Origin of the sequence: Streptomyces stoeckheimensis (assembly GCF_045822005.1) — a bacterium.
GTDB classification, from domain to species: Bacteria; Actinomycetota; Actinomycetes; order Streptomycetales; family Streptomycetaceae; genus Streptomyces; species Streptomyces stoeckheimensis.
Map to the genome: position 1 here is coordinate 5,941,679 of NZ_CP169550.1, position 227,393 is coordinate 6,169,071.

203 protein-coding genes, 7 tRNA genes and 2 pseudogenes (1 of these 212 cut by a window edge) are annotated in these 227,393 nt (G+C 71.8%); 135 read left to right on the forward strand and 77 right to left on the reverse strand.

Annotation, left to right across the window (positions count from 1 at the left end; translation table 11 throughout):
* From ACE1OC_RS26915 to ACE1OC_RS26935, 5 genes are all read left to right on the forward strand, one after another.
* On the forward strand, positions 1–7 hold the 3' end of the coding sequence (locus ACE1OC_RS26915; RefSeq protein ID WP_407839179.1) for an ABC transporter ATP-binding protein. Its footprint begins 950 nt before the window's first position; 7 of the gene's 957 nt are visible here — the last part of the coding sequence; its start codon lies beyond the left edge, outside the window; it ends in the stop codon at positions 5–7.
* Positions 7–2,403, forward strand: a complete 2,397-nt coding sequence (locus tag ACE1OC_RS26920) for an ABC transporter permease (RefSeq protein ID WP_407839180.1) — start codon at positions 7–9, stop codon at positions 2,401–2,403. The genes ACE1OC_RS26915 and ACE1OC_RS26920 overlap by 1 nt, the downstream gene beginning before the upstream one ends.
* Before the next feature lie 357 nt (positions 2,404–2,760).
* On the forward strand, positions 2,761–4,152 hold the full coding sequence (locus ACE1OC_RS26925; protein ID WP_407839181.1) for a pyridoxal phosphate-dependent decarboxylase family protein: 1,392 nt from the start codon (positions 2,761–2,763) through the stop codon (positions 4,150–4,152).
* A complete protein-coding gene (locus ACE1OC_RS26930) occupies positions 4,149–4,604 on the forward strand; it encodes an HD domain-containing protein (RefSeq protein ID WP_407839182.1) in 456 nt (151 codons plus the stop codon). The genes ACE1OC_RS26925 and ACE1OC_RS26930 overlap by 4 nt, the downstream gene beginning before the upstream one ends.
* 130 nt (positions 4,605–4,734) lie before the next feature.
* Entirely contained in the window at positions 4,735–4,929 is a 195-nt protein-coding gene (locus ACE1OC_RS26935) for a hypothetical protein (RefSeq protein WP_267753204.1), read from the forward strand.
* A gap of 23 nt (positions 4,930–4,952) precedes the next feature.
* Here the strand turns inward: ACE1OC_RS26935 and ACE1OC_RS26940 are convergent, their stop codons facing one another.
* From ACE1OC_RS26940 to ACE1OC_RS26950, 3 genes are all read right to left on the reverse strand, one after another.
* Positions 4,953–5,276: a hypothetical protein gene (locus ACE1OC_RS26940; RefSeq protein ID WP_407839183.1), complete on the reverse strand. Its 324-nt coding sequence runs from the start codon at positions 5,274–5,276 to the stop codon at positions 4,953–4,955.
* Positions 5,277–5,585: 309 nt separating this feature from the next.
* Positions 5,586–6,308, reverse strand: a complete 723-nt coding sequence (locus ACE1OC_RS26945; RefSeq protein WP_407839184.1) for a hypothetical protein — start codon at positions 6,306–6,308, stop codon at positions 5,586–5,588.
* 71 nt (positions 6,309–6,379) lie between these two features.
* The gene (locus ACE1OC_RS26950; protein WP_407839185.1) at positions 6,380–7,135 is read right to left on the reverse strand and encodes a GntR family transcriptional regulator; all 756 of its coding nucleotides are present in this window, start codon (positions 7,133–7,135) and stop codon (positions 6,380–6,382) included.
* A 78-nt stretch (positions 7,136–7,213) separates the two neighbouring features.
* Here ACE1OC_RS26950 and ACE1OC_RS26955 point away from each other — a divergent pair, with 78 nt between their 5' ends.
* From ACE1OC_RS26955 to ACE1OC_RS26970, 4 genes are all read left to right on the forward strand, one after another.
* A complete protein-coding gene (locus ACE1OC_RS26955) occupies positions 7,214–7,492 on the forward strand; it encodes a hypothetical protein (protein WP_407839186.1) in 279 nt (92 codons plus the stop codon).
* Positions 7,493–7,743: 251 nt separating this feature from the next.
* Positions 7,744–7,968 (forward strand): hypothetical protein, encoded by a 225-nt coding sequence (locus ACE1OC_RS26960; protein ID WP_407839187.1) that lies wholly within the window; start codon positions 7,744–7,746, stop codon positions 7,966–7,968.
* Positions 7,965–8,693, forward strand: a complete 729-nt coding sequence (locus ACE1OC_RS26965) for a GntR family transcriptional regulator (RefSeq protein ID WP_407839188.1) — start codon at positions 7,965–7,967, stop codon at positions 8,691–8,693. Before ACE1OC_RS26960 ends, ACE1OC_RS26965 begins: the two co-directional genes overlap by 4 nt.
* The gene (locus ACE1OC_RS26970; RefSeq protein WP_407839189.1) at positions 8,690–9,037 is read left to right on the forward strand and encodes a hypothetical protein; all 348 of its coding nucleotides are present in this window, start codon (positions 8,690–8,692) and stop codon (positions 9,035–9,037) included. Before ACE1OC_RS26965 ends, ACE1OC_RS26970 begins: the two co-directional genes overlap by 4 nt.
* Before the next feature lie 317 nt (positions 9,038–9,354).
* Here the strand turns inward: ACE1OC_RS26970 and ACE1OC_RS26975 are convergent, their stop codons facing one another.
* The 3 genes from ACE1OC_RS26975 to ACE1OC_RS26985 all read right to left on the reverse strand — a co-directional run bounded on the left by ACE1OC_RS26975 (position 9,355) and on the right by ACE1OC_RS26985 (position 12,596).
* The gene (locus ACE1OC_RS26975) at positions 9,355–11,127 is read right to left on the reverse strand and encodes a GmrSD restriction endonuclease domain-containing protein (RefSeq protein WP_407839190.1); all 1,773 of its coding nucleotides are present in this window, start codon (positions 11,125–11,127) and stop codon (positions 9,355–9,357) included.
* Between the two features lie 510 nt (positions 11,128–11,637).
* Positions 11,638–12,114 (reverse strand): hypothetical protein, encoded by a 477-nt coding sequence (locus ACE1OC_RS26980; protein ID WP_407839191.1) that lies wholly within the window; start codon positions 12,112–12,114, stop codon positions 11,638–11,640.
* A gap of 11 nt (positions 12,115–12,125) precedes the next feature.
* Complete coding sequence (locus ACE1OC_RS26985; protein ID WP_407839192.1) at positions 12,126–12,596, reverse strand: NUDIX hydrolase; 471 nt, start codon at positions 12,594–12,596, stop codon at positions 12,126–12,128.
* 18 nt (positions 12,597–12,614) lie between these two features.
* On the opposite strand from ACE1OC_RS26985, the gene ACE1OC_RS26990 reads away from it, so the two are divergent.
* The 11 genes from ACE1OC_RS26990 to ACE1OC_RS27040 all read left to right on the forward strand — a co-directional run bounded on the left by ACE1OC_RS26990 (position 12,615) and on the right by ACE1OC_RS27040 (position 19,706).
* A complete protein-coding gene (locus ACE1OC_RS26990; RefSeq protein WP_407839193.1) occupies positions 12,615–13,397 on the forward strand; it encodes a GntR family transcriptional regulator in 783 nt (260 codons plus the stop codon).
* Positions 13,398–13,536: 139 nt separating this feature from the next.
* Entirely contained in the window at positions 13,537–13,878 is a 342-nt protein-coding gene (locus tag ACE1OC_RS26995; protein ID WP_052871649.1) for a hypothetical protein, read from the forward strand.
* A 2-nt stretch (positions 13,879–13,880) separates the two neighbouring features.
* Entirely contained in the window at positions 13,881–15,242 is a 1,362-nt protein-coding gene (locus tag ACE1OC_RS27000; RefSeq protein WP_407839194.1) for an FtsK/SpoIIIE domain-containing protein, read from the forward strand.
* Positions 15,243–15,321: 79 nt separating this feature from the next.
* A complete protein-coding gene (locus ACE1OC_RS27005; RefSeq protein WP_407839195.1) occupies positions 15,322–15,975 on the forward strand; it encodes a DUF2637 domain-containing protein in 654 nt (217 codons plus the stop codon).
* Between the two features lie 9 nt (positions 15,976–15,984).
* Complete coding sequence (locus ACE1OC_RS27010; RefSeq protein WP_407839196.1) at positions 15,985–16,176, forward strand: mobile element transfer protein; 192 nt, start codon at positions 15,985–15,987, stop codon at positions 16,174–16,176.
* A 17-nt stretch (positions 16,177–16,193) separates the two neighbouring features.
* Entirely contained in the window at positions 16,194–16,352 is a 159-nt protein-coding gene (locus tag ACE1OC_RS27015; protein WP_106983073.1) for a hypothetical protein, read from the forward strand.
* 23 nt (positions 16,353–16,375) lie between these two features.
* Complete coding sequence (locus ACE1OC_RS27020; protein WP_407839197.1) at positions 16,376–16,696, forward strand: membrane protein FAM174 family protein; 321 nt, start codon at positions 16,376–16,378, stop codon at positions 16,694–16,696.
* Positions 16,697–16,785: 89 nt separating this feature from the next.
* Positions 16,786–16,968 (forward strand): hypothetical protein, encoded by a 183-nt coding sequence (locus ACE1OC_RS27025; protein WP_407839198.1) that lies wholly within the window; start codon positions 16,786–16,788, stop codon positions 16,966–16,968.
* A 47-nt stretch (positions 16,969–17,015) separates the two neighbouring features.
* A complete protein-coding gene (gene repSA / locus ACE1OC_RS27030) occupies positions 17,016–18,341 on the forward strand; it encodes a replication initiator protein RepSA (RefSeq protein WP_407841692.1) in 1,326 nt (441 codons plus the stop codon).
* The gene (locus ACE1OC_RS27035; protein ID WP_407839199.1) at positions 18,334–18,540 is read left to right on the forward strand and encodes an excisionase family DNA-binding protein; all 207 of its coding nucleotides are present in this window, start codon (positions 18,334–18,336) and stop codon (positions 18,538–18,540) included. Before repSA ends, ACE1OC_RS27035 begins: the two co-directional genes overlap by 8 nt.
* The gene (locus tag ACE1OC_RS27040) at positions 18,540–19,706 is read left to right on the forward strand and encodes a tyrosine-type recombinase/integrase (RefSeq protein ID WP_407839200.1); all 1,167 of its coding nucleotides are present in this window, start codon (positions 18,540–18,542) and stop codon (positions 19,704–19,706) included. The genes ACE1OC_RS27035 and ACE1OC_RS27040 overlap by 1 nt, the downstream gene beginning before the upstream one ends.
* 69 nt (positions 19,707–19,775) lie before the next feature.
* Here ACE1OC_RS27040 and ACE1OC_RS27045 read toward each other — a convergent pair.
* Positions 19,776–19,846 (reverse strand) — tRNA-Gly (locus tag ACE1OC_RS27045).
* Positions 19,847–20,023: 177 nt separating this feature from the next.
* Between ACE1OC_RS27045 and ACE1OC_RS27050 the strand changes: the two genes are divergently transcribed.
* The 5 genes from ACE1OC_RS27050 (at position 20,024) to clpX (ending at position 24,870) form a co-directional block, all read left to right on the forward strand.
* Positions 20,024–20,100, forward strand: a tRNA-Pro gene (locus ACE1OC_RS27050).
* A 203-nt stretch (positions 20,101–20,303) separates the two neighbouring features.
* Entirely contained in the window at positions 20,304–21,689 is a 1,386-nt protein-coding gene (tig, locus tag ACE1OC_RS27055) for a trigger factor (protein ID WP_407839201.1), read from the forward strand.
* 365 nt (positions 21,690–22,054) lie between these two features.
* On the forward strand, positions 22,055–22,672 hold the full coding sequence (locus tag ACE1OC_RS27060; protein WP_250739480.1) for an ATP-dependent Clp protease proteolytic subunit: 618 nt from the start codon (positions 22,055–22,057) through the stop codon (positions 22,670–22,672).
* 107 nt (positions 22,673–22,779) lie between these two features.
* Positions 22,780–23,430, forward strand: coding sequence for an ATP-dependent Clp protease proteolytic subunit (locus tag ACE1OC_RS27065; RefSeq protein WP_250739479.1), 651 nt, complete (start codon positions 22,780–22,782; stop codon positions 23,428–23,430).
* A 153-nt stretch (positions 23,431–23,583) separates the two neighbouring features.
* Positions 23,584–24,870 carry an ATP-dependent Clp protease ATP-binding subunit ClpX gene (gene clpX / locus ACE1OC_RS27070; protein WP_250739478.1) on the forward strand — a complete coding sequence of 429 codons (1,287 nt, stop codon included), beginning with the start codon at positions 23,584–23,586 and terminating at the stop codon, positions 24,868–24,870.
* Positions 24,871–24,940: 70 nt separating this feature from the next.
* On the opposite strand, the gene ACE1OC_RS27075 is transcribed toward clpX, so the two are convergent.
* Positions 24,941–25,879, reverse strand: a complete 939-nt coding sequence (locus ACE1OC_RS27075) for a hypothetical protein (RefSeq protein ID WP_407839202.1) — start codon at positions 25,877–25,879, stop codon at positions 24,941–24,943.
* A 127-nt stretch (positions 25,880–26,006) separates the two neighbouring features.
* Here ACE1OC_RS27075 and ACE1OC_RS27080 point away from each other — a divergent pair, with 127 nt between their 5' ends.
* Positions 26,007–28,628 carry a valine--tRNA ligase gene (locus ACE1OC_RS27080; RefSeq protein ID WP_407839203.1) on the forward strand — a complete coding sequence of 874 codons (2,622 nt, stop codon included), beginning with the start codon at positions 26,007–26,009 and terminating at the stop codon, positions 28,626–28,628.
* An 88-nt stretch (positions 28,629–28,716) separates the two neighbouring features.
* Here ACE1OC_RS27080 and ACE1OC_RS27085 read toward each other — a convergent pair whose 3' ends face one another.
* Positions 28,717–29,316: a vitamin K epoxide reductase family protein gene (locus ACE1OC_RS27085; RefSeq protein WP_407839204.1), complete on the reverse strand. Its 600-nt coding sequence runs from the start codon at positions 29,314–29,316 to the stop codon at positions 28,717–28,719.
* Between the two features lie 152 nt (positions 29,317–29,468).
* Between ACE1OC_RS27085 and ACE1OC_RS27090 the strand changes: the two genes are divergently transcribed.
* A complete protein-coding gene (locus ACE1OC_RS27090; protein WP_407839205.1) occupies positions 29,469–30,620 on the forward strand; it encodes a sensor histidine kinase in 1,152 nt (383 codons plus the stop codon).
* 207 nt (positions 30,621–30,827) lie between these two features.
* Here the strand turns inward: ACE1OC_RS27090 and ACE1OC_RS27095 are convergent, their stop codons facing one another.
* The gene (locus ACE1OC_RS27095; protein ID WP_407839206.1) at positions 30,828–31,877 is read right to left on the reverse strand and encodes a rod shape-determining protein; all 1,050 of its coding nucleotides are present in this window, start codon (positions 31,875–31,877) and stop codon (positions 30,828–30,830) included.
* A 118-nt stretch (positions 31,878–31,995) separates the two neighbouring features.
* On the opposite strand from ACE1OC_RS27095, the gene folC reads away from it, so the two are divergent.
* The 19 genes from folC to galE all read left to right on the forward strand — a co-directional run bounded on the left by folC (position 31,996) and on the right by galE (position 59,695).
* Positions 31,996–33,510 carry a bifunctional tetrahydrofolate synthase/dihydrofolate synthase gene (gene folC, locus ACE1OC_RS27100; protein WP_407839207.1) on the forward strand — a complete coding sequence of 505 codons (1,515 nt, stop codon included), beginning with the start codon at positions 31,996–31,998 and terminating at the stop codon, positions 33,508–33,510.
* A gap of 3 nt (positions 33,511–33,513) precedes the next feature.
* A complete protein-coding gene (locus tag ACE1OC_RS27105) occupies positions 33,514–33,873 on the forward strand; it encodes a DUF4233 domain-containing protein (protein WP_407839208.1) in 360 nt (119 codons plus the stop codon).
* 105 nt (positions 33,874–33,978) lie between these two features.
* Complete coding sequence (gene ndk, locus ACE1OC_RS27110; protein ID WP_214950910.1) at positions 33,979–34,389, forward strand: nucleoside-diphosphate kinase; 411 nt, start codon at positions 33,979–33,981, stop codon at positions 34,387–34,389.
* A gap of 296 nt (positions 34,390–34,685) precedes the next feature.
* Entirely contained in the window at positions 34,686–35,705 is a 1,020-nt protein-coding gene (locus ACE1OC_RS27115) for a rod shape-determining protein (protein WP_069923827.1), read from the forward strand.
* Positions 35,706–35,887: 182 nt separating this feature from the next.
* The gene (mreC, locus tag ACE1OC_RS27120) at positions 35,888–36,835 is read left to right on the forward strand and encodes a rod shape-determining protein MreC (RefSeq protein WP_327252739.1); all 948 of its coding nucleotides are present in this window, start codon (positions 35,888–35,890) and stop codon (positions 36,833–36,835) included.
* 12 nt (positions 36,836–36,847) lie between these two features.
* Positions 36,848–37,552 (forward strand): rod shape-determining protein MreD, encoded by a 705-nt coding sequence (mreD, locus tag ACE1OC_RS27125; protein ID WP_266908934.1) that lies wholly within the window; start codon positions 36,848–36,850, stop codon positions 37,550–37,552.
* A gap of 13 nt (positions 37,553–37,565) precedes the next feature.
* A complete protein-coding gene (mrdA, locus tag ACE1OC_RS27130; RefSeq protein ID WP_407839209.1) occupies positions 37,566–39,746 on the forward strand; it encodes a penicillin-binding protein 2 in 2,181 nt (726 codons plus the stop codon).
* Positions 39,747–39,761: 15 nt separating this feature from the next.
* Positions 39,762–40,964: a rod shape-determining protein RodA gene (gene rodA, locus ACE1OC_RS27135; protein ID WP_250739465.1), complete on the forward strand. Its 1,203-nt coding sequence runs from the start codon at positions 39,762–39,764 to the stop codon at positions 40,962–40,964.
* A gap of 137 nt (positions 40,965–41,101) precedes the next feature.
* Positions 41,102–42,628, forward strand: coding sequence for a CHAD domain-containing protein (locus ACE1OC_RS27140; RefSeq protein WP_407839210.1), 1,527 nt, complete (start codon positions 41,102–41,104; stop codon positions 42,626–42,628).
* Between the two features lie 73 nt (positions 42,629–42,701).
* A complete protein-coding gene (locus tag ACE1OC_RS27145) occupies positions 42,702–44,627 on the forward strand; it encodes a TIGR03960 family B12-binding radical SAM protein (protein ID WP_250739463.1) in 1,926 nt (641 codons plus the stop codon).
* A 189-nt stretch (positions 44,628–44,816) separates the two neighbouring features.
* Positions 44,817–47,795 (forward strand): hypothetical protein, encoded by a 2,979-nt coding sequence (locus ACE1OC_RS27150; protein WP_407839211.1) that lies wholly within the window; start codon positions 44,817–44,819, stop codon positions 47,793–47,795.
* A gap of 104 nt (positions 47,796–47,899) precedes the next feature.
* Positions 47,900–48,976: a hypothetical protein gene (locus ACE1OC_RS27155; RefSeq protein WP_407839212.1), complete on the forward strand. Its 1,077-nt coding sequence runs from the start codon at positions 47,900–47,902 to the stop codon at positions 48,974–48,976.
* Between the two features lie 136 nt (positions 48,977–49,112).
* Positions 49,113–49,904 carry a TIGR03936 family radical SAM-associated protein gene (locus tag ACE1OC_RS27160; RefSeq protein WP_274553336.1) on the forward strand — a complete coding sequence of 264 codons (792 nt, stop codon included), beginning with the start codon at positions 49,113–49,115 and terminating at the stop codon, positions 49,902–49,904.
* Between the two features lie 241 nt (positions 49,905–50,145).
* Positions 50,146–54,258, forward strand: a complete 4,113-nt coding sequence (locus tag ACE1OC_RS27165) for an Rne/Rng family ribonuclease (protein WP_407839213.1) — start codon at positions 50,146–50,148, stop codon at positions 54,256–54,258.
* 417 nt (positions 54,259–54,675) lie between these two features.
* Positions 54,676–54,996: a 50S ribosomal protein L21 gene (gene rplU, locus ACE1OC_RS27170; RefSeq protein WP_214950890.1), complete on the forward strand. Its 321-nt coding sequence runs from the start codon at positions 54,676–54,678 to the stop codon at positions 54,994–54,996.
* Between the two features lie 13 nt (positions 54,997–55,009).
* On the forward strand, positions 55,010–55,264 hold the full coding sequence (gene rpmA / locus ACE1OC_RS27175) for a 50S ribosomal protein L27 (RefSeq protein WP_030013081.1): 255 nt from the start codon (positions 55,010–55,012) through the stop codon (positions 55,262–55,264).
* A gap of 180 nt (positions 55,265–55,444) precedes the next feature.
* Positions 55,445–56,887 carry a GTPase ObgE gene (gene obgE, locus ACE1OC_RS27180; RefSeq protein ID WP_407839214.1) on the forward strand — a complete coding sequence of 481 codons (1,443 nt, stop codon included), beginning with the start codon at positions 55,445–55,447 and terminating at the stop codon, positions 56,885–56,887.
* A gap of 130 nt (positions 56,888–57,017) precedes the next feature.
* Positions 57,018–58,640 (forward strand): glycosyltransferase family 2 protein, encoded by a 1,623-nt coding sequence (locus tag ACE1OC_RS27185; RefSeq protein ID WP_407839215.1) that lies wholly within the window; start codon positions 57,018–57,020, stop codon positions 58,638–58,640.
* 65 nt (positions 58,641–58,705) lie between these two features.
* On the forward strand, positions 58,706–59,695 hold the full coding sequence (gene galE / locus ACE1OC_RS27190; RefSeq protein WP_407839216.1) for a UDP-glucose 4-epimerase GalE: 990 nt from the start codon (positions 58,706–58,708) through the stop codon (positions 59,693–59,695).
* A gap of 94 nt (positions 59,696–59,789) precedes the next feature.
* Here galE and ACE1OC_RS27195 read toward each other — a convergent pair whose 3' ends face one another.
* Positions 59,790–60,962 (reverse strand): glycosyltransferase, encoded by a 1,173-nt coding sequence (locus ACE1OC_RS27195; protein ID WP_407839217.1) that lies wholly within the window; start codon positions 60,960–60,962, stop codon positions 59,790–59,792.
* Entirely contained in the window at positions 60,959–63,838 is a 2,880-nt protein-coding gene (locus ACE1OC_RS27200) for a bifunctional glycosyltransferase/CDP-glycerol:glycerophosphate glycerophosphotransferase (RefSeq protein WP_407839218.1), read from the reverse strand. The genes ACE1OC_RS27195 and ACE1OC_RS27200 overlap by 4 nt, the downstream gene beginning before the upstream one ends.
* 156 nt (positions 63,839–63,994) lie before the next feature.
* On the opposite strand from ACE1OC_RS27200, the gene ACE1OC_RS27205 reads away from it, so the two are divergent.
* The 7 genes from ACE1OC_RS27205 (at position 63,995) to ACE1OC_RS27235 (ending at position 70,795) form a co-directional block, all read left to right on the forward strand.
* Positions 63,995–64,990 (forward strand): glycosyltransferase family 2 protein, encoded by a 996-nt coding sequence (locus tag ACE1OC_RS27205; protein WP_407839219.1) that lies wholly within the window; start codon positions 63,995–63,997, stop codon positions 64,988–64,990.
* On the forward strand, positions 64,990–65,448 hold the full coding sequence (locus ACE1OC_RS27210) for a GtrA family protein (protein ID WP_407839220.1): 459 nt from the start codon (positions 64,990–64,992) through the stop codon (positions 65,446–65,448). Before ACE1OC_RS27205 ends, ACE1OC_RS27210 begins: the two co-directional genes overlap by 1 nt.
* A 109-nt stretch (positions 65,449–65,557) precedes the next feature.
* The gene (proB, locus tag ACE1OC_RS27215; protein ID WP_407839221.1) at positions 65,558–66,685 is read left to right on the forward strand and encodes a glutamate 5-kinase; all 1,128 of its coding nucleotides are present in this window, start codon (positions 65,558–65,560) and stop codon (positions 66,683–66,685) included.
* Between the two features lie 86 nt (positions 66,686–66,771).
* Positions 66,772–67,182, forward strand: a complete 411-nt coding sequence (locus tag ACE1OC_RS27220) for a hypothetical protein (protein ID WP_374213255.1) — start codon at positions 66,772–66,774, stop codon at positions 67,180–67,182.
* Between the two features lie 420 nt (positions 67,183–67,602).
* Entirely contained in the window at positions 67,603–68,880 is a 1,278-nt protein-coding gene (locus ACE1OC_RS27225; protein WP_407839222.1) for a glutamate-5-semialdehyde dehydrogenase, read from the forward strand.
* Between the two features lie 77 nt (positions 68,881–68,957).
* Complete coding sequence (locus ACE1OC_RS27230; RefSeq protein ID WP_407839223.1) at positions 68,958–69,527, forward strand: hypothetical protein; 570 nt, start codon at positions 68,958–68,960, stop codon at positions 69,525–69,527.
* 68 nt (positions 69,528–69,595) lie between these two features.
* On the forward strand, positions 69,596–70,795 hold the full coding sequence (locus ACE1OC_RS27235; RefSeq protein WP_407839224.1) for a hypothetical protein: 1,200 nt from the start codon (positions 69,596–69,598) through the stop codon (positions 70,793–70,795).
* Here ACE1OC_RS27235 and ACE1OC_RS27240 read toward each other — a convergent pair.
* Entirely contained in the window at positions 70,779–71,879 is a 1,101-nt protein-coding gene (locus ACE1OC_RS27240) for a M48 family metallopeptidase (protein WP_407839225.1), read from the reverse strand. The two genes, ACE1OC_RS27235 and ACE1OC_RS27240, sit on opposite strands and share 17 nt — an antisense overlap.
* A gap of 141 nt (positions 71,880–72,020) precedes the next feature.
* Here ACE1OC_RS27240 and ACE1OC_RS27245 point away from each other — a divergent pair, with 141 nt between their 5' ends.
* From ACE1OC_RS27245 to ACE1OC_RS27310, 14 genes and pseudogenes are all read left to right on the forward strand, one after another.
* On the forward strand, positions 72,021–72,188 hold the full coding sequence (locus ACE1OC_RS27245) for a hypothetical protein (RefSeq protein ID WP_250739447.1): 168 nt from the start codon (positions 72,021–72,023) through the stop codon (positions 72,186–72,188).
* Between the two features lie 71 nt (positions 72,189–72,259).
* Positions 72,260–72,877 (forward strand): nicotinate-nucleotide adenylyltransferase, encoded by a 618-nt coding sequence (nadD, locus tag ACE1OC_RS27250; protein ID WP_243334788.1) that lies wholly within the window; start codon positions 72,260–72,262, stop codon positions 72,875–72,877.
* A 24-nt stretch (positions 72,878–72,901) separates the two neighbouring features.
* Positions 72,902–74,638: an LCP family protein gene (locus ACE1OC_RS27255; protein WP_407839226.1), complete on the forward strand. Its 1,737-nt coding sequence runs from the start codon at positions 72,902–72,904 to the stop codon at positions 74,636–74,638.
* A gap of 140 nt (positions 74,639–74,778) precedes the next feature.
* On the forward strand, positions 74,779–75,225 hold the full coding sequence (gene rsfS / locus ACE1OC_RS27260; protein WP_250739445.1) for a ribosome silencing factor: 447 nt from the start codon (positions 74,779–74,781) through the stop codon (positions 75,223–75,225).
* Positions 75,222–75,914: a histidine phosphatase family protein gene (locus ACE1OC_RS27265; protein WP_407841693.1), complete on the forward strand. Its 693-nt coding sequence runs from the start codon at positions 75,222–75,224 to the stop codon at positions 75,912–75,914. The genes rsfS and ACE1OC_RS27265 overlap by 4 nt, the downstream gene beginning before the upstream one ends.
* Before the next feature lie 112 nt (positions 75,915–76,026).
* Positions 76,027–76,099: transfer RNA gene (locus tag ACE1OC_RS27270), tRNA-Ala, on the forward strand.
* Positions 76,100–76,234: 135 nt separating this feature from the next.
* Positions 76,235–76,468: a hypothetical protein gene (locus ACE1OC_RS27275; RefSeq protein ID WP_007264019.1), complete on the forward strand. Its 234-nt coding sequence runs from the start codon at positions 76,235–76,237 to the stop codon at positions 76,466–76,468.
* Between the two features lie 163 nt (positions 76,469–76,631).
* A tRNA-Ala gene (locus tag ACE1OC_RS27280) sits at positions 76,632–76,704 on the forward strand.
* 258 nt (positions 76,705–76,962) lie between these two features.
* Positions 76,963–79,836 (forward strand): leucine--tRNA ligase, encoded by a 2,874-nt coding sequence (gene leuS, locus ACE1OC_RS27285; protein ID WP_407839227.1) that lies wholly within the window; start codon positions 76,963–76,965, stop codon positions 79,834–79,836.
* 132 nt (positions 79,837–79,968) lie between these two features.
* Positions 79,969–80,697 (forward strand): hypothetical protein, encoded by a 729-nt coding sequence (locus ACE1OC_RS27290; protein ID WP_407839228.1) that lies wholly within the window; start codon positions 79,969–79,971, stop codon positions 80,695–80,697.
* A gap of 406 nt (positions 80,698–81,103) precedes the next feature.
* Positions 81,104–81,949 (forward strand): DegV family protein, encoded by an 846-nt coding sequence (locus tag ACE1OC_RS27295; RefSeq protein ID WP_407839229.1) that lies wholly within the window; start codon positions 81,104–81,106, stop codon positions 81,947–81,949.
* A 98-nt stretch (positions 81,950–82,047) separates the two neighbouring features.
* Positions 82,048–83,088 (forward strand): helix-hairpin-helix domain-containing protein, encoded by a 1,041-nt coding sequence (locus ACE1OC_RS27300; protein ID WP_407839230.1) that lies wholly within the window; start codon positions 82,048–82,050, stop codon positions 83,086–83,088.
* Between the two features lie 479 nt (positions 83,089–83,567).
* Positions 83,568–85,781 (forward strand): annotated as a pseudogene (locus ACE1OC_RS27305) (ComEC/Rec2 family competence protein); the annotation flags it as partial.
* Between the two features lie 136 nt (positions 85,782–85,917).
* Positions 85,918–86,799, forward strand: a complete 882-nt coding sequence (locus tag ACE1OC_RS27310) for a YceI family protein (RefSeq protein ID WP_407839231.1) — start codon at positions 85,918–85,920, stop codon at positions 86,797–86,799.
* A 17-nt stretch (positions 86,800–86,816) separates the two neighbouring features.
* Here the strand turns inward: ACE1OC_RS27310 and ACE1OC_RS27315 are convergent, their stop codons facing one another.
* Positions 86,817–87,059, reverse strand: a complete 243-nt coding sequence (locus tag ACE1OC_RS27315) for a hypothetical protein (RefSeq protein WP_407839232.1) — start codon at positions 87,057–87,059, stop codon at positions 86,817–86,819.
* A 112-nt stretch (positions 87,060–87,171) separates the two neighbouring features.
* Between ACE1OC_RS27315 and holA the strand changes: the two genes are divergently transcribed.
* Both holA and ACE1OC_RS27325 read left to right on the forward strand, forming a co-directional pair.
* Positions 87,172–88,164, forward strand: a complete 993-nt coding sequence (gene holA / locus ACE1OC_RS27320; protein ID WP_407839233.1) for a DNA polymerase III subunit delta — start codon at positions 87,172–87,174, stop codon at positions 88,162–88,164.
* Positions 88,165–88,474: 310 nt separating this feature from the next.
* A complete protein-coding gene (locus tag ACE1OC_RS27325; protein WP_407839234.1) occupies positions 88,475–89,221 on the forward strand; it encodes a hypothetical protein in 747 nt (248 codons plus the stop codon).
* A 177-nt stretch (positions 89,222–89,398) separates the two neighbouring features.
* Here the strand turns inward: ACE1OC_RS27325 and rpsT are convergent, their stop codons facing one another.
* Positions 89,399–89,665 carry a 30S ribosomal protein S20 gene (rpsT, locus tag ACE1OC_RS27330; RefSeq protein ID WP_250739437.1) on the reverse strand — a complete coding sequence of 89 codons (267 nt, stop codon included), beginning with the start codon at positions 89,663–89,665 and terminating at the stop codon, positions 89,399–89,401.
* Between the two features lie 245 nt (positions 89,666–89,910).
* Here rpsT and lepA point away from each other — a divergent pair, with 245 nt between their 5' ends.
* The 3 genes from lepA (at position 89,911) to hemW (ending at position 95,225) form a co-directional block, all read left to right on the forward strand.
* A complete protein-coding gene (lepA, locus tag ACE1OC_RS27335; protein ID WP_250739436.1) occupies positions 89,911–91,776 on the forward strand; it encodes a translation elongation factor 4 in 1,866 nt (621 codons plus the stop codon).
* A gap of 254 nt (positions 91,777–92,030) precedes the next feature.
* Positions 92,031–93,923 carry an AMP-dependent synthetase/ligase gene (locus tag ACE1OC_RS27340; protein WP_407839235.1) on the forward strand — a complete coding sequence of 631 codons (1,893 nt, stop codon included), beginning with the start codon at positions 92,031–92,033 and terminating at the stop codon, positions 93,921–93,923.
* Positions 93,924–93,992: 69 nt separating this feature from the next.
* A complete protein-coding gene (hemW, locus tag ACE1OC_RS27345; RefSeq protein ID WP_407839236.1) occupies positions 93,993–95,225 on the forward strand; it encodes a radical SAM family heme chaperone HemW in 1,233 nt (410 codons plus the stop codon).
* A gap of 47 nt (positions 95,226–95,272) precedes the next feature.
* Here hemW and ACE1OC_RS27350 read toward each other — a convergent pair whose 3' ends face one another.
* Positions 95,273–96,070: a DUF3097 domain-containing protein gene (locus ACE1OC_RS27350; RefSeq protein WP_407839237.1), complete on the reverse strand. Its 798-nt coding sequence runs from the start codon at positions 96,068–96,070 to the stop codon at positions 95,273–95,275.
* Between the two features lie 28 nt (positions 96,071–96,098).
* Entirely contained in the window at positions 96,099–96,824 is a 726-nt protein-coding gene (locus ACE1OC_RS27355) for an MBL fold metallo-hydrolase (protein ID WP_407839238.1), read from the reverse strand.
* A gap of 153 nt (positions 96,825–96,977) precedes the next feature.
* On the opposite strand from ACE1OC_RS27355, the gene hrcA reads away from it, so the two are divergent.
* From hrcA to ACE1OC_RS27385, 6 genes are all read left to right on the forward strand, one after another.
* Positions 96,978–97,994, forward strand: a complete 1,017-nt coding sequence (gene hrcA / locus ACE1OC_RS27360; protein WP_407839239.1) for a heat-inducible transcriptional repressor HrcA — start codon at positions 96,978–96,980, stop codon at positions 97,992–97,994.
* The gene (gene dnaJ, locus ACE1OC_RS27365) at positions 97,995–99,131 is read left to right on the forward strand and encodes a molecular chaperone DnaJ (protein ID WP_274551983.1); all 1,137 of its coding nucleotides are present in this window, start codon (positions 97,995–97,997) and stop codon (positions 99,129–99,131) included.
* A 179-nt stretch (positions 99,132–99,310) separates the two neighbouring features.
* On the forward strand, positions 99,311–100,402 hold the full coding sequence (locus ACE1OC_RS27370; RefSeq protein ID WP_407839240.1) for a nitronate monooxygenase: 1,092 nt from the start codon (positions 99,311–99,313) through the stop codon (positions 100,400–100,402).
* A complete protein-coding gene (locus ACE1OC_RS27375) occupies positions 100,399–101,142 on the forward strand; it encodes a 16S rRNA (uracil(1498)-N(3))-methyltransferase (RefSeq protein ID WP_407839241.1) in 744 nt (247 codons plus the stop codon). Before ACE1OC_RS27370 ends, ACE1OC_RS27375 begins: the two co-directional genes overlap by 4 nt.
* A 99-nt stretch (positions 101,143–101,241) precedes the next feature.
* Positions 101,242–101,601, forward strand: coding sequence for a histidine triad nucleotide-binding protein (locus ACE1OC_RS27380; RefSeq protein WP_250739427.1), 360 nt, complete (start codon positions 101,242–101,244; stop codon positions 101,599–101,601).
* Between the two features lie 3 nt (positions 101,602–101,604).
* Positions 101,605–102,513 carry a ribonuclease Z gene (locus ACE1OC_RS27385; RefSeq protein ID WP_407839242.1) on the forward strand — a complete coding sequence of 303 codons (909 nt, stop codon included), beginning with the start codon at positions 101,605–101,607 and terminating at the stop codon, positions 102,511–102,513.
* Positions 102,514–102,843: 330 nt separating this feature from the next.
* On the opposite strand, the gene ACE1OC_RS27390 is transcribed toward ACE1OC_RS27385, so the two are convergent.
* The gene (locus tag ACE1OC_RS27390) at positions 102,844–104,223 is read right to left on the reverse strand and encodes an MFS transporter (protein ID WP_407839243.1); all 1,380 of its coding nucleotides are present in this window, start codon (positions 104,221–104,223) and stop codon (positions 102,844–102,846) included.
* 324 nt (positions 104,224–104,547) lie between these two features.
* Between ACE1OC_RS27390 and ACE1OC_RS27395 the strand changes: the two genes are divergently transcribed.
* The 6 genes from ACE1OC_RS27395 (at position 104,548) to ACE1OC_RS27420 (ending at position 109,775) form a co-directional block, all read left to right on the forward strand.
* Positions 104,548–105,648 carry a PfkB family carbohydrate kinase gene (locus ACE1OC_RS27395; protein ID WP_407841694.1) on the forward strand — a complete coding sequence of 367 codons (1,101 nt, stop codon included), beginning with the start codon at positions 104,548–104,550 and terminating at the stop codon, positions 105,646–105,648.
* Between the two features lie 301 nt (positions 105,649–105,949).
* Positions 105,950–106,996: a PhoH family protein gene (locus tag ACE1OC_RS27400; RefSeq protein WP_274551989.1), complete on the forward strand. Its 1,047-nt coding sequence runs from the start codon at positions 105,950–105,952 to the stop codon at positions 106,994–106,996.
* Positions 106,997–107,009: 13 nt separating this feature from the next.
* Entirely contained in the window at positions 107,010–107,507 is a 498-nt protein-coding gene (gene ybeY / locus ACE1OC_RS27405) for an rRNA maturation RNase YbeY (RefSeq protein ID WP_274551990.1), read from the forward strand.
* On the forward strand, positions 107,504–108,811 hold the full coding sequence (locus tag ACE1OC_RS27410; protein ID WP_274551991.1) for a hemolysin family protein: 1,308 nt from the start codon (positions 107,504–107,506) through the stop codon (positions 108,809–108,811). The genes ybeY and ACE1OC_RS27410 overlap by 4 nt, the downstream gene beginning before the upstream one ends.
* On the forward strand, positions 108,808–109,170 hold the full coding sequence (locus tag ACE1OC_RS27415; protein ID WP_250739421.1) for an MmcQ/YjbR family DNA-binding protein: 363 nt from the start codon (positions 108,808–108,810) through the stop codon (positions 109,168–109,170). The genes ACE1OC_RS27410 and ACE1OC_RS27415 overlap by 4 nt, the downstream gene beginning before the upstream one ends.
* Before the next feature lie 248 nt (positions 109,171–109,418).
* Positions 109,419–109,775 carry a cytidine deaminase gene (locus ACE1OC_RS27420; RefSeq protein ID WP_407839244.1) on the forward strand — a complete coding sequence of 119 codons (357 nt, stop codon included), beginning with the start codon at positions 109,419–109,421 and terminating at the stop codon, positions 109,773–109,775.
* Here ACE1OC_RS27420 and ACE1OC_RS27425 read toward each other — a convergent pair.
* Together ACE1OC_RS27425 and ACE1OC_RS27430 are read right to left on the reverse strand one after the other, a co-directional pair.
* Positions 109,772–110,317 carry an ankyrin repeat domain-containing protein gene (locus tag ACE1OC_RS27425; protein WP_407839245.1) on the reverse strand — a complete coding sequence of 182 codons (546 nt, stop codon included), beginning with the start codon at positions 110,315–110,317 and terminating at the stop codon, positions 109,772–109,774. The two genes, ACE1OC_RS27420 and ACE1OC_RS27425, sit on opposite strands and share 4 nt — an antisense overlap.
* 55 nt (positions 110,318–110,372) lie before the next feature.
* Positions 110,373–111,752, reverse strand: a complete 1,380-nt coding sequence (locus ACE1OC_RS27430; RefSeq protein WP_407839246.1) for an MFS transporter — start codon at positions 111,750–111,752, stop codon at positions 110,373–110,375.
* 71 nt (positions 111,753–111,823) lie between these two features.
* Between ACE1OC_RS27430 and ACE1OC_RS27435 the strand changes: the two genes are divergently transcribed.
* The 4 genes and pseudogenes from ACE1OC_RS27435 (at position 111,824) to era (ending at position 116,562) form a co-directional block, all read left to right on the forward strand.
* Positions 111,824–112,855: a GlxA family transcriptional regulator gene (locus ACE1OC_RS27435; protein ID WP_407839247.1), complete on the forward strand. Its 1,032-nt coding sequence runs from the start codon at positions 111,824–111,826 to the stop codon at positions 112,853–112,855.
* A gap of 108 nt (positions 112,856–112,963) precedes the next feature.
* Positions 112,964–114,400, forward strand: coding sequence for a beta-xylosidase (locus ACE1OC_RS27440; RefSeq protein ID WP_407839248.1), 1,437 nt, complete (start codon positions 112,964–112,966; stop codon positions 114,398–114,400).
* A 326-nt stretch (positions 114,401–114,726) separates the two neighbouring features.
* Positions 114,727–115,107, forward strand: a pseudogene (locus tag ACE1OC_RS27445) (WxL protein peptidoglycan domain-containing protein); the annotation flags it as partial.
* A gap of 504 nt (positions 115,108–115,611) precedes the next feature.
* On the forward strand, positions 115,612–116,562 hold the full coding sequence (era, locus tag ACE1OC_RS27450; RefSeq protein ID WP_407841695.1) for a GTPase Era: 951 nt from the start codon (positions 115,612–115,614) through the stop codon (positions 116,560–116,562).
* A 10-nt stretch (positions 116,563–116,572) separates the two neighbouring features.
* Here era and ACE1OC_RS27455 read toward each other — a convergent pair whose 3' ends face one another.
* The 4 genes from ACE1OC_RS27455 to ACE1OC_RS27470 form a co-directional block, all read right to left on the reverse strand.
* Positions 116,573–117,238, reverse strand: coding sequence for an SAM-dependent methyltransferase (locus tag ACE1OC_RS27455; RefSeq protein ID WP_407839249.1), 666 nt, complete (start codon positions 117,236–117,238; stop codon positions 116,573–116,575).
* 183 nt (positions 117,239–117,421) lie between these two features.
* On the reverse strand, positions 117,422–118,243 hold the full coding sequence (locus ACE1OC_RS27460) for a GNAT family N-acetyltransferase (protein ID WP_407839250.1): 822 nt from the start codon (positions 118,241–118,243) through the stop codon (positions 117,422–117,424).
* Between the two features lie 55 nt (positions 118,244–118,298).
* Positions 118,299–118,568, reverse strand: coding sequence for a protealysin inhibitor emfourin (locus ACE1OC_RS27465; protein WP_407839251.1), 270 nt, complete (start codon positions 118,566–118,568; stop codon positions 118,299–118,301).
* A 38-nt stretch (positions 118,569–118,606) separates the two neighbouring features.
* Complete coding sequence (locus ACE1OC_RS27470; protein WP_407839252.1) at positions 118,607–119,662, reverse strand: M4 family metallopeptidase; 1,056 nt, start codon at positions 119,660–119,662, stop codon at positions 118,607–118,609.
* 376 nt (positions 119,663–120,038) lie between these two features.
* Here ACE1OC_RS27470 and leuA point away from each other — a divergent pair, with 376 nt between their 5' ends.
* Complete coding sequence (gene leuA, locus ACE1OC_RS27475; protein WP_407839253.1) at positions 120,039–121,802, forward strand: 2-isopropylmalate synthase; 1,764 nt, start codon at positions 120,039–120,041, stop codon at positions 121,800–121,802.
* Between the two features lie 64 nt (positions 121,803–121,866).
* Here leuA and ACE1OC_RS27480 read toward each other — a convergent pair whose 3' ends face one another.
* Positions 121,867–122,625, reverse strand: coding sequence for an SDR family NAD(P)-dependent oxidoreductase (locus ACE1OC_RS27480; RefSeq protein ID WP_407839254.1), 759 nt, complete (start codon positions 122,623–122,625; stop codon positions 121,867–121,869).
* A 209-nt stretch (positions 122,626–122,834) separates the two neighbouring features.
* Here ACE1OC_RS27480 and ACE1OC_RS27485 point away from each other — a divergent pair, with 209 nt between their 5' ends.
* The 5 genes from ACE1OC_RS27485 to ACE1OC_RS27505 all read left to right on the forward strand — a co-directional run bounded on the left by ACE1OC_RS27485 (position 122,835) and on the right by ACE1OC_RS27505 (position 128,053).
* Entirely contained in the window at positions 122,835–123,530 is a 696-nt protein-coding gene (locus ACE1OC_RS27485; RefSeq protein ID WP_407839255.1) for a TerB family tellurite resistance protein, read from the forward strand.
* A 738-nt stretch (positions 123,531–124,268) separates the two neighbouring features.
* Positions 124,269–125,819 carry a nucleobase:cation symporter-2 family protein gene (locus tag ACE1OC_RS27490; protein ID WP_407839256.1) on the forward strand — a complete coding sequence of 517 codons (1,551 nt, stop codon included), beginning with the start codon at positions 124,269–124,271 and terminating at the stop codon, positions 125,817–125,819.
* Between the two features lie 125 nt (positions 125,820–125,944).
* Positions 125,945–126,691, forward strand: a complete 747-nt coding sequence (gene recO / locus ACE1OC_RS27495; RefSeq protein WP_250754311.1) for a DNA repair protein RecO — start codon at positions 125,945–125,947, stop codon at positions 126,689–126,691.
* An 11-nt stretch (positions 126,692–126,702) separates the two neighbouring features.
* Positions 126,703–127,530, forward strand: coding sequence for an isoprenyl transferase (locus ACE1OC_RS27500; RefSeq protein WP_407839257.1), 828 nt, complete (start codon positions 126,703–126,705; stop codon positions 127,528–127,530).
* A 10-nt stretch (positions 127,531–127,540) separates the two neighbouring features.
* Entirely contained in the window at positions 127,541–128,053 is a 513-nt protein-coding gene (locus ACE1OC_RS27505; protein WP_407839258.1) for a hypothetical protein, read from the forward strand.
* On the opposite strand, the gene ACE1OC_RS27510 is transcribed toward ACE1OC_RS27505, so the two are convergent.
* From ACE1OC_RS27510 to ACE1OC_RS27525, 4 genes are read right to left on the reverse strand one after another with little or no spacing between them, the layout of a single operon-like run.
* Positions 128,050–128,478 (reverse strand): Fur family transcriptional regulator, encoded by a 429-nt coding sequence (locus ACE1OC_RS27510; protein WP_274552011.1) that lies wholly within the window; start codon positions 128,476–128,478, stop codon positions 128,050–128,052. The genes ACE1OC_RS27505 and ACE1OC_RS27510 overlap by 4 nt on opposite strands.
* Before the next feature lie 59 nt (positions 128,479–128,537).
* Complete coding sequence (locus tag ACE1OC_RS27515; RefSeq protein WP_274552012.1) at positions 128,538–129,404, reverse strand: metal ABC transporter permease; 867 nt, start codon at positions 129,402–129,404, stop codon at positions 128,538–128,540.
* On the reverse strand, positions 129,404–130,195 hold the full coding sequence (locus tag ACE1OC_RS27520; RefSeq protein WP_382971187.1) for a metal ABC transporter ATP-binding protein: 792 nt from the start codon (positions 130,193–130,195) through the stop codon (positions 129,404–129,406). The genes ACE1OC_RS27515 and ACE1OC_RS27520 overlap by 1 nt, the downstream gene beginning before the upstream one ends.
* 35 nt (positions 130,196–130,230) lie before the next feature.
* On the reverse strand, positions 130,231–131,214 hold the full coding sequence (locus tag ACE1OC_RS27525; protein WP_407839259.1) for a metal ABC transporter substrate-binding protein: 984 nt from the start codon (positions 131,212–131,214) through the stop codon (positions 130,231–130,233).
* A 156-nt stretch (positions 131,215–131,370) separates the two neighbouring features.
* Here ACE1OC_RS27525 and ACE1OC_RS27530 point away from each other — a divergent pair, with 156 nt between their 5' ends.
* The gene (locus tag ACE1OC_RS27530) at positions 131,371–132,753 is read left to right on the forward strand and encodes a glycine--tRNA ligase (protein ID WP_407839260.1); all 1,383 of its coding nucleotides are present in this window, start codon (positions 131,371–131,373) and stop codon (positions 132,751–132,753) included.
* A gap of 70 nt (positions 132,754–132,823) precedes the next feature.
* On the opposite strand, the gene ACE1OC_RS27535 is transcribed toward ACE1OC_RS27530, so the two are convergent.
* The 4 genes from ACE1OC_RS27535 to ACE1OC_RS27550 form a co-directional block, all read right to left on the reverse strand.
* On the reverse strand, positions 132,824–133,555 hold the full coding sequence (locus ACE1OC_RS27535; RefSeq protein ID WP_407839261.1) for a VC0807 family protein: 732 nt from the start codon (positions 133,553–133,555) through the stop codon (positions 132,824–132,826).
* 125 nt (positions 133,556–133,680) lie between these two features.
* Positions 133,681–134,274 (reverse strand): TetR family transcriptional regulator, encoded by a 594-nt coding sequence (locus ACE1OC_RS27540; protein WP_407839262.1) that lies wholly within the window; start codon positions 134,272–134,274, stop codon positions 133,681–133,683.
* A 21-nt stretch (positions 134,275–134,295) separates the two neighbouring features.
* A complete protein-coding gene (locus ACE1OC_RS27545) occupies positions 134,296–135,357 on the reverse strand; it encodes an aldo/keto reductase (RefSeq protein WP_407839263.1) in 1,062 nt (353 codons plus the stop codon).
* A gap of 108 nt (positions 135,358–135,465) precedes the next feature.
* Positions 135,466–135,810, reverse strand: coding sequence for a DoxX family protein (locus ACE1OC_RS27550; RefSeq protein WP_407839264.1), 345 nt, complete (start codon positions 135,808–135,810; stop codon positions 135,466–135,468).
* 90 nt (positions 135,811–135,900) lie between these two features.
* Between ACE1OC_RS27550 and ACE1OC_RS27555 the strand changes: the two genes are divergently transcribed.
* Positions 135,901–136,356 (forward strand): MarR family winged helix-turn-helix transcriptional regulator, encoded by a 456-nt coding sequence (locus ACE1OC_RS27555; RefSeq protein WP_407839265.1) that lies wholly within the window; start codon positions 135,901–135,903, stop codon positions 136,354–136,356.
* Positions 136,357–136,414: 58 nt separating this feature from the next.
* On the opposite strand, the gene ACE1OC_RS27560 is transcribed toward ACE1OC_RS27555, so the two are convergent.
* Positions 136,415–137,884, reverse strand: coding sequence for an MFS transporter (locus ACE1OC_RS27560; RefSeq protein ID WP_351383476.1), 1,470 nt, complete (start codon positions 137,882–137,884; stop codon positions 136,415–136,417).
* A 64-nt stretch (positions 137,885–137,948) separates the two neighbouring features.
* Between ACE1OC_RS27560 and dusB the strand changes: the two genes are divergently transcribed.
* The 3 genes from dusB (at position 137,949) to ACE1OC_RS27575 (ending at position 143,718) form a co-directional block, all read left to right on the forward strand.
* A complete protein-coding gene (dusB, locus tag ACE1OC_RS27565) occupies positions 137,949–139,091 on the forward strand; it encodes a tRNA dihydrouridine synthase DusB (protein WP_250754282.1) in 1,143 nt (380 codons plus the stop codon).
* A gap of 375 nt (positions 139,092–139,466) precedes the next feature.
* Entirely contained in the window at positions 139,467–142,175 is a 2,709-nt protein-coding gene (gene ppdK / locus ACE1OC_RS27570) for a pyruvate, phosphate dikinase (protein WP_407839266.1), read from the forward strand.
* Positions 142,176–142,632: 457 nt separating this feature from the next.
* Entirely contained in the window at positions 142,633–143,718 is a 1,086-nt protein-coding gene (locus ACE1OC_RS27575; protein WP_407839267.1) for an ArsR/SmtB family transcription factor, read from the forward strand.
* A 106-nt stretch (positions 143,719–143,824) separates the two neighbouring features.
* On the opposite strand, the gene ACE1OC_RS27580 is transcribed toward ACE1OC_RS27575, so the two are convergent.
* A complete protein-coding gene (locus ACE1OC_RS27580; RefSeq protein WP_407839268.1) occupies positions 143,825–144,985 on the reverse strand; it encodes an alkaline phosphatase PhoX in 1,161 nt (386 codons plus the stop codon).
* Positions 144,986–145,218: 233 nt separating this feature from the next.
* Here ACE1OC_RS27580 and ACE1OC_RS27585 point away from each other — a divergent pair, with 233 nt between their 5' ends.
* Positions 145,219–145,686 (forward strand): group III truncated hemoglobin, encoded by a 468-nt coding sequence (locus ACE1OC_RS27585; RefSeq protein ID WP_407839269.1) that lies wholly within the window; start codon positions 145,219–145,221, stop codon positions 145,684–145,686.
* Between the two features lie 135 nt (positions 145,687–145,821).
* Complete coding sequence (locus ACE1OC_RS27590; protein ID WP_407839270.1) at positions 145,822–146,229, forward strand: VOC family protein; 408 nt, start codon at positions 145,822–145,824, stop codon at positions 146,227–146,229.
* 8 nt (positions 146,230–146,237) lie between these two features.
* On the opposite strand, the gene nirD is transcribed toward ACE1OC_RS27590, so the two are convergent.
* The 3 genes from nirD to ACE1OC_RS27605 are packed head-to-tail and all read right to left on the reverse strand — an operon-like array spanning position 146,238 to position 150,546.
* Positions 146,238–146,573 (reverse strand): nitrite reductase small subunit NirD, encoded by a 336-nt coding sequence (gene nirD / locus ACE1OC_RS27595; RefSeq protein ID WP_243334654.1) that lies wholly within the window; start codon positions 146,571–146,573, stop codon positions 146,238–146,240.
* Positions 146,570–149,155, reverse strand: coding sequence for a nitrite reductase large subunit NirB (gene nirB / locus ACE1OC_RS27600; protein ID WP_407839271.1), 2,586 nt, complete (start codon positions 149,153–149,155; stop codon positions 146,570–146,572). The genes nirD and nirB overlap by 4 nt, the downstream gene beginning before the upstream one ends.
* A 2-nt stretch (positions 149,156–149,157) precedes the next feature.
* Positions 149,158–150,546: an NAD(P)/FAD-dependent oxidoreductase gene (locus ACE1OC_RS27605; protein ID WP_407839272.1), complete on the reverse strand. Its 1,389-nt coding sequence runs from the start codon at positions 150,544–150,546 to the stop codon at positions 149,158–149,160.
* Between the two features lie 166 nt (positions 150,547–150,712).
* On the opposite strand from ACE1OC_RS27605, the gene ACE1OC_RS27610 reads away from it, so the two are divergent.
* The 4 genes from ACE1OC_RS27610 (at position 150,713) to ACE1OC_RS27625 (ending at position 154,778) form a co-directional block, all read left to right on the forward strand.
* Positions 150,713–152,014, forward strand: a complete 1,302-nt coding sequence (locus ACE1OC_RS27610) for a ferric reductase-like transmembrane domain-containing protein (protein ID WP_407839273.1) — start codon at positions 150,713–150,715, stop codon at positions 152,012–152,014.
* A gap of 449 nt (positions 152,015–152,463) precedes the next feature.
* On the forward strand, positions 152,464–153,240 hold the full coding sequence (locus ACE1OC_RS27615) for a sulfite exporter TauE/SafE family protein (RefSeq protein ID WP_407839274.1): 777 nt from the start codon (positions 152,464–152,466) through the stop codon (positions 153,238–153,240).
* A gap of 39 nt (positions 153,241–153,279) precedes the next feature.
* Positions 153,280–154,269, forward strand: a complete 990-nt coding sequence (locus ACE1OC_RS27620) for a class I SAM-dependent methyltransferase (protein WP_407839275.1) — start codon at positions 153,280–153,282, stop codon at positions 154,267–154,269.
* Entirely contained in the window at positions 154,266–154,778 is a 513-nt protein-coding gene (locus ACE1OC_RS27625; RefSeq protein ID WP_407839276.1) for a hypothetical protein, read from the forward strand. Before ACE1OC_RS27620 ends, ACE1OC_RS27625 begins: the two co-directional genes overlap by 4 nt.
* Here the strand turns inward: ACE1OC_RS27625 and ACE1OC_RS27630 are convergent.
* Positions 154,775–156,202: an MFS transporter gene (locus ACE1OC_RS27630; protein ID WP_407839277.1), complete on the reverse strand. Its 1,428-nt coding sequence runs from the start codon at positions 156,200–156,202 to the stop codon at positions 154,775–154,777. The genes ACE1OC_RS27625 and ACE1OC_RS27630 overlap by 4 nt on opposite strands.
* Positions 156,203–156,317: 115 nt before the next feature.
* Between ACE1OC_RS27630 and ACE1OC_RS27635 the strand changes: the two genes are divergently transcribed.
* The gene (locus ACE1OC_RS27635; protein ID WP_407839278.1) at positions 156,318–156,956 is read left to right on the forward strand and encodes a helix-turn-helix domain-containing protein; all 639 of its coding nucleotides are present in this window, start codon (positions 156,318–156,320) and stop codon (positions 156,954–156,956) included.
* An 11-nt stretch (positions 156,957–156,967) separates the two neighbouring features.
* Here the strand turns inward: ACE1OC_RS27635 and ACE1OC_RS27640 are convergent, their stop codons facing one another.
* The 4 genes from ACE1OC_RS27640 to ACE1OC_RS27655 all read right to left on the reverse strand — a co-directional run bounded on the left by ACE1OC_RS27640 (position 156,968) and on the right by ACE1OC_RS27655 (position 160,507).
* Positions 156,968–157,600 (reverse strand): class F sortase, encoded by a 633-nt coding sequence (locus tag ACE1OC_RS27640; protein WP_407839279.1) that lies wholly within the window; start codon positions 157,598–157,600, stop codon positions 156,968–156,970.
* A gap of 141 nt (positions 157,601–157,741) precedes the next feature.
* The gene (locus tag ACE1OC_RS27645; RefSeq protein WP_407839280.1) at positions 157,742–158,305 is read right to left on the reverse strand and encodes a hypothetical protein; all 564 of its coding nucleotides are present in this window, start codon (positions 158,303–158,305) and stop codon (positions 157,742–157,744) included.
* 217 nt (positions 158,306–158,522) lie between these two features.
* Entirely contained in the window at positions 158,523–159,800 is a 1,278-nt protein-coding gene (locus ACE1OC_RS27650; RefSeq protein WP_407839281.1) for an ATP-binding protein, read from the reverse strand.
* The gene (locus ACE1OC_RS27655) at positions 159,797–160,507 is read right to left on the reverse strand and encodes a hypothetical protein (protein WP_407839282.1); all 711 of its coding nucleotides are present in this window, start codon (positions 160,505–160,507) and stop codon (positions 159,797–159,799) included. The genes ACE1OC_RS27650 and ACE1OC_RS27655 overlap by 4 nt, the downstream gene beginning before the upstream one ends.
* 201 nt (positions 160,508–160,708) lie before the next feature.
* On the opposite strand from ACE1OC_RS27655, the gene ACE1OC_RS27660 reads away from it, so the two are divergent.
* Positions 160,709–161,173, forward strand: a complete 465-nt coding sequence (locus ACE1OC_RS27660) for a gamma-glutamylcyclotransferase family protein (protein ID WP_407839283.1) — start codon at positions 160,709–160,711, stop codon at positions 161,171–161,173.
* Here ACE1OC_RS27660 and ACE1OC_RS27665 read toward each other — a convergent pair.
* Positions 161,170–161,652: a DUF6463 family protein gene (locus tag ACE1OC_RS27665; RefSeq protein ID WP_407839284.1), complete on the reverse strand. Its 483-nt coding sequence runs from the start codon at positions 161,650–161,652 to the stop codon at positions 161,170–161,172. The two genes, ACE1OC_RS27660 and ACE1OC_RS27665, sit on opposite strands and share 4 nt — an antisense overlap.
* 19 nt (positions 161,653–161,671) lie before the next feature.
* Between ACE1OC_RS27665 and ACE1OC_RS27670 the strand changes: the two genes are divergently transcribed.
* On the forward strand, positions 161,672–162,265 hold the full coding sequence (locus ACE1OC_RS27670; protein ID WP_407839285.1) for a TetR/AcrR family transcriptional regulator: 594 nt from the start codon (positions 161,672–161,674) through the stop codon (positions 162,263–162,265).
* A gap of 78 nt (positions 162,266–162,343) precedes the next feature.
* On the opposite strand, the gene dnaG is transcribed toward ACE1OC_RS27670, so the two are convergent.
* The 4 genes from dnaG to ACE1OC_RS27690 all read right to left on the reverse strand — a co-directional run bounded on the left by dnaG (position 162,344) and on the right by ACE1OC_RS27690 (position 167,865).
* A complete protein-coding gene (gene dnaG, locus ACE1OC_RS27675) occupies positions 162,344–164,284 on the reverse strand; it encodes a DNA primase (protein WP_407839286.1) in 1,941 nt (646 codons plus the stop codon).
* A 34-nt stretch (positions 164,285–164,318) separates the two neighbouring features.
* Entirely contained in the window at positions 164,319–165,593 is a 1,275-nt protein-coding gene (locus tag ACE1OC_RS27680; RefSeq protein ID WP_407839287.1) for an NAD(P)/FAD-dependent oxidoreductase, read from the reverse strand.
* 93 nt (positions 165,594–165,686) lie between these two features.
* On the reverse strand, positions 165,687–167,030 hold the full coding sequence (locus ACE1OC_RS27685) for a deoxyguanosinetriphosphate triphosphohydrolase (RefSeq protein WP_407839288.1): 1,344 nt from the start codon (positions 167,028–167,030) through the stop codon (positions 165,687–165,689).
* 76 nt (positions 167,031–167,106) lie between these two features.
* Positions 167,107–167,865, reverse strand: a complete 759-nt coding sequence (locus ACE1OC_RS27690; RefSeq protein ID WP_407839289.1) for a sirohydrochlorin chelatase — start codon at positions 167,863–167,865, stop codon at positions 167,107–167,109.
* Positions 167,866–168,237: 372 nt separating this feature from the next.
* Between ACE1OC_RS27690 and ACE1OC_RS27695 the strand changes: the two genes are divergently transcribed.
* The 4 genes from ACE1OC_RS27695 to ACE1OC_RS27710 all read left to right on the forward strand — a co-directional run bounded on the left by ACE1OC_RS27695 (position 168,238) and on the right by ACE1OC_RS27710 (position 172,979).
* Positions 168,238–168,930: a hypothetical protein gene (locus tag ACE1OC_RS27695; protein ID WP_407839290.1), complete on the forward strand. Its 693-nt coding sequence runs from the start codon at positions 168,238–168,240 to the stop codon at positions 168,928–168,930.
* A gap of 238 nt (positions 168,931–169,168) precedes the next feature.
* Positions 169,169–169,783 (forward strand): SanA/YdcF family protein, encoded by a 615-nt coding sequence (locus ACE1OC_RS27700; protein ID WP_407841696.1) that lies wholly within the window; start codon positions 169,169–169,171, stop codon positions 169,781–169,783.
* A gap of 77 nt (positions 169,784–169,860) precedes the next feature.
* The gene (locus ACE1OC_RS27705) at positions 169,861–170,631 is read left to right on the forward strand and encodes a glucose 1-dehydrogenase (protein ID WP_407839291.1); all 771 of its coding nucleotides are present in this window, start codon (positions 169,861–169,863) and stop codon (positions 170,629–170,631) included.
* Between the two features lie 173 nt (positions 170,632–170,804).
* Entirely contained in the window at positions 170,805–172,979 is a 2,175-nt protein-coding gene (locus ACE1OC_RS27710; protein WP_407839292.1) for a molybdopterin oxidoreductase family protein, read from the forward strand.
* Here ACE1OC_RS27710 and ACE1OC_RS27715 read toward each other — a convergent pair.
* Complete coding sequence (locus ACE1OC_RS27715) at positions 172,976–173,971, reverse strand: nucleotidyl transferase AbiEii/AbiGii toxin family protein (protein WP_407839293.1); 996 nt, start codon at positions 173,969–173,971, stop codon at positions 172,976–172,978. The genes ACE1OC_RS27710 and ACE1OC_RS27715 overlap by 4 nt on opposite strands.
* Positions 173,968–174,549: a hypothetical protein gene (locus tag ACE1OC_RS27720; protein WP_407839294.1), complete on the reverse strand. Its 582-nt coding sequence runs from the start codon at positions 174,547–174,549 to the stop codon at positions 173,968–173,970. Before ACE1OC_RS27720 ends, ACE1OC_RS27715 begins: the two co-directional genes overlap by 4 nt.
* Before the next feature lie 133 nt (positions 174,550–174,682).
* Between ACE1OC_RS27720 and ACE1OC_RS27725 the strand changes: the two genes are divergently transcribed.
* Positions 174,683–175,831: an RNA polymerase sigma factor gene (locus tag ACE1OC_RS27725; RefSeq protein ID WP_407839295.1), complete on the forward strand. Its 1,149-nt coding sequence runs from the start codon at positions 174,683–174,685 to the stop codon at positions 175,829–175,831.
* A gap of 52 nt (positions 175,832–175,883) precedes the next feature.
* On the opposite strand, the gene ACE1OC_RS27730 is transcribed toward ACE1OC_RS27725, so the two are convergent.
* Together ACE1OC_RS27730 and ACE1OC_RS27735 are read right to left on the reverse strand one after the other, a co-directional pair.
* On the reverse strand, positions 175,884–177,809 hold the full coding sequence (locus ACE1OC_RS27730) for an ABC transporter ATP-binding protein (protein WP_407839296.1): 1,926 nt from the start codon (positions 177,807–177,809) through the stop codon (positions 175,884–175,886).
* Positions 177,806–179,539 carry an ABC transporter ATP-binding protein gene (locus ACE1OC_RS27735; RefSeq protein ID WP_407839297.1) on the reverse strand — a complete coding sequence of 578 codons (1,734 nt, stop codon included), beginning with the start codon at positions 179,537–179,539 and terminating at the stop codon, positions 177,806–177,808. The genes ACE1OC_RS27730 and ACE1OC_RS27735 overlap by 4 nt, the downstream gene beginning before the upstream one ends.
* A gap of 227 nt (positions 179,540–179,766) precedes the next feature.
* On the opposite strand from ACE1OC_RS27735, the gene ACE1OC_RS27740 reads away from it, so the two are divergent.
* Positions 179,767–180,132, forward strand: a complete 366-nt coding sequence (locus ACE1OC_RS27740; RefSeq protein ID WP_389693034.1) for a hypothetical protein — start codon at positions 179,767–179,769, stop codon at positions 180,130–180,132.
* Positions 180,133–180,301: 169 nt separating this feature from the next.
* Here the strand turns inward: ACE1OC_RS27740 and ACE1OC_RS27745 are convergent, their stop codons facing one another.
* Together ACE1OC_RS27745 and ACE1OC_RS27750 are read right to left on the reverse strand one after the other, a co-directional pair.
* Positions 180,302–181,741 (reverse strand): FGGY family carbohydrate kinase, encoded by a 1,440-nt coding sequence (locus ACE1OC_RS27745; protein ID WP_407839298.1) that lies wholly within the window; start codon positions 181,739–181,741, stop codon positions 180,302–180,304.
* Between the two features lie 164 nt (positions 181,742–181,905).
* A complete protein-coding gene (locus ACE1OC_RS27750; protein WP_407839299.1) occupies positions 181,906–182,214 on the reverse strand; it encodes a YtxH domain-containing protein in 309 nt (102 codons plus the stop codon).
* A gap of 146 nt (positions 182,215–182,360) precedes the next feature.
* Between ACE1OC_RS27750 and ACE1OC_RS27755 the strand changes: the two genes are divergently transcribed.
* The 3 genes from ACE1OC_RS27755 to ACE1OC_RS27765 all read left to right on the forward strand — a co-directional run bounded on the left by ACE1OC_RS27755 (position 182,361) and on the right by ACE1OC_RS27765 (position 182,774).
* A tRNA-Asn gene (locus ACE1OC_RS27755) sits at positions 182,361–182,433 on the forward strand.
* A gap of 5 nt (positions 182,434–182,438) precedes the next feature.
* Positions 182,439–182,511, forward strand: a tRNA-Asn gene (locus ACE1OC_RS27760).
* 189 nt (positions 182,512–182,700) lie between these two features.
* Positions 182,701–182,774, forward strand: a tRNA-Ile gene (locus ACE1OC_RS27765).
* 111 nt (positions 182,775–182,885) lie between these two features.
* On the opposite strand, the gene ACE1OC_RS27770 is transcribed toward ACE1OC_RS27765, so the two are convergent.
* On the reverse strand, positions 182,886–184,082 hold the full coding sequence (locus ACE1OC_RS27770; RefSeq protein ID WP_407839300.1) for a carboxylate-amine ligase: 1,197 nt from the start codon (positions 184,080–184,082) through the stop codon (positions 182,886–182,888).
* 236 nt (positions 184,083–184,318) lie between these two features.
* Between ACE1OC_RS27770 and ACE1OC_RS27775 the strand changes: the two genes are divergently transcribed.
* Positions 184,319–185,590, forward strand: coding sequence for an MFS transporter (locus tag ACE1OC_RS27775; protein WP_407839301.1), 1,272 nt, complete (start codon positions 184,319–184,321; stop codon positions 185,588–185,590).
* Positions 185,591–186,014: 424 nt separating this feature from the next.
* On the opposite strand, the gene ACE1OC_RS27780 is transcribed toward ACE1OC_RS27775, so the two are convergent.
* The gene (locus ACE1OC_RS27780; RefSeq protein ID WP_407839302.1) at positions 186,015–186,413 is read right to left on the reverse strand and encodes a cupin domain-containing protein; all 399 of its coding nucleotides are present in this window, start codon (positions 186,411–186,413) and stop codon (positions 186,015–186,017) included.
* 48 nt (positions 186,414–186,461) lie between these two features.
* Between ACE1OC_RS27780 and ACE1OC_RS27785 the strand changes: the two genes are divergently transcribed.
* Positions 186,462–187,298 (forward strand): helix-turn-helix domain-containing protein, encoded by an 837-nt coding sequence (locus ACE1OC_RS27785; RefSeq protein WP_407839303.1) that lies wholly within the window; start codon positions 186,462–186,464, stop codon positions 187,296–187,298.
* Positions 187,295–188,152, forward strand: coding sequence for an esterase-like activity of phytase family protein (locus ACE1OC_RS27790; RefSeq protein ID WP_407839304.1), 858 nt, complete (start codon positions 187,295–187,297; stop codon positions 188,150–188,152). Before ACE1OC_RS27785 ends, ACE1OC_RS27790 begins: the two co-directional genes overlap by 4 nt.
* A gap of 22 nt (positions 188,153–188,174) precedes the next feature.
* Here ACE1OC_RS27790 and ACE1OC_RS27795 read toward each other — a convergent pair whose 3' ends face one another.
* The 3 genes from ACE1OC_RS27795 to ACE1OC_RS27805 form a co-directional block, all read right to left on the reverse strand.
* On the reverse strand, positions 188,175–189,530 hold the full coding sequence (locus ACE1OC_RS27795; RefSeq protein ID WP_407839305.1) for a carboxyl transferase domain-containing protein: 1,356 nt from the start codon (positions 189,528–189,530) through the stop codon (positions 188,175–188,177).
* Positions 189,531–189,815: 285 nt separating this feature from the next.
* Entirely contained in the window at positions 189,816–191,411 is a 1,596-nt protein-coding gene (locus tag ACE1OC_RS27800; protein ID WP_407839306.1) for a GAF domain-containing protein, read from the reverse strand.
* On the reverse strand, positions 191,408–192,445 hold the full coding sequence (locus ACE1OC_RS27805; RefSeq protein WP_407839307.1) for a rod shape-determining protein: 1,038 nt from the start codon (positions 192,443–192,445) through the stop codon (positions 191,408–191,410). Before ACE1OC_RS27805 ends, ACE1OC_RS27800 begins: the two co-directional genes overlap by 4 nt.
* Before the next feature lie 242 nt (positions 192,446–192,687).
* On the opposite strand from ACE1OC_RS27805, the gene ACE1OC_RS27810 reads away from it, so the two are divergent.
* Entirely contained in the window at positions 192,688–193,413 is a 726-nt protein-coding gene (locus ACE1OC_RS27810) for an esterase/lipase family protein (RefSeq protein WP_407839308.1), read from the forward strand.
* Between the two features lie 4 nt (positions 193,414–193,417).
* Here the strand turns inward: ACE1OC_RS27810 and ACE1OC_RS27815 are convergent, their stop codons facing one another.
* Positions 193,418–194,020, reverse strand: a complete 603-nt coding sequence (locus tag ACE1OC_RS27815) for a hypothetical protein (RefSeq protein ID WP_407839309.1) — start codon at positions 194,018–194,020, stop codon at positions 193,418–193,420.
* 80 nt (positions 194,021–194,100) lie between these two features.
* On the opposite strand from ACE1OC_RS27815, the gene ACE1OC_RS27820 reads away from it, so the two are divergent.
* Complete coding sequence (locus ACE1OC_RS27820; protein WP_407839310.1) at positions 194,101–194,850, forward strand: SCO2400 family protein; 750 nt, start codon at positions 194,101–194,103, stop codon at positions 194,848–194,850.
* Positions 194,851–194,949: 99 nt separating this feature from the next.
* On the opposite strand, the gene ACE1OC_RS27825 is transcribed toward ACE1OC_RS27820, so the two are convergent.
* The gene (locus ACE1OC_RS27825) at positions 194,950–195,372 is read right to left on the reverse strand and encodes a MarR family winged helix-turn-helix transcriptional regulator (RefSeq protein WP_250745587.1); all 423 of its coding nucleotides are present in this window, start codon (positions 195,370–195,372) and stop codon (positions 194,950–194,952) included.
* Positions 195,373–195,476: 104 nt separating this feature from the next.
* On the opposite strand from ACE1OC_RS27825, the gene ACE1OC_RS27830 reads away from it, so the two are divergent.
* The 3 genes from ACE1OC_RS27830 (at position 195,477) to ACE1OC_RS27840 (ending at position 197,996) form a co-directional block, all read left to right on the forward strand.
* Positions 195,477–196,499: an NADP-dependent oxidoreductase gene (locus tag ACE1OC_RS27830; RefSeq protein WP_407839311.1), complete on the forward strand. Its 1,023-nt coding sequence runs from the start codon at positions 195,477–195,479 to the stop codon at positions 196,497–196,499.
* Positions 196,500–196,565: 66 nt separating this feature from the next.
* Complete coding sequence (locus tag ACE1OC_RS27835; RefSeq protein WP_266877487.1) at positions 196,566–196,988, forward strand: organic hydroperoxide resistance protein; 423 nt, start codon at positions 196,566–196,568, stop codon at positions 196,986–196,988.
* Between the two features lie 135 nt (positions 196,989–197,123).
* Positions 197,124–197,996 carry an EI24 domain-containing protein gene (locus ACE1OC_RS27840; RefSeq protein ID WP_407839312.1) on the forward strand — a complete coding sequence of 291 codons (873 nt, stop codon included), beginning with the start codon at positions 197,124–197,126 and terminating at the stop codon, positions 197,994–197,996.
* Here the strand turns inward: ACE1OC_RS27840 and ACE1OC_RS27845 are convergent.
* On the reverse strand, positions 197,986–198,885 hold the full coding sequence (locus ACE1OC_RS27845; RefSeq protein ID WP_407839313.1) for an NAD(P)-dependent oxidoreductase: 900 nt from the start codon (positions 198,883–198,885) through the stop codon (positions 197,986–197,988). The genes ACE1OC_RS27840 and ACE1OC_RS27845 overlap by 11 nt on opposite strands.
* Before the next feature lie 97 nt (positions 198,886–198,982).
* Between ACE1OC_RS27845 and ACE1OC_RS27850 the strand changes: the two genes are divergently transcribed.
* Positions 198,983–199,333 carry a winged helix-turn-helix transcriptional regulator gene (locus tag ACE1OC_RS27850; RefSeq protein WP_351441623.1) on the forward strand — a complete coding sequence of 117 codons (351 nt, stop codon included), beginning with the start codon at positions 198,983–198,985 and terminating at the stop codon, positions 199,331–199,333.
* Positions 199,334–199,349: 16 nt separating this feature from the next.
* Here the strand turns inward: ACE1OC_RS27850 and ACE1OC_RS27855 are convergent, their stop codons facing one another.
* The gene (locus tag ACE1OC_RS27855; protein WP_407839314.1) at positions 199,350–200,084 is read right to left on the reverse strand and encodes a class I SAM-dependent methyltransferase; all 735 of its coding nucleotides are present in this window, start codon (positions 200,082–200,084) and stop codon (positions 199,350–199,352) included.
* Positions 200,085–200,638: 554 nt separating this feature from the next.
* Between ACE1OC_RS27855 and ACE1OC_RS27860 the strand changes: the two genes are divergently transcribed.
* Complete coding sequence (locus ACE1OC_RS27860) at positions 200,639–202,216, forward strand: hypothetical protein (protein ID WP_407839315.1); 1,578 nt, start codon at positions 200,639–200,641, stop codon at positions 202,214–202,216.
* Between the two features lie 13 nt (positions 202,217–202,229).
* Entirely contained in the window at positions 202,230–203,882 is a 1,653-nt protein-coding gene (locus ACE1OC_RS27865; RefSeq protein ID WP_407839316.1) for a DUF2142 domain-containing protein, read from the forward strand.
* 86 nt (positions 203,883–203,968) lie between these two features.
* On the opposite strand, the gene ACE1OC_RS27870 is transcribed toward ACE1OC_RS27865, so the two are convergent.
* On the reverse strand, positions 203,969–204,727 hold the full coding sequence (locus ACE1OC_RS27870) for a carbon-nitrogen hydrolase family protein (RefSeq protein WP_407839317.1): 759 nt from the start codon (positions 204,725–204,727) through the stop codon (positions 203,969–203,971).
* A gap of 61 nt (positions 204,728–204,788) precedes the next feature.
* Positions 204,789–205,364 carry a TetR/AcrR family transcriptional regulator gene (locus tag ACE1OC_RS27875; RefSeq protein WP_266958248.1) on the reverse strand — a complete coding sequence of 192 codons (576 nt, stop codon included), beginning with the start codon at positions 205,362–205,364 and terminating at the stop codon, positions 204,789–204,791.
* Between the two features lie 169 nt (positions 205,365–205,533).
* Here ACE1OC_RS27875 and ACE1OC_RS27880 point away from each other — a divergent pair, with 169 nt between their 5' ends.
* The gene (locus ACE1OC_RS27880) at positions 205,534–207,993 is read left to right on the forward strand and encodes a beta-glucosidase family protein (protein ID WP_407839318.1); all 2,460 of its coding nucleotides are present in this window, start codon (positions 205,534–205,536) and stop codon (positions 207,991–207,993) included.
* 90 nt (positions 207,994–208,083) lie between these two features.
* Here ACE1OC_RS27880 and ACE1OC_RS27885 read toward each other — a convergent pair whose 3' ends face one another.
* Positions 208,084–208,995, reverse strand: a complete 912-nt coding sequence (locus ACE1OC_RS27885; protein ID WP_407839319.1) for a GDSL-type esterase/lipase family protein — start codon at positions 208,993–208,995, stop codon at positions 208,084–208,086.
* A gap of 250 nt (positions 208,996–209,245) precedes the next feature.
* Between ACE1OC_RS27885 and ACE1OC_RS27890 the strand changes: the two genes are divergently transcribed.
* Positions 209,246–209,740, forward strand: coding sequence for a DUF3145 domain-containing protein (locus ACE1OC_RS27890; protein WP_267754836.1), 495 nt, complete (start codon positions 209,246–209,248; stop codon positions 209,738–209,740).
* Between the two features lie 60 nt (positions 209,741–209,800).
* Here ACE1OC_RS27890 and fabF read toward each other — a convergent pair whose 3' ends face one another.
* From fabF to ACE1OC_RS27915, 5 genes are all read right to left on the reverse strand, one after another.
* Entirely contained in the window at positions 209,801–211,066 is a 1,266-nt protein-coding gene (fabF, locus tag ACE1OC_RS27895) for a beta-ketoacyl-ACP synthase II (RefSeq protein WP_407839320.1), read from the reverse strand.
* 76 nt (positions 211,067–211,142) lie between these two features.
* On the reverse strand, positions 211,143–211,391 hold the full coding sequence (locus tag ACE1OC_RS27900; protein ID WP_243329395.1) for an acyl carrier protein: 249 nt from the start codon (positions 211,389–211,391) through the stop codon (positions 211,143–211,145).
* Between the two features lie 62 nt (positions 211,392–211,453).
* Complete coding sequence (locus ACE1OC_RS27905; RefSeq protein WP_407839321.1) at positions 211,454–212,458, reverse strand: ketoacyl-ACP synthase III; 1,005 nt, start codon at positions 212,456–212,458, stop codon at positions 211,454–211,456.
* Positions 212,459–212,477: 19 nt separating this feature from the next.
* Complete coding sequence (locus tag ACE1OC_RS27910) at positions 212,478–213,404, reverse strand: ACP S-malonyltransferase (RefSeq protein ID WP_407839322.1); 927 nt, start codon at positions 213,402–213,404, stop codon at positions 212,478–212,480.
* 89 nt (positions 213,405–213,493) lie between these two features.
* The gene (locus ACE1OC_RS27915) at positions 213,494–214,711 is read right to left on the reverse strand and encodes a PucR family transcriptional regulator (RefSeq protein WP_399384078.1); all 1,218 of its coding nucleotides are present in this window, start codon (positions 214,709–214,711) and stop codon (positions 213,494–213,496) included.
* A gap of 81 nt (positions 214,712–214,792) precedes the next feature.
* Here ACE1OC_RS27915 and ACE1OC_RS27920 point away from each other — a divergent pair, with 81 nt between their 5' ends.
* Complete coding sequence (locus tag ACE1OC_RS27920; protein ID WP_407839323.1) at positions 214,793–215,467, forward strand: pirin family protein; 675 nt, start codon at positions 214,793–214,795, stop codon at positions 215,465–215,467.
* 23 nt (positions 215,468–215,490) lie between these two features.
* Here the strand turns inward: ACE1OC_RS27920 and ACE1OC_RS27925 are convergent, their stop codons facing one another.
* Entirely contained in the window at positions 215,491–216,318 is an 828-nt protein-coding gene (locus tag ACE1OC_RS27925) for a serine hydrolase domain-containing protein (protein WP_407839324.1), read from the reverse strand.
* 51 nt (positions 216,319–216,369) lie between these two features.
* On the opposite strand from ACE1OC_RS27925, the gene ACE1OC_RS27930 reads away from it, so the two are divergent.
* Together ACE1OC_RS27930 and ACE1OC_RS27935 are read left to right on the forward strand one after the other, a co-directional pair.
* Positions 216,370–216,798, forward strand: coding sequence for a MerR family transcriptional regulator (locus tag ACE1OC_RS27930; RefSeq protein ID WP_266958259.1), 429 nt, complete (start codon positions 216,370–216,372; stop codon positions 216,796–216,798).
* Positions 216,795–217,817, forward strand: a complete 1,023-nt coding sequence (locus ACE1OC_RS27935; RefSeq protein WP_407839325.1) for an aldo/keto reductase — start codon at positions 216,795–216,797, stop codon at positions 217,815–217,817. The genes ACE1OC_RS27930 and ACE1OC_RS27935 overlap by 4 nt, the downstream gene beginning before the upstream one ends.
* Positions 217,818–217,950: 133 nt before the next feature.
* Here the strand turns inward: ACE1OC_RS27935 and ACE1OC_RS27940 are convergent, their stop codons facing one another.
* The 3 genes from ACE1OC_RS27940 to ACE1OC_RS27950 all read right to left on the reverse strand — a co-directional run bounded on the left by ACE1OC_RS27940 (position 217,951) and on the right by ACE1OC_RS27950 (position 220,950).
* Complete coding sequence (locus ACE1OC_RS27940) at positions 217,951–218,787, reverse strand: DUF4429 domain-containing protein (protein ID WP_407839326.1); 837 nt, start codon at positions 218,785–218,787, stop codon at positions 217,951–217,953.
* A gap of 73 nt (positions 218,788–218,860) precedes the next feature.
* Positions 218,861–220,012 (reverse strand): alpha/beta hydrolase, encoded by a 1,152-nt coding sequence (locus ACE1OC_RS27945; RefSeq protein WP_407841697.1) that lies wholly within the window; start codon positions 220,010–220,012, stop codon positions 218,861–218,863.
* Between the two features lie 278 nt (positions 220,013–220,290).
* The gene (locus ACE1OC_RS27950) at positions 220,291–220,950 is read right to left on the reverse strand and encodes a TetR family transcriptional regulator (protein WP_274552784.1); all 660 of its coding nucleotides are present in this window, start codon (positions 220,948–220,950) and stop codon (positions 220,291–220,293) included.
* A gap of 91 nt (positions 220,951–221,041) precedes the next feature.
* On the opposite strand from ACE1OC_RS27950, the gene ACE1OC_RS27955 reads away from it, so the two are divergent.
* Positions 221,042–222,658: an MFS transporter gene (locus ACE1OC_RS27955; RefSeq protein ID WP_407839327.1), complete on the forward strand. Its 1,617-nt coding sequence runs from the start codon at positions 221,042–221,044 to the stop codon at positions 222,656–222,658.
* Positions 222,659–222,955: 297 nt separating this feature from the next.
* Positions 222,956–223,480: a peptidase inhibitor family I36 protein gene (locus tag ACE1OC_RS27960; protein ID WP_407839328.1), complete on the forward strand. Its 525-nt coding sequence runs from the start codon at positions 222,956–222,958 to the stop codon at positions 223,478–223,480.
* Here ACE1OC_RS27960 and ACE1OC_RS27965 read toward each other — a convergent pair.
* Both ACE1OC_RS27965 and aceE read right to left on the reverse strand, forming a co-directional pair.
* Positions 223,461–224,318 (reverse strand): potassium channel family protein, encoded by an 858-nt coding sequence (locus ACE1OC_RS27965; protein WP_407839329.1) that lies wholly within the window; start codon positions 224,316–224,318, stop codon positions 223,461–223,463. The two genes, ACE1OC_RS27960 and ACE1OC_RS27965, sit on opposite strands and share 20 nt — an antisense overlap.
* A gap of 72 nt (positions 224,319–224,390) precedes the next feature.
* Positions 224,391–227,123, reverse strand: coding sequence for a pyruvate dehydrogenase (acetyl-transferring), homodimeric type (gene aceE, locus ACE1OC_RS27970; protein WP_407839330.1), 2,733 nt, complete (start codon positions 227,121–227,123; stop codon positions 224,391–224,393).
* Positions 227,124–227,393 lie beyond the last annotated feature (270 nt).

The following is a 227,393-nucleotide window of genomic DNA, read 5'->3' on the forward strand; positions in this document are numbered from 1 at the left end:
CGCCTGATGTCGCTCCGACCCCGTTCCAACGGCCTGGCCCGCGCCGTGCTCCGGTTCCGGCCCGCCGCCTTCGCCGGCACCTTCGTCGCCCTGTTCCTGGCCGTCGCCATCGTCTCCGCCTGCGGGATCCTGCTGGAGACCGGGGCCCGCGCGAGCACCCCGCCGACGCGGTACGCCGGAGCCCCCGTCGTCGTCGCCGTCGATCAGCAGGCCCGCCTGCAGATGGGCAGCGGCGACGGCGCCTACGAGGTCTCCGCGCCGCTCCCGGACCGGGCGCGGGTGGACGCCGCCCTGCTGGAGCGACTGGCTCCGCTGGGGCGGGCGGTGCCCGACGTGCTGTTCCCCGTACGGGACCCGGCGGGCCGCACGCTCGACGCCTCCGGCTGGGGCTCCACCGCCTTCAGCCCTACGGAGCTCCGCGCCGGCCGCGCCCCGGCCGGCCCGGGCGAAGTCGTCCTGGGCGGGGCCGACGGCCCCGACCGGGTGACGCTCGACACCCCCGCCGGCCCCCGGGAGTTCCGCGTCGTGGGCCGCGCAGACCGGCCCGGAGCCTGGTTCGCCGACCCCGAGGCGCGCAGCCTGTCCGGGCACCCCGACGCGCTCGACGCCATCGTGCTGTTCGGGGCCGACGCGGAGCGGGCCCGGGCCGCCGTCGACGGCCGCGCCCAGGTGCTGACCGGAGACGCCCGCGCCCTCGACGGGCGGCTCGCGGGAGCCCAGGAGGTGCTGACCGGCCTCGGCGGCTCCTTCGGCGGGATCGCCACGCTCGTCGCCGTCTTCACCGCCGCGGGCACCGTCGCCCTCTCCGTCGGGCAGCGCTCCCGCGAGTTCGCCCTGCTGCGCGCCGTCGGAGCCACCCCGCGCCAGATCCGCCGTACGGTCGCCACCGAAGCCCTGCTCGTCGCGCCGGTCGCGGGCGCGCTGGGCTGCGTACCCGGCATCGCCCTCGCATCCTGGTGGTTCGGGCAGCTCAAGGCGAAGGGCGCCGTCCCGCCCGACGTCGACCTCGTCGTCTCCTGGATCCCCCTCGTCACCGCGGTCGGCCTCGCCCTGGTCACCGCACTGATCGCCGGCTGGGCCGCATCCCGCCGCCCCGCCCGCATCCGCCCCGGCCTGGCCCTCGCCTCGGCCGCCGTGGAGCGGCTGCGGCCCGGGTGGATCCGTACCCCGCTCGGCCTCGCCGCCCTGGCCGGCGGGACCGCCTGCGCGACCCTGGCCGCCACCAGCAGTGGCCCGGACGCCGCCAACGCGGCCCTCGGCGTCGTCATGCTCTTCATGCTCGCCGTCGCCCTGCTCGGCCCGCTGGTCGCCCGCGTCTGCGCCGCCCTCTTCGGACTCCCGCTGCGTGCGGGCGGTGCGCCGGCCGGGCTGGCCGCCGCCAACTCCCGTACCCACGCCCGCCGTCTCGCCTCCGCCATCACCCCGATCGTGCTCGCCATGGCCTTCTCCTCCACCCTGGTCTTCCTCCACACCAGCGAGGACCGGGCCGTACGGCAGCAGCAGGAGGCCGGACTGCTGGCCGACCACGTCATCACCGACCCGCACGGCGGTACGGACCGTACGGCCGTCGACCGGGCGGTCGCGGCCGGGGCCGTCGCCCTCACCCGTACCTCCGTCCTCACCGTCGTCGGCTCCGGCGGCGACCGCGCCTTCCACACCGCCTCCGCGCAGGGCGTCACCGGAGACCTCGCCAAGGTCCAGGACCTGGGCGTCCGTTCGGGGGACCTCTCCCGGCTGGCCCCCGGCACGGTCGCCATCGACCGCACCCTGGCCGAGGCCACCCACACCGGGACCGGCGACCGGATCCCCTTGCGGCTGCCCGACGGGACCCCCGTCACCCCCGAGATCGTGGCCGTCTACACCCGAGGCCTCGGCCTCGGCGAGGTCACCCTCCCGGCCTCCGACCTGGCCGGCCGCACCACCGCCGGCCGCCCCACGGAACTCCTGTTCCGCGGCCCGGCCCCGGAAGGCCTCGGCCCGGTGCTGTCGGCCGCCGCCTGGACCTCCGAACAGAGCGTGGACCGGCAGCTCAACGCCTGGGCCAACACCACCATGGCGGCCGTCCTCGGCGGCTTCGCGGCCGTCGCCGCCGCCAACACCCTGGTCATGACCGTCCTGGACCGCCGGCGCGAACTCCACATGCTCCGCCTGATCGGCTCCACCCGCCGCCAGGTCCTGCGGATGCTCTACTGGGAAGCCCTCCTGGTCAGCGGCACGGGCATCGCCCTGGGCTCGGCGATAGCCCTGGCCACGCTGACCCCCCTGACGAAGGCGATGACGGGCAGCGCCCCGTACGTCCCGCCCCTCGTCTACGGCTCCTTCGTGGCGGCCGCCGTCGCCCTGACCCTGGCAGCCACGGCCCTCCCGGCCCGCCGCGCCCTGTCCAGCCCCTCCGGCGTTTGAGGAGCGGGGCCTGGGGCGGAGCCCCAGGGAACGGTGGAAGGGCGGGTAGGGGACTTCGCCCCGCAGGGCCGCCCCCGCCCCCGCCCCCGCCCCCGTCCCGCCCCCGCCCCCGTCCCGCCCCCGTCCCGTCCCGCCCCCGCCCCCGCCCCGCCCCCGTCCCGTCCCGCCCCCGCCCCGCCCCCGTCCCGTCCCGCCCCCGTCCCGTCCCGCCCTCGTCCCGTCCCGCCCCCGTCCCCTCCCCGTCCCGTCCCGCCCCCGCCCCGTCCAGCCCCGCCCGCGCAGCGCCCGGCGGCGACACCGGCCACTCGCTCCCGATTGGCCGGTCCGCAGGGCCCCGCAGCCCCCTACCGTGCCCCCATGGACCGCACCCTCGCCGCCGACCTGGCCCGCCTCCCCGAGCTCCTCGACGCCACCCGCGACGCCGCCGCCGCAGCCCTCGCAGCACTGGACGCGCGTCCCGTCGTACCCGGGGCGGCAGCGCCACCGCCGACCCCGCCGCTCCCCGAGCACGGCTCCGGCACGGAGGCCGCCCTCGCGGCCTTCGCGGAGCGCTGGGCACCGCGCCTGTCGGCGTCCGCCGGCCCCCGCTACCTCGGCTTCGTCACCGGCGGCGCCACCCCCGCCGCCCTCGCGGGTGACTGGCTCACGGCGGCCCACGACCAGAACTCCAACTCCGCCCTGGACGGCGGCGGCCAGGACCTCGAACGCGAAACCGTCACCTGGCTCCGCGACCTCTTCCACCTCTCCGCCGCCCACACCGGCACCTTCGTCAGCGGCGCGACGATGTCCAACACCACCGGCCTGGCCATCGCCCGGGAATGGCTCGGCGAACGCCTCGGCGTCTCCCCGGCCGAGGACGGCGCGGCCGCGCTCGGCCCGGTCCGCGTCCTGTCCGGCGCCCCGCACTCCTCCATCGCCAAGGCCCTCTCCGTGCTCGGACTCGGCCGCGCCGCCCTGGTCCCCGTACCGACCCTGCCCGGCCGCGAGGCCGTCGACCCGGCCGCGCTGGACCGCGCCCTCGCCGACGCGCCCGGCCGGCCCGCCGTGGTCGTCGCCAACGCCGGCACCGTCAACACCGTCGACTTCGACGACCTCCGCGCCATCGCCGCCCTCCGCGAACGCCACGACTTCTGGCTGCACACGGACGCCGCCTTCGGCGCGTTCGCCGCCCTCTCCCCGGCCCACGCCCACCTCACCGCCGGCCTCGACGCCTCCGACTCGATCTGCGTCGACCTGCACAAGTGGCTCAACGTCCCCTACGACAGCGCCGTCCAGTTCACCCGCCGCCGCGACCTGCAGGCCCGCGTCTTCCAGAACGCCGCTGCGTACCTCGGCCCTCTGGGCGACGACCCCGACCTGGTGCACCTCACCCCGGAGAACTCCCACCGACTGCGCGCCCTCGCGGCCTGGTTCACCCTCCACGCCTACGGCCGCGAGGGCCACCGCGAGATCGTGGAACGGGACATCGCCTGCGCCCGCTCCCTCGGCGAATCCCTCACCGCGGACCCGTACTTCACCGTCCTCGCCCCCGTCCGCCTGAACGTCGTCTGCTTCACCCTCGCCGATACCCCCACCCCGGCCCGCCTGACAGCCCTGCGCGAAGCGGCCGGACCCGAGGTGTTCGTCACCCCCACGACGTACGGGGGAACCCCCGCCCTGCGCGCCGCGTTCTCCAACTGGCGCACCACACAGGCAGACGTGCGCCGGGCCGCACAGGCCCTCCACACGGCGGCGAAGGAGCTCGGATGACCAACGACCCGCTCACCCTCATCGAGGTGGAGGCCCTCGCCCGTGCCGCCCACGAGGGCCAGACCGACAAGGCCGGCCGCCCGTACGCCGAACACCTCGCCGCCGTCGCCGAAGGCGTCCGCGCCCGCGGCGGCACCGCCGAACAGCAGGCGGCGGCCTGGCTCCACGACGCGATCGAGGACGAAGCCCTCACCCCGGCCTGGCTGGAATCGGCCGGACTCCCGCAGCCCGTCAAGGACATGGTCCTGGCCGTCACCAAACGCCCCGGCGAACCGGTCGAGGCGTACACGGCCCGCATCCTCGCCACCCCCGGCGCGCTCCTGATCAAGGAAGCCGACCTGGCCCACAACGCGGACCCCGCCCGCCTCGCGGTCCTCGATGCCCCCACCCGCGACAGGCTGTCCGGGAAGTACGCCTATGTCCGCTCCCTCCTGGGCCTCACCGCCCCCTGACGCAAAACCACCACCGTCTCTTCGTCACGAGGCGGATAGCCGGGGCGCGTTGGTGGGAGGATGGAGCATGTGGGGGTGCGCACGGCCGCGCCCCGGGCCGACCAGGGGACGACCGAAGGTGTGATCAGAAGTGGCCATTTCGCTATCAGTAGTGGTTCTGTTGGCGATCATCCTCGTGGTGCTCGTCCGCGGAGGCCACATCAAGGCCGGCCCCGCAATCGTCGCGGTCCTCTTCGGCTTCTTCCTCGCGTCGAGCTCCATCGCCCCGGACGTCAACCGCTTCCTGAACTCCCTCGCGGACACCATCGCGGGCATCAAGCTCTGACCCGTCCCGCCCGGTGGCCGCGTTCAATTGGCCGACTGCAGAAGCTCGGTGACGGCTTCCAGCGACCCGCTGCACTGATCGCCCGCGAGGGAGCCGAGGGCGGCACCGGCCATGATGAACGCGTCGAGGAAGCGGGCGCCGCCCGAGGCGTGGAGATTGCCCAGCTTGTGGGCCATGTACGCCGTTCCGCCGGCGCAGACCGCCTTGTAGATGCTCTCCAGGTTCGGCGACAGATTGCTCGTCAGGGCGGACGGCGCCGTGGTGCCCGCCGCGGCGGCGGCGCTCACGCAGGCCGTGAGGAGTGCGGCCGTAGCACCGGCTGCGAAGCCCGTGCGCCTGTTCCTCATGCCTCCACCATCGGCCCGCAGACCGGCCCCCGCAGACCGGGCGGCGCCCCCACCGGGAACGACGAAGGGCCAGGTCGAGGAAACATCCTCTGACCTGGCCCTTTACGTCTCTGAGCGGGTGACGGGAATCGAACCCGCGTAGCTAGTTTGGAAGATCGCGTACCCGCCCCCACCCCGGCCAGCCAACCCACTGACCTGCCGGTTCCCTGCTCTCTCGCTGCTGTTCCCCGCTATGCCCTCAACGACCCCTTTCGATCGGGCACGCGAGAGACACGAGCCAGGACACCGTGTGGAGAGGGTGTCCACGGGTCAAGGGGCGAGCGCGGCGGCCACCCGTGACAGTCGATCGGCCGGCAGCGCAAAGTGGTTGGCGGGGTTGCGACAGGAGTACCCGCCGTCGTTGACGGAGCAACCGCGGCCGTCTGTCGTCCAGTGCGCGGGGCCTGGCGCCCCCTGGGCGTCCAGCAGGGCGACTCCGAGGGCCTCGGGGTCCTCCACGCCCGCACAGGCGCGCAGCGCGGCCGTCAGACGGCCCACGGCATCGTCGGGTAGTTCGTCGTCACCCAACGCGGGAAGCAGTAGGAGCAGCCGAGCGTGCGGGTCGGTGGTGCTCCCGCCGGGCAGTGCGTTGTCCGCGGCAGCCACCAGCTCGGGCCAGGACAGGCCCGGCCCCATGAAGTGCCCGTCGTCCTGGGCGAGGTGCTCGGCCTGCACCCAGTCGGGGTGGTGGAGGAGGTAGTCGATGCCGGCCTCGCCGGCGAGGGTGCGATAGACGATGTGGAGACGGTGCTCGCCGGCAAGGGGGATGGTGAACGTCGGCCACGTGGCCTGCTCCCACAATCGCTGTTGGAACTCGCCCGCAGCGTCGTAGTCAGCGCCGAAGAGCAGTTCTGCGGCTTCCTCGGAATGGACACACGAGGAGACGTGTCCAAGCCAGAACAACGGCTCGTCCAGGAACCAGGCCTCGTGCGTGAGGGGGCCGAAGTCGTACCCCGGTATCCGGTCAGGATGCAGGTCTGCGCTGTTCGTCACGGAGGACATCATGCCGTCCGGGTCTGACTCCCTGGGCCGGACCCAGCCGCCGACCCTCCACGCGACAGCCCTTAGCTCCTGATCGGAATCTCGTACACGACCTCGCACAGTGCGACGGGAATGACGATGTCGGCCGTCTCCACGGGTTGCCCTTGGTCGCTGTAGTAGGTCCGCCGAATGTGGGTCACCAGGGCAGCCTTCTGGATCCCGAGAAGCGACGCCTCCTCGGCCGTGGCCTGCCGCGGCTCCGGCTGCTCCACGGCGTGGCTGACCGTGATCCCAATGACGGCCATCCGGTTCACGACGCCGGCACCGGCATGCGGCCCACCCTCGGGCAGGACGACAAGCGTGCCGGCGGTGAGCTCGTACGGCTCCCAACTCGTCGACAACTGCACCGGCCTGCCATCGGCAAGGAACTCGTACACCGTGCGCACGCACAGCTCCCCAGCCGGGATCCCGAGGCGCGCGGCGATCTCGGCCGGCGCGGGAACCTTCGCCTCGGTCCGACTCTCCCAGTTCCCCTGCCTGCCCAGGGCCTGCATGTCCGCACGGAAGGGAGAACCACCCGGCTGCTCACGAGCTGACGACCGGACGACCCGCACGCGCTGCCGGGGCTCCGCGACGTACGTACCCGAGCCCGCTCGCCCCTCCAGCACACCTTGGGAGATCAAAAGCTCCTGTGCCCGGCGCACCACGTTCTCGCCGACACCACACTCCTCGGCGATCTGCGTCCGCGAGGGGAGCCGGTCACCAACGTTCCAGTCATGCTCCGCGATCCGCTGCCGGAGTACGTCGGCGATACGGAGATAAGGCGGTTGCTCAGGCATGTAGAAAATCTAGTCCACTAGCTCTAACCTAGTTAACTAGCTTCACTCAACGTGTTCATTCGGCGACGGAGGCCCTCGGTGCCCGCTTCGGAATCAAGGGCCGAAAGCATCGCTGCCCGACTGTCCGCCCTGGGCCTGACCACGCGAGTGGAGGAGCAAGCCCGCTACACGTCGATCGAAGCGGAGGTACCAGAAGCCCTGCCCGCCTCCACCTGGAGGGAGGTCCTGGAAGTGGTAGCGGAGGCCGACCGCTTCGGACTCCTAGCCAGCAGCTTGACCGGCCGCACCCTCTGGGCCGCCGTACGCAAAGCGGTCCCCGCGACGGGCAACGTCCGAGGACCTGGCCGACAGCAGTAGGAGCTGATCAGCATGTCGAACCGTATGGTCCCCACAACCGCGCGCACCAGTGGGCGCCCCCTCCGGCCGGCATTACCGCCCGCCGCGGACCCCACCCCCTACCGGTCGAGCTCGTGCACGATCGGCACCCACCACGAGTGCGCACAGTCGTCCCCCACCACGGGTCCGGTAGGCGTCCCCGTGATCTACGAGGCCTGCGACTGCCCCTGCCACACCCCAAACGACCGGCCCGAACCGCGGCAGGTGACCCAGTGAGCGGATGGACCCCTAGCGGCGCCCTCGCCACAAACGTCGAGATCACCTCGACCACCGTCCAACGCGGCGACGTAATCCAGATCGGTGGCCAACCGTGCCGCGTCATCGACCTGATCCAACTCCCCGCCAGCGCGAAGCGACTCTGCTTCGAGTCGGGCGAACTCCTGACCATGCACGCCCGAACCCGCTTCATCGCCCTGCGGATCCGGAGGAACTGGTGACCCAACCCGCACCGTCCCGCCGCCACGCCATCGCCGAAGACCTCCGGAACCAGATCGCGAAGGGCAACTTGAAGGCCGGCGAACGCCTCCCCTCCGAAGCCCACCTGGCCGCCCACTACGCAGTCAGCACACCCACCCTCCGGAACGCCCTCGCGCTCCTCCAGGCTGAAGGCCTAGTAGAGAAGATCCACGGCAGCGGCAACTTCGTCCGCCACCCGCTCCGCAGAACCATGTACGTCGGCGGCGGACACACGCCGAGCGCACCGGCCCCGACCGAGGAGGCGCTCCACACCACGGTCCGCGCCACCAACCTCCGAGCGCACGGCCATCTGACCGCCCTCCTCAAGGTCTCGCCCCGCAGCCCCCTGACGGAGTTCCTCTGCCTTAGCCACGAGGGGAAGACACCGCACAGCCTGGCCCGCATCTACGTCCCCCGAGACCTGGCGCCGGCCAATGTCCCGGAAGGACTGCTAACCGCACGAGTGCCAGACCAGCGTCCATCACTGTCCGTGGTCCGGGAAACGGTAAGCACCCGCCTCCCAACTCCAGCCGAAGCGACAACCCTTCGGATCAGCCCGACCCTGGCCATCCTCTCGATCACACGCGTGGCAACCGACACCACCGGGCGCGTAGTCGAGGCGACCCTCCTAGCGCTTCCCGGCGACCGCGCTGACGCAGTCTTCACCACGCACCACACGGCCGAAGTCGAGGGGGCGGAACGATGACACCCCACAACGAACTACGACTGCTGCCGTGGTCGGGCCCCGACGGCAAACCCTGTTTCCTGAGCGCCGACGACAATGCCGGCTACCTATCCCGCCTTGCCGACAACACAGAGGCAGTGCAGCTCGGCTTAGCCTCCGAACTCTTGCACCACGCCCTTGAAATTCTCGCGGGCGAGCAGCTTGACCCTGATGAACTCCGCTTCCTGGCAACGGACCTGACCGGAGCCCTGAGGGACGCCGTCCGCGTGGCAATCAGTCGCGGTCACCGCCTAGCGATGCCAGCCCCCTACACCCGTGAAGATCAGACCGAAGCTCCTCGCCAGCCAGCGGCCGCGGAGTATTGACGCCGACCCCAACGAGAGTGCAGCCCCAGCCGATCGCTGGGGCTAGACCGTTCGAGTCACTGCGATTGACACACAGCTCCGGAGGCCCCGTGTGTCGCATGAGTCCCCGCAGGTCAGAGGCTCGGATGGACTCCGGTCTGTCTCGCCAGTCTGCGAATAGGCCGCGACCGCCACCAGCCGGAGACTTGCCCCGGTGTCGAGTCCACTGAACCGACAGAACACACGTCGACGCCACCGAAGGCCCCCTGGGGGCCTACGGTCGGGCCTATCCGGGGCCTTGCGCACCATGAGAAGCGCCGCCCCGCGGGTCTGAGGCCCTACTGGAATCGCTTTCCGATTTCCAGAGTTCTTGCCACGTCGGTCGTTTCAACCTCAATCGTTTCATCTCCCTCCCGGATATAGATTTTCCCATCCAAGATGGAAACAGCGGTCTGCTCCGGAACGCGAATTATGATAACGCCAAGCCCGTAATAGCTCGAATAGGCGATGCTCGAAAGCACGGCGTCCTTCAGGCCCTGTGGCAGCGCGGATGCCCTAATGCCGGTCTTCCAGCGTCCAAAGTAGCGCTCCTCGCTTTCCTTGAGCACTGACGCCTCTCGGCGAACGCCGACGACGAAGCGTCCCTCGCACACCATGCGGGGGGTGATGTTATCAAGGTCGCGAACCCGCTTTGCGTCTGCCTCTTTGTCGGCAACTCCAATGAGAATCGTCCCGGCTCGCCCCTTGCCGTTGTTGGCGATCGCACAAATGGTCTTGATTATCCTGTTCAAGACGTGTGCATCGATGCTGCGAGAATTATCGAGGCGGAGTAGCCCCTGCTTCAGTTCGTAATGAGGGGCTTCGATCTGAGATCGCCTGATCGCATTGTCTACGTCGGTCGCTGTGTGCTCTCCGTAGATATCGCGATGCTCGCTCGCGACCATGTGGGTGCGAATTAGCCCCTTGATAGTTTCCACGTTCTTTCGTCGCTCGCTGACAGATGTCGACGATTTCCCGGTGACGATCCTCTTGTCGAGGTCTATGAGGGCCTTCTGTAGGCCGTCGTAGTCTGCGATCTTCTTATTCTCGGTGAAGAACAGCTCGTGAAACGCAACACAGAGGACGGCGAACACTGCCGGGAAAGGGTTTGTGGTGGTTTTCGAGAAGATGATCGACCGGAGTTTGCGCCCACCCCCCCTCCCACACACGACCCGAATTTCATCGAGGCAGTACTTAAATTCTGCCGAAAACCTATCGGCACCGTAACTGTCAAGCGCCTCGATTATCCGCGCGTTCTCAGACGTCCCCCTCTCGTAGAGCGAGTCGAGTGCGGCCTTCGATCGCTCAATTAGCGTGCCGCCGATAATTGAAACGGCGATGTCGGCAATGCACTGCTCGTCCATCGAGTCTCGAAGGTCTGTTGCCGTCAAAATTCCTTGCTCTACCCAGAAGACGGTGTCGGCCTCCACTTTGTAGCCGTGCTTGGTCTTGGGTAGGTCGATACTGATTGCAGGCATTTTTTCGAGGCTGAGGATGTCAGTGGAGGAGTCACCGCGAACTTCGCACGAGATTCTCCTTACCAGGGTGGATAGGCCGTCCCTCACACCTGCTTGCCTGCGCTCTTGATCGCTTAGCCGGTGGCCGTACGTGTTAATTCGGGAAAATACGTCGTCGATTTCCTCGTCCGTCGCGCCTCGCATGACTGATACTGCGATCGTGTAATCCAGTATGGTCCCCACCTCGCGGGCCGAAATCACCTCGCCCGCGGAAACTGAGAAAGACTCCTCTTCGATCGATCTCGTCTTCGCTGTCACAAATTGATCGACGTCAAAATACTTGCCGTCGAGCGTGGGGAACGCTGTCTCGATGAAGGACATGATTGTGTGAAGCCGCTGGAGCCCGTCGATTACCTCATAGTCGCCGCCGTCGCGTTCCGCCAGCAAGATTGCCGGAATTGGGTATCGCTTCAGAACCGATTCGATCAGCTTCTGCTTCTCTTCGAGGGTCCATACCAGCTTTCGCTGATACCGTCGATTAACCCAGAGTTTATTCTCGCCGTACCATGCGTAGAGCGATTGGATTGACTTCGGCTGTGAGTCCAGTTCGGCCATGGCGGCATCTTGCCAGTCCGGAGGTGTATACGTTGTGCGTTTTATGGAATCCGCACCGCGGGCTGCAGGCTCCCAAGCCACGGCGCCCTCTGCTGTCATCCCGTCTGCCGTCGACCCACACGGTGTGATAGCAGGTCAGGCTTCTGGGGCCCAGGTGGAGCGCCCTGCTGGACGAATGACCTGGGCCCCAGAAGCCTGGTCTGCTATGGCTTGCCTGGGTCGACGGCAGACGGGATGACAGCTCCCCACCCCCACCACGTACCGGCCGGCAGACGCAGGACGGGCCCCGTGCATCCCGGAGCCTGAGCGCCCCCGCCGGAGGCATCGTTCTAGCGGGTAGCCGATCGCGCAGGCCGGTTCACCTCGTCAAGCCCATAGCCATAGTGGCGCGCGGCCGGCGGTCCGGGCTGGAGCGGGGCGCAGACAGGAGCGCAGGCTCGGGGCGACGGGCGCGCGACGCCGCCTTGGCGGCGGAAGCGCCCTTGATGAAGTAGGGAAACTCTTACCGCGCTACGGTCCCGTGGCTGCAAGGGTGGCCCGGTTGGCGTTGATGTGCGCCGCCAGTTCCGTGAGTGTGCACTCGATGCGAGCACTGGCGATCGGGTCGAAGTCCGCTACTTCGGCTGCTGTGGCCAGGTAGTTGGAGGGGGCGATCCGCCAGGCCTCGATCAGGCTCCATCCAGCCTGGACCTGGGCAGTCTGTCCGTCTGTGGATGTCACTCGTAGCCAGGCCGTGCACTGGTCTGAGAAGTCGTACGGCAGATAGGCGGTGCCACCTACATCCTTGAGCCCGATGATCTGTGCGCTCCACTGCTCCAGCAGCCGAGCGAGCCGCGCGCCCAGGCCTCCTGGGGCAGTCGCCGAGTCATCGAGCGCCAGGTAGTACGAATCGCATGAGTGCTGGTGGGAGCCGATACGTAGCCGGAGGTCTTTGTGGGCCCCGCGAGTGTGGACACGGTCAAAGTGCAGAGCGATGTCCGCAGGCATGGGCGTCTCTCTCAGTACGTGCTTGCGGTGAGCTGGCGGCCGTCGTGGCTGCGGACGTGGGGGCCTGAGTTGTCCAGGGCGTCCAGGAGGCGGATCGCGTACACCTCGGACATCTGAGCAGTGACCTCTTCTGGGGTGAGCCAGGCGACCGCGGTCGATTCCTCCGAGGTGCGCTCGGTGCCGCCGGACGGCTTGCAGCGGAAGACCAGGGCGACGATGCCTCGGGTGGTGTTCTTGTAGACCCCGGTGAGCTCGTCCACCTCGACCTTGATGCCCGTCTCCTCCAGGACCTCGCGGCGGACGCCGGCCTCTGGGGATTCCGCGAGTTCGAGGACTCCGCCCGGTAGTTCCCAAGTCCCGTTGTCCGCGCGACGGATCGCCAGGAGTCGGCCGTCCTCGCGCAGCACTGCCCCGGCTACGGACACGGAGTGGAGTGGCATTGACTTGCTTCCCGTGGAACCCGTACTCATGTACAGGAGCATAGGAGGAAGAGAAGGACTATGGGAACCGCAGCAGGAGGTGGCAGGGCTGCCGTGCCTCGGTACGTGCAGATCGCCGAGGACATCGTTCAGCAGATCCGGGCCGGGGTGCTGAGTGCCGGCGACATGGTGCCGAGTGAGTCGGAGCTCGTGGAGCGCTATGGCGTCGCGGGCGGGACCATTCGCAAGGCCATGGTGGAGGTTCGGGCGAGCGGGCTCGTGGAGACGCGGCACGGCAAGGGCTCGCTGGTGAAGGCTCGGCCGCCCGTGCGGCACCGGTCCTCCGATCGCTTCCGGCGTACGCATCGGCAGGAGGGTCGGGCCGCGTATCTCGCGGAGTCCGCACAGTCTGGGGCTGAGGCCAAGGTGAGCGTGCTGTTCATCGGGCCCATGGAGGTGCCGGAGGAGATCGCGTCGCGACTCGGGGTCAGCGCGGGCACTCAGGTGCTGGCCCGGCGTCGGCTGTACTTCCGGAACGGGACGCCCGTGGAGACGGCCACCTCGTACCTGCCCTGGGACGTCGTGAAGGACATCCCGGAGCTGTTCGCCGAGAATCCGGGGCCCGGCGGCATCTACGCTCGGCTGGAGGATCACGGCCACGTCTTCGCCGAGTACGTGGAGACGCTCCAGGCCCGGCCGGCCGCCAAGGCTGAGGCGACCGAGCTGTCGCTGACCCCCGGCGCACCCGTGGTGCATCTGCTCCGCGATGCGGTCACGGAGGAAGGTCGTGTGGTCGAGGTGTGCGACACCCTCATGGCCGCTGACCAGTTCGTCTTCGAGTACCGGATCCCCGCGCGCGACTGACGCTCGCTCAACTCCCTACAGCCCGCTACGAGTTTCTCTTCGTGGCGGGTTGACTCATGTATAGGAGTCGGGCACTCTTCTTCATGTCACTCCTATACATGAGTGACGGAGTTCAGCATCTATAGAGGAGTGATCTGCTGTGCGTCAGATTCCCGTCGACACCTCGGCCGCCATGGTGATGGTCGCCCAGCCCCCGGCCGTGAAGATCAAGGACCGTCGGACCGGCGAGATCGCCACCGACCCCGAGACCGGGTCCCAGATGATGACCGTGGACGTGCTGTTCGCCTCGTACGGGGAGGCGGAAGTCCTGTCGGTGGTCGTGCCGGCGCCCGGGATCTCGGGTGAGCTGGTCATGGGTACCCCCGTCGCGCTGACCGGCCTCGTCGCCCGCCCGTGGGAGAACGAGTTCAACGGCCAGAAGCGCCACGGCATCAGCTTCCGTGCCGTCGCCGTCACCTCGCTCACCGCCAAGGCGGGCTGAGCATGAACGCCTTATGGGTCACGCTGCTGGTGGTCCTCGCCCTGGCGCTCGTACTGCGCTGGCAGCGGCCCACCTGGTACTGGATGGCCTTCGGGGTCACCTTCGCGACCATCCGCGTCCTGATTCGCTATCGCTCGGTGATGGACGCATGCGGGCTCACCGTCCCGCCCTCCCGCTGGCAACTAGCACTCGCTCGGGTTGCTAACAGGCCGGCCCCTGAGGCTCGTTCGCCTCGAATCCTGCGGCTGAGGCCCACCTCGACCGGCCTGGTCCTACGGCTGAAACTCCGGCCCGGACAAGACGCGTTCGACTTCTCCGCCTCGTCGGACCGGCTCCGCCACTCCTTCGCCCTCCACAACGTCGTCTCGCGCGAGATCCGCTCCAGCGTCGTCGAGCTGAGGATGACGGGGTACGACGTCCTCAAGCGGGTGCGCATGCCGGCTGCGGCCGTGCCCGATCAACCGCTCCGCGTGCCGGTGGCCCTGCGCGAGGACGGGCAGGTTCATCACCGGGACTACCGGCAGGTCCCGCACGCTCTGAACGTCGGCGCGACCAAATCAGGGAAGTCCGTCTACCAACGCACGCTCGTCTCTGGCCTGGCCTCGCAGAACGTCGCCCTCGTCGGCATCGACTGCAAGAACGGCGTGGAACTCTCGCCGATGGCCCGGCGGTTCACTGCCCTCGCCGACAACCCGGACGATGCAGCGGAGTTGCTCGCCGCGCTCGTTCAGTACATGGGCCGCGTCTACCAGGTCATCCGGGCCGAGCAGCGGATCAGCATCGACCTCCCGGATGCGGAGATCACCGCCGATATCTGGGACCTGCCCGCGCACCTTCGCCCCGTACCCGTCGTGCTGCTGGTGGATGAGGTTGCGGAGCTTGCCCTCGCCGCGGGTAAGGCGGAGGAGGCTCGACGGGACCAGATCGTCACCGACCTGGTCCGCCTCGCCCAGCTCGGCCGCGCCGCCGGCATTCACCTGGAGATCTGCGGTCAGCGCTTCGGCTCCGAACTCGGCAAGGGCATCACGATGCTCCGCGCTCAGCTCACCGGCCGTACGGCCCACCGTGTCAACGACGAGACCTCGGCGAACATGGCCTTCGGGGACATCTCCCCGGACGCCGTCCTCGCCGCCGTCCAGATCGACAAGGACCGCCCCGGTACGGCTGTGGCCGGGGACTCCTCCGGCGGTTGGTCCCGTATCCGGGCCCCGCACACCACCCTCCGCCAGGCCGTGAACACCTGCAACGCTCAGGCCCACCGCACCCCGAGCATCCCGGAGCTGGAGCCCTTCCGCCCCGCGCTCCCGGTACGCGTCCTCGTCGGCAAGGTCCAGCCCAAGGCCGCTACAGCAGGTGCCTTCTAAGCGCTTGGCCCCACCCGGTCGGCGCGGCCTCATCGCGCCAAGTCCCTACCCCACCCATGCCTGAAACGAGGTGAACACCATGACCCGCCTGGTCCGCCCGGACGCCGTCCTCGTCCAGGCCGTCATCGCCGGAGCCCTCTCCTTCGCCCACCTCCACGACCTCGCCGAAGCCGCCGGACAGGACGGCTGGAAGGCTTGGGCCTACCCGGTCAGCGTGGACCTGCTCCTCGTCGCCGCATGGCACCGGCTCCGGTCCCTAAGGGATGCGGGGGAGCCCTCGCGGTCGGCCTGGTCCTGGTTCGCCGTCGCCCTGGCGGCCTCGCTCGGCGCGAACGTCGCGACCGCCGGCCTCCTCGACCTCCGCGACGTCCCGGACTGGCTCCGCATCCTCGTCGCCGGATGGCCGGCACTCGCCTTCCTCGGCGGCACGCTCCTGGTCCACCGGCCTACGCCGCCCAGCGCGCCGGAACCCGGCCCGGAACCGGTGCCCCTGCCCGTGGTCGAACGGGAGACAGAACCCGGCGTACAGGCCGACGAGCTCCCCGCCCTGCCTGCTCCCGCCCCGGTGCCCGCAACGGCGGTCACCGCTCCGCCCGCCCTGGTCGCTCACGCCCAGAAGATCGCCGACGACCACCGCACCCGTACCGGCTCGGACATCGACACCGAGACCCTGCGCGCCCGGCTCGGCGTCCCGTCGCCGATGGCTGAAGCCATCGCCGCCCAACTCGCCTGAGGAGATCCCATGCCCGCCCGGATCAACTTCCGCTCGCTCATGAAGATCGGCCCCGTCCAGATAGGCACCTACCGCGACAACCGCGGCCGCAACAAGGACACCGCCGTCTGCACCACCGACGGCTGCGGCTGGTCCTCGGACTACAACTCCTCGACCGCCGCCCAGCTCGCCGCCCGCTCCCACCGCTGCCGCGTCACCTGACCCGAAAGGCCACCGCCATGGACGTCCCGCTCTGGTTCGCCCTGCTGGTCGTCGGTGTCCTCGGCTACAAGCTCGTCCGCCCGCCGCTCTGGCTCGTCGCCGTGATCCTCATCGGCGGCTTCCTCCTCGCGGACAGCTTCCTCGCCCCGGCCATCGACACCGCGATCAACAAGTAACCCGCCCCGGAAGGAGAACAGCCATGTTCAAGCCCAAGTACCCCAGCCCCGACACCTACACCCCGGCGACCATCCGCCCGACCCCTGCGCCCGTCGATTACTCGGAGCCCGGCTCGGCGCCTGTCCCCGTGAAGTCCCCGAGTGCCTTCGGCGGCCTGGTCCAGAGCTCGCCCGGTACCGCACTCGCCCTCGCCGCCGGCGGAGTCGCCGGAGTCCTCGCGCTGGCCTCGGTCGCCGTCTCGCTGCTCCTGGCCGTCGCGGTCACCGCCGTCGCCCTGTCCGTCAGCGCCGTCGTCATGCTCTTCCTCGTCCGCGCCCTGCGCCAGGAGTTCAAGAGCCGTTGACCGGCCCCGGGACGGCCTCAACCGCCAAGTCTCCGCCGTCCCGGCGCCGCATTCCTGACCGATCCAACGAACCGGACGGAATCACCATCATGAAGCAGAACACCCCGGGAGAGCTCTGCCGGAACTGCGACGGCCACGCCTCCGTCGCCATCACCCTCGGCGGCCGCGACCACAACGGCCACCTCCGCACGATCACCGCCCACTGCTTCACCTGCCACGGCACCGGAACCCGCCGCTCCACCCGCCGTCCCCACTGGACGGTGACCGCGTGACCCACACCGCGACCCTCGCGGGCCTGGACCCGGCCACCCTCGACGACATGCTGAAGGTGGCCGGGGCCCCCGGCTACGCACGCTGGGAAGACCAGATCCACCGCACGGGCGGCTGCTCCGACCCGATCCACATCACCGGCTGGACCGTCGCCAAGGACAAGACCTCGGGCGAGATCCTCCACCGCTACTCCACCGAGAACGAGCCCGGCGCCCGCCTCCGCATCGCCTGCGGCAACCGCCGCGCCTCCCGGTGCCCGGCTTGCGCCTGGACTTACGCCGGAGACACCTACCACCTCATTCGGGCAGGCCTGGCAGGCGACGACCGCCGCGACATCCCCGCCACGGTCCGCGAACACCCCCGCGTCTTCGCCACGCTCACCGCCCCGTCCTTCGGCCCGGTCCACAACCGCCCCACCGGCCGCCCGTGCCGCTGCGGCACGCACCACCAGGAGGACGCGCCCGAACTCGGTACCGCCCTCGACCCGGCCACGTACGACTATGCCGCCGCCGTCCTCTTCAACAACCACGCGGGACAGCTCTGGCAGCGCTTCACCACCCGTCTGCGCCGTGAGATCGCCGCCTCCGCCGGCCTCACCCAACGCGAGCTGAAGGAGGAGGCGCGGGTCTCCTACGGCAAGGTCGCCGAGTTCCAGAAGCGCGGCGCCATTCACTTCCACGCTGTGATCCGGATCGACGGACCCGCAGGCCCGCTCAGCCCTCCGCCGGCCTGGGCCACCACGGAGCTCCTCGACCACTCGATCCGGGCCGCCGTAGCCCACGCGTACACCTCGATCACTGTCCCGGCCGCTGCTGACGAGCCCGCCCGCACCTTCCGGTGGGGAACCCAGCTCGACGTACGCCCGATCAAGGCCTTTGGCGACGGATCCGACATCACCGAGCAGGCGGTCGCTTCGTACGTGGCCAAGTACGCCACCAAGGCAGCAGAGAACACCGGCACCCTCGACCGTCGGATCGGCAACCGCGAGGCCCTCGTCCTCCTCGACGTCCCCGACCACACCGCCCGATTGATCGAGGCCTGCCTCGACCTCGACCCGCTGTACCCGGACCGCCGCCTCGCCGCCTGGTCGCACATGCTCGGCTTCCGCTGCCACTTCTCCACCAAGTCGAGGCAGTACTCCACCACCCTCGGCGCCCTCCGCCAGACCCGCGCCGACTACCGCGCCGCCCAAGAACGCGAAGCCCGCGGCCTCACCGACATCGAGCCGGACACCGTGCTCGTCCTCGCCTCCTGGCAGTACGCCGGCCACGGACACAGCCCGGGGGAGTCCGTCCTCGCCGCCACCATCGCCCGGGATATCCAACTCAACCGCCAGACCGCCCGCGAAGCCCTGCAAGGAGAGCAGCATGAATGAGCGTTTCCTCAGCGTCGTCCAGGTCGCCGAACTGCTCGGCACAACCGTGCGGTTCCCCCGACGCCTCATCGAGGAGCGGCGGATCACCTACGTGAAGGTGGGCCGACACGTCCGCATCCCTGAGAGCGCCGTCTGGGCCTACATCGACGCCCACACCGTCGAACCGCGCCGCCGCAGCCGTCTGGGGGTGGCTGCCTGATGGCTGGGAAGCGACGCCCGTTCGGCCGGGTCCGTAAGTTGCCCTCCGGTCGGTACCAGGCTCGTTACCTCGGCCCGGACGGACAGCTCCGCCCTGCGCCCGAGACCTTCCGCACCAAGAAAGACGCGGACGACTGGCTCGCCGACACACAGACCGAGATGCGGCGAGGCGACTGGCGCGATCCCGACGCCGGGAAAGTCGCCTTCGGGCCGTACGCCGTCGCCTGGATCAAAGAGCGCGAGCTGACCAGCACCACGCGGCAGCTATACGGCTCGCTCCTCAAGCACCACCTGGACCCGGTTCTCGGCGGGGTCAACCTGGGGGAGATCTCGCCACCCCTCGTACGGCGTTGGCGCGCCGACAAGTTGGCCGCCGGCACCGGGCCCACCACGGTGGCCAAGGCCTACGCCCTGCTCCGCGCCATCCTGGGTACGGCCGTGTCCGACGAGCTGATCCGGCGGAACCCCTGCCAGGTCAAGGGCGCCAGCACTGTGCACACCCCGGAGCGGCCGACCGCCACGGTCAAGGAGGTCTACGCGCTGGCCGAAGCGGTCCAGCCGCGCTTTCGGGCGCTCGTCCTCATGGCTGGATTCCTCGGGCTGCGCTGGGGCGAGCTGATCGGGCTCCACCGGCGGGACGTGGACCTGGAGCACCGCACCGTGCGTGTCCGGCGGGCCGTCGCCGAGCTGAGCAACGGGCAGCGGGAGATCAAGGCGCCGAAGAGTGCCGCCGGCAAGAGGACGGTCTCCGTTCCGGGCGTGATCCTCGCGGATCTGCACGAGCACCTGAAGAAGTACGCGGAGGCTGGCGCCGATGGGCGTGTCTTCGTCGGGGCCAAGGGGGCGACTCCGCGCCGGAATCACTTCAACCGGCTGTGGCACAAGGCGTGTCGGGAAGCAGGAGTCAAAGGGCTGCACTTCCATGATCTGCGGCACACGGGCAACACGCTCGCCGCATCGACGGGTGCCAGTACCCGGGAGTTGATGACGCGCATGGGTCACAGCACCGCCCGCGCCGCGCTGATCTATCAGCACGCCAGCGCCGACCGGGACCGGCTGATCGCCGACGCGCTGAGCGGGCTCGTCAAGAAGGGTCGGAAGACGGCCACCAAGGGCACGAAGGAAGATCCACAACGGAAGGGGCACGCAGGGGGCACGCGGAGCTGATCGCAGCCCCGGGAGCGACGAAGGGCCAGGTCGAGGAAACATCCTCTGACCTGGCCCTTTCGGTCTCTGAGCGGGTGACGGGAATCGAACCCGCGTAGCTAGTTTGGAAGACTAGTGCTCTACCATTGAGCTACACCCGCAGCACGTGCGACGCAGGTCCGGGGACCGCGGCACGGACAGCATCCTAGCGGGTTCCGGCGGGGGATCGCACACCGCATTTCGCGCCCGCGTGTGGCCGCGGCGGCGATCGGCGGCTCCATCCTCGAAACTCCGCACGGCGGAGGGTCTTCGGGCATGTACCCTACGTGTCGCACCGACGGGGTGTGGCGCAGCTTGGTAGCGCGTCCGCTTTGGGAGCGGAAGGTCGTCGGTTCGAATCCGGCCACCCCGACCAGCAGGAGTAGCAGGAGTAGCGCGCGGGTCCTCGGGTCCTTACGAGACCGCGTCGATGATCGCGTTGTGGGCTGATTGCCGCTTGCGGCTACTATGCAAGCTGCGTGCCCGTGTGTCTGATGTACCGGGCCCGATCCGCTGAGAACCGCTAGACCGCGGCGATGAGCAGAGACCCCCAGCAGTCAGCCACAAGGAGACCGAACCGTGAAGAGCGCCGTGGAGACCCTGAACCCGACTCGGGTTCGGCTCACTGTTGAGGTGCCCTTCGAGGAGCTCAAGGACAGCCTCGACGCGGCCTACAAGAAGATCAACCAGCAGGTCACGGTGAAGGGCTTCCGCAAGGGCAAGATCCCGGCCCGCGTCATCGACCAGCGCTTCGGCCGCGGTGCGGTGCTGGAGGAGGCCGTCAACGACGCCCTCCCGAAGTTCTACACCGAGGCCGTCAACGAGGCCGACCTGAACCCGCTGGGCCAGCCCGACGTCGACATCACGGAGCTGAAGGACGGCGAGCTGCTGTCCTTCACCGCCGAGGTCGACATCCGTCCCGCGATCGAGATCCCGGACTACTCCGGCATCGAGGTCACCGTGGACGCCGTCGAGGTCTCGGACGAGGACGTCGAGAAGTCGGTCGAGCAGCTGCGCGGCCGCTTCGCGTCCACCAAGGACGTCGAGCGCGCGGCTGAGGACGGCGACGTCGTCACCATCGACCTCGAGGCCAAGGTCGACGGCGAGGTGCTGGAGGACGGTGTCGCCCAGGACGTCTCCTACACCATCGGCTCGGGTGAGCTTCTCGAAGGCATCGACGAGGCCGTCAAGGGCCTGGAGGCCGGTGGCGAGGCCACCTTCACCTCCCAGCTGAAGGGCGGCTCCGCCGAGGGCAAGGACGCCGAGGTCACCGTCAAGGTCACCAAGGTTTCCGCCCGCGAGCTGCCGGAGCTGGACGACGAGTTCGCCGGCATGGCGAGCGAGTTCGACACCCTCGACGAGCTCAAGGCCGACAGCCGCAAGCGCCTCGAGAACATGAAGCAGTACGACCAGGCCACGCAGGCCCAGGAGCGCGTCCTGGAGAAGCTGCTGGAGCTCGTCGAGGTCCCGATCCCCGAGAAGCTCCTCGCGGACGAGGTCCAGACCCGCAAGCACAACCTCGAGCACCACCAGCTCGGCCAGATGGGCCTCACCATCGAGAAGTACCTGGAGATCCAGGGCAAGACGGTCGAGGAGTTCGACGCCGAGACCGCCGAGCAGGCGATCAAGGGCATCAAGACCCAGTTCGTCCTCGACGAGCTGGTCAACAAGGAGAAGCTGAACGTGAACCAGGAGGAGCTCACCGAGCACCTCATGCGTCGCGCCGCCTCCTCCGGCATGTCCCCCGACCAGTTCGCCCAGGCCGTCGTCGAGGGTGGCCAGGTTCCGATGCTCGTCGGCGAGGTCGCCCGCGGCAAGGCCCTCGCGGCCGTCGTCGAGGCCGCCAAGGTCACCGACACCAACGGTGAGGTCGTCGACCTCTCCGACGACGAGGACGAGCTCGAGCAGGCCGCCGAGAACGTGGTCGAGGCCGACGGCGACATCGCCGCCGACGAGGCCAAGTAACACCTGCCAGGCACTAGCGGGGTACCCCCGCTGAGCAGTACCAGAGCACGGCCCGGAGGGCCCGTACGCCATCGCGTCCGGGCCCTTCGGCCTTCCCGTGGGAGTGCCCTGGGAGTGCCGCGGGACTCCCGTGGGACGCCCTGCGCAGACCCTCCCCGGGACCCTCCGTGAGGGGCCTCTGACCTTGCGCTCCGAGCGAACAGTTCGGGAAGCGGGATGGCGTTGTCGTAGCTGCGCGTTAGGGTCCATGAATACGAGGGCACGGGAGTACCCGACGCCGGCGGACATCGTCCGCACGGCAGGTCCGCGCCCCAGAACGAGACGCTGAGACGGCACATGGCCGTCGGAGACGAGCAGGTGGATACGTGACGAATCTGAAGCCTTACGCCGCGGGTGAGCCGTCCATCGGTGGCGGCCTCGGCGACCATGTCTACAACCGGCTGCTCGGCGAGCGCATCATCTTCCTCGGCCAGCAGGTCGACGACGACATCGCCAACAAGATCACTGCGCAGCTCCTGCTCCTGGCCGCCGAGCCGGAGAAGGACATCTACCTGTACATCAACAGCCCCGGTGGTTCGGTGACGGCGGGCATGGCGGTCTACGACACCATGCAGTACATCCCGAACGACGTGGTCACCATCGGTATGGGCATGGCGGCCTCCATGGGCCAGTTCCTGCTCACCGGCGGTACCCCGGGCAAGCGCTTCGCGCTCCCGAACACCGACATCCTGATGCACCAGGGCTCCGCCGGCATCGGCGGCACCGCCTCGGACATCAAGATCCAGGCCCAGTACCTGCTGCGCACGAAGCAGCGCATGGCTGAGATCACCGCGCACCACTCCGGCCAGACCGTGGAGACGATCATCCGCGACGGCGACCGCGACCGCTGGTACACGGCGGAAGAGGCCAAGGCCTACGGTCTCATCGACGAGATCATCTCCGCCGCGTCGCTGGTCCCGGGCGGCGGCGGCACCGGGGCCTGATCCCGGCCCCGGCGTACGGGATCCCGTACGGGGACCCGTACGCCCGCCCGCACCAGGCAAGCCTCAGCCCGCAGAACGCCACCAGGACGGTGAACACTCAGATGCACATGAACAACCTTTCTCCCGCGAGCGGCCTCTACACCGGCGCGCCGGTGGACAACCGCTACGTCGTGCCGCGCTTCGTGGAGCGCACCTCGCAGGGCGTCCGCGAGTACGACCCGTACGCGAAGCTCTTCGAGGAGCGCATCATCTTCCTCGGCGTGCAGATCGACGACGCCTCCGCCAACGACGTCATGGCACAGCTCCTGTGCCTGGAGTCGATGGACCCGGACCGCGACATCTACCTGTACATCAACAGCCCCGGCGGCTCCTTCACCGCGCTGACGGCGATCTACGACACGATGCAGTTCGTGAAGCCGGACATCTCGACGGTCTGCATGGGCCAGGCGGCCTCCGCCGCCGCGGTCCTGCTCGCCGCCGGCGCGCCCGGCAAGCGCATGGCGCTGCCGAACGCCCGCGTGCTGATCCACCAGCCCTCGGGCGGCACCGGCCGTGAGCAGCTCTCCGACCTGGAGATCGCGGCCAACGAGATCCTGCGCATGCGCGACCAGCTGGAGACCATGCTGGCCACGCACTCCTCGACCCCGATCGAGAAGATCCGCGACGACATCGAGCGCGACAAGATCCTCACGGCCCAGGACGCGCTGGCGTACGGCCTGATCGACCAGGTCGTGGCGACCCGTAAGACTTCGAACTGATCCTTGCCGCCAGTTGGCGCGGGCACATTGCCGGATTGGGCGATGTGAACCACGTCAAGGGGGCCCCGCACGGGGCCCCCGGCAAGGTACCGTCGGATATGAGGCACCAGGAGCGCTGAACCAGGCGTCTCCCAGGCGAAGGGGAAGCACCTCGTGGCACGCATCGGTGACGGCGGCGACCTGCTCAAGTGCTCGTTCTGCGGAAAGAGCCAGAAGCAGGTGAAGAAGCTCATCGCGGGACCCGGTGTGTACATCTGCGACGAGTGCATCGACCTCTGCAACGAGATCATCGAAGAGGAACTCGCGGAGACCTCCGAGGTTCGCTGGGAAGAACTTCCCAAGCCCCGTGAGATCTACGAGTTCCTGGAGAGCTACGTCGTCGGCCAGGAGCCGGCGAAGAAGGCGCTCTCCGTCGCGGTGTACAACCACTACAAGCGCGTCCAGGCCGGCGAGAACGGCGGCGGGACGGGCCGTGACGACGCGATCGAGCTCGCGAAGTCCAACATCCTCCTGCTCGGCCCCACGGGCTCGGGCAAGACGCTGCTGGCCCAGACGCTCGCCCGGATGCTCAACGTTCCGTTCGCCATCGCGGACGCGACGGCGCTCACGGAGGCCGGGTACGTCGGCGAGGACGTCGAGAACATCCTGCTCAAGCTGATCCAGGCGGCCGACTACGACGTCAAGAAGGCCGAAACCGGAATCATCTACATCGACGAGATCGACAAGGTCGCCCGCAAGAGCGAGAACCCGTCGATCACGCGCGACGTGAGCGGCGAGGGCGTGCAGCAGGCCCTCCTGAAGATCCTGGAAGGCACCACCGCTTCCGTACCGCCGCAGGGCGGCCGCAAGCACCCGCACCAGGAATTCATCCAGATCGACACGACGAACGTGCTGTTCATCGTGGGCGGTGCCTTCTCCGGCCTGGAGCGGATCATCGAATCCCGCGCCGGCGCCAAGGGCATCGGCTTCGGGGCGACGATCCGCTCGAAGCGCGAGATCGAGGCGAGCAACCAGTTCCAGGAGGTCATGCCGGAGGACCTGGTGAAGTTCGGGATGATCCCCGAGTTCATCGGCCGTCTGCCCGTCATCACCTCGGTGCACAACCTGGACCGCGAGGCCCTGCTCCAGATCCTCATCGAGCCGCGCAACGCCCTGGTGAAGCAGTACCAGCGGCTGTTCGAACTCGACGGCGTCGAGCTGGACTTCGAGCGCGAGGCCCTCGAGGCCATCGCCGACCAGGCGATCCTCCGCCAGACCGGCGCGCGCGGCCTGCGCGCCATCATGGAAGAGGTCCTGATGTCGGTGATGTACGAGGTCCCGTCCCGCAAGGACGTGGCCCGCGTGGTCATCACCTCGGACGTGGTCCGCTCCAACGTCAACCCGACGCTGGTCCCGCGGATCGTCCCGAAGGACCAGGGCCCGCACGAGAAGTCGGCGTAGCACCCGCAGTACGCATGAGGAAGGGCGCCCCCGGAGCGGGGGCGCCCTTCCTCATGTGGTGCGCGGAGCGCTACTTCTTCACGCGGGCGGTGTCGTAGAGCTTCGCGGCGAGTTCCGCGGTCTGGTCCAGGGTGTAGCCCGGCTTGCCGGCCAGGATCGACGCCACGTCGGTGGCGCCGACCATGCTCAGGGTGCTGTAGTCACCCCACACGCAGATCGGAATGGTGAACTCCTTCGGACCCTTGTCCGTGGTGCTCGTGTTGATGAGCTTCATCTCCTGGCACTTCATCACCGCGCCCTTGAAGCCCGCCGGGGTCTTCGCCTGGGGGCTTCCGATCAACTCCACCTTCGTGGACCCGTCCTTGGAGGCGTTGAGCTTGGCCATGGCGAAGTACGCGTCCACGGACTTCTCCGGGTCGGCGACGTCGCCGTAGAGCCCCGAGAAGTTCAGGCCCTTGGTGGTCAGCGGGTTCTTCGGGTCACCGGCCTGGTAGTTCATGCCCACCTGGGTGGGGTTCTTGATGCCGACCCCTTCGGCTTCCTTCTTGTCCTTGTCGCTGAAGTCGGGGTCCTTGTACTTCGGGTCCTTCTTGAAGTCGTCCACCGTCGCCGGGGCCACCAGCTTGTAGCCCTTGGTGTCCGCGGAGATCGAGGCCGAGGCGCCGCCGCCCTGCGTGAAGTACCAGCCGGCGCCGCCGATCACGGCCACCGCCAGGACGACGGCGATGATCACGCCGGCCTTCGACTTCTTCGGGGGCGTACCGCCGTACGGAGGCTGCTGCTGGTAGCCGCCGTACGGGGCCTGCTGCTGGGGGAAGCCGGGCTGCTGCTGCGGGTAGCCCTGCTGCGGGACGCCCTGGGGGGCCTGCTGCGGGTACCCGTATCCGGGCTGCTGTCCGTAGGGCCCGGGCTGCTGCCCGTACGGGCCCGGCTGCTGCGGCTGCTGCCCGTAGGGCCCCGGCTGCTGCGGCTGCTGGCCTCCGTACGGTCCCGGCTGGTTGTAGCTCATCCCGCGTCCCCCCATGAGGTTGTTTATGCGTCCCACACATCCTGGCGGAAGCCGGAGGCGCTCAGGGCGCCGGGTCCTGGGAAAGCCGGTTTCATGACTGGACTGTTACCGCTCTAAACTGTGCCCCGTGACCGAGAACACGCAGACACCCAGCAGCCCCTACTCCGAACTGCCGACTTCGTACGCGCCGGCCGATGTAGAGGGGAAGCTCTACGAGCGCTGGGTAGAGCGTGGGTACTTCGAGGCGGACGAGAAGAGCGACAAGCCCCCCTTCGCCATCGTCATCCCGCCGCCGAACGTCACCGGAAGCCTCCACCTGGGGCACGCCTTCGAGCACACGCTGATCGACGCCATCACCCGCCGCAAGCGCATGCAGGGCTACGAGACCCTGTGGCAGCCCGGCATGGACCACGCGGGCATCGCCACCCAGAACGTCGTCGAGCGCGAGCTCGCCAAGGAGGGCAAGTCCCGCCACGACCTGGGCCGCGAGGCCTTCGTCGAGCGCGTCTGGCAGTGGAAGGGCGAGTCCGGAGGCCAGATCTCCGGCCAGATGCGCCGCCTCGGCGACGGCGTCGACTGGTCGCGCGAGCGCTTCACCATGGACGAGGGCCTGTCCGAGGCCGTCCAGACCATCTTCAAGAAGCTCTACGACGACGAGCTGATCTACCGCGCCGAGCGCATCATCAACTGGTGCCCCCGCTGCCTCACCGCGATCTCCGACATCGAGGTCGAGTACCAGGACGACGAGGGCGAGCTCGTCTCCATCCGCTACGGCGAGGGCGACGCCTCCATCGTCGTCGCGACGACCCGCGCCGAGACGATGCTGGGTGACACGGCCGTCGCCGTCCACCCCGACGACGAGCGCTACAAGCACCTGGTCGGCACCGAGATCGAGCTGCCGCTCACCGGCCGCCGCATCCCGGTCGTCGCCGACGGGCACGTCGACCCCGAGTTCGGCACCGGCGCCGTCAAGGTGACCCCGGCGCACGACCCGAACGACTTCGAGATCGGTCAGCGCCACGGCCTGCCCAACCTCGCCGTCATGGACGAGCACGCCGTCATCACCGTCCACGGCCCCTTCCAGGGCCTGGACCGCCTGGAGGCCCGTTCCGCCATCGTCGCCGCGCTGCGCGCCGAGGGCCGGATCGTCGCCGAGAAGCGTCCGTACACGCACTCCGTCGGCCACTGCTCGCGCTGCAAGACCACCATCGAGCCGCGCCTGTCGCTCCAGTGGTGGGTCAAGGTCGGCCCGCTCGCCAAGGCCGCCGGTGACGCGGTCCGCGACGGCCAGGTCAAGATCCACCCGCAGGAGATGGAGAAGCGCTACTTCGACTGGGTCGACAACCTCCACGACTGGTGCATCTCGCGCCAGCTGTGGTGGGGCCACCGCATCCCCGTCTGGTACGGCCCGAACGGCGAGATCGTCTGCGTCGGCCCCGACGAGCAGCCGCCGAGCGGCGAGGGCTGGACCCAGGACACGGACGTCCTGGACACCTGGTTCTCCTCCGGCCTGTGGCCGTTCTCCACGCTCGGCTGGCCGCAGCAGACCGACAGCCTGGCGAAGTTCTACCCGAACGCCGTCCTGGTCACCGGCTACGACATCCTCTTCTTCTGGGTCGCCCGGATGATGATGTTCGGCCTGTACGCGATGGACGGCACCCCGCCGTTCCACACCATCGCCCTGCACGGCATGGTCCGCGACGAGCGCGGCAAGAAGATGTCGAAGTCCTTCGGCAACGCGGTCAACCCGCTGGACTGGATGGACAAGTACGGCTCCGACGCGGTCCGCTTCACCCTGGCGCGCGGCGCCAACCCGGGTGTCGACGTCCCGATCGGCGAGGACTGGGTCCAGGCCTCCAGCAAGTTCGCCAACAAGATCTGGAACGCCACCCGCTTCGCGATGATGAACGGCGCCACGATCGAGGGCGACCTGCCGTCGGCCGAGGAGATGTCGGCGACCGACCGCTGGGTGCTGTCCCGGCTGAACGCGACGGTCGCGCAGGCCGACGCCTTCTACGAGGACTACCAGTTCTCGAAGCTCAGCGAGGCCCTCTACCACTTCGCGTGGGACGAGGTTTTCGACTGGTACGTCGAGCTGTCGAAGACGACCTTCTTCGCGGGCGGTGAGCCGGCCAAGGTGTCCGCCCGGGTCCTCGGCGAGGTCCTCGACGTCACGCTGCGCCTCCTGCACCCGGTGGTCCCCTTCGTCACCGAGACGCTGTGGACCACGCTGACCGGCGGCGAGTCCCTCGTGATCGCCGACTGGCCGAAGGACAGCGGCTTCCGCGACGCGGCCGCCGAGGCCGAGATCGAGGGCGTCCAGACCCTGGTCCGGGAGGTCCGCCGGTTCCGCAAGGAGCAGGACCTCGACGACAAGCAGAAGGTTCCGGCCCGCCTGGACCTTTCCGCCACCGCGCTGGCCGCCCACGAGGCCGCCATCCGCCAGGTGCTGCGCCTGCAGCCCGAGGGCGACGCCTTCAGCGCCACCGCGACCCTGCCGGTCGGCGGCGCCACCGTCGCGCTCGACCTGTCGGGCACCATCGACGTGGAGGCGGAGCGCAAGCGGCTGAGCAAGGACCTGGCCGCCGCCGAGAAGGAGAAGCAGCAGGCCGAGGCGAAGCTCGGGAACGAGGCGTTCATCGCCAAGGCCCCCGACAACGTCGTGGACAAGATCAAGGGCCGGCTGACCAAGGCCGAGGCGGACATCGCCCGCCTCACCGACCAGCTGGCCGGGCTGCCCCAGGGCTAGCCCACCCGTAGGACGCAAGCGAAGGCCCCCACGCCGTCGGTCGACGTGGGGGCCTTCGCCGTATCTGTTCCCCGCGAGGGGCCCGGCATCACAGCAGCTGTGCGCCGAACCTCGTCAGGATGAGCGCCGCGACCACGCCGTACGCTGCCAGCGGCACCAGCCAGTGGGGGACCGCCCGCAGCCGGGAGCCGGCCGGGGCCAGGTGGAGGGTGACGTACCAGAACAGCGGGATCATCACCGCCCAGACGACCATGCACCACGGGCACAGCGCCCCGATCACGTACAGGCACTGGCTGATCAGCCACACCGTGAAGGCGAACCCGGCGGCGATCCCGGACCACAGGCCGCGCCACAGCCACCGGGGGAGCAGCGCCCCGGCGACCAGGGCCGCGCCCAGTCCGGCGAGGGCCGCGAAGCCGGCGATTCCGAGCAGCATGTTCGGGAAGCCGAGGAGGTTGCCCTGCCAGGTGGTCATCACGTCGCCGCAGCTCAGCACCACGTTGATGTTGCAGCCCGGGGTGAAGAGCGGGTTCTCCAGGGTGCGGATCCGGTCGTAGGTGAGGACGCCGGAGGCCAGGGTGCCGACGAGGCCGCCGATCAGCAGGAGCAGGGCGGTGCCCCGGGGGGTGGTCGTGCCCTGAGGCGTGGTCGTGCCCTGGTGGGTGGTCGTTCCCCGTTGGGTGGTCATTCTCCCGACGCTACGAGCGCGGCGGCGGCCCGTGGTAGAGCGGAAGGCCTCCGGGAGCAGGGACCTCCGGCCTGTCCGAAGTGCCCTAAATCACGCGTTCTCGGGTCCGGGTGGCCGGGATCCGAGGGTGCCGAGCACGGATGATGGAGGGCATGCACGTCACGCCCGCCCCCTCGGCGCCCCACCGGCTGCTGGCCTTCGGCCGCCGGCTCGCGCAGGGCTGGGCCGGGTCGCCGCGCGCGATGGACGTGCTCGCGGCCCTCAGCTGCCTGGGCCTGATGGCGCTCGACCTGCCGGGCCTGGCGGCCGCCGACAACTCCCTGAGCGGGCCCGCCGCGGCGGTCGTCCTGGCCGTCGGCTGCTCCACGCTGCTGGTGCGGCGCCGGATGCCCTGGGTCTCGTACCTCGCCGCGCTGCTCTTCATCGGCTGGCTGCACGAGCTGACCCTGATCCAGTTCGCGCTGTACTCGGTGGGCCGCTTCCGCGGGCGCCGGGCCGGTGTCCTCGCCACCTTGGGCTACGTCGCCTTCGCGCTGTGCCTGTTCTGCTGGGTGCCGGGCTGGCCACTGGCCCGGGCCGAGACCCTCAGCTCCTTCCTCAGCCTCGTCGTGCCCATCGGGGTCCTCGCCTCGGCCGTGGGCATCGCCGCCTACCGCCACGACCTGGTGCGCGAGCTCGACACCCGGCGCGCGGAGTCCGCCGTCCTGCAGGCCGTCCAGCAGGAGCGGACCTCCGTCGCCCGCGACGTCCACGACTTCGTCGGGCGCGAGCTGACCCTGCTGACGGTCCGCTCCGAGGTGCTGTCGATGCGCTCGCGCGAGACGGCGTACGCGAAGGACTTCGAGGAGCTCGCCGACACCGCCCGCCGGGCCCACCTGGTGCTCAACGAGATCATCGTGCAGCGCGGGGAGCGGGCGGCCACCCCGGGCGTGGACGGGCTGGCGGCCCTCGCGGAGGAGAGCGGGCGCGCGGGTTCCCCCGTACGGCTGGCCCTGGATCCGGCCGTGCACGGGCTGTCGCCGCTGCGCCAGGCGGCGGTCTACCGGGTGGTGCAGGAATGCCTGACCAACGCCGCCAAGCACGCGCGCGGCGAAACCGTCGAGGTGACCATCGCGGCGGACGGGCCGCAACTGCGGATCGCCGTCCGCAACGGGCTGGCGCAGCGCCATCCGAGCCGGGCCCCCGTCTCGGCGGGCTCGGGCACGGCGAGCATGTCCGAGCGCGTGCGCAGCCTGGGCGGGACCCTGACGGCGACGCGCACGCAGGACGCGTACGAGGTCCTCGCGACCCTCCCGAAGGGCTGAGCCCGTCCGGGCGCCCGGCCCCGCGACAGGCCCTAGGGCCTGGCGTCAAACTCCCGTCTGCCGCGCGACGCCTGGCACGTGCTCTCGCCGCACCGGGCGAAATCCCGAGTACGTCCAGTACGCGGGCTTCCGCCCGGCACGCCGAGAGCACGCACCAGACGCCGCGCGGCCGCCCTTCGGGCGACGACGGGATTTTGACGCCAGGCCCTAGGCCCGCGCCGGCGCCAGCAGGTTGCTGAGCGCGTCCATGTCCTCCACGCAGCGCCCCGAGCCGAGGGCCACGCAGTCCAGCGGGTCGTCCGCGACGAAGACGGGGATCCCCGTCGAGGAGGCCATCCGCAGGTCCAGGCCGGGGAGCAGCGCGCCGCCGCCGGTCAGGACGATGCCGTGCTCCATGACGTCCCCGGACAGTTCGGGCGGGCACTCCTCCAGGGTGGTGCGGACCGCCGCGATGATCGCCTCGACCGGCTCGTCGAGCGCGGCCCGTACGTCGCGGGCGTCGAGCTGCAGCGTCTGGGGCATGCCGCCGACCTTCTCGCGGCCCCGCACCGTGAAGGTGGCGGTCTCCAGCTCCGGCCGGTCCGGCACCGGCCACGCCGAGCCGATGGCGATCTTGACGTCCTCGGCGGTGCGGTCGCCGATGAGCAGGGAGTGCTCCTTGCGGACCCAGTCGGCGATCGCGGCGTCCAGCCGGTCGCCGCCGACCCGCAGCGACTGGGAGGTGACGATGCCGCCCAGCGAGATGACCGCGACCTCGGAGGTGCCGCCGCCGATGTCGACGACCATCGAGCCGCGCGGTTCGGACACCGGGAGCCCGGCGCCGATCGCCGCGGCCATGGGTTCCTCGATCAGGTGCACGGTTCTGGCGCCGGCCCGGGTGGAGGCGTGGATGATGGCCCGCCGTTCCACCGGGGTGACCCCGGACGGTACGCAGATCACCATGCGGGTGCGGACCCGGCGGCCGGGGACGGCCTTGCGGACGAAGTGCCGGATCATCTCCTCGGCGGCCTCGTAGTCGCAGATCACGCCGTCCTTGAGGGGGCGGATCGCGGTGATGGAGCCCGGTGTGCGGCCGATGGTCTCCTTGGCCTCGGCACCCACGGCCAGTGCGGTGGTGGTGCCCGCCTTGACGGCCACCACGGACGGCTCATTGAGGACGATGCCGTGCCCCCGTGCGTAGACGAGGGTGTTGGCGGTTCCCAGGTCTATCCCTATGTCGCGGCTGGAAGCTGTCTTGTTGGTGCTGGCCTGCGGCATTTGTTCCCCAATCTCCTGTCCGCAAGGCTTGCATAACGATCCGGTCGCTCTGCCGGTCGAAGGTCCTGATGCGACCGGGCCGAAAGTCCTCCCGGCCCTCGTCCGTAGACTGGGTCCCGTGAGTGAGCAGCAGCCCGAGAGCCACGATGACAGCTTCGACGCGTTCGACCAGATCGTGGCGGAAGAGTCCGACCGCGACCCCGACCTGGCGGTGATCGAGGCGGGCAGCCGCACCCTGCGTACGCAGGCCGGTCCGCCCCAGGGCGACCCGGTACCCGAAGAGCCCACCGACCCCGAGGTGGCCCAGGCGCTGCGGGAGGTGGAGCAGGAGCTGGCCGGCCGCTGGGGCGAGACCAAGCTGGAGCCGTCCGTCACGCGGATCGCCGCGCTGATGGACGTCCTGGGCGAGCCGCAGCGCGCGTACCCCTCCATCCACGTCACCGGCACCAACGGCAAGACGAGCACCTCCCGCATGATCGAGGCGCTGATGAACGCCTTCGAGCTGCGCACGGGCCGCTACACCAGCCCGCACGTGCAGTCGATCACCGAGCGGATCAGCCTGGACGGGGCGCCGATCAGCGCCGAGCGGTTCGTCGAGACGTACCACGACATCAAGCCGTACGTGGACATGGTGGACGCGGCCGAGGAGATCCGGCTGTCGTTCTTCGAGGTCCTCACCGGCATGGCCTACGCGGCCTTCGCGGACGCTCCCGTGGACGCGGCCGTGGTCGAGGTGGGCATGGGCGGCACCTGGGACGCCACCAACGTGATCGACGGCGCGGTAGCCGTGGTCACCCCGATCAGCCTGGACCACACGGACCGGCTCGGCTCCACCACCGGCGAGATCGCGCAGGAGAAGGGCGGCGTCATCAAGAAGGGCGCCACCGTGATCCTGGCGCAGCAGCCGGTGGACGCGGCGCAGGTGCTGCTGAAGAAGGCCGTGGAGGTCGACGCGACCGTGGCCCGCGAGGGCATGGAGTTCGGCGTCGTCACCCGCGAGGTCGCGGTGGGCGGGCAGCAGCTGACGCTGCGCGGGCTGGGCGGCGAGTACGACGGCATCTTCCTGCCGCTGCACGGCGCCCACATGGCGCACAACGCGGCGGTGGCGCTGGCGGCGGTCGAGGCCTTCTTCGGGATCGGCGCCGACCACGCGCGGGCGCTGGACGTGGAGACCGTGCGGAAGGCCTTCGCCTCGGTGACCTCGCCCGGCCGCATGGAGGTCGTGCGGCGCAGCCCGACGGTGGTCCTGGACGCGGCGCACAACCCGGCCGGGGCGCGGGTCACGGCGGAAGCGGTGACCGAGGCCTTCGGCTTCAGCCGGCTGATCGGGGTCGTGGGCGCGAGCGAGGGCAAGGACGCGCGCGGGATCCTCGAGGCCTTCGAGCCGATCTTCGCCGAGGTCGTGATCACGGAGAACACCAGCCACCGGGCGAGCTCCGCCGATGAACTGGCGGCCGTCGCGGTCGAGGTCTTCGGCGCCGACCGGGTGCAGGTGGAGCCGCGGCTGGACGACGCCCTGGAGGCGGCGATCACGCTGGCGGAGGAAGAGGCCGAGTACGGAGGGGCCGGGGTCCTGGTGACCGGGTCCGTCATCACGGTGGGCGAGGCCCGCCTGCTGCTGAAGAGGGGCTGAGGGATGCGCACGCTGTGTGCTTCGACGCTGATCGCCGAGTTCTTCGTGATCGGCTTCGCCGGGCTGGTCGCGATGAAGGGCGATCTGAGCCAGGCGACCGTCTGGACGGTCTGCGGGATCGCGATGGTGGTGTCGGTCCTGCTGTGCGGGATGCTCTCGCGCCCCGGGGCCGTCCAGATCGGCTGGGCCCTGCAGATCGGGCTCGTGCTGAGCGGGTTCGTCGTCCCGATGATGTTCATCCTGGGCGTGGTGTTCGCCGGTCTGTGGTGGTGCTCGATCCACTACGGCCGCCGCATCGACGTGATCAAGGCCCGCTGGGCCGCCCAGGCGGAGGCCCAGGCCGCCGCCCCGACCGAGGCGTAGCCCGCCGAGGTGCCGGAGCGGGGTCCGGGAAGGCCCCGTACGGCGGGGGCCCGGGCCCCTGTAGCCTCGTCGGACCGCACCCGTATGCCGCAAGGAGTTACCCATATGACCCAGCGCACCCTCGTCCTCCTCAAGCCCGACGCCGTCCGTCGCGGCCTGATCGGCGAGATCGTCGGCCGCATCGAGCGGAAGGCCGGCTGGACCATTCCCGCGCTGGAGCTGCGCACGCTGGACCAGGAGACCCTGGAAGCGCACTACGGCGAGCACAAGGGCAAGGTCTTCTACGAGCCCCTCATGGGCTTCATGGCGAGCGGTCCGGTCGTGGCCCTGGTCGTCGAAGGGGAGCGCGTGATCGAGGGGGTCCGCCAGTTGGCCGGACCCACTGACCCGATTGCCGCCGCGCCCGGCTCCATCCGGGGTGACTTCGGTACCGTCACCCGGGAGAACCTGATCCACGCCTCGGACTCCGAGGAGTCCGCGGAGCGGGAGCTGAAGCTGTTCTTCCCGGCGCTGTGATCACTCTTTTCTGACGCAACATCAGCCGAATAGCGCTCATGACCTGGGGCGACCGAAGTAATTTCGGTCGCCCTCCGGTATTACCGGGCGCTTTCGGGAACGCATAGACAGGACACGACGTCACCACTATGGGGGCGGGTATTCGTTCCGGCGGGCTTGCCGGAGTCCCGTCGCGCGGTGGCCGTACTTGCGGCACTACGATGGGGCCTCCACCCACACACCCACCTCGCCGACCTGACAGCAGCCGCTATCAACTGGAAGGCCAGACGCTCCTCATGGGGAACAAGGGGAACAACATGTCGTTCATCGGCCGTGACATGGCGATCGACCTCGGGACCGCCAACACGCTGGTGTACGTGAGGGGCCGGGGAATCGTCCTGAACGAGCCGTCCGTGGTCGCCATCAACACGAACACCGGTGGCATCCTGGCGGTCGGCTCCGAAGCCAAGAAGATGATCGGGCGCACGCCCGGCAACATCGTCGCCGTGCGGCCCCTCAAGGACGGCGTCATCGCCGACTTCGAGATCACCGAGCGGATGCTCCGGTACTTCATCCTCAAGATCCATAAGCGCCGTTACCTGGCCCGCCCGCGCGTGGTGGTCTGCGTGCCCTCCGGCATCACGGGAGTGGAGCGCCGCGCCGTCATCGAGGCGTCCACGCAGGCCGGTGCCCGCCAGGTGCACATCATCGAAGAGCCGATGGCCGCCGCCATCGGAGCGGGCCTGCCCGTCCACGAGGCCACCGGCAACATGGTCGTGGACATCGGTGGCGGCACCACCGAGGTGGCCGTCATCTCCCTCGGCGGAATCGTCACGGCACAGTCGATCCGGGTGGCCGGCGACGAGCTCGACAACGCGATCATCCAGCACATCAAGAAGGAGTACTCGCTCCTCCTCGGTGAGCGCACCGCCGAGCAGATCAAGATCACCATCGGGTCGGCCTACGACCTCGACAAGGACGAGCACACCGAGATCCGCGGCCGCGACCTGGTCTCGGGCCTGCCCAAGACCGTGGTGATCTCGGCCGCCGAGGTGCGCAAGGCGATCGAGGAGCCGGTCAACGCCATCGTCGACGCCGTCAAGACCACCCTCGACAAGTGCCCGCCGGAGCTCTCCGGCGACATCATGGACCGCGGCATCGTCCTGACCGGAGGCGGCGCCCTGCTCCGCGGCCTCGACGAGCGGCTGCGCCGCGAGACGGGCATGCCGATCCACATCGCCGAGGATCCGCTCGACTCCGTCGCGCTCGGATCCGGCAAGTGCGTAGAGGAGTTCGAGGCGCTCCAGCAGGTCCTGGACGCCCAGCCGCGGCGCTGATCCGGCCCGCCGCGCGGCGGTGGAACACAAATGATCCGCCGTACGGGTGCTACCGGGCCCGTGCGGCGGATCGTTGATATACAGGCAAGGTCCGGTGCGAGCCCCGGCTCCGCCGGAGCGGCCAGACCGTCTCTGACGACCTGGCCGCACGGGTAACTATGAGGAAGGCACGGCCGCCGCACGTGAGGGACACACGAGAAAGCCGGCTGCTCCTGGTGCTTCTGATCGCCATCGCGTTCGCTTTGATCACGGTGGACATCAGGACGGGTGAGGAGTCTCCGGTCGACGGTGCCCGACAGGCCGCCGCAGCGGTCTTCGGGCCGGTCGAGAAGGGCGTGGCGAAGGGCGTCGACCCGGTCGCCAACGCCATAGGGGCGGTACGGGACTCCGGCGAGCGGCACAACCGCATCGCGACGCTGGAGCGCGAGAACGCGGCGCTCAAGGCCAAGCTGGGCAGCGATGACCAGACCCGCAGCCGGATCCGCGAGCTCGACGAGATGCTCAAGCGGGCGGGCGCGGGCCAGTACGGCATCAAGGGCGCCGAGGTCATCGCCATAGGAGCGGCCCAGGGCTTCTCCTGGACCGTGACCATCGACGCGGGCAGCAAGGACGGCATCGAGCGCGACATGACCGTCCTCAACGGGGACGGACTCGTCGGCCGCGTCGCCACCGTCGGCCCCGACACCGCCACCGTGGTCCTCGCCAACGACCCCGACTTCACCGTCGGAACCCGTCTGGAGAAGACCGGCGAACTCGGCTTCGCCACCGGTCAGGGCGACCGGGAGCTCTCCGTGCAGATGCTCAACGGCAAGGCCAAGATCAACACCGGCGACCGGCTCGTCACCTTCGGCTCGCGCGGCAACAAGCCCTTCGTGCCCGGCGTCCCGATCGGTGAGGTGATCAAGGTCGACCCCTCGCGCGGCGACCTGACCCGCACCATCTGGGTCCGCCCCTTCGTCGGCTTCTCCCGCCTGGACATCGTCGGCGTCGTGGTCATGCCCCCGCGCGAAGACCCGCGCGACGCGGTCCTGCCGCCCAAGCCCGAGGCACCCAAGCCCACCCCGACGGTCACCGTCACGGTCACCCCGTCGCCCGGCGCGTCCGCGTCCGGCAAGCCGGCCGAGGACTAGGAGCCGATCATCATGCGTTTCAACCGGATCCTGCTCTCGGGCACGCTCGTCGTGGTCGCCCTGGTCGTCCAGGTCTCCATCCTGGGCCGCCTCCAACTCCCCGGAGCCGTCCCCGACCTGGTCCTGCTCACGGTCGTCGCCCTCGCACTCGTGTACGGGTGCGTCAGCGGCGCCCTCATCGGCTTCGCCGCCGGCCTCCTCACCGACCTGGCCCCGCCCGCCGACCACGCCGCCGGCCGCTACGCGCTCGTGCTGTGCGTCATCGGCTACGTCGCCGGCCTGGTCCGCCCCGACACCGGGCGGTTCCGCTCCGCCTGGGGCCCGATGCTCACGGTCGTCGGCGCCGCCTTCGTCTCCACCCTGCTCTACGCGGGCGTCGGCGCCCTGGTCGGCGACACCGCCGCCCGCCACGTGGGGCTGAGCGGACTGGTCTTCACCGCGGTCCTCTACGACCTGCTGCTCGCCCCCTTCACCGTGCCGTTCATCATGGCCCTGGCCCGCCGCGCGGAGAACGACCCGATGGCCGTCGAGGCCAACGGCGGTCCGCCCGCGGGCAAGGACATCGCCTCCGGCTGGCTGGCCGGCGGCACCGGGCTGCGGATCGGCAGCCAGCGCGGCGGCCTGCGGATGAAGACCGCCCGCAGCCGGGCCAACCGGGCCGGCCGGATAAAGGGCGTCAAGGGAATCAAGGGTGTGAAGAGCGTCAAGAAGCTGTGAGGGAGGAGTCCACGTGACCAACATTCCGGAGACCGGCCGTACCTCCCGGGTGCAGATCCGGCTCGTGATCATCCAGGTTCTCGTCTGCTCGATGTTCCTCACCCTCGGCGGCCGGCTCTGGTACCTCCAGATCCGCAACGGCGCGGAGTACTACCACGAGGCGAAGAGCAACCACGTCCAGCGGGTCGTCCAGCCGGCCGTGCGCGGGACGATCCTCGACGCCCGGGGCGTCGCCCTCGCCGACAACGAGACCCGGCTGGTCGTCTCCACCAGCCGCACGGCGCTGATGAAGATGAAGGACCGCGGCAAGGGCGTCATGACCCGGCTCGCCGGCGTCCTGGACATGACCCCCAAGGAGGTCATGGAGAAGGTCCGCCTCTGCGACTCCCAGACCCCCGCGCCCTGCTGGAACGGCTCCCCGTACCAGCCGATCCCGATCACCCTCGACGCCACCACGCAGCAGGCCCTGCAGCTGCGCGAGCGCCCGGAGGAGTTCCCCGGCATCACCGCCGAGCCCGTCGCGATCCGCCGCTACCCGGCCCCCGGCGGGGCCCGTACCTCGCAGGTCCTCGGATACCTCTCGCCGGTCACCGACGACGAGATCCAGAAGGCCAAGGACACCGACTCGCCGCACCTGCGCTCCGACCAGGTCGGCCGCTCCGGGATCGAGCGCACCTACGACAAGTACCTGCGCGGCAAGGCGATGGTCACCTCCTACGAGGTCGACAACCTCGGCCGGGTCATGCACCAGACCGAATCCGACGCCGGTGTGCCCGGATCCACCCTCGTCACCAGCATCGACGCCCGGGTCCAGTCCGTCGCCGAGTACGAGCTCCAGCAGGCCATGAAGACGGTCCGCCAGGAGACCGACAAGATCACCGGCCGCAAGTACGAGGCCGACTCGGGCGCCGTCGTCGTCATGGAGACCAAGACCGGCCGGGTCGTCGCCATGGCCTCCCAGCCCGACTACGACCCCAACGCCTGGGTCGGCGGCATCGCCGCCAAGGACTACGCCAACCTCACCAGCGACACCTCCAACTACCCGCTGCTCAACCGGGCCATCCAGGGCCAGGCCCCCGCGGGCTCCATCTTCAAGGTGGTGTCGGCGAGCGCGGCCGTCCGGGCCGGATACGCCTTCGACGACAAGTACAACTGCAGCGCCTCGTACAGCATGGGCAACCGGAGCTTCGCGAACTTCGAGTCCAAGGGGCACGGCCCCATCACCCTCGGCGAGGCCCTCAAGTTCTCCTGCAACACCGTCTTCTACGCCCTCGGACACAAGGAGTGGCAGCGCGACGGCGGGCTCAAGCCCAAGAAGGACGCCCACGACTGGTTCTACCGGACCGCCCGCGAGTTCGGCCTCGGCTCCGAGACCGGGATCGACCTGCCCAACGAGGTCTCCGGCCGCATCCCCGACCGCCACTGGAAGCAGTCCTTCTGGGCGGCCAACAAGAACTCCTGGTGCAAGCAGGGCAAGAAGGGCGGCACCTACGTCGAGCAGATCGCCTTCGAGAGCTGCCTCGAAGGCAACCAGCTCAAGGCGTACGACAGCATCAACTTCGCCATCGGCCAGGGCGACGTCCTCGTCACCCCCATCCAGATGGCCACCGCCTACGCCGCCATCAGCAACGGGGGCACCCTCTTCGACCCCACGGTCGGCAAGGCCGTGATCAGCGCCGACGGCAAGCACGTCCAGATGATCAAGCCCAAGCCGCACGGCCGGCTGCCGATCGACGCCAAGACCGTCAAGGACCTCGACAAGGGCCTGCGCATGGTCGTCGAACCCGGCGGCACAGCCGCCTGGCGCTTCGGCGGCTGGCCGCTCGACAAGATCCCGATGCGCGCCAAGACCGGCACCGCCCAGGTCTACGGCAAGCAGACCACCTCGTGGCTGGCGACCTACACCGACGACTTCACCATCGTCATGACCATCTCCCAGGGCGGCACCGGCTCCGGAGCCTCCGGCCCCGCCGTCCGCAACATCTACAACGCCATCTACGGCCTGGACATGGCGGGCAACCAGGACCTGAAGAAGGCGCTCCTGCTGGGACCGGAGAAGAACCTGCCCAAGATCCGCCCCGACGGCGGCATCGATTCCCCCGAGATCCGGCCGTACGTACCGCCGTCCCCGGAAGAACTGGCGCCGCCCGCGCTCGCCGGCCCGCCCGCCCAGCGCCCCGCGCAGCACGACTGAGTACCGAGGACCGACATGCAGACCGCCAACAAATTCTCCGTGGCCCGGTACGCGCCGGAGCAGCGGGGAGCGATGGCCAAACTCACCGCCCGCGACTCCGTGGTGCGCCGGCTCGACTGGCCGATACTCCTCTCCGCGCTCGCCCTCTCCCTCATCGGCGCCCTGCTGGTGTGGTCGGCGACCCGCAACCGGACCTCGCTGAACAACGGGGACCCGTACTACTTCCTCTTCCGGCACGCCATGAACACCGGCATCGGCCTCGTGCTGATGATCGGCACCATCTGGCTCGGCCACCGCACCCTGCGCGGCGCCGTCCCGATCCTCTACGGGCTCTCCGTGGTCCTGATCCTCGCCGTGCTCACCCCGCTCGGCGCCACCATCAACGGCGCCCACGCCTGGATCGTGGTCGGCGGCGGCTTCTCGCTCCAGCCCTCCGAGTTCGTGAAGATCACGATCATCCTGGTGATGGCGATGCTGCTGGCCACCCGGGTGGACGCGGGCGACCTCGCCCACCCCGACCACCGCACCGTGGTCAAGGCGCTCTGCCTGGCCGCCTTCCCGATGGGCATCATCATGCTGATGCCCGACCTCGGCTCCGTCATGGTCATGGTCGTCATCGTGCTCGGCGTCCTGCTGGCCTCCGGCGCCTCCAACCGGTGGGTGCTGGGCCTGCTCGGCTCGGGCGTCGGCGGGGCCATCCTGATCTGGCAGCTCGGCATCCTCGACGAGTACCAGATCAACCGCTTCGCGGCCTTCGCCAATCCCGAGCTCGACCCGGCCGGCGTCGGCTACAACACCAACCAGGCGCGCATCGCCATCGGCTCCGGCGGCCTGACCGGCTCAGGGCTCTTCAAGGGCTCGCAGACCACCGGCCAGTTCGTGCCGGAGCAGCAGACCGACTTCGTCTTCACGGTGGCGGGGGAGGAGCTGGGCTTCGTCGGAGCCGGGCTGATCCTGGTGCTGCTCGGGGTCATCCTGTGGCGCGCCTGCATGATCGCCCGCGAGACGACCGAGCTGTACGGCACGATCGTGTGCGCCGGGATCATCGCCTGGTTCGCCTTCCAGTCCTTCGAGAACATCGGCATGACCCTCGGGATCATGCCCGTGGCCGGCCTCCCGCTGCCCTTCGTGTCCTACGGAGGATCCTCGATGTTCGCCGTGTGGGTGGCCATCGGGCTGCTCCAGTCGATCAGGGTGCAGCGGCCGATGTCGGCTTGATGCCCGCCGGACCGGGGCCGGACCGGCCCCGGTCCGCCCGGCACGGGGCGGCTTGATCCGTCGGTTCCCGGGCAGGTTTTCCGCCGCCCCCGCCGTTTTCCTTCCCGCCGTCTTCCGTTCAGGACTACGTTCGATCCATGGCGGACACGAAGCGCGAGATCGAGCGCAAATTCGAGTTCAGGACCACCAAGGCCGGACGGCGCGGCGTACCCGACCTGACGGGCACGGCCGCCATCGCGGCCGTGACCGACCAGGGCACGGCCGAGCTCGACGCCGTCTACTACGACACCCCCGACCAGCGGCTCGCCGCCGACGGGCTCACCCTGCGCCGCCGCACCGGCGGCAAGGACGCGGGCTGGCACCTCAAACTGCCCGTCGCCCCCGGCGTGCGCGACGAGATCACCGCCCCCCTCGGCGACACCGTCCCGGACGCGCTGACCGCCCTGCTGCGCTCCCGCGTCCGCGACACCCCGCTGGAACCGCAGGTCAGGCTCCTGTCCTCGCGCCACGTCAGCCACCTCCTCGACGCCGACGGCACCCTCCTCGCGGAGCTGTCCACGGACGCGGTGCGGGCCGAGCGCGCGGACGCCACCGCCGCCTGGACCGAGGTGGAGGTCGAGCTCGCCGACGGAGCCGACCCGGCGCTGCTCGACGCCGTGGAGAAGACCTTCCGCAAGGCCGGACTCCGGGTCAGCGACGCCCCCTCGAAGCTCGCGCGGGCGCTGACCGAGACCGGCGGGGAACCCCCGGCCCGTATCCCCGGCGCCGACACCGGCCCCGCCGGGGACACGGTGGGCGCGCACGTGCTCGCGTACCTGCGCGAACAGCGCGACACCCTCATCGCCCAGGACCCCGCCGTACGCCGCGGGCTGCCCGACTCGGTCCACCAGATGCGGGTCGCCACCCGGCGCCTGCGCAGCGCCTTCAAGACCCACCGCCGGATCCTGGACCCCGCCGAGACCGGCCCGATCGGCGAGGAGCTGCGCTGGCTCGCCGCCGAGCTCGGAGTCGACCGCGACCAGGAAGTGCTGCTCGAACGGATCCAGACCCGGCTCGACGAGCTCCCGCGCACCCTCGTGCTGGGCCCGGTCCGCGGCCGCCTCAAGATCTGGAACGTCGCCCGCCGCACCGGTGCCCGCCGTGCGGCGCTGGCCGCGCTCGACAGCAGGCGCCACGTGGCCCTGCTGAACGCCCTCGACGCCCTGCTGGCCGACCCGCCGCTGCAGAAGGCCGCAGGCCGGCCGGCGGAGTCGGCCCTGCCCGCGGCGGTCCTCGCGGACTACGAACGCCTCGGCGGCCGGATCGAGGCCGCACTGTCCCTGGACCCGGGCGAGGGCCGCGACCTGGCCCTGCACGAGGCGCGCAAGGCCGCGAAGCGCGCCCGGTACGCGGCCGAGGCGGCGGCCCCGGCCCTCGGCAAACCCGCGCGCAAGCTGGCCAAGGCGGTGAAGGCGGTCCAGACCCTGCTCGGCGACCACCAGGACGGGGTCGTCGCCCGCGAAGCCCTGCGCGGACTCGCGATCCAGGCGGCGGGCGCTGGGGAGTCCGCCTTCACCTGGGGCGTGCTCTACGCCCGCGAGGAGGCGCTGGCCGAGCGCCGCGAGCGGGAGCTGCCACAGGTGTGGGCGGCGACCGCGGGACCGGCGGCCGCACTGCGCGGCTGATCTTGCGGGCGGGGGTGCTCCGGGCCCCGGGGTACGCTTGAGAGTCGCCCCCTGCCCGCTTCACGAAAGTCGCGTGATGACCGAGTCGGTCTTCCCTCAGCTTGAGGCCCTGCTTCCGCACGTCCAGAAGCCGATCCAGTACGTCGGCGGTGAGCTCAACTCCACGGTCAAGCCGTGGGAGAGCGCCGACGTCCGCTGGGCGCTGATGTACCCGGACGCGTACGAGGTCGGGCTCCCCAACCAGGGCGTCATGATCCTGTACGAGGTGCTGAACGAGCGCGAGGGCGTGCTCGCGGAGCGCACGTACAGCGTGTGGCCGGACCTCGAAGAACTGATGCGCGAGCACAAGGTGCCCCAGTTCACCGTGGACAGCCACCGCCCCGTGTCGGCCTTCGACGTCTTCGGGCTCTCCTTCTCCACCGAGCTCGGCTACACCAACATGCTGACGGCACTGGACCTCGCGGGCATCCCGCTGGAGGCGAAGAACCGTACGGTCGACCACCCCATCGTGCTCGCGGGCGGCCACGCGGCCTTCAACCCCGAGCCGATCGCGGAGTTCATCGACTGCGCGATCATCGGCGACGGCGAGCAGGCCGTCCTCGACATGACCGAGATCATCCGCGCGTGGAAGGCCGAGGGCCGCCCGGGCGGACGCGAAGAGGTGCTGCTGCGCCTCGCGAAGACCGGCGGCGTCTACGTGCCGGGCTTCTACGACGTCGAGTACCTGCCGGACGGCCGCATCGGCCGCGTCGTCCCGAACCGCTCCGGCGTGCCGTGGCGCGTGTCCAAGCACACCGTCATGGACCTCGACGAGTGGCCCTACCCCAAGCAGCCCCTGGTCCCGCTCGCCGAGACCGTCCACGAGCGGATGTCCGTGGAGATCTTCCGCGGCTGCACCCGCGGCTGCCGTTTCTGCCAGGCCGGCATGATCACGCGCCCCGTGCGGGAGCGAAGCATCACCGGCATCGGCGAGATGGTGGAGCGCGGCCTGAAGGCCACGGGCTTCGAGGAGGTCGGCCTCCTGTCCCTCTCCTCGGCGGACCACACCGAGATCGCGGACATCGCCAAGGGCCTGGCCGACCGCTACACGGACGACAAGGTGGGCCTCTCCCTCCCGTCGACCCGCGTGGACGCCTTCAACGTGGACCTGGCCAACGAGCTGACCCGCAACGGCCGCCGCTCCGGTCTGACCTTCGCCCCCGAGGGCGGCTCCGAGCGCATGCGCAAGGTCATCAACAAGATGGTCTCGGAAGAGGACCTGATCCGTACGGTCGCCACCGCGTACGGCAACGGCTGGCGCCAGGTGAAGCTGTACTTCATGGTCGGCCTGCCCACCGAGACCGACGAGGACGTGCTGCAGATCGGCGACATGGCGGTCAACGTCATCGCCAAGGGCCGCGAGGTCTCCGGCCAGAACGACATCCGCTGCACCGTCTCCATCGGCGGCTTCGTCCCCAAGCCGCACACCCCCTTCCAGTGGGCCCCGCAGCTGTCGGCCGAGGAGACGGACGCCCGCCTCGGCAAGCTCCGCGACAAGCTCCGCGGCGACAAGAAGTACGGCCGCTCCATCGGCTTCCGCTACCACGACGGCAAGCCCGGCATCGTCGAGGGCCTCCTGTCCCGCGGCGACCGCCGCATCGGCGACGTCATCCGCGCCGTGTACGAGTCGGGCGGCCGCTTCGACGGCTGGCGCGAGCACTTCTCGTACGACCGCTGGATGCAGGCCGCGGAGAAAACCCTCCCCGCCTACGGCGTGGACGTGGCCTGGTACACGACCCGCGAGCGCACCTACGAGGAGGTCCTCCCCTGGGACCACCTCGACTCCGGCCTGGACAAGGACTGGCTCTGGGAGGACTGGCAGGACGCCCTCGACGAGACCGAGGTCGAGGACTGCCGCTGGACCCCGTGCTTCGACTGCGGCGTCTGCCCGCAGCTCGACACCAGCATCCAGATCGGCCCGACGGGCAAGAAGCTGCTACCCCTGTCGGTCGTGAAGTAGCGCCTCCGAGCCCCGTTCGCATGCCGAAGGCCCGCCCCGTGATCGGGGCGGGCCTTCGGGTGTTCCGGCGGACCGGTGTGCCGTCCGTCATAAATGGCGAACGGGTGTCCACACGGTTCGCTAGGCTCCGCTGGCTCCTGGGCCGCAGTGATCGACACGAGGCGGGGGCGTGAATCCTGGGGGGATCACTTGCCACAACGCTTCAAGGGTGTCCGCTGTCGAGCGAGAGGCGGACGCCAAGGCGTCGTCGCGCTCGTCGCCCTGATCATCGCCGTCCTGGCCGCTCTCGTCGGACCCGCCGGCGTGGCCACGGCCGCCGCCGCACCGCAGGACGGGGGACAGGCCGCCGCCGCTCCGTCCGTACCCGCGACCGGGTCGGCCGGGCCCACGGCCGAGGGCGCGCCCAAGGCCCCACCCGCCCCCAAGGCGCCGCCCGCCGAGCCCGAGCCGAAGCCGCGGGACCCCGCGGCCGAGCGGGCCGCGGCCGCGCGCGAGATCCGTGGTGCCGCGGCCGCCGAGACCTGCTCGGGCGCCCTCGCACCCGACGCGGTCCACACCTGCACCAAGCCCTCGGGGACGGGGTCGTTCCGGTTCACGTTCTCCCTGACGGCGGCGACCGACCTGGTCCTCGTCCAGGCCGTCGACCTCGACGGCCGCGGACCCGCGTACACCACACTGACCGGGCCCGACGGATCAGCCGTGACCTGCACCGGCCCGCAGGGCTCGTACGGCGAGACGAGATGCCCGACCAGCAAGGCGGGCGCGTACACGCTGGACGTCAGTTCCTCCTCGGACGGCTTCTCGGTCTCCTACCGATCGCTGGTCTCCAGCACCACCTGTGCCAAGGTGGCCGCGTCCGCGGTCGCCCTCGGGGCGCCGAAGCTCTTCGAGGCCACCGTGGCCGCCGGCTCCACCGGTGACTGCCACCGCCTGCCGACGAACATCGTCACCAACTCCGTCCTGCGCGTGCACCTGACCTCGTACGAGGTGCAGGGCACCGTCTTCGACGCCTCCGGCAAGCAGGTCTGCTCCACCCGCGTCCAAAGCTCGCAGGACTTCGACTGCAAGCTGACGGGCACCGCTCCCTACACCGTCCTGATCAACCAGGACTACGGACGCAGCGCGGCCTACGGCTTCACCGTCGCCCGCCTGTCCTACGGGGCCGGCTGCCCCGTAGTCGACGTGCAGGCCTACGGCACCGTCCCCGACGCCACCTCCAAGGCGCCCTGCCGGACGCTGCGCGTGGCCGCCGCCGGTCCGCACTCCTTCGGCCCGACCTGGACCCCCTCGTGGATGTCCGGGCAGCTCTACCGGCTCAACGGAACGCCGGCCTGCCCGCCCGAGCTCCTCAAGCCGTGCAACCTCGCCGCAGGTTCCTACACCTGGGCGCGCGACGCCAACAGCACCGGTGCGGACCCGTACGGCTTCTGGTTCTACGCAACCACCCAGTCCGCCGGCTGCACGGACGTACGCGACGACGGCTTCGCCTCCGGCCCGGCGACCGGCTCCTTCACCGGAGTCGGCCAGCGGCTCTGCCGGACCCTGCCGACGGCCACCGGCAAGGGGCTGTACTTCTACGACAACCCGCCGGCGGACGGCGGCGCGGACGTGAACACCACGGTCTACGACGCCAAGGGCGTGCAGCAGTGCGAGGCCACGTCCGTCCTCGACGTCTGCAAACTGACCGGCACCGCCCCCTTCCGCGCGGTCCTCAACGGCCCCGCCTCCGGCAACTACCGGGTGACCATCCACGGCACCGGCAACACCGCCGGCTGCACGACCTGGAACAGCGCCGCCTTCGGCCCCTCTCTGGGCAGCCGGGCCAATCTCACCGCTGACAGGCAGGTCAAGTGCCTCGCCCTCGCCGTGGGCAAGCACGCGACCGCGGAGATGATCGACTACACGAACACCAGCAAGCGGGTCAACGCCTCGGTGCAGATCTACGACGCCGCCGGCAACCCGGTGTGCAGCACGGTCGGCGGAACCACGACCAGCTGTGTGCTCCAGGCCGCCTCCGCCTATCCGGCGCTGCTCATCGGTACCGGCTACGCCGACAGCTACCAATTGGTCCGCCGGGACATCTCGCAGACCGCGAAGTGCCCCGCGCCCAAGTCGCTGACCGTCGGCGGCGCGTCCACGGGATACACCTTCAAGTCCGCCCTGGACAGCACCTGCGTGCAGTTCAAGACGGCGACCACCGACAAGCTGGTGATCTCCAAGCGGACCCCCGGAGCGGCGTACCGAACCGGCGCGGTGCTCGTCGTGGTCGACGCCACCGGAAAGGCCGTCTGCCGGCAATGGGGCTATGCCTGCCGGGTCACCGGCTCGACGGGGTACCTCGTCTACGTGCTGGCCTCCGGCTACGACGGCAGCACGCCCATCGCGGCGCACATCGACACCTGGCGGGTCGCCACCGCGGCCGGCTGGGCTCCGGAGTGCACCACGAAGCGCATCGGGGCGGAGAACTTTCCGGTGCGCGGCGGCACCCTGACCGAGGACGCGGCGGGTTACTGCGCCGTCGCCGACATGAAGCCCGGCCAGCGCTTCGACCTCTACGGCGCGGACAACAGCGTCGCGAGCTCGACGAATCCCAACGCGGAGTTGATGGCCCCCACCAGTTTCACCGGCTCGGGCCACGACCCGGTGGCCCATTGCGACAACCGGAACATCGGTGACTTCAACTTCTCCTGCACGACCTCGGCCGACGCCCCGAAGGGCGAGTACCTGTTCCTGCTGAGCGCGTACACGGCTGCCACTCCGCTCAAGTACCAGATGCAGGGCGTCTGCGACTTCCCCTGCACCACCCGGCCGAAGCAGGCCGACGCCACCTCGGTGACGCCGGCGACGAGCCCCGTCAAGACCATCACCAAGGTGACCTTGCGCGGAAAGAACCTGACCCTCGGTACCGCGGTGGTCTTGAGGGCCGACGGCGGCAGCACGAGCCCGGACCGGTCGGTCAAGGCCACGGCGGTCAACGCCGAGGGAACCGTGCTCGTCGTGCAGCTCAGCACCTTCGGCATCGAGCCGGGCACCTACGACCTGGTGCTCGACTCCCCCGGTTACACCTGGGGCACCCGCTCACCGGGCTACCTCCCCGGTGCCTACAAGGTGACCGCAGCCCCGCCGCCCGCGCGGACCCCGCCCGGCGGACACCCGCTGGCGACCTGACCGGACGACGACGGCCCGCCCCGACCTGGGGGCGGGCCGTCGTCGTGTCCGGACCCGTGGGTGTTCGCCGCAACGGCTGGGGCTCCTACGGAGTCCTTATCCGTATGGAACTGGAAGAGGCGCGCGCACCCGGGGGAGAAGGCTGCCTGGTCGGAGTCGTGCGGATCCCCGTGAAGATCGTGGCGGTCCTGATCGTGCTGCCCCTGCGGGTGGTCTGGGATCTGCTCGTCGCCTTCGCGCGGACGCTCAACCGGACGGTCCTCGGGCCGCTGGGGCAGGGGTTGCGCCGGCTGTACGAACTGCTCCTGCTGCCGGTGCTGCGGGGGACCGGATGGCTGATCGGGGTCCTGTTCAAGCTGGTCTTCTACTGGCCCTGGGCGGGTCTCTGGCGGTACGTCGTGCTCCCGCTGGGGCAGGCCGCGTACGCGTATCTGCTGAGGCCGGCGGGCGTGGGGCTCTGGCGGTACCTCCTGGTCCCGGTCTGGGAGTACGGGCTGCTGCCCGCCGGGCGGGGCATCGCATGGCTGCTCGCCGGCGCGGTCCGGTACCTGCTCGTCCTGCCGGGCGGCGCGCTGTACCGCTACGTCCTCGCCCCTGTCGGGCACGGCCTGCGGTGGCTGGGGCGGGTGCTCGTGGTCGGTGTGGTCTGGTCGGGCAAGGCGGTGTTCGTCTGGCCGTGGGTTGCGCTGTGGCGGTACGTCGTACGGCCCGTGGCGGGCGGAGCGTGGCGGTATCTGCTCGCTCCGGTCGGGCGCGCGGTGTGGGCGTACCTGTTCGTGCCGCTCGGGCAACTGCTCGTCTCGGCCTGGCACCTCGCGGGGCGGGTCAGCCGGGCGCTGGGGCGCGGGCTGGTGTGGCTGTGGCGGTGGGCCGTGGTGCGGCCCGCCGGATGGCTGCGCCGGCACGTGGTCACCCCCGTCGGGAACGCGCTGCGCGCCGGGTGGGCCGTCGGCCGCCGCGGCGTCCGCGCGGTGCACCGGCAGGCGATCGCTCCCGTCGGCCGTGCCGTCGCCGAGGTGTGGCGGACCACCCGCCTCTCGGTGCGCGAGGCGCGGGCCGACGTACGGCGGGCGCTGTTCGGGGGGCCGCCCCGGGAACCGGCGAGGTCACGGGCGCGTACTCTGGGTAGTAACAGAGCCGCAGGCGACACACCCGCCCCCGAGATCTCCCTGCACAAATAAGCAGGGGTGAGCCGGAGGGCAGGCGTGGCCGGCAGGCCCCACAGACCTCAGGGCGACGCGCGAGCCGCGGAGCCCCGCACAAGGAGATGAACCACTGGGCAAGCGACAGCCCGAAGGCCCGCCTCCCGCACCGGTAGTGCAGCGCATCCGTCTGCGCTACACCAAGCGCGGCCGCCTCCGGTTCACCAGCCACCGGGACTTCCAGCGCGCCTTCGAGCGGGCCCTGCGCCGCTCCGAGGTGCCCATGGCGTACTCGGCGGGCTTCACCCCGCACCCCCGCGTCTCGTACGCGAACGCCGCCCCGACCGGGACCGGCAGCGAGGCCGAGTACCTGGAGATCGCCCTCGCCGAGCCCCGCGACCCCGCGGTCCTGCGCGAGCTGCTCGACGAGTCGATGCCCGTCGGCCTCGACATCATCGACGCCGTGGAGGCGCACACCTCCGGTCTCGCCGACCGGCTGACGGCCTCCGTGTGGGAGCTGCGCCTGGACGGCGTGGAGCCCGGGGACGCGCAGAAGGCGGTCGAGGCCTTCCTCGCGGCCGAGGCCGTGGAGGTCCAGCGCCGAACCAAGAACGGCATGCGGACCTTCGACACGCGTGGCGCCGTGGTCAGTCTGGAAGTGGTTCCCGTTACGGGGACCGCGGAGGCTGATAGGCCCCTGGACAATGCTTGTGCGATACTGCGGCTGGTTGTTCGGCATCTGACACCTGCCGTGCGACCCGACGACGTCCTGTCCGGTCTCCGAGCTGTGGCCGACCTAACGCCGCCGGTCCCCGCTGCGGTGACCAGGCTGGCGCAGGGGCTCTTCGACGAGGAGTCCGGCACGGTGACCGACCCGCTCGCGCCCGACCGCGAGGCTGTCACGACCGCCCCACCCACGGCGGCCGTAACCGCCGACGCGAAGGCGCCGGAAGGTCCCGCCGCGTAGGGATCGTCGTCGTCGCGCAGCCCTGGGACTCGGGAGCCACCTGGGTCGGGCCGCGCACAGACCTGAAGACTTGAAGACTTCCGCCAGGCCGTACGGACTACACGTACGGAACCGGCGGCCATTGAACTGAGCTCCCGTGTGGCGAACGCGCCCCGGAGGCCGGTTCCGCGCTCATTACGCGGAACCGTGCCGGACCGGAAGTCAGCCGCGGCGCCCGGGAGCGTGACGGGAGAAACCCCGCATGCTCAACAACGAAAATGACAACGCCACCAACGGTGCCGCCGACGCCGGCAGCCCGAGCGACAACCTGCCGCCGCGCAGGCGCCGGCGTGCCGCGTCCCGGCCGGCCGGCCCGCCCGGCGGCGCCGTAGCCGCCGCCGAGACCGCGCCCGTGGCGGCCGCGGCTCCCGCCGAGGAGGCCGCCCCGGCCGCCGCCCCGGCCCGTACCCGCCGCCGTGCGACCCGCGCCGTGGCCGCCCCCGAGGCGTCCGCCGCCGAGGTCGTGGTCGAGGCTCCCGCCGCCGCAGCCGCTCCGGCCGTCGAGGAGCCCGCTGCTCCGGCCCCGCGTGCCCGTCGCCGTGCGACCCGCGCCGTGGCCGCCCCCGAGGCGTCCGCCGCCGAGGCCGTGGTCGAGGCTCCCGCCGTCGCCGCAGCCGCTCCGGCCGTCGAGGAGCCCGCTGCTCCGGCCCCGCGTGCCCGTCGCCGTGCGACCCGCGCCGTGGCCGCCCCCGAGGCGCCCGTCGCGGAGGCAGTGGTCGAGGCTCCCGCCGTCGCCGCAGCCGCTCCGGCCGTCGAGGAGCCCGCTGCTCCCGCGCCGCGTGCCCGTCGCCGTGCGACCCGCGCCGTGACCGCCCCCGAGGCTCCCGCCGCCGTGGTCGAGGCCCCGGTCGCCGAGGCTCCCGCAGCCGCCCCGGTCGCCGAGGCCGTCGAGGAGCCCGCTGCTCCGGCCCCGCGTGCCCGTCGCCGTGCCACCCGCGCCGTGACCGCCCCGGAGGCGCCCGCCGCCGAGGCCGTCACCCCCGACACCGCCGTGGCCGAGGCCCCGGTCGCCGCCGCCAAGGCCACCGTCACCGTGGCCGACGCCGTGGACTCCCCGAAGCGCGGCGGCCGCCGCCGCGCCACCCGTTCCACCACCGCCCCGGCCGCCGCCGCGCAGCCCGTGGCTCCCGCGGCAGCGCAGCCGGCGGCTCCCGCCGCCGAAGCGCCGGCCCGCGGCCGCCGCGCCGGGCGCCCCGCCGTCGCCGTGTTCCAGGCCCCGGTGTTCGCCGAGCCGATGTTCCAGACCCCGGAGACCGCGGCCATGATGGCCGCTGCCGCCGCTGCCGCCGCCCCGGCCGAGGAGCTCGAGGAGGAGGAGCTCGACCTCGTCGAGACCGAGGCCGAGGTCGAGGCCGCTCCGGCCCCCGCCCCGCAGCCGGCCGGCCGTCGCCGCCGCCGTGGCCGCGGTGCCGCCGCCGAGACCGCCGCGCCCGTGGCTCCGGCCGCCGCCGCGCCGTCCGGCCCGGTCACGCTGGCCGACGTAGAGCTGGTCGAGGAAGAGGCCGAGGCCGAGCTCGAAGGCTCCGCCGAGGAGGACTTCGACGAGTCGGACGGCCGCCCGTCGCGCCGTCGCCGCCGCGGTGGCCGTCGCCGCCGTCGCGGTGAGGCCGCCGACCTCGACGAGTCAGCCGAGGAAGAGTCCGAGTCCGCCGAAGAGGCCGAGTCCGCCGAAGACGCGGACACCGAAGAGGCCGAGGACGACGAGGAGAACGGGGCCCTCGGCTCCAGCTCCAGCCGTCGTCGCCGGCGTCGTCGCCGTCGCAGCGGTGACGGTGGCACGGACGCCGACGCGGCCGAGGACGACGGTGTGCGCACGGTCGTCAAGGTCCGCGAGCCGCGCCCGGCGCGCGAGCGCGCGGAGGCCCTCGTCGGCTCCACCTCCTCCGACGAGGTCCAGTCCATCAAGGGCTCGACCCGCCTGGAGGCCAAGAAGCAGCGCCGCCGCGAGGGCCGCGAGCAGGGCCGCCGCCGCGTCCCGATCATCACCGAGGCCGAGTTCCTGGCCCGCCGCGAGGCCGTCGAGCGCGTCATGGTCGTCCGCCAGTCCGGCGAGCGCACCCAGATCGGCGTCCTCGAGGACAACGTGCTCGTCGAGCACTACGTCAACAAGGAAGAAGCCACCTCGTACGTCGGCAACGTCTACCTGGGCAAGGTCCAGAACGTGCTGCCGTCCATGGAGGCCGCCTTCATCGACATCGGCAAGGGCCGCAACGCGGTCCTGTACGCCGGTGAGGTCAACTTCGAGGCGCTCGGCATGGCCAACGGGCCGCGCCGCATCGAGTCCGCCCTCAAGTCCGGCCAGTCGGTCCTGGTGCAGGTCACCAAGGACCCGATCGGCCACAAGGGCGCCCGCCTGACCAGCCAGGTCTCGCTGCCCGGCCGCTACCTGGTCTACGTGCCCGAGGGCTCGATGACCGGCATCAGCCGCAAGCTGCCCGACACCGAGCGCGCGCGCCTGAAGACCATCCTCAAGAAGATCGTCCCCGAGGACGCGGGCGTCATCGTGCGCACCGCCGCCGAGGGCGCGAGCGAGGACGAGCTGCGCCGCGACGTCGAGCGTCTGCAGGCCCAGTGGGAGGACATCCAGAAGAAGTCGAAGCAGCTCACGACCTCTTCGCCGAGCCTCCTGTACGGCGAGCCGGACATGACCGTCCGCGTCGTGCGCGACATCTTCAACGAGGACTTCACCAAGGTCATCGTCAGCGGCGACAGCGCCTGGGAGACCATCCACGGCTACGTGAACCACGTGGCCCCGGACCTGGCCGACCGGCTGTCGCGCTGGACCTCCGAGGTGGACGTCTTCGCGACGTACCGGATCGACGAGCAGCTCGCCAAGGCGCTCGACCGCAAGGTGTGGCTGCCCTCGGGCGGTTCGCTTGTGATCGACAAGACCGAAGCGATGATCGTCATCGACGTCAACACCGGCAAGTTCACCGGTCAGGGCGGCAACCTCGAGGAGACCGTCACCAGGAACAACCTGGAGGCGGCCGAGGAGATCGTGCGCCAGCTGCGGCTGCGCGACCTCGGCGGCATCGTGGTCATCGACTTCATTGACATGGTCCTGGAGTCCAACCGCGACCTGGTCCTGCGGCGCATGCTGGAGTGCCTGGGCCGTGACCGCACCAAGCACCAGGTCGCCGAGGTGACCTCGCTGGGTCTGGTCCAGATGACCCGCAAGCGCGTGGGCCAGGGCCTGCTGGAGTCCTTCTCCGAGACCTGCGTCCACTGCAACGGCCGCGGCGTCATCGTGCACATGGACACCCCGACCGTGGTCGGCGGCGGTGGCAACGGCAAGCGCTCCAAGCGCCGCGGTGGCCAGGGCGCCGGGCACGAGCACGACCACGAGATCGAGGCCGTGGACACCGCCGAGGGCGATGTCTACGAGGTCGAGACCGAGGCGGAGCTGGCTGCCGAGGTCGCCGCCCCCGTGGCGCTGCCCGAGCCCTCCTTCGTCGCCGACGAGGAGCTCTACAGCAGCCCGGCCGAGGCCGAGGCCGCTGCCGGAGTGAGCGGGCGCCGCAACCGCCGTCGCGCCACCCGCAAGGCGACCGCTCCGGCGGGCGCCCCGCGCGGTGCGGCGACGGACCGTACCCCGGCGGCCGCGGCCCCCGTGGCCGAGCCCGAGCCCGAGCCGGTGGTCGAGGCCGAGGTGGAGCTCGTCGAGGTCGTCGAGGCCGCAGAGCCCGAGGCCGTCGTCGCGGAGCCGGTCGCGGAGGAGGCCCCCAAGGGCCGCACCCGCCGCCGTGCCACCCGGAAGGCGACCGCTCCGGCGGGCGCCCCGGCCGAGCCGGTTCAGGCCCCGGAGCCGGTGGCCGAGGCCCCCGTGGCCGAGCCGGAGCCCGAGGTCGTGGTGGAGGCCGCGCCGGTCGTCGTCGAGACCCCGGCCGAGCCCGAGGCCGAGCCCGTAGAGGCCGCGCCGGCCCGTCCGCGTCGCCGTGCCACCCGTAAGGCCACCGCTCCGGCCGGTTCCCCGGCGGGCGCGGAGGCGGCCGTACTGGTCGTCGAGGCGCCGGTCGAGACGCCGGTGCAGGCCCCCGCGGAGGCGGCCGAGGCAGCCGGGACCGTCGTCGAGGAGGCCGCCCCGGCGGCTCCCGCCAAGAAGGCGGTCCGCAAGACGGCCGCCAAGAAGGCGACCACGACCGCGGCGAAGAAGGCCCCGGCCAAGAAGGCGGCGGCCGTGAAGAAGACCGCGGCCAAGAAGACGACGACGGCCAAGACGGCCGCGAAGAAGACGGTGGCGAAGCGGGCGACGAAGAAGACCGCGGCGGCCGAGCAGCAGACGCTGCCGTCCGTCTCGGCTCCGACCGAAGCCTGATCCGCCGAAGTCCGATCCGCGGGTCGCGTTCCACCGGCCCCCGCCCGGCGCCCTTTGGCGCCGGGCGGGGGCTTTGGCCTTCAGAGCTGCGCGGAGGCGTGTCCGCGGCCCTGCGGGGCGACGGACACACGTGGCCGTCCAGGCCGGCCGGGAGGGCCCGTACGGGGTCTCAGTGGCACCGTGCGGTCCGGCTCGACCGGCCCGGACGGGTGGCCGAGCCCGTCTCCGGGACCCCGGTTTGACCCCTCCGACCGGGCCCCGTAACCTAGGTCGCTGGCGTGTCTATGCGCACGCCAATCCACTGAGCACCTCACCTCCCGAACCGCCTCGCGGCTGGATCGGGGGAGGCTGGCCTGCGGTTCACGCGGGGCCGGCTGGCTTCAGGGGTTCCCGATTTCGAGTGAGAGAGAGATCCGCGTGTACGCCATCGTGCGCAGCGGTGGTCGCCAGCACAAGGTTGCTGTCGGCGACATCGTTGAAGTTGACAAGATTCCCACTGCCAAGGTTGGCGACACGGTCGAGCTCTCGACCCTGCTCGTTGTCGACGGCGAAGCCGTGACCAGCGACCCGTGGGTCCTGGCCGGCATCAAGGTCCAGGCCGAGATCGTGGACCACCACAAGGGTGCCAAGATCGACATCCTTCGGTACAAGAACAAGACCGGCTACCGCCGTCGCCAGGGTCACCGCCAGCAGTACACGGCGATCAAGGTCACCGGTATCCCCGCGGCTGCGAAGTAAGAGGGACTGAGACATGGCACACAAGAAGGGCGCATCGTCCACCCGGAACGGGCGCGATTCCAACGCTCAGCGGCTCGGCGTGAAGCGCTTCGGCGGTCAGGTCGTTTCCGCTGGTGAGATCCTCGTCCGCCAGCGCGGCACCCACTTCCACCCGGGTTCGGGTGTCGGTCGTGGTGGCGACGACACGCTGTTCGCGCTGCAGGCCGGTTCGGTCGAGTTCGGCACGCACCGTGGCCGCAAGGTCGTCAACATCGTTCCGGCCGCCTGATTCAGCTCCTGCTGATCTGAAGCGTTCGTAACACCCCGAGGGCGGATCTCAACTCTTCCCGGCGTCAGCCGGGAAGAGAGGTCCGCCCTCGGCGCGTTGTCACATAGACACGTTTAATGGGTAGCAAGGCCTACCCCCCGGGCTTTCCGGGATATTCCCGCTGTATCTGGAGGAACAACCATGACCACCTTCGTGGACCGCGTCGAGCTGCACGTCGCCGCGGGTAACGGGGGCCACGGCTGCGCCTCCGTTCACCGGGAGAAGTTCAAGCCGCTCGGCGGCCCCGACGGCGGCAACGGCGGCCGTGGCGGCGACGTCATCCTGGTGGTCGAGCAGTCGATCACCACCCTGCTGGAGTACCACCACAGCCCCCACCGCAAGGCCACCAACGGCAAGCCCGGTGCGGGCGACAACCGTTCCGGCAAGGACGGCGAGGACATGATCCTGCCGGTGCCGGACGGCACCGTCGTCCTCGACAAGGAGGGCAACGTCCTCGCCGACCTCGTCGGCCAGGGCACCACCTACGTGGCCGCCGAGGGCGGCCGCGGCGGCCTCGGCAACGCGGCGCTCTCCTCCGCGCGCCGCAAGGCGCCCGGCTTCGCGCTCCTCGGTGTCCCCGGCACCGGCGGCGACGTCATCCTGGAGCTCAAGACCGTCGCCGACGTGGCGCTGGTCGGCTTCCCGAGCGCCGGCAAGTCCTCGCTGATCTCGGTGCTCTCCGCGGCCAAGCCGAAGATCGCGGACTACCCCTTCACCACCCTCGTCCCGAACCTGGGCGTCGTCACCGCGGGCTCGACGGTCTACACGATCGCCGACGTCCCGGGCCTCATCCCGGGCGCCAGCCAGGGCAAGGGCCTCGGCCTGGAGTTCCTGCGCCACGTCGAGCGCTGCTCGATCCTGGTGCACGTGCTGGACACCGCCACCCTGGAGTCCGACCGCGACCCGCTCGCCGACCTCGACGCCATCGAGGAGGAGCTGAAGCTCTACGGCGGCGGCCTGGAGAAGCGCCCGCGCCTCGTCGTCCTCAACAAGGTGGACATCCCCGACGGCCAGGACCTCGCCGACATCGTCCGCCCGGACCTCGAGGCCCGCGGCTACAAGGTCTTCGAGGTCTCCGCGGTCTCCCGTACGGGTCTCAAGGAGCTGTCCTACTTCCTCGCCGAGGTCATCGCGAAGTTCCGCGCCCGTACGCCGAAGCAGGAGGCGACCCGCATCGTCATCCGTCCGAAGGCCGTGGACGACTCGGGCTTCACCATCACCTACGACGAGGCCGAGGACGTGTACCGCGTGCGCGGCGAGAAGCCGGAGCGCTGGGTCCGCCAGACCGACTTCAACATCGACGAGGCCGTCGGCTACCTCGCCGACCGCCTCAACCGCCTCGGCGTCGAGGCGGCGCTGAAGAAGGCCGGTGCCCGTGCGGGTGACGGCGTCGCCATCGGCTCCGACGACGACGCGGTCGTCTTCGACTGGGAGCCGACGATGATGGCCGGCGCCGAGATGCTGGGCCGCCGCGGTGAGGACCACCGTCTGGAGGCGCCGCGTCCGGCGACCACGCGCCGCAAGGAGAAGGAAGCCGAGCGGGATTCCGCCCAGAAGGAGTACGACGAGTTCCGTCCCTTCTGACCGGGCCGTGACCGAGGACGACGGCCGGGTCCCCGGCCGTCGTCACAGGCTCGTCACAGGATTCCGGTTATCCCCCGTTCGGGTGACCCGTCTTAAGGCCACGTTTACTCCAGTGGCCTAGGATCCACGAGTGACGAGCACCCATACCCCCACAGTTGCCGTCGTCGTGATCGCGTACAACGATGCCGCGCTCGTCGGTCAGGCCGTCTCCTCGGCCCTCGCCCAAGGCCCGGTCGTTGCCGAGGTCATCGCGGTCAACGATGCGTCTTCCGACGGCACCGCCGAGGTGCTGGACGAGCTGGCGGCCCGCCACCCCCGCGTGAAGGTCGTGCACCGCACGGAGAACAGCGGGGGCTGTGGCACCCCGCGCAACGACGGGATCGCTGCCGCCACCGCCCCGTACGTCATGTTCCTGGACAGCGACGACGTCCTGCCCCGCGGGGCGGTCGAGGCCCTGGTGTCCGCGGCCGGGGAGCACCGGGCGCCGGTCACCGTCGGCTCGTGCGTCCGCCGCGAACTGCCCGAGAGCCGTGACGTGCCCTGGGTGCCCGGCCTGTACACGCCGGGCGAGGTCATCGAGCGCCCGGCGGACCGTCCGGAGCTGGTCCGCGACACCCTCTGCGTCAACAAGCTGTACGAGCGGGCCTTCCTGGACATGTACGGGATCCGCTTCCCGGACGGCCGGTTCATCTACGAGGACTTCGTCTTCACCGCCCGCGTACTGGCCGCCCGCCCCCGCATCGCGGTGATGGGCGACCTCGTCTACGTGTGGCACGTGCGCCGCAACGCCGCCCAGGTCTCCATCTCCCTGGACCGCAAGGACGTCGGCAACTGGAGCGCGCGCGTGGAGGCCCACCGCGTGGCCTCCCGGCTGATGAAGGCGTCCTCCCCCGAGCTGGGCCGGGCCTGTCAGGTGAAGTTCCTGGAGTACGACCTGCGCATGTACCTGCGCGAGCTCGGCGAGGACCCCGACTACCAGGCCGCCTGGTGGACGCTGACCCGTGACTACGTCGCCGGGTTCTCCGAGGCCGACATCGAGGCCGCCGGGGCGCACGCCCGCTGGATCGTACGAGTGCTGCGCGCCACCGAGGTGCCGCCAGCCCCCGCCGACCTGCTGCGGTTGACCCGCTTCGCCGCCGACCCGCCCCGCCTGCTGCCCCCGTACGCGACCGGCCCCTCCGGGACGCCGGTCTGGAGCGACACGCTGCCGGTCGAGCTGGACCGGCTGGACGAGCTGGAGACGGCGGACCTGCCCGTCACCATCGACGCCGAGCCGAACGGCTGCGCAGGACTCCGGATCCAGGTGCACGACCTCTACGGGCGGCTCGCCGCGGCCGGCCCGCGCACCGTCCAGCTGCGCTTCCAGCCCCGGGGCGACCTGGGGGAGCTGCTGGTCGCCGAACCGGTGGAGCTCACCCCCGCCGCGGACGGCCGGCGGTGGACCGCCGAGCTGCCCTTCCGGCTCACCACGCTGGCGCGCCTCGGACGGGGCGAGGGCAGGCGGGGCCTGCAGGCGTGGGACGTGAAACTGAACGTGGAGTGCGCCGACGGGAGCTCCGTGCTCACCTCCCCCCGCCCCCTCAGCCGCCTGCTGCACCGACGGGTGCTGCCCAGCAGCCGGTACGGTGTGCTGTTGGCGCAGCCGTACCGTACGACCGGGGGATCCCTGGCGCTGCGGCTCGCGCCCGGTGCCGCGGGTGTCATGAGCCTGGCCCGTCACCGGTTCCACCGGGCGCGCATAGTGCGCGGCTAGAGCGGAACGCGGCTGAACGGTCCGGCGCCGGACGAGACGTACGAAAGATATTTGGGGAGACACGCATGACGTTTCTGATCACTGGTGGGGCCGGTTACATCGGGGCGCACGTCGTCCGCGCGATGCTGCTTGCGGGTGAGGAGGTGGTGGTGCTGGACGACCTCTCGACCGGCAAGGCCGCCCGCGTCCCGGAGGGCGTTCCGCTGGTGATCGGTTCCGTGCTGGACCGGAAGTTCCTCGACGAGACCTTCGCCGAGCACCGGATCACCGGCGTGGTCCACCTGGCGGGCAAGAAGCAGGTCGGCGAGTCCGTCGAGAAGCCGCTGCACTACTACGAGGAGAACGTGGGCGGCCTCACCGTCCTGCTCCAGGCCGTGGCCGCCGCGGGCGTGCGCAACTTCCTCTTCTCCTCCTCCGCCTCCGTGTACGGGATGCCGGACGTGGACCTCGTCACCGAGAGCACCCCGTGCCTGCCGCTCAGCCCGTACGGCGAGACGAAGCTGGCGGGCGAGTGGATCGTCCGCGCCGCGGGCAAGGCGCACGGCATCTCCACCGCGTGCCTGCGCTACTTCAACGTGGCGGGCGCCGCGACCCCCGAGCTCGCCGACACCGGGGTCTTCAACCTGGTCCCGATGATCTTCGAGCGGTTCGACAAGGGCGAGGGCGCCCGGATCTTCGGTGACGACTACGCGACCGCGGACGGCACCTGCATCCGCGACTACATCCACGTCGCCGACCTCGCGGAGGCCCACGTGGTGGCCGCCCGCAAGCTCGTCGAATGGGGCGCGCAGGGCGAGTACAAGGACCTCACCGTCAACATCGGCCGCGGCGAGGGCGTTTCCGTCCGCGAGATGGTCGAGCTGGTGAACGAGGTCACCGGGCACACCGATCCCGCCTACGCGCCCGCGGTCTCCCCGCGCCGCGCCGGCGACCCGGCGAAGGTGGTCGCCTCCGCCGACCGGATCTCCGCGGAGCTGGGCTGGAAGGCCCGCCACGACGTCCGCGACATGATCACCTCGGCCTGGGAGGGCTGGGAGGCCCACCGCAAGGCCTGAGGCCCGTAGAGCCCACGAAGAAGCCGCCCGTCCCGGTCGATTCCGGGGCGGGCGGCTTCGTACGTACGCGGGACGCAGGCTCAGCGCGTCGGGCTCAGCGCTCCAGGAAGGAGAACAGCTCCTCCCACCGGTCGGTGATCTCGGCGCTGGAGTACCGCTGCACGTTGCGGAAGGCGGCGTCGCCGAGCCGGTCGCGCAGTTCACGGCCGGCCATCAGCCGGTCCAGCTGCCCGGCCAGCTCCATCGTGTTGCCGAGCCGGGCCAGCAGCCCGTCCTCGCCGTGCGTCACGATCTCCCGTACGCCCGGCGCGCAGTCGAAGGCGGCCACCGGCACGCCCGCGGCCATCGCCTCCAGCAGCGTGATCGGGAAGCCCTCGGCGCGCGAGGCCTGGGCGAAGACGGAGGCTCCGTTGAGCGCGCCCAGCACGTCGCCGGTGCTGCCCATCCACTCGACGGAGTCCTCCAGGCCGAGCCCGGCGGCGTGCGCCCGCAGGGTCGCCTCCTCCACTCCCGCCCCGTAGATCCGCAGGACCCAGTCGGGGTGGTGCGGGGAGGCGTCGGCCCAGGCGTCGAGCAGCAGGTCCACGCCCTTCTCGAAGGCGAGGCGGCCGACGCTCGCCACGACCTTCTCGGTGCGCGGGGCGGGGGAGGCGGGCATGAACGGCAGCGGGTTCGGCATGCTGGAGACGTTCTCCATGCCCGAGCGGATCCAGAGGTCGGCGTCCTCGGGGGTCAGCACGAGCATGCGGTCGACGTCCCCGTAGTACCGGCGGACCCGCTGCCCCCGGGTGGACTTGTTGCTGGCTTCGAAGGACTCGTGGCTCATGCCGATGACGGTGCAGCCCTTGGTGTCGGCGAGGGCCACCCACTCCATCGCCCAGACCTGGGTCACGATCACCACGGCGCCGGGGCGGGCCGCGCGCAGCAGCTCGCCCAACTGGTCCGCCTTGGCCCGCATCTTCGCCCGGCGGGCCGCCTGACGGCGCCGTTCGGGTGCGTTGAGCCGGCCCTTGATGCCGTGCAGCCGGCGGGCCGCCGGCGGGTGGGCCTCGTACAGGGTGGTCACCGCGTAGGGGAGGTCCGCCGGGAGCTGCTGGCGGATCTCCTCGGCGACGGGGGCGATGCCGATGACGTGCACCCGGTGCCCGCGTTCGCTGAACAGCCGGGCCATCTGGTGCGACCAGGTGGTCACGCCGCCCAGCTCGTCCACGCTGTTGGAGACGAGGAAGATGTCACGGCCGCCCGGGGTGGCGGTCTGCTGGCTCACTTGCCGCTCCTGGTGAAGAACTTCTCGACGATCCGGCGGGCCGCGTCCCCGCGGTCGTACTCGCCGAACTCGGCGAGGAAACGCTGGCGCGCCTCGGCGTACTTGGCATCCGCCTCGTCGAAGGCGGCGAGGGCCTGGAGCAGTTCGTCCGCCGTGGCCACCACCGGGCCCGGGGCCTTCTCCTTCAGGTCGAAGTAGGTGCCGCGGATGTCGGTGGCGTACTTCTCGTAGTCGTACGCGAAGAACAGCATCGGCCGGTCCAGGACCGCGTAGTCGAACATCACGGACGAGTAGTCGGTGATCAGCCCGTCGGCGAGCGCCAGCAGCGGGGTGATGTCGTGGTGCTTGGACACGTCGATGACCCGGCCCGCGACCGACGGCGGCAGCGTGACGCTGTTGAGGTAGTGGGTGCGCACCAGCAGCGTGAAGCGGTCGCCGAGCCGGTCGGCGAACTCCTCCACGTCGAAGGGGAACTCGAAGCCCTCCACCGCGCCGTCCGCGTTCGCCCGGAAGGTCGGCGCGTACAGCAGCACCTTCTTCTCCGGGTCGATCCCGAACTCGCCGGCCAGGGCGCCGCGGACCCGCTCGCCGCTGTTCGCCTCGGAGCGGTGGGCCGCGACCAGGGCGTCGTTGCGCGGATAGCCGGTGCGCAGCAGCACCTCGTCACGCAGCCGGAAACCCTTGGCGAGGGTGCGGGCGTCGTGCTCGGAGCGGATCAGGAAGTGGTCGAAGCGGTCGACGGCCGCCTGGAAGCGGGCCTGGCCCGCACGGTCCTGCGCCTTGGTGCGGGGCTCGTGGAAGCCCATCCGCTTCAGCGCCGAGCCGTGCCAGGTCTGGATGTACGTGGTCCCCGGGCGCTTGGCCAGCGCCAGCGGGAAGCCCTGGTTGTCGATCCAGAACTCGGCCTGCGCCAGCGCCCGCAGGTAGGCCCAGCTCCAACGCCGCACCAGGGTGGCCTCCTTGGGGAAGCCGGTGGGCCGGCCGCCCGCGTACGACCAGATCGCCTGGAACTGCACGCCGGAGCGCACCAGTTCCTCGTAGATCGCCTTCGGGCTGTCGCTGTACTGCTTGCCCATGTGGCTCTCGAAGACGACCGTGCCCTTCTTGATGGGCAGCTTCGAGAAGACCTCGTGGTAGACCTTCACCTTCTGCTCGCCCGAGCCGATGTTGCGGCGGGCCCGCAGGGCCCTGCGCAAGCCCCGCTTGACCACGCCCGCGGCCTTGCCGTGCATCGCGCTGTTGATCAGCGTCTGGGTGCGCACGGCGGCGGCGCCCTCGGCGGTCAGGACGTAGGAGAGGTTGCCCTTCTTGGTCATCTCCGGCTCGAAGCGGTCGGAGACCAGCCGGGTCAGCCTCGGGCGCACGCGCAGCCGGGCGGCCTGCTCCAGGTCGACCCCGCCGACGGAGACGCGGGCGGTGAGCCGGTCGCCGCCGGCCGTCAACTTCAGGCGTACGTCCCAGACCGCGTCGATGATGCCGAGCGGGCGGACGGTGCTGCCGATGTCGGCCGTGGCCTTCCACTCGATCGTGTCACCGGCGTGGCGCACGGTTGCCACCGGGAAGCTGAAGGAGCGGACGCCGATCTGCCGGCGGGCCCGGAACTCCAGCGAGGCCTTCAGCTCCGCCTCGGGGCGGATCCGGCCCAGCGGGTTCACCACGGCACCCGAGAGGGTGACCGTGCCGCGGCCGTCGTCCTCGTACGCGGTGAGGCGGTTGCCCAGGGTGAGGGAGGTGAGCGGCGCACCGGAGTAGCCCTGGTCGGTGACGTCCAGTATCCGGCGGGCCTCCTCGGCGTCGGGGCCGTCGATGTGCCGGCCGCACCAGTAGACGCGCCCGTCGCGCTCGGCGAGCGGGGAGGTGAGCCGGCCCTGGTTGGTCATGGCGTCGGCGGCGGGCAGCAGGTTGTCCCAGTCCTCCTTGCCGAGCAGGTAGGCGCAGATGGCCTGGAGGTTGCTGACGTTGTCGTACGCGGCCGGGTCGATGCCGGCCAGGTAGCCGTTGGCGAGCCGGGCGAACTCCTGGCGGTAGGCGTCACCGAGCAGGGGCAGGTCCCGCAGGTGGAGCACCAGGTCGTGCTTGAGGAACTTGGCGTCCTTCGCGGACTTGATCTCCGCGTGGCCCTTGGCCGCCAGCAGTTCGTCGACGCGGCGGTGGATCTCCATCCGGTGGACGAAGTTCTCGATCTCGTGGCGCCGGTTGCTGATCGACTTCGCCGAGGCCTTCTCGATCACGTTCCAGTAGTAGACGTGGTTCGGGATGAGCGTGATGCGGCGGGCGGCGACGTAGGCCTGCGCGGAGAAGAGCAGGTCCTCGTAGTGGATGCCCACCGGGAATTCCAGGCCCTGCTCCAGCAGGAACGCGCGCCGGTAGCACTTGTTCGTGGAGAGGGTGTCGTAGACCAGCAGGTCCGGGTACTCGGTGATCGACTCCAGCGTGCGGGTGCGCGCGTAGATCCACGGGTACCACTCGGTGGTCTTGCCCCAACGGTTGTCGAGGTGGACCCGGACGCACATGCCCGAGACCAGGTCGGACCCGGTCCGCTCGGCGGCGTCCAGCATGTTGCGGCAGGCATTGCGTTCCAGCACGTCATCGCTGTCCAGGAACATGACGTAGGTTCCGGTGGCCTGCTGGATGCCGTGATTGCGCGGGGCACCGCAGCCCCCGCTGTTCTCCGGCAGCCGGAAGGCGCGCACCCTCCCCGGATGCGCGGTTTCGAGCTCCTGGGCGACCGCGTAGGACCCGTCCTTGCTGCAGTCGTCGACGATCACGACTTCGACCCCGTGCAGGGTCTGGTCCAAAACCGACTGGACGGCTGCCGGGAGACGCTCTGCGTCGTTGTAGACGATGACGACCACGGAGACGTCAGGCACGTGCACCTCGATCCCTCTGTTTCATTCCGCTTATCCCGTCAAAGCTACCGTGTGCCGCACTCACCCCAGGCAGGGCGACCACCGCCGTGCATACTTCTAAGGAAGAGGTGAGTGGCAGGTCCGGTCGCCGTAAATCACCCGTTCGGACCGCAGGAAGTGTTCATGAAGCTGTCTGTAGTAGTCCCTTGCTACAACGAGGAAGCCGTCATCGACAGCTTCGACACGGAGATCCGCAAGGTCCTGGACGCGCTTCCCGTCGAGTACGAGGTCTGTTACGTCGACGACGGCAGCCGCGACGGAACCCTCGGCAAACTCCGCAAGATCGCGGCCCAGCACTCCGACCGGACCCGCTACGTCTCCTTCAGCCGCAATTTCGGCAAGGAAGCCGGCATGCTCGCCGGTCTGCGCGAGGCGACCGGCGACGCCGTGGTCATCATGGATGCGGACCTCCAGCACCCGCCCGAGCTCATCGCCACGATGCTCGACTACTACCGGCAGGGCCACGACCAGATCATCGCCCGCCGCACCCGCGAGGGGGACAAGAAGCTCCGCACGGCGCTGAGCCGTCTCTACTACCGGGGCATCAACCGCTGGGTCGACGTGGAGCTCACCGACGGCGTCGGCGACTTCCGGCTGCTGTCCCGCCCGGCCGTGGACGCACTGCTGTCGCTGCCCGAGTACAACCGCTTCTCCAAGGGCCTCTTCTCCTGGATCGGCTTCGACACGGTCCACTTCGACTACCGCAACGCGCAGCGCGAGGCCGGCGAGACGAAGTGGAAGTTCGGCGCCCTGCTGAACTACGGCATGGACGGGCTCATCTCCTTCAACAACCGGCCGCTGCGCATCGGCATCTGGTCGGGCGTGTCGCTGGTGGCCCTGACGGTTCTCTACGCCGTGGTCATCGCCGTCCTCGCGATGACCAACGGGGTGGAATCCCCGGGATACGTCACGATCGTCGCGCTCATCGCGGGCCTGGGCGGCGTCCAGATGATCATGCTGGGACTGATCGGCGAGTACATCGGCCGCATCTACTACGAAACCAAGCGCCGGCCGCACTTCCTGGTGAAGGAGGCGCACGGCGCCGACCGGCCGGCCACGTCCACCGACGTCCGGGACCTGCCCGAGGCCCAGGCCGTGATTGCGGAGCGAAGCAACTGATGCCGCCCACGACGAACGAACGTCCGGCCCCGGACCGCAAGGCCCAGCTCGCCCAGATCATCCGCTTCGGACTGGTGGGCGGAGTCAACACCGGCACCTTCTACGCCATCTACCTGCTCCTGCATCCCCTGATGCCGTACTTCGCCGCCTACTCCATCGCCTTCGTGCTGGCGATGATCGGCTCGTTCTTCATGAACACCTACTTCACCTACCGCACGCGGCCGACCTGGAAGAAGTTCCTGCTCTTCCCGCTGACCAACATCACCAACTACGTGATCCAGTCCGCGGGCCTGTACGCCCTGGTCACCTGGGCGGGCATGAACACCCAGATCGCGCCGCTGGTCGCGGCCGTGGTGGCCATCCCGTTCACCTACGTCCTCTCGCGCAAGATCCTCATCCCGGGGACGGGCGACAAGGCCGCGGAACCGGAGCAGACCCACAGCGCGTCCACGGTCTGAAACCCCTGGGCGGACCCGCCCGGACACCCCGTAGATTGAACGGGCGGCCTCGAAGCTTCCAAGGGGCGCAGGTTCGTGTTCGGCGAGGGTCAAGGGTCAGGGGACAGAAGTGTCAGCGGCTAGGCAGGGTGTGCTCGACGCGCGCAGGATCGTGGTCAAGGTCGGCTCCTCCTCCCTGACCACGGCGGCCGGAGGACTCGACGCCGACCGGGTGGACGCGCTGGTCGACGTACTGGCCAAGGCGCGCAGCGGCGGCGAGAAGGAGATCGTCCTGGTCTCCAGCGGAGCCATCGCCGCCGGACTCTCCCCGCTCGGCCTGCGCCGCCGCCCCACCGACCTGGCCCGCCAGCAGGCCGCCGCGTCCGTCGGCCAGGGCCTGCTCGTCGCCCGCTACACCGCCTCCTTCGCCCGGTACGGCGTACGCGTCGGCCAGGTGCTCCTGACCACCGACGACACGAGCCGGCGCGCGCACTACCGCAACGCCTACCGGACCCTGGACCAGCTCCTGGCCATGGGGGCGCTGCCCGTCGTCAACGAGAACGACACCGTCGCCACCGACGAGATCCGCTTCGGCGACAACGACCGCCTCGCCGCACTCGTGGCCCACCTGGTCCGCGCCGACCTCCTCGTCCTGCTCTCGGACGTCGACGGCCTCTACGACGGGGACCCCTCCCAGCCCGGCACCAGCCGCATCGACGAGGTGCGCGGCCCCGAGGACATCGCCCACGTCACCATCGGCAGCGTCGGCAAGGCGGGCGTCGGCACCGGCGGCATGGCCACCAAGATCGAGGCGGCGCGCATCGCCGCGGCGGCCGGCATCCCGGTCGTCCTGACCTCGGCGAGCCAGGCCGCGGACGCCCTCGCCGGGCGGGAGACCGGCACCCTCTTCCACTCCACCGGCCGCCGCTCGACGGACCGGCTGCTCTGGCTCCAGCACGCGTCGGCCCCGCAGGGACACCTCGTCCTGGACGACGGGGCCGTGCGCGCGGTGACCGAACGCGGCAGTTCGCTGCTGCCCGCAGGCATCGCCGCGGTCGAGGGCGACTTCGTCGCAGGGGACCCCGTGGAACTGCGCGCGGCCGACGGCCGGGCGGTGGCGCGCGGCCTCGTCAACTTCGACGCCAAGGAGCTCCCGCAGCTCCTCGGCCGCTCCACGCGCGAGCTCGCGCGGGAACTCGGACCCGAGTACGAGCGGGAGGTCGTCCACCGCGACGATCTGGTCCTGCTGCAGGGCTGAGGTTCGGTAAAACCGCCGCGCGGTGAGCCGAGGACTGGTCAACTGTGAGGGGCGGACACGCGTAGCGCAGGACAAGGAGGCGGCTGGTGAGACGAGCGCTGACCAGCGTCGGCACCGGGGACGGTGACGTCGGCGGGAGCGGGGAGGAACGGGATGCCTCCCGCCTCTGGCACATCACCCTGAGCGTCTCCGGGAAGCCCGCGCCGCTGTGCGACGTACGCCGTGGGCTGGAGCAGCTCGCCCACGACCACCCCTTCCTGCTGACCAGCCGCTACGCCGACGACCACGCGGAGATCCGCTACTGGGAGGAAGCCCGCGACCTCCACGACGCGGCGGCCGTGGCGCTGCGGCTCTGGGGCGAACACCGCTCCTCGGCGAAGCTCCCGCCCTGGGAGATCGTCGGCCTCGAAGTCATCGACCGCGCCACCTACCACCAACGCGTCGCCGAAGGCTACGGCCCGCCCCCGGCCCACCCCATGGGCGTGCACCCCTACTAGACGCGGAGCTCGCACCGCTGCGCGGGCTTCGCACCGCTGCGCCGGACTCCGTCCGGCGGTGGCCGGTCGGCGCAGGCGCCACCGCCGCCTGGTGCGGGGCGGGTGGGCAGGTGCGTCGGGGCCGGCCCTGCGGGGCGAGGTCCCCTACCCGCCCTTCGCCCGTTCCCCGGGCTCCGCCCGGACCCGGTCCTCAAACGCCGGACGGGCTGGCAAATCCAGCCTCGCCGGCGTTTGAGGCGCGGGGTCTGGGGCGGAGCCCCAGGAGGGGTCCGGGCGGAGCCCGGGGAACGGTGGAAGGGCGGGTAGGGGACCCCGCCCCGCAGGGCCGAACCACCCGCACGCGTGAGCGGTGCGTCAGCAAGGCGTCTCGCGGGGTGGAACCCCATCGGCCCGGGGGTGGGCGGGGATTACCCTGGCGGCATGACCTCGCTCGATGCCACGACCTCGCCCGTGATCGCCACCGCGCAAGCCGCCCGCACCGCCGCCGCGGCCATCGCCCCGCTCCCGCGGTCCGCCAAGGACAAGGCCCTGCTGGCCATCGCGGACGCGCTGGAGGCCCGTACGGCCGAGATCGTCGAGGCCAACGCCGTCGACACGGCGAAGGCGGCCGCCGCCGGGACCAGCGAGACCGTCATCGACCGTCTCACCCTCACCCCCGACCGCATCGCGGCCATCGCCTCCGACGTCCGCGACGTCGCGGCCCTGCCCGACCCCGTCGGCGAGGTCGTCCGCGGCTCCACCCTCCCCAACGGGATCGACCTCCGCCAGATCCGCGTCCCGCTCGGCGTCGTCGGCATCATCTACGAGGCCCGCCCCAACGTCACCGTCGACGCCGCCGCCCTGTGCCTGAAGTCCGGCAACGCCGTCCTCCTGCGCGGCTCGTCCTCGGCGTACGCCTCCAACACCGCCCTCGTCGGCATCCTGCGCGACGCCGTCGTCTCGGCCGGTCTGCCCGCCGACGCCATCCAGCTCGTGCCGGGCGAGTCCCGCGACTCGGTCCGCGAGCTGATGCGCGCCCGCGGTCTCGTCGACGTCCTCATCCCGCGCGGCGGCGCCTCGCTCATCAAGACCGTCGTCGAGGAATCCATCGTCCCGGTCATCGAGACCGGTACCGGCAACTGCCACGTCTACGTGGACGCCCAGGCCGATCTGGCCATGGCCGTGGACATCCTCGTCAACTCCAAGGCCCAGCGCCCCTCCGTCTGCAACTCCGCGGAGACCCTGCTCGTCCACCGGGACATCGCCGACGCCTTCCTGCCCCTCGCCCTGGACGCCCTCGCCGACGCCGGCGTGACCGTCCACGGCGACGACCGGGTGCTCGCGTACGCGGAGGACTCCAAGGTCACCGCCCTCCCGGCCACCGACGAGGACTGGGCCGCCGAGTACCTCTCGTACGACATCGCCGCCGGTGTCGTGGACTCCCTCGACGAGGCCGTCGCCCACATCCGCCGCTGGACCTCCGGTCACACCGAGGCGATCGTCACCACCTCGCAGGCCGCCGCCCGCCTCTTCACCCAGCTGGTCGATTCGACCACGGTTGCCGTGAATGCCTCCACGCGGTTCACGGACGGTGGTCAGTTCGGCTTCGGCGCGGAGATCGGCATCTCCACGCAGAAGCTGCACGCCCGGGGCCCGATGGGGCTTCCCGAGCTCACCTCGACGAAGTACATCGTCACCGGCGACGGTCACGTACGGTAGTCACCCGCTGAACACGGTGTGGCCGGATTTCGGCCGACACCCTGCCCAAAGGTGCCCCTCAGGTCTACGCTGGTTCCGTGCCGGACGACGTGGGGGGCAAACCGTTCCCGGACGACGGGACCCCCGAAGAAAATGCAGACGACCGCGGAGGCGCGGACAAGGACTTCGCCTCCGTGGTGTTCGACGAGGACTTCGTCCGGAACGCCGAGATCCGTGAACCGAGCGCCGCAGAGCGCCAGCGGGCCGGCGACCGGGCGCGCGCCGAGGCGGCCGAGGCCGCCCGCGCCGCCTTCGCCGGCGGCTGGACGGGCGACGAGGACTACGACGCGTACGCCTACGGCGGCGCCGACGGCCACCACTCCGACGATCCCGGCTGGGACCACGGCCACGGAGCAGGCTACGGGGAAGGCCCGTACGGGGCCTACGGCGGCAGCCTGCGCCCCTACCGCGGCCGCTCGCCGTGGCTGCGCCCGGTCGCCTGGGTGCTCGCCTTCGTGATGGGCCTCGGCATGATCGCGCTCGCCTTCAGCGCCGTGTACCGCAGCGCGGCGAGCGACGCGGAACCGGCTCCGGCCCCCGCCAGCACCCCGATGGGCGAAGTCACGGGCGCCGGAGCGTTTATGGACCGCGTCAGCCGCCAACCCTGAAGGTACGACCCCGCTCCCCATCGCCGGAGCCGGGGGCTTCTCTGGAGCGGGGACAGCGGGGAGAAGCGATGGCCATGCCAGGAGATCCGCCGAACGGCACCCCCGAGGGTGCCGGCGGGGCCGACGACGAGTTCCGGGCCGACGAGTACCGGTCGGTGGTGTTCGACGAGGACTTCGTCCGGGCTGCCCGGCTTCAGGAGTTCTCCGCACAGGAGCGCATGGGCGAGCACGCCCGCGCCGTACGGAGCCGCTCGATCTGGTCGACCGGCGGAGGCCATCCGGGACCCCGCGGCGGCTCCGGCGGCGGTACGGCCCGGCAGGGCCGGATCATCGTGCTGTGCATCGCCCTGGCGCTCGCCGGCGCCGTCTACATGGGGCTGCGCAATCCCTATGTGCCGCCCGCCGGGGACCCGGCCGAGGCGATGAGCAGCACCGTCGTCCCGCTCGCGCCCTCCGCGCCCGTGCCCGGCGGCCGGCCCGCCGACCTGTACGCGCAGAGTCCGGCGGCCCAGTACCGCATCGGGGCGGCCGGGATCACCTTCCCCGCCGTGCGCCGTACCCGCCACTTCACCGAGGAGCAGGTCCAAACCGCGCTGACCATCGCCAAGGACTACCTGGTGCAGTCCTCGCTGGACCCCGACGTGCTGTCCGGCGAGGCATCCCGGCCGGTGCGCGTCCTGCTCGACCCCGACCAGCTGACGCAGTTCGACCAGAGCATGCTCGTCCCGGCCGGCAACGGGCGGCACGCCGTCACGGGCTGGCTCGTCCGCTTCGACCCGGCGACCGCCGTCGTGGCCGACACCCGGGTCCGGGTCAGCGGGGTGCTCGCCGCCGCGGAGACCGCCCCGAACGCCCTGGAGGTGACCTCCGACCACACCTTCGTCTACGCCGTGCGCCCGGCCACCGGCCAGCCGGCCGCGGCGGACGGGGCCTCGCTCTTCACCGTCCGCCGGGAGCTGCGGATGCGCTTCGACCGAGACGACCTCACGGCCCGGCGGGCGGAGCTCGTCTCGGCCTACGTCATGGCGGGCCCGCAGGCCTGTTCCGCCGACCCGGCCGGAGGTTTCCGCCCGCTGACGGCCGGCGCCGGGCCGACCACCACCGGCCCGGCCGCGAGCGACCCGTACGCCAGCGGCAGTCCGCGCCGCACGGCCGGGCTGTGCGGCGTGCTCGCGCCGACGACCGCGCCCGAGCCGCCGGAGCCGCCGCAGTCACAGGCCCCGGCGTCCCCGGCCGCCTCGGGGCAGGGGGTCAGCCCTGCTCCGTAGCACCGTCCTTGCCGGTGCCCGTGCTCTTGTCCTCGCCGCCGGGGGCGCTGCTGCTGCTGTTACCCGAGCCCGTGAACCTGTCCCGCAGCTTGCCGCCCAGGTCCGCCGTACCGCCGGCGATGTCGCCGACCAGCTTCATCAGCGGGTCCTTGCTGGTGCGCACCGTGTCGGCGTAGTGCGCGGCGGACTGCCGGAAGGAGTCGGTCACCGAGGTGTCCTTGTCCTCCTCGCGCCGCGGGTAGTGGCCGTCCATGATCCGCTGGTAGTCGCGGTTCTGCGACCACTTCTTCAGCTCGGCCGCCCGCACCGTCGTGAAGGGGTGCGTCCGGGGCAGCACGTTGAGGATCTTCAGCACGGAGTCGCGCAGGTCGCCGCTCCGCTCGTACTCCTCGGCCTGGGCGAGGAACGCGTCGACGTTCATCTCGTGCAGGTGGTTGCCGCCCGCGAGCTTCATCAGCCCGCGCATCGAGGCGTGCACGTCCTGTCCCACCAGCAGCCCCGCCCGGTCCGCCGACAGCTCCGACTTGCGGAACCACTCGCGCAGCGCCGTCACGAGCCCCATGATCGCCACGTTGCCCAGCGGGATCCACGCGATCTTGAGCGCCAGGGTCGTCAGGAACAGCAGGATCGTGCGGTACACGGCGTGCCCCGACAGGGCGTGGCCCACCTCGTGGCCCACCACCGCCCGCATCTCCTCCTCGTCGAGCAGCTCGACGAGGCCCGTGGTGACCACGATGATCGGCTCGTCCAGCCCGATGCACATGGCATTGGGCTTCGGGTCCTGCTGCACGTACATCTGCGGGACCTTCTCCAGGTCCAGGATGTAACAGGCGTCCAGGAGCATCGCGTGCAGGTGCGGGAACTGCGTCTCGCCCACCCGGACGGAGTCCGACAGGAAGAGCAGTCGCAGACTGCGCTCCGGCAGCAGCCCGCTGAGCGCCTTGAAGACCGTGTCGAAGCCGGTCAGTTTGCGCAGGGCCACGAGCGCGGACCGGTCCGCCGGATGCTCGTACGCCCGTGAGGAAATACCGGGGAACCTCTTGCGGTCCCGCGCCGGTGCCTTCTCGAATCCCGTCCCCGTCATAGCGCCCTCCCCGTTGGTGTGTGCGGCTGGCCGCCCGTCTATCCTCTCCAACGCCTGAGTCGACGTGAGCGTGCCCCAGGCCCCCGCATACGATGTGAGCGAAATCTCCGCCCGCTCCCCGACTCGATAGGTACCTGCCTGATGAGCCTCGCCTCCACCGCCCACAACCTGGTCGTCCTCGCCTCCGAGGGAGCCGAGCAGCACGGCGGCAACCACGACAGCCTGAACCCGTACCTGACCGGCGGTGCGGCCCTCGCCATCCTCTTCCTGATGCTGTGGGTCACCACGCGCATGAACCGGGACCGCTGAACCGTCATACGCCGAGTACGCGCCCGTAGGCGGGTCCCTGCCGCGTCACCGGGCCAGTAGGCTCTGCGCTCATGGGAGAGCAGGAAATGCCGACCGGCCCGGTCAAGCGCAGGCTCGGGGTGATGGGCGGGACATTCGACCCGATCCACCACGGACACCTGGTGGCCGCCAGTGAGGTGGCCGCGCTGTTCCACCTCGACGAGGTGATGTTCGTACCGACCGGCGAGCCGTGGCAGAAGTCGCAGCGGGCCGTGTCGTCCGCCGAGGACCGGTACCTGATGACGGTCATCGCGACCGCATCGAACCCGCAGTTCTCGGTGAGCCGCATCGACATCGACCGCGGCGGCCCGACGTACACGATCGACACCCTGAGGGACCTGAGCGCCCTCAACGACGACGCCGACCTCTTCTTCATCACCGGCGCCGACGCCCTCGCGCAGATCCTGACCTGGCGGAACGCCGAGGAGCTCTTCGCCCTCGCGCACTTCATCGGCGTCACCCGGCCGGGCCACGTGCTCACCGACGACGGCCTGCCCGAGGGAGGCGTCTCCCTCGTCGAGGTTCCGGCGCTGGCCATTTCGTCCACGGACTGCCGTGCACGCGTGGCCAAGGGGGATCCTGTCTGGTACCTCGTGCCCGACGGCGTGGTCCGCTACATCGACAAGCGTGAGCTGTACCGGGGAGCCTGAGCTTCCGGAGAGAGGGGCCCCGCGGTGAACGACCGACACGAGCCGTACGACCCGTATGCCGGCCAGGAGCAGCAGATCGTCGGCTACGACGCGTACGGGCGGCCGGTGTACGGCCAGGTGCCCGCGCAGCCCGCCACGGACCCGGCGCCCCCCTACGAGCAGCAGCAGTACGAGCAGGGCTACGGCTACGACTACCAGGGGTACGGCCAGCAGCAGGCCCCGCAGCCCCAGCAGCAGGCTCCGCAGTACTACCCGCAGCAGCCGCAGCAGCAGTACCCCCAGACCTCCCAGGCCCCGCAGTACGGGTACGACACCCAGGCGGGGCAGCAGTACGACACCCAGGCCACCCAGCAGTGGATCCCGCAGCAGGTCGCCCCAGAGGCCCCGGCGCAGGCGCCCCTGCGGGCCCCCGCGCCCGAGCCGGAGTACCGTCCCGCCGCCGCGCAGGTCCCGGAGCCCCGCCGGGCCGACGGGGCTCCGGGCGGGCAGGGCCAGGGGCCCTCGTACCGCACCGAGCAGTTCGCCTTCATCGACCAGCCGGACGAGGACTCCGAGGACGTCATCGACTGGCTCGCCTTCACCGAGAGCCGCACCGAGCGCCGCGAGGAGGCCCGCCGGCGCGGCCGCAACCGGGTGGTGGCGCTGATCGTCGTCCTGGCCGTCTTCGTCGTCGCGGGCCTCGGCTACCTCTGGTACGCGGGCAAGCTGCCGTTCCTGGAGGGCCCCGGCAAGGCGTCGAACGGCGCGTCCGCCACGGGCCCGCAGAAGCGCGACATGATCGTCGTGCACCTGCACAACACCAAGAAGGGCGGCACCTCCACGGCGCTGCTCGTCGACAACGTGACCACCAAGCAGGGCGCCACCGTCCTCGTGCCGAACACGCTGAACGTCTCCAGGGACGACGGCACCACCGCACAGCTGGGCAAGGCCGTCGAGGACGGCGGTCTGGGCGTACGGGAATCCCTCGACTCGGTCTTCGGCACCCGCATCGGCGGCACCTGGCGGCTGGACACCCCCTTCCTGGAGAACTTCGTCGAGCTGGTCGGCGGCATCGAGGTCGACACCGACGTGGCCGTCCCGGCGGACGACGCGGCGAAGGCGCCCGCCGTCGGCCAGGGCCCGAAGCAGAGCCTCAGCGGTGCGATGGCCGTCGCTTACGCCACGTACAAGGCGCAGGGCGAGCCGGAGGCCAAGCAGCTGGACCGCCTCGGCAAGGTCCTGCTGGGCCTGCTGCGCAAGGTGCCCGGCGATCCGAAGTCGGCGGCGATGACCGTGGAGACCACCGGACAGATCCTGGACCCGGCGCTGAACGCGCAGACGCTGGGCGCGCTGCTGTCCAAGCTCGGAGAGCACGCCAAGGTGGGCGCGTACCGCACCGACGTGCTCGGGGTGAAGCCGGACGGCGGCCTCACGGACGAGGCCAACAAGAAGGTGGTCAAGGAGGTCCTCGGCGGCTCCGTCACGGAGGCCCAGCCCGGGGCCCTGCCGCGGGTCGGCCTGAAGGACGCGACCGGCGACGAGAAGACGAACACGGCGGCGAAGGCGGCCCTGCTCAACGGCGGCTACACCCTGGTGGACGGCGGCAAGGCCGACAAGACCGCTCCGGCGTCGCAGATCACGTACCAGGACGACGCGCAGCGGGACAAGGCGATCGAGGTCTCCAAGACGCTGGGGCTGCCCGAGACGGCCGTGAAGAAGGCCGAGAACGCGGTGAACGCGGACGTCGTGGTGACCCTGGGCAAGGATTACAAACCGTCCTGAGCCCTCCGAGGCCTACTGCGGACTACTCCGGTGGGCCCCGTCGGGAACGGCCCCGCCCGCGCGGCACGCTGCGCGCGGGCGGTGTCGGCGGTACATGAGACCCTTGTAAGGATCTGCCCGCCAACCCGAAAGCATGGCCAGTGACCGCCACGGACCGCTCCATCGAGCTCATCACCGCCGCCGCCCAGGCCGCGGCCGACCGGCTCGCGCACGACATCATCGCGTACGACGTCAGCGACGTGCTGTCGATCACCGACGCCTTCCTGCTCGCTTCGGCGCCCAACGACCGCCAGGTCAAGTCGATCGTCGACGAGATCGAGGAGAAGCTCCTGAAGGAGCTGGGCGCCAAGCCGGTGCGCCGCGAAGGCGACCGCGACGCCCGCTGGATCCTGCTCGACTACATCGACATCGTCGTCCACGTGCAGCACAGCGAGGAGCGCGTCTTCTACGCGCTGGAGCGCCTGTGGAAGGACTGCCCCGAGATCGACCTCCCCGAGGACGCCAAGCTCACCAAGGGCAAGGCCGAGGAGCACGCCGCGCTGCGCGCCGCGCAGGGCGACGACGAACTGGACGGTGATCTGTTCTGAGCGCGACGAACGACGGTACGACCGCGACCGGCAGCGGCAAGACCGGCAACGGCAAGACCGGCCGCAAGATCGTCCTGTGGCGGCACGGCCAGACCTCCTGGAACCTGGAGCGACGCTTCCAGGGCTCCACGGACATCGAGCTGACCGAGGCCGGTGTGGCGCAGGCGCGCCGTGCCGCCCGGCTGCTCGCCTCGCTGAAGCCCGACGCCATCGTCGCCTCGGACCTGATGCGCGCCTCCGCCACGGCTGCCGAGCTGGCGGCCGTCACGGGTCTGGCGGTGACGCACGACGAGGCGCTGCGCGAGACGTACGCCGGCGAATGGCAGGGCCTCACGCACGACGAGATCCTGGACAAGTACGGCGACCAGTACGCGGCGTGGAAGCGCGGCGAGGCGGTCCGCCGCGGTGGCGGCGAGCTGGAGACCGAGGTCGCCGACCGGGCCGCGCCGGTGGTGCTGGAACACGCAGACCGGCTGCCCCCCGGCGGCACGCTCGTGGTGGTCAGCCACGGCGGCACCATCCGTACGACGATCGGCCGTCTGCTGGGCCTGGAGTCGTACTACTGGGAGGGCCTGGGCGGGCTCTCCAACTGCTGCTGGTCCGTGCTGGGCGAGGGCGCGCGCGGCTGGCGGCTGATGGAACACAACGCCGGCACGCTGCCCGAACCGGTGCTCGGCGACGACGACTGAGCCCACCTCGGAGCGGCTCCCACCCGGATTTCACTTTCCGGCTGGTCACAGGCTAGAGTTCTTCTTGTTCGCAGCGCAGAACACCGGAAACGGGGGGAGCGTCGCGGAGAGCGGGGCTATAGCTCAGTTGGTAGAGCGCCTGCATGGCATGCAGGAGGTCTGGAGTTCAATTCTCCATAGCTCCACAATCAAGATCCCGTCCCCAACAGGGGGCGGGATCTTTGCTTTTGTCCACAGCTGCCCGAGCGAGCACCGGCATGGCAGAATCGGACGGCCGGAGGGGGACACGACGGCCCGACGCGGGAGGGAGTCGCTGACGGATGGGTGCACACCGGCGGCGGTGCGACTGGTGCAACAACGGCACGCCGATCGTGCGGGACATGGAGCCGGTCAATCCCGACTACCAGTACTGGTGCGAGGAATGTGCGCGGGCGCTGATCATAAAAGGCGACCCGATCGAGACGTACCGCGAGCTGGAGGGCGAGCCGATCTACGGGCGGCTGCTCGACGAGCACTGCACGCTGAAGCGGTTCTACCAGTTTGCGCGTGCGTGACCCAGAGACGTGCGGCTCGTCAGGGTATGTGACGAACTGCCATGAAACGGACATGGCCCGGGATCCGCGGAAACCGATTTTTGGACCAGGGCCATCACCGTGTAATGTTTGGGATGTCGCCAAGGGGAACCGGAAACGGGCCACGAAGCGGCAGGCAAGACAAGGGGCTATAGCTCAGTTGGTAGAGCGCCTGCATGGCATGCAGGAGGTCTGGAGTTCAATTCTCCATAGCTCCACAGTGAAGAAGCGGGCCACCCGGAAACGGGTGGCCCGCTTCTCGTCGTGCGTCCACCGGCCGGAAGGGCAGAGCACCGCTGGGGGCCGCTGCGGTACCCTGACGCCATGCGTGCCGTACGCCTTCTGCTTACCGAGCCGCGCTGAACAGTTCCGACCCCACGAAGCGGTCGGCCCGGCGCGGCGCCCCCTCCTGTGCGAGGGGTTTTTTCGTTTGGGCAGCAGAACCGGCAGAGACGATCGATGGAGCTTCAGGAATCATGAGCGAGACGAACACCCCGGCCCCCGAGGCGGCCGAGGCGCACCGTTACACGGCTGCCGTGGCCGCCGACATCGAGGCACGCTGGCAGGACGTATGGGACGCGCAGGGCACGTACGAGGCCCCGAACCCGACCGGTGACCTGGCCGGTGACGCGGCGGTCGTCGCGCGCCCGAAGAAGTTCATCATGGACATGTTCCCGTACCCCTCGGGTGCGGGCCTGCACGTCGGCCACCCGCTCGGGTACATCGCCACCGACGTCTTCGCCCGCCACCAGCGGATGACCGGCCACAACGTCCTGCACACCCTGGGCTTCGACGCCTTCGGCCTGCCGGCCGAGCAGTACGCCGTGCAGACCGGTACGCACCCGCGCGTGTCGACCGAGGCGAACATCGAGAACATGAAGGTCCAGCTGCGCCGGCTGGGTCTGGGCCACGACAGGCGCCGGTCGTTCGCGACGATCGACCCGGACTACTACAAGTGGACCCAGTGGATCTTCCTGCAGATCTACAACTCCTGGTACGACGCGGACGCCGCGAAGGCCCGGCCCGTCGCCGAGCTGGTCGCCTCCTTCGAGGACGGCTCCCGTGAGCTGCCCGGCGGCGCCTCCTGGGCGGCGCTGAGCGCGGCCGAGCGGGCCGACGTGCTGAACGGGTACCGGCTGGCGTACGCCTCGGACGCGCCCGTCAACTGGTGCCCCGGCCTGGGCACCGTACTGGCCAACGAGGAAGTCACCGCCGACGGCCGGTCCGAGCGCGGCAACTTCCCCGTCTTCAAGTCCAGGCTGAGCCAGTGGAACATGCGGATCACGGCCTACGCCGACCGCCTGATCGACGACCTGGACGCGCTGGACTGGCCCGAGGCCATCAAGCTGCAGCAGCGCAACTGGATCGGTCGCAGCGAGGGCGCGCGCGTGGACTTCGCGGTCGGCGACGGCGAAGCCATCACGGTCTTCACCACCCGCCCCGACACGCTGTTCGGCGCCACCTACATGGTGCTGGCCCCCGAGCACGAGCTGGTCTCGAAGATCGTCCCGTCGGAGTGGCCCGAGGGCACCCACCAGCTGTGGACCGGCGGCAACGCGACCCCGGCCGAGGCCGTGGACTCGTACCGCAAGCAGGCCGCCGCGAAGTCGGACGTCGAGCGGCAGGCCGAGGCCAAGGACAAGACCGGCGTCTTCACCGGCGCGTACGCGACCAACCCGGTCAGCGGCGACCAGGTGCCCGTCTTCATCGCCGACTACGTGCTGATGGGCTACGGCACCGGCGCGATCATGGCCGTCCCGGCCCACGACGGGCGCGACTTCGAGTTCGCGCGCGCCTTCGAGCTGCCGATGCGCTGCGTCGTAGCGCCGACGGACGACCGTGACGCCGACCCGCTGGAGTGGGAGGGCGCGTTCACCTCGTACGACGGCACGATCGTCAACTCGACGGGCGAGGGAATCTCGCTGGACGGCCTGGGCGTGGTCGAGGCCAAGGCCGCGATCACCGACTGGCTGGCCGAGCGCGGCATCGGCGAGGGAACCGTGAACTTCCGGCTGCGCGACTGGCTGTTCAGCCGCCAGCGCTACTGGGGCGAGCCCTTCCCGATCGTCTACGACGAGGACGGCGTCGCCTACCCGCTGCCCGAGTCGATGCTGCCGCTGGAGCTGCCGGAGGTCGAGGACTACTCGCCGCGCACCTTCGCGCCCGACGACGCGGCCTCCCAGCCGGAGACCCCGCTGTCGCGCAACCAGGAATGGGTCAACGTCGAGCTGGACCTGGGCGACGGTCGCGGGGTGCGGTCCTTCCGGCGCGAGACCAACACCATGCCGAACTGGGCCGGCTCCTGCTGGTACGAGCTGCGCTACCTGGACCCGAACAACGGCTCGGCCCTGGTCGACCCGGAGATCGAGAAGTACTGGATGGGCCCGCGCGAGGGCCAGCCGCACGGCGGCGTCGACCTGTACGTGGGCGGCGCCGAGCACGCGGTGCTGCACCTGCTGTACGCGCGGTTCTGGTCCAAGGTGCTGTTCGACCTGGGCCACGTCTCCTCGGTGGAGCCGTTCCACAAGCTGTTCAACCAGGGCATGATCCAGGCGTACGCGTACACCGACTCGCGCGGTGTGTACGTCCCGGCGGCCGAGGTCGAGGAGCGGGACGGCGGCTACTTCCACCAGGGCCAGCCGGTCAAGCGCGAGCACGGCAAGATGGGCAAGTCCCTGAAGAACGCCGTCACGCCGGACGAGATCTGCGAGGAGTACGGCGCGGACACCCTGCGCCTGTACGAGATGGCGATGGGCCCGCTGGACGTCTCGCGTCCCTGGGACACCCGTGCCGTCGTCGGCCAGTACCGGCTGCTGCAGCGCCTGTGGCGCAACGTGGTGGACGAGGAGACGGGCGCCGTGACGGTCGTCGACGGGGAGCCGGACGAGGCCACCCTGCGCGCCCTGCACAAGGCGATCGACGGGGTCGGCGCCGATATGGCCGCGCTGCGCTTCAACACCGCCATCGCGAAGATCACCGAGCTGAACAACACCCTGACGAAGGCGGGCCGGCCGCTGGAGCGCTCGGTCGCGGAGCGGCTGGTGCTGCTGGTGGCCCCGCTGGCGCCGCACATCGCCGAGGAGCTGTGGCAGCGGCTGGGCCACGGCGAGTCGGTCGTCCACCAGGACTTCCCGGTCGCCGACCCGGCGTACGTCGTGGACGAGAGCGTCACGTGCGTCGTCCAGATCAAGGGCAAGGTCAAGGCCCGCCTGGAGGTGTCTCCGGCCATCTCCGACGCCGAGCTGGAGCAGCTGGCGCTGGCCGACGAGGCGGTCGTGGCGGCGCTGGGCGGGGCGGAGATCCGCAAGGTGATCGTGCGCGCGCCGAAGCTGGTGAACATCGTCGTCTGACGCAGCAGGCGTGCCCGGCGGGCGCGTCTAGGGGTATTCCCGTACGGGCAGGTTGGGGGTTCGATTGGAACCCGCGGCCTGCCCGTGGCGTTTACGGTGGAAGGGACGTAAACGGCTGGGGAAGGGACCCTCATGGAGGCGGCTTTTATCATCGTGGCCCTGGTGCTGCTGTTCGCCTTCCTGGGGCTCGGTGTCTACGTGACGACGAAGGTGGTCAAGGCCGCGGCGCGCGGCGTGGACCGGACCATCACCCAGGCCCGCCGCACGGTGGAGGACACCACCCTGAAGGCCCGCAGCTTCGGCCAGGTCGGTGTCCCGGGCGCGCTGGCCACGCTGCGGCTGGACCTGCGCAATTCGATGCGGGCGACGCAGCAGGCGCTGTACGAGGGGGTCCAGGCGGACGCCTCGCTGAAGGAGTCGATCGGGCTGTTCGAGCGGCTGAGCGCGCACGGGCACGAACTCGACGACGAGCTGAAGCGCCTGGAGGCGGAGCCCGACCGGCAGCGGATCGCGGCGGTCCTGCCGGAGCTGCGGGAGCGCACGGCGCGGATCACGCAGGCCTCGGACTCGCTGCGCTGGGCGGCGCGCGACCGTGCGCGGCGCTTCGCGGAAGATGACCTGTCGCACCTGTCGGCCCAGATCGACGTCGAGTCGGGCGCCCTGCGGGACTGGTACCGCGCCCCGGCCGACGACCTCCCCTACGCCGCGCCCACGACACCGACGCCTCCCACGGCTCCCACGGCTCCCACGGCTCCCACGGCTCCCATGTGGAACACCCCCCAGCCCGCAGCCCTCTCGGAACCCACCCCGACCCCCCAGTACCCCTGGCAGAAGACCCGCCGCCCGGAGGCGACGACCTGAGGCGGAGCCCTCTCAGCCTCGCCGGCGTTTGAGGCGCGGGGTCCGGGGCGGAGCCCCAGGGGGCCGGGGCGCAGCCCGGGCCCCTTTCTTTTCAGCCCGTCCGGCGTTTGAGGACCGGGGTCCGGGCGGAGCCCGGGGAACGGTGGAAGGGCGGGTAGGGGACCCAGCCCCGCAGGGCCGAGCACCCGCAGCCTCCGCGGCAGCAGCAGCCTCCGCGGCACCCGCAGCCTCCGCGGCAGCAGCAGCCGGACGGCCGGAGCCTTGGCGGGGCCCGGCGGAACCCCTTGGCGGGGCCCGGCGGAACCGGGGGCGGGGGCCCGGTGGCAGGTCACCCGGAGGCGTGGCCGGAGGGCCACCGGTAGACCCGGGCTGCCGGAACACCCCCACTGCCGGTAACCTCCGCCTCATGTCCCGCCATGTCGCGATCGTCACGGATTCCACGGCCTACCTGCCCCAACCGGCCATGGCGCGGCACGGAATCACCTCCGTCCCGCTGACCGTGGTCCTCGGCGACGAGGCCCTGGAAGAGGGCACCGAGATCTCGGCCAGGAGCCTCGCCCTGGCCCTGCAGAAGCGCCGCTCGGTCACCACCTCCCGCCCCAGCCCAGAGGACTTCGTCCGGGCCTACAGGGCGGCTGTGGAGGCCGGTGCGACCGGCATCGTCAGCCTGCACCTGTCGGCGGAGTTCTCCGGCACGTACGACGCCGCCGTGCTCGCCGCGAAGACCGCCACGGTGCCCGTCCGCGTCGTCGACACCGGCATGGTCGCCATGGCCCTGGGCTTCTGCGCCCTGGCCGCGGCGGAAGTGGCCGAAGCCGGGGGGTCCCTCGACGAGGCCGTTGCCGCCGCGGAGAAGCGGGCCGCCGGCATGTCCGCGTACTTCTACGTCGACACCCTCGACTACCTCCGCCGCGGCGGCCGCATCGGGGCCGCGCAGGCCCTGCTCGGCTCGGCGCTCGCGGTCAAGCCGCTGCTGACGCTGGACGGCGGGCGGATCGAGATGCTGGAGAAGGTGCGTACGGCCTCCAAGGCCATAGCCCGCCTGGAGGAGCTGGCCGTCGAGCGCGCCGGCTCCGGCCCCGTCGACGTGGCCGTGCACCACCTCGCGGCTCCGGAACGCGCGGAGAAGCTCGCACAGCGGCTCCGTGAGCGCATCCCGGGGCTGGTCGAGCTGCACGTCAGCGAGGTCGGCGCGGTGATCGGGGCACACACCGGACCGGGGTTGCTGGCGGCGGTCGTCTCCCCGCGCTGATCACTGGATCGAGTGACGGAGATATCCACAACGCCCGGTCCATCCACCGGAATTGAGGCTTCCGAACGGGTGTCGCGGATCGGCCCTACCGTCGTGGCATGACTCTTCGTACGCGCACGTCAGGTCCCGCCGGCGCCACCAGTGGCCCCGGCCGTCCCCGCCTCTCCGACGGCCGTCTGCGGCACCGCCGCGGACAGCGACCCGGCCGCCCCGACCCCGCGGTCGTGCGGCGCCGGGCCGAGGCCCTGCTCGGAGCGGGCCGCCCTCCGGGCGCTCCGCCGCCTCCGACCGGGGACGCCTCGGCCGAGGCGGCTCCGCCGGGAGCCCGCTCCGTCGGGGCGGTGGCCGAGCCCGGGGCCGCGGCCCGGCCGGATCGACTGGTCTGGCCCGATCCGGGTGTCCGGGCCGATGAGCCTGCCCGATCCGATGAACCCGCCCGGGGCGGGGCGACGGCTCCGCCCGAGGGTCGGGAGGTGCCCGGCGGGGCTCTGCGGTGGCCCGCGGTGCGGGAGCGGCTGCCCGTGTGGCTGCAGACCCGCTGCGGGGTGGAGCCGCGCACGGTGGCGGCCGTCTCGGTGGTGCTCGTCGTCGCCGTCGGGTTCGCCGTGCAGCAGTACGGGGCGGCCCGGCCCCGGCCGGTGACCGCACCCGCCGTGGTGGCACCCGCGGCGGCCGCCCTGCCGGCGCCGACCGTGGCGCGGGCGGGCCCCGGCGTCGGCTCCGGTCCCATCCTGGTGGACGTCAGCGGCAAGGTCCGTGACCCGGGGGTGCGCAAGCTGCCTCCCGGCTCGCGGGTGGAGGATGCCTTGGCCGCCGCCGGGGGAGTGCGGCCCGGGACGGACACCACCGGCCTGAACCGGGCCCGCGTCCTGATGGACGGCGAGCAGGTGCTGGTGGGCGCTCCGGCCCCACCGCCGCCGATGACGGGCCGTGGAGCTCCGGCGGCGGGGCCGCTGAGCCTCGGCACGGCCACGGCCGAGCAACTGGACGGCCTGCCGGGGGTCGGCCCGGTCCTCGCGCAGCACATCGTCGACTTCCGCACGGCACGCGGGGGCTTCCGCTCCGTCGAGGAGCTCCGGCAGGTCAACGGGATCGGTGAGCGCCGCTTCGCCGACCTGCGCGAGCTGGTGCGACCGTGAGCCGGCACGGCGGACCGGGGCGGGGTCCGGCCGGGCAGGCCCCGAGCGGGCGCGGACCGGCGGGGCGGGGCCCGCGTGGGCGGGGCTCGATCGGCCACGAGCGTGCTGCGCCGGGGCGGGCCGGGCGGGATCCGGCGGACCTGGACCCGGACCCGGGCCCGCCGGGGAGCGGGCGGCACGTGTCGGAGGCGGGCGGGCAGGTTGCGTGGGCTGCGGCCGAGCAGGAACCTGCGGAGCGGGTTCCTGGCGTGCGGGATCAGAGCGTGCGGGATCAGAGGGTGCCGGATCCGAGCGAGCCGGGTGGAGGTGAGGGGGGTTCGGGTCGGCCGGAGCGGGGGGTGGGGGAAGCGGGGCCTCTGGATGTGCGGTTGGTGGGGCCGGCTCTTGCCGTGTGGGCGGCGGCCGCCGTGGGGCTGGGGGTGCCCGTCGGAGGGAGTGTCGCGGCGGCGGGGCTGGGAGTGGGTGCGGCCGGGGTGTTGATGCTGGTCGGCCGGAGGCGCTCCGGGCCGTTCCGGGCGGCCGTGGCGGCCGTGCTGCTGTGCGCGGCCGCCGGGGCCGGGCTGGCGGGGCTCCAGCGGGCCGAGGCGCGGGCGGGGCCGGTCCCGGAGCTGGCCCGGGGGCATGCCCGGGTGCTCGCGGATCTCACCGTGGACTCCGACCCGCGGACCGCCCGGACCGGGAGCGGGCCGCCGGTGGTGGTGCTCGACGCGGTGGTGACCCGGGTGACCGGGGCCGACGGTGCCCGGACCCGGGTGTCGACTCCGGTGCGGGTGCTGGCGGGGCATCCGGGGTGGGCCCGGTTGCAGCCCTCGACACGGGTCGCGGTGGTGGCCCGGCTGGCCCCGGCGCGGGACGGGGAGCGGGCCGTCGCCCTGCTCCGGCCGGCCGGGGACGCCCCGCCGCGGGTGACCGGCGGTCCGGACGCCGTGCAGCGGATCGCCGGGCGGCTGCGGGCCGGGCTGCGCGAGGTCACCGACGGGCTGGCCCCGGACGCCAGGGCCCTGCTGCCCGGGCTGGTGGTCGGGGACACCTCCCGGGTGGAGCCCGATCTGCACGACGCGTTCCGCGCCACCGATCTGCTGCACCTGCTGGCCGTCTCCGGGTCCAACCTGACCGTGGTGCTCTTCCTGCTCATCGGCTCCCCGGCCCGCGCGCAGCAGGCCGAGCGGGGCGGCCTGGCGCCCCGCCTGGGGCTCTCGTTGCGGGCGACGGCCCTGTGCGGGGTGGCGCTGACCCTGGCCTTCGTCGTGGTGTGCCGGCCGGAGCCCAGCGTGCTGCGGGCCGCGGCCTGCGGCTCGGTCACCCTGCTGGCCATCGCCACCGGGCGGCGCAGATCCCTGATCCCGGCGCTGGCCGCCGCGGTCCTGCTGCTGGTGCTCTACGACCCCTGGCTGGCCCGGAGCTACGGCTTCCTGCTCTCCGTCCTGGCCACCGGGGCCCTGCTGACGCTGGCTCCCCGGTGGAGCGAGGCCCTGCAGCGGCGCGGGATGCGGCCCCGCCTTGCCGAGGCGCTGGCGGCCGCGGCGGCGGCCCAGGCGGTGTGCGCGCCGGTCGTCGCGGTGCTGTCGGCCCGGGTGAGCCTGGTGGCGGTGCCCTGCAACCTGCTGGCCGAGCTGGCGGCGGGACCCGCCACGGTCCTGGGGTTCGCCGCGCTGGCGGCGGCCCCGGTGTGCCGGCCGGTGGCCGAGGTGCTCGCCTGGTGTGCGGGCGTGCCCGCCGGGTGGATCGCCGCCGTGGCCCGGGGTGGTGCGGGACTGCCCGGGGCGGAGCTGGGCTGGCCCGGCGGGGTGGGCGGAGGGTTGCTGCTCGCCACGGTCACCTTCGCGGCGGTGGTGCTCGGCAGGCGGTTCGGCCGTGGGCGATGGCTCGCCTCCGCCCTGGCCGTGGTGCTGCTCCTCGCCGTACTGAGGCCGCCGCTGGTCACTCGTACGGTCAAGGGCTGGCCGCCGCCCGACTGGATCTACACCCAGTGCGCGGTGGGCCAGGGGGACGCCGCCGTGCTCGCGGTCGGCCCGGGGACGGCCGTGGTGGTGGACGCGGGCCCCGAGCCCGGGCCGGTGGACGCCTGCCTGAGGGAGCTGGGCGTGAGCCGGGTGCCGCTGCTCCTGCTGACCCATTTCCACGCCGACCACGTGGGCGGGTTGCCGGGGGTGCTCAGGGGCCGTTCGGTGGGTGTGGTGGAAGTCACCGGACTGGAAGAACCGCCCGGGCAGGCCGCGTTCGTACGGCGGACTGCGGCGGCCGCGGGAGTTCCCCTCGTCCGTGCCGCGGAGGGGGAGCGGCGCCGGGCCGGGCCGCTGGAGTGGCAGGTGCTGTGGCCGCCGGCCGGGGACGCTGCACTTGAGGGTCCCAACGACGCGAGCGTGGCCCTGCTGGTGCGGGGCGCGGGCCTGACCCTGCTCCTGTTGGGCGACCTCGAACCGGGCTCCCAGCAGGCCCTGCTGAGGAACCATCCGGAACTGGGGCCGGTCGACGTCCTCAAGGTCGCCCACCACGGCAGCGCCCATCAGGATCCCGGACTGTACGAGCGGATCCGGCCGCGCCTCGCGATCGTCCCGGTGGGCGCCGGGAACAGGTACGGGCACCCCGCGGCGGGTACGCTCGCCCGGCTGCGGGAGTCGGGTGCGGCCGTGCTGCGCACGGATGAGGACGGTTCGGTCGCCGTCACCGGCAGCGGCCCGCGGCTGCGGGCGTTCCCGGCCATTCGGCGACGGACCCGGCACGGGCATACCAGGAGTGACCACTCCGTTTGCCCACAACCCGACAGCATGATCGAATGCGTTTTCGCCAGAGCGGTCCAAGCCCACACAGCACGGGGGTGCATAAACCATGTTCAGTCGCAGACGGGGGATGGAGACGGCGGGAAGCGCCAGTCCCCAGACATCCGCGACACTGACGCTTCCTCATACCGCGCGGCTGCTCAGCTGCCGGGTGCTCGACACGGTCCACCAGCCGGTCCGGCAGGCCAAGTTCGAGGTGACCGACCCGATCGGCCGACGGATCGTCAGCGGGGAGACCGACCCGTACGGCGGGTTCACGGCGGCGGTGCCGGCGGGCGAGTACCGGCTGGCCGTCACGGCCGAGGGGTACGCGCCCTTCCACGGGGCGACGCTGGTGGGGGACCCGGCGCAGCCCGGTACCGGCGAGATCGTGCTGGACTCGGTGGATCCGCCGCTGCTCCCGCAGCCGGGCCACTGGGAGCTCGACCCGGGGCATTCGTCGATCGGGTTCTCGGCCCGGCACATCGGCTTCGCCCGGATCAACGGCCGGTTCAACACCTTCGCCGGCGCGGTCCGGATAGCCGACCGCATGGAGGACTCCTCCATGCGCGTGATCATCGACGCGGCGAGCATCGACACCGGGCTGCGGATGCGGGACGACCACCTGCGTTCCGCGGACTTCCTGGACGCGGCCCGCTACCCGACGGTGGAGTTCTACAGCGAGCGGTTCATCCACCGCAGCGGCAGTCACTGGACCGTGGCGGGCGCCCTCACCCTCCACGGGGTCAGCCGGTCCGTCACCCTGGACACCCGGTACCTGGGCCTGGGCACGGGCCTGGAGGGCGAGCCGAGGGCGGCCTGCCGGGCGACGGCCGAACTGAACCGCGAGGACTTCACGCTGAACTGGCAGTCGATGCTGGCGCAGGGGATCGCGGCGATCGGCTCGAACGTGGAAGTGGCCCTGGACATGCAGGTCGTGCACAAGGCCTGACGGGGCGGGGCCGGCCGCTACGGGGCTTCGAGCCAGCCGTCGTACTCGGCGGCGAGCTCGTCCAGGGCCGCGGCGTCCAGACCTTCGCGCGGGTCCTCGACGACCACCAGCCACTGGGCGTCCTCGGCGTCGTCCTCGCCAGCGAGGGCGTCGCGGACCAGCTGCGGTTCCTCCGGGAGGCCGAAGCGGTCGACCACCTCCCGTGCCACCTCCTCGGCGGCGTCGCGGTCGGGCAGGACCAGTACATGTCGCACGTTCACCCGGACATTCTCGGGTATGGGGGAGCGGGCTGCGGAAGCGGGCCGCGGAAGGGGCCGGGGGAAGGGGTCGGACCGCGAGGGTCTGTCAGTGCGGCGTGGGATGCTGGAGGCGATGGCCACCAGGAAGAATTCCACCGACGATCCGCTCGCCCCGATCACCCTTGCGGTGGGGCAGGAGGACCTGCTGCTCGACCGCGCCGTGCGGGAGGTCGTGACGGCGGCGCGCGCCGCCGATGCCGACACGGACGTGCGGGACCTCGCCTCCGAACAGCTCCAGCCCGGCACCCTGGCCGAGTTGACCAGCCCCTCGCTCTTCTCGGAGCGCAAGGTGCTCGTCGTGCGCAATGCGCAGGACCTCTCGGCCGACACGGTCAAGGAGGTCAAGGCGTACCTCGTCGCGCCGTTCGAGGAGATCGCCCTCGTCCTCCTGCACGCGGGCGGCGTCAAGGGCAAGGGCCTGCTGGACGCCGCGCGCAAGGCGGGTGCCCGCGAGATCGCCTGCCCGAAGATGACGAAGCCGGCCGACCGGATGGCGTTCGTACGGGGAGAGTTCCGGACGCTGGGCCGTTCGGCCACGCCCGAGGCCTGCCAGACGCTGGTCGACGCGATCGGCAGCGACCTGCGGGAGCTGGCGAGCGCGGCCGCGCAGCTGTGCGCGGACGTCGAGGGCACGATCGACGAGGCCGTGGTCGGCCGCTACTACACCGGCCGGGCCGAGGCCTCGAGCTTCACGGTCGCCGACCGGGCGGTGGAGGGGCGCGCCGCGGAGGCGCTGGAGGCCCTGCGCTGGTCCCTGTCCACCGGGGTGGCTCCGGTCCTGATCACCAGCGCGCTGGCCCAGGCGGTACGGGCGATCGGGAAGCTGGCCTCGGCCCCGCGGGGGGCCCGTCCCGGGGACCTCGCCCGTGACCTCGGCATGCCGCCGTGGAAGATCGACCGGGTCCGGCAGCAGATGCGGGGGTGGTCGGCGGACGGGGTCTCGGACGCGCTGCGCGCGGTGGCCGCGGCGGACGCGGGGGTCAAGGGCGGGGGCGACGATCCGGAGTACGCGCTGGAGAAGGCGGTCGTGGCGGTGGCGCGTGCGGCCCGCCCCCAGCGCGGCTGACTCCTCCACCGGGAAGCCCCGCGTCTCCCGGGCACGTCCACCGGCTTGCGGGCAGGTCCCCGGGGCGGCGGGCGGGTCATCGATTGCCGGGTAGGTCCGCCGGCTCCCGGAAAGCCCCCAGCTTCCGGACACGTCCACCGGCTTCCGGGAGCCCCCCAGCGCCCGGGCACGTCCCCCGGCTCCCGGGCAGGGCCCCGGGGCGGTGGGCGGGTCATCGATTGCCGGGTAGGTCCGCCGGCTGCCGGGAAGCCCACCAGGTCCCGGCCGACCCCTGGCGGGCCGGAAAGCCGCAGGTCCTACGCTCCCGGGCATGACGAAGTTCTACGCCACCGTGTGCCTGCCGCCGACTGCGCCCCGGAAGATCCCGAAGGCAGTGGCCGCCGCCCTGGCGCCCTACGACATCAACCTCGGCCGCGACCAGAATCCGGTCGGGCGCTGGGACTGGTGGGCGATCCGCGCGGGTGCGGGCAACGCCTACCTCGCGCTGCCCCAGTACGACGGCGACCGCCGCCTCGTCACGGCCTCGACCGTGCCGCGCAGGAAGGCCGATCTCGGTCCCCTCGGGCCGCTGGAATGCTACGGCGGGCCCCGGGGCCTGCTCGACTTCGACGGCATGCGGCAACGCGCGGCGCGCTCGTACGACGCCCTGCTCGACGCTTGGAACGAGCTGAGCGCGGTACACCCGCCGGCCCGCCCGCTCACGGACTTCCTCGCCCGCCACGAAGCCGATCCCGAGAGCTACTCCCCGGAGCAGGCCCGGGAGGACCATCTGTCCCAGCCGCTGGTGCAGGACGTGGCTCAGCGGGCCGTCGCGGGTGACCCGCACTTCGGGATGTCGCTCCTGGTCAACGACCCCGTCGCGTACTTCGCCCAGGAGCACGAGGAATCCCGGCTGTGGTCGGTCCGGTGTGCGGTGCCCGGCTTCGCCCTGGTCACCCTCGACGGCGCGTGGACGGACGCGCGCACGGAGGGCGAGGGCCGCTGGGAGCAGGCCAACCGCTATCTCGACCATCTCGACGCCGAGGCGGTCGTCCTCGACGTGCTCTGCCACTCCTGAGCGCACACGCCGAAGGCCCCGGCCGCTGCCCTGGGGAAGGGAGGCGGCCGGGGCCTTCGGTTACTTCTCGGGTTGCGCCGCACCCGCGTGGCGAACGCTTCGTGTGCGGCGCGGAGTGCCGGTCGGGAGCGGGAGAGAGGGCCCGCTGGATCCTTGCCCGGCGATCACATCAGGGGCTCAGCCCTGAAGGGAGGCAACCTTGGTCGCCAGCGCCGACTTCTTGTTGGCGGCGGCGTTCTTGTGGATGACACCCTTCGAGACGGCCTTGTCGAGCGCGCGGGAAGCGGCGCGGGAAGCCACGGTGGCCTTCTCGACGTCACCGGCGACGACGGCCTCACGGGCCTTGCGGATGGCGGTCTTGAGCGAGGACTTGACGGCCTTGTTGCGAAGGCGAGCCTTCTCGTTCGTCTTGTTGCGCTTGACCTGGGACTTGATGTTCGCCACGAAAGAGCCTTTGCAGGTTCAGAGATTTGATCTTCGGATTGCGTCCCGTAGAGCTAGAGGGCACACGAGACACAGCTGCTCAGGTTACCAGCTGCCGTCCGACCGGCCCAAACCGAGCGCACTCCCCGGTTCATGGGACCATGGGAGTCTGCGTATAGATCCGACTAGACCCGACCAGATCTGATTTCACGCAGACCGACGCCCACCACTTCGTTCCGACTGCGACCCGAGAATCAGGACACTGCGTGCCCGCGATCCCCAGCCACGTGCCCGAGCCGAGCCGTACCGACCCGGCGCTGATCCGCAACTTCTGCATCATCGCGCACATCGACCACGGCAAGTCGACCCTTGCCGACCGGATGCTCCAGCTCACCGGTGTGGTGGACTCGCGGCAGATGCGCGCCCAGTACCTCGACCGCATGGACATCGAGCGTGAGCGCGGCATCACGATCAAGTCCCAGGCCGTCCGGCTGCCCTGGGCGCCGAACACGGGTGAGGACCAGGGCAAGACCCACGTCCTGAACATGATCGACACCCCCGGGCACGTCGACTTCACCTACGAGGTCTCGCGCTCCCTGGCGGCGTGCGAGGGCACGGTCCTCCTGGTGGACGCGGCTCAGGGCATCGAGGCGCAGACCCTCGCCAACCTGTACCTGGCGATGGAGAAGGACCTCGCGATCGTCCCGGTCCTGAACAAGATCGACCTGCCGGCCGCCCAGCCGGAGAAGTTCGCCGAGGAGCTCGCGAACCTGGTCGGCTGCCAGCCCGAGGACGTCCTGCGCGTCTCGGCGAAGACCGGTCTCGGCGTGGACGTGCTGCTCGACAAGATCGTCGCCACGGTCCCGGCTCCGGTCGGCCCCAAGGACGCCCCCGCCCGCGCGATGATCTTCGACTCGGTCTACGACTCGTACCGCGGCGTCGTCACCTACGTCCGTGTCGTCGACGGCCAGCTCAACAAGCGCGAGCGCATCCGGATGATGTCGACCGGCGCCACGCACGAGCTGCTGGAGATCGGTGTCTCCTCCCCGGAGATGACCCCGGCCGACGGCATCGGCGTCGGCGAGGTGGGCTACATCATCACCGGCGTGAAGGACGTCCGTCAGTCCAAGGTCGGTGACACCATCACCAGCCTGAACAACGGCGCGACCGAGGCCCTCGGCGGCTACAAGGACCCGCGCCCGATGGTCTTCTCGGGCCTGTACCCGCTCGACGGCTCGGACTACCCGGACCTGCGCGAGGCCCTGGACAAGCTGCAGCTCAACGACGCCGCGCTGGTCTACGAGCCGGAGACCTCGGCGGCGCTGGGCTTCGGCTTCCGCGTCGGCTTCCTCGGCCTGCTCCACCTGGACGTGGTGCGCGAGCGCCTGGAGCGCGAGTTCGGCCTCGACCTGATCGCCACCGCGCCGAACGTGGTCTACCGCGTCGTCCTGGAGGACGGCAAGGAGGTCACCGTCACCAACCCGAGCGAGTTCCCCGAGGGCAAGATCAGGGACGTGTTCGAGCCGGTCGTACGGGCCACCCTGCTCGCGCCCTCCGAGTTCATCGGCGCGATCATGGAGCTCTGCCAGCAGCGCCGCGGCACCCTCCTCGGGATGGACTACCTCTCCGAGGACCGGGTCGAGATCCGCTACACGCTCCCGCTCGCGGAGATCGTCTTCGACTTCTTCGACCAGTTGAAGTCCAAGACGCGCGGTTACGCCTCCCTCGACTACGAGCCCACCGGCGAGCAGGCCGGCAGCCTGGTCAAGGTCGACATCCTGCTGCACGGCGACAAGGTCGACGCCTTCTCCGCCGTCTGCCACAAGGACGCCGCCTACGCCTACGGCGTGCGCCTGGTCGCCAAGCTGCGCGAGCTCATCCCGCGGCAGGCCTTCGAGATCCCGATCCAGGCGGCCGTCGGCTCCCGCGTCATCGCCCGCGAGACCATCCGCGCCATCCGCAAGGACGTCCTCGCCAAGTGCTACGGCGGTGACATCTCCCGTAAGCGGAAGCTGCTGGAGAAGCAGAAGGAAGGCAAGAAGCGCATGAAGATGGTCGGTTCCGTGGAGGTCCCGCAGGAGGCCTTCATCGCCGTCCTCTCCAGCGACGAGTCCGGCGGCAAGAAGAAGTAGCCGCCGCGTCGGCGTCCGATGTGCAGCAGGCCCCCGTGCTCCGGCGCGGGGGCCTGTTTCGTTATGAATCGGCTCCCCAGGGCCTCTTACGCGCCAGGCGGAGGGCCCCTAGTCTGATCACTGCTCGTTGGTTACTCGCCAGTTTTTTTGGTCGGATGCTGCCAAGCCCTGACTCAGCCACCCACCCTGACCCACCACCCAGTCAGTCCGCCCCTGTGATGAACAGGCCCTGCCGAGTGGTCCGGAGGATGTCCGTGAGCGCCACACAGACCTTGATCGAGAACCGTCCGCCCACCGTGGCGACCCTCTTCCTGGAGCGCGTCGCCGCCACGCCGAACGGCGAGGCCTATCGCTATCCGGTGCCCGCCGCGGACGGCCGGGGCGGCCCGGACGACTGGAAGTCGCTCAGCTGGGGCCAGGCCGCGGAGCGGGTTTTCGCCATCGCGGCCGGACTCGTCGAGATCGGGATCCAGCCGGAGCAGCGCGTCGCGCTGGCTTCCAACACCCGGGTCGAGTGGATCCTCGCGGACCTCGGCGTGATGTGCGCCGGCGGCGCCGTCACCACCATCTACCCGAGCACGAACGCCGAGGAATCGGCGTTCATCCTCTCCGACTCCGAGAGCCGGATCCTGATCGCCGAGGACGCCGCGCAGCTGGCCAAGGCCCGTGAGCGCCGCGCCGACCTGCCCGAGCTCGCCCACGTGGTGGTCGTCGAGGCCGCCGACGCGGTCCCGGTCGACGGCGACCCCGAGGGCTGGGTGCTCTCGCTGGCCGATCTGGAGGAGCGCGGCCGCGCGTACCTGGCCAAGCACCCCGAGGTGGTCAAGGAACGGATCGCGGCCATCACCGCGGACCAGCTCGCCACCCTCATCTACACCTCGGGCACCACCGGCCGGCCCAAGGGCGTGCGGCTGCCGCACGACAACTGGTCGTACATGGCCAAGGCCACCGTGGCGACCGGTCTGATCACCAAGGACGACGTCCAGTACCTCTGGCTGCCGCTCGCGCACGTCTTCGGCAAGGTGCTCACCTCCGGCCAGATCGAGGTCGGCCACGTCACCGCGGTCGACGGCCGCATCGACAAGATCATCGAGAACCTGCCGATCGTCCAGCCGACCTACATGGCGGCCGTTCCGCGCATCTTCGAGAAGGTCTACAACGGGGTCGCGGCCAAGGCCAGGGCCGGCGGCGGCGCCAAGTACAAGATCTTCCAGTGGTCCGTCGGCGTGGCCCGCGAGTACGCCAAGGTCACCCAGGACAACTTCCGGCGCACCGGCCGGAAGAGCGCCCCGATGGGCCTCGCCACCAAGCACAAGATCGCCGACGCGCTCGTCTTCTCCAAGCTCCGCGAGGCCTTCGGCGGCAACCTGCGCGCCGCCGTCTCCGGCGCCTCCGCCCTCGCCCCCGAGATCGGCTACTTCTTCTCCGGCGCGGGCATCCACATCCTGGAGGGCTACGGGCTCACCGAGTCCAGCGCCGCCTCCTTCGTCAACCCCGGCGAGGCCTACCGCACCGGCACCGTCGGCAAGCCGCTCCCCGGCACCGAGGTCCGCATCGCCGACGACGGCGAGGTGCTCCTGCGCGGCCCCGGCATCATGCAGGGCTACCACGGGCAGCCCGAGAAGACCGCCGAGGTGCTGGAGGCCGACGGCTGGCTGCACACGGGCGACATCGGCGAGCTCTCCGCCGACGGCTACCTGCGCATCACCGACCGCAAGAAGGACCTGATCAAGACCTCGGGCGGCAAGTACGTCGCCCCGGCGGAGATCGAGGGCCAGTTCAAGGCGCTCTGCCCCTACGTCTCCAGCATCGTCGTCCACGGCGCCGACCGGAACTTCTGCTCCGCCCTCATCGCCCTCGACGAGCCCTCCATCCTGGTCTGGGCCGCCGAGAGCGGCCTGGAGGGCAAGACGTACTCCCAGGTCCTGGCCGCCCCCGAGACCAACCGCCTCATCGAGACCTACGTCCAGACCCTCAACGAGGGCCTCCAGCGCTGGCAGACGGTCAAGAAGTTCCGCCTCCTGCCGCGCGACCTCGACGTGGAGCACGGGGACCTCACCCCGAGCCTCAAGCTGAAGCGGCCGGTCGTCGAGCGCGAGTTCAAGCACCTCATCGACGAGATGTACGAGGGCTCCCGGGAGGCGTAGCACCGGGCGCGGCCCGGAGCGCCGCGCGGGACCGTAAACGACCTTGGGGCAGTGCGGGACAATGGGCCCATGCCTTCCGCACTGCCCGACGGTGAACCCATGCCCGAAGACGGCTCGCTGCCGCTCCACGCCCTGGCGGGAGCCGGGGAGCGGCCGCTCGGGTTCTACCTGCACGTTCCGTACTGCGCCACGCGCTGCGGATACTGCGACTTCAACACCTACACGGCCACCGAGCTGCGGGGCACCGGCGGCGTGCTCGCCTCCCGGGAGAACTACGCCGACACCCTGATCGACGAGATCAGGCTCGCGCGGAAGGTGCTCGGGGACGACCCCAGGGCCGTACGCACCGTCTTCGTGGGCGGCGGCACGCCCACGCTGCTGCCCGCCGGCGACCTCGTACGGATGCTCGCGGCGATCCGCGAGGAATTCGGGCTGGCCGAGGACGCCGAGGTCACCACCGAGGCCAACCCGGAGTCCGTGAACCCGGAGTACCTGGCCGAGCTGCGCGCGGGCGGCTTCAACCGCATCTCCTTCGGCATGCAGAGCGCGAAGCAGCACGTCCTGAAGGTGCTCGACCGCACGCACACCCCCGGGCGGCCCGAGGCCTGCGTCGCGGAGGCGCGGGCGGCGGGCTTCGAGCACGTGAACCTGGACCTGATCTACGGGACGCCGGGGGAATCGGACGAGGACTGGCGCGCGTCGCTGTCGGCGGCCCTGGGCGCCGGGCCCGATCACATCAGCGCCTACGCGCTGATCGTGGAGGAGGGCACCCAGCTCGCGCGGCGGATCCGGCGGGGCGAGGTCCCGATGACGGACGACGACGTCCACGCGGACCGGTACCTGATCCTCGACGCGGTGATGGCCGAGGCGGGGTACTCCTGGTACGAGGTCTCGAACTGGGCCACCTCCGAGGCCGGGCGGTGCCTGCACAACGAGCTGTACTGGCGCGGCGCCGACTGGTGGGGGGCCGGGCCCGGAGCGCACTCGCACGTGGGCGGGGTGCGGTGGTGGAACGTGAAGCACCCCGGCGCCTACGCGGCGGCGCTGGCGGAGGGGCGCTCGCCCGGGGCCGGGCGGGAGCTCCTCTCGGAGGAGGACCGGCGGGTGGAGCGGATCCTGCTGGAGCTCCGGCTCGTGGACGGGGTGCCGCTGTCGCTGCTGGCCCCTGCGGGCCTTGCCGCGGCCGGGCGGGCCCTGGCGGACGGGCTCCTGGAAGCGGGCCCGTACGCGGCCGGTAGGGCCGTTCTGACCCTGCGCGGGCGGCTGCTGGCCGACGCGGTGGTCCGGGACCTGGTGGACTAGCCCCGTCCGGGTAGGGGACAGCCCCGCAGGGCCTCGGGCCCGGGGGGTTACGTCGTGACGTGGTCGATGAGGTGTTCCACCGCGCCCAGCAGCGTCGGCTCCAGGTCCTTGTACGAGGTCACGCGGGACAGGATGTGCTGCCAGGCGGCTCCGGTGTTCTCCGGCCAGCCCAGGGCGCGGCAGATGCCCGTCTTCCAGTCCTGGCCGGGCGGGATCACCGGCCAGGCGCGGATGCCCAGGGCCGAGGGTTTCACCGCCTGCCAGACGTCCACGTACGGGTGGCCCACGATCAGGACGTGCGGGGAGGTCACCGAGGCGGCGATGCGGGACTCCTTGGAGCCCGGGACCAGGTGGTCCACCAGGATGCCCAGCCGGGCGTCGGCGGCGGGGGCGAAGTCCGCGACCACCGACGGGAGGTCGTCGATGCCCTCCAGGTACTCCACCACGACGCCCTCGATGCGCAGGTCGTCGCCCCATACCCGTTCGACGAGTTCGGCGTCGTGGCGGCCCTCCACGTAGATCCGGCCCGCCCGGGCCACCCGCGCCCGGGCCCCGGGGACGGCGAGCGAACCCGAGGCCGTACGGGCCGGGGCGGCCGGCCCCCGCGCCGGGCGGGTCAGGGTCACCACCGCGCCGTCCAGGAGGAAACCGCGGGGTTCGAGGGGGAAGACGCGGCGCTTGCCGAAGCGGTCCTCCAGGGTGACCGTGCCCGCCTCGCAGGCCACCACCGCGCCGCAGAAGTCCGTACCCGCCACCTCGACCACCAGATCGGGATCGGCCGGCACCTCCGGCACGGGCTTGGCGCGCTTCCACTGCGGGGTCAGGTCGGGGGAGTACTCACGCATCCGGCCGAGGGTAGGAGAGCGGGCCGTCTCAGGTGTCCGACACGCCGAAACGGGCCGCCAGTGTGTCGCGTTGGGCACGTACGAAGGCCGCGTCGACCACCGCTCCGTGACCCGGTACGTACAGAGCGTCGTCCCCGCCCAGGGCGAGGAGCCGGTCCAGGGCCGCCGGCCACTGCCGCGGCACCGCGTCCGGCCCCGCCTGCGGCTCGCCCGATTCCTCGACCAGGTCGCCGCAGAAGACCACCTCGCGCGCACCGGGCACGAAGGCGGCCAGATCGTGCCGGGTGTGCCCCGGGCCCACGTTCGCCAGCAGCACCTGCACCCCGCCCAGGTCGAGTGTCCACTCGCCCGACACCAGGTGCCGGGGGACCACCAGCAGATCCGCCGCCTCGGCCGCCTCGGCCTCCGCCAGGCCGTGCCGGACCGCGTCCGCCCGCAGCTCGTCCCGGCTCACGGAGAGCAGGGCGTCCAGCCCGACCGGACCGTAGACCTCGGTCCCCGCGAACGCCGCACCGCCCAACACGTGGTCGAAATGTCCGTGTGTGAATGCGAGATGGGTCACGCGCCGGCCCGCCAGCCGCTCCGCCTCGGTGCGCACCAGCGCTCCTTCCCGCAGGCAGGACCCGGGGTCGATCAGAAGGGCGGAATCCTCGCCCACCACCAGTCCCACGGTGCAGTCCCACACCGGCAGGCGCCGCCGGCCGACCCGTTCGGTGAGCCGTTCCCAGCCCGCCTCTTCCCAACGCACGTCCATGCCGCGACGCTACCTTGGCGGGCCGCCCTTGCTAGGGGTGTACCACCCCGCCGTACACTGACCGGGGGATCTCTGGCACTCGAACGCTCAGAGTGCCAGCAGGCAGGGCCTGCCGAAGCCGCGAACGACGGAAACGATGGAGGTGTGCGCGCGATGCTCAGCGAACGCAGACTCGAAGTGCTGCGCGCCATCGTCCAGGACTACGTCGGGACGGAGGAGCCGGTCGGCTCCAAGGCGCTCACCGAGCGGCACCGGCTCGGCGTCTCGCCCGCCACCGTGCGCAACGACATGGCCGTGCTGGAGGACGAGGGCTACATCGCCCAGCCCCACACCAGCGCCGGCCGGATCCCCACCGACAAGGGCTACCGCCTGTTCGTCGACAAGCTGGCGGGGGTCAAACCGCTGTCGACGCCCGAGCGCCGGGCCATCCAGAACTTCCTCGACGGGGCCGTGGACCTCGACGACGTCGTCGGCCGTACGGTGCGGCTGCTCGCGCAGCTCACCCGACAGGTCGCCGTCGTCCAGTACCCCTCGCTCACCCGCTCCACCGTCCGGCACGTCGAGCTGCTCTCGCTGGCCCCGGCCCGCCTGATGCTCGTCCTCATCACGGACACCGGCCGGGTCGAGCAGCGGCTCGTCGACTGCCAGGCCCCCTTCGGGGAGGGCTCGCTCGCGGACCTGCGGGCCCGCCTCAACAGCCGTGTGGTCGGCCGCCGGTTCACCGACGTGCCGCCGCTGGTGAAGGACCTTCCGGAATCCTTCGAGAACGAGGACCGGGTGACGGTGCGTGCCGTCCTCGACACCCTTCTCGAAACGCTGGTCGAGGAGGCGGAGGAGCGGCTGATGATCGGCGGCACCGCCAACCTCACCCGCTTCGGACACGATTTTCCCCTGACGATCAGGCCGGTGCTCGAAGCGCTGGAGGAGCAGGTCGTGCTCCTCAAGCTGCTGGGCGAGGCCAGTGAGTCGGGAATGGCCGTAAAGATCGGGCATGAGAACGCCTACGAGGGACTGAACTCCACGTCCGTCGTCTCGGTCGGCTACGGTTCGGGCGGCGAAGCAGTCGCCAAACTCGGCGTGGTCGGACCGACCCGCATGGACTACCCCGGAACGATGGGAGCGGTACGCGCAGTGGCACGTTACGTCGGACAGATCCTGGCGGAGTCGTAAGTGGCCACGGACTACTACGCCGTTCTCGGCGTGCGCCGCGACGCATCGCAGGACGAGATCAAGAAGGCATTCCGGCGGCTCGCCCGCGAGCTGCACCCGGATGTGAACCCCGATCCCAAGACGCAAGAGCGTTTCAAGGAGATCAACGCCGCCTACGAGGTCCTCTCGGACCCGCAGAAGAAGCAGGTCTTCGACCTCGGCGGCGACCCGCTGTCCTCCTCGGGCGGCGGCGGAGCCGGCGGCTTCGGAGCGGGCGGCTTCGGCAACTTCTCCGACATCATGGACGCCTTCTTCGGCCAGTCCTCGCAGCGCGGACCGCGCTCGCGGACCCGCCGCGGCCAGGACGCCATGATCCGCCTCGACCTGGAACTGGACGAGGCGGCCTTCGGCACGACCAAGGACATCCAGGTCGACACGGCCGTCGTCTGCACCACCTGCTCCGGCGAGGGCGCCGCCCCCGGCACCTCGGCGCAGACGTGTGACATGTGCCGCGGCCGCGGCGAGGTCTCGCAGGTCACCCGGTCCTTCCTGGGCCAGGTCATGACCTCGCGGCCCTGCCCGCAGTGCCAGGGCTTCGGCACCGTGGTCCCGACCCCGTGCCCCGAGTGCGCGGGCGACGGCCGGGTCCGCTCCCGCCGCAGCCTCACCGTCAAGATCCCGGCCGGCGTCGAGAACGGCACCCGGATCCAGCTCGCGGGCGAAGGCGAGGTCGGCCCCGGCGGCGGCCCCGCCGGCGACCTGTACGTGGAGATCCACGAGCTGCCGCACCCGACCTTCCAGCGGCGCGGGGACGACCTGCACTGCACGGTCACCATCCCGATGACGGCGGCGGCCCTGGGCACCAAATGCCCGCTGGAGACGCTGGACGGCCTGGAGGAGATCGACATCCGGCCCGGCACCGGGTCCGGGCAGGCGATCCCGCTGCACGGCCGCGGCGTCACCCACCTGCGCGGCGGCGGGCGCGGCGACCTGATCGTGCACGTCGAGGTCACCACCCCGGGCAAGCTGGACGCGCAGCAGGAGGACCTGCTGCGCCAGCTGGCCAAGCTGCGTGGCGAGGAGCGGCCGATGGGCCAGTTCGCGCCGGGCCAGCAAGGCCTGTTCAGCCGCCTGAAGGACGCCTTCAACGGGCGCTGAGCCGCGCGCGGAGCAGCGTACGAGAACACCTGCGAGCCCGGTCCGGGGATCCCCGGACCGGGCTCGCGGCATACGGGGAGACGGGGCGGCGGCGGTATTCGGGCACCCCGGTGAAGGGGACTATGCCAGGCGAATGCCGTGATTCGGTCCCGTGAGCGGGACATGGCACGATGCAGCTCATGTCCTCCGCACCGAACGGTCTCTTCACGTACCCGATCGTGCAGGCGCCCATGGCGGGCGGCGCGTCCTGCCCGCCGCTAGCGGCCGCCGTGTGCGAAGCGGGCGGACTGGGCTTCCTCGCCGGCGGCTACAAGACCGCCGACGGCATGTACCAGGAGATCAAGCGGCTGCGCGCGCTCACCCGCCGCCCCTTCGGCGTCAACCTCTTCCTGCCGCAGGCCTCCCACGTGGACCCGGCGGTCGTGGAGGCCTACCGCGGGCACCTCGCCAGTGAGGCCTCCTGGTACGAGATCTCCCTCGCCGACGAGGACATCATCGGCACCAGCGACGACGGCTACGACGCCAAACTGGCCATTCTCATCGAAGACCCGGTACCCGTGGTCTCGTTCACCTTCGGCCTGCCCTCGCCCGCGGCCTTCACCTGCCTGCGCAAGGTCGGTACGTACACCATCGCCACCGTCACCTCCGTCGAAGAGGCCCGCGCCGCCCAGGCGGCCGGCGCCGACGGCGTCTGCGTCCAGGGCGTGGAGGCGGGCGGCCACCAGGGCACCCACCGCGACGACCCGCAGGGCGACGGCACGGCCGGAGTCGGCCTGCTCGCGCTCGTCGCGCAGGTGCGCGAGGCCGTGGCCCTCCCGATCATCGCGGCGGGCGGCCTGATGCGCGGCTCGCAGATCGCCGCGCTGCTCGCCGCGGGCGCGGAGGCCGCGCAGCTCGGCACGGCCTTCCTGGCCTGCCCGGAGTCCGGCGCGCACCCCCTGCACAAGAAGGCGCTGACCGACCCGCTGTTCGTCCGGACGGAGCTGACCCGGGCCTTCTCCGGGCGGCCGGCCCGCGGACTGGTCAACCGGTTCATGCGCGAGCACGGCCCGTACGCCCCGGCCGCGTACCCGCAGGTCCACCACCTGACCGCGCCGCTGCGCAAGGCCGCCGCCGCGGCCGGGGACCCGCAGGGCATGGCCCTGTGGGCGGGCCAGGGCCACCGGCTGGCACGGGCCCTGCCGGCCGGGGAACTGGTGGAGGTGCTCGCGGCGGAACTCGGCGCGGCGCAGAACGCGTTGAAGGCAATGCAGATGAGGAGTGCGTCATGACCGCCCCGGTGTTCGTGGTCGAAAAGGTTCCCGCGGGGCCGGAGTTCGTCCTGGACGGCTCGGAGGGCCGCCACGCGGTCTCCGTGAAGCGACTGTCCCCCGGCGAGGCCCTCGTGCTCACCGACGGCCGGGGCGGCTGGGCCGAGGCCGTCGTGACGGCCGCCGAGGGCAAGGACCGCCTCGTCGTCTCCGTGTCCGGGGTCTTCGAGGAGCCGGAGCCGGCCGTCCGGATCACCGTCGTCCAGGCCCTGCCCAAGGGCGACCGGGGCGAGGTCGCCGTGGAGACCATGACGGAGACCGGCGTCGACGCGATCGTGCCCTGGCAGGCCTCGCGCTGCATCACCCAGTGGCGCGGCGACCGGGGCGTCAAATCGCTGGCGAAGTGGCGGGCCACCGCCCGCGAGTCCGGCAAGCAGTCCCGCCGGGTCCGCTTCCCCGAGGTCGCGGAGGCGCTGTCGACCAAGCAGGTCGCGGCGCTGCTCGCGGAGGCCGACCTCGCGGTGGTCCTGCACGAGGACCGGGACGCCCCTTCGGGCGCGCTGGCCACCGCGGAACTGCCCACCGCAGGCTCCATCGTCCTGGTCGTCGGACCCGAGGGCGGGGTCTCCCCGGACGAACTCGCCGCCTTCGCCGCGGCCGGGGCGCACCCGTACCGGCTGGGCCGCTCGGTCCTGCGCACCTCCACGGCAGGCACGGCCGCGGCGGCGGTGCTGCTGGCGAGGACGGGGCGCTGGTCGTGACGGGACGCCGGTCCTGACGGGACGCCGGTCCTGACCGGTCCGGCCGACGGCGGTGGATACGATGCCGGAACCGATCACCCGTCACGAAGGGCTCAGCACATGGCCGGGGAACCGCAGGCCGACTGCCTGTTCTGCAAGATCGTCGCGGGGAACATTCCCGCGACGGTCGTCCGGGAGACGGACACGACCGTCGCCTTCCGCGACATCAATCCGCAGGCACCCACCCACGTCCTCGTCATCCCGAAGGTGCACTACCCCGACGCCGCCTCCCTCGCGGCCGCGGAGCCCGGGATCGCTGCCGACGTCCTGACCGAAGCCGGACGCGTCGCGGTCGACGAGGGGCTTGCCGACCACGCCTACCGGCTCGTCTTCAACACCGGCGCCAGGGCCGGCCAGGTCGTCTTCCACGCCCACGCGCACGTCCTCGGCGGCCGTGGCTTCGAATGGCCCCCGGGATAAACCGTGTCCGTACGAGAATTCGTGGTGCTCGGCACCGCCAGCCAGGTGCCCACCCGCCACCGCAACCACAACGGCTACCTGCTGCGCTGGGACGGCGAGGGCATCCTCTTCGATCCCGGCGAGGGCACCCAGCGCCAGATGCTCCGCGCCGGGGTGGCCGCGCACGACATCAACCGGATCTGTGTCACCCACTTCCACGGTGACCACAGCCTCGGCCTCGCCGGGGTCATCCAGCGGATCAACCTCGACCGGGTCCCGCACCCGGTCACCGCCCACTACCCGGCCTCCGGACAGAAGTTCTTCGACCGGTTGCGGTACGCCACGGCCTACCGCGAGACCGTGCAGCTCGCGGAGGAGCCGGTGGCCGAGGACGGGGTCCTGGCCCGCGGGGACGCGTACACCCTGGACGCCGTACGGCTCTCGCATCCCGTGGAGTCCTTCGGCTACCGGGTCACCGAGCCCGACGGGCGCCGGATACGGCCCGAACTGCTCGCCCGGCACGGCATCAAGGGGCCGGACGTGGGCCGGATCCAGCGCGAGGGCAGCCTCGGCGGGGTCACCCTGGAGGAGGTCAGCGAGGCGCGCGCCGGGCAGCGGTTCGCCTTCGTGATGGACACCCGGCTCTGCGAGGGCGTCGAGGAGCTCGCGGCGGGCGCCGACATGCTGGTGATCGAGTCGACCTTCCTCGACGAGGACGTCCAACTGGCCACCGACCACGGGCACCTCACCGCCGGGCAGGCCGCCCGGGTGGCCCGGGACGGGGGCGTGCGGCACCTCGTGCTGACGCACTTCTCGCAGCGCTACACCGACCCGTCGGAGTTCGAGCGCCAGGCCCGTGCGGCCGGCTTCGAGGGCGAACTCACGATCGCCGCCGACCTCGTACGGGTCCCCGTGCCGAAGCGGGCCGCATAGCGGGCACGCAGCCCTGCGGGGCGAAGTCCCCGACCCGCCCTTCCACCGTTCCCCGGGCTGCGCCCGGACCCCTCCTGGGGCTCCGCCCCAGACGCCGCGCCTCAAACGCCGGCGGGGCTGGAATTGCCCTGCGGGCAAACCGGATCCGACCGGGCAAATCCAGGCCGCGCCGACGAAAATCCAGCCCCTCCGGCGTTTGAGGAGCGGGGGTCCGGGGGCTGGCCCCCGGGAGCGGCGCCGCACGTGGGGGCGGGTCCGGGCGGGGCCCGGGGAACGGTGGAAGGGCGGGTAGGGGACTGCCCCGCAGGGCTGCAGCCGTCGGGCCGCGGCCTAGACGCCGGTGCGGATCCGCCTGCGGGCGCGGTCCCGGCCGCGGCGGGCCGCCGCCGGGGAGAGCAGCAGCACCCGCAGCGGGGGCCGGGTGCGGAGCTGCGGGAGTTCCACGACCTCCAGTTCCTGCGCGCCGACCCGCGGCACCGATCCGGCCGGCGTCCCCGCTCCGGCGGCGAGCACGGCCGCCGGGGCCCCGCCGCGCCGCCGCACCGAGCCGGGGGTCAGCGGGCGTCCGCCGACGTGCAGGGCGACCCCGGCCATCGGCCCGGCCACCGCGAGCAGCAGGCCCCCCAGGACCAGCCCCATGCCGGGGAACCCCGCACCCTCGGCGAGCAGGCTCCCCGTGACGGGCCCGCAGGCCACGCCGAGCGAGGACGCGGAACCGACCAGGACGGCCCAGCGCCCGCGCGGGTCGAGGGCGGCGGCGAGGCCGATGGCGTAGGAGAGCACGACGGGGTAGACCGCGTTCCACAGGATCTCCCCGGCCGCGAAGGAGCCCAGGCCCCGCGCGTGCGAGGCCAGCACCACGCAGCAGGCGATGACCGCCGTGCCCACGCCCACCGGGACCGCCCGCCCGAGCCGGGCCCCGAGCGCGGAGGCGGCGGTGACCCCGAGGAGCCCGGCACCGAGCGCGGCCGCGAAGACGATCCCGAGGGTGACCTCGGACAGGCCCGCCTGCTGCGCGCCGATGCGTCCGCTGACGCCCCACAGGGCGTTCTGGGCGAGCGACCACAGCATCAGGGCCCCGGCGAGCGCCATCCCGGCACGCGGGTAGGGCAGCCGCACGGAGGCCCGTACGGCCCGGTCGGCGCCGTCGGCACGGTCCGCGCGGTCGGCCCCGGGCAGGCGCCCCGTCGCGGGCCAGCACACCAGCGCGACCAGGGCGATCGCCGCGAACGGCAGCCAGTGCCCGCCGCCGAGCCGGGGCAGGGTCAGGTACAGGGCCCCGGCCGTCGCCGACACCGACAGCAGCCCCAGCGCGGAGGTCCGGTGCGGGTCGCGCTGCGCCGCGATCCCGGAGGCGGCCACGGCGGTGGCCGTGCCCGAGCCGAAGCCGCCGAGGACGGCGCCCGCGATGACGAGGGGGAGCTGCGCGGTGGCGGCCGCCGTGCCGTACCCGAGGACGGCCAGCAGCAGCCCGAGCCGGGCCAGCGGGCGCGGCCCGTAGCGCGGGATGCGGGAGGCCAGGGTGAATCCGGCGGCGGCCGAGCCGAGCAGCAGGACCGAGCCGATCAGACCGGCCTGCGCGGGGCTCAGGGGGAGGTGTGCGTCGAGCCGGCCGACGACGGTCGGCAACAGGTACGGGGCGACGTAACCGGAGGTGAAGAGCGCGACGAGCGGCCAGGCGGCGGGCGGCGCGGGGGTGCGGTCGGGCACGGGTGTTCCATGTGGTGCAGGTGGAGCGTGAGATTCCGCAAGGCCGCGGGGCTCATATCTATCAAGCGGCCCGATCCCCGGAGAAGGGCGTTCAGGCGGTGATCTGCGTCACACTGTATTCCGGGCCCGCCCGGCAGGGAGGGCCTGACGGCGGACGCGGGTTGAATCCGATGGGGAAGCCCGGCGAAGGGGCCCAGCGGAGAAGCCCATGGAAGAAGTCGATCGAAGAAGCCGATTGAAGAAGCGACCCGCCAAGATCAGAACGCGAACCGACCAGACCCGAACCGACCCGAACCGACCCGAACCGAACCGAACGGGGAGTACATCGTGACCAGTCGCAGCAGCCGGGACAGCCTCGACTCCGCCGTGGACCCGCTCGGTCCGCTGCGCGACCCCCATGAACCCGGCTGCGACGTCTTCCTGACCGGCACGGTCTTCCTCGACATCATCTTCACCGGCCTCGACTCGGCCCCCGTGCGCGGCACGGAGTCCTGGGCGCGCGGCATGGGTTCCAGCCCCGGCGGCGTCGCCAACATGGCCACCGCCCTCGCCCGGCTCGGCCTGCGCACCTCCCTGGCCGCCGCCTTCGGCGACGACCACTACGGGGAGTACTGCTGGGACGCGCTCGAACAGGGCGAGGGCATCGACCTCTCGATGTCGCGGACCGTGCCCGGGTGGCACAGCCCCGTCACCGTCTCCATGGCGTACGAGGGCGAGCGCACGATGGTCTCCCACGGCCACGAGGCCCCGCTCCCGGCGGACCCCGGCCCGTTCCCCCAGTGCCCGCCCCGGGCCCGCGCGGCCGTGGCCTCGCTCGGACCGGGCGGCGGCGAGGCCTGGGTCGCCGCGGCGGCCCGGCGGGGGGCCCGGGTCTTCGCCGACGTCGGCTGGGACGACAGCGGGCGGTGGGACCTGGAGGCGCTGGCCGACCTGGAGCACTGCGAGGCCTTCCTGCCCAACGCGGGGGAGGCGATGGCCTACACGCGCACCGACTGCCCGCGCGCGGCGGCCCGTGCGCTGGCCGAGAAGGTGCCGATCGCGGTGGTGACGATGGGCTCCGAGGGCTCGTACGCGGTGGACGGGCGAACCGGGGAGACCGCCGAGGTCCCCGCGATCGCGGTCGACGCCCTGGACCCGACCGGGGCGGGCGACGTGTACGTGGCGGGCTTCCTGACCGGCACCCTCGCCGAGTGGCCGCTCGCGGACCGGCTCGCCTTCGCGGGCCTGACGGCCGCCCTGTCGGTGCAGGAGTTCGGCGGCTCCCTGTCGGCCCCCGGCTGGCCGGAGGTGGCCCACTGGTGGCACACCGCCCCGGAGGCCCTGCGCGGGCGGTACGGCTTCCTCGACGACCTCGTCCCGCGCACCGCCGCCCCGGCCAGCCGCCGCCGCGCGGTCCCGACGATCGGCTTCCGCCAATCGGCGTAGGCCCTGGCCCTCTGGGGGCGGGGCCCTGCGCCCGCGCCCCGGCCCGGGCCGCGCTCCCGCCCCCGGACCGTCCGTGCCTGCCGGGCACCCATGCCCCCGGGACCGCCCCCGCGCCCCCGCAGGGCCTTGGTGTCCGTCCAGGGTCAGCCGGGTCGCCGAGCCGCCCCGAGGGGGGTCCCGAGCGGGAGCCCCGTAAAAGCCCTCGGGGATGGCGGGGTGGCGACGTAGGCTTGGAAGTCCGGTGGCCGTCGATCGGCGCGGCCCCTCAGTGGGAGGTATGCGCAGGCCACAGTGCCGGCCCATGACTCAGACACCGACAGCCAAGACCCCCGCGCCGGGGCAGGCGCGAGCCCATTTCTCCGTACCGGCCACCCACCCGATGGTGTCCGTCCTCGGCTCGGGCGACGCCCTGCTGCGCGTGATCGAGAAGGCCTTCCCGAGGGCCGACATCCATGTTCGGGGCAATCAGGTCAGCGCGATCGGCGCGGCGGCGGAAGTCGCGCTGATCCAGCGCCTGTTCGACGAGATGATGCTGGTGCTCCGCACCGGGCAGCCGATGACGGAGGACGCAGTGGAACGCTCGATCGCCATGCTCAAGTCGAGCGGCAACGGGGAAGGGCCGGACGAGACGCCGGCCGAGGTGCTCACGCAGAACATCCTCTCCAGCCGCGGTCGCACCATCCGCCCGAAGACCTTGAACCAGAAGCGGTACGTCGACGCGATCGACAAGCACACGATCGTCTTCGGCATCGGCCCCGCCGGTACCGGCAAGACCTACCTCGCCATGGCCAAGGCGGTCCAGGCCCTGCAGTCCAAGCAGGTCAGCCGGATCATCCTGACCCGCCCGGCGGTGGAGGCCGGAGAGCGCCTGGGATTCCTCCCCGGCACCCTCTTCGACAAGATCGACCCGTACCTGCGGCCGCTCTACGACGCCCTGCACGACATGATCGACCCGGACTCGATCCCGCGGCTGATGGCGGCGGGGACCATCGAGGTGGCGCCGCTGGCATACATGAGGGGCAGGACGCTCAACGAGGCGTTCGTCGTCCTCGACGAGGCGCAGAACACCACCCCCGAGCAGATGAAGATGTTCCTGACCCGGCTCGGGTTCGACTCGAAGATCGTCGTCACCGGCGACGTGACCCAGGTCGACCTCCCGGGTGGCGCCAAGAGCGGTCTGCGGCAGGTGCAGGACATCCTCGAAGGCGTTCCGGACATCGCCTTCTCGCGGCTCACGTCCGAGGATGTCGTCCGGCACAAGCTGGTCGGCCGTATCGTCGATGCGTACGAGAAGTACGACGACAGCCAGGACGCGAAGCCTTCGCGGAACGGCTTCCAGCGGAAGTAGAAATCAGCGCACCATGTCGATCGACGTCAACAACGAGTCCGGAACCGAGGTCGACGAGCGGGCGATCCTCGACATCGCCCGCTACGCACTCACCCGGATGCGGATCCACCCGCTCTCGGAACTCTCCGTCATCGTCGTCGACGAGGACGCGATGGAGCAGCTCCACATCCAGTGGATGGACCTGCCCGGACCCACCGACGTCATGTCCTTCCCGATGGACGAGCTGCGTCCGCCGTCGAAGGACGAAGAGGAGCCCCCGCAGGGGCTCCTCGGTGACATCGTGCTCTGCCCCGAAGTCGCCAAGAAGCAGGGCGAGGACGCGCCGACGCAGCACTCCATGGACGAGGAGCTCCAGCTCCTGACGGTCCACGGGGTGCTGCACCTGCTCGGGTACGACCACGAGGAGCCGGACGAGAAGGCCGAGATGTTCGGTCTCCAGGCGGCCATCGTCGACGGCTGGCGCGGCGAGAACGGCGTGACCGGCCCGTCCCCGGCGCCGACCGTCTCATGACCGGTGATCTCCAGCTGATCACCGGGGCCGTCCTGCTGGTCGTGGTGGCCTGGTTCGCCGCGTGCGCCGAGTCCGGGATCGCCCGGATCTCCGCCTTCCGTGCCGAGCAGGCCGTACGGGAGGGCCGGCGCGGCAGCGCGAAACTGGCCCAGGTCGCCGGCGACCCCACCCGCTACGTCAATGTCGCGCTGCTGGTCCGGGTCACCTGCGAGATGGCGGCGGGCGTGCTCGTCACGTACGTCTGCCTCGACGAGTTCGGGGAGAACTGGACCGCGCTGCTCGTGGCCATCGCCGTGATGGTGCTCGTGTCCTACGTGGCGGTCGGGGTGTCCCCGCGCACCATCGGCCGGCAGCACCCGCTGAACACGGCGACGGCGGCCTCCTACGTCCTCGTACCGCTCGCCCGGATCATGGGACCGATCCCGCAGCTGCTGATCCTCCTCGGCAACGCGCTCACCCCCGGGAAGGGCTTCCGCAAGGGGCCCTTCGCCTCCGAGGCGGAACTGCGCGCGATGGTCGACCTGGCGGAGAAGGAATCGCTGATCGAGGACGACGAGCGCCGCATGGTGCACCAGGTCTTCGAGCTGGGCGACACGCTCGTGCGCGAGGTCATGGTGCCGCGCACCGACCTGGTCTGCATCGAGCGGTACAAGACGGTCCGTCAGGCGACCACGCTCGCGCTGCGGTCCGGCTTCTCGCGCATCCCGGTGACCGGGGAGAACGAGGACGACATCGTCGGCATCGTGTACTTGAAGGACCTGGTCCGCAAGACGCACATCAGCCGGGACGCGGAGAGCGACCTGGTCTCCACGGCGATAAGGCCCGCGGTGTTCGTGCCGGACACCAAGAACGCCGGCGACCTGCTGCGCGAGATGCAGTCGGTGCGCAACCACGTGGCGGTCGTCATCGACGAGTACGGCGGCACCGCGGGCATCGTCACCATCGAGGACATCCTCGAGGAGATCGTCGGTGAGATCACCGACGAGTACGACCGCGAACTCCCGCCGGTGGAGGAACTGGGCGGGGACCGCTACCGGGTCACCGCGCGGCTGGACATCACCGACCTCGGCGAACTGTTCAAGGTGGACTCCTTCGACGACGAGGACGTGGAGACGGTCGGCGGCCTGCTCGCCAAGGCGCTGGGCCGGGTGCCGATCGCCGGCGCCTCGGCGGTGGTGGACCTGCCGGACGGGCGGCCGCTGCGGCTGACGGCGGAGTCCCCGGCGGGACGGCGGAACAAGATCGTGACCGTGCTGGTGGAGCCGGTGGCTCCGGTGGAGGAGCAGGACGGGGAGACGGAGTGACGCCGGCGGAGCTGCGCGACTTCTGCCTGGGGTTCAACGCGGCGGTGGAGGAGTTCCCCTTCACCCCGGAGACCTCGGTGTTCAAGGTGCTGGGGAAGGTGTTCGCGCTGAGCGCGCTGGACGGCGACCCGCTGAAGGTCAACCTCAAGTGCGATCCGGAGCAGGCGGTGCGGCTGCGGGCGGAGCACGAGGCGATCGTTCCGGGCTGGCACATGAACAAGCGGCACTGGAACACGGTGACCGCGGGCGGGCCGGGGGCGCTGTCCGACGCGCTGGTCCGGGAGCTGGTCGAGGACTCGTACGACCTGGTGGTCGCGGGCCTGCCGAGGGCGGAGCGGCTGCGGCTCGACCGGCCGTAGGGGATGCCGTGGCGGCCGGAGAGGCCGGAGCGGATGGGGTCCGGTGCTCCCCGCGTTCCTGGTCGTGGAATCCGGGAGGGGTCCAAGGTCATCGATCACGGGACCTTCGGGGCCGCCCGGCCGCTTACGCAGCGCTTAGTTTTATCCCTGCGCCACCAAGATCTCGGGGGGACACCGGGGGTGGAGGGGAGAGCGCGTCTGCGGGGCCGTCGTGCGGCCCCGCAGACGCGCTCCATATGCTTCGGGCTATGACCGACAGCACCGGGATCGACCCCGAAGACATCAAGATCATCACGCTGGCGCGCAGCGCCCGGGCCCGCAACGGCGTGCCCGAGGGGGCGGCGGTCCGGGACGAGACCGGCCGTACGTACGTCGCCGGAACCGTGGCTCTGGACTCCCTGAAGCTGAGCGCGCTCCAGACGGCCGTCGCGATGGCCGTGGCCAGCGGCGCCCAGTCCCTGGAGGCGGCGGCCGTCGTCAGCGCGTCGGAGGCCCCCTCCGACGCCGACCGCGCGGCGGTCCGTGACCTCGGCGGCCCGGACACCCCGGTCCTCCTGGCGGGCCCGGACGGCACCCTGAAGTCCACCACCGCGGCCGGGGCCTAAGCCGTAGCCACCGGGCCGCCCGGCCCGGCGGACCACGTGCGCAGGAACTCCGCCGTCCCGGTGTGGCCGAAGCGGGCCGCCCACTCGGCGGGGGGCAGGGTCTTCCAGCGGAGGTGCGGATCCGCTCCGTGCTCCAGCAGGACCCGGGCCGTTTCCGTGTGGCCCTCGGCCCCCGCGCGGCCCAGAGCGGTGGCGCGCAGCCCGTTGGCGCGGTCGGGGTCGGCGCCGGCGGCGAGCAACTGCCGCACGATGCCGGTGTGGCCCCTGGTGGCCGCCTGCACCAGCGGCAGTTCCTCGGCGTACGGGCCCGTGACCTGCTCGGGATCGGAGCCGGCGGCGAGCAGGACGCGTACCGCGCCGTCCCGGCCCTCGCGCACGGCGAGGTCCAGCCCCGTGCGCCCTTCGGCGTCCCGCGCGTCCGCGGCGGCGCCCCGGCTCAGCAGCCGCGAGACGGTCGCCTCGTCCCCGGCCTCCGCCGCCCGTACCAGCTCTTCCGCGTCATCCGTCTCTTCCGCCGCCGCCATCCCGCCCGTGTCGTCCACGGGGACATCCTGGCAGTGCGGACCGTGGTGGCCCGTGACCGCCCGTGGCGGATCGTCAGGCCGTGACGGCTCCGGCTCCGTCCCCGGATGCGGAGCGGCGGCGGATGACCATCGCCATCAGGGCGGCCATCGCGCACAGGGCGCCCGAGGCGTACCAGACGGGGTCGTACGAGCCGAAGGCGTCGCGGGCCAGGCCGCCGAGGAAGGCCACCAGCGCGGCACCGATCTGGTGCGAGGCCAGGACCCAGCCGAAGACGATGGCCCCGTCCTCTCCGTAGTGCTCGCGGCACAGGGCGATCGTCGGCGGGACCGTCGCGACCCAGTCCAGGCCGTAGAAGACGATGAAGAACACCATCGGCGGGTGCACGGTCGGGGCCAGCAGCATGGGGAGGAAGAGCAGCGAGACCCCGCGCAGGGCGTAGTAGACGGCGAGGAGGCGGCGCGATTCGAAGCGGTCCGTCAGCCAGCCGGAGAACACCGTGCCGATCACGTCGAACACGCCGATCACGGCGAGCAGTCCGGCCGCCGCCGTCACCGGCATGCCGTGGTCGTGGGCCGACGGGACGAAGTGGGTCTTCACCAGCCCGTTCGTCGAGGCCCCGCAGATCGCGAAGGTGCCCGCCAGCAGCCAGAAGGGGCCGGTCCGGGCCGCCTTGGCCAGGACGCCCAGGGCCCTGCGGGCGGCGCCCGGGACGGGGGCGGGCTTGGCCGTGTACGCGCCCCCGTACGGGGTGGTCCCGATGTCCGCCGGGTGGTCGCGCAGCAGCAGCCAGACGAAGGGCACGACGGCCAGGGCCGCCAGCGAGACGGTGACCGCCGCCGGGCGCCAGCCGTGGTTCTCGACCAGCCAGGCCAGCAGCGGCAGGAAGATCAGCTGGCCGGAGGCCCCGGCTGCGGTCAGGATGCCGGTGACCAGGCCGCGCCGGGCGACGAACCAGCGGTTGGTCACCGTCGCGGCGAAGGCCAGGGCCATCGAGCCGCTGCCCAGCCCGACCAGGACGCCCCAGTACAGGATCAGCTGCCAGGAGGTGGTCATCCACACGGTGGCCACCGAGCCGGCGGCTATGACGGTCAGCGCGAGGGCGACGACCCTGCGGATGCCGAAGCGGTCCATCAGCGCGGCGGCGAACGGCGCGGTGAGCCCGTACAGCGCGAGGTTCACGGAGACGGCGAGGCCGATCGTGCCCCGGGACCAGTCGAACTCCTCGTGCAGCGGCTCGATGAGCAGGCCGGGGAGCGAGGCGAAGGCGGCGGCTCCGATGATCGTCACGAAGGCGACGGCCGCGACGAACCAGGCGCGGTGGATGCGGTGGACGCGGACGACGGGGCGGGCCGCACCGGCCGTGGAGTCGGTGCCGGCCGCCGGGCCGGAGGCGGGCGTCGGTGCGGGGGAGGGCTCGGGGGAGGGGCCGGGGCCCGGGGCTGTCTGCGTCACGCCGATAGTTTCCGGCCGCCGGGGTCCCGTACGACAGTGGCCTGACCGACACGCTTCGATATGATCGGGCCATGGAGCCCCGCGCGCACCGTGTCGTCGTCCTCGCCCTCGCCGGTCTGCTGCCCTTCGAGCTCGGGATCCCGCACCGGATCTTCGGGAGGGCGAAGGATCCCGCCGGGAGGCCGCTGTACGAGATCCTCACCTGCGGGCTCGCCCCCGGCCGGGTACCCACGGACGCCGACTTCGACATCCACGTAGAGCACGGTCCCGAACTGCTGGCCACGGCCGACACGGTGGTGGTCCCCGCCTCCTACGAGCTGGGCCCGGTCCACGACGAGGGCCGGCTCACCCCCGAACTCGCCACCGCCCTCGCGCACATCAGGCCCGGCACCCGGCTCGTCTCCATCTGCACGGGCGGGTACGTCCTCGCCGCCGCCGGGTTCCTGGACGGCCGCCGGGCCACCACCCACTGGTCCGCCGCCGGGCACTTCCAGCAGACCTTCCCGGCCGTACTGGTCGACCCGGACGTGCTCTACACCGACGACGGGGACGTGCTCACCTCCGCCGGAGTCGCCGCCGGGATCGACCTGTGCCTGCACATCGTGCGCCGCGACCACGGCGCGGCCGTCGCCAACGACGTGGCCCGGCGCACCGTCGTCCCCCCGCACCGCGAGGGCGGCCAGGCGCAGTTCATCGAGCGCCCGGTGCCGCAGCCGCAGCGGTCGGCCACCACGGCGGCCCGCGCCTGGGTACTGGACCGGCTGCACGAACCGCTGCGGCTGACCGACCTGGCGCGGCAGGAAGCGATGTCGGTACGGACCTTCACGCGCAGGTTCCGCGAGGAGTCGGGGCTCAGCCCGGGCGAGTGGATCGTCGGGCAGCGGGTGGAGCGGGCCCGGGCGCTGCTGGAGCAGACGGACCTGCCGATGGAACACGTGGCCCGGGAGGCGGGCTTCGGGACCGCGCAGTCCCTGCGCAAACACGTCCAGGCGGCGCTCGGCGTGAGCCCGACGGCCTACCGGCGGACCTTCCGTGCCACCGCACCGGGCACCACCCTGCCATCTCCTGATGGGACATCAGATGCTGCCGGGTCCGTGCATTGACTTATCCCCCCGCCCGCTCGTGAATGGCCCCCTGGCGGGGTACGGGATCCCAGGGGGCGGTCAGTGCGGACTTCGGCGCGGCACAGAGGATGGTCGGCGGCTGTCGGCATGGCAGTACTGGCCGCCGCGACCGGGGGTGCGCTGAGCGCGCCCGCCGCGGCGGAGGGGGAGGCGCCTCCGGGGCAGGTCGAGTTCCCGACGCACTGCCTGCCTCCGCAGGAAGCCGGGCTGCCGCCGGCCGACGGGCCCACCACCGCCCGGGTCACCGTGGACGACTCCGCGCCCCGCGTCGGCGACACCGTCACCGTCACCTACCAGGTGGCCCGGACCCCGGCCGTGAACCCGCTGGCCGTCGCCCTGCCCGCCGACGTCCTCACCCCGACGGGGCGGATCGTCCTCGGGGGCGCGCAGCAGGGCGAGGTCACGGTCGTCGGAGCCAAACGCAATGACCCCGTCGAGGCGGGCGGGGCCCTGCCCGTCGTGACGATGACCGGCACCTTCACCGTCACCGCTCCCGGTGAGATCACCCTGGCCCCGGGCGGCTACACCCTGCACACCGGCCACCTGCTCGAACTCGACACCGTGTGCGCGGTCGCCGGGGGCGGGGCGCCGGGGCCGGATCCGTCTCCGAAGCCCTCCGTGTCGGCGTCGGCATCCGCGTCCGCGCCTGCGGTGCCGTCGCCGTCCACGTCGTCGCCGGGCGCGTCGCCGGGCGTGCTGCCCCTGCCGTCGCCGTTGCCGCTCCCGGCCGGAGCCCCGGTCGCGCGGCGCATCACCGCGAGCCCGCTGCCGGCGGCCAACCTGCGCACCGTCGCGCTCGGTACGGCCGCGGGCGGTCCGGGTGCCGCGGTCAAGGTCACCGGAGCCGGCTTCGTCCCCGGCGCCGAGGTCACCGTGGCCGGCCGGGCGGGTGCGGCGCAGACCGCCGACCGGGTCACCGCGAAGGCGGACGAGCTCGGCGTGGTCCTCGCGGAGCTGCCGGTCACGGACCGGGCGACCACCGCCGTCGTGGCGTACGAGGGTGCCGCCTGGACTCCGGAACGGGGCTCCGGCCCGGCCGCGTACACGGTGATCGTCGCCGCGCCGCTGCCGCCGGGCAGCCAGACGGTGACCGCCGTCGTGCAGCCGGGGGAACTCGGCATGACCCAGGAGGGCGACGCGGTGACCCTGGCCGCGGTCCCGTACGGGGACGGCGGCGCGGCGGCCGGCCGGATCGGCACCGTCACCGTCAAGGACGCCCGCGGCGGGCCGGCGGGGTGGTCCCTGATCGGCAAGGTCACCGATTTCACCGGCTCCGGCGGGGTCCGCATCCCGGGTGCCTCCCTGAGCTGGACCCCGACGTGCGCGGCCGCGCCCGGCAGCCCCAGCGCGTGCACGCCGGGCAGTGCGGGCACCGTCGGGCCGGACGGGGCGGTCCTGGCCTCCACCGGTGACGCCGCCCTCGTCGGCGGCACCTTCACCGTCGACGCGGCCGTCACCCTCCAGGTGCCCCCGTACACCCCGCCGGGCGCCTACACGGCGGTGCTGACCCTGACCCTGTCGTGACCCGGCCCGGCCGGCCCCCCGCTCCTCACACGCCGGAGGGGCTGGATTGTGGCCGACGGCGGGCAATTCCAGCCTCGCCGGCGTCTGCGGCGCGGGGTCTGGGGCGGAGCCCCAGGGAGTCCGGGCGCAGCCCAGGGTCCTCCCAGCCCGTCCGGCGTTTGAGGACCGGGGTCCGGGCAGCGCCCGGGGAACGGAGGAAGGGCGGGGCGGGGAGAGGAACCCCCCGGAGCCGCCCCGCGGGCGCGGTAGCGGATCAGGCCCCCGCCCCGGGCCCGGCTGCCCGGGCATGGCACCGCCTGGCCGCGTCTACGGCCACCGCCCTGCTCATGGGGCTCGGCATCGTCCTGCTCGGCGGAGCCGGAACCGCCGGCGCCGCGGACAACGGGCAGTGGTCCGTGCTGCCCGCCGCCAACACCCTCGGGCAGCGCCCGTACTTCTACCTCGCCGCCGCCCCCGGCCAGGCCGTGACCGACTCCGTCACCATCGCCAACCGCACCGACCGCCCCCGCACCTTCCGCCTCTACGCCGCCGACGCCTACAACACCGCCCGCGACGGCGGCTTCGCCCTGCGCGGGCCCGAGGAGCCACGCACCGCCACCGGCGCCTGGACGGCGCTGGCGCGGGAGCGGATCACCGTCCCGGCGAAGACGGCGGTCGACGTCGGCTTCACCCTCACCGTCCCCGACCGGGCCGAACCCGGGGACCATCCCGGAGCCCTCGTCGCCCTGGAGGACCGGCCGGCCGACACCGCGGTTCGGGGGATCGGGATCCAGCAGGCCGTCGCCGCCCGCATCTACCTCCGGGTCACCGGTCCCACCGCCCCCGCCCTGGCCGTCGAGGAGCTCCGCACCACCCGCCGCGGCGCGGCCGGCGCGGAGATCTCGTACACGCTCCACAACCTCGGCAACGTCACCCTGCGCCCCCGAGCCACCCTGACCGCCTCCGGGGCCCTCGGCCGGAGTCTGCTCTCCCGCCCCCTCACCGGCCTGCCCGCCGAGCTGCTGCCCGGCCAGCGGGTCCGGCTCACCGCGCACTGGGCGGACGCGCCCGCCCTGGAATGGGCCGAGGTCGCGGTGGTGGCGCGGGCCGACGGGGCGGCCGCCCGGGCCACCGCCGGACACGCCGCGCGCCCCGCCCTGAACGGCCTGCTCGCGGCCGCTCTCGCCCTCGTGGCGGCGGCCTGGTCGGCGCTGGGAGCCGCATCGGGGAGAATGGCCCGTATGAGCGATCGTTCCCCCGAGACCACCAGCCCGCACCGTGCGGGCTTCGCATGCTTCGTCGGCCGTCCCAACGCGGGGAAGTCGACCCTGACCAACGCGCTCGTGGGTACCAAGGTCGCGATCACCTCCAACAGGCCGCAGACCACCCGCCACACCGTCCGCGGCATCGTGCACCGCCCCGACGCCCAGCTCGTCCTGGTCGACACGCCCGGCCTCCACAAGCCGCGCACGCTGCTCGGCGAGCGGCTGAACGACGTGGTGCGCGCGACCTGGTCCGAGGTCGACGTGATCGGCTTCTGCCTGCCCGCGGACCAGAAGCTCGGCCCCGGTGACAAGTTCATCGTCAAGGAGCTCGCGGGGATCAAGAAGACCCCCAAGATCGCCATCATCACCAAGACCGACCTCGTCGAGTCCAAGGTCGTGGGCGAGCAGCTCCTCGCCGTGCACCAGCTCGCCGAGGAGCTGGGCTTCGAGTGGGCCGAGATCGTCCCGGTCTCGGCGGTCGGCGACACCCAGGTCCAGCTGCTGGCCGACCTGATCGCGCCGATGCTGCCGAAGAGCCCGCCGCTCTACCCGGAGGGCGACCTCACCGACGAGCCCGAGATGGTGATGGTCGCGGAGCTGATCCGCGAGGCCGCGCTGGAAGGCGTACGGGACGAGCTCCCGCACTCCATCGCCGTGGTCGTCGAGGAGATGATCCCCCGGGAGAACCGCCCGGCGGACCGTCCGCTGCTGGACATCCACGCCAACCTCTACATCGAGCGGCCGAGCCAGAAGGGCATCATCATCGGCCCGAAGGGCGCCCGCCTGAAGGAGGTCGGGATGAAGTCGCGCAAGCACATCGAGGCGCTGCTCGGCACCCCGGTCTTCCTCGACCTGCACGTGAAGGTCGCCAAGGACTGGCAGCGCGACCCCAAGCAGCTCCGCAAGCTGGGGTTCTAGCAGCAGGCTTCTACGGAAGCCGCCGCACCTTCAGCGCATTGTCCGTACGGGTCCCGGGCCGGCCGTCAGGCTGGTTCTGGACCCGTACGTGTTCCTCGGCCAGCAGGACCTCCCAGGCGCCGGCCTCCAGTTCCAGCTGGGCGAGGACCTCGTCCGGGGTCGGGAAGTCCACCTCCGGGCGGTCCTCCTGCCAGGACGCCCAGCCGGCGTGTCCGACGACGAGCAGGATCCCGCCGGGGGCCACGGCCGCGGCGGCCCGGCGCAGGATCCGCTCCCGCGGGAACTCCCCGAAGGTGTGCAGGAAGCACGCGGAGACCAAGTCGTACTCCCCGGACGGGAAGGACTCCGCGAGGTCGTGCCGCTCCCACGCGGTGCGGTCCGCGACCCCGGCCTCGGCGGCGTGGACCGCCGCGCGCTCCAGGGCGACCCCGGAGATGTCCGTCCCGGTGACGTACCAGCCCTGCCGCGCGAGCCACACGGCGTCGCCGCCCTCACCGCAGCCGAGGTCCAGGGCCCGGCCGGGCGCGAGCGGGGCGGCCTCCCGGGCCAGCACGGCGTTGGCGTCCCCGCTCCAGATCCTCTCGCTCTCGCGGTAGCGGGAGTCCCAGAACTCCTCGCCCACGAAGTCGGTCCCGGTCTCGGTCCCGGGGGAGTGCTGGTTGTGCGCGTGCGCCATGGCGGCCTCTTTCCGTTCGGTACGGGTACGGGTGCCCGCGCCTCCGATGCTCCGCCCGGACCCGCGCACGGGCCAAGCGCCCTTGCCGTTCCCGCAAAAAGACGGGCCCGGAATTGCGCGAGCCGCCTCCGGCGCGTCAGCCCCGGGCCCGTCGGCTCCCGGCCCGTCGGCGCACGCGGCGGATCACAGCGGCCGGTCGGCGATCAGGGCCGTGCCCACGGAGCGGAAGCCGAGGCGGGCGTAGAGGCGGGCCACGTCCTCGTCGCCCGCCGAGAGGAAGACCGTGCGGGCTCCGCGGGCCAGGGCGTCGGCGACCAGGGCCGCCGTCACCGCGAGGGCCAGGCCCTGGCGGCGGGCCGAGGGAAGGGTGCCGACACCGACCACCTCGGCGACGTCACCGACCGGGACGTACTGGCCGGAGCACAGGACCACGCCGTCGCGCACGGCCGCCGCCAGGGCGGTACGGCCCGACTCGATCATCCCCGCCACCCGGATCCGGCGGCCTTCGGAGGCCGGGTCCCGCTCCGCCGCCGCGAGTTCCGCCGGGCCCGCCTCGCCCACCGCCGTACCGGGAGCGGCGAAGGCCAGCATCGGCACCGTCACGGCCGCGCGCAGCAGCGGGTCGGCCGCGCCGAGTACGCGTACGTCCGGATGCGCGGGGAGCCGTACCGCCGAGGGGTCCAGGACCATCAGCGGATGCGCGTGCACGTTCAGCCCTGCGGCCTCCGCGGCGGCCCGCAGCGAGGGGGTGGTTTCGGCCACCCACTCGAAGGCCTCGGGGATCTTCAACTCCCGCTGCCGGGCCAGCACCCGCTCCACGTCGGCCGCGGAGACGCCCTCGGCCGAGGCGGCGCCGAGCGCGGGCCGCGCGTAGTACGGCCAGCCGTCGCTCTCCTGGACGAACAGGGTCAGCGGGCCGAAGTCCTCGGCCCGAGCCCCTCCCGCCCGGGGCGCGGTGTCGTAGTAGCGCTCGAGCGCGGGCAGCATGTCGGAAGACGTGATCATCCGGCCATCCAAGCAAATGGGCCCTGGCCGGGCACCTTCTTTCGAGCGCCGTCCGTCAGGCGCCTTCCTTCAAAACCCGTGAGATCAGCGTGCGCTGCGCGTCCGAGAGGTTCGGGTCCTGGCAGAGCACCGTCCGCCCGTCCACCGTGATCCGGTACGAGAAGCCGTCCCGGATCCGGTCCGCCGGATCGCGCGGCAGGCCGGGCCGCAGGGCCAGCTGTGCCAGCGCCTGCCACTCGGCCTCGTCGGGCAGGCCGGAGGTGTCCACCTCGCCCCGCCGCTCGATCCCCGCGAAGCCGCCCGTCCGCACCACCTGAATCCGCATGACCGCCCTCCTACCCCGGGCCGTCGGGCCCACGCTTCCTACCCCAGGCCGACCGTCGACCAAGCCTTCTGCAGCGCCTGGTGTTCCGCGCCGCCGTCGCCGTACCGGGTGACGGCCGCGGCGGTCGTCAGGGCGGCGAACCGGGCGAAGTCCGCCTTCGGGCCCAGCTCCCCGCCGGTCAGGGTGTCGTACCAGATCCGTCCGGCCCGCTCCCAGGCCTTGCCGCCGAGCTCGGTGGCGACGAGGTAGAAGGCGTGGTTGGGGATGCCGGAGTTGATGTGCACGCCGCCGTTGTCGCGGGAGGTGCGGACGTAGTCGTCCATGGTCGCCGGCTGCGGGTCCTTGCCGAGCTCGTCGTCCTCGTACGCCGTCCCGGGCGCCTTCATCGACCGCAGGGCGAAACCGCTGTCCACGGAGGGACCGAGGAGTCCGGCGCCGATCAGCCAGTCGGCGTCCTCGGCGGTCTGGTCCAGCGAGTACTGCTTGATGAGGGAGCCGAAGACGTCGGACATGGACTCGTTGAGCGCGCCGGACTGGCCGTAGTACTCCAGGTCGGCGGTGTGCTGGGTGACACCGTGGGTCAGCTCGTGCCCGATGACGTCCACGGACACGGTGAAGTCGAGGAAGAGGTCCCCGTCCCCGTCGCCGAACACCATCTGGCTGCCGTCCCAGAAGGCGTTGTTGTACAGCCGGTCGTAGTGGACGCTGGCGTCCAGCGGCAGGCCGGCATCGTCGATGGAGTGGCGGCCGAAGCCCTTGAGGAAGAGCTCGAAGGTGGCCCCGAGCCCGGCGTAGGCACGGTTGACGCTGGCGTCCTGGCCGGCCTCCTCGCCCTCGCCGCGCACCTTCTTCCCGGGCAGCCGGGTCTTGTGCTGTGCGTCGTAGATGGTCCGCGCGGGGGTCTCGGACGGTGTCTCCACGGCGGGCGGGAGCACCGCCATCAGTCGCCGGACCCGATGGGAGGCGTCCAGCTCGAGGGTCCGCCGCGCGGCGGCGGCCCGGGCGGGGTCCTCGGACCGGGCGATCTTGTCGAGGAGGTGCGGCGGCACCACGGTGCAGAAGACGGGGTGACGGCGAACGAAGAAGGCATCCATGCCCGGCAATGTGGCAGTGCGTGACGGCTGTGTCACTAGGGGCGACCATGATTCATTCGGTCGTCTGAAAGTGGTCGCGGTGCATTGACGGATCAACCGGACATCGGGCCGGACGGGCAAGAGGTAAAGAGGCTTAGCTCACAAAGGGTGCAAAACGGACCTGCCGGTCTTGCATACTGAAACAGCCCCCGCAATTCGGGGCGGCTCGGTTAGGCTCGGCCCATCATGCGTTTCGGGCTGCTCCTCCTTAGCTGCCGCGGCGAGGGCCTGTAGTCGTAGGCCGACCCCCTCCCCGCGGAGTTTGGTGTTGCGGTTTTGCGACCGTCCGTCGGCCGTCCCAGCGAACTACACGCGGACACGCGAGGAGCCCAGCGTCATGAGCCAGCACACTTTTGTCGGTCGCCCCACGCCCATCACGAACGCGACCCACACCCAGAAGCCCTCCGGGATGCCCATCCACAAGTACGGCTCGTACGAGCAGGTGGACATCCCCGACCGCACCTGGCCCGAAGCCCGCGTCACCAAGGCGCCCCGCTGGCTGTCCACGGACCTGCGCGACGGCAACCAGTCGCTGATCGACCCGATGACCCCCGCCCGCAAGCGCGAGATGTTCGACCTGCTGGTGCGCATGGGCTACAAGGAGATCGAGGTCGGCTTCCCGTCCTCCGGTGAGACCGACTTCAACTTCGTGCGCTCCATCATCGAAGAGGGCGCGATCCCGGACGACGTGACCATCTCCGTACTGACCCAGGCCCGCGAGGACCTGATCGAGCGGACCGTGGAGTCGCTGGTCGGCGCCAAGCGCGCCACCGTGCACCTGTACAACGCGACCGCGCCCACCTTCCGCCGGGTCGTCTTCCGCGGCTCCAAGGAGCAGATCAAGCAGATCGCCGTCGACGGCACCCGCCTGGTCATGGAGTACGCCGACAAGCTGCTGGGCGCCGACACCGTCTTCGGCTACCAGTACAGCCCGGAGATCTTCACCGACACCGAGCTGGACTTCGCCCTGGAGGTCTGCGAGGCCGTCTGCGACGTGTGGCAGCCGTCCGAGGGCCGCGAGATCATCCTGAACCTGCCCGCCACCGTGGAGCGCTCGACGCCCTCCACCCACGCGGACCGCTTCGAGTGGATGGCCCGCAACCTGACCCGCCGCGAGCACATCTGCATCTCCGTGCACCCGCACAACGACCGCGGCACCGCCGTGGCGGCCGCCGAGCTGGCCCTGATGGCCGGCGCCGACCGCATCGAGGGCTGCCTGTTCGGGCAGGGCGAGCGCACCGGCAACGTCGACCTGATCACGCTGGGCATGAACCTGTTCTCGCAGGGCATCGACCCGCAGATCGACTTCTCGCAGATCGACGAGATCCGTCGCACCAGCGAGTACTGCAACCAGATGGAAGTCCACCCGCGCCACCCCTACGCGGGCGACCTGGTCTACACCGCCTTCTCCGGCTCCCACCAGGACGCCATCAAGAAGGGCTTCGACGCCATGGAGGCCGACGCGGCCGCCCAGGGCAAGACCGTCGATGACATCGAGTGGGCGGTCCCGTACCTGCCCATCGACCCGAAGGACGTCGGCCGTTCCTACGAGGCGGTCATCCGGGTCAACTCGCAGTCCGGCAAGGGCGGCATCGCGTACGTCCTGAAGAACGACCACAAGCTGGACCTGCCGCGCCGCATGCAGATCGAGTTCTCGCGGATCATCCAGGCCAAGACCGACTCCGAGGGCGGCGAGGTCACCCCGAAGGCGATCTGGGACGTCTTCCAGGACGAGTACCTGCCCAACCCGGAGAACCCGTGGGGTCGCATCCAGCTGCGCTCCGGCCAGACCACCACCGACAAGGACGGCACCGACACGCTGACCGTCGAGGCGGTCGTGGACGGTGCGGAGACCGTGCTGGACGGTACCGGCAACGGTCCGATCTCGGCCTTCTTCGACGCGCTGGCCGCCATCGGCATCGACGCCCGCCTGCTGGACTACACCGAGCACACGATGAGCGAGGGCGCCTCCGCGGTCGCCGCCTCGTACATCGAGTGCGCGATCGACGGCCGCGTCCTGTGGGGCATCGGCATCGACGCGAACACCACCCGCGCCTCCCTGAAGGCGGTCATCTCCGCCGTCAACCGCGCGGGCCGCTGACCGTACGCGACGCAGCCCCGCTCCTCCCCTTCGGGAGGGGCGGGGTTGCGCCGTTCCCGGGGGTTCAGCGCGCCAGGTAGCCGCCGTCCACGGGCAGGACGACGCCCGTCACGAACGAGGCCGCGTCGGAGGCCAGGAAGGCGATGACGCGGGCCACCTCCTCCGGCTCGCCGAGCCGGCCCATCGGGTGGGCCGCCGCGATCTCCTCGAGGTACTCGGGCCCGCCCGGTTCGTCCGTCAGCGCCAGCACCCGCTCCGTACGGATGGTCCCGGGGGCCACCGCGTTGACCCTGATCCCCCGCGCCGCCCACTCCACCGCCAGGTGCTTGGTCAGCCCCGAGGCCACGAACTTCGCCGGGCCGTACGCGGCCTGCCGGGCCTGGCCGGCCACCCCCGAGATCGAGGACACGCAGACCAGCGCCCCGCCGGGCGTCGGCTGCGCGGTCATGGCCTCGATGGCGTACTTGCAGGTCAGGAACATGCCCCGGCCGTCGATCGCCATGACGCGGTCCCAGTCCTCGGGGCTGGTCTCCCGTACATCCGAAAGAGGGAGCACTCCGGCGTTCGCCACGGCGACGTCGAGCCGCCCGTACGCGTCGACCGCGGCCTCCACCATCGCGCGGTTGGCCCCGGGATCGGACACGTCACCCGTCACCACGGTGACCTCGTGCCCCTCACCGGCCAGCCGTGCGCGCAGGGCCTCCAGGCCGGGGGCGTTGACGTCGGACGCGGTCACCCGGGCCCCGGAGCGGGCCAGCAGCAGGGCCGTGGCCCGGCCGATGCCGCTCGCGGCGCCGGTCACCAGACAGGACTTCTCGTTCATGCGGCCGAGCGTAGGGAAGCCGAGGGGCGTTCGTGGACGACGGGCGCGCAGGTGGGGCCGGGTGCGGGGCCGGGCGGAGGCAGGGGCGCAGATCGGCCAAGTACGGCGGCCGCGCGATGTTGTCTTGTCACACGACTGACGCATCCTCACCGATGTGGCTAACATCACGCCAACCCGGCGATGTTGCCGGAAGGTTACGGAGGTGCGACGTGCTGCCAGTTCGGGGTGGGGACGGCCGGAAGCTGATGGTCTGGGGGATCCGCACCACCTGGAGCACCGTGGGGGACGGGGAGTTCTTCTGCCCCGACTGCGGTGGCGACCGCAACTACCGCCGGCGCACGGGGCGCCGTCGCTTCACCGTCCTCGGCGTGCCGCTGCTGCCCCGCGGGGAGGCGGGTCCCGTCGTCGAGTGCCAGGGCTGCCGCGAGCGCTTCGGCACCGAGGTCCTGGACCACCTCACCACCACCCGCTTCTCCACGCTGCTGCGCGACGCCGTGCACACCGTGACGCTGGCCGTGCTGGCCGCCGGCGGGACGGCCTCGCGCAGTGCGCTGGAGGCCGCCGTGGGCGCCGTACGGTCCGCCGGGTTCCAGGACTGCACCGAGGAGCAGCTGGAGTCCCTCGTCGACGGGCTGGCCGCCGAAGAGGGGCGGCTCGGGCTCTACGACGGGCCCGACTGCTACGGCGCCGCGCTCTCGATCGAACTGCACGAGGCCCTGGAGCCGCTGGCCCCGCACCTGGCCGGTCCGGGCCGCGAATCGATCCTGCTGCAGGGCGCGCGCGTCGCGCTGGCGGACGGCCCGTACATCCCCGCGGAGCGCGAGGTGCTGGCGACCGTGGGCTCGGCGCTGCGCATCGACGCGGACGAGGTCGCGCGGCTGCTGTCGGCGGTCCGGGCGCCGTAGGGGTCCGTACGGGCCTCAGGCGGCGCCCCGTACCACCGGGGCGGGGTGCGCCGCGACGAAGCGGCGTAGGGCGAGGTCGCGGCGGATGGCCGGGTCGGTGAGCGGCGGGCCGCGCCCACCGCCGGACGGATCCGGTGCTCGCCGCGGCGACGGCGGCGCAGGCGATCGTTTCGGCGGCACTGGTGGTTTCGGACGTGGCCGCGTCTCAGGGTGTGGGCGAAAACGGCACAATCCGAGGTAACGATCGGGCCTCGCACCCCCGATTCGGAGATCCTTCCGCGTGCTGTGAACCGCGGAGGCGCGCCATCCGTACGGGGTGTTTCCGCCAGGTGGACGGACGGAGCGGAGCCTTCTTCTTTGCGCGGCCGAACGGCCTGCGGAGTGTTAACCCGCACGTCACCGCTTACGTCCTTCGCGTTCGCGCAGCCGGAAGCGCCGATTTCGCGAAGCGTTGGCCATAGTCGACACCGGGGGTCTCCGCCACTGGAGAAATCTCCAGATCCCGCACGCCGCGTGGTCAACATTTTGTAGAAGTCGACGATATCTGTGAGCGGCCCCACAGGCGTTCAATTCCGGTCACACGAGGAGACGCCGCCGGTAACACCGCGGAGCTTCGATTCACGTGGACGCAACGACAGCCCTGACGGATCAACGGGTTAACGACCCACTTCGGCCAGGGACAACCAGCTTCCTTCAGCTTCCTCTCAGTTACCTACCTCATTGAAGGGCAAGGCAGAGATGGCACGTGTCGCCGCACCGCTTTCCGCCACCGGAAAGCAGAGCACGCACCCGGTCGACGAGGTGCTCCCCCTCCCCAAGCTCGCGCTGTACGGCTTCCAGCACGTACTCGCGTTCTACGCCGGTGCGGTGATCGTTCCGATCATCGTCGGTGGCGCCCTCGGGCTCACCACCGAGCAGCTGGTCTACCTGATCAATGCCGACCTCTTCACCTGCGGTATCGCCTCGATCATCCAAGCGTGGGGCATCGGCAGGATCGGTGCACGGCTGCCCCTGATCCAGGGCGTCACCTTCACCGCCGTGTCCCCGATGATCGCCATCGGTCTCGGCGCGGGCGGCGGGACGGCGGGCCTGCTCGTCATCTACGGCGCGGTCATCACGGCCGGTATCGCCACCTTCGCCTTCGCCTGGCTGCCCCCCAAGGCCTTCCGGACGATCATGCGGCTCTTCCCGCCGGTCGTCACCGGAACGGTGATCACCGTCCTCGGCATCGTGCTGATCCCGGTCGGTCTGAACGACGCGGCGGGCGGCCTCGGCAGCCCCGACTTCGGTGACCCGAAGCACTTCGCCTACGCCGGCGGCACGATGCTCTTCATCCTGATCCTGATGAAGCTCGGCAAGCCGTTCCTCAACAGCATCTCCATCCTGCTCGGCCTCGTCGGCGGCACCGCCGTCGCCTTCCTGCTCGGTGACGCCAAGTTCGGCGACGTGAGCAAGTCGGACTGGATCGGCATCACCACCCCGTTCTACTACGGTGCGCCGAAGTTCGAGTGGTTCCCGATCGTGCTGATGCTCATCGTCATGCTGATCACCATGGTCGAGACCACCGGTGACACCTACGCCGTCGGTGACATCGTCGGCAAGGACATCGACAGCGAGACCGTGGCCCGCGCCCTGCGTGCCGACGGTGCCGCGACCGCCCTCGGCGGTGTCCTGAACTCCTTCCCGTACGTGGCCTTCGCCGAGAACGTCGGCCTGGTCCGCATGACCAAGGTCAAGAGCCGCTTCGTCGTGGTCGCCGCGGGTGTCTTCATGATCCTGCTCGGCCTGATCCCCAAGGCCGCCGCGATCGTCGCCGCGGTCCCGCACGGAGTGCTCGGCGGCGCCGCGACCGTGATGTTCGCGATGGTGGCCCTGGCGGGCATCCAGACCCTGGCCAAGGTCGACCTCAAGGAGGAGAAGAACGCGCTCGTCGTGGGTGTCTCCCTGGCCTTCGCGCTGCTCCCCGCCACCGTCCCGGTCCTCTTCAAGGACCACATGGACGCTGACCTCTCCTCGCTCCTCAACAGCGGTGTGACGCTCGGTGCCACGGCCGCGATCGTCCTGAACCTGATCTTCAACGGTCTGGGCAAGGACGCCCCGGCCGAGGCCCTGGCCGACGCCCCGGCCGAGGCCCCGAAGGCCGAGGCCCCGAAGGCCGACGCCCCGAAGGCCGACGCCCCGAAGGCCGACGCCCCGGTGGCGGTGGCCGCGGCGGCGGACGACGAGCCCACGGCAGCCATTCCGGCCCAGTCGGGCGAGGGCGAGCCCGCCCCGGCGCCGACCGCCTGATCCTCCCAAGGGGTGTCCCCCGCCGGGCCTCGTGCCCGGCGGGGGTCGCTGCCGTTCGGGGAGCCCGGTTCGGGGAGCCTGTTCCGGGAGTCCGTCCTGTCGGTGGCGTACGGGACAATGAGCCCATGAGTCTGTTCCGCGACGACGGCATCGTGCTGCGCACCCAGAAGCTGGGTGAGGCGGACCGCATCATCACGCTCCTGACCCGGGGCCACGGCCGGGTCCGGGCCGTCGCCCGCGGCGTCCGGCGCACCAAGTCCAAGTTCGGCGCCGGGCTGGAACCTTTCTCCCACGCCGACGTGCAGTTCTTCTCGCGCAGCGGCGAACTGATCGGCCGCAGCCTGCCGCTCTGCACGCAGACCCAGATCATCGCCCCGTACGGCAACGGCATCGTCACCGACTACGCCCGCTACACCGCCGGCACCGCGATGCTGGAGACCGCCGAGCGGTTCACCGACCACGAGGGCGAGCCCGCCGTGCAGCAGTACCTGCTGCTCGTCGGCGCCCTGCGCACCCTCTCGCGCGGCGAACACGCCCCCAACCTCATCCTCGACGCCTTCCTGCTGCGCTCCCTCGCCGTCAACGGCTACGCGCCCAGCTTCGACGACTGCGCGAAGTGCGGACTCCACGGCCCCAACCGGCACTTCTCCGTCGCCGCGGGTGGGGTCATATGCGGTGACTGCCGCGTTCCCGGCAGCGTCGTACCCTCGTCGGAAGCCATCGCCCTGCTCAGCGCGCTGCTGACGGGCGACTGGGGACATGCCGACGCGTGCGAGGCGCGTCACGTGCGGGAGGGCAGCGGGCTGGTCTCCGCCTACTTGCACTGGCATCTGGAGCGCGGGCTACGCTCCCTTCGATACGTCGAGAAATAGGAGCTGGGCACATGGCACGACGCGGGATTCTGGGACGCTCTCGCCGCGAGTACAAGGTTCCCGAGCCGCACCCCTCCGGTGAGCGTCCGCCGAAGATCCCCGGTGACCTCATCCCCAACCACGTTGCGATCGTCATGGACGGCAACGGCCGCTGGGCCAAGGAGCGCGGGCTGCCGCGCACCGAGGGCCACAAGGTGGGCGAGGGTGTCGTACTCGACGTGCTCAAGGGCTGCCTGGAGATGGGCGTCAAGAACCTCTCCCTGTACGCCTTCTCGACGGAGAACTGGAAGCGCTCGCCCGACGAGGTGCGCTTCCTCATGAACTTCAACCGCGACGTCATCCGGCGCCGCCGCGACGAGATGAACGAGCTGGGCATCCGCATCCGCTGGACCGGCCGCATGCCGAAGATGTGGAAGTCGGTCGTCCAGGAGCTCCAGGTCGCGCAGGAGCAGACCGTCGACAACGACGCGATGACCCTCTACTTCTGCGTCAACTACGGCGGCCGCGCCGAGATCGCGGACGCGGCGCAGGCGATCGCCCGCGATGTGGCGGCGGGGAAGCTGGACCCGTCGAAGGTCAACGAGAAGACCTTCGCGAAGTACATGTACTACCCGGACATGCCGGACGTGGACCTCTTCCTGCGCCCGAGCGGCGAGCAGCGCACCTCCAACTACCTGATCTGGCAGAGCGCGTACGCCGAGATGGTGTTCCAGGACGTCCTGTGGCCCGACTTCGACCGCCGCAACCTCTGGCAGGCCTGCTACGAGTACGCCCAGCGCGACCGGCGCTTCGGCGGCGCGGTCCCGAACCAGGGGGAGGGCCCGGCCTCCGCCGGTTAGCCTCCAGGGCATGGACACCGGGGAGATAGCGCTCGACTACAGGCCGACGCCCGACGACTACCGCACGGCGCTGCGGGCCTGGACCTTCGGGACCTGGCCCGGGCGCCGGGAGCTGGTCCTGCCCCCCGTGATGGCACTGGCCGGTGTGGTGGTCTACGCCTGGCTGCGCGGCTTCGATCCCGGCATCACCGGCATCGCGAGCGGCGTCGTGTTCCTCGTGGCGGTGACGGGAACGGTACGGGCCCGGCGCCGGATCGCCCGCCAGAGCTACGCGGACGTCGAGCCGTACGGTGACTGCCGGACGGTGCTGGGCGAGACCGGAGTCACCACCACGGGGACCGGGCCCGGCCGCTCGGCCGTCGACTGGCAGGCCCTGGCCGGGTACTGCGAGACGCCCGAGCTGTTCGTACTGACAGCACGCCGGGGCCGCGCCGTCCTGGCGCTGCCCAAGCGGGGCGCGTCCGGGCCCGCCGGGGCGGCGCGCGTACGGGCCCTGCTCGACGGCAAGCTGCGCCGGTTCTAGCCGGCGGCCGCGCAGTCCGCGCAGGTGCCGAAGATCTCCACCGTGTGGGCGACGTTCACGAAGCCGTGTTCCGCGGCGATGGCCTCGGCCCACTTCTCCACCGCCGGGCCCTCCACCTCGACGGCCTTGCCGCACTTGCGGCAGACCAGGTGGTGGTGGTGGTCCCCGGTGGAGCAGCGCCGGTAGACGGACTCGCCGTCACTGGTGCGCAGCACGTCGACCTCGCCGGCGTCCGCGAGGGACTGCAGGGTGCGGTAGACGGTGGTCAGGCCCACGGAATCGCCACGGTGCTTGAGCATGTCGTGGAGTTCCTGGGCACTGCGGAACTCGTCCACCTCGTCCAGCGCTGCCGCCACGGCGGCCCGCTGCCGGGTGGATCGTCCTCGTACTGGCGCGGTGTTCATCTCGCCAGGCGCAGTCGCCACCGGTTCCTCCTCGTCTCGGCTGCGGCCCATTGTGCCAGGCGGCCGACCGCCCGAGGTCTTCAGACCTTTACGTCGTCCCGCGTACAGACTTCCTCGGCGGCGCGGGCGGCCCTGGCCCGGCGCCGGGCCAGCGGGGTGGACACCGCCGTCATCACCATGAAGACCGCGATGGCGAGCAGCACGATCGTGCCGCCCGACGGTGCGTCGATGTAGTAGGTGGCGGCCGTGCCGGACAGCGAGACCAGTACGCCGATCACCATGGCCACCGTCAGGGTGGCGGTGAACCCGCGGGTGACGCGCTGGGCGGCCGCGACCGGGATCACCATCATGGCGCTGACCAGGAGCAGGCCGACGATGCGCATCGCGACGGTGACGGTGACGGCCGCGGTGACGGCCATCAGCAGGTTCAGGAAGCGCACCGGCAGGCCGGTGACCCGGGCGAACTCCTCGTCCTGGCAGACCGCGAACAGCTGCCGGCGCAGGCCCAGGGTGACGGCGACGACGAACAGGGCGAGGATCACGACCGCGGTGATGTCCTCGGCCGAGACCGTGGTGATGGAGCCGAACAGGTAGCTGGTCAGATTGGCCGTCGAGCCGCCCGGAGCCAGGTTGATGATCATGACGCCGCCGGCCAGGCCGCCGTAGAAGAGCATGGCCAGCGCGATGTCCCCGCTGGTCTTGCCGCGGGAGCGGATCAGCTCCATGCCGACCGCGCCGATGACCGCGACGAGCGTGGCCATCCACACGGGGCTCGTGTTGAGCAGGAAGCCGAGCGCGACACCGGTCATCGCCACGTGCCCGATGCCGTCGCCCATGACGGCCTGGCGGCGCTGCACGAGGTACGTGCCGATCGCGGGGGCCGTGATGCCGACGAGGGCGGCGGCGATGAGGGCCCGCTGCATGAAGGCGTAGTCGAGGAGGTCCATCAGCTCAGCAGTCCCGTCCGGAGCGGCTCGGCGTCGTGCGCAGAGTGGGGGTGTACGTGGTCGTGGCCGGGCAGTGCGTGCTGGCCCAGGGCCTCCGGGGGCGGGCCGTCGTGCGTGACGCAGCCGTCGCGAAGGACGACGGCGCGGTCGATGAGCGGCTCCAGCGGGCCCAGCTCGTGCAGGACCAGCAGCACGGTGGTGCCGGCGGCGACCTGGCTGCGCAGGGCGTTCGCGAGGACCTCCTGGTTGGCCAGGTCCACGCCGGCCATCGGCTCGTCCATGATCAGCAGTTCGGGTTCGCCGGCGAGCGCACGGGCGATGAGCACCCGCTGGTGCTGACCGCCGGAGAGGGCGTTGACCGAGGCGTCGGCGTGGGAGCCCATGTCGACCAGGTCCAGCGCGCGCTCCACGGCGGCCTTGTCGGCCTTGCGCAGGAACCCGAAGCGGGTGCGGGCGAGCCGGCCGGCGGAGACGACCTCGCGGACCGTGGCGGGGACCCCGCTGGCGGCGGTGGTGCGCTGGGGCACGTACCCGATGCGCGACCAGTCGCGGAAGCGCTTGAAGTCGGTGCCGAAGAGGGAGAGGGCGCCGTCGCTCAGCGGGACCTGGCCGACCACGGCGCGGACGGCCGTGGACTTGCCGGAGCCGTTGGCGCCGAGCAGGGCGACGACCTCACCGCTGCGGACGGTGAGGTCGATGCCGCGCAGCACGGGGCGCGAGCCGAGCGAGGCCGTGGCCCCGCGCAGGGATATGACGGGCTGGTCCAGGGCCTGGCCGGGCTTGGACTCCATGGCTCGCGCCTCCGATGCCGCTACTGCTGTTGCCATTACTTGGTGCCGAGTGCCTTCTGCAGGTTCTTCAGGTTGGCCCGCATGACCTCGAAGTAGTCAGCGCCCTGGGACTTGTCCGTGATTCCCTCCAGGGGATCCAGGACGTCGGTCTTCAGGCCGGTGTCCGCCGCGAGGGTCTTGGCCGTCTTGTCGCTGGCCAGGGTCTCGAAGAACACCGTCGAGACATTGTCCTGCTTCGAGAGGGTCTGCAGCTCCTTCATCCGGGCCGGGCTGGGCTCGGACTCGGGGTCGACGCCGGAGATGCCCTCCTGGTCGAGGCCGTAGCGCTCGGCGAGGTAGCCGAAGGCGGAGTGGGTGGTGATGAAGGTCTTGGAGGCCGTGTTCTTCAGGCCGTCCTTGAACTCGGTGTCGAGCGTGCCCAGTTTGGCGACGAGCTCGTCGGTGTTCTTCTTGTAGTCCGCCGCGTGGTCGGGGTCGGACTTCTCCAGGGCCGCGCCGACGCCCTTGGCGATCTCCGCGTACTTGACCGGGTCGAGCCAGACGTGCGGGTCCTCGCCGGCTTCGCCGTGGCTGTGGTCGTGCCCGTCGCCCTCCGTGTGGCCTTCCTCGGCCGCGTGGTCGTCGTGGCCGGAGGTGCCGTGCACCTCCAGCTTGGTGAGGGTGGCGGCGTCGACGATGTTCTTGACGCCGGACTGGGCGACGGCCTTGTCGACGGCGGGCTGCAGCGTCTTGAGGTAGAGGACGACATCGGCCTCGCCGAGCTGCGCGGTCTGCTTCGGGGTGATCTCCAGGTCGTGCGGCTCGACGCCCGGCTTGGTGAGGGTGTCGACCTTCACGTGGTCCTTGCCGATCTGCTCGGCGAGGAACTGCATCGGATAGAACGACGCCATCACGTCGAGCTTGCCGTCCTTGGCTCCGGCGGCTCCGGCCGTGCCCGAGCAGGCGGTGAGCGCCGTGGCGGCGAGGGCCACGGCTCCGGCGAGGGCGGCGGTCGGTATGAGGCGTCGTCGTACGTTCATGACATCCATTTTCATCAAAGATGGAAACGATTGTCAAAAACCCTGGTGGGAGGGGTGCGGAGGGCCTGAGGAGGGGGGTCCCGATTTGAAAGGGGGGGTGCGGGCGCCGGTAACCTTGAGGCTTCGCCGTTCGTCCTCGTAAATGAAGAGAGCACCGTGGCCGCCGACAAGATCGAAACCATCGTCAGCCTGAGCAAGCGCCGTGGCTTCGTTTTCCCGTGCAGTGACATCTACGGCGGCTCTCGGGCTGCCTGGGATTACGGTCCGCTCGGTGTCGAGCTCAAGGAGAACATCAAGCGCCAGTGGTGGAAGGCGATGGTCACCGGGCGTGAGGACATCGTCGGCCTCGACTCGTCCGTGATCCTGGCCCCCGAGGTCTGGGTGGCCTCCGGTCACGTCGGCACCTTCTCGGACCCGCTGACCGAGTGCACCTCCTGTCACAAGCGCCACCGCGCCGACCACCTGGAAGAGGCGTACGAGGCCAAGCACGGCCGGGTGCCCGCCAACGGTCTCGCCGACATCAACTGCCCCAACTGCGGCGTGAAGGGCCAGTTCACCGAGCCCAAGCAGTTCTCCGGCATGCTGGAGACCCACCTCGGCCCGACCCAGGACACCGGATCCAAGGCCTACCTGCGCCCCGAGACGGCCCAGGGCATCTTCACCAACTTCGCCCACGTGATGACCACCTCGCGCAAGAAGCCCCCCTTCGGCATCGCGCAGGTGGGCAAGTCCTTCCGCAACGAGATCACCCCCGGCAACTTCATCTTCCGCACCCGCGAGTTCGAGCAGATGGAGATGGAATTCTTCGTCAAGCCGGGCGAGGACGAGCAGTGGCAGGAGTACTGGATGCAGGAGCGGTGGAACTGGTACCGCGACCTCGGCATCCGCGAGGAGAACATCCGCTGGTACGACCACCCGAAGGAGAAGCTGTCCCACTACTCGAAGCGCACCGCCGACATCGAGTACCGCTTCAACTTCGGTGGCAATGAGTTCTCCGAGCTCGAAGGCGTGGCCAACCGCACCGACTTCGACCTCAAGGCACACTCCGCCGCCTCCGGCTCGGAGCTCGTGTACTTCGACCAGGAGACCAAGGAGAAGTACACCCCGTACGTCATCGAGCCGGCGGCCGGCGTCAACCGCGCCATGCTCGCCTTCATGCTCGACGCGTACAACGAGGACGAGGCTCCCAACGCCAAGGGCGTCATGGAGAAGCGCACCGTGATGCGCCTCGACCCGCGCCTGGCCCCGGTCAAGGTCGCCGTCCTGCCGCTGTCCCGCAACGCGCAGCTGTCGCCGAAGGCCAAGGGCCTCGCCGCCGACCTGCGCAAGTTCTGGAACATCGAGTTCGACGACGCGGGCGCCATCGGCCGCCGCTACCGTCGCCAGGACGAGATCGGTACGCCGTTCTGCGTCACCGTCGACTTCGACACCCTGGACGACAACGCGGTGACCGTGCGCGAGCGCGACACCATGAAGCAGGAGCGCGTCTCCCTGGACCAGATCCAGACCTACCTCGGCAGCCGTCTGCTCGGCTGCTAGGTTCGCGCCGCAGATACGGCAGTGGCCCGGTGCGCATCGCGCACCGGGCCACTGCCGTATCGCGCACCGGTTACGCGGGCGCCGGGCTGCCGGTCTCCGATGATGCCGCGGCCGCCGCCAGGGCCGCGGCCCTGGCCTCGCCCTCGGCCTGGCTGCGCTTCGAGAAGCGGATGGTCCAGAAGATCAGCGAGACCAGGAACCCGTAGATCAGGACGGGGCTGACCCAGACCATCGTGTCGACGCTCAGCGTGTACGCCAGCACCACCCGCAGCGCGGCCTCCACCAGGTACGCGACGCCCCAGACGGTGGTCATCCGCCGCATCGCCTTGCGGAAGTCGGGGTACTGCCAGAGCCCGTTGAAGTACGCCACGCCCTCCTTGGTCCCGTCGGTGCCGAACTTGCGGCCGAAGTAGAACATCAGCGGCCGGGGCGTGAACAGGGTGGCCACGCAGAGCGCGCCGAACAGACCCGTCACGCCCGAGTCCTTGATGAGCAGGGCGCGCGCCGAGTGCGTACCGATCAGCGCGACGAGAGCGGTGATCACCAGGAAGACCAGGGTGACCACGGCGAACTCGTCGACCTTGCGGCGCCAGGCGAGATGGACGAGGGAGTCGACCACCGGCCAGATACCGCTGACCAGGAGCGCGGCGAACTCGCTCCAGCCCCGGTCGGTGAGCATGTTGTACGTGAGGATCGGCGCGACCACGTTGAACCCGATGGTCAGGAACCAGCCGATCGCGGCGGCGCCTGCGGACCGGGCCGGCGGCCCGGACGGTGCTGCCGGTTCTTGCTGAGTGGACAAGGTTCCCCCTGGAACGGACCTGATGGTGTGCGGGTAAGGGGGAACGTAGGAACACGGCGGGTGCGCGGCAAGGGCCCGCCGTCCCAAATGATGATCAAGCTGTCCGGAGCGGCCGGTTCCAGGGGTCAGGCGCGCAGGCCCCGGATCACCAGGGCGGTGACCGCCTCGAACTCGGCGGTGATGGTCGGCGTGAGCCAGTCCGCCGCGTACTGCGGATCGTGGAAACGGCCGGTGGCGTCGAACACCGCACGCGCGGCGGCCGGTACGTCGGGCGCGCTGAGCGAGCCCGACGCGACCCCCTCGCCGATGATCCGCGACAGCTGCTCGATCAGCTCGGTCAGGTGCTGCTCCACCACGCCGCTGTTCTCGTCGAGCAGCACGATGTACGTCGCGAACAGCTCCGGGTCGTCACCCGCCTTGTGGCGCTTGGCCTCGAACAGCGCCTCCAGCCACGACTCCAGCTTGGAGGGGGCGGGCTCGGCCGGGGCCGAGGCGATCTCCTCCAGCATGACCACGCTCTTGGCGAGCCAGCGGTCCGTGACGGCCTCGCGCAGCGCGGCCTTCGACGGGAAGTGCCGGTACACGCTGCCGTGGCTGACGCCCAGGGCGCGGGCCACGTCCACCACGGTCGCCTTGGTCGGGCCGAAGCGGCGCAGCACCTCCTCGGTGGTTTCGAGGATGCGCTCGGGGGTGAGGGGCTCGGCGGCTGCGGGTGGCATGAGTACGACCGTACAGCCGGATCAGTGCTCGCTGTCCAGGTGGGCCATCTGCGCCGCGGGGTACCGCTCGCCAGCGGCCGCACCGGCCGGGACCGCGTCCTCGATGGCGGCCAGGTCGGCGGGGGTCAGGGTGACCTGGAGGGCGCCCAGCGCCTCGCCGAGCCGGTCGCGGGTGCGGGCGCCGACCAGGGGCACGATGTCCGCGCCCCGGGAGAGCACCCAGGCGATGGCCGTCTGCGCGACGGTGACGCCCTTCTCGTCGGCGACCTTGCGCAGGGCGTCGACCAGGTCGAGGTTCCGGTCGAGGTTGCCGCCCTGGAAGCGCGGGCTCATCCCGCGGAAGTCGCCCGGCGCCAGCGCCCGGTCGCGGGTGAAGTGGCCGCTGATCAGGCCGCGGGACAGCACCCCGTACGCCGTGACGCCGATGCCGAGCTCGCGGGCGGTCGGCAGGATCTCCTCCTCGATGCCGCGCGAGATGAGGGAGTACTCGATCTGGAGGTCGGCGATCGGGGCCACGGCGGCGGCCCGGCGCAGCGTGTCCGCGCCGACCTCGGAGAGCCCGATGTGCCGGACGTGCCCGGCGGCGACTGCCTCGGCGATCGCACCGACGGTCTCCTCGATCGGCACGTCGGGGTCCACCCGGGCGATGCGGTAGACGTCGATGTGGTCCCGGCCGAGCCGCTGGAGCGAATAGGCCAGGAAGTTCTTGACGGCCTCCGGCCGCCCGTCGTACCCGGTGAAGCCGCCCTCGACCGTGCGCAGGGCGCCGAACTTCACGCTGGTCAGCGCCTTGTCGCGGGCCGCGGCGGGGGCGGTGCGCAGGGCTTCGTTGATGAGGAGCTCGTTGTGCCCCATGCCGTAGAAGTCGCCCGTGTCGAGGAGGGTGACCCCGGCGTCGAGGGCGGCGTGAATGGTGGCGAGGGACTCCGCCCGGTCGGCTTCGCCGTAGAGGGCGGACATTCCCATGCAGCCCAGCCCCAGCGGGAAGACGCCGGGCCCGGTGCTGCCGAGGGTGCGGGTGCCGGTCTGCGCGGTGCCGGTCTGAGCGGTGCCGGCCTGTGAGGTGCTCTGGTTCGTCGTCATGGAACGAGAATGGCATGACGGCTGACAGATTTCAATATCTGTCACTCGTTCGTGCAAGGAAGCCCCGCCCGCAAGGCGGACGGGGCGAGGGTCGCGGTGCGGGGCGCGTCAGGCTGCCGCGCGCAGGACCAGGGCGGCAACCGCGACCAGGGTGAGGACGGCCGCGGGGGCGAAGTTGTAGTCCTTCGCGCGCAGGTGGGTGAGGATCGCGCCGAGGAAGTAGAGGGTCACGCCGATGGCGGCGGCGATGCCCAGCGGGGGCAGCCACAGGCCTGCGACCAGGCCTATCGCGCCGGCCGCCTTGAGGGTGGCCAGACGGGGGAGCCAGGAGTCGGGCACCCCGACCTTTCCCATGCTTTCGATGATCGCGGGGTTGCGCTGGAGCGTGAAGGTCGCGGACGCGGCGAGCGTGAGGGTGAGCAGTCCGGCGACGACGGCGTAGGCGATGAACATGATGGGCTCCAACGATCGGCGATGTAGAATCATTGAATACCATCAACGATCGGCAGGGCGCAATCATTTCTTGGTTGTTACGATGTGGACATGACGGCGCCTCAGGACCCCACGCACCCGCCGCAGCGGCTGGGCATGCTGCTGGCCTGGCACGGATCGGTCACCCAGACCCGCATGAAGAACGCGCTCAGCGCCGCCGGGCTCACCCCGCGCCACGCGATGACCCTGACGCACCTGGACGGCGGGCCCATCGGCCAGCGCGCGCTGGCCGAGCGGCTGGAGGTGGACCCGAGCGTGCTCGTCGGGATCCTCAACGACCTCGAGGGCGACGGACTCGTCGAGCGCCGCCGCGACCCGGCCGACCGCCGCCGCCACAACGTCGCCATCACCGACGCCGGTACCGCGGCCCTCGCGAAGACGAACGCGGCCCTCGACGCGGTGGAACTCGGACTGTTCGCCCGGCTCTCGGACCGGGACCAGGAAGCGCTGCGCGGCCTGCTCGACCGGATCGACTCGCACAGCGACGACTTCGCCTGCGGCGAGTAGCGCGCGCGGGCGAGGAGCCGGCGAGGAGGAGCGGGCGAGGAGGCGCAGGCGCCCCGCCTCAGCGCCGCGGTGCGGCGTCCGTACGCGCGGGGCCGGACTGCGGCTCCAGGGCGCGGGCCGTGCGCAGGGCCGTCTCCCGGGCCCAGCCGCCGCTGGTGGCGAAGCCGACGCACAGGACGAGCAGTCCGCACGCCGTGATGATCCACCAGGCGGGCCGGGCCGCGTCCACGAACGCGGCGGCGGAACCGGATCCGCCGGCCGCGCCGGCCATTCCGGCGGCCAGGACCGCGCCCACGATCGCCACGCCCAGCGCCCCGCCGGTCTGCCGGCTGGTGGAGGCCACCGCGGCGGCCACGCCGGCCTGGGCGCGGGGCATCCCGGAGACGGCGGTGTTGGTGATCGGCGCGTTGACCAGGCCGAACCCGATGCCGAAGAGCACGTACCCGCAGAACAGCATCGGCGTCGAGCTCTCGGCCGAGAACGCCGCGAAAAGCAGCCCGCTCGCCCCCATGGTCACGCCCGCGACCAGCAGCGGAAGCCGCGGTCCCCGGGTGGCGACGAGCCGTCCCGACACCGGGGCGCAGAGGAAGGCGAAGGCCGCCATCGGCAGCATGTACAGGCCGGCGTCCAGGGCGTCGAGGCCCCGTACGTCCTGGAGGTACAGGGTGTTCAGGAACAGGAACCCGGACAGCGCGGCGAAGGCGCTGACCGCGATCACCGTGGCCCCGCTGAAGGGGGCGCTACGGAAGAACCGCGGGTCGATCAGGGGCTCCGCCCGCCGCGACTCGTAGGCCAGCAGCCCGGCCAGGGACAGGACGGCGACGAGCGCGCAGCCCAGGATCAGCGGGGAGCGCAGTCCGGCGGCGGGGGCCTCGATGATCCCGAACGTGACCGAGCCGAGCAGCCCCATGACCAGCAGCTGTCCGACCGGGTCCGGGCGGCGCGGGTGGTCGGCCCGGGACTCCGGGATGTAGCGCAGGGTCAGTACGAGGGCGACGATGCCGACGGGGAGGTTGATCCAGAAGATCGACCGCCAGCCGACCGAGTCCACCAGCAGGCCGCCGATCAGCGGGCCCGCGGCCATGGAGATGCCGACGACCGCCCCCCAGACGCCGATGGCGCGGGCGCGCTCGCGCGGTTCGGTGAAGGTGTTGGTGATGATCGACATCGCGACCGGGTTGAGCATCGAGCCGCCGACGGCCTGGATCATCCGGAAGGCGATCAGCCAGCCCAGGCTCGGCGCGAGCGAGCAGAGCACCGAGCCGGCGGTGAAGAGCACGACACCGGCGATGAAGACCTTGCGGCGGCCGATCCGGTCCGCGGTGGAGCCCGCCAGCATCAGGAGCGAGGCCAGGACCAGCGTGTACGCGTCGATCGTCCACTGCATGCCGGCCACGGAGGCGTCCAGATCGCGGCGCATGGAGGGGAGGGCGACGTTCAGGACGGTGTTGTCGAGGCTGACGATGAGCAGGCTCATGCAGCAGATCGTCAGGATCAGCAGGCGCCGCCGCTGGGTCAGCTCGTCCATGGGGACGATAGTACGGCTAACTAACGACATGCGATCAACGGCGCGGCTGAGCCACAATGGGGGGATGACCACGCTCCCCCCGCCTCTCGCGATCGGCCCGCACACCGTGCAGCCCCCGGTGGTGCTCGCGCCGATGGCCGGCATCACCAATGCCCCGTTCCGTACGCTGTGCCGCGAGTTCTCGGGCGGCAAGGGGCTGTTCGTGAGCGAGATGATCACGACCCGGGCCCTGGTCGAGCGCAACGAGAAGACCATGCAGCTGATCCACTTCGACGAGACCGAGAAGCCTCGCTCGATCCAGCTGTACGGAGTCGACCCCGCGACGGTCGGCAAGGCGGTCCGCATGATCGTCGAAGAGGACCGCGCCGACCACATCGACCTCAACTTCGGCTGCCCGGTGCCCAAGGTCACCCGCAAGGGCGGCGGCTCGGCCCTGCCGTACAAGCGCAACCTGTTGCGCGCGATCCTGCGCGAGGCTGTCGCGGGCGCCGGTGACCTGCCGGTGACGATGAAGATGCGCAAGGGCATCAACGACGACCACCTCACCTACCTCGACGCAGGCCGGATCGCCGTCGAGGAGGGCATCACCGCCATAGCCCTGCACGGCCGCACCACCGCGCAGCACTACGGCGGCACCGCCGACTGGGATGCCATCGCACGGCTCAAGGAGCACGTGCCGGAGATCCCGGTGCTCGGCAACGGCGACATCTGGTGTGCCGAGGACGCGCTGCGGATGGTCCGCGAGACCGGCTGCGACGGGGTGGTCGTGGGACGCGGCTGCCTGGGGCGGCCGTGGCTGTTCAACGACCTGGTCGCGGCCTTCGAGGGGCGCCCGGAGGACTTCCACAAGCCGACGCTGCGGGAGGTCGGGCAGACCATGCTCCGCCACGCCCAGCTGCTGGGGGAGTGGATCGGCGACGAGGCGCGCGGGGTGATCGACTTCCGTAAGCACGTGGCCTGGTACACCAAGGGCTTCTCGGTGGGGTCGGAGATGCGGCAGAAGCTCGCCGTCACCTCCTCCCTGGCCGAGCTGGACGCTCATCTGAGCGAGCTGGACTTGGACCAGCCGTGGCCGGACAGTGCGGACGGTCCGCGGGGCCGTACGTCCGGAAACAACCGGGTTGTCCTGCCCGAGGGCTGGTTGAAGGATCCGTACGACTGCGCGGGCGTGAGCGAGGAAGCCGAACTGGACACGTCCGGAGGCTGAGAATCGGGTGGCAAAACGTGCCGTGAGTGGCGTGACATACGCCACGCATGGGTGAGGTTTCGCTCAGATGAGCGCAATGGTCACGGGTAAGACTTTCAAAGGGTGGCACTGGGTGCCACCCTTTGTTCGTTCAAGTGTTGAACGCAAATGTATCGATGATCGCTCATCGGAGCGGAAACAGGCCTCAGTGGGCACCTCATCCTTCGGGATCTGAAGGCTCTTCGTATGTTTCGGCTACTCGCCAGTTACATTCGATTGGCTGGCACCCAGGTGGTTACGGCCACATGACCGCCAAGTGGACGTACCCATAAGCCTTCGATCTGGGTATGTTCCTGGCCGTCAGGGCAGCCACCGAGCCTCGAGGAGTCGAGACCCGTGTCGGAAAACAAAGATCAGAAGTTCGTCTACGACTTCACGGAGGGCAACCGCGACCTCAAGGACCTTCTCGGCGGCAAGGGTGCCAACCTCGCCGAGATGACCAACCTGGGTCTGCCGGTCCCTCCCGGCTTCACCATCACCACCGAGGCCTGCAAGGTCTACCTCGACAGCGGCGAGGCCCCGGCCGAGCTGCGCGAAGAGGTCAGCGCGCACCTCGCCGCCCTCGAGGCGAAGATGGGCAAGAAGCTCGGCCAGTCGGACGACCCGCTGCTGGTCTCCGTGCGTTCCGGCGCCAAGTTCTCCATGCCGGGCATGATGGACACGGTCCTCAACATCGGCCTCTCGGACGAGTCCGTCGCCGGTCTCGCCACCCAGGCCGGCAATGAGCGCTTCGCGTGGGACTCGTACCGCCGCCTGATCCAGATGTTCGGCAAGACCGTCCTGGACGTGGACGGCGAGCTCTTCGAGGAAGCCCTCGACGAGGCCAAGGCCGCCAAGAAGGTCACCGTCGACACCGACCTCGACGCCGCCGACCTGAAGAAGCTGGTCACCCGCTTCAAGAAGATCGTCGCCAAGCAGGCCGGCCGCGAGTTCCCGCAGGACGCCCGCGAGCAGCTCGACCTCGCCGTCGAAGCGGTCTTCAACTCGTGGAACACCGACCGCGCCAAGCTCTACCGCCGCCAGGAGCGCATCCCGAGCGACCTGGGCACCGCGGTCAACATCTGCTCCATGGTCTTCGGCAACCTCGGCCCCGACTCGGGCACCGGCGTCGCCTTCACCCGCGACCCGGCCACCGGCCACGCGGGCGTCTACGGCGACTACCTCCAGAACGCCCAGGGCGAGGACGTGGTCGCGGGCATCCGCAACACCGTGCCGCTCGCGGACCTGGAGACCATCGACAAGGTCTCGTACGACCAGCTCATGACGATCATGACGACGCTGGAGACCCACTACAAGGATCTCTGCGACATCGAGTTCACCATCGAGCGCGGCCAGCTGTGGATGCTCCAGACCCGCGTCGGCAAGCGCACCGCCGGCGCCGCCTTCCGCATCGCCACCCAGCTCGTCGACCAGGGCCTCATCGACGAGGCCGAGGCCCTCCAGCGCGTCAACGGCGCCCAGCTCGCGCAGCTGATGTTCCCGCGCTTCGACGAGAGCGCCAAGACCACGCTGCTGGGCCGCGGCATCGCCGCTTCGCCGGGCGCGGCCGTCGGCAAGGCCGTCTTTGACTCCTACACGGCCGTCAAGTGGTCCCGTTCCGGCGAGAAGGTCATCCTGATCCGCCGCGAGACCAACCCCGACGACCTGGACGGCATGATCGCCTCCGAGGGCATCCTGACCTCGCGCGGTGGCAAGACCTCGCACGCGGCCGTCGTCGCCCGCGGCATGGGCAAGACCTGCGTCTGCGGCGCCGAGGACCTCGAGGTCGACACCAAGCGCCGCCGCATGACGGTCGGCGGAACGGTCGTCGAAGAGGGCGACGTCGTCTCCATCGACGGCTCCACCGGCAAGGTCTACCTCGGTGAGGTACCCGTCGTACCGTCCCCGGTCGTCGAGTACTTCGAGGGCCGCATGCACGCCGGCGCCGACGACGCCGACGAGCTCGTCGCCGCCGTGCACCGGATCATGGCCTACGCGGACCGCGTCCGCCGCCTGCGCGTGCGCGCCAACGCCGACAACGCCGAGGACGCACTGCGCGCCCGCCGCTTCGGCGCCCAGGGCATCGGCCTGTGCCGCACCGAGCACATGTTCCTCGGCGAGCGCCGCGAACTGGTGGAGCGACTGATCCTCGCGGACACCGACGACGAGCGCGAGGAGGCACTCAGTGCCCTCCTGCCGCTGCAGAAGAAGGACTTCGTCGAGCTGTTCGAGGCGATGGACGGGCTGCCCGTCACCGTCCGCCTGCTCGACCCGCCGCTGCACGAGTTCCTGCCCGACATCACCGAGCTGTCGGTGCGCGTCGCCCTCGCCGAGTCCCGCAAGGACGCCAACGAGAACGACCTGCGCCTGCTCCAGGCCGTGCACAAGCTGCACGAGCAGAACCCGATGCTGGGTCTGCGCGGAGTCCGCCTCGGTCTGGTCATCCCCGGCCTGTTCAAGATGCAGGTCCGGGCGATCGCCGAGGCCGCGGCCGAGCGCAAGAACGCCAAGGGCGACCCGCGCGCCGAGATCATGGTCCCGCTCGTGGGCACCGTCCAGGAGCTGGAGATCGTCCGCGAGGAGGCCGACGCGGTCATCGCCGAGGTCGAGGCCGCCACCGGCACCGACCTCAAGCTGACCATCGGCACCATGATCGAGCTGCCCCGCGCCGCCCTCACGGCCGGCCAGATCGCCGAGGCCGCGCAGTTCTTCTCCTTCGGCACGAACGACCTGACCCAGACCGTGTGGGGCTTCTCCCGCGACGACGTCGAGGCCAGCTTCTTCACCGCCTACCTGGAGAAGGGCATCTTCGGGGTCTCGCCCTTCGAGACCATCGACCGGGACGGCGTCGGCACGCTGGTCCGCAGCGCCGTCGAGGCCGGCCGGGCCACCCGCCCCGACCTCAAGCTCGGCGTCTGCGGAGAGCACGGCGGCGACCCCGAGTCCGTCCACTTCTTCCACGAGGTCGGTCTGGACTACGTCTCCTGCTCGCCGTTCCGGATCCCGGTCGCGCGCCTGGAGGCCGGCCGCGCCGCCGCCGAGGCGAAGGGCAGCGACAGCCGCTGACCCCTCCACGGCCCCGCTGCAGGGGCCCCAATGACCGCGCCTGCCCCCGGGTTCCCTGACGTCCGGTGGCAGGCGCGTCTATTTCCCCGGCGTTCGAGGGCGTTCCCCGGCGGCGTTCCCCGGCGTTCCCGGGGCTCAGTATTGGTTCAATGTTGTTCCAGATGCCTTAACGGCAACAGGCGGTGGACGGATCCCCACCCGTCCACCGCCTGTCGCCAATCCGCCGGACACGTCGGCGCTTCCCGGTGCGACCGACCGCCAGGCCCCGCAAAGCCCCCCACGGCCTTCGCGGAGCGTTTCGGTCGCGCCGGAGTGTGCCCGGCGGAGTACAGGATTTCGGTTGTCACGCCTTCGCCGAAAGGGGTTTCAACTGTGGCTGAAAGGCCATGGTGACCACGTGTGACGGCGTGCATACTCGAGGGGCGGGGGGATTGCGGTTGCACAGGTGGGGGTTCGGGTGCTGCGTATCCATTTCACTGGAGTGGACCTCGCGCGCGTAAGGATGGCAGGGCGTCCGGATGCGTTGTGGGAAACGATTCTGAGTTTTCACCGTTTACGAGACCGGCGGGATACCCGCCTCTTCGGCGATTGGCGTGCGGAAACACGCACCAGGTTGAATGGTGAAACACGACTTCTCGGTGCGCTGATACCGAGCCGCGGGTATTTCCCCGATTTCCTGACCCCCACGGAGGGGCAGTACGGGTGGGACGTGGGCCTCGACGCCCTCCGCGGGATCCGCCCCGAGCGGCTGCGCCGCGAGCTCGTCCTGCTCGGCCGGGGCGTGGAAGCGGGCTCCGGCATGGCCGCGGCCTTCGGGATGCCGGGGGCGGCCGGCGGGAGCGCGTACCGAGGCCCGGAGGCCCTGGTCCCCAGGCGGCTGCGGGACTTCATGGAGGGCGACACCGCGCACCTGCCCCGGCTGCTGGGGGAGCTGCGCGGGTACCACCGGGCGGCCGTGGAGCCGTACTGGAGCCACATCCAGGCGCAGATCGAGGCCGAGCGGGCCGCACGGGGGCGGGCGCTGCTCGACGGGGGCGCGGACGAGCTGCTGGCCTCGCTGCCGCCGATGCTGCGGTGGCGGGCTCCGGTGCTGGAGTGTGATTACCCCGTGGACAGGGACGTACGGCTACGGGGGCGCGGGCTGCTGCTCCAGCCCTCCTTCTTCTGCCGGCGCACGGCGGTGACCCTGCACGATCCGGAGCTGGCGCCCGTGCTGGTGTATCCGGCGGCGGCCGAGTCCTCCTCGGCGCAGGCCGGCGGCGAGGCGGCCCGGCCCGCGGAGGAGCGGCGCCGGCACCGCCAGCACACCCTGGGCAAGCTCGTCGGGCACACCCGGTCGGTGGTGCTCCAGGCGATCGGCGACGGGGCCACCACGAGCGAGCTGGCGCGCAGGGCCGGGGTCTCGCTGGCCTCCGCGAGCCAGCACGCGGGGGTGATGCGGGAGGCCGGACTGGTCACCACGCTGCGGCGGGGCAACGCCGTGCTGCACACGGTGACGCCGCTGGGAGCCGCGCTGCTCAAGGGTGGGGCCGTGGTGTCGTGACGGGCCGCACCCCGACGGGTTCGTGACCCGTCGGGGTGCGGTCGCCGGTGCGGTGCGGTGCGGTGCGGTGCGGCGCGGGCCGGACGTGGCCCCGCCGGGGCTGCGGTCAGGTGCGGAAGGGGCCCGTCACCTCGTACGTGATGCCGCCCGACGAGCTGCCGCTCGTGCCGCGCTGGCTGCTGAAGTAGAGGCGGTTTCCGGCGGGGGAGAAGGCCGGGCCGGTGATCTCCGAGGAGGACTGGCCGGTGATCCGCAGGAAGGGGGCCACCACGTCGTCCGGGGTGATCACGCAGATCTCCATGTTGCCGCCGTCCTCGGCGATGTACAGGTCGCCGAAGGAGGAGCCGGTGACGTTGTCCACGCCCGTCAGCGGGGCCGTGCCGCTGGGGACGAGGGAGTCGTCGTAGGCCAGCTCGTAGGTGTTCGTGGCGACGTTGAGCTGCCAGACGCGGTTGTCGCCCTTGGTGGTGAACCACACGGTGTCGTTGGCGTAGTGGCAGCCCTCGCCGCCGTTGAACTTCTTCGCGCCCGAGACCTGGCTGCGGGTCACCGTCGGGGAGCCGTCCGGGTCCGGCACGTTGGCCCAGGTGAAGGAACCCGAGGTGGCCGTGCCGGCCTTGAGGACCTGGAGGGTGCCGGTGGAGAGGTTGCCCCAGGTGGTGGGGACGAACCGGTAGAAGCAGCCGCTGGAGTCGTCCTCGGTGAGGTAGATGACCTTGCGGACCGGGTCGGCGGCGGCGGCCTCGTGGTTGAAGCGGCCCATCGCGGAGCGGCGGACGGCGGCGTTCACGCCCCACGGGTCGGTCTCGTAGACGTAGCCGAGGCTGACCTCCTCGGCGGACAGCCAGGTGTTCCAGGGGGTCGCGCCGCCCGCGCAGTTCCGGTTGGTGTTCGACAGGATCCGGTAGGCGGAGGTGATCGAGCCCGAGGAGTTGAACTTCACGGCGCTGGCGCCGCCGGTGGAGGAGATCTCCGAGTTGGACACGTAGATCCAGCCCGTGCCGTCGGCGAAACAGGCACCGCCGTCGGGGGCGCTGTGCCACTTGTAAGTGGTGGAGCCGACGTTCTGGCCGGAACGGGCGATCACCCGGCTGGTGAAGCCGGCCGGCAGCATGATGCCGTTCGCGTCGGCCGAGCCGAGCGACCCGTAGGGGCCGGCGCCGGGCTGGGCGGGAGCCGCGTAGGCCGCGCCGTGCATCAAGGTGCCGCCGAAGGCGGCGGCCGAGGAGCCGATGACGGCCCCGCGAAGGAAGGTACGACGTTCCACGGTCACTCCTGTGGGAGGAGGAGGCTCCGCGCCCGGTCGGACACGGAGTCGCACACGCGTCGAGGAACTTAGAAGTGTTGAGTTGACTTGACGTCAATTCCATATGAAGAGGGAGCGACCGGCTCGGGGTCAATCCGTCTGGAGGGATTTTCGGGATATCGAGACGCCCGGGACGACGTATTGCGGGACTTTCTGCCCTGGGGAGGGCCCCGGTGCGGGAGGATGGTGGACCCATGAGCCCTCAGGCACCCGTCTTCGACATCACCGGCCGCGCCGACCTCGACGTCGTGCTGCGCCGCTTCTACACGGCGGCCTTCGCCGATCCGCGGATCGGGCCCTTCTTCACGGAGATCGCCGGCACCGACCTCGACGTGCACCTGCCCCGGATCACCGACTTCTGGGAGCGGGCCCTCTTCCGCAGCGCCGACTACCGGCGCAACGCCTTCGCCCCGCACGCGGCCCTCCAGTCGGCCCGCGAGATGACAGCCGAGGACTTCGGCCGCTGGGTGCAGCTGTGGCGGGCCACGATCGACGGACTGCACCGGGGGCCGAACGCGGAGCGGGCCAAGGCCCAGGGCGAGCGGATCGCGCTGACCCTGCACAAGCGGCTGGCCGGCGCCGACCCGGAGCTGCTGCGCGGTGAGGGCACGGTGGGCTTCGTACCGCTGGCGGCCCTTGAGCTGCGCTCGATGACGGTCTGACCTGCAGGTTCGTAGCGCGTCGAAGAAATGTCGAAAAAACTTCGCCGGGAGCGATGAGTTCCCCGGGGTCCGGCGGTCTACCTCTCGAAAGCAACGCGGAAGCACTCCGAAAGCACCGAGAGAAGAGAGACCCCGATGTCCTCCACCATGATCTTCGTCAACCTGCCGGTCAAGGACCTCGAGGCCACCAAGGCCTTCTGGAGCAAGCTGGGCTACTCCTTCAACGCGCAGTTCACCGACGAGACGACCGCCTCGATGCCGATCACCGACTCGATCGTCGCGATGTTCCTGTCCGAGGCGCGCTTCAAGGAGTTCACCCACAAGGCCATCGCCGACACGGCCACCAGCACCTCGGTGCTGCTGTGTCTGAGCGCCGAGAGCCGCGCCAAGGTGGACGAGACCGTGGACACGGCCCTCGCCGCCGGCGCCACGGAGCCCCGCGCCGCCCAGGACTACGGCACGATGTACGGCCGTGCCTTCGAGGACCTCGACGGGCACACCTGGGAGATCATGTGGATGGACCCGGCGATGGTCCAGGGCTGATCAGCGGATCAGCCGGAGGTCGCGGCGGTCCGCACCGGGTACGTACGGACCGCCACCTCCTCGTCGTCCAGGCAGTGCCCCGACTCCAGGTCGAAGCGCTGCTTGAGCAGGGGCGAGGCCACGAAGAGCCGTCCCGCGGCCGAGCCGACCAGCCCGCGCGAGAGCACCTGCGCCCCGGTGAAGGGATCCCGGTTCCCGATGGCGTACGGGCGTCCCGCGCGGTCGACGAACACGGCGGCCTGGCTCCCGTCGGGCAGCAGCGCCGCCACCCCGCGCCCGGGGATCAGCGCCGACAGCTCGCACACGGTGAGCCATCCCTCCGCCACCTGCAGTTCCACGGTCATCGGGTGCCTCCCAGGGGCTCCAGGGTCAGAACGGTCAGGTCGGGCTTGACCTGGCCGCGCTCGGGGACGAACTTCACGCTCGGGTCGGGTGCGCCGGGGGCGTTGACGAAGGACACGAACCGGCGCAGCCGCTCCGGGTCGTCCAGGGTCTCGGCCCATTCGTCGCGGTAGTGCGCCACGTGGTCGGCCATCAGGGACTCCAGCTCCGCGCACAGCCCGAGCGAGTCGTGCACGATGACGTCCCGCAGGTGGTCGAGGCCGCCCTCCAGCCGGTCCAGCCAGGTGGAGGTCCGCTCCAGCCGGTCGGCGGTGCGGATGTAGAACATCAGGAACCGGTCGATGAGCCGGACCAGTTCGGCGTCGGACAGGTCCTGCGCCAGCAGGTCGGCGTGGCGCGGGGTGGCCCCGCCGTTGCCGCCGACGTAGAGGTTCCAGCCGCTCGCCGTCGCGATGATCCCGAAGTCCTTGCTCTGCGCCTCCGCGCACTCGCGGGCGCAGCCGGAGACCGCCGACTTGAGCTTGTGCGGGGCGCGCAGGCCCCGGTAGCGCAGCTCCAGGTCGATGGCCATCCGTACCGAGTCCTGGACCCCGTAGCGGCACCAGGTCTGGCCCACGCAGGACTTCACGGTCCGCAGGGCCTTGCCGTACGCGTGCCCGGACTCGAAGCCGGCTTCGACGAGTCGGGCCCAGATGAGGGGGAGCTGGTCGATGGCGGCGCCGAAGAGGTCGATGCGCTGCCCACCGGTGATCTTCGTGTAGAGGCCGAAGTCGCGGGCCACCTCGCCGATCACGATGAGCTTGTCGGGGGTGATCTCGCCGCCGGGGATGCGCGGGACGACCGAGTACGAGCCGTTGCGCTGCATGTTGGCGAGGAAGTGGTCGTTGGTGTCCTGGAGGGCGGCCTGCTCCCCGTCCAGGACGTAGCCGCTCGCACCGAGGGTGGGGGCCAGCGAGGCGATGATCGAACCGACGGTGGGCTTGCAGACCTCGCAGCCCTCGCCGCCGCGCGCCTCCTCGCGGCCGTGGCTGTCGAGGAGCTTCTCGTACGAGGTCACGCGCAGGGTGCGGACGATCTCGTAGAGCTCGGCGCGGGTGAAGGAGAAGCAGTCGCAGAGCCCCTTGTCGGCGGCCGGCGGCATCAGCTGGCCGATCACCTTGAGGCAGCTCCCGCAGCCGGTGCCCGCCTTGGTGCACTTCTTGACCTCGGGCACCGTGGTGTGGGCGGTGATCGCCTTCTTGGTGACGTTGTGGCAGGAGCAGATCACCGCGCCGTCCGGGAGCGAGGCCGGGCCGAGGGAGACGGGTGCGCCGGCGCCGGCGGGCAGCACCAGCTGCTCGGGGGTGACGGGCGGTACGGAGCCGGTGAGCGGGCGCAGCAGGCCGTAGGAATCGGCGTCGCCGACCAGGACGCCGCCGAGCAGGACGCCTTCGGCGGAGACGACCACCTTCTTGTAGACGCCGGAGCGGGAGTCGGAGTAGACGACGTCGAGGCAGCCGGCGGTGGCGCCGTGGGCGTCGCCGAAGGAGGCCACGTCCACGCCGAGGAGCTTGAGCTTGGTGGAGAGGTCGGCGCCGGTGAACTCCTTCTCGCGGCCCAGCAGATCGGCCGCGGCCGTCTCCGCCATCTCGTAGCCGGGGGCGACCAGGCCGTAGACGCGGCCGTCGGAGGCGAGCGCGCACTCGCCGATGGCGTAGACGTGGGGGTCGGAGGTGCGGCAGCGGGAGTCGACGGAGATGCCGCCGCGTTCGCCGACGGTCAGGCCGCTCTCGCGGGCGAGCTGGTCGCGGGGGCGGACACCGGCGGAGAAGACGACCAGGTCGGTGTCGACGCTGGAGCCGTCGGACAGCTTCATGCCGCTGACCGAGCCGTCCTCGCCGGTGAGGACCTCCTGGGTGCCGACGCCCGTGTGGACGGTGAGCCCCATGTTCTCGATGGTGCGCAGCAGAGCCGCGCCGCCGCCCTCGTCGACCTGGACGGGCATCAGCCGGGGGGCGAACTCCACGACGCGGGTGGCGAGTCCGAGTCCCTTGAGCGCGCCGGCGGCCTCCAGCCCGAGCAGACCGCCGCCGACCACGGCGCCGGTGGTCCGGGTCTTGGCGTACTCCTCGATCGCGAGGAGGTCCTCGATGGTGCGGTAGACGAAACAGCCCGGGGCGTCCTTGCCGGGGACCGGCGGCACGAAGGGGTAGCTGCCGGTCGCGAGGACGAGCACGTCGTACGGGAACACCTGCCCCGAGCGGGACGTGACGGTGCGGGCGTCGCGGTCGATGCTCTCGGCGGGGTCGTCGAGGTGCAGCGCGATCCCGTGCTCCTCCATGAAGGAGGCGGGGGTGAGGGAGAGGTCCTCGGGGGTGCTGCCGGAGAAGTACGAGGTCAGGTGCACGCGGTCGTAGGCGGGCCGCGGCTCCTCGCAGAGCACGGTGATCGTGTGCGTGGCGGTGGCGCCGAGTTCGGCGAGCGCCTCCAGGTAGCGCTGGCCGACCATGCCGTGGCCGATGAGCACGAGGGCGGGCCGGGTTCCGGGGGTGGTGGCGGTGGCCTGGGCGGTGGCCGGGGCGGGGTGGGGCGTGGCTGCGGCCATGATCAGGAGCCTCCGTCGTCGGTGAGCAGGTGGTGCAGGTCGGTGAGACCGTGCTGGTCGGTGAGGGGGGCGCCGTCCTCCCAGCTGCGGGCGAGGGCGCCCACGCTGGAGAGTTCGCCGAGCAGGACCCCGCCGACGAGGCGGTCGCCGCGGATGACGACCTTGCGGTAGGTGCGGCGGGTGGCGTCGGTGAGCCGGACCACGTCGTCGCCGGGGCGCGCGGTGGTCTCGCCGAAGGCGGCGAGGTCGAGGGGCCGGTCACCGCCGGCGGTGAGGGTGAGGCGGGTCAGGGCGCGGGTCCCGTTGTAGGCGGGATCTTGGTCAAGTCCCTTGCCGGTGCCGAGCAGGACTCCGGCGAGGGCGTCGGCCTGTTCGAGGGCGGGGCCGGCCAGGCCGTACACCCGGCCCGCGTGCTCGGCGCAGTCGCCGACGGCGTGGATGCGGGGGTCGCTGGTGCGCAGCTCGTCGTCGACGAGGATGCCCGTACGGACGTCGAGGCCGGCGGCCAGGGCGAGGCCGGTGCGGGGTCGTACTCCGCAGGCGAGTACGACGAGGTCGGCGTCCAGGCGGTAGCCGTCGGCGAGTTCTACTCCGGTGACCCGGCGGGGGCCTTGGGTGGGGGCAGGGACCCTGCGGGGCGTTCCGGGCTCTGCCCGGACCCTCTCCTCAAACGCCGGAGGGGCTGGATTCTGGCTGGTGCCGCCCGCAGGGTGCGGCGGGGTTGCCCGCAGGGACGCCCCCGGGTCTGAGGGCGTCGTCGACAGGCCGCGGACGCGGCACTCCGTGTGGATCTCCACGCCCATGCCGGTGAGGTGTGCGTGGAGGAGCTCCGAGGCTTCCGCGTCCAGTTGGCGTTCCATCAGGCGCTCGCCCTGTTGGGCGAGGACCACCTGCGCGCCCCGCTCGGCCAGGGCGCGGGCCGCCGAGACGCCGAGGAGGCCGCCGCCGATCACCACCGCGCGCACGCCGGGACGTACGGCCGCCGACAGGGCCAGGCAGTCGTCCATGGTGCGGAACGCGTGCACCCCGGCGGGGAGTTCCCGGCCTTCGGGTTCGAACAGGCCGCGGAGGGGAGGGAGGACCGGGTTCGACCCCGTGGCCAGGACGAGGGTGCCGTACCGCTCGACCGTTCCGTCGTCGCAGTGCACCACCTGCTCCGCCCGGTCGATCCGTACCGCCCGCACGCCCCGGCGCAGCGCCGGGCCGGGGGCCGGGAGGGCCGTCACCTCCGGCGCGTACCGGCCGGCCAGGACCTCCGCGAGGAGGACCCGGTTGTAGGGGACGTGCTCCTCCTCGCCGAGGACGCGCACGTCCCCGCCCAGCCGGGCGGCGAGCCGCAGGCCCGCGAGGCCGCCGCCGATCACCACCACGCGTTGCTGTTCCGAGGTCATGACACGAGAGTGCGCGGTCGCTGTTTCCCCACGGCATCGCCGTTGTTTCCCCGACGGAACGCCGACCTCAGCGTGCGGGTTAAGGGCTCGTGAGGCGTTCCTCAAGGCCGCCTTAAGGATCACCGGGAGGTCGGGAGGGCCGCCCGAGCGCCCGTAGCGTGGCCGCATGCGAGAGCGAGACATGGCGGTTCGGGTCAAGGGCGGGATGCTCGGCGGGGCGGGGACCGTCGCCCTGCTGTGGGCCGCCCAGGTGCGGCCCTCGGCCCGGCTCGACGCGCTGTTCGCGACCGCCGCGCACCTGTCCGGCCTGCTCGCCGGGTACGGGGTGCTCGTCCTGCTCTTCCTCATGGCCCGGGTCCCCGCCGTCGAGCACGGGGTGGGCGCGGCCCGGCTCGCCCGCTGGCACGCGCTGGGCGGCCGCCACGTCCTGCTGCTCTGTTTCGGGCACGCGCTCTTCGCGCTCTGCGGCTACGCCGTGCACGAGGGGGTCGACGTGCTCTCCGCCGTCCGGGAGCTGCTCGGCTACCCGGCTCTGGCCGCCGCGGCGATCGGGACCGTCCTCCTGGTCGCCGTCGGCATCACCTCCGCCCGCTCCGTACGCAGCCGGGTCAGCCACGAAACCTGGCGGGGGGTCCACCTCCTCGTATACCTCGCCGCCGCCCTCGCCTTCGGGCACCAGCTCGCCGGGCCCGACCTGGCCCTCGTCGCCTGGTTCTGGGCCCTCGCCCACGCGGTGGTCGCCGTCCTGCTGCTCTGGTACCGGGCCGTGGTCCCCGTACGCCAGGCCCTGCGGCACGCGCTGCGCGTCGCCGAGGTCCGCGTGGAGGGGCCCGGGGTGGTCTCCGTCCTCGTCTACGGGGAACACCTCGCGGAGCTGCGCGCGGAGCCGGGGCAGTTCCTGCGCTGGCGGTTCCTCCAACGCAGGCTGTGGCACACCGCGCTGCCGTTCTCGCTGTCGGCGCCGGTCCGCGGGAACACCCTGCGCATCACCGTGAAGGCCCTCGGCGGCCACTCCCGCCGGATCCGCCGGCTGCGTCCCGGCACCCGGGTCCTCGCCACCGGGCCCTTCGGGGCGCTCACCGCGGCCCGGCGGACCCGGACCAAGGTGCTGCTGATCGCCGGCGGGGTCGGGATCACCCCGATGCGGGCCCTGTTCGAGACCCTGCCCGGCGGGCCGGGGGACATCACCCTGCTCTACCGGGCGGGAGCCGAGGAGCACCTCGTCCTGCGCTCCGAGCTGGAGGCCATCGCCGCCGAACGGCAGGCCGGACTGCACTACCTGCTCGGGCCGTCGGGCGCCGCCTTCGACCCGCTGGCTCCGCAGGCGCTGGCCGCGCTGGTGCCGGGGCTGGCCGAGCACGACGTGTACCTGTGCGGGCCGCGGGGGATGGCGGACGCCACGATGGCCGCGCTGGTGCGGGTCGGGGTGCCGGTGGGGCGGATCCACGCGGAGTGCTTCGGACTCTGAGCCCGCGCCCGATTCCGTCCCCGTCCCCGCCCCTGCACCCGAGAGGTCGCCGCCCCGTGCGTCACCCGTTGCACGTCACCCTGCCCGTGTCCCTTGCCGCTGCGCGGGGCGTGTCCCCTACCCGCCCTTCGCCCGTTCCCCGGGGCTCCGCCCCGGACCCCGCTCCTCAAACGCCGGAGGGGCTGGGGTTGGCTGCGGCGCGGCACCGCAGGCCCCGTAGCTCGCCGGCGCGTGCGGTGCTGGTCGCGCTGGGTTCCGTACCGCCGGCCAGGCGGCTCGCGGCCGGGCTCGGGCTGGCCAGTGTGCTGGCCGCGAGCGTGCTGACGGTGACCGTGGATCCGTCGGCTCCTGTGGCCCCGGACCGGGCCCCGGCCGGGCGAAGCTCAACCTTTGCGCAAGTTTCCGGGGATTGATGGCCGGTGCAGCCATCTGCTCCATAGGGTCGGGCCGTGCCTGACATATCGACAAACATGATCATCGTGCTGTGCGTGGCCGCGGCCGCGGCCGGCTGGATCGACGCCGTCGTGGGCGGCGGCGGGCTGCTGCTCCTGCCCGCCCTGCTCCTCGGCCTGCCGAACGCCCACCCCGCCACCGTCCTCGGCACCAACAAGGCCGTGGCCATCGTCGGGACCTCGGGCGCGGCCGTGTCGTACCTGCGCAAGACCCCGGTGGACGTGAAGCTCGCCGTCCGCATCGGTCTGGCCGCGCTCGCCGGTTCGATGGGCGGGGCGGCCCTGGCCGGCGGCATCAGTAAGGACGCGCTGCGCCCGCTGATCATGGCGGTCCTGGTGGTCGTCGCTGCGTTCGTCCTCTTCCGCCCCGCCTTCGGCGTCGCTCCCGGAGCCGCCCCGGTCGGCCGCCGGCGCGTCCTGCTCACCATCGCGCTGGCCGGCCTCGGCATCGGCTTCTACGACGGGCTCATCGGCCCCGGCACCGGCACCTTCCTGGTCCTCGCGCTGACGGCCCTCCTCCACCTCGACCTGGTCACGGCCTCCGCCACGGCGAAGATCGTCAACGTGTGCACCAACGCCGGAGCGCTCGCCATGTTCGCCTACCAGGGCATGGTGCTGTGGCAACTGGCCGCGCTGATGGCCGTGTTCAACCTGGCCGGTGCCATGATCGGCGCCCGGATGGCGCTCCGGAAGGGCAGCGGCTTCGTCCGCGGCGTCCTCCTGACGGTCGTCGGAGCCCTGGTGGTCAAGCTGGGCCTCGAACAATGGGGCTGACCTGCGGTGGACCGGCCCGCGGGGGATAAAGTTGCGAGCGTGCCCCACCTTGAGATATCCGACCTGATCACCGTCACCGATCCGCTCAGCGGGGCGCGGCTGCCGGTGCGCCGGGGTGATGTGGTCCGTCGGCTCGACGAGGCCGGGGATCCGCGCGCGGCCCGGATCGTCGCCGGACTGCCGGCCGGCCCGGACGACGTGCTCGACCCGCTCGCCGTGGACCGGCTGATGATCGGCGTCCACACCGAGCTGCAGCGGCTCAGCGAGGAGCTGCGCGTCGGGGAACGGCTGGTGGACGTACTGGATCCGCTGTTCGAGGCCATCCGCGAGATCGCGGGCCGCCGCGGCCGGTTCCGCCTGGTCGACATCGGATCCGGGCTCGGCTACCTCGTCCGCTGGCTGGCGTCCACCGGAGCCCTGGGCCCCAACGTCGAGCTGATCGGCGTCGACCTCGACGCCGCGCTCGTCGCCGAAGCCGACCGGCTGGCCCGCGCCGAGGGGCTCGACTGCCGGTTCGTCCACGGCAACGCCTTCGACCTGCCGGAGGTCGCCACCGTCTACGTCTCCACCGGGGTGCTGCACCACTTCCGCGGCCCCGCGCTCGCGGAGTTCTTCGAGGCCCAGGCCGACTCCCAGGCACTCGCCTTCTGCCACTTCGACATCGCCGCCACCCGGCTGGCACCGGTGGGTGCCTGGATGTTCCACCGTGCCCGCATGCGCCATCCGCTCGGCCGCCACGACGGGGTCGCCTCCGCCCGGCGCGCCCACTCGGACGAAACCCTGCTGCGCGCGGCGACCGTACCGGGCATCCGGCCGCTGCTCTACGAACCCCGCGGTCTGTCGAACCCCTTCTGCACCACCCTGCGCCCGGTCTTGGGCATCCGGCCCTACCTGGAGGACCCGCTGCGCCAGGCCATGGGCCGCGCCTCCCGCCGGCTCGTGGGCGCGGAGCAGCTGACCCGCGGCGGACCGCCCGGGCACGACCCCGCGGCCTGGTCCGCCACCGCCGGGACCGGGGCCGCGCGATGAACCCGGCCTGGGCACTCGCCGCCCTCGGCCTCGTCGACGCGGCGTTCAGCGGCTTCCGCGCTTACGCCGGCCGGGACGCCCGGATCCGCAAGCACCGTGCCGTCGTCCGTGCGGCCCTGCGCGGGCTGTCGGTCGGCGCCGTCCTGCTGCTCGCCCCCGCCCTCACGGCCGGCGCCGTCCTGCTGCTCGCCGAGGACCCGGACCGGGCCTACGGGGCCCTGGCCGACGGCGGGGTCGGCTTCCTCGTCCCGCTCGGGGCCTATGCCCTCGCCGTCGTGTTCTCCCTCGCCGCCTACCTCGCGCTGCCGTTCCGGGCCAGCACCCTCGCCGTGGTCGTCGGGCTCGGCCCGCTGACCCTGGCCCGCCCCCTGGTCGTGGCCGCCGCCTGCGCCGGTGCGCTCGTCGCAGGGGGCGGCTGGACCTCGCTCCTGGTGGGATCCGTGGCGGGCGCCGCGGTCCTGTGCGTCGAGCCGTACGTCCACCGCCGCTGGTACGCGCCGGCGTACTAGGGGGTGTCCGCAGATCGAGGCGGGCGTAGCCCCGGCTCCTTCGTGGAGGCCCGCGCCACCGCGAAGAGGAACAGTCCGCAGGCCGTCACGAGCAGCCAGCCCGGCCGGGAGGCCCGGGCGAGGCCGTCCGGAGCGACGCCCGCTGCCAGGGCCCCCGCGACGGCGATGCCCACCGCCGATCCGACCTGGCGCGCGGTGGAGGTGACGGCCCCGGCCACGCCGGCGCGGGACGGCGGGAGTCCGCCGACCGCGGTGTGGGTCAGCGGGGCGTTGGCGAAGCCGAACCCGATGCCGATGAGCAGGTAGGCCGACAGGAGCAGCGGCACGCTCGTGTCCGGGCCCGGGCCCACCATGCAGAGCCCGCCCGCCGCGGTGAACCCGCCCGCGAGGAGGAGCGGTCGCCGCGGCCCGAGGCGCCCCGTCAGGCTTCCCGACCAGGGCGCGCACACGGTGGCCCCGAGCGCCAGGGGCAGGGTCGCGGCACCGGCCGCGAGCGGGGTCCAGCCGCGGGCGTCCTGCAGGTACAAGGTGGTGAGCAGCAGGCTCACGCTCAGCGCGGCGAACACCGCGACCGCGCCCAGTACCGCCGAGGCGAAGGGCGGCCGCCGGAACAGCCGGAGGTCGATCAGGGGCTCGGTCCTGCGGACCTCGACCCGGGCGAATGCGGTCGTGGCCGCCGCGGCGACGGCGTAGCAGGCCAGGGCGGCGGGGGAGGCCCAGCCGATGCGGGGGCCTTCGATCAGGACGCCGACCGAGACGCACAGGGCCGTCGTCAGGAGCAGTTGGCCGGGCAGGTCGAGCCGCCGGGCCCGCTGTCCGCGGGACTCCGGCACGAACACCGCCACCAGGACCAGCGCGCCGACGACCACCGGGGCGTTGATCCAGAACACCGACCGCCAGCCGAACGCCGCGATGAGGGACCCGCCGATGACCGGACCCGCGGCCATGCTGAGCCCGAAGACCGAGGCCCATATGCCGATGGCCCGGGCCCGCTCCCGCGCGTCCGGCATCGCGTTGACGACGATCGCCAGGGCCACCGGGCTCAGCATCGAGGCCCCGACCCCCTGGACGGCGCGCGCCGCGACGAGGAGGCCGAGCGACGGAGCGAGGGCGCAGGCGAGGGAGGCGAGACCGAAGACGGCCAGCCCGCACCGGAACACCCGGCGGCGTCCGAAGCGGTCCGCGAGGGCGCCGGAGGCGATGAGGAGGCTGGCGAGGACCAGGGTGTAGGCGTCCACGACCCATGCCAGACCGCGGGTGTCCGTCCCCAGGCCCCGGCCGATCGCGGGCAGGCCGACGTTGACGATGGTGGTGTCCACTCCGATGAGGAACATGCTCAGCGCGCAGACGGCCAGTACCGTCCACCGTCGGCGCGCACCGAGGGCCGGCCCTGAGGCCGCTCCGGCCGGGATCGTCGTGGTCATGGGTCCGCCTCGGGTCCGCGACGGCCTGTCGGCCGCCGGCTTCGGATGTCGGCCCATGCTCGGACCGGGCGGCTGCCGCGGCCCAGGAAATTTGCCGATACCGCAAAATGACCCCATGGACAGGGACGCCGAACACGCCGAACACGCCGATCGCGCGGAACACGCCGAAGACGCCGAAGACGCCGAAGACGCCGAAGACGCAGAACTCACGCGGACCCTCGACGCCATCGGCCCGCGCCTGCGGGCGCTGCGGCGCGAGCGCGGCCTCACCCTGGAAGCCCTCTCCCGGGCCGCCGGGATCTCCGTGAGCACCCTCTCCCGCCTGGAGTCGGGCAAACGGCGTCCGACCCTCGAACTGCTCATCCCGCTCGCGCGAACCCACCGCGTCGCCCTCGACCAGCTCGTGGCGGCCCCGGTCACCGGTGACGCGCGCGTCCACCTCAAGCCCCTCCGCAGGGACGGGAGCATCCTGGTCCCCCTGACGACGTACCCCGGCCGGGTCCAGGTCTTCAAGCAGGTGCTCGCGTACCGGGAGCCGAAACTGGTGACCCACGCCGGCTACGAATGGCTCTACGTGCTCGCCGGCGAGCTCCACCTCGTCATCGGCGAACGGAGCCTCACCCTGCGCCCCGGCGAGGTCGCGGAGTTCGACACCGGCGAACCCCACTGGTTCGGCCCCGCCGAAGGCGAGGTGGTGGAGATCCTGCACCTGTTCGGCCCCCACGGCGACCAGGCCGTCGTCCGCACCAAGTAACCCGTGCGCGTTCAGTACGTGCCCGTCAGGTGGGCGAAGACGACCACGTTGCCCTGGTAGCCGGTGCGCGGGGAGAAGCCCCCGCCGCAGGTGATGACGCGGAGCTCGGCGCGCGGCGACGACCCGTACACGCGGGAGTCGGGGAAGGCCTTGGCGTCGTAGACCTCCACCGCGTGGACGGTGAACACGGCCGTACGTCCGTCGGCGCGGGCGATCTCGATCAGGGCGCCGCGGCGCAGCGCGCCGAGGTGGTAGAAGACCGCGGGGCCGGTGGCGTTGTCCACGTGCCCGGCGACCACGGCGGTGCCGGTGGCGCCCGGGGTGGTGCCCTCGCGGTACCAGCCCGCCAGTTCCCGGCGGGCGGGAGGCGGTACTTCGAGACTGCCGTCGGCCTGCAGCCCGAGCCCGGTGAGCGGGGCGTCCACCCGGATGGACGGGATCCGGATCCGGGTGGGAGGGGAGCCGGGGAGCGCGGCGATGGCCCCGGGGAACCGGGCCTGGGCGCTCAGCGCCTCACCGGGGGAGGGCAGCGGAGGCCGGACGGGCTCGCCCGAGCCGCTGCCGATGAGCCAGACGCCGATGCAGGTGGCGAGCGCGACGAGCCCACCGGCGCGGGCGCGGGCGCGGCGTGCCTCTGCCTCCATGCGGCCCCCTCGGCTTGGTGACGTCTGACGCGAACGTGGTGACTGGCCGTCGCCCGGCCCCGCGAACGGGGGGGACCTCGCGGGGCGGGCGACGGGGGACGGTACCGGTCGGACCGCGGCCGGAGCCGCGGTGGGCGTCCGTCAGTTCCGCGTGCCGCTCGCCCGGCGACGCAGGAACCAGGTACCGCCGACGGCGGTGGCGGCCAGCACTGCCGCTCCCGCCGCGATCTTGGCGGGGTCGGTGGTGGTGGTCGTGCCACCGCCCACCCCGGTGCGCACGTGGCCCTGGGGGGCCCGGTCGTGCTCGGTGACGATCAGGTCGCCGGTGGCGAACTTGCCGTTCGCGCAGGTGGCGCCGATCGCGTGGGTGCCGGGGTGGGCTCCGCGGGCGACCTGGAACTGTCCCACGACCACCTCCTTGTGGGTGCCCGGGGCCAGCTTGAAGCGGCCGCCCCCGACGGTGGTGGCGTCGCCCTCGGCGTGGCTGCCGGGACCGCAGGCCTTCGTGTTCACTGTGACGGTGGTGCCGGGGGCTGCGGACTTGGGCCAGATCTCCAGCGGGGCGAAGTCCCCGGCCGCGAAGCCCGTCATGCCGAAGCCCGTCATGCCCAGGTCCGCGGCGGCGACCGCGCCGGCCACCGGGCCGGCGAACGCGACGGCGGTCAGCGCGGTGGCGGTGAGCACGTGGGCGGTGCGTCGGCGCATGGGGGGTCTCCTGTGGACACGGGGTCGTGTCTCCGAGGTAACCCGGGCGGCTGGGCGGGCGCCTGCTGATGCAGTGTCAGATTGGTGCCGGGGGGATGGGGTGGCGGGGTGTTCTCGCAGGTGGGGTGTGGTGAGAGGGCATTTGCGGGGCCCCACCCCGTCCGGGTGACGGCGGCCTCGCGGGTGCGGGCGGCGTCGGGCTCGGCCCCGGGGAGGGTCAGGCCGGGGGGAGGGTGAGAGTGGCTGCGGCCCCGGTGGGGGCGGGGTTCGTGAGGGTGATGCGGGCGCCGATGACGTGTGCCTGGCCCAGGGCGATGGTCAGGCCCAGGCCCGTGCCCTGGCCGCGTTCCGTCGCGCCCGTCAGGAACCGCTGCGGTCCGTCCCGCAGCAGCGTCTCCGGGAAGCCCGGGCCCCGGTCCCGTACGGTCACCGTGTTCCCGGTCACCGTCACGGTGATCGGGTCCCCGCCGTGCCTGCGGGCGTTGACCAACAGGTTCGTCAGGATCCGCTCCAGCCTCCGGACGTCCGTGCGGACGCGGGCCGTGCCGTCGGCGGCGCCCAGGACCTGCGCCTCCACCCCCGAACGCCGGGTGACGGCCTCCACCAGCGGCCCCAGGAGGTGGACGTCCAGCTGGGCCACCTCCCGGTCCCCGTCCAGCCGGGCCACCTCCAGGAGGTCCTCCGTCAGGCTGCGCAGGGCCGCGACCCGGTCGCGCACCAGCTCCGTGGGCCGCCCCGGAGGGAGCAGCTCGGCGGCGGTGTGCAGACCGGTCAGCGGGGTCCGCAGCTCGTGCGCCACGTCCGCCGTGAACCGCTGCTCCGCCACCAGCCGCCGCTGCAGGCTCGCCGCCATCGTGTCGACGGCCGCGGACAGTTCGGCCACCTCGTTCCGGGTCCCCGGCACGCCCGACGGGCCTATCCGTGCGTCCAGTTCGCCCGTGCTGATGCGCCGGGCCGTCTCGGCCGCGGACCGCAGGTCCTTGCTCAGCCGGCTGGCCAGCGCCGCCCCGCCGATCGCCGCGAGGGTGACGACGGCCACCCCGAAGGCCATCAACTTCTGGTCCAGTTCCCACAGTTCCGACTGCTCCTCCGCCAGCGACTGGCGTACGGAGAGCACTTGGTCACCGCCGACCGGCCGGGCCGCCCACACCGCCGGGTGGGGGCCGCGCAGGTCGAGGTAGGTGGTGCGCTGCCCGGCCAGGGCGGCCTGCCGCAGGGGTTCCGGCAGGCTCGGGCAGTCGAGGCGCGCGTCGGCCTCCCCGACCTTGTCGAAGTCGAGCTGGCCCGTGAGCTCGTACACCTGGCGCACCCGGACGAGCTGCGCGAGGGCGCTCTTGCGCGCCGCGTCGGCCACCTGGCCGGCGCGGGCCTCGTGGATCAGGACGCCGATGGTGAGCGCGACGAGGGAGCAGCCGGCGGCGAGCAGGACGGCGATCTTCCAGCGCAGGCCGAGGGAGTGCAGGAGGCGGCGGCCGCGGAGCAGGAAGCGCTTCACCGGCCGCCCCGGTTCGCGGGTGCGGGTGCTTCGGAGCCGGCCGGCAGCGGGGCCGGGCACGTGCCGGAGCTCGGTGCGGAGATGGCGTTGCCGAACTTGTGCTCGTCGCTGAGCACGCTCATCCGCTGGCCGTCCCAGTGGTAGCGGATGTCGTGCGCGGATCCGTCCTCGTCGGTGGTGCGGACCAGCAGATCGGTTCCGACGGTCTCGGCGCTCAGCCGCCGGCCGCTGGTGAACAGGATCGGAACGATCTTCCCGTCGGCCGCGGTGTAGACGCTCAGCACCGAACGCCCGGTCTGGGTGTCGGCGGCGACGATCAGCTCGTGGTGTCCGTCGCCCGTCAGGTCCGCGTAACGGGCCGGCCGTAGCCCGGCCTTGCCCGGACTCTGGATCTGCTTCCCCTCGCTGAAGCGCTTCATCGCCTTGTCCGCACGGACCACGGTCATCACGTCGACCTTCTCGATCCCCTCCGGCCCCACCGCGGGGGCGTCGTCGAGCGGCCGCGGCGGCGGCACCCGGCCGGCCACCGCCGTACCGCCGGAGCTCGGGGACTCGGTCCACGAGGGCCAGAGCGGCTTCGGCTGGGGCTGGGAGGACACGGGCGGCGCGACCTCGTCGGGCCCGAGGCCCCCGGGTGCGCCGCAGCCGCCGAGGCCGGTGCAGAGCAGGGCGGCCGCGGCGATGCTGCGGAGGGTCGGTCGAGTCATGGAAGGCGGAACCGTCGGGTGGTGGGGAGGGCGGCGTGCGGGGAGGCAGACTGACGGTAGACGGCGTCGGTCACAGGGACCGGGCGGTCGTGTAACAGCCGTGCGTAGGCGGGCTTCCGTGGCCGAAGTCGGGACTTTGGGCCCGGACCGCGGCCGGTGGGAGACCGGTCAGCAGCTCAGTCTGAAGCGAGGGAGGCCCGCATGACATCGGCCGATCGGCCGGAAGGCCGGGGCGAGGGAACGATTCCGCGGGGCGAGGAGCTCCCGTTCTTCGTCTACGGGACCCTGCGCCCCGGAGAGGTCAACCACGACCTGTTCCTGCGCGGCCGAACGGCCGCCGAGGAGCCTGCCCGCCTCCCGGACGCGGCCCTGTACGAGGGCCCCGGATACCCGTACGCCGTGGACCGCCCCGGCTCCGCGATAGCCGGAGAACTGATCACCCCGGCCGCCGGGGCCTACGGGGAACTCCTCGTGGCGCTCGACCTGCTGGAGGAGTACGCGGGCCCCGGACACCCCGCCAACATCTACGACCGCACCGCCCGCGAGGCCCTGCGCCCCGACGGCACCCCGGTCCGCGCCTGGGTCTACCTGGCCGCCCCGCCCCTGGCCCACCACCTCGCCCGCTCCGGCACACCCATCCCCGGCGGCGACTGGCTGCGCCGCTAGGGCGTGTCTTTCGGATCGGGCCGGACCTCCGGGCGCGCGCGGTGCGCGAGGAGGAGCAGTGCGGTCGGGACCAGGCCGAGGGGGAAGCCGGAGGGTTCGAGGATCCAGCCGCAGAGGAGGACCCACGCCGCCAGGGTCCAGCCCAGGTAGCGCGGGACCTCCTGGCCGGTGCGGGCCATCCGGACGACCAGCAGGCCGAGCAGGATCAGCGGTACCGCGAAGCTGCCGGGCAGGGCCCAGAACGTGCGGAGCGCGTCGGCGTTGGCGGGATCCTCGATGGCGGCCCTGCCGTGCAGTGCGCCGGAGAGCCAGTCGCCCCAGCTCGACCGGGTCTGGGCGGCGAGGAAGGCGATGTGGCCGAGGCCGATGAACACGGTGCTGCGCCCCGCCCAGAGGGTCAGGGTGCGTGCGCGGGCCGCACCGGCGGTGGCCGCGCCGACGCCGGGTGTGGTTACGGTACTCCTAGTTCCGATACTCATGGTTCCGTATAGTGGCCCCGTGGAGCCTTCGAAGCAACCCCCCGGCCGGCCGCGGGACAGCCGCGTGGACGACGCGATCCGTGACGCGGTGCGCGAGTTGGTGCGGGACGTGGGATACGCCGCGCTGACCGTGGACGCCGTGGCCGCCAGAGCGCGCGTCGGCAAAGCGGCCATCTACCGCCGCCACGCCTCGCGCGGCGAGCTGGTCTTCTCCGCGCTCGTGCACGGGCTGGAACCGCAGCCGCTGCCGGACACCGGGTCGCTGTCCGGAGACCTCGCCGCCCTGGTGCAGCTGACTCTGGGGGTCTTCTCCGACCCGGTGGTCGCCGCCGCGACCCCCGGCCTGCTCGCGGACCTGAAGCAGCAGCCCGACATCGCCGCGCGCTTCCAGGAAACCTTCATCGCCGGCGAGCGGGTGCAGGTGGCGGACCTGCTCGAACGGGCCTTCGTGCGGGGCGAACTGGCCGCGCGGGCAGACCCCGCCCTGGTTCACGCCGCAGTGCTCGGGACCGCCTTCGCCTGGGTGTTCCTGCTGGCCCAGCCGCCGACTCCGGCCCTCGTGCCGCGCATCGCCGCGCTGGCCGTGGCGGCCGCGCGCGGAGAAGGCGCGTGACGGTCACCGATGAGACCGGGCGGGACGGGCGCGACGCCCCTGACCGGGCCCGCCGGACAGCGGAACCCCGTCGGAGTCCTACAGGCCTTCCGCGCCGCGGTTGCGCAGGCGCTGGCCGTACTGCTGGAGCACCCACAGCTCTTCTTGGACCGCCGCCAGCTGCTCCGGGGCGTCCTGGTGGCCGAGGCGGGCCAGGGTGCCCTGGATCTCGTGCACCCGGCGGTCGACCGCGCGGAGCCTGACCTGGACCAGCTGGACCCCGGCGTAGACCTCGTCCACGGTCTTCGCGTGGATGGCCTCGACGACGAGCTCGGTGACCAGCGCGCGGACGGTGTCGTTCGGCGCGGCGTCCCGGACCCGGGTCAGGTAGTCCTCGGTGCCGAGCGAAGCGCCGCCGGCGTCCAGGATGGCCTGGCGGACGGCCGCGTAGGGCGGGGCGGTGAACTCGTCCATCCCGTACGCGTCGAAGGCGGGGGAGACCAGGGCGGGGCGCTGGAGCGCCAGCTTGAGCAGCTCGCGCTCGGTGATGTGCGCGGGGCTGCGCAGGTTCAGCGCGGGGCCCGTGGGCGTGGCGGACGGCGCCGGGATGTCCTCGTACGAGTGGCCGGAGCGGCCGGACTGGCCCGAACCACCGGAACCGCCGGCCTGCCCCCGGCGCTGCTGCTGGGGCTGGTTGCCGCGCTCCCGGGCCCAGCGGTCGAGCTGGGCGATCCGCTTGACCACGAACTGCTCGTCGCGCATGCCGAGCATGCCCGCGAGCTGGACCGCCGATTCGTGCTGGATCGCGACGTTCTTGATCTTCTTGATGATCGGGGCGGCTTCCTCCAGCGCGGCCGCCCGCCCCGCCGGGTTCTCCAGGTTGTGCCGGGCCACGATGTGCTTCAGCGCGAACTCGAACAGCGGGGTGCGGGCCTCGACCAGGTCCGCCACGGCCGCGTCGCCCTTGGCCAGGCGCAGGTCGCAAGGGTCCATGCCGCCGGGGGCGATGGTGATGGAGGTCTCCGCGGCGAACTTCTGGTCGTCCTCGAAGGCGCGCAGCGCGGCCTTCTGCCCGGCCGCGTCCCCGTCGAAGGTGAAGATCACCTCGGCGGTCGCGTTGTCCATGAGCAGCCGGCGCAGGATCTTGATGTGGTCGCCGCCGAAGGCGGTGCCGCAGGTGGCGATCGCGGTGGTGACCCCGGCCATGTGGCAGGCCATGACGTCGGTGTAGCCCTCGACCACGACGGCCCGGGAGGTCTTGGCGATCTCCTTCTTGGCCAGGTCGATGCCGTACAGCACCTGGGACTTCTTGTAGATCGCCGTCTCGGGGGTGTTCAGGTACTTGGGCCCGTTGTCGTCGTCGCGCAGCTTGCGCGCGCCGAAGCCGACGACCTCGCCGCTGATGTCGCGGATGGGCCACATCAGCCGGCCGCGGAAGCGGTCGATGGGCTTTCCGCTGCGGCTGTCCTGGGCCAGGCCCGAGGTGATCAGTTCCTTGTCGCTGAAGCCCTTGCCGCGCAGGAAGCGCGTCAGGTGGTCCCAGCCGGCCGGGCTGTAGCCCACGCTGAAGTGCTGGGCGGCGGCCTGGTCGAAGCCGCGCTCGGCCAGGAACTTGCGGCCGATCTCCGCCTCGGCGCTGCCGAGCTGGTCCATGTAGAACTGGGCCGCGGCCTTGTGCGCCTCGACCAGCCGGATGCGCTCGCCGCGCCCGCTGGTGCCGGCGGTGTAGCCGCCCTCTTCGTACCGCAGGGTGATGCCGGCCAGGCCGGCGAGCCGCTCCACCGCCTCCGAGAAGGAGAGGTGGTCGATCTTCATGACGAAGTCGAGGGTGTCCCCGCCCGCCTGGCAGCCGAAGCAGTGGTAGAAGCCCTTGCTGGGGCTGACCTGGAAGGACGGGGACTTCTCGTCATGGAAGGGGCAGAGGCCCTTGAGGTTGCCGCCGCCCGCGTTGCGCAGCTGGAGGTACTCCGAGACCACGGCGTCGATCGGGACCGCGTCCCGTACCGCCTTCACGTCGTCGTCGTTGATCCGTCCTGCCACGCGTGAAGTCTACGGCCGGGCGGAGACAATCCCGTCAGGCCCCCTCCGCCGGAACCAGGGCCGAGAGCGGAATCGAGGGATCCGCCAGCTTCTCGCGGTCCACGGGCGCCTTCGACCTGATCAGGGCCTGGATGTCCTCGGTGACGTCCCACACGTTCACGTTCATCCCGGCCAGCACCCGGCCGTCCGAGAGCCAGAAGGCGATGAACTCCCGCTTGCCCGCGTCCCCGCGGATCAGCACCTGGTCGTAGCCGCCCGCCGGGGCGTACCCCGAGTACTCCAGGCCCACGTCGTACTGGTCGGAGAAGAAGTACGGAACCCGGTCGTACGAGACCTCCTGCCCCAGCATCGCCCGGGCGGCGGCCGGACCCCCGTTGAGCGCGTTCGCCCAGTGCTCCACCCGCAGCCGGGCCCCCAGCACCGGATGGTGCGCGGCCGCCACGTCCCCGACCGCGTAGACGTCCGGGTCGGAGGTGCGCAGCGAGGCGTCCACGGCGATCCCGCCCCCGTGCTCCCGGTCCACCAGGGCCAGGCCCGAGGTCTCCGCCAGCGCGGTCCGCGGGGCGGCGCCGATCGCCGCGAGGACCGCGTGCGCCGGGTGCTCCTCCCCGTCGTCCGTACGGGCCGCCAGCACCATGCCGTCGTGCCCGACGATCTCCGTCAGGTGGGACCCGAAGTGGAAACGGACCCCGTGCTCGGTGTGCAGGTCGGCGAAGAGCCGGCCGACCTCCGGACCGAGCACCGCGTGCAGCGGGGTCGGCGCCGGCTCGATCACGGTGACCTCGGCCCCGTACCCGCGGGCGGCCGCCGCCACCTCCAGGCCGATCCAGCCGGCGCCCGCGATCAGCAGGTGCCCGTTGTCCCGGCCCAGCCCCGCCAGCGCCTTGCGCAGCCGCTCCGCGTGCGAGAGCCGGCGCAGGTGGTGCACCCCGACCAGCTCGGTGCCCGGGATGTCGAGCCGGCGCGGTTCGGCGCCGGTGGCGAGGAGCAGCTTGTCGTAGGGCAGCGCCGTGCCGTCGCCGAGGACCACCTTCTTGGCGTCCCGGTCGAGGTGGACCGCGGGCTGGCCGAGGTGCAGCTCGATGTCGGAGGCCGCGTACCAGGACGGCTCGTGGACGAAGACGCTCTCGCGCTCCTCCTTGCCCGCCAGGTAGCCCTTGGAGAGCGGGGGGCGCTCGTAGGGATGCTCGCGCTCGTCGCCGATGAGGATCACCCGCCCCGTGAACCCTTCGGACCTCAGCGTCTCGGCCGCCTTAGCCCCGGCGAGCCCTGCGCCGACGATGACGAACGTCCGGTGTGCGTCGACCACCTGATGCCTCCTCATAACCTCTGCGCCACATGCGACCACATGCGAGCGTCCCGCACCGAGCCTGCCGCGTGAAGGGGGAGTGGCCCGATCGGCTCACCCGTCGGCGCGTCGCGCGCGCTGGGTGAGGCGGGCGTGCAGGGAGCGCGCGGAGGCGTCCGTGAGGGCCGCGATCTGGTCCACGACCGCCCGCTTCCTGGCCCGGTCGTCCGGGGCCTCGTCGAAGATCGCACGGAACTGCGGGTCCAGACCCTCGGGCGCGCGGGCGCTGACGGCCTCCGCCAGTTCGGCCAGGACGATGCGCTGATCGGCGCGGATCCGCTCCTGCTCGTCGCGCTGCATGACGTAGAGGTCGGCCACCGCCTTCAGCACCGCGCACTCGTTGCGGGCCTCGCGCGGCACCACCAGCTCCGCCGCGTACCGGGTCAGCCGGCCCGTCCCGTACGCCTGCCGGGTGGCGCCCTCGGCGGCCAGGCAGAAACGGCCGATCAGCTGGCTCGTCGCATCCTTCAGCCGGGCCTGGGCCACGGCCGAACCGTCGTACCCGTGCGGCCACCACTCCTGCTCCATCAGCCGGTCCAGGGCCTCGCGCAGTTCCTCCGGCGCGGTGTCGGCGGGCACGTACCGGCCGATGGCCACCCGCCAGATCTCGGTGCGCTCGGGCTCGGCGAAGAGCAGGTTCGGGTCGAGGTGGCCGGCGTGCAGGCCGTCCTCGAAGTCGTGGACGGAGTACGCCACGTCGTCCGACCAGTCCATGACCTGCGCCTCGAAGCACTTGCGGTCCGAGGGCGCGCCGCGGCGCAGCCACGCGAAGACCGGCAGGTCGTCCTCGTAGGCGCCGAACTTCACCGAGCCCGGGTCGGTGGGGTGGTCCCCGCGCGCCCAGGGGTACTTGGTGGCGGCGTCCAGGCAGGCCCGGGTGAGGTTGAGCCCGACGCTGACGAGCTCGCCGGTCACCGGGTCGGGGACGAACCGCTTGGGCTCCAGCCGGGTCAGCAGGCGCAGCGACTGGGCGTTGCCCTCGAAACCGCCGCAGTCCTTGGCGAACTCGTTGAGCGCTTCCTCGCCGTTGTGGCCGAAGGGCGGGTGCCCCATGTCGTGCGACAGGCAGGCGGCTTCGACCAGGTCGGGATCGCAGCCGAGCGCGGCGCCGAGCTCGCGGCCCACCTGGGCGCATTCGAGGGAGTGCGTCAGCCGCGTACGAGGACTGGCGTCCCAGTCGTACGAACGCGTCCCCGGGGTCACCACCTGCGTCTTCCCGGCGAGCCGGCGCAGCGCGGCGGAGTGCAGCACGCGGGCGCGGTCGCGCTGGAAGGCGGTCCGCCCGGGCCGCTTGTCGGGCTCGGTGGCCCAGCGCTCGGTATCGGCGGGCTCGTACGGCTCGCCGGGCAGATCGAGGCCGGGTCGGACAGGTGCGGTGGTGCCTTCCATGCCTTCCATGGTCAAACGGTAACCGCACGAACCGACAAGACGAGTCAAGAGGAGCAATCCGAGCGTTTGGGAACCAACCCGACCGTTACGCGGTGGCCAGTTCGAGCGGCTGCTCCCGCGACTGCTCCCCTCCCACGGGTCCTGCTACGGGTCCTGCGAGCGCGGCGGCGGCTTCGTCGTAGCGCTGGAGCACCAGCCGGGCCAGCGCCGGATGCGCGCCCAGCGGAGCGGCGGCCGGGCCCGGCGCGGCGGCGGCGCTCGCGGCGGCGAAGCGGCCCGGGGCGGTGAAGTAGGAGGCGACCGCGACCCGGTGGAGGCCCCGCGCGGCCAGGGTCCGTACGGCGGCGGGCACGGAGGGCGCGGTGCCCGAGGCGTAGGCGGCCACCACGGGCACCCCGCCGAGGCGTTCCGAGAGCAGGTCGGCGGTGGCCCGCACATCGCTGGCGGAGTCGGGGTCGCGGGACCCGGCGGCGGCCAGCACCACCGCCGACCCGGCACTCCAGCCGGCCTCCACGAGCCGCTCGTACAGGGCCTCGACGAGCAGCGGATGCGGGCCCAGCGGGGCGGCGACACGGGTCAGCAGGTGCCCGGCGCGGGCGGCGGCGGCCGGGAGGTCCCGCTTGACGTGGGTCCCGCGGCCGAGCAGCAGCGGCACCAGGACGGCGGCTCCGGCGGCCCGTTCGAGGGTGTGGTCCAGCAGCGGGTGGTTCAGCTCGATGTGACCGAGCCGGACGTCGAGGCGGGGACGGAGCTCACGGACCCGTTCGAGCAGGGCTTCGACGGTGTGGAGGGCGCGCGGATCGCGGCTGCCGTGGGCCACGGCGACGAGGGCGGGCTGCTGCATGGGAGGACTCCTGCGTGGTGTCGGGGGCGCAGACCGCTGAGCTGCGTACCGAGCTGGGCGGTGATCCGGGTCAGCAGCTCCGCCGTGGTCGCGGGCGGAAGCGGTGGGAGGGGCGGGGGATGGGGCAGCGACTGCGGAAGGGGATGGGACAGGGACTCGGGAGGGTGCGCCGGCTCCGTCATGAACCGATCCTGCGCGCGGCAGGTTGCCGGTGCGTTGCGCGGGCGTGACGGGTGTTTTCCACCTGCTCACAGGGGGGTGGACGGCGGGGGTGGGCTCGGGCCGTGCTCCCCTGTGCCCGGAACACGCGGGGGCGGGACGGGGTGGGGGACACATGGGCGGGTTCTCGAAGTGGGCGGACCGCGGCTGCGCGTGGCTGTCCGGCGGCCGTCGCACCGGGCGGGGGCGGGCGGGGGTCGCCCGGCCCGAAGTCCGGGGGCCGGTCGGGCACGAACCGCCCCGCTCCCCGGGCGCTCGGCGTGCGCGCGCGAGGCGGCGGTCTGGCTGCTCATCGCCCTGGCGTCCGCGGCGCTCCTCGTCGCCTCCTTCCAGCAGCACCACCGGGAGGCCGAGCCCGAACTGCGGCGGGCCGGGGCGGCGGTGGCGACGGCCGTGGTGGCGCGCGCACCCTCGGGAGTGCACCCGCACACCAGTGAGGGCCGGGTGCAGGGGTGGACCTCGCGGCTCGAACTGACCGTCCCGGGAAGCGCGGAGACGGTCCGGGCGTCGGCCTACACCTATGAGGAGCCGAAGGCGGGAGACCGCGTACTGCTCCTGTACGCGCCCTCGCGGCCCGCCCTGGAGGGCCGGGTGGACGCGCGCAAGGACCTGCGGTCCGTGGCCGCGGGATCGGGCACGGGACCGGGGTCCTGGGATCCGTTCCCGCAGGCGGACGAGGCGCGCAAGGCGCTCCTCCCGGCCGCGCGGCTGCTCGCCCTCGCCCTGCACCTGCGCGCCCTGTACGGGCACCCGCACCCGGTGGCGGGCGCGCTCGCGTGGGTCTCCTGCCTGCTTCCGGCGCTGGGGCGCGCAGCGGCGTACGCCGCGGTGCGGGGCCTGCCCTGAGTCGAGCCCCCGGCCGGGGGGGAAACCGGCGGGACCGCACACGCGTCCGTAGACGACGGGACCACAGCAGGACCACGGCAGGACCACCAGCAGCACCGACAAGGGGATCGCATTGAGGCGCGCAGGGCTACGAGGTCGGCTACGAGTTCTGCCGGGGGCGGCATGGGAGCAGCTGAAGGCCGTACGGATCGGGGTGCCCCGGACCGTACCCGCCCGGCGGCGGGCCGTGCAGCTGGTGATGGCGGGCTGCGTGCTGGCCCTGCTGCCCTCGGCGTGGACGCACGCGTCCGCCGGGCCCCGGCTGCGGACCACCGCGGATGCGCCCGCCGCCGAGGTGGCCGTGGTCTTCGGCGCCGGGCTGTGGAACGGCCGGCCGACCCCGTACCTCGCGCGCCGCCTCGACGCCGCCGTCGAGCTCTACCGCGCGGGGAAGGTCAAGGTCGTCCTGGTCACCGGCGACAACAGCCGGACCGACTACGACGAGCCCGACGCGATGCGCGCGTACCTGACGGGCCACGGGGTGCCCGACGCCCGCGTCGTCAGCGACTACGCCGGCTTCGACTCGTGGGACTCCTGCGTCCGGGCCCGGGAGGTCTTCGGCGTGCACCGGGCGGTGCTGATCAGCCAGGGCTTCCACATCCGCCGGGCCGTCGCGCTGTGCCGGGCCGCGGGCGTGGACTCGTACGGGGTCGGGGTGTCCGACGTGCACGACGCGACCTGGTACTACGGCGGGGCCCGCGAGGTCTTCGCGACGGGCAAGGCGGCACTGGACGCGGTCTTCGAGCCGGAGCCGCGGTTCCTGGGACCGAAGGAGGAGGGGGTGTCGCGGGCGCTGGCCTCTCTGGCAGACTGACGCCGCGATCGGAGTATTCCGATTAGTCATATAGCTCTTAGGGCTATGTCCGCCGTGCGCGTCAGGGGTGTGGAACCGTGGCTGTTGTGGATCTGAGCGGCAAGGTCGTCGTCATCACCGGTGGGGCCCGCGGCCTCGGCGCGGCGGCCGCGCAGGCCGTCGTGGACGGCGGCGGCAAGGTGCTGATCACCGACGTCCTGGAGGCCGAGGGCGCCGAGACGGCGGCCAAGCTCGGCGACGCGGCGCGCTTCCTGCGCCACGACGTGACCAGCGAGTCAGACTGGGACGCGGCCTTCGCCTTCGCCCTCGCCGAGTTCGGCCGGATCGACGGCCTGGTCAACAACGCGGGCATCGCCTCCGGCGCGTTCCTGGAGCACGAGAGCATCGAGCACTTCCGCAAGGTCGTCGAGATCAACCTGGTCGGCGTCTTCATCGGCATCAAGGCCGCGATCCCGCTGATGCGCGAGAACGGCGGCGGCTCCATCGTCAACATCTCCTCCGCCGCCGGCCTCACCGGCCTCGCCCTGACCGCCGGCTACGGAGCCTCCAAGTGGGGCGTGCGCGGCCTGTCGAAGATCGGCGCGGTCGAGCTCGCCGAGTCCCGGATCCGCGTCAACTCCGTCCACCCCGGCATGACGCTCACGCCCATGACGGCCCCGGTCGGCATCCAGGCCGGCGAGGGCAACTACCCCGGCGCCCCCCTCGGCCGCGTCGGCCTCCCCGAGGAGATCGCCGCCGCCGTCGCCTTCCTCCTCTCGGACGCCGCGAGCTACATGACGGGCGCCGAGCTCGCGGTCGACGGCGGCTGGACGGCCGGCCTCACGGTGAAGTACCTGACCGGCCAGTGACCCGGCCCCGGCCGTCGACGCCGTCGACGGCCGGATCGTGTACGTGGAGATCCTCGACCGCGCCCCGATGCGCAGGGCCTCACCGGAGCCGGCCGGGGGCGCTGAGGTGGAGCACGCGGAGTTGTAACGGGAGGCGGCGGCCCGTGTAACACCGCCGACGCACGCTGGGCTCCATGCACACCTCGGGCTCCGCCACCGCCACGCACTGTCCGTACTGCGCGCTGCAGTGCGGCATGAACCTCCGCCCCGAGCCCGGCGGCGCGGGCGTGACGGTGGAGGAGCGGGCCGACTTCCCCGTGAACCTGGGCGCGCTGTGCGGCAAGGGCCGCACCGCCCCCGCCGTGCTCTCCTCCCGGGTGCGCCTCACCGAGCCGCTCGTCCGCACCCACGCCGGGCGGCTGGAGCCGGCCACCTGGGAGGAGGCCCTCGACGCCGTCGCCGAGGGCCTCGCCCGCACGCGGCGGTCGTACGGGGCCGACGCGGTCGGGGTGTTCGGCGGCGGCGGGCTGACCAACGAGAAGGCCTACGCCCTCGGGAAGTTCGCCCGCATCGCCCTGCGGACCTCGCAGATCGACTACAACGGCCGGTTCTGCATGTCCTCGGCCGCCGCCGCGCACCAGCGGGCCTTCGGGCTCGACCGGGGGCTGCCCTTCCCGCTGGAGGACATCCCCCGGACCGGCTGCGTCATCCTCGTCGGCTCCAACCCCGCCGACACCATGCCCCCCGCCCTCCGCTTCTTCCGGGAACTCCGCGAGAACGGCGGCACGCTGATCGTGGTGGACCCGCGCCGCACGCGCACCGCCGAACAGGCCGACCTGCACCTGGCCCCGCGCCCCGGCACGGACCTGGCACTGGCACTCGGCCTGCTGCACCTCGTCGTCGCGGGCGGGCACACCGACGAGGAGTTCATCGCCGAGCGCACCACCGGCTGGGAGGAGGCCCGAGCGGGCGCGATGGCGCACTGGCCGGAGCTCGTGGAGCGCATCACCGGCGTACCCGTCCCCAAACTCCGCGAAGCGGTGGCGATGTTCTGCGCCCCCGAATCCGCGATGGTGCTCACCGCACGCGGCCCCGAGCAGCAGTCCAAGGGCACCGACACCGTCGGAGCCTGGATCAACCTCTGCCTCGCCACCGGCCGGGCCGGCCGCCCGCTCTCCGGCTACGGCTGCCTCACCGGCCAGGGCAACGGCCAGGGCGGCCGCGAGCACGGCCAGAAGGCCGACCAGCTCCCCGGCTACCGCAAACTGACCGACCCGGCGGCCCGGGCCCACGTCGCCGGGGTCTGGGGGATCGACCCCGACGACCTTCCCGGGCCCGGCCGCAGTGCGTACGAACTCCTCGACGCCCTGGGTTCGGACGTCAAGGCCCTGCTCCTGATGGGCTCCAACCCGGTGGTCTCGGCCCCCCGCGCCGCCCACATCGAGGAACGCATCCGCTCCCTGGACTTCCTGGCCGTCGCCGACGTGGTCCTGTCCGAGACGGCGGCCCTGGCCGACGTGGTCCTCCCGGTCACCCAGTGGGCGGAGGAGACCGGCACCACCACCAACCTGGAGGGCCGCGTCCTGCTCCGCCGCCGGGCCCTGACCCCACCGCCGGGGGTCCGCTCCGACCTGGAGGTCCTGCACGGCCTCGCCACCCGCCTCGGCATGCCGAAGGCCTTCCCGACCGAACCCGAGGAGGTCTTCGAGGAGCTGCGCCGCGCTTCGGCGGGCGGCCCGGCGGACTACTCGGGCATCACGTACGCCCGCATCGAAGCCGAACAGGGCGTCTTCTGGCCCTGCCCCGCGGCTCCGCGGACGGGGGAGCCCGACGCACAGGATCCCGCCCCGAGCCAGCCGGCCCAGGCAGCCCAGGCAGCCCCGGCGGAGCCCGGCCCGGAGCCGGAGCCCCACCCCGGCACCCCCCGGCTCTTCCTGGACCGCTTCGCCACCGAGGACGGCCGGGCCCGCTTCGTGCCCGTCACCCACCGGGACGCCGCGGAGGTCCCGGACGCGGAGTACCCGCTCCTCCTCACCACCGGCCGGGTCGTCGCCCAGTACCAGTCGGGCGCGCAGACCCGCCGGGTGGACGAGCTCAACGCAGCCGCCCCCGGCCCCTTCGTGGAACTCCACCCCCGCCTCGCGGCCCGCATCGGCGCGGTCGACGGAGCCCCCCTCGCGGTCACCTCCCGCCGCGGCCGCGCGGTCGCCCCGGCCCGCATCACGGACTCCATCCGCGCGGACACCGTCTTCATGCCCTTCCACTGGCCGGGCGAGGGCCGCGCCAACACCCTGACCAACCCGGCGCTGGACCCGACGTCCCGGATGCCGGAGTTCAAGGTCTGCGCGGTCCGGGTGGAACCGGCCTAGCCGTTCTCCGGAGCTCCGGCGAAGGTGGGAGCCAGGGCCGCCAGCAGGCGGTTCGCGTAGGACTCGGCGGAGCCGGGGATCCCCGGGTACTCCTTGTGGAACGTGTCCCAGTCCGTCTGCGCGAACCCCTCGAAGACCTCCGGGGAGGGCGGCTGCTGACCGCCGCCGCCGACCTCGAATTCGCCGGAGAGCCGGAACACCTCCGCCAGCAGCGGGTACGGCAGGGCGCAGCTCTCCGCCAGCAGGACCGCGTCGTAGAGGTCCTTGCCCTGCGGGTACGTGTCCCCGGCCAGCCACACCAGCTTCCAGGCGAGGGACAGCTCCGGGGTGGCCCCCAGGAGCGGCACCCCCGCCACTTCCACCGGCTCGGGCGCGACCGGCAGGTGCTCGTTGAAGACGAAGTCCAACTGGACCTGCCCGCCCCGCATCCCCGGTGCGGACCAGGGCAGGACCAGCCTGCGCCCCGGAACGCGTTCGTACGTCCAGATGTACTCGGAGACCGCCTCCGACGCGGGCATCACCAGGCCGCCGTACGGGGCCAGCCGCTCGGCCCCGGCGGCGATCGCGTCCAGCATCCGCCCGGTGCGGTCCTCCTCGATCATCCAGTCCGCGGGGACCACGACGAAGTCCAGGTCGTGCGGTTCCCGCGCGATCTCCCCGAACCACTGCGACATCAGCATGCTGCCGCGCAGCACCAGCGAATCGGCGTCGCCCGAGGCCCCGACCGCGCGCAACGCCACGTCCATCGCCGCCCGCCGGGCCGCCCGCCAGGCCGTTCGTGCCGCCGGCTCCGAGATCACCGGATCCAGCGGCCGGTACGCCTCGGAGAAGTGCTTGAGGGCGGGGTCGAAGGCCACCGCGGTCGGATCACCCCTGTCGCCCGTCCTCATGGTCCGGGGCAGCTCGTCCCTCCGTCGGAACCGCTCCGCCGCCGGCTCCGCGGGGTCGTCCGGACCTCCCGGAATCGACGGCTTCCACTCCTGGCCACTCATCGCGCGTCCCCCTCCTCGATCCACCCGTCGTCCACCGACAGGTCACTGTCGTACAGCACGAACTCCCGCTCCTCCGAGCGGATCTCGTACCCGGCCCCGGCCAGCGCCGCGACCAGCGCATCGCACGCCGCCCCCGCCTCCGTCGCCGTACCCCGCCAGCGCTGGGTCACGAAACGTTCCTGCCGCGCCCCCGGCAGGACCCGGCGGGCGTTCCACGAGACGTGCGCCGCGTGCCGGACCGCCAGGGACTCCAGGGCCGGGCGGTCCCAGCCGGCCGGGAGGCGCAGTTTCAGATGGTGCTCGAAGTACCCGCCGCCGGGCCCCGGGGGCTCCGCGGTCCACGGGACCGTCTCCACCTTGACCCGGACCGGGTCGAAACCGGCCGCGCGCAGCCGGGGCACCAGAACCTCGTGCCCGTCCCGGTCGGGCAGCGTCAGCATCGGCTGCGAGACCATCCGGCCCCGGGCCAGCACGATGTGCGTGACCTTCAACTCCCGCTCAGCCGACCATGATTCGAGCCGGGCCAGCTCCGCCGGACCGGCGCAGCGCACAGTGACGTGCGTTTCGTACACAGACATGACCGCGATCCTCTCGGACATGCGTCCGATCCGCATCGGGGTTCTGGTCCGGGGGTAACCATCGGTCACGCACCGGACCCAGAAAGTGGTCGCACGCCCCTCGTGGCAGCGATGTGTCGTACCCCACACTGAGGTGCGGTGCACCCGTCCTCGGAGCCCTGTGGAGGTCGCCCCCGTGCAGACCCAGAGCCTGACCGTCACCGTCAGCCCGCCCGCCGAAGTGCCCGCGGCCGAAGAGCCCGAGCCCGAGGCCGAGGCCGACGCCATGCACGAGGAGGAGGCCGACGAGGCTGCGGAGTTGGAGGGCCCGGAGCTGCTGGAGAAGGTGCCCCCGCCGCGCAAGCGCACGGCGGAGGGCTCCGGCGGAGCGGGACCGTCCGCCGACCTCTTCCGGCAGTACCTGCGCGAGATAGGCAGGATCCCGCTGCTCACCGCCGTCGAGGAGGTCGAGCTCGCGCGGCGCGTGGAAGCGGGCCTGTTCGCGGAGGAGAAGCTCGGCAGCGGAGCCCCGCTCGACCTGCAGCTCACGCTCGACCTCGACAAGCTCGTCGTCATGGGCCGCATGGCCAAACGGCGTCTCATCGAGTCGAACCTGAGGCTCGTCGTCTCCGTCGCCAAGCGCTACGTCGGCCGCGGCCTCACCATGCTCGACCTGGTCCAGGAGGGGAACCTCGGACTGATCCGCGCCGTCGAGAAGTTCGACTACGCCCGCGGCTACAAGTTCTCCACCTACGCCACCTGGTGGATCCGCCAGGCCATGTCCCGGGCGCTGGCCGACCAGGCCCGCACCATCCGGGTGCCCGTCCACGTCGTGGAGCTGATCAACCGCGTCGTGCGCGTCCAGCGCCGCATGCTCCAGGAGCGCGGGTACGAACCCACCGCCGAGGAGGTCGCCGTCCACCTGGAGCTGACCCCCGAGCGGGTCCTGGAGGTGCTGCGCCTGGCGCAGGAGCCGGTCTCGCTGCACGCCCCCGTGGGCGAGGAGGACGATGTCGCGCTCGGCGACCTCATCGAGGACGGGGACGCCGCCTCACCGGTCGAATCGGCCGCGTTCTTCCTGCTCCGCGAGCACCTGGAAGCGGTGCTCTCGACCCTCGGGGAGCGGGAGCGCAAGGTGGTCCAGCTGCGCTACGGGCTCGCCGACGGGCGGCCGCGCACCCTGGAGGAGATCGGCCGGATCTTCGGGGTGACCCGGGAACGGATCCGCCAGATCGAGTCCAAGACCCTCAACAAGCTCCGCGACCACGCCTTCGCGGACCAGCTGCGCGGCTATCTGGACTGACGGAAAAAGGGGCGCCCGGACGGACGCCCCTTTTCCGCACGGCCGTACCGGTCTAGTCGACCTCGGCCACCGCCTGCGCGAACTGCGCCGCGTACAGCCGCGCGTACGCGCCGCCCGAGAGCAACAGCTCCTCGTGCGTGCCCTGTTCCACGATCGAGCCGCTCTCCATCACCAGGATCAGGTCCGCGTCGCGGATCGTGGACAGCCGGTGCGCGATCACGAAGGACGTACGGCCGTGCGCGAGGCGGGCCATCGCCTTCTGGATGAGCACCTCGGTACGGGTGTCCACCGAGCTCGTCGCCTCGTCGAGCACCAGGATCACCGGGTCGGACAGGAACGCCCGCGCGATGGTGATCAGCTGCTTCTCGCCCGCGCTGACACCGGCGCCCTCGTCGTCCAGCACCGTGTCGTAGCCCTCGGGCAGGGTGCGGATGAACCGGTCGGCGTGGGCCGCCCGCGCGGCCTCCTCGACCTCGGCGCGCGTGACCTCGCGCGTGGCCCCGTAGGCGATGTTCTCCGCGAGGGTGCCGCCGAACAGCCAGGTGTCCTGGAGCACCATGCCGATGCCGCTGCGCAGTTCCTCGCGGGTCATCTTGGCGATGTCCACCCCGTCGAGGGCGATCTCCCCGCCCGTGACCTCGTAGAACCGCATCAGCAGGTTGACCAGCGTGGTCTTGCCGGCGCCGGTCGGGCCGACGATCGCGACCGTCTGACCCGGGTCGACGCTCAGCGAGAGGTTCTCGATCAGCGGCTTGTCCGGCTCGTAGCGGAAGGCGACCTTGTCGAAGGTGACCTGACCGCGCAGGTTCTCCGGACGCTCGGGGACCTCCGCGTCCGCCTCCTGCTCCGGCGCGTCCAGCAGCTCGTAGACCCGCTCCGCGGAGGCGACGCCGGACTGCACCAGGTTCGCCATGGAGGCGACCTGCGTCAGCGGCATCGAGAACTGGCGCGTGTACTGGATGAAGGCCTGGACGTCACCGATCGACAGGGTGCCCGAGGCCACCTTCAGACCGCCGACGACCGCGACGAGCACGTAGTTGATGTTCGAGATGAACAGCATCACCGGCTGCATGATCCCGCTGACCAGCTGCGCCTTGAAGGAGGCCCGGTACAGCGCCTCGTTCTGCTCGGCGAACAGGGCCGCGGACTCCTTCTGCCGGCCGAAGACCTTGACCAGGGTGTGGCCCGAGTACATCTCCTCGACGTGCGCGTTCAGGGCGCCCGTGGACTTCCACTGCGCCACGAACTGCGGCTGCGACTTCTTGCCGATCTTCGCGGCCACGTACGCGGACACCGGGATGGTCACCAGCGCGACCAGGGCCAGCACCCACGAGATCCAGAACATCATCGCCAGCACGCCGACGATCGTCAGGAGGGAGTTGAGCAGCTGACCCATCGTCTGCTGGATCGTCTGGCCGATGTTGTCGATGTCGTTCGTGGCCCGGCTGAGCACCTCGCCGCGCTTCTGCTGGTCGAAGTACGACAGCGGCAGCCGCGACAGCTTCGCCTGGAGCTCCTCGCGCATCCGGTACACGGTGCCGTTCATGATGTGGTTCGACAGCCGTGTGGCGACCAGCATCAGCAGACCGGCGACCGTGAAGACGGCCAGCGCCCACAGCGCCACCGCCCCGACCGCGCCGAAGTCGATGCCCTTGCCCGGGGTGAAGGCGGTGCCGGACAGCATGTCCGCCATCCCGCCCTCGCCCCTGGCGCGCAGAGCGTCCAGCGCCTGCTGCTTGGTGAGGCCCTTGTCGAAGTTCCGGCCGACGATCCCCGCGAACACGAGGTCGGTGGCCTCGCCGAGGATCTTCGGCCCGGTCACCGACGCGGCGACGCTGCCGACGACCGCGAGGATCATGCCCCACAGCTTGGCCCGGTCGCGCGCCAGCGCGCTCAGCAGCCGCTTGCCCGAGCCCTTGAAGTCCATGGACCGCGTGGTCGGCGGTCCCATCATCATCCGTCCTCCGGGCCCGCTCACGCCGCCTCCGCTTCCGTCAGCTGGGAGAGCACGATCTCCCGGTAGGTCTCATTGCCGGCCATCAGCTCGTGGTGGCGCCCCTCGCCCACCACCTGCCCCTCGTCGAGGACGATGATCCGGTCCGCGTCGCGGATCGTGGAGACCCGCTGGGCGACGATGACCACGGTGGCCTCCTCGGTCTCGCGGGCCAGCGCGGAGCGCAGCGCCGCGTCCGTGGCGTAGTCCAGGGCCGAGAAGGAGTCGTCGAACAGGTAGATCTCCGGGCGCTGTACGAGCGTGCGCGCGATCGCGAGCCGCTGGCGCTGGCCGCCGGAGACGTTGGTTCCGCCCTGGGTGATCGGCGCGGCGAGCCCGCCCTCCAGCTCGGACACGAAGCCCTTGGCCTGCGCGACCTCCAGCGCGTGCCAGAGCTCCTCGTCGGTGGCGTCGGGGCGCCCGTAGCGCAGGTTGCTGGCGACCGTCCCGGAGAAGAGGTACGGCTTCTGCGGCACCATGCCGACCGTCTTGGCGAGCAGGTCGGGGTCGAGGCGCCGTACGTCCTCGCCGTCGACGAGCACGTCGCCGCCGGTGGCGTCGAAGAGCCGGGGGATCAGCCCCAGCAGCGTGGACTTGCCGCTGCCGGTCGAGCCGATCACCGCGGTGGTCTCGCCGGGGCGGGCCACGAGGTCGACCCCGCGCAGCACGGGGGCCTCGGCGCCCGGGTAGCGGAAGTCGGCGCCGCGCAGTTCCAGGCGGCCGCGGTGGAGCAGCTTGCGGACCGGGTCGGCGGGCGGGATCACGCTGGAGTCGGTGTCCAGGACCTCCTGGACGCGCTCGGCACAGACCTCGGCGCGCGGCACCATCATGAACATGAAGGTGGCCATCATCACGGACATGACGATCTGCATCAGGTAGGCGAGGAAGGCCGTCAGCTGGCCGATCTCCATGCCGCCCGCGTCGATGCGCATCGCGCCGAACCAGACGACGGCGACGCTGGAGATGTTCACGACCACGATCACGGTCGGGAACATCAGCGCGAGCAGCTTGCCGGCCGCCAGCGAGACGCCGGTGAGGTCGGCGTTGGCCTCGCGGAAGCGCTCCTTCTCGTAGTCGTCGCGGATGAAGGCGCGGATCACCCGGTTGCCGGTGATCTGCTCGCGCAGGACCCGGTTGACCGTGTCCAGACGCGTCTGCATCGCACGGAACAGCGGGCGGGTCTTCAGCACGATCGCGCCGACCGACAGGCCGAGGACCGGGACCACGGCGAGCAGCACGCCCGAGAGCTTCACGTCCAGCGAGAGCGCCATGAAGATGCCGCCGACGCACATGATCGGCGCGGAGACCATCAGCGTGAAGGTCATCAGCACGAGCATCTGGATCTGCTGCACGTCGTTCGTCGTACGGGTGATCAGCGACGGGGCGCCGAAGTGGCCGAGCTCACGCGCGGAGAAGCTCTGCACGCGGTCGAAGACGCCGGCCCGGACGTCCCGGCCGAAGGCCGCGGCGGTACGGGCCCCGTAGTAGACGGCGCCGACGTTGCAGACGAGCTGGATCAGCGAGACGCCGAGCATCAGGGCGCCGAAACGCAGGATGTAGCCGGTGTCGCCGTTGACGACACCGTTGTCAATGATGTCGGCGTTCAGCGTGGGCAGGTAGAGGCTCGCGCTGGTCTGCAGCAGTTGCAGCAGGACCAGCACGGAGATCGGTTTCCGGTACGGGCCCAAGTGGGTCCGCAGAAGTCGTATGAGCACGCGCAGGCTCCGGTCGGCATGATCGAGGGGATTCACTCCATCTTCTGCCAACGGGAGGCCGGAACCCACCGGATTTCGTAAAGCCCGGTCAAAAGGAGTAGGCCGGGCCGGGGGCAGCTCCAAGTCCAGGGCCCGACCGCCTCCCCGGCGGCTGTGCGGACGGAGGGCATGGAGAGGAAGATGGAGCCGGAGGGGGAATCTCGGGACGGATCGGCCGTGGAGGAACCATGACGGCAGCCACACGGGAGCAGATCCCCGTCCTCTTCGAAGGCAACGGCGCGGAACTGCGCGTGCTGGAGCTCGGCGGAGGCTTCTCCGTCGCCTTCGGGCGCTTCGACAAGGGCGTCGACATGACCCCGGCGTTCAAGGGCCTGCCCGACGACCTGTGTCCGTGCCCGCACTACGCCTATGTGCTCAAGGGCCGGATCAAGATGCACACGAAGGACGGGGACAAGGTCTACTCGGCCGGGGAGGCCTGCTACTGGGCGCCCGGACACGCCCCGGTAGCCCTGGAGGACACCGAGTACCTCGACTTCTCACCGACGGAGGAATTCCAGGCGGTGGTCGAGCACGTGAAGGCGCAGCTGTCCTAGGGCCTGTCGTCAAACTCCCGTCTGCCGCGCGACGCCTGGCACGCGCTCTCGCCGCACCGGACGGAGCCAAGTACGTCCAGTGCGCGGGCTTCCGCCCGGCACGCCGAGAGCACGCACCAGACGCCGCGCGGCCGCCCTTCGGGCGACGACGGGATTTTGACGACAGGCCCTAGAACGCCCCCGGGTGGATCTGGTCCCGGGTCGCGACGTACTGCTGGCGCGCGCCCTGCCAGGCCGGGTACTCCTCGTCCGGCTCGAACAGCTGCGCCGCGGGCGCCGGCCACACCGGCGGGGTGTTCGAGGCCGCGCCGCCCTGCGCCAGGCCGAGCGCCCAGGCGGCCTGCCGGGCCGCGCCCAGGGCCGCGTAGTCCGCCGGCGCCGGTACGAGGACCTGCGTACCGAACAGTCCCGGAGCGAAGGCCTGTACGGCCGGCAGCTCGGCGGCCGCGCCGAGCAGGAACACCCGGCGGATCTCCACACCGCGGCTGCGCAGCACGTCGAGCGCGTCCACCAGCCCGCACAGCATGCCCTCGAAGGCGGCCCGCGCGAGGTGCTCGGGCTTCATGGAGTCCCGGCGCAGCCCCGACAGGGTTCCGGCGGTGTGCGGCAGGTTCGGCGTCCGCTCACCCTCCAGGTACGGCAGGAGTACGAGTCCGTGCGCGCCCGGGGTCGACTTCAGCGCGAGCTCGCTCAGCCCCTCCAGATCGGTGCCCAGCAGTTCGGCGGTGCCGCGCAGGGCCCGTACGGCGTTCAGCGTGTTCACCACCGGCAGGTGCAGCCCGGTGGCGTCGGCGAGGGAGGTGATCAGGCCGCCCGGCTCCGACAGCGCCTCGTGGTGCACCGCCATCACCGATCCGGACGCGCCCAGCGAGACCACGGCGTCGCCCGGTCCCATGCCGAGCCCGAGCGCGGCCGCCATGGTTTCCCCGGTGCCCGCGGAGATCAGCAGCCCCTCGGGCGTGGTCCCGGCGGCTTCGGCCGGGCCGAGCACCTCGGGCAGCAGCGCCCGGTGCCCCAGCGCGAGCTCGACCAGGTCGGGGCGGTAGGCGCCGGAGGCGGCCGACCAGTAGCCGGTGCCGGAGGCGCCGCCCCGGTCGGTGGTCCGCCGGGCCGGGCGGCCCAGCAGCTGCCACACCAGCCAGTCGTGCGGGGACATCAGGACGGCCACCCGCCGGGCCGCCTCCGGCTCGGTACGGGCCAGCCAGGCGAGCTTCGCGACGGGCTGCGCCGCGTGGGGGACGGAGCCGACGGCTTCGGCCCAGGCCTGGCGGCCGCCGAAGGCCTCGATCAGGTCGGCGGCGGCGGCCTGGCCGCGCTTGTCGTTGCCGATCAGGGCGGGACGGACGAGGCCGCCCTGCGCGTCCAGCGGCAGCAGCCCGTGCTGCTGCGCGGAGACCCCGATGGCCTGCACCCCTTCGAGGAGCCCGCCGCCGGCGGCCTCGCCGAGCGAGAGCAGCCAGGCCTGTGGATCGGTCTCGTGCGGCACCGCCTCGCCGGTGGGCTGCGGATGAGGGGCGTACCCCTGGCGCAGCACGGCGCCCGTCTCGGTGTCACAGACGACGATGCGTGTGAACGCGGAAGAGCTGTCCAGCCCGGCGACTATCCCCATGCGGAGAATTCTGCCGCACGCGGGGCGGTCTCGACCGCCCCGGAGTGCGCGGGACGGGCGCCGTCCCTTATGCGGAGCCCCGTGCGGGCGGCCGGAGGCGACCGGGCGGGAGGCCGGAGCGAGGGGTCCTCGCCCGAGGACCCCTCGCTCCGGCCCCGGGCCGGTCAGGTGTTGCTGGTGCCCCAGTCGTCCTCGGCCGCGCCATTGCCGCCGACCCGTGCCCGCAAGCCCCGTACGCGTCCGGCCAGGGCGTCCGGCACCGCGTCGCCCACCTTGTCGCTCACCGCGGCGAAGGCCTTGCCGGCGAACTCCCGGCTGGTCTGACCGGCGCTCTCGGCGGCGTTGCGGACCGCGGGGTTCTGCGCGAACTCGCGCGCGGACTTCTTCAACTGTTCATACCGCTCGCGTCCGGCCCGGGTTCCGAGCACGTACCCGAGGGCCAGCCCGACCGCGAACGTGACCTTGTACCGCATGCCTGTCACCCTTCGTCGTGTGGTGCCCGGCCCGCTGGCGATACCGATTGGCGGAGCACCCCCCTGCTTGCGCTAATCTATGACTCGCAACGGGCGCTCGCCCCCTGGCCAAGGCCGGAGGTGGGCTGTTCGGTGCAACGCAGCAATCCCCTGTAGCTCAATTGGCAGAGCAGCCGACTGTTAATCGGCAGGTTACTGGTTCGAGTCCAGTCGGGGGAGCGCGGTCCCCTGTAGCTCAATTGGCAGAGCAGCCGACTGTTAATCGGCAGGTTACTGGTTCGAGTCCAGTCGGGGGAGCAAGAAGGAATGAGGACCCCAGGTGGGTCCTTTTTCTTTTTTTCTGCCCTCCTCACGCAACCGGGCAGGGCCCGGCGCGGTCTCTCTGGGCAGGCGAAGCCGATCATGCGAGGCATCCGAGGCAGGAGATCGTATGAGCGGCTATGCTGCGGCAGACGGCGCGCACACATGTACGCGCCACGCCGTGAAGGGGCGGTAGCTCAGCCGGTTAGAGCAGCGGACTCATAATCCGTCGGCCGTGGGTTCGAGTCCCACCCGCCCCACTGCAAGCCGCAGGTGAAGAAACGATCTCGCCTGCGGCTTTGGCGTTTCCTGGGGCGGGGTCCGAAGTGGTCCGGCGGGCTTCGGTGCTCTGCTGCGGGCTTCCGCCGGTGTCAGGAGGCCTCCGTCTCGTCCACCAGGTGGCGCAAAACGTCCTTCAGGTCGCCGCGGCGGGCGAAGGCCGTGCGCTGGCGGTGGGCGCCCGAACCGTCGCGCAGGAGCCCGGCCATGGTTCTCGACGCGTGGTCGAGGTCGCCGGACGCGGCCAGTTCGGGGGCCACCAGGTCGAGCAGGGCCTCCGCCAGGTCCGCCGCCGGGAGTTCCACGCCCGTGTAAGGGTCCAGCCCGAAGCCTTCCAGGCCGTCGTGGGCCGCCCGCCAGCGCGCGAGGCGCAGTACGTCGTCCCGTACGGGCGGATCCGGCCGCTGCTCGGCGATCTCGCGCAGGGCCGTCGCGACGAGGGCGCGGGCCAGTTCGGCCTGGAGGATGGCCGAGTCGATGTCCGGGGACATGTCCGGGGCCCGGAGTTCGAGCGTCGGCCAGTTCCCCGAGGGCCGGAGGTCCCAGTAGACCATCTTGGTGTCGAGGGCCGCCCCGGAGCCGAGCAGGGTCTGCACGGAGCGCCGGAAGTGGGCCGTCGAGGTGTGGTGCGGGGGCAGGCCCGCCGAGGGCCAGCCCGCCCAGGCCATCGCCCGCCAGCTGGCGTGACCGGTGTCACGGCCGCCCCAGAAGGGGGAGTTGGCCGCCAGTGCGATCAGCGTGGGCAGCCAGGGCCGGATCCGGTTGGAGACGGCCACCGCCGTGTCCACGTCGAGGGTGCCGATGTGGACGTGCCGGCCGCAGCTGACGAGGGTGTCGGTGAGCGCGCCGAAACGCCGGGCCTGCTCGCGCTGGCGCGGCTCGTCGTCGGTCAGGTGGAGGGGGCCCTCCAGGGCGACCACCGGCGAGGGCGCGGCCAGCAGCCGGCAGCCGTGGGCGCGGGCGGCCCGCGCGAGGGTGCGCCGCAAGCCGGCGAGCTCGCTGCGCAGGATCGCGGCCGAGTCGGCGACGGGGGTGGAGATCTCCACCTGGTAGCGGGTGCCCTCGGGGTGCAGTTCGTGGGGGAGTCCCGCGGCGGTGGACAGGACGAGCGGGGCGGCCGGGACCACCCGCAGGGTGCGGGCGTCGACGAGGAGGAATTCCTCCTCGACCCCCAGGGTGAGGGGGAAGACCGGACCGGTCGCGCGCGGTCCCTGCGTCTTCGGCCCCGTCGTCGTGGTGCCCGTGGTCGTGGTGCCGGTGCTCGTGGTGCTGGTGCCAGGTTCGATCACTGCGCCTCCCTGGACATACGAGTCTTTTCATCATGAGCTGAACTCCAGGCGAGGAGCGCACGTCTATTCGGTCAAATGTCCGGTGATAGTGGCGAGTTAGCGGCAAGGAATGCGCCGCGGCGGGGCTCGGGTTCCGGGTGGGGTGAGTGGTGCCCGTGCGGAAAATGCGGAGCCCGCTCGACCGGACTTCGACCGGGGACGGCCGGGGCCCGAGCAGGGGCGGCTTATCATCCGATGTGACTCGTACGACGGCTCCACCCCCGTCCACCCGCCCCCGGCGCCGCATATGGGCCGACCCCACCCCGCTGAAGACCTCTCCGGACTTCCGCCGGCTGTGGTTCGGCGGAACCGTCTCCTCGCTCGGCCAGGCGATGACCGCCCTGGCCATCTCGCTCCAGGTCTACGAGATCACCGGCTCCAGCTTCTCCGTCGGACTCGTCGGGCTCTGCTCGCTCGTCCCGCTGGTCACCTTCGGGCTCTACGGCGGGGCCGTCGCCGACACCGTCGACCGGCGCAAGCTCGGCCTCGTCAGTGCGCTCGGCCTGGCCGCGCTCTCCATCGCCCTGGCCGGAGCCGCACTCCTGGACTACCACCGGGTCTGGCTGCTGTACTCCATCGTCGCGCTCCAGTCCGTCTGCGGGGCCCTCAACGGCCCCGCCCGGTCCGCGATGATCCCGCGGCTGCTGCCCGCGGAGCAGCTGCCCGCCGCCAACGCGCTGAACTCCATGACGTGGACCTTCGGGATGACCGCCGGCCCGGCGCTGGGCGGGGTCATCGTCGGCTGGTGGGGCTACCAGGCCGCCTACCTGATCGACGCCCTCACCTTCGTCGCCGCCCTCTACGCGATGTGGCGGCTGCCGACGATGAAGCCCGAGGGGGCGGGCGGCCGCACCGGGCGGGCCTCCGTGCTCGACGGTCTGCGCTTCCTGGGGACGCGGCCGAACATCCGGATGACCTTCTTCTCCGACATGGCCGCCATGGTGCTGGCCCAGCCGAAGGCGCTGTTCCCGGCCGTCGCCGTGCTCTGGTACGGCGGCGACGCCAAGACGGTCGGGCTGCTCGTGGCCGCCCCGGCCGTCGGGGCGCTGCTCGGGGGGCTGCTCTCCGGCTGGCAGGGGCGGATCCGACGGCACGGGGCGGCGATCCTGCTCTCCGTCGCCGCCTGGGGGCTGGCCATCGCCGTGTTCGGGCTGACCCGGGACCTCTGGCTCGGGCTGGTCTTCCTGGCCCTGGCCGGATGCGCCGACAGCATCTCGATGGTGTTCCGCACCACCATGATGCAGGCCGCGACCCCGGACGACATGCGGGGCCGTCTGCAGGGCGTCTTCATCGTGGTCGTCGCCGGCGGGCCCCGGCTCGGGGACTTCCTCGCCGGGGCCACCGCCGAGCTCACCTCCCCGACCGTCGCGATCACGGGCGGCGGGCTCGGCTGCGTCCTCGTTCTGGCGCTGCTGGCCGCGCGGTGGCGGGGCTTCGCCCGGTACGACGCGCGAACGCCGCAGGCCTGAGGGGCACGGGCGGGCGCGGTGGGGGCTCGGGCACGGGCCCGGCGGAGGAGCTGCCACAACCAGCCCAGAGCCTGGCCGACGGCGAAGGGGACCGGGACCGGGACCGGCACGGCCATGCCGAGCCATCGGTGAGGTCGCCAGCCCTCTTGCCGTGGCATGAGGACGTCCACCACCAGAATCAGCCCCGGGACGACCAGGCCACCGAGTGTGCCGATCGACATCAGGGGGAATGCAGGTTCGTCCGCTTGCGGATCGCCGCTCGCGGCACTGATCAGGAGATTCGCAAGCGCCGGCGCCCATAGGCGACTGCCGGGCGCCCCTTGCCGTTGGTGCCTTCCTCGGAAGCGCGCACGGCCCACGCCTCCCGCGTGTCCCGTGAGAGACGCCCCTGCGGGCCCTCGTGGTTCCGTCGCCGCGCCGACCCCTACGCGTCCACCGGCTCGCGGGTGCGGTCGCTGACCTCCCCACCGGTGTTGACGGTGCCGGCGGGCTCGAACATCAGGATCGCCGTCTCCCCGTCGGCCTGCGGGCAGTGCTCCACCCCGCGCGGGACCACGTAGATCTCACCGGGGTTCAGTACGACGTCCCCGGCGCGCAGCCGGATCGTCAGGGTGCCGCTGACGACGAGGAAGAGCTCGTCGGTGTCCTCGTGGGTGTGCCAGATGAACTCGCCCTGGATCTTGGCGATCTTGACCTCGTAGTCGTTGACCCGGGCGATCCGGTGCGGGGCCCACTGCTCGGTGAAACCGGTCAGCTTCTCCGCGATGTTCACCACGGCCGCCGCCGGGCGGGCGTTCTCGTGCGTGCTCTCGGGTGTCGTCATGCGGACAGGCTGCCGGGGTGCGGGCCGACGGTCTTGTACGTTCCTGACATGTCAGCTGCGATACGTCCGCACAGCACGGTCTCGGCCTGGCAGCCGCCGGTGCCGGGCATCGCCGAGGTGTTCCACGCCCGGTTCACCGATCACGCCTACCCCGCGCACGTCCACGACACGTGGACGCTGATGATCCTCGACGGCGGCCGCGTCGACTTCGGGCTCGACCGCGAACGGCACGGAGTGGGCGGCTCGGACACGGTGGCCCTGCTGCCGCCCGGGGTGGTGCACGACGGGCGGACCGTCACCGAGGCGGGCTTCCGCAAGCGGGTGCTGTACCTCGACGCGTCCGTGCTCCCGGAGTCGCTGACCGGGGCCGCCGTGGACGCGCCGCTGCTGCTCGACGCCGCCCTGCGGGACCGGGTGCACGGACTGCACCGCGCGCTGGGCGTCCGGGAGTTGCCGGCCGGTGCGGTCGAGCGCCTGGAGGCGCAGTCGCGGCTCGCCTTCGTCCAGGAGCGGCTGCGCACGTGGCTGGAGGGGCGCCCGGTGGTCCCGTACGGGGCTCCGGGCCCGGATACGGCCGTACGACTGCGCGAGCTCCTCGACGCGCGGGTCCTCGGCGGGATCACCTTGGAGGAGGCTTCCGCGCTTCTGGGACACGCCCATCCCACCCACCTGATCCGCAGCTTCCGGCAGGCGTTCGGGCTCCCTCCGCACGCCTACCTCACCGGGCTGCGGGTCGCGAAGGCGCGGCGACTGCTGCTGGCGGGGATGCGGCCGGCCGAGGCCGCGGTGGCGGCGGGCTTCTACGACCAGGCGCACCTGACGCGGCACTTCGGGCGGCACGTGGGGATCAGTCCGGCGCGGTTCGCCCGATCCGGACGGATGTGAAGGGAAGTTGGCGGGTTCATTGCCGTCGCGTTGCCGGGGCTTCCAAGCTGGTCGGCGGGCTCTCCGGACTCGCGGTGGACCGGGACGGCACGGTCGCCGCGATCTCCGACAAGTCGGCCCTGTACAGGCTGAACGTGGGCCGCGGCGACACCCCGACGGCGACGGCCGCCGCGCGGCTGGCGCTGACCGACGGCGCGGGCAAGGCCCTCGACTCCGAGGGGATCGTCGTCGACCGCGACGGCACCTACCTGGTGACGGACGAGAACGCTCCGGCGATCCGGCGGTACTCCCGCACCGGTGAGGTACTGGGCTCGCTGCCGATCCCCGGCGGCTTCAAGCTCGCGCCCGAGGGCCGGGCCACCGTGAACCAGACCTTCGAGTCCCTGACCCTGCTGCCCGGCGGACACACCCTCGTCGCCGGCGTCGAGGGAGTGCTGGCCGGCGACGGCAAGGACGCGCAGGGGCGGACCCTCCAGCGGATCCAGACCTGGGAACGCCGGGGCCGGGACGGCGAGTTCGTCCTCGGGCGGCAGTACGCGTACCCGGTGGACGCCGGACACGGGCTGGTGGAACTCGCGCCGACGCGCGACGGCCGGCTGATCGTGCTGGAGCGCGGCTTCACGCAGCAGTTCAAGATCACGGTGCGGCTGTACGTCGCCGACCCGCTGGGCGCCACCGACACCTCGAAGGTGGCGGCGCTGGAGGAGGGGCCGGGACTGCGGACCGCGCGCAAGACGCCGATCGGCGACCTCGACGGTTGCCCGACGCTGGGCGCGCCGTCCAGGCTGCCGCAGAACCACCCGCTGGTCGACAACGTCGAGGGCATGGTGGTCACGGATGACGACAGGCCCTAGGGGGCGTCCGCGAAGTCCCGCCTCAGCGCGGCCCCTCCTTCGCGGGGGAGACGATGCCGCGGGCGACCCCCAGGGCGACCAGGTCCTGGGGGCGGACGCGCAGTTGGTCCGCCGTCGCCGGCGCCGACTCCGCGGGGCGCTTGAGGATGGCCGCCGCCAGTTCGGGGGCGATCACCGAGAAGTAGCTGTCCGGGGTGACCCAGGTGTTGCCGTGCGCCGCCAGGGCGAGGGCGCCGCCCGAGCCGCCCTCGCCGATGAGCAGGGTGGTGACGGGGACCGCGGCCGAGGCGAGCGCCGCGAAGGCGTCGGCGATGGCCGCGCCCGCGCCCGCGTGCTCGGCGGCGGCGTCGTTGGCCGCGCCGGGGGTGTCCACGAGGGTGAGCACCGGGATCCCGAGCCGGTCCGCGAGCCGGACGACGCGGGCCGCCGTACGGTACCCGGCCGGGCGGGTGGCCGTGCCGCACTGGGCGGCGTAGGCCACGGCCCGGCCCTCCCGGAGCCCGAACCCGCACAGCATCCCGGGGTCGGTGCCGCCCGCCCGGTCGCCGGAGAGGTGGAGGCGGAGCTCGAAGTAGGAGTCCAGGTACTGCTCCGCGCGCGGCCGCCCGGGGTGACGGGCCTGCCGGACGGCGTCCCATCCCGTGGCCGGCAGCTCTACGTCGGCCAGCGCGGCGGGGGGTTCCACGGGCTCGGCGGAGCGCGGCGCGGCCAGTACCCGGAGCCAGGCCGCCAGGGTCGCGGGGAGCTGGAGGGCGGGGACGAGGGCGTCCACGTGCCCGGCAGCGTACTGCCCCTCGGCGGTGTAGGCGGCCGGATCCGCGTCCGGCGGCCGCACCCGGGACCCGGCGAACCCGACCTGCGCCCCGGGCAGCGCGAGGATCACGTCGGCCCCCGCCCCGAGGGTGGCCCAGCCGCCGCCGGTCGTGGGGTCGCGCAGCACGGCGATCTGCGGGAGGCCTGCGGCGCGGGTGAGGGCGGACTGGCGGGCCACGCGCTGCAGTTGGGTCAGCGCGAGCATGCCCTCCTGCATGCGGGAGCCGCCGGTGGCGATGAGGGAGACCAGGGGGAGGCGGTGGGTGCGGGCGTGGGTGTAGGCCGCTTCCAGCCGGTCGCCGGTGCGGTGGCCGAGGGAGCCGCCGAGGAAGCCGAACTCGAAGGCGATCACGGTGGCTTCGCGGCCGCCGATGCGGGCGGTGCCGGTGACGACGGACTCGTCCTCGCCGGTCCGCGCGGTGGCGCGGGCGCGGGAGTCGTCGTAGCCGGCCCAGCCGAGGGGGCCGTCGGGGGCGGAGTCCCCGGGCGGGGCGGGGAGTTCGGTGAAGCTACCGGGGTCGGTGGCTGAGGCGATGGCGGCGCGGGCCGAGGGGCGGGTCGTCACGCCGCCAGCGTACGGGGCGCGGACTGGTGTGCGGCTCGCGTGCCGCGGGCTGGGTGGGCCGGCCCTGTGGGGCGGGGTCCCCTACCCGCCCTTCCACCGTTCCCCGGTGCTCCGCCCCGGACCCCGCTCCTCAAACGCCGGAGGGGGCTGGATCTTCGCCGGCGTTCGAGGCGCGGGGTCTGGGGCGGAGCCCCAGGAGGGGTCCGGGCGCAGCCCGGGGAACGGGCGAAGGGCGGGTCGGGGACTTCGCCCCGCAGGGCGCAACCCGCACCCGCCCGCGCAGCGTCAGAGCGGGGCTTCCCAGGTCAGGGTGGTGCCTCGGGTGCCCGATTCCGTGCGGCCGTCATCGGAGACGGTGAGGCGGACCCGGGCGGGGACCGCGTCGACCTCGACCTCGATGGAGGTGACCTCCGCGCGCCGGTGCGCCGCGGCCAGCGCGCCGCGCAGGGCGGCGAGGAGGTCGCCCGCGACCGGGTCCGGGAGCAGCGCGTCCACCGTCCCCGCGAAGTGCACCGACGGCTGGAAGCCCAGCAGGACCGCCGCCCCGCCGGTCTCCCGCAGGACCCGGCCCCGGAAGGTGGTCGGGGCGTCCGTCGGCGGTTGCTGGAGGGCGAAGATGGCCGTGCGGACCTCCTGGATCGTGGAGTCGAGCTCGTCCACAGCGCGGCCCAGTTCCTCGCCGACGTTGTCTCCGGCGGGCGACTTGGAGGAGCGCCGCCGGGTGCTCTCCAGCATCATCTCGGTCGCGAACAGCCGCTGGACCACCAGGTCGTGGAGGTCGCGGGCGATGCGGTCCCGGTCCTCGTAGACGGCCAGCTGCTCGCGGTCGTGCTGCGCGTCCGCCAGGACCAGGGCCAGGGCGGCCTGGGAGGCGAACTGCGAGGCCAGCAGCCGGTCGACCGCGTCGTAGGCGGGGCCGCCGCGGACCCGCGGCAGGGCGAGCGTGCCGATGAGCTGGCCGCCGCTCTGGAGGGGCAGCATCATGCTGGGGCCGAAGCGCTCCCGTACGTGGGTGGTCATCCGGGGGTCCGTCGCCGAGTCCTCTATGAACACCGGCTCCCCGCCCAGGAGCTGTTCCAGGACCGCCGAGCCCGGGGCGATGGCCGTGCCCACCAGGTCTCCGGGGTCCCCGTGCGTGGATGCGGCCACGATCTCCATGCCGCCCTCGGGGGTCGGCTGGAGGACGACCCCGGCCGCGGCGTCGGCCAGCAGCCTGGCTCGTTCGGCCACGCACATCAGCGCGTCCGCGGCCGGCCGGCCCGCCAGCAGGGTGGTGGTCACGGCGGCGGCGCCCTCGATCCAGCGCTCCCGGCGGCGCGCGGTCTCGTACAGCCGGGCGTTGCCGATCGCTATCCCCGCCTGCGAGGCCAGGACGCGCACCAGCGCGAGGTCCTCGTCCGTGAACGGGCCGCCGCCCTGCTTGTCGGTGAGGTAGAGGTTGCCGAAGACCTCGGTGTGGACCCGGATGGGGACGCCGAGGAAGCCCTTCATCGGGGGGTGTCCCGGCGGGAAGCCCGCCGCGCGGGGGTCCTGGCCGAGGTCCTCCAGCACGAGCGGGCGCGGGTCGGTGATCAGGGCGCCGAGCAGGCCGGAACGGCCGTCCGGCAGGTGGGGGATCGCGGCCTTCTCGGCCTCGGTCATGCCGGAGGTGAACAGCTCGGTCAGCCGGGCGCGCTCGGGGTCGACGACCCCGAGCGCTCCGTAGCGTGCCGCGCACAGTTCGGTCGCCGAATCCACGATGTGCTGGAGGGTGGTCCGCAGTTCGAGTTCGGAGCCGACGCTGAGGACCGCCTCCAGGAGGACGGGCAGGCTCGCGGCCTGGCGGGCGGCGACGCCCGTCCCGTCCCCGGGTGGCGGAGTGGAGGACTCGGCGTGCGTCATTCGGCCAGGGGGTTCAGAACCATGGGGGCGATCTTCCCTTCGAGCATCATGCCGAGGCCCAGTACCGCGCAGACGTCCGGACGTTCTGCGATGGCCACGGGCATTCCGGTGGCATCGCGCAGCATCTGGTCCAGGCCCGGCAGCAGGGCGCTGCCACCCACCATCATGATCCCTCGGTCGGTCAGATCGGCCACCAGGTCCGGCGGGCAGTCGCGCAGCACCTTGCCGATGCCGTCGAGCACGGCGGTCAGCGGGGTGTGGATGGCGTCCCGGACGGCCGCGGTGTCCACGTGGACGGAGCGGGCGAGACCGGTGGCCACGTCGCGGCCGTGGATGAGGGTGGAGGTCGGTCCGCCGGCGGTGATGCCGTTGCCGTGCAGGGCCAGTTGCAGCGGGCGGACGGCCTGGCTGGGCAGCATCAGCTCGTGCGCGTGGCGCAGGTGCTGGACGACGGCGTGGTCGATGGCCTCGCCGCCGACCGGGATCCGTACGGCGGTGACGATGGAGCCGAGGGAGAGGACGGCGACCTGGGTGGCGGCGGCCCCGCACACCATGATCATCGTCGCGGTCGGCTGCTCCACGGGCAGTCCGCAGCCGACGGCCGCCGCGATCAGGGTGTCGACGAGTTCGACGCGCCGGGCGCCGAGCCCGACCATCGTCTCCACCGCCGCGCGCTGGGCGAGCGGGTCGGCATCGTGCGGGGTGCAGGCGGCGGCCCGCAGCCGGGGCTTGCGGCGCAGGGCGCGCCGCAGCTTCTCGCCGAGGAGGTGGCGCAGCATGCGCTGGGCCATCTCGATGTCCACGACGGTGCCGCCGGAGACGGGGCGGACGACCCTGATGTAGTCGGGCGTGCGGCCGGTCATCCGCTCGGCGAAGGTGCCGACGGCGATGAGTGCGCCGGTCCGCGTGTTCACTGCGGCGACGCTGGGCTCGTCCACGACCAGGCCGACGCCCTTGACGTAGACGCGGGTCCTGGCCGCTCCGAGGTCGACGGCCACGTGGCAGCGGCGCAACTGCTCAAGACTGACGGTCACGGCAGATCCTCCCGAGAGCGCTGACGCAAGAAGACCGGCGGGTGCCGGTCACACTTCGTATCTTCTCGGGTGAATTACCCGTATTGCCCGATTTGATGCTCCGGGTGGGGGGTGTCTTGAGATACGGAAGGGTCACGAGGGGTGCCGGTGAGTGCTGCACGGGGGTGGAATTCTGCGACGCCAGGCGCGACCATGCCCGCACCGATCGTGCTACTCGTGCGTAACAAGGTAAAGGGGACTCGATGCTGACGGTCCGCCAGCGATTGCTCGCGCTGCTGACGCTCTGCCTGGCGCTGCTCGTGGCGCCCGCGCTCCCGGCCCAGGCCTCCGGTGCGCCCGCCGGACCGGCCGGTGCGTCTTCCGGAGAGGCCGGTGCGCGCAATCCGGTGGTCTTCGTGCACGGCTACAACGCCGACCCCGGCGTCTGGGGCTCCCTGCGCGAGGACCTGCGCGCCGACGGATACGCCGACTCCGAGCTCTTCTCCTTCGGCTACGACACCCACCAGTCGGTCAACGAGGTCCTCTCCGGACGGCTCGCCGCCTACGTGGCCGAGGTGCGCCGGCAGACCGGCGCCGCCCGGGTGGACCTCGTCGCCCACTCCTTCGGCTCGCTGGTCACCCGCTGGTACGTGAAGTTCGGCGGCGGCGGCCCCTACGTCGACCGCTGGGTCTCCCTCGCCGGCCCCAACCGCGGCACCTCCACCGCCTGGGCCTGCGCCCTGTGGGACCAGGCCTGCCGGGACATGACCCCCGGCTCCTACGTGGTGAAGAACCTGAACTCCGGTGACGAGACCCCCGGCACGGTGCGGTACGCCACCTTCTGGTCGAACTGCGACGAGGTCATCAACCCCGACGACAGCGTGCCGCTCACCGGGGCGGCCAACACCCCGGTCGGCTGCCTCAAGCACAACGACCTGCTCGGGGACGACCCCACCTCGGCGGGCGTACGGGCCTTCCTGCGCTCCTGATCCGTCAGGCCGGCCGGGGCGGCTCCGCCACCGAGACCTCCTGGAGCAGGCCGTACGTGAACTCCGCGACGCAGGCCCGCCCCGACGCGGTGAACGCCAGCCGCCACCGCGTCGGGGCGGTGCCCTCCATGGGGCGGACGGGGGCGAACGCCCGCGCCACCTCGTCGACCGTCGCCGACCAGGGCAGCAGGTCCTCCGGCGACTCCAGTACGGGCCCGGGCGCACCCGGGGCCCGGACCAGCCACTCGTTCCAGACCGCCCCGTCCGGCGCGGCGAGCACCTCGAAGCGCAGGCCGGGCCAGAGCGGCACCGGCCACAGCAGGGCCTCGCACGTCAGATCGCCGATCGTGCGGGAGGAGACGGCCTCGGGCGGGCCGAGGACCGAGCGGTAGCGGGCCAGGGCGCCCCGCGAACGCGGCGAACGGACCATGGCCTGCCAGCGCTTGTTGGCCTCCCGCTGCTCGGCGAGGGAGGCGCCGAGCCGCATGCGGGCCTCCTCCGCGAGGCCCGGCTGGAAGTCCGCCATCCGGCGCAGCAGCACCAGTTGGAAGCCCGTGGGGCCGAAGGGGCCCGGGGCGGGGTGCGGTGTCCCCGGCGTCCTCGTCATGGAACGCCACCCTTCCACACAGGATCCTCACGATCCCGGTACACGGCCGTTGTCAGCGAACGCGTAGCCTGCGGGGCGCCATGGACTATTGCATCGCCTGCCGCAGGTACCTCAACGGCGCGCTGGCGTGCGCCGGATGCGGGACCCCGGCCGAACGCCTGATATCCGCCGCGCCCGCCGCGCCCGCCCCGGGCTCCGCCGACGCTTTCGGAAGCGACCCGGCCGCGCTCGCCGACGTGTACGCCGATTCCCTCGTCGTGCTGTCCGGGGAGCGTGGAGACGGCCGGGGCCGGGCCCGGAGCCGCGCCGCAGACCGCCGCCGCGCCGGGCACCGCCGACGCCGCCGGACCGCGCTCACCGTGGGCCTCGGGCTGATGTTCGCCGCCGTCGCGACCCTGGGCCTGGCCCGGCTGGCGGCCGACGGGGAGCGCACCGACCGGGCGGCGACGGTGGTGCTGACCGACGACGCGGGTCCCGCGGAGCCGGCTCCGCTGCCGGGCCTGACGGAGGGTCCGGCCGCGCCCACGGGGACGGCCTCGACGAAGGGGCAGGGCACCGGCTCGACGAAGGCCACGGCCGGGGGTGCGAAGCCGGGCGGGACCGGGCGGAGCACCGGCGGGACCGGGACCTCCGCCTCCGCCTCCGGATCGACGGGGCCGTCGCGGAGTGCTTCCCCGACTCCCACGTCCGCTGCTCCGACCCCATCGGGTTCCAGCGGTGCGGCGACGCCCGGAAAGCCGCCGGGTACGAAGAAGCCCGAAGGGAAGCCGAGGCCCAATCCGAAGCCGACCCCGACGGCCACGCCCGACTGCTGGTGGATCTTCTGCTGAGGCCCTGAGGCCCTGAGGCCCTGAGGCCCTGAGGCCCTGAGGCCCTGAGGCCCTGAGGCCCTGACGGCCTGCGGACGGCCCCGCGGGCCGCCCGGGCTTTCAGCCCAGCATCCGCCTGAGCAGGTCCCGCAGGACCGCGCGCTCGGCCGGGGAGAGCCCGGCCAGGGGCTCCCGGGCGAAGTCCAGGGACTCGCGGAGCCGGTCGGCGGTCTGCAGGCCCTCCTCGGTGGGGGCGGCCAGCTTCACCCGGCGGTCCGCCGGGTCGGGGCGCCGCTCGACCAGCCCGCGGGTCTCCAGGCGGTCCACGATGCCGGTGATGTTCGACGGCTCGCACCGCAGCTTCTGCGCGATCTTGCGCATCGGCATCGGCTCCAGGGAGAGCAGGTTCAGCACGCGGGCCTGGGCACCGGTGAGCTGGTGGCTGGAGGCCGCGTGCTCGTACTCCTGGTGGTAGCGGGTCACGACGTCGCCGATGAGCTCGACGACCTCGAGGGTCAGGGGGTCTGCGCGACGGCTGGGCATGGATCCAGCGTACCCATTTACTTGACAACATGAAATATCCAGGCGCATGGTTGTTTCACGTCCTGAAGCATTTTGCACTTCTTCCCCTCCCCAGGAGTGACGCCATGTCCGAGATCCCCGCCGTCAGCCGTGAGTGGCACCTCGTCCGCCGCCCGCAGGGCTGGCCCGTCGCCGAGGACTTCGCCCTGCGCGAGGTACCGGTGAACGCCGAGCCCGCCGCCGGCCGGATTCTGGTGCGCAACCTCCACATGTCCGTGGACCCGTACATGCGCGGCCGGATGAACGACGTGAAGTCGTACATCCCGCCCTTCCAGCTCGACCGGCCCATGGACGGCGGCGCGGTCGGCGAGGTCGTGGCCTCGGCCGACGAGCGCTTCGCGGTCGGCGACCACGTGCTGCACGGTCTGGGCTGGCGCGAGTACGCGGAGCTGGACGCCAAGCACGCCACCAAGGTGGACGCCTCGCTCGCTCCCCTCTCCTCCTACCTCGGCGTCCTCGGCATGCCGGGCCTGACGGCCTACGCCGGGCTCTTCGAGGTGGCCTCCTTCAAGGAGGGCGACTCCGTCTTCGTCTCCGGCGCCGCCGGAGCGGTCGGCAGCCTCGTCGGCCAGTTCGCGAAGATCAAGGGCGCCTCCCGGGTGATCGGCTCCGCCGGCTCCGACGAGAAGGTGACGCTCCTCACGGAGAAGTACGGCTTCGACGCCGCCTTCAACTACAAGAGCGGACCCGTCGCCGAGCAGCTCAAGGACGCCGCCCCCGAGGGCATCGACGTCTACTTCGACAACGTCGGCGGGGACCACCTGGAAGCCGCCATCTCCTCCCTGAAGGTCCACGGCCGGGCCACCCTGTGCGGGGCCATCGCCCAGTACAACGCCACCGAGCCCGTGCCCGGCCCGCGCAACCTCGCCCTGGTCATCGGCAAGCGGCTCCGCCTGCAGGGCGTGCTGGTCGGGGACCACGCCGGACTGCAGCAGCAGTTCGTCCAGGACGTGGCCGGCTGGCTGCGCTCCGGGCAGCTCGTCGCCGACGAGACGGTCGTCCGCGGCGTGGAGAACGCCGCCGACGCCTTCCTCGGAATGCTGCGCGGTGACAACACCGGAAAGATGATCGTTTCTTTCACCGGTTAGGCTCACTCCACACCGCCGTGACGCGTGGGCGCGAGTCCCGGCGATTTACCAGGAGGATTTCCTTACATGTCCATCCAGCAGTCCGACGTCGCGTACACCGCTGTTGCCACCGCCGAGAACGGCCGTGACGGTCGCGTCGCCACCAACGACGGTCGCCTCGACGTCGTCGTGAACCCGCCGAAGGAGCTCGGTGGCAGCGGCGAGGGCACCAACCCCGAGCAGCTGTTCGCCGCCGGCTACAGCGCCTGCTTCCAGGGTGCGCTCGGCGTCGTCGCCCGCAACGAGAACGCCGACATCTCCGGCTCCACGGTCACCGCCGAGGTCGGCATCGGCAAGAACGACGACGGCTTCGGCATCATCGTCAAGATCTCGGCCTCCATCCCGAACGTGGACGCCGCCACCGCCAAGGACCTCATCGAGAAGGCCCACCAGGTCTGCCCGTACTCCAAGGCGACCCGCGGCAACATCACGGTCGAGCTCGCGGTCTGATCTCCGACCCGCTCGACCGGCTCGTTCCGGTTCATCCGGTACGTCCGTACATCGAAGGCCGCACCCAGGCACCGGGGTGCGGCCTTCGGCATGCCCGGCGTCCCCCGCCCCGGGCGCCCGCCCTAAACTGGCAGCATGCGTGATCTTGCGGGGGGATTCGGCTATCTGCTGGCCGGACAGCGATGGGTACTGCGCCACGGCAGGTGGCTGGGCTTCGGGCTGCTGCCCGGACTGGTCTCCCTGGTGCTGTACGCCGGCGCGCTCATCGGCCTCGGCTACGGCGCCGACGACCTGACCGCCTGGGCGACCCCCTTCGCCGACGACTGGTCCTCCCCGTGGCTCGGGCTCTTCCGCGGCTTCCTGACCGCCCTGGTCTTCTGCCTCGGGCTCTTCCTCGCGGTGATCACCTTCACCGCCGTGACCCTGCTCGTGGGCCAGCCGTTCTACGAGTCCCTCTCGGAGCAGGTCGACCGCACCGAGGGCGGCGAGGTCCCGGAGTCGGGGCTCACCCTCGCGCAGGAGCTGTGGATCTCCGCCCGGGACAGCCTGCGGATCCTGGGCCGGGTGCTGCTCTTCGGCATCCTGCTCTTCGCGCTCGGCTTCGTCCCGGTGATCGGACAGACCGTGGTCCCGGTCCTCGGCTTCTGCGTCTCCGGCTTCTTCCTCGCCCAGGAGCTCACCTCCGTCGCCCTGATGCGCCGCCGGGTCCAGCTCACCGAGCAGCTCGCGCTGCTGCGCCGGCGGCGGATGCTGGCGCTCGGCTTCGGAGTGCCGCTCGTGCTCTCCTTCCTGGTGCCGCTCGTCGCCGTGTTCCTGATGCCCGGCGCGGTGGCCGGGGCGACGCTCATGGTCCGGGACCTGGTGGGCGACGACGCGGAGCAGGCGGACGAGCAGGAGCAGGGGCAGAGCCAGGATCAGGGGCAGACCCAGGCTCAGACCCAGGGGCAGAGCCAGGGCGGCCGGCCCCAGGGCCAGGCGCAGGCGGCGGGCAAGCGGCTCAGCGCCTGAGCAGGGTGATCGCCCCGGCGGTGTCCTCGCCGGCGTGGGCCGCCGGGTCGGCCGCCAGCCGTTCCCGCATCAGGTCCAGGTACGGACTGATCAGCTCGGGGCTGACCCCCTGCTCCGCGGCGGTCCGCAGGTAGGTGGAGCTCGCCGTGACCTGCATGGCCAGGTTCGATTCGACGCCCGTGGTGAAGTCCCCCGACACCAGCCGCTCGGCGGCGGCGCCCGCGAAGAAGCCCATCGCCCCCAGCCACTCGGTCAGCAGCGGAGCCAGGTCCTTCGGGGAGATGTCCTCGCCCTCGATCAGCGCGTAGGCGTGCGAGATCCCGGCGAAGAGCCCGGTCATGGCGCTCAGCAGGGCCACGTCGTGCAGGGCCGCGTGGCCGGGGTCGGAGCCGACGAAGCGGGCGCCGGCCGGGACCTCCAGTGCGCTGCGGTGCTCCTCGAACAGGTCGGGGGAGCCGCTGTAGAAGACGTATCCGCCCGCTGCGGGGGCGCCGATCATCGACGGGGTGGCCATGATCCCGCCGTCGAGGAACCGGGCCCCGCGTTCCCGGGCCCACGCGGACCGGGCGCGGCCGTCGGCGGGCGTGCCGGTGGTCAGGTCGACCAGGTCCTTGCCGGTGAGGTCCAGGCCCTCCAGGGCCGAGCCCACGCTGGCGTGGTCCAGCAGGCAGACCACGATCAGGCCGTTCGCGGCCACCGCCTCGGCGGGGCTCGCGGCGACGACGGCGCCTTCGGCCGCGAGGGCCTCGGCCTTGGCGGGGGTGCGGTTCCAGACGGTGAGGGGGTGCCCGGCGGCGAGCCAGGTGCGGGCGAGGGCGGTGCCCATCGCACCGAGTCCGAGGAGTGTGAGCGGGGTCTTGGTGCTGGTCTTCGTGCTGGTGTCGGTCATGCCGTTTAGCCTGGTTCAGGGCCGTCGGGTGCTCAAGTACGCACTTCGGAGTGGGTGGTTACCCCGAGGTGAGCGAACAGGTGGGGAGGGGTGCGTGATGGCATTGACTCAGCGGCCGGGCGCGGATCACTGCGGGATCGCCGCGGCGATGTCCGTGATCGACGGCAAGTGGAAGGTGTCGGTCCTGTGGGAACTGGAGCAGTGCCCGCGCCGCTTCGGCGAACTGCGCCGCCTGGTCCCGGGGGTCTCGGAGAAGGTGCTCGCGGCCCAGCTGCGCGAACTGGAGACGGACGGCATCGTCCACCGCGAGGTCTACGAGGAGGTCCCGCCACGCGTGGAGTACTCGCTGACCCCGCTCGGCCACGAGCTGAACGGGGCCCTGGAGGCCCTCGGGGCGTGGGGCACGAAGCACCTGCTCACCGACGCCGCCCAGCCGGTCCCGATGTGAGGAAGGGGCCGGGCCCTCACTCCGGGCGGCGGAACAGCGCCGTCCAGAGGAAGGCCTCGCCGAAGGAGCCGGAGGCTTCGGGCTCGTCGTTCATCCGGCGCAGCTCCACCTCGGTGAGGCCGTCGAAGACCCAGCGCAGCGCCTCCGGGGTGTAGGCGAGCCCGCCTTCGAGGCGGGCCCGGCCGTAGAACTCCGCGTCGGACAGCTCGGATCCCATCGCGCCCGAGGCGAAGCAGGTCAGGGCGAAGCGGCCGCCGGGGGCCAGCAGCCGGTCCAGCAGGTCCAGGTAGCTGACCCGGCGGTGCGGCGGCAGGTGGTGGAAGCAGCCCGAGTCGTAGATCAGGTCGTACGGGCCCACGAGCCCGGCGCCGGCCGCGCCGAAGGCGTCGCCCTGGTGGAAGCGGACCCGGGCCCCCGCGGCGCGGGCGCGTTCCTCGGCCCAGGCCAGCGCCGTCGGAGAAAGGTCGACGGCGTCCACCTCGAACCCCCGGGCGGCCAGGTGCAGGGCGTTGCGGCCGGGGCCGCAGCCGAGGTCCAGGGCGCGGCCGCCCGCGGGGACCAGTCCGCGGTCGAGGCAGGAGACGAGGTTCTCGTCGGGCTTCGCCGCGAAGAACGGCACCGGCCGCGCGCGGTCCGCGTAGAAGCCGTCCCACCAGGCGGAGCCGCCGGCGGTCCAGCGGTCGGCCTCCGGTGCGAAGAGGCCGTCCATGAGGGCGAGCACGTCGTCGACACTGCGTATGTTCCGGTCCATTCGAACCCCTTTCAGCTGTCCCCGATTTTATCGGTGATCAAGAGAAAAGCCCAGGTCAGATGGGGTGCGGAGGAGGCTTGGTGGGTCTTCTGGGGCCTCGTCACGGCCGGGCCGGTCCCCGCCCCCGGGGGTGGGGCGGCCGGGCGGTCCAGGGCCTCGCCCAGGGCCCTGGCGGGCCCTTTTCCGGCTGCTCCGGGCCCTGTTTCCGTACGGGTTCCGGAGCCCTGTCCTCCCGTACGCGACCCTGCCCGATGGCCCGAGGCATCTCCCGGGACTCCGCAGGGCTCCTGCGCCACCCGATAGGATGACAAGCGGCAAGATTCAAAGCTGTCCCCACCGTCCTAGAGCCCGCGCCCTTGTCCGGAGCATCTCGTTCGGGGTCCGAGCCGGACAGTGCCTTGCTGAGAGACGACCGGCCACAGCGCTGTGCACCGACCAGCAGTAGGGACATCCTTCACGTGAGAGTCAGTACCGAGGGGTTGGAGCCTGTGCGCTCGGGTCCCGCGAGTGGGCCTGCCACGCGCGCCCGGCCCGTTTCGGGTCCCGCACGTGGAGTGCTCCGCTCCCGGGGCGCCCTGTTGCTCCTGGAAGCCGTCGTGGCCTTCGCCGGGGCGCTCGCGCTCCCGATGATGGCCGTGGGCTTCAAGCTCGATCCGCTGGACCGCATCGCTCAGGTCAGCGGCCTGGCCGCGATCCAGTTCCGGTTCGCCCTGATCGGTCTGCTCTTCATCGCCGCGGTCGTGCTCGCGATGCGGCTGCGCGGCGGCCGCCACTTCGATCTGACCACCCGGATCTCCGCGGCCGCCCTCGCCGGCCTCGCCAGCGGGTTCGTCGCGGCGGGAGCGGTGGTCGCGCTCCACGGCACGCCGTGGCCGATGTTCGGCCTCAATGGCGACAGCGGCCGGATCGTCGAGTGGGCCCACGCGGTCGCCAACGGGCAGCCCTCCGGTTCCCCGGTCTACCCGCCGGCACCGCTCTACACCCTCGGGTACTACGCGGAGTGGTTCCACGGCGGCAACACCGCCTACGCCTTCAAGGACCTCCAGATCCTCGGGGCCGCCTTCTTCGGGCCGTTCGTCTACTTCGCCTGGCGACTGCTGCTGAGCCCGCTGCGGGCGCTGGCCTTCGGCGTCGTACCGGCCTTCGCGCTGATCGACGCGTACAAGCCGTACGCCCAGACGGTCCTCGTGGTGCTGGTCCCGGTCCTGGTGGCCCTGGTGGTGGCGCTGCGCCGCAGCGGTACCGAGAACTGGCGGCCGTTGCTGCTCAAGGCGGCCGGTTTCGGCGCGCTGATCGGTGTGCTCTTCCTCACGTACTCCGGCTGGTTCCTGTGGAGCGCGGCCGGCGTCTTCTTCGCCGCGGCCCTGTACTTCCCCTGGAAGACCGACCGGGCCAAGGGCGCCGCGTTCCTGGGCGTCACCCTGGCGGCCTTCATGGCGGTGGCCGGGCGGTACCTGGTGGTCATGCTGACCGAGGGCCAGGAGACCAAGGACTTCAACTTCCGCTTCGACACCTTCACCGACCCGGCCTACTACCTGATGTGGCGCACGGACATGCCGGGCAAGGTCGGCGACTGGCCGCCGCCCGGCGAGTTCGGCGGGGTCGGCCTGTTCGCCCTGGTGACCTTCATTTGTCTCGGCGTCGCGATCTGGCTGGGCCTGCGCAAGCCGATGGTGGTCACCATCACCGCGATGTTCGTCTCCGCCTGGCTGATGCGGATGTACATCGCCTCGCACATGTACGAGACGCAGACCGTCCAGCTCTACACACGCACCAACAACCAGCTGCTCTACTGCGGGCTGATCCTCGCCGCACTCGTCGCCCACCTGGTGTCGCAGCGGCTGGCCGAACGGCGCACATTGGACAATGGTGACGCCGCGGCTGTACGGGGCCGGGGCTTGCCGGGCCGGGAGGGGGCCGTCATCGGGACCCTGTGCGCCCTGCTGCTCCTGCTCGGAACGGTGTCGTCCTCGATGGCCGACCGGTACATGCCGGCCCAGGACGGGACCTACCGGATCCTGCCCTACGTGTCGCACACGATTCGGCAGATGAACGGAAAGTGCCCCCAATTCGCCCCCGAGCACAAGTGCTCCAAGGACGGCGATCAGACTTGGCTGACATACATCAGATGATCACGAGGACGACATGATCTCCGCATTGACGCGGCTGGCCGACTGGTCGGCCCGGACCCCCAAGAGGCTCTGGGCCGTCAGCTTCGTCCTCTTCTTCACCATCGCGGCCAGCTGGTCGGCCGCGACACCGCTCGGCGCTTCGCCCGACGAGCACGCCCACTTCATCCGGGCGGCGGCCGTGGCCCGGGGGCAGATCAACGGCTCCGAGGTGATGGTTCCGCACATCGTCGCGGGCATCAAGGGCGACTTCGCCGAGACCGGCGTGCAGCTCCCGGAGTGGTACTCGGACCTCCCCAAGCACCACGAGTGCTACTCCTGGCACGCGGGCACCCCGGCCTCCTGCGCGCCCGCCATCGGGACCTCGGACACCATCGTCGAGGTCCCCACCGCCGCCGGCCGCTACCACCCGGCGTACTACCTGATGACCGGCTGGCCGAGCCTGCTCGTGGAGGGCACCAAGGGGCTCTACCTCATGCGCCTGATGTCGGCGCTGTTCTGCTCGCTGCTGCTGGCCAGTGCCGTGGTGACGGCCTCCGAATGGCGGCGCGGACGCTCGCTGGCCCTCCTCGGCGTCTTCACGGCGGCCACGCCCATGGCCCTGTTCATGGCCGGCATGGTCAACCCCAGCGGCGGTGAGATCGCCGCCGGAATCCTGGTGTGGACGGGCCTGCTGTCGATCCTCATGTCGCCCGATCCGCACCTGCTGAACCGCAGGCTGGCCCGGGTCGGCATCGGCGGTCTGGTGCTGATCAACATCAGGCCGCTCGGACTGATCTGGTTCGCCGGCGCGGTCTGCTTCGGCCTGCTGCTGGCCGAGCGCGGCGTGCTGCGCTCGGTGCTCCGCCGCAAGGCGATGTGGCTCTGGACGGGGCTGCTCGGCCTCGCCACGGTCGGCGCGCTCGCGTGGGCGGCCGCGCACCCCGACAACTCGGTCATAAAGATCCCCAAGTACCTCACCACGACGGAAGCGGCCCGCCGCACCCTCGGGGCCAGCGAGATGTACGTCCAGCAGATGCTCGGCTACTTCGGCTGGCTGGACACCCCGGCGCCGCTCGTGACCTGGTACGTCTGGCTCGGCGTGATCGCCGTGCTCACCGTGCTGGGGCTGATGTACGGCCGCAAGCGCGAGACGGTGGCGCTGCTCGGCATGCTGATCGCCATCGTGATCGTGCCGGTGGTCGGACAGACCTCGCAGGCGTCGAAGATCGGCCTGGTCTGGCAGGGCCGCTACCTGCTGCCGTTCGCCGTCGGCCTGCCGCTGATGGCGGTGCTGATCCTCGCGCGCCGGATGCCGGAGAAGGGCTTCCCCCTGCGCAGGCTGGTCGGCTACTCCCTGCCCCTGCTCGCCCTGGGCAACGCCGCGGCGTTCTACTGGACCCTGCGGCGCTTCGCCGTCGGGATCAGCGGCCCGGTGATCCCGTACGCCGCGCACTGGGCCCCGCCCGGCGGCTGGGTGTTCTGGACCGGCGCCTACACGGTGGCGGCGTTCGCCCTCGTGGTGCCCGGACTGATGCGGGACCGCGTGGCCGACGGGACGCCCGTACTCGCACCGCCCGGTGCGCTGCCCGGAACCGACGGGGTGCCTGGCCCGGCGGACCTTTCCGGATCCCTTCCGGAGCCGGGCGCCGAAGCCCACCACCACCCACGGGTGACCCAGGTCCACTGAACCACTGGACTGCTGAACCGCTGAACTGTCGGCCCCGGCCCGGCGGGTGCGTCCTCGGACGCCCCGCCGGGCCGGGGCCGCGGCCGTCAGTGGCCCCCGTCCCGGCCCCCCGCCGGGACCTCCGCGGGTACCTCCACCGGCACTTCCGCCACGGCGACCGAGGGCGTGTGCGCGTCCGCCTCGGCCAGCAGGGTCCCGTCCGGCGCCCATACGGCCGCGCCCCCGCAGCCCGTCCACGGTCCGGCGGGTCCGACGTGGTTGGCGAGGGCCACGTACATCCCGAAGTCCCGGGCGATCCCCGGGTGGACCGCCGCCCGCTCGGCGACGCCGTCGCCCGTGCCGTAGAGCGAGCTCGCCAGGTGGACCCGGCAGCCGGCCGCCGCGCCCGCGGCGGGCACGTCCGCGAAGTGGTTGTCGAAGCAGATCCCCAGGGAGAAGCGGATCCCGCCGAGCTCGAAGCGGCCCGGGACCGTCCCCGCGGCGAAGACCTCCTGCTCGTGGCGGAACAGGTGCTGCTTGGCGTACGTGGTCACGTGCGCGCCGTCCGCGTCGTGGACCAGGGTCGCGATGACGGGCCGGGGGCCGTCCGTGCGCAGCGCGACGTTGACGGCGGTGGCGATCCCGGTGGAGCGGACGGGGTCCAGCCGGGGATCCTCGGCATCGGCCAGCCACAGACCGGGGTCGGCGCCGAGCGCGGCCAGCTCGTAGCCGGTCAGGGTCAGTTCGGGGAACACCACCAGCCCGGCGCCCTCCTGACGGGCCCGCACGGCGAGCGCGGCCGCCCGGTAGGCGTTGGCGGCCACGTCGGCGGGGGCGCAGCTCAGCTGCGCGGCAGCGATCTTCACCCGGCCCAGCATGCCAGCCCCGCGATCAGGACCGCGGTCAGGCCCGGCGCCGGGCCCCGAGTCAGGCCCGGGGCCCCTGGATCAGGTCCAGGAAGGCCCGGAAGGCGCCGGGCATGTCCACGGATTCGGGGGCCAGCAGCCACTGGTACTGGAGGCCGTCCATCACGGCGGCCAGCAGCGGGGCCGCCTGCTCGGGGGTGAGGCCCGAGGGGAGCCGGTCGCCGTACTCCGCGCGGAGCACGTCCGCCATCGCCGAGCGCACCTGTGCGTACCGCTCGGCGAAGAACTCCCGGGCCGGGTGGCCGTCGGTGACGCTCTCGCCGAGCAGCGCCGAGAAGGTCTGCACGATGCCCGGGCGCATGGCGTTGTACTCCACCAGCGAGGCCAGCAGGTCCGGGCGCCAGGCGTCGGCCAGCGCGCGGGTGCCGCCGCCGGTGTCCCAGCGGTCGCGCTCCTCCAGGACCGCGACCAGCAGGGCCTCCTTGGTCGGGAAGTAGTGCAGCAGCCCCTGCTGGGTCAGGCCCACGCGCTCGGCGACCGTGCCCAGGGCCGCGCCGCGGTAGCCGCGCTCGGCGATCACTTCGAGGGCCGCGCGGACGATCTCCACGCGCCGTTCCTCACTCCTGGCCCTGACCATCGCCCCGCCACCTCTCCGTTCCGCACCTGCCAGCAGGACCGTACGGCATCTCCGTGGCACCAACCATCCGAAGTATCACGAACGGATTACGAACCCTACCGCTCTACAGGGAACGGGTCCACCATGGGGTCACCGCGCCGCACCGCGCACCCGCACCCAACGAGGAGGCATGGCCGTGACCGATGCCGATCAGGTCCGCAACGACGCCGTAGAGACGGCCCTGGGCAAGCTCGACCTCGACACCAAGACCCGGCTGCTGGCCGGTCAGGACATGTGGTCCCTGCCCGCCGTCCCCGAGATCGGGCTGAAGTCCCTGGTCTTCTCCGACGGCCCCATCGGGGTGCGCGGGGTGCGCTGGACCGCCGACGATCCGTCGATCGCCCTGCCCTCCCCGACCGCGCTCGCCGCCGCGTGGGACCCCGAGCTGGCCCGCCGGGCCGGCCGCCTCCTCGCCCAGGAGGCCCGCCGCAAGGGCGTCCACGTCCTGCTCGCGCCCACCGTCAACCTGCACCGCTCCCCGCTCGGCGGCCGGCACTTCGAGTGCTACTCCGAGGACCCGTACCTCACCGGCGCGGTCGGCAGCGGCTACGTGAACGGCGTCCAGGACGGCGGCGTCGGCACCACCGTCAAGCACTTCGTGGGCAACGACGCCGAGACCGAGCGGTTCACCGTCGACAGCGTCATCGCCCCGCGCCCGCTGCGCGAGCTGTACCTGGCCCCCTTCGAGGCCATCGTCGCCAACGCCCACCCGTGGGGCATCATGACCGCCTACAACCGGGTCAACGGCGTGTTCATGAGCGAGAACACCCACCTCGTCAACGAGGTCCTGCGCGCCGAATGGGGCTTCGACGGCGCCAACGTCTCCGACTGGATGGCCGCCCGCTCCACCACCGGCGACATCCTCGGCGGCCTCGACGTGGTCATGCCCGGCCCCGTCTCCGTCTACGGCGCCCCGCTCGCCGAAGCCGTCCGCTCGGGCGAGGTCCCCGAGTCCGCCGTCGACGACGCCGTCCGCAACGTCCTGCGCCTCGCCGCCCGCGTCGGCATCCTGGAGGGCGCCCCCGCCGTGGTCGGCGAGGCCCCCGCCCCCGTCGACGGCCAGGCGCTGGCCCGCGAGCTGGCCGCCCGCGGCTTCGTCCTCGTACGCAACGAGGCCGTGTCCGGCGAGGGGCCGGTGCTCCCGCTCGACGCGTCCGCCGGCCGCACCGTCGCCCTCATCGGCGCCGCCGCCCGCGACGCCCGCGTCCTCGGCGGCGGCTCCGCCACCGTCTTCCCCGAGCGGATCGTCTCCCCGCTGGACGGGCTCACCGAGGCCCTGCCCGACGGGACGCTGACCTTCGCCGTCGGCGCCGACCCCAGCGACGAACTGACCCCCGCCGACAAGGGCTTCGAGCTGCGCGCGATCTGCCGCGACGCCTCCGGGGCCGTCCTCGGCACGGGCTCCCTGCCCACCGGGCAGCTCCAGTGGATCGGAGACGACCTGCCCGAGGGCGTCACGTACGAGACGATGGCGAGCATCGAGGTCGTCGGTACGTTCGTCCCGCGCGAGAGCGGCGAGCACGCCTTCGGCACCCGCGGGCTCGGCGCCTTCAGCCTCGCCGTCGGCGGGGAGGTCCGCTGGCACGGCGTCCAGCAGATGGGCAACGAGGCCGACCCCTTCGAGGCCTTCTTCGGCGCCCCCAACGAGCGGGCCCGCCTCACCCTCACCGAGGGCGAGGCCGTCGAGGTCTCGCTGACCTACCAGGTCCCCGACGTGACGGCCCTGCCGCTCAAGGCGATCATGTTCTCCTTCCTCCACCTCGGCCCGCAGCGCTCCGCCGACGAGCTCATCGCCGAGGCCGTGGAGGCGGCCCGCGCCGCCGACACCGCCGTCGTGGTCGTCGCCACCACCGAACGAGTGGAGTCCGAGGGCTTCGACCGCAAGGACCTCACCCTCCCGGGCCGCCAGGACGACCTGGTGCGCGCCGTCGCCGCGGTCAACCCGAACACCGTGGTCGTCGTCAACGCCGGCTCCCCGGTGGAACTCCCGTGGCGCGAGGAGGTGGCCGCCGTCCTGCTGACCTGGTTCCCCGGGCAGGAGGGCGGGGCCGCGCTGGCCGACGTACTCCTTGGCGAGGCAGAGCCGGGCGGGCGGCTGCCCACGACCTGGCCCGCCGAGTTCGCCGACGCGCCGGTCACCGAAGTCACCCCCACCGAGGGGCGCCTGGAGTACACCGAGGGGCTCTTCATCGGCTACCGGGCCTACGAGAAGCACGGGATCGCCCCGGCCTTCCCCTTCGGGCACGGCCTCGGCTACACGGACTGGGCCTACGAGTCCCTGGAGGTCACCCCCACGCGGGCGACGGTCCGCGTCACCAACACCGGCACCCGGCCGGGCCGCGAGACCGTACAGGTCTACCTGGCGCCTGTCGCGGACACCGTGGAGCGACCGGCGAGCTGGCTCGCGGGCTTCGCGAGCGTGACCGCGGGACCCGGCGAGAGCGTCGAGGTGGAGATCGCCCTGCCGGAGCGCGCCTTCGAGATCTGGGACGAGCCCGCGCACTCCTGGCAGCGGATCGGCGGCGGCTACGAGGTCCGCGCGGGCCGCTCGCACGGCGACACGCGGCTGACGGCGGCCCTCGACCTGTAATGGCCGGAAATCACCCCATGCAGAGGTGATCCACACGCTGGACCGGGGGCGGGCCCTGACACCCGCCCCCGGTCCGTTCCGCTCACCGCGTCAACGCGGAGGCTCGGCGGAGGTCACCTGTCGGTGCGCCAGTTCCGCGAGCCGAGCCTGTCCGTCCTTGCCCGGGTGGAACCAGTCCCAGCGGCTCAACTGCTCCGCCGAGAAGGGGTACTGGAACACCGCGCCGCCGTCGTAGCGGCACAGCTCGTCCTTCGCGCAGACCTCGCGCAGCGCCTCGTTGTACTCGACCACGCGCGCCCGCACCTGCTCCCGCCGGGCCGTCGCACCGGCGGCCGCCGAGGTCGGATCGGCGAGCATCGACTGACAGATGCCCAGCTTCCACACCTGGCGCACCATCGGGTCGTCCTTGCCCTGCTCCCACAGCCGCTGGAGGTCCGGGACGCTGGAGACGTACACCTGCGAGGCCGGCGAGGCCGCCCGCAGGCCGGCCAGCGCCTTCTCGAAGCCGGAGCGGAAGGCGGCCACCGAAGTCATCGACGAAGCCGAGGGCCGGCAGGCGTCGTTCGAGCCCACCATCACCGTGACCAGGCCCGGCTTGTGCGCGGCAGCCGAGGCGAGCTGACCCGGCAGGTCCGCCATCCGGGAGCCGGTCACCGCGTAGTTCCAGCTGAGCGCGGGCACTTCGGCCTCACCGAGCAGCCGGGCGGCCAGCGACCGCACCTCGGGGTCGTCACCGGTGGCCCAGGAGGCCTCCGGACAGTCGGCCAGCACCGAACAGGCGTCGAAACCGCGCGTGATGGAGTCGCCCACGGCGGCGACCGACGCCGGTGCGATGTTCCACCGTGGGGCCGCCTGCGCACCGCGTTCGCCCCCGGCCTGCGCCCCGTCCGCCGAACACCCGGTCAGCGCACCCGCCGCCAGGAGCAGCAGGGCGGCCGCGGCACCCGCGCCCGCGCCCGCAGAGGTCCGACGCGCGCGGCGGCGTGGGGCGGTGGTGCGCATGCGGAAGGTCCCTCCTCGTCGTCCCCACATCATTCGGGGGCGTCCTGCTGAGTGAATGCTCTGTGTTTACGGGCCTCGGAGCGACCGTACGTCACACCATGACCCCCGGCGCACGGTAGCTTTTTCCCGTGGCGTTTCGGCCGCAAGTCCCGCAACGCAATGTCAAATAATTTCCGTTACATTACATCACGTCACATACTGTCCGTTTTCTGGAGTTTATTCCCGACCTCGTCCCACACTGGAGGTCCCGGTGACGACACGTGGAGTCCTGTACGTGCACTCCGCACCGCGCGCGCTCTGCCCGCACGTGGAATGGGCTGTTGCGGGGGTGCTCGGGGTGCGGGTGAACCTCGACTGGATCCGTCAGCCCGCCTCCCCGGGCACCTGGAGAGCCGAGTTCTCCTGGCAGGCCGAGGCGGGCACCGCATCGAAACTCGCCTCCGCCCTGCGCGGCTGGCACCTGCTCCGCTTCGAAGTGACCGCGGAACCCTGTCCGACCGCCGAGGGCGAGCGCTACAGCTCCACCCCGCAGCTGGGCATCTTCCACGCCGTCACCGGCATGCACGGCGACATCCTGATCCCCGAGGACCGGCTGCGCGCCGCCCTCGCCCGGTCCGCGCACGGCGAGACGGACTTGGAGGCGGAGATCGCCAAACTCCTCGGCAAACCCTGGGACGACGAGCTCGAACCCTTCCGCTACGCGGGCGAGGGCGCCCCCGTGCGCTGGCTCCACCAGGTGGTCTGAGCACACGCAGAAGGCCCCGCCCGGCAGATGCCGAGCGGGGCCCTTCACGCGTGCGGTGACTCAGACGGTGCGGAACGCCAGGGAGACGTTGTGGCCGCCGAAGCCGAAGGAGTTGTTGATCGCCGAGATCGGGCCCTCCGCCGGGAGCTTGCGGGGCTCGTCGCGCACGATGTCCGCGTCGATGTCGTCGTCGATGTCGTCGAGGTTGATCGTCGGCGGCGCGAGCCGGTGGTACAGCGCCAGCACGGTCGCGACGGTCTCGATGCCGCCCGCGCCACCCAGGAGGTGACCGGTCATCGACTTCGTGGCCGAGATCGCGATGTGGTCGAGGTCGTCGCCCAGCACCTTGCGCAGGGCCTTCAGCTCGGCCGTGTCACCCTGCGGGGTGGACGTGGCGTGCGCGTTCACGTGGACCAGCTCGGCCGGGTCCAGACCCGTGTTGTCGAGCAGGTTCTGCAGGGCGGCCGAGACACCGCGGCCGGTGGGCTCCGGCTGCGCGATGTGGTGGCTGTCCGCGGACAGGCCCTGGCCCAGCACCTCGCAGTAGACCCGGGCGCCGCGCGCGGCGGCGTGCTCGGCGGACTCCAGGACCACGACGCCCGCACCCTCGCCGAGGACGAAGCCGTCGCGGGCCTTGTCGTACGGACGGGAGGCCGTGGTCGGGTTCTCGTTGTTCTTGGACATCGCCATCATGTTGGCGAAGGCCGCGATCGGCAGCGGGTGGATCGCCGCTTCGGTACCGCCGGCGACGACCACGTCGGCACGGCCGGTACGGATCATCTCGACGGCGTAGCCGATGGCCTCGGCGCCGGAGGCGCAGGCGCTGACCGGAGTGTGCACACCCGCGCGGGCGTTGACCTCCAGGCCGACGTTGGCCGACGGGCCGTTGGGCATGAGCATGGGGACGGTGTGCGGGGAGACCCGGCGCACACCCTTTTCCTTCAGTACGTCGTACTGGTCGAGCAGGGTGGTCACGCCGCCGATGCCGGAGGCGATGACGGTGCCCAGGCGCTCGGGCTCGATGGACGCGTCCTCGCCCGCCGGGGCGGTGTAACCGGCGTCGGCCCACGCCTCGCGGGCCGCGATGATCGCGAACTGGGCCGAGCGGTCAAGCTTGCGGGCCAGCGGCCGGGGGAGGACCTCACTCGGGTCCACGGCGACGGTGGCGGCGATGCGGACCGGGAGTTCGGCGAAGCGCTCACCCTCGAGGGGCTTTACGCCGGAACGGCCGGCAAGCAGACCTTCCCAGGTCGAAGCGCTGTCGCCACCCAGCGGAGTGGTTGCGCCGATACCGGTGACGACCACGGTGCGATTGGTCGGGCTCACAGGAATTCTTTCTCCACGTTTCAGGGGGTGAATTGTCACGGCGCCACCGCCAGGTGGCGACAAACGCTCGTCAGGCTCAGGCCTGGTGCTTGAGGATGTAGCTCGCGGCGTCGCCGACGGTCTTCAGACCCTTGACGTCCTCGTCCGGGATCTTCACCTCGAAGCGCTCTTCGGCGGCGACGACGACCTCGACCATGGACAGCGAGTCGACGTCCAGGTCGTCGGTGAAGGACTTCTCGAGCTGGACGTCCTCGGTCGGGATGCCGGCGATCTCGTTGACGATCTCCGCGAGACCTTCGACGATTTCTTCCTGGGTGAAGGCCATGATGGCGCTCCTTCTATAGCTAGCTGGGGGTCAAACGGAGCACGGGATGTGGATCCCGGGCCCTAGGGGAGGGTAACGACCGTGGCGGCGTAGACGAGCCCCGCCCCGAAGCCGATGACGAGCGCGGTGTCGCCGCTCTTCGCCGCACCGGTCGCCAGAAGCCGCTCCATTGCGAGCGGAATCGAGGCGGCCGAGGTGTTGCCGGTGGTTTCGATGTCACGGGCGACCGTGACGTGCTCCGGCAGCTTCAGAGTCTTCACCATCGAGTCGATGATCCGCATGTTCGCCTGGTGCGGAATGAAGACGTCCAGGTCATCGGCGGTGATCCCGGCTGCGTCGAGCGCCTGCTGGGCCACCTTGGCCATCTCGAAGACGGCCCAGCGGAAGACCGCCTGGCCCTCCTGCGTGATGGCGGGAAACTTTTCGCCGCCGTCCTTGCCGAGGTACTCGTCCCACGGCACGGTCTGCTTGATGGTCTCCGACTTGTCGCCCTCCGAACCCCACACCGTGGGGCCGATGGCCGGCTCGTCCGAGGGTCCGACGACCACGGCGCCCGCGCCGTCACCGAAGAGGAAGGCCGTCGCGCGGTCTTCCAGGTCGGTCAGGTCCGAGAGCCGCTCCACGCCGATGACGAGGACGTACTCCGCGGAACCCTCCACCACGAGGCCCTTGGCCAGGGTCAGCCCGTAGCCGAACCCGGCGCAGCCGGCGGAGATGTCGAAGGCGGCGGGCTTGTTCGCGCCGATGCGGTGCGCGATCTCGGTCGCCACGGCCGGCGTCTGCTTGAAGTGCGACACCGTCGAGACGATCACGGCGCCGATCTTCTCCGGAGCGATCCCGGCGGCGGCCAGGGCCTTGCCCGAGGCCTCCACCGACATCGCGGCGACGGTCTCCTGCGGAGAGGCCCAGTGCCGCGTCGCGATACCGGAACGGGAGCGGATCCACTCGTCGGAGGAGTCGATGGTTTCGAGGATGACCTCGTTCGGCACCACGCGGATCGGACGGTAGCCGCCGACACCGAGGATGCGGGCGTACGGGGAGCCCTTGGCAGGCTTGATCTTCGACATGCTGAATGGGCTCCTTCTCTCAGACCGCGTGCTCGGATACGAGCGTCGCAGCCTTGTCGAGATCGTCCGGGGTCTTCAGCGCCACGCTCGGTACGCCCTTCAGCGCGCGCTTGGCCAGACCCGTCAGGGTGCCACCGGGGGACAGTTCGACGATCCCGGTGACGCCCAGAGCGGCGAACGTCTCCATGCACAGGTCCCAGCGGACCGGGTTGGCCACCTGGCCCACCAGCCGGGCGACGACATCGGCGCCCGTGGTCACGACCTGACCATCCTTGTTCGATACGTAGGTCAGTGCCGGGTCGGCCGGGGAGAGCGCCGCAGCGGCCTCCTCCAGACCGGCGACCGCCGGAGCCATGTGGTGCGTGTGGAAGGCGCCCGCGACCTTGAGGGCGACGACCTTCAGGGAACCCTCGGGCTTCTCGGCCTCCAGGGCCGCGATCTGCTCCATGGTTCCCGCGGCCACGATCTGGCCCGCGCCGTTGACGTTGGCCGGGGTCAGACCCAGCTTCTCCAGGTGCGCGACGACGACGTCCGGGTCCCCGCCGAGGACGGCGGCCATGCCCGTCGCGGTGATCGCCGCGGCGTCGGCCATGGCGAGCCCGCGGGTGCGTACGAAGGACAGCGCGTCCTTGTCGGACAGCACCCCGGCGTACGCGGCGGCGGTGATCTCGCCGACGCTGTGGCCGGCCACGGCGCCGAAGGAGCCCGGGCCGACCTTGGAGGTCAGCTCGGCCGCGGCGAGCAGGCCGGCGGCCACCAGCAGGGGCTGTGCAACGGCCGTGTCGCGGATCTCGTCCGCGTCGGCCTTCGTGCCGTAGTGGGCAAGGTCGAGCCCGAGGGCATCCGACCAGCCGGCGACGCGGTCAGCGGCGCCGGGCAGTTCGAGCCAGGGAGTCAGGAAGCCGGGCGTCTGTGCGCCTTGGCCGGGAGCGACGAGTACGAGCACCCTCACACTCTCTCTTGTGTTCGGTCCGCGCCGCCCGTGGGGACAGGGACGAAGAACCATCGGGGTAATTGTTGATGTCCGACAAAAGCTTAGGACTGAGGATCGCCGTCGGCCAGACGCCCGAGGATCAGGGCGATCCGCAGCGTGAACGCGGAGCGGACATCCGAGGGCGACCAGCCGGTGACGTCTGTCACACGTCGGAGCCGGTAGCGCACGGTGTTGGGGTGCACGAACAGCATCCGGGCGGCACCTTCGAGGCTGCTCGCCTGCTCCAGGTAGACACTCAGCGTTTCCAGCAGGGCCGAGCCGGCTTCTTCGAGCGGTCTGTAGATCTCCTCCACCAACTGCTCGCGGGCCGCAGGGTCGGAGGCGATCGCGCGTTCGGGCAGGAGATCGTCCGCGAGCACCGGCCTCGGCGCGTCCTGCCAGGCCGTACAGGCCTTGAGCCCGGCAGCGGCGGCCTGAGCCGACTTCGTGGCGTTCAGCAGGTCCGGGACCACCGGTCCGGCGACCACCGCACCCGCCGCGAACGGCCCGATCAGCGACTTCGCCACCTGCATCGGATTGTCGCTGCCACCCGCGATGACCACGAGCCGGTCGCCCAGCACGCCCGTCAGGACCTGCAGCTTGTGGTGGCGGGCGGCCCGCCGGATCGCCTCGACCGTCAGCTCGCTGTCGCCCTCCGGAGCCGTGCCCAGCACCACGCACACGTGCTCGGGGGAGTTCCAGCCGAGGGCCGCTGCCCGGGACAGCGCGCCCTCGTCGGCCTCCCCGGACAGCACCGCGTTGACCACGAGGGACTCCAGCCGGGCGTCCCACGCACCGCGCGCCTCGGCGGCCTGGGCGTACACCTGGGCGGTCGCGAAGGCGATCTCCCGGGCGTACACGAGCAGGGCCTCGCGCAGGATCGACTCGTCGCCCGGCGCCGCGACCTCGTCGATCGCGGTCTCCATGACCTCGATCGTGGTGCGCACCATCTCGACGGTCTGGCGCAGGGTGATCGCCCGGGTCAGCTCGCGCGGAGCCGTCCCGAAGACGTCGGTGGAGATCGCCTGGGGGGTCTCCGGATGCCGGAACCACTCGGTGAACGCGGCGATGCCGGCCTGGGCGACCAGGCCGATCCAGGACCGGTTCTCCGGCGGCATCGCCCGGTACCACGACAGCGTCTCGTCCATGCGCGCGATGGCGTTGGCGGCGAGCCGGCCGGAGGACTTCTCCAGCCGGCGCAGCGTCGCGGAGTGCGGATGGGGCGGAGCCGGATGCGCGGGGTGGACCGCGGGTGAATGCTCACGTTCGGGTTGGGGCACGTGACAAGACTGCCTTATCGGGACGGCTGCGCGGAGTCCGGTCCCGTCCCGGGCCGCGCCCCGGGGGCTACGGTGGCCCCCATGATTGATGTACGTCGAGGCGCCGACCGGTACGAGGGAGCGGACGCCGACGTTGCGGCGGGTGGTCCGGCCACGGGGATCACCACCCGGCACGCCTTCTCCTTCGGCCCGCACTACGACCCCGACAACCTGCGGTTCGGCCCGGTCATGGCGTGCAACGAGGAGAGCCTCGCCCCGGGTGCGGGCTTCGACGAGCACCCCCACAGCCACACCGAGATCGTCACCTGGGTGGCCGAGGGCGAGCTCACCCACCGCGACGCCACGGGCGCGGCCACCCTGGTGCGGCCCGGGGACGTACAGCACCTCGCCGCGGCGTCCGGGACCCGGCACGTGGAACGCAACGACGGCTCCGTGCCGCTGCGCTTCGTCCAGATGTGGCTGGCCCCGGCCGATCCGGCCGGGGAGCCCTCGTACACGCTGGTCCGGGGGATCGCCGACAGCACGCCCTACGCCGTGCCCGCGGCCGGGGCCGTCCTGCACGTCCGGCGTCCGGGCGCGGGCGAGCGGGTCGCCGTACCGGCCGCCGGGCGGGTCTACCTGCACGTCGTACGGGGAGACCTCCGACTGGACGGCGCGGAGCTCGGGCCCGGGGACTCGGCGCGGATCACCGGCGAGCCGGAGCTGGAGCTGATCGCCGGATCGCCGGCCGAGGTGCTGATCTGGGAGTTTGCGTAGGCGAGGTCCCGCGGGCAGGAGCCTCAGCGGGTCCTGAGCTCGGCGAGCACCGCGTCGGTGAACGGCGGCCAGGCCTCGACCGCCCACGGCCCGAAGGCGCGGTCCGTCAGCGCCACGCAGGCGGCGCGGGCGTCCGGGTCCACCCACAGGAAGGTCCCGGCCTGCCCGAAGTGCCCGAAGGTGCGCGGTGAGGAACCGGCGCCCGTCCAGTGCGGGGCCTTCCCGTCGCGGATCTCCAGGCCGAGACCCCAGTCGTTGGGGGACTGGTGGCCGTAGCCGGGCAGCACGCCCTTGAGCCCGGGGTGGACCACCGCCGTGGCCTCCGCGACGGTGCGGACGTCCAGCAGCCGGGGCTGCTGGAGCTCGGCGGCGAAGCGCAGGAGGTCGGAGACGGTGGAGACGCCGTCCTTGGCCGGGGAGCCCTCCAGGCTGCTCGACGCCATGCCCAGCGGCTCGAAGACGGCCTCGGCCAGGTACGCGGCGAAGGGGATCCCGGTGGCCTTCGCGATGTGGTCGCCGAGTTCCTCGAAACCGGCGTTCGAGTACAGCCGGCGCTGCCCGGGAGGGGCCGTCACCCGGTGCTCGTCGAAGGCCAGGCCGCTGGTGTGGGCGAGCAGGTGGCGCACGGTGGAGCCCTCGGGCCCGGCCGGCTCGTCCAGCTCGATCGCGCCCTCCTCGTAGGCGACGAGGGCGGCGTAGGCGGCGAGCGGCTTGGTGACGGAGGCCAGCGGGAAGCGGTGGTCCACCGGGCCGTGGGAGCCGAGCACGGTCCCGTCGGCGTGGACGACGGCCGCGGCGGCGGTCGGAACCGGCCAGTTCTCGATGATGCGCAGACTCTGCAAGCTCTCCATGCGGCCGAGGGTACTTGCTTGGAGTGCACTCCAAGGATTTAGCGTGGAGCCATGAGCCTGACCCAGACCCCCCTGCAGACGCAGACGCGGTACACGATCAGCGAGGTCGAGGCACGGACCGGTCTCACCCAGCACACCTTGCGCTGGTACGAGCGGATCGGCCTCATGCCGCACGTGGACCGTTCGCACTCGGGGCAGCGGCGGTTCACCGACAAGGACCTCGACTGGCTGGGCTTCGTCGGCAAGTTGCGCACCACCGGAATGTCGGTGGCGGACATGGTCCGGTACGCAGAACTCGTCCGTGAGGGCCCGCACACCGCCGACGACCGGCGCGAACTGCTGGAGCGCACGCGCGACGAGGTGCGGACCCGGATCGCGGAACTGACCGACGCGCTCGCCGTGCTGGACTACAAGATCGATACGTATGCGATGTGCACCGCCGTCGCGGGGGCCGTCGCGGGAGAGGCAGACCGGACATGACCGGGAACACGGCAGGGATCGAGCAGGTCGAACTGGGCCGGGGCGGCCCGCTGGTGGGCGTCCAGGGGCTCGGCTGCATGGGCATGAGCGAGTTCTACGGGGACACCGACGAGGCGGCCGCCCGGCAGACGCTGGACGCCGCGCTGGAGGCCGGGGTCACCCTCTTCGACACGGCCGACGTCTACGGGCGGGGCGCCAACGAGGAGTTCCTCGCGCCCTTCGTGGCCGCGCACCGCGACCGGATCACCCTCGCCACGAAGTTCGCCATCGAGCGGACGGACGACCCGCTGTACCGGGGGGTCCGCAACGACCGCGCCTACATCCGCGGCGCGGTGGAGGACAGCCTGCGCAGGCTGGGCACCGACGTGATCGACCTCTACTACATGCACCGGCGGGATCCGGACGTTCCGCTCGCCGAGTCGGTGGGCGCGATGGCGGAGCTGGTGCAGGAGGGAAAGGTGCGCCACCTGGGGCTCAGCGAGGTGACCGGCGCCGAGCTGCGCGAGGCGCACGCGGTGCACCCGATCGCGGCGCTCCAGTCGGAGTGGTCGCTGTTCAGCCGGGACGTGGAGCGCAGCGCGGTGGGCGCGGCGACGGAGCTGGGCGTGGCCTTCGTGCCGTACTCCCCGCTCGGGCGCGGCTTCCTGACCGGGGCGTTCGCGGACGCGTCGGCGGAGCTGACGGCCGATGACTTCCGGCAGTACCAGCCCCGGTTCACGGGGGACAACGCGAAGACGAACGGGGCGCTGCTGACGCCGGTACGGGAGATCGCGCAGGCCCGCGGGGCCACGCCGGCGCAGATCGCCCTGGCGTGGGTGCAGCAGCGGGCGGCGGTGCACGGCCTGACGGTCGTCCCGATCCCGGGCACCCGCAAGCCGTCCCGCCTCGCGGAGAACACGGAGGCGACCCGCATCACGCTGACGCCTGCGGAGCTGTCCCTCCTGGAGCCCATCGCCGCGGGGGTCGCGGGCGACCGCTACCCGGACATGAGCCACACCTCGGCGGCGCGCGAGGGCTAGCTCTTTCAGCCGTCCGGCGTTTGAGGACCGGGGTCCGGGGCGGAGCCCCAGGAGTGGTCCGGGCGCAGCCCGGGGAACGGTGAAAGGGCGGGTAGGGGACGGCCCCGCAGGGGCGGGCCCGAGTCCCGCGGGGTCAGGCCCCGGCCGTGAAGCGGTCCCGTAGCGCCCGGTACTCGGCATCCGTGAGCAGCCCCGCATCGTGCAGCTCGGCGAGATGCTGGATCCGCTCCCAGGACCGCTGCGGGGGCACGGCGGCGACCGGGCTGCGTGCCCGCAGGGCGGCGAGCACCGCCGCCGCGAACGGCAGGGACTCGTGCACGGCCCCGTACCCCACCCCGAAGACCGCGGAGGCGAGATCGTGGTCCGGCCGAGCATCGCCGGCGCCCTCGCGGGGCAGCAACCGCAGGTGCCCGCCGGACCGTTCCGGGGAGTGCCAGACCAGCCCGGCCAGGCCGGCCAGCGGATACCGCTGGTCGCCCGCCTTCCACTTGGTGCTGGTGGCCCCGGTGCGCGACCAGTGGAAGGTGACGGCGCCGCCGTCGAAGGCGAGCCGGGCGTCGTACGCCTTCAGCGTGGCCGGGGGCTCCGGGACGGAGACGAGGAACCGTTCCGCCGGACCGGCCGGACCCAGCCGCTCGTGCAGGGCCTCGGTGAAGGCCGCCGCCCGGCCGGACCCGGCGCCACCACCCGGCAGCACCAGCCGGTACGGATCGCAGGCTTCTCGCAACTGCCCCGCCGCGGCTTCCATCAGCGGGTCCGCTCCCACCCGTACGCGGGCGTGCAGCACCAGGGTGTCCCGCCGTCCCGCGGTCAGGCCCACCCCGGACAGCGCCTCGAGGGGAACCCGCCGTTCCCCCAGGGCGTGCCAGAGTCTTGGCGTTCGCATCCCCCGTGCGAAGCGGATGATGAGCGAGTTCGTGGTGCGGTCGAACTCCCAGACGGCATGGTTTCCGGCCAGTACGTCACCCATGCGGCACATCGTAAAGGGACGCACCCCCGTGCGTCCCCCTGCTGTGAGGTCCGATTTCGGGTCGGCCGAGCGGTCAGGGACCGTCCGTCCCGGATGTTCCGCGTCGGCACGTGTCGTCCCCGGCGGCGCACACCGTGGAACCGAACGCACCGGTTCCGATTTTGGCGAAGTTGTCCAGGGATTCGGTTCCTGGCTCGAAGTAGCCGGTGTGGCTCTTGGCTCCGGCCGCAGACAGGACCCGCGCGCCGAACTCCTCGGAGACCGGATCCGAGCCGTGGCCCAGGCCCCCGAACTCCAGGTGGGGCACGTCGGCGATCCAGTCACCGGCGTCCCGCATCGCCCACACCCGCGCCGAGGTGTCCAGCTCGGCGGCGTTCGCGGCGCGCATTCCGGGGCTGCCCGCCACCACGATGTCCGTGACCCGGGGCGGCAGTTCGTGGGCGGCCACGCCGCACACCACCGAGCCGTAGCTGTGGCAGAACAGCGCCACGCTCGCCCGCCCGGGCAGCGCGGAGGTCAGCGAGCGCAGTCGGGCCGCGCCGTCCACGGCCAGTCGCCCGGTCGCCGCGTCCATGCCGACGCCGGTCGGGGCGGTGTAGCCGGCCCAGGCGATGGCCGCCGTCCGGCTGCCCGGGGCGGCCGTGCGCTCGGCCGCGTACAGCGACTCCGCCATGCCGACGGGGGCGGTCAGCCGGCGCATCGTGCGCTCGAAGGTGAGGGCGTCGGTGTCCACGCCGGGGACGATCACCGAGACGCGGCGGGCCTCGCCGAGGTCGCCGAAGACCTCGGCGACGAGGGCGCTGCCGGTGGGGTCGAAGACGAGGATCTGCCGGCCGGGCTCGGCGAGGGACTCGAAGCGGTGGGCGCGCCGGGCGGCGGTCGCGCGGTCGGAGGGGGCCAGCGTCCTGTCGTGCGCGCGGGCGTCCTCGATCCGCACGGCCTGCTTCAGCGCCATCCGGTTGGCCCGGTAGCGGACGCCGGGCGGCACGCCGTCGAGGTTGCCGACCACCAGCGGGTGGCCCTCGGTGAGCCGGGCGCGCTGGGCGCCGTCGAGGCTCGCGAAGAAACGTGCCACCACGGGTGCCGGGGCATCCGCGGCGGGCAGGGCCCGGCCCTCGAAGCGCGCCGCGGCCCAGGAGGCGAGCGCGGCGTCGCGCGGGGACGCCTCGCTCGCGGGCCGGTAGACGGCAGTCCAGCCCGTGGTCGCGAGCATCAGGAAGACCACCGCCAGCGCGAGCAGGGCGCGCAGGGCGGCCGGACGCGCGGGGGCGTCGGCGGAGGGGGTGTGGGCGGGGCCGGGCAGGTTCACTGCGCCCAGCCTAGGAGACCGTTGCGGGTGCCTGCGCGCCGGGTGACGGGAGTCACCGCCGACCGTGGGACGCCCCGTCGGCGGGTGCTCCCGTACGGGACCCGGGTGCGCGGGCGCCCCGACCCGTACGGGGACTTCGTCCAGGTTCGTCCGGCCCGCACCCGGTCGGCCGGTCCGGGCGGAAAGTGCGCCGGTCAGACGGGTCGGCGCCAGTCGGCGGCCAGCGCAGGGCCGATCTGGTCGAGGTAGACCTCGGTCATCCGCCGGATGGCGGCCACGCTCGTGTCCTCGCCCTGCCCCCAGAGCCGGCCGGTGACGCGCATCACGCCCGTGAACGCGGCGACGGCGACCCGCGGGCGCGGATCGACGTCCACGTCCAGGCCCTCGCGCTCGGCTATCAGCCGGGCGATCCGCTCCTCCAGCTCGGTGGAGCGGCGCAGGTGCACGGCGAGCAGGGCCGGGGTGGACTCGATCAGCCGGTAGCTGCGCATGTACAGGTCGAGCGGGACCAGGTCCGAAATGGCCTCTTCGACGGTGTCCCAGGCGGCGAGCACGGCCGAGCGCATCGCCTCGAAGGGGCCCTCGGCGGGCGGGCGGGAGTGCAGCGCCGCGACGAAGTGCGATTCGACCAGGTCCTGGACGGCGAAGGCGACCTCTTCCTTGTTGGCGAAGTACCGGAAGAAGGTGCGCTGGGAAACGTCCACGGCGTCGGCGATCTCGTCGACGGTCGTCTCCTCGTACCCCTGGGCGATGAAGAGGAGGAGGGCCGCGCGCAGCAGTGCGTCGCGCGTGCGCTGTTTCTTGCGCTCGCGCAGTCCGGCCGGCGGTGCGGACGCGGGCCGCTGATCGGTCATCACGGCGGTCAGGGTACCTGTGACCGACCTGACAGTGGCTGTCTGACGAACCGGTCTGTGAAGTGTCAGTCGCTGTCACTAACCTGTTCGCATGACTAGTCAGATCACCGTCGACGGCGGGGACGCACTCTCGCTCACCAAGGAACCGGGCCCCGCACCGGCCCGTACGGGCCTCCGGGGCCACCCGTGGCTCACCCTGTTCGCCGTCGCGATCGGCGTCATGATGGTCACCCTCGACGGCACGATCGTCGCCGTCGCCAACCCGGCCATCCAGAAGGACCTCGGCGCCTCGCTCGCCGACGTCCAGTGGATCACCAACGGCTACCTGCTCGCCCTCGCGGTCTCCCTCATCACCGCGGGCAAGCTCGGCGACCGCTTCGGCCACCGCCAGACCTTCCTCATCGGCATCGCCGGGTTCGCCGTCTCCTCGGCGGCCATCGGCCTCTCCGGCGGCGTCGAGCTCGTCATCGGCTTCCGCGTCGCACAGGGCGTCTTCGGAGCCCTGCTGATGCCCGCCGCGCTGGGCCTGCTGCGGGCGACCTTCCCGGCCGAGAAGCTCAACATGGCCATCGGCATCTGGGGCATGGTCATCGGCGCCTCGACCGCCGCCGGGCCGATCGTCGGCGGCCTGCTCGTCGAGAACGTGAGCTGGCAGTCCGTCTTCTTCATCAACGTGCCCGTCGGCATCGTCGCGCTCGCCTTCGGCCTGTTCATCCTGGTCGACCACCGGGCCGAGAACGCCCCGCGCTCCTTCGACGTCCCGGGCATCCTGCTGCTGTCGGCCGGGATGTTCTCGCTGATCTGGGCGCTGATCAAGGCCTCGGAATGGGGCTGGGGCGACACCAAGACCCTCGCCTTCCTCGGCGGGTCCCTCGTGTGCTTCGTGGCCTTCGCCCTCTGGGAGAACTTCGTCTCCGAGCCGCTGATCCCGCTCGGGATGTTCCGCTCGCTTCCGCTGTCCGCGGGCACGGTCCTGATGGTCCTGATGGCCTTCGCCTTCATGGGCGGGCTGTTCTTCGTCACCTTCTACCTGCAGAACGTCCACGGCATGAGCCCCGTCGACAGCGGCCTGCACCTGCTGCCGCTGACCGGCATGATGATCGTCGGATCTCCGCTGGCGGGCCTGGCCATCACCAAGGTCGGCCCGCGGCTGCCGCTGGTCGCCGGCATGGTCGCCACCGCCGCCGCCTGCTTCGGGATGTCCCAGCTGACCCCGGGCACCTCCACCCTCACCATGTCGTTCTGGTTCGCCCTGATGGGCCTCGGGCTCGCGCCCGTCATGGTCGGCGCCACCGAGGTCATCGTGGGCAACGCCCCGCTGGAGCTCTCGGGCGTGGCCGGCGGGCTCCAGCAGGCCGCCATGCAGGTCGGCGGCAGCCTGGGCACCGCCGTGCTCGGCGCGGTCATGGCGAGCAAGGTCGGCAGCGTCTTCGAGGACAACTGGGCCGGGGCCGGCCTGCCGCCGCTCACCCCGGAGCAGGCGGACCTCGCGGAGAAGGGCATCCAGGTCGGCATCGCCCCGATCCCGCCGGGCGCTCCGGAGCAGCTCGCGGCGACCATCACGGGCGTCGCGCACGACACGTTCGTGTCAGGGATGAGCACGGCCTTCACCGTCGCGGGCGTGGTCGCGGTGTTCGCCGCGGTCGTGGCCGGCTTCACGAAGCGCGGCGAGAACGCGGCGGCGGGGGCGGGCGCGGCCCACATCTAGGCCGGACCGGCCGCCTGCGCGGCCCCCCAGGACCGGCGCCGCCCGAGCCGCCCGCTGCGGCCCGGGCGGCGCCTCCCGCGCTTCCGCGGCCCCGTCCGCCGCCGATCGGAAGGGGCCACGGAGGCGTCAACTCCGTGCGTACGACAGCCCTGCCGGGCGGTTCCGGCAGGGCTGTCGCCTATCAGGGTGGACCCGTTCCCGGCCCCTTCCGCAGGCCCGTCCGCGCAGGTCAGCGTGGTGCCGACGGAGCTCCGGAATCGGTCCGGGGCCCGCACGTCCACCAGGAGTTGACCCGTCATGCGTACGTGGAGCACCACTTTCTCCGGGCGCACCGCCGCCACAGCCACCGTTCTCGCCGCCACCCTGCTGATCCCGACCACCGCGGAATCCGCCCACGCGGCGAGCCGCGCCCCGGGTCTGATCGCTGCCCAGGCCCAGCCCCAGGCGCCGGTACGGGCCCGGGCCGACGCCGCGGCTCCGGTACGGGCCTCCGGGCGGGCGAAGGGGCAGACGAAGGGCCGGGCCGCCGGGCCGCCGGTGCTCGGGGCCTGCGCCACCGGGCAGCTGTGCCTGTGGGCCAAGCCGGAGTTCAAGGGCGCCCGCACGACCCACGAGCTGAGCACCCTCGACATCAACAGCTGCACGGCCCTGCCCGCCGGGACCACCGCCCAGTCCCTCACGAACCGGACCGGCCGGCCGGTCACCACCTACCAGTCGGCCGAGTGCGCCGAGACCGGTGAGTTCCAGACCTACCCGGGCGACGGGGTGTGGCTGCCCCAGTCGCCGTACCAGGTCAGGGCGTTCAAGGTGTGGGAGCGCTGACGGCCCCGCCGCCCGCCTGGACCGGCCCGCCCTGGGCGCCGACACCGGCGCCTGGGCCGGGCTCCCGGGTGGCCTCCGTGACCCCGGTGGCCCCGGCGGCCCCTGCCGTCGCGGGGATCCCGCCGAGGCGGGCGACCTCGGCACGCAGCGCCCGTACCTCCGCCGTCAGTTCGGTGATCGCCGCCGTCTGGGCGAGCTCCACCAGGTCGTCGCGCTCGAAGCGGGAGATGAACCAGGCCGCGATGTTGGCGGTCACCACACCCAGCAGCGCGATCCCGGACAGCATCAGCCCCACCGCCAGCAGCCGTCCGAGTCCGGTGGTGGGGGAGTGGTCCCCGTAGCCGACCGTCGTCATCGTGGTCACCGACCACCACAGCGCGTCCCCGAGGTTCTTGATGTTGCCGTCGGGGGCGTCCCGCTCCACGCTGAGCACCGCCAGCGAGCCGAACATCAGCAGCCCGACCACCGAGCCCGCCACGTAGGTGGTGAGCCGGATCTGCGGGGCCATCCGGGCCCGCCGGCCCACCAGCATCAGGGTGGACACCACCCGCAGCAGCCGCAGCGGCTGGATCATCGGCAGCACCACCGCCGCCAGGTCCAGCCAGTGGGTCCGGACGAAGGCCCTCTTCGAGTGTGCCAGGCCCAGCCGCATCAGGTAGTCGGCGGCGAAGGCGGCCCACACCACCCACTCGGCGTGCTTGCAGGCGGCGTGCACCGCCGGGCTCGCGTCGGGCAGGACGATCGGGACCGCGTAGGCCACGGCGAATCCCAGGGCGAGCACCAGCAGCGGCGTCTGCGTCCGGCGTTCCCATCGGGCCTGGGGGGAGGCTTGCTTCATGCGGAGCATCGTAAAGAACGCGTAAGGGGCGCCGGGACAGGTGTCCCGGCGCCCCTTACGGACGAGTGACGGCTACGCGTCGCCCCCGGCCGCGCCCGGGTCGGCCGCCCGGACGTCCAGCAGCTGGTACCGGTCGATCGCCTGCTTCAGCGCCGAGCGGTCGATCTTGCCCGCCTTGGCCAGCTCGGTCAGCACCGAGAGGACCACCGACTGCGCGTCGATGTGGAAGAAGCGCCGGGCCGCGCCGCGCGTGTCCGCGAAGCCGAAGCCGTCCGCGCCCAGCGAGGTGTACGTGCCGGGCACCCAGCGCGAGATCTGGTCCGGGACCGCCCGCATCCAGTCGGAGACGGCCACGAACGGACCCTCCGCACCGGACAGCTTGCTCGTCACGTACGGGACGCGCTGCTCCTCCTCCGGGTGGAGCAGGTTGTGCTCCTCCACGGCGACGGCCTCGCGGCGCAGCTCGTTCCAGGAGGTCGCCGACCAGACGTCCGCCCTGACGTTCCACTCCTCGGCGAGGATCCGCTGCGCCTCCAGCGCCCACGGAACCGCCACGCCCGAGGCCATGATCTGCGCCCCGACGGTTCCCCCGGTGCCCTGCGAGATCCGGTGGATGCCCTTGAGGATCCCGTCCACGTCCACGCCGGCCGGCTCGGCCGGGTGCTGGATGGGCTCGTTGTAGACCGTCAGGTAGTAGAAGACGTCCTCGGCGTCGGGGCCGTACATGCGCCGCAGACCGTCCTTGACGATGTGCGCGATCTCGTACCCGTACGCCGGGTCGTACGCCACGCAGCCCGGGTTCGTCGAGGCCAGCAGCTGGGAGTGGCCGTCGGCGTGCTGCAGGCCCTCACCCGTCAGGGTGGTCCGGCCGGCGGTCGCACCCAGGACGAAACCGCGTGCCAGCTGGTCCGCCATCTGCCAGAACTGGTCACCCGTGCGCTGGAAACCGAACATCGAGTAGAAGACGTAGACCGGGATCAGCGGCTCGCCGTGCGTCGCGTACGCCGAACCCGCGGCGATCAGCGAAGCCGTGCAGCCCGCCTCCGAGATGCCGTCGTGCAGCATCTGGCCGGTCGGGGACTCCTTGTACGCGAGCAGCAGGTCGCGGTCGACCGCCTCGTACTGCTGGCCCAGCGGGTTGTAGATCTTGGCGCTCGGGAAGAACGCGTCCATGCCGAAGGTGCGGTACTCGTCGGGGGCGATCAGCACGAAGCGCTTGCCGATCTCCTTGTCCCGCATGAGGTCCTTCAGGATGCGGACGAAGGCCATGGTGGTGGCGATCGACTGCTGGCCCGAGCCCTTCTTGGCCGCCGCGTAGGTGGCGTCGCCCGGCAGCTGGAGCGGCTTCGCGCGCACCACGCGGGTGGGCACGTAGCCGCCGAGCGCGCTGCGGCGGTCGTGCATGTACTGGATCTCGGGGGAGTTGCGGCCCGGGTGGTAGTACGGCGGCGCGCCGTCCTCCAGCTGGGCGTCCGTGATCGGGATGTGCAGGCGGTCGCGGAAGCGCTTGAGGTCGTCGGCCGTCAGCTTCTTCATCTGGTGGGTCGCGTTGCGGCCCTCGAAGTTCGGACCGAGGGTCCAGCCCTTGACCGTCTGCGCCAGGATCACCGTCGGCTGGCCCTTGTGGGCCTTGGCCGCCGCGTACGCCGCGTAGACCTTCTTGTGGTCGTGACCACCGCGGCCCAGGTGCTGGATCTGCTGGTCGGTCATGTTCTCGACCATGGCCCGGAGCCGGTGGTCGCCGCCGAAGAAGTGGTCGCGGATGTACGCGCCCGTCTCGGTGGCGTACGTCTGGAACTGGCCGTCCGGGGTGGTGTTCAGCTTGTTGACCAGGATGCCGTCGCGGTCCTGGGCCAGCAGCGGGTCCCAGGAGCGGTCCCAGATCAGCTTGATGACGTTCCAGCCGGCGCCGCGGAACTGCGACTCCAGCTCCTGCATGATCTTGCCGTTGCCGCGGACCGGGCCGTCGAGGCGCTGCAGGTTGCAGTTGACGACGAAGGTCAGGTTGTCGAGGTGCTCGCGGGCCGCGATGGAGAGCTGGCCGAGCGATTCGGGCTCGTCCATCTCGCCGTCGCCCAGGTACGCCCAAACGTGTGACTTGGAGGTGTCCGCGATCCCGCGGGCCTCCATGTACCGGTTCATCCGGGCCTGGTAGATCGCACCGAGCGGGCCGAGGCCCATCGAGACGGTCGGGAACTCCCAGAAGTCCGGCATGAGCCGCGGGTGCGGGTAGCTGGAGAGGCCGTACGGGGCCTTCGACTTCTCCTGGCGGAACGCGTCGAGCTGCTGCTCGGAGAGCCGGTCCAGGAGGTAGGCGCGGGCGTAGATGCCGGGCGAGGCGTGGCCCTGGAAGAAGATCTGGTCGCCGCCGTCGCCCTCGTCCTTGCCCCGGAAGAAGTGGTTGAAGCCCACGTCGTAGAGGGAGGCGGAGGAGGCGAAGGTGGCGATGTGACCGCCGACGCCGATCCCCGGACGCTGGGCGCGCGAGACCATGACGGCCGCGTTCCACCGGGTGGCGTTGAGGACCTTGCGCTCGATCTCCTCGTTGCCGGGGAAGAACGGCTCGTCCTTGGTGGCGATCGTGTTGACGTAGTCCGTGGAGCGCATCTCGGGCACGGCCACGCGCTTCTCGCGGGCGCGCTCCATCAGCCGCAGCATCAGGTAGCGGGCGCGCTCGCGGCCCCGCTCGTCGACGGCCGCGTCCAGGGAGTCGAGCCACTCCTGCGTCTCTTCCGGATCGAAGTCCGGTACCTGACTCGGCAGGCCACCAATGATGATCGGATTGCGATCGGATGCGGAAGCCACGCTGTTCCTTCGCTGTCGGGGGAGTCGTGCTGAAGCCGTAACTGGGGTTCGCCGCCTCCCATGGTCTTACGCTCGGCAGAAATCGTCATCTTTACCGTTGGGTAATCCCTGGAGGTGGCGGGATTGTGCTGGCTGCGGCGACGACAACGCCCAAACCGCAACCTTACGCCCATGTCGATCACCCCCTTCGCAAGGCCGTTCGTCCCTCAAACAGGTGCGAAAGTCCCGGGGGCGTGCCGAATGAGGTGGAATGGTGTGGGATGAATCACC

Excerpts from the sequence above, each read along its gene's own strand:
- ACE1OC_RS27075 (WP_407839202.1), bottom strand. The coding sequence starts at position 25,879 with ATGAGCTACAACCAGCCGGGACCGTACGGAGGCCAGCAGCCGCAGCAG.
- ACE1OC_RS27955 (WP_407839327.1), top strand. The coding sequence starts at position 221,042 with ATGACTAGTCAGATCACCGTCGACGGCGGGGACGCACTCTCGCTCACC.
- ACE1OC_RS27465 (WP_407839251.1), bottom strand. The coding sequence starts at position 118,568 with ATGCGGATTCAGGTGGTGCGGACGGGCGGCTTCGCGGGGATCGAGCGG.
- ACE1OC_RS27490 (WP_407839256.1), top strand. The coding sequence starts at position 124,269 with ATGGCACGTGTCGCCGCACCGCTTTCCGCCACCGGAAAGCAGAGCACG.
- ACE1OC_RS27350 (WP_407839237.1), bottom strand. The coding sequence starts at position 96,070 with ATGCGTGAGTACTCCCCCGACCTGACCCCGCAGTGGAAGCGCGCCAAG.
- ACE1OC_RS27635 (WP_407839278.1), top strand. The coding sequence starts at position 156,318 with ATGGACAGGGACGCCGAACACGCCGAACACGCCGATCGCGCGGAACAC.
- ACE1OC_RS27000 (WP_407839194.1), top strand. The coding sequence starts at position 13,881 with ATGAACGCCTTATGGGTCACGCTGCTGGTGGTCCTCGCCCTGGCGCTC.
- ACE1OC_RS27855 (WP_407839314.1), bottom strand. The coding sequence starts at position 200,084 with ATGGACCGGAACATACGCAGTGTCGACGACGTGCTCGCCCTCATGGAC.
- ACE1OC_RS27660 (WP_407839283.1), top strand. The coding sequence starts at position 160,709 with ATGACATCGGCCGATCGGCCGGAAGGCCGGGGCGAGGGAACGATTCCG.
- leuA (WP_407839253.1), top strand. The coding sequence starts at position 120,039 with ATGAGCCAGCACACTTTTGTCGGTCGCCCCACGCCCATCACGAACGCG.
- ACE1OC_RS26985 (WP_407839192.1), bottom strand. The coding sequence starts at position 12,596 with ATGCTCCTGTACATGAGTACGGGTTCCACGGGAAGCAAGTCAATGCCA.
- ACE1OC_RS27140 (WP_407839210.1), top strand. The coding sequence starts at position 41,102 with ATGGCGGACACGAAGCGCGAGATCGAGCGCAAATTCGAGTTCAGGACC.
- ACE1OC_RS27625 (WP_407839276.1), top strand. The coding sequence starts at position 154,266 with ATGAACCCGGCCTGGGCACTCGCCGCCCTCGGCCTCGTCGACGCGGCG.
- ACE1OC_RS27965 (WP_407839329.1), bottom strand. The coding sequence starts at position 224,318 with ATGAAGCAAGCCTCCCCCCAGGCCCGATGGGAACGCCGGACGCAGACG.
- ACE1OC_RS27645 (WP_407839280.1), bottom strand. The coding sequence starts at position 158,305 with ATGCGCCGACGCACCGCCCACGTGCTCACCGCCACCGCGCTGACCGCC.
- ACE1OC_RS27590 (WP_407839270.1), top strand. The coding sequence starts at position 145,822 with ATGTCCTCCACCATGATCTTCGTCAACCTGCCGGTCAAGGACCTCGAG.
- ACE1OC_RS27090 (WP_407839205.1), top strand. The coding sequence starts at position 29,469 with ATGCACGTCACGCCCGCCCCCTCGGCGCCCCACCGGCTGCTGGCCTTC.
- ACE1OC_RS27025 (WP_407839198.1), top strand. The coding sequence starts at position 16,786 with ATGAAGCAGAACACCCCGGGAGAGCTCTGCCGGAACTGCGACGGCCAC.
- mreD (WP_266908934.1), top strand. The coding sequence starts at position 36,848 with ATGCGTTTCAACCGGATCCTGCTCTCGGGCACGCTCGTCGTGGTCGCC.
- ACE1OC_RS27690 (WP_407839289.1), bottom strand. The coding sequence starts at position 167,865 with ATGCAGCAGCCCGCCCTCGTCGCCGTGGCCCACGGCAGCCGCGATCCG.
- ACE1OC_RS27165 (WP_407839213.1), top strand. The coding sequence starts at position 50,146 with ATGCTCAACAACGAAAATGACAACGCCACCAACGGTGCCGCCGACGCC.
- ACE1OC_RS27155 (WP_407839212.1), top strand. The coding sequence starts at position 47,900 with ATGGAACTGGAAGAGGCGCGCGCACCCGGGGGAGAAGGCTGCCTGGTC.
- ACE1OC_RS27810 (WP_407839308.1), top strand. The coding sequence starts at position 192,688 with ATGCTGACGGTCCGCCAGCGATTGCTCGCGCTGCTGACGCTCTGCCTG.
- ACE1OC_RS27065 (WP_250739479.1), top strand. The coding sequence starts at position 22,780 with ATGAACAACCTTTCTCCCGCGAGCGGCCTCTACACCGGCGCGCCGGTG.
- ACE1OC_RS27560 (WP_351383476.1), bottom strand. The coding sequence starts at position 137,884 with ATGGACGAGCTGACCCAGCGGCGGCGCCTGCTGATCCTGACGATCTGC.
- ACE1OC_RS27640 (WP_407839279.1), bottom strand. The coding sequence starts at position 157,600 with ATGGAGGCAGAGGCACGCCGCGCCCGCGCCCGCGCCGGTGGGCTCGTC.
- ACE1OC_RS27830 (WP_407839311.1), top strand. The coding sequence starts at position 195,477 with ATGTCCGAGATCCCCGCCGTCAGCCGTGAGTGGCACCTCGTCCGCCGC.
- ACE1OC_RS27245 (WP_250739447.1), top strand. The coding sequence starts at position 72,021 with ATGAGCCTCGCCTCCACCGCCCACAACCTGGTCGTCCTCGCCTCCGAG.
- ACE1OC_RS27815 (WP_407839309.1), bottom strand. The coding sequence starts at position 194,020 with ATGACGAGGACGCCGGGGACACCGCACCCCGCCCCGGGCCCCTTCGGC.
- ACE1OC_RS27015 (WP_106983073.1), top strand. The coding sequence starts at position 16,194 with ATGGACGTCCCGCTCTGGTTCGCCCTGCTGGTCGTCGGTGTCCTCGGC.
- ACE1OC_RS27745 (WP_407839298.1), bottom strand. The coding sequence starts at position 181,741 with ATGGGGATAGTCGCCGGGCTGGACAGCTCTTCCGCGTTCACACGCATC.
- ACE1OC_RS27400 (WP_274551989.1), top strand. The coding sequence starts at position 105,950 with ATGACTCAGACACCGACAGCCAAGACCCCCGCGCCGGGGCAGGCGCGA.
- ACE1OC_RS27750 (WP_407839299.1), bottom strand. The coding sequence starts at position 182,214 with ATGCGGTACAAGGTCACGTTCGCGGTCGGGCTGGCCCTCGGGTACGTG.
- ACE1OC_RS27920 (WP_407839323.1), top strand. The coding sequence starts at position 214,793 with ATGATTGATGTACGTCGAGGCGCCGACCGGTACGAGGGAGCGGACGCC.
- ACE1OC_RS27710 (WP_407839292.1), top strand. The coding sequence starts at position 170,805 with ATGCACACCTCGGGCTCCGCCACCGCCACGCACTGTCCGTACTGCGCG.
- galE (WP_407839216.1), top strand. The coding sequence starts at position 58,706 with ATGACGTTTCTGATCACTGGTGGGGCCGGTTACATCGGGGCGCACGTC.
- nadD (WP_243334788.1), top strand. The coding sequence starts at position 72,260 with ATGGGAGAGCAGGAAATGCCGACCGGCCCGGTCAAGCGCAGGCTCGGG.
- ACE1OC_RS27020 (WP_407839197.1), top strand. The coding sequence starts at position 16,376 with ATGTTCAAGCCCAAGTACCCCAGCCCCGACACCTACACCCCGGCGACC.
- ACE1OC_RS27850 (WP_351441623.1), top strand. The coding sequence starts at position 198,983 with ATGGCATTGACTCAGCGGCCGGGCGCGGATCACTGCGGGATCGCCGCG.
- ACE1OC_RS27290 (WP_407839228.1), top strand. The coding sequence starts at position 79,969 with ATGGAGGCGGCTTTTATCATCGTGGCCCTGGTGCTGCTGTTCGCCTTC.
- ACE1OC_RS27295 (WP_407839229.1), top strand. The coding sequence starts at position 81,104 with ATGTCCCGCCATGTCGCGATCGTCACGGATTCCACGGCCTACCTGCCC.
- ACE1OC_RS27300 (WP_407839230.1), top strand. The coding sequence starts at position 82,048 with ATGACTCTTCGTACGCGCACGTCAGGTCCCGCCGGCGCCACCAGTGGC.
- ACE1OC_RS27325 (WP_407839234.1), top strand. The coding sequence starts at position 88,475 with ATGACGAAGTTCTACGCCACCGTGTGCCTGCCGCCGACTGCGCCCCGG.
- ACE1OC_RS26975 (WP_407839190.1), bottom strand. The coding sequence starts at position 11,127 with ATGGCCGAACTGGACTCACAGCCGAAGTCAATCCAATCGCTCTACGCA.
- ACE1OC_RS27370 (WP_407839240.1), top strand. The coding sequence starts at position 99,311 with ATGTCCTCCGCACCGAACGGTCTCTTCACGTACCCGATCGTGCAGGCG.
- ACE1OC_RS27375 (WP_407839241.1), top strand. The coding sequence starts at position 100,399 with ATGACCGCCCCGGTGTTCGTGGTCGAAAAGGTTCCCGCGGGGCCGGAG.
- obgE (WP_407839214.1), top strand. The coding sequence starts at position 55,445 with ATGACCACCTTCGTGGACCGCGTCGAGCTGCACGTCGCCGCGGGTAAC.
- ACE1OC_RS27105 (WP_407839208.1), top strand. The coding sequence starts at position 33,514 with ATGCGCACGCTGTGTGCTTCGACGCTGATCGCCGAGTTCTTCGTGATC.
- ACE1OC_RS27925 (WP_407839324.1), bottom strand. The coding sequence starts at position 216,318 with ATGGAGAGCTTGCAGAGTCTGCGCATCATCGAGAACTGGCCGGTTCCG.
- ACE1OC_RS27355 (WP_407839238.1), bottom strand. The coding sequence starts at position 96,824 with ATGGACGTGCGTTGGGAAGAGGCGGGCTGGGAACGGCTCACCGAACGG.
- ACE1OC_RS27875 (WP_266958248.1), bottom strand. The coding sequence starts at position 205,364 with ATGGTCAGGGCCAGGAGTGAGGAACGGCGCGTGGAGATCGTCCGCGCG.
- ACE1OC_RS27500 (WP_407839257.1), top strand. The coding sequence starts at position 126,703 with ATGGCACGACGCGGGATTCTGGGACGCTCTCGCCGCGAGTACAAGGTT.
- ACE1OC_RS27440 (WP_407839248.1), top strand. The coding sequence starts at position 112,964 with ATGGCAGTACTGGCCGCCGCGACCGGGGGTGCGCTGAGCGCGCCCGCC.
- ACE1OC_RS27225 (WP_407839222.1), top strand. The coding sequence starts at position 67,603 with ATGACCTCGCTCGATGCCACGACCTCGCCCGTGATCGCCACCGCGCAA.
- ACE1OC_RS27785 (WP_407839303.1), top strand. The coding sequence starts at position 186,462 with ATGTCAGCTGCGATACGTCCGCACAGCACGGTCTCGGCCTGGCAGCCG.
- ACE1OC_RS27410 (WP_274551991.1), top strand. The coding sequence starts at position 107,504 with ATGACCGGTGATCTCCAGCTGATCACCGGGGCCGTCCTGCTGGTCGTG.
- ACE1OC_RS26930 (WP_407839182.1), top strand. The coding sequence starts at position 4,149 with ATGACCAACGACCCGCTCACCCTCATCGAGGTGGAGGCCCTCGCCCGT.
- ACE1OC_RS27780 (WP_407839302.1), bottom strand. The coding sequence starts at position 186,413 with ATGACGACACCCGAGAGCACGCACGAGAACGCCCGCCCGGCGGCGGCC.
- ndk (WP_214950910.1), top strand. The coding sequence starts at position 33,979 with ATGACCCAGCGCACCCTCGTCCTCCTCAAGCCCGACGCCGTCCGTCGC.
- ACE1OC_RS27550 (WP_407839264.1), bottom strand. The coding sequence starts at position 135,810 with ATGTTCATCGCCTACGCCGTCGTCGCCGGACTGCTCACCCTCACGCTC.
- ACE1OC_RS27715 (WP_407839293.1), bottom strand. The coding sequence starts at position 173,971 with ATGAGTGGCCAGGAGTGGAAGCCGTCGATTCCGGGAGGTCCGGACGAC.
- ACE1OC_RS27460 (WP_407839250.1), bottom strand. The coding sequence starts at position 118,243 with ATGATCACGTCTTCCGACATGCTGCCCGCGCTCGAGCGCTACTACGAC.
- holA (WP_407839233.1), top strand. The coding sequence starts at position 87,172 with ATGGCCACCAGGAAGAATTCCACCGACGATCCGCTCGCCCCGATCACC.
- ybeY (WP_274551990.1), top strand. The coding sequence starts at position 107,010 with ATGTCGATCGACGTCAACAACGAGTCCGGAACCGAGGTCGACGAGCGG.
- ACE1OC_RS27820 (WP_407839310.1), top strand. The coding sequence starts at position 194,101 with ATGGACTATTGCATCGCCTGCCGCAGGTACCTCAACGGCGCGCTGGCG.
- ACE1OC_RS27585 (WP_407839269.1), top strand. The coding sequence starts at position 145,219 with ATGAGCCCTCAGGCACCCGTCTTCGACATCACCGGCCGCGCCGACCTC.
- ACE1OC_RS27665 (WP_407839284.1), bottom strand. The coding sequence starts at position 161,652 with ATGAGTATCGGAACTAGGAGTACCGTAACCACACCCGGCGTCGGCGCG.
- ACE1OC_RS27655 (WP_407839282.1), bottom strand. The coding sequence starts at position 160,507 with ATGACTCGACCGACCCTCCGCAGCATCGCCGCGGCCGCCCTGCTCTGC.
- ACE1OC_RS27800 (WP_407839306.1), bottom strand. The coding sequence starts at position 191,411 with ATGACGCACGCCGAGTCCTCCACTCCGCCACCCGGGGACGGGACGGGC.
- ACE1OC_RS27205 (WP_407839219.1), top strand. The coding sequence starts at position 63,995 with ATGAAGCTGTCTGTAGTAGTCCCTTGCTACAACGAGGAAGCCGTCATC.
- ACE1OC_RS27940 (WP_407839326.1), bottom strand. The coding sequence starts at position 218,787 with ATGGGTGACGTACTGGCCGGAAACCATGCCGTCTGGGAGTTCGACCGC.
- ACE1OC_RS26970 (WP_407839189.1), top strand. The coding sequence starts at position 8,690 with ATGACACCCCACAACGAACTACGACTGCTGCCGTGGTCGGGCCCCGAC.
- ACE1OC_RS27310 (WP_407839231.1), top strand. The coding sequence starts at position 85,918 with ATGTTCAGTCGCAGACGGGGGATGGAGACGGCGGGAAGCGCCAGTCCC.
- ACE1OC_RS27275 (WP_007264019.1), top strand. The coding sequence starts at position 76,235 with ATGGGTGCACACCGGCGGCGGTGCGACTGGTGCAACAACGGCACGCCG.
- rodA (WP_250739465.1), top strand. The coding sequence starts at position 39,762 with ATGCAGACCGCCAACAAATTCTCCGTGGCCCGGTACGCGCCGGAGCAG.
- ACE1OC_RS27950 (WP_274552784.1), bottom strand. The coding sequence starts at position 220,950 with ATGACCGATCAGCGGCCCGCGTCCGCACCGCCGGCCGGACTGCGCGAG.
- recO (WP_250754311.1), top strand. The coding sequence starts at position 125,945 with ATGAGTCTGTTCCGCGACGACGGCATCGTGCTGCGCACCCAGAAGCTG.
- ACE1OC_RS27005 (WP_407839195.1), top strand. The coding sequence starts at position 15,322 with ATGACCCGCCTGGTCCGCCCGGACGCCGTCCTCGTCCAGGCCGTCATC.
- ACE1OC_RS27935 (WP_407839325.1), top strand. The coding sequence starts at position 216,795 with ATGACCGGGAACACGGCAGGGATCGAGCAGGTCGAACTGGGCCGGGGC.
- ACE1OC_RS27545 (WP_407839263.1), bottom strand. The coding sequence starts at position 135,357 with ATGACGACGAACCAGAGCACCTCACAGGCCGGCACCGCTCAGACCGGC.
- ACE1OC_RS27010 (WP_407839196.1), top strand. The coding sequence starts at position 15,985 with ATGCCCGCCCGGATCAACTTCCGCTCGCTCATGAAGATCGGCCCCGTC.
- ACE1OC_RS27085 (WP_407839204.1), bottom strand. The coding sequence starts at position 29,316 with ATGACCACCCAACGGGGAACGACCACCCACCAGGGCACGACCACGCCT.
- ACE1OC_RS27700 (WP_407841696.1), top strand. The coding sequence starts at position 169,169 with ATGGCGGGCTGCGTGCTGGCCCTGCTGCCCTCGGCGTGGACGCACGCG.
- ACE1OC_RS27235 (WP_407839224.1), top strand. The coding sequence starts at position 69,596 with ATGGCCATGCCAGGAGATCCGCCGAACGGCACCCCCGAGGGTGCCGGC.
- ACE1OC_RS27520 (WP_382971187.1), bottom strand. The coding sequence starts at position 130,195 with ATGGAGTCCAAGCCCGGCCAGGCCCTGGACCAGCCCGTCATATCCCTG.
- ACE1OC_RS27040 (WP_407839200.1), top strand. The coding sequence starts at position 18,540 with ATGGCTGGGAAGCGACGCCCGTTCGGCCGGGTCCGTAAGTTGCCCTCC.
- ACE1OC_RS27115 (WP_069923827.1), top strand. The coding sequence starts at position 34,686 with ATGTCGTTCATCGGCCGTGACATGGCGATCGACCTCGGGACCGCCAAC.
- ACE1OC_RS27555 (WP_407839265.1), top strand. The coding sequence starts at position 135,901 with ATGACGGCGCCTCAGGACCCCACGCACCCGCCGCAGCGGCTGGGCATG.
- ACE1OC_RS27480 (WP_407839254.1), bottom strand. The coding sequence starts at position 122,625 with ATGAACGAGAAGTCCTGTCTGGTGACCGGCGCCGCGAGCGGCATCGGC.
- ACE1OC_RS27900 (WP_243329395.1), bottom strand. The coding sequence starts at position 211,391 with ATGGCCTTCACCCAGGAAGAAATCGTCGAAGGTCTCGCGGAGATCGTC.
- ACE1OC_RS27035 (WP_407839199.1), top strand. The coding sequence starts at position 18,334 with ATGAATGAGCGTTTCCTCAGCGTCGTCCAGGTCGCCGAACTGCTCGGC.
- ACE1OC_RS27930 (WP_266958259.1), top strand. The coding sequence starts at position 216,370 with ATGAGCCTGACCCAGACCCCCCTGCAGACGCAGACGCGGTACACGATC.
- ACE1OC_RS27605 (WP_407839272.1), bottom strand. The coding sequence starts at position 150,546 with ATGACCTCGGAACAGCAACGCGTGGTGGTGATCGGCGGCGGCCTCGCG.
- ACE1OC_RS27610 (WP_407839273.1), top strand. The coding sequence starts at position 150,713 with ATGCGAGAGCGAGACATGGCGGTTCGGGTCAAGGGCGGGATGCTCGGC.
- hemW (WP_407839236.1), top strand. The coding sequence starts at position 93,993 with ATGCCTTCCGCACTGCCCGACGGTGAACCCATGCCCGAAGACGGCTCG.
- era (WP_407841695.1), top strand. The coding sequence starts at position 115,612 with ATGGCCCGTATGAGCGATCGTTCCCCCGAGACCACCAGCCCGCACCGT.
- ACE1OC_RS27525 (WP_407839259.1), bottom strand. The coding sequence starts at position 131,214 with ATGAACGTACGACGACGCCTCATACCGACCGCCGCCCTCGCCGGAGCC.
- ACE1OC_RS27835 (WP_266877487.1), top strand. The coding sequence starts at position 196,566 with ATGTCCATCCAGCAGTCCGACGTCGCGTACACCGCTGTTGCCACCGCC.
- ACE1OC_RS26980 (WP_407839191.1), bottom strand. The coding sequence starts at position 12,114 with ATGCCTGCGGACATCGCTCTGCACTTTGACCGTGTCCACACTCGCGGG.
- ACE1OC_RS27825 (WP_250745587.1), bottom strand. The coding sequence starts at position 195,372 with ATGCCCAGCCGTCGCGCAGACCCCCTGACCCTCGAGGTCGTCGAGCTC.
- ACE1OC_RS26925 (WP_407839181.1), top strand. The coding sequence starts at position 2,761 with ATGGACCGCACCCTCGCCGCCGACCTGGCCCGCCTCCCCGAGCTCCTC.
- ACE1OC_RS27380 (WP_250739427.1), top strand. The coding sequence starts at position 101,242 with ATGGCCGGGGAACCGCAGGCCGACTGCCTGTTCTGCAAGATCGTCGCG.
- ACE1OC_RS26990 (WP_407839193.1), top strand. The coding sequence starts at position 12,615 with ATGGGAACCGCAGCAGGAGGTGGCAGGGCTGCCGTGCCTCGGTACGTG.
- ACE1OC_RS27905 (WP_407839321.1), bottom strand. The coding sequence starts at position 212,458 with ATGTCGAAGATCAAGCCTGCCAAGGGCTCCCCGTACGCCCGCATCCTC.
- ACE1OC_RS27210 (WP_407839220.1), top strand. The coding sequence starts at position 64,990 with ATGCCGCCCACGACGAACGAACGTCCGGCCCCGGACCGCAAGGCCCAG.
- ACE1OC_RS27515 (WP_274552012.1), bottom strand. The coding sequence starts at position 129,404 with ATGGACCTCCTCGACTACGCCTTCATGCAGCGGGCCCTCATCGCCGCC.
- dusB (WP_250754282.1), top strand. The coding sequence starts at position 137,949 with ATGACCACGCTCCCCCCGCCTCTCGCGATCGGCCCGCACACCGTGCAG.
- ACE1OC_RS27240 (WP_407839225.1), bottom strand. The coding sequence starts at position 71,879 with ATGACGGGGACGGGATTCGAGAAGGCACCGGCGCGGGACCGCAAGAGG.
- ACE1OC_RS27540 (WP_407839262.1), bottom strand. The coding sequence starts at position 134,274 with ATGCCACCCGCAGCCGCCGAGCCCCTCACCCCCGAGCGCATCCTCGAA.
- ACE1OC_RS27470 (WP_407839252.1), bottom strand. The coding sequence starts at position 119,662 with ATGGATGCCTTCTTCGTTCGCCGTCACCCCGTCTTCTGCACCGTGGTG.
- hrcA (WP_407839239.1), top strand. The coding sequence starts at position 96,978 with ATGCTCAGCGAACGCAGACTCGAAGTGCTGCGCGCCATCGTCCAGGAC.
- ACE1OC_RS27505 (WP_407839258.1), top strand. The coding sequence starts at position 127,541 with ATGGACACCGGGGAGATAGCGCTCGACTACAGGCCGACGCCCGACGAC.
- ACE1OC_RS27685 (WP_407839288.1), bottom strand. The coding sequence starts at position 167,030 with ATGGAAGGCATGGAAGGCACCACCGCACCTGTCCGACCCGGCCTCGAT.
- ACE1OC_RS26920 (WP_407839180.1), top strand. The coding sequence starts at position 7 with ATGTCGCTCCGACCCCGTTCCAACGGCCTGGCCCGCGCCGTGCTCCGG.
- ACE1OC_RS27960 (WP_407839328.1), top strand. The coding sequence starts at position 222,956 with ATGCGTACGTGGAGCACCACTTTCTCCGGGCGCACCGCCGCCACAGCC.
- ACE1OC_RS27095 (WP_407839206.1), bottom strand. The coding sequence starts at position 31,877 with ATGCCGCAGGCCAGCACCAACAAGACAGCTTCCAGCCGCGACATAGGG.
- ACE1OC_RS27865 (WP_407839316.1), top strand. The coding sequence starts at position 202,230 with ATGATCTCCGCATTGACGCGGCTGGCCGACTGGTCGGCCCGGACCCCC.
- ACE1OC_RS26950 (WP_407839185.1), bottom strand. The coding sequence starts at position 7,135 with ATGCCTGAGCAACCGCCTTATCTCCGTATCGCCGACGTACTCCGGCAG.
- ACE1OC_RS27845 (WP_407839313.1), bottom strand. The coding sequence starts at position 198,885 with ATGACCGACACCAGCACGAAGACCAGCACCAAGACCCCGCTCACACTC.
- nirB (WP_407839271.1), bottom strand. The coding sequence starts at position 149,155 with ATGGCCGCAGCCACGCCCCACCCCGCCCCGGCCACCGCCCAGGCCACC.
- ACE1OC_RS27840 (WP_407839312.1), top strand. The coding sequence starts at position 197,124 with ATGCGTGATCTTGCGGGGGGATTCGGCTATCTGCTGGCCGGACAGCGA.
- ACE1OC_RS27420 (WP_407839244.1), top strand. The coding sequence starts at position 109,419 with ATGACCGACAGCACCGGGATCGACCCCGAAGACATCAAGATCATCACG.
- rpmA (WP_030013081.1), top strand. The coding sequence starts at position 55,010 with ATGGCACACAAGAAGGGCGCATCGTCCACCCGGAACGGGCGCGATTCC.
- ACE1OC_RS27455 (WP_407839249.1), bottom strand. The coding sequence starts at position 117,238 with ATGGCGCACGCGCACAACCAGCACTCCCCCGGGACCGAGACCGGGACC.
- ACE1OC_RS27720 (WP_407839294.1), bottom strand. The coding sequence starts at position 174,549 with ATGTCTGTGTACGAAACGCACGTCACTGTGCGCTGCGCCGGTCCGGCG.
- ACE1OC_RS26940 (WP_407839183.1), bottom strand. The coding sequence starts at position 5,276 with ATGAGGAACAGGCGCACGGGCTTCGCAGCCGGTGCTACGGCCGCACTC.
- repSA (WP_407841692.1), top strand. The coding sequence starts at position 17,016 with ATGCTGAAGGTGGCCGGGGCCCCCGGCTACGCACGCTGGGAAGACCAG.
- ACE1OC_RS27740 (WP_389693034.1), top strand. The coding sequence starts at position 179,767 with ATGACGGCAGCCACACGGGAGCAGATCCCCGTCCTCTTCGAAGGCAAC.
- nirD (WP_243334654.1), bottom strand. The coding sequence starts at position 146,573 with ATGACCGTGGAACTGCAGGTGGCGGAGGGATGGCTCACCGTGTGCGAG.
- ACE1OC_RS27885 (WP_407839319.1), bottom strand. The coding sequence starts at position 208,995 with ATGCGCACCACCGCCCCACGCCGCCGCGCGCGTCGGACCTCTGCGGGC.
- ACE1OC_RS27630 (WP_407839277.1), bottom strand. The coding sequence starts at position 156,202 with ATGACCACGACGATCCCGGCCGGAGCGGCCTCAGGGCCGGCCCTCGGT.
- ACE1OC_RS27435 (WP_407839247.1), top strand. The coding sequence starts at position 111,824 with ATGGAGCCCCGCGCGCACCGTGTCGTCGTCCTCGCCCTCGCCGGTCTG.
- leuS (WP_407839227.1), top strand. The coding sequence starts at position 76,963 with ATGAGCGAGACGAACACCCCGGCCCCCGAGGCGGCCGAGGCGCACCGT.
- ACE1OC_RS27880 (WP_407839318.1), top strand. The coding sequence starts at position 205,534 with ATGGCCGTGACCGATGCCGATCAGGTCCGCAACGACGCCGTAGAGACG.